The organism is Bacillus sp. AFS012607, assembly GCF_002558005.1.
GTDB lineage: Bacteria > Bacillota > Bacilli > Bacillales > Bacillaceae_G > Bacillus_A > Bacillus_A thuringiensis_S.
This window is the reverse complement of record NZ_NTVM01000020.1, coordinates 69,519-289,383: the sequence shown is the minus strand read 5'-3', so window position 1 is coordinate 289,383 and position 219,865 is coordinate 69,519. Positions and strand designations below refer to the sequence as shown.

Genomic DNA, 219,865 nt, shown 5'->3' with positions numbered 1-219,865 from the left:
GCGCCTGTGTTACCTTGAGGTCCCTGAGGTCCAGTAGCGCCCGTGTTACCTCGAGGTCCAGTGGCACCAGTAGCGCCTGCTGGTCCAGTAGGCCCAGTAGGTCCGGTAGGTCCTTGAATGAACGAAGCAGAATTAACTAGAGCAGTTTGTAATGCTGCTATTAATTTAAGAAGCTCTTGAAGTGTGCAAGGGTCAATTCGGAATAATTTTGTAATGTATAGTAAATAGTTAATGAGATTTTGAAGCTCAATAAATACAGCGCTTGCTACAAAGGTTGGATTTCTTAATATAGTTATTAAGTTTTTAATAATAGCTAACCCTTGTGCTTTCAGGGAGGAAGTAGCGTCTAGTGAACAAATAAATTTACTTAGTAGGTTCAATGTATCGATTAGATCTTCAATGTTTTGGGGAGATGGATTTGCGAAAAGTTTTGGGATTATTTTTGTTAAATCAATAATAATCGCACGAAATGTTCTAAGTTGAGCTTTAGTAATTGGGATTGATGGAGTATTTGGGATTCGTCCGGCGCTACTTGGAAAGCATGGTTTGGAGAATTTGTTTTGACTGTCGTTATAACGAGACATTAAATCTCTCCTTTCTCATGAAAATGTGAACGAAACTCATCATAGTAGATGCAGAAATTAGTTAAATGGTCATAGTAAAATCGTTTGTTTAAAGAAAAAATAGAAAAAACGCCTTACAATAAGGCGTTTTTTCTATTTTCTGCGTATTGATAATATCGCTTTAATGAAATTTTTGATTTGAATCCAGCGAGTTTTATAATTTCTGATTCAGGAGTTTCTTTTTTTATTAAGTTTAAAATATAGGTGTTACGAAAATGTTGTCCTGAAATTCCTTTACGTAAATTGGCTCTAGCCACTTCGAGGCGAATCATTTTTTGTATAGCAATTTCCGTTAATGCCTTTGGTGCATCATTTTCATATACCCACCTGTATGTTCCGCGGTTAAAATCAAATGCGACAAACAATGAATCATCACTATGATACTTAGGGCGAACTGGTTCTGGGATACTTTTGTAATAATTATATAGTTGTTTTTTGTCTTCTTTTGCTAATGTAATTGTTCTTTCTACACCTGCGGTTGCTGGGATTGACAATGTGTTAGTTTCAAAGTGAACGTGATGCATTGTTAATGCTGTAAGTTCCTGTAAGGATAAACCGTAGTCGATCAATAGATTTAAAATAGCAATATTGCGATCCATTAATAAAGGGCGCACAGGAAGTTGTTTTTCTGAAAGTCCTTCTAATGAAGTGACTATATACTTTAATCTTTTTTCTTCATCAGGTGAAATGAAATCTTCGTTACGAAGTGTACGGTCTGGTTGAATAGATATTTCCATATTCTTCAATGGATTGGGAATGTTTAGAAAGTGATGCATTCTATTTAATACAGTAAATACACGATGCATCGTTTTTTCTGAGTAATGTCGATTCGTTTTTAAATCGGAAAAGTAATCTTCGTAGTCTTTTGTACAAAGTGTAGCCCATATATTACTGGAAGGGAGCTTTTTGTTTTTTTCTAACCAATGTCCGAAGTCTTCAACGTCATAAACATAACGTTTAATAGTTGAGGGTTTTCGGCCTTTATTCAATAAAAAAATAGAAAAGGCTTGTATTGTATCATGGAATTCCGTTGTCTCCATAGTCCCACCACCTTAATTATTTCTTATATTATAGCAAACTTTTCTGAAAATAGGCATTTACAAGGGGGACAGGAATAATAATATTTGGTGAGTGGATAAAGTGAAACTATAATCAGTGGGGATTTTGTTCATCCTCTGCGATTATTAGTTGAACCAATCGGGCATTTACGGGCGGTTATCTCCCGCTTAAATACCAAGCGTTTGCTGAATGTCGAGGTGGGAGTCTTACTGCCCGCAAATAGCGGGATAAAATGAGGTGATTGTATGGAACAATCGATGCGAAAGAAAAACAACAATCAAATTAATATTGTGTTAAACCATCGAAAGAAAATTTCTTTGCCAGCCACAGAAAATAAAACGGTAATTTCAAATGAAACTACAATTAAACATGAAATGCTGCAGAGAATTGAAGAAGAGATGGGGAAGCTTGTTGGGATGGATGATATAAAAAAGATAATAAAAGAAATATATGCTTGGATTTATGTGAATAAAAAAAGACAAGAGAAGGGATTGAAGTCTGAGAAGCAAGTACTTCATATGTTGTTTAAAGGGAATCCGGGTACAGGGAAGACAACTGTTGCTAGAATGATAGGGAAATTGCTGTTTGAGATGAATATTCTATCGAAAGGCCACTTGGTTGAAGCTGAACGTGCTGATCTTGTAGGAGAGTATATCGGCCATACAGCTCAAAAAACAAGAGACTTAATAAAAAAAGCAATGGGAGGTATTTTGTTTATTGATGAGGCTTATTCTTTAGCTCGAGGAGGAGAGAAGGACTTTGGAAAAGAAGCAATTGATACGCTTGTAAAACATATGGAAGATAAACAACATGGTTTTGTATTGATTTTAGCTGGATATTCAAGAGAGATGAATCACTTTCTTTCATTAAATCCAGGGCTGCAATCTCGTTTTCCATTTATTATTGAATTTGCGGATTACTCGGTAAATCAGCTATTGGAAATTGGAAAGAGAATGTATGAAGATCGTGAATATCAGTTATCAAAAGAAGCTGAATGGAAATTTAGGGATCATTTACATGCGGTGAAGTATTCGTCGCAAATTACATCGTTTAGTAATGGGCGGTATGTACGGAATATTGTTGAAAAATCAATTCGTACACAGGCGATGCGGTTGTTGCAAGAAGATACGTATGATAAAAATGATTTAATTGGAATATCGAGTATGGATTTGATGCTCGAAGAGGAGACGCACAGTACATAAACTGTGCGTCTATTTTTGTGTATAAGTTCGTTTACTCTTTTTTTGCTTTTTCTTGGTGCGCTTTATGGAAGCGTTCCATTTTAGCGCTCTTTTCGTGTGCTGAATTAGGGTCGTGTCCAAATTGGTTTACTGAACTTTTTTGAGCTCCTTTATTAACGTGGTTTGTCATTTGTATTCACCTCACTTTAAAAATTAGTATAAACATTATATAAAGAAAAAATCGTTAGAAAAGAAAAACCTCTTTACGATATGTAAAGAGGTTAGATTGCTATTTATGCATTGAACGTTCTTTCGTTTCGATACGTCTGTGCGGTAAATGCCATTTGTAATGAATAGAAACCATGCGGAAGCAAACAATTAAAATGAATAAAATGTAAAGAGCCCAATCGCTAACAATAATTTGAGCGCCAATTAAGAAACCTGCTAAAATTGTCCAAAAGGCATATACTTCAGCTCGAAGAACGAGAGGTTTTCTGCGGGCTAAAAGGTCGCGAATGATACCGCCGCCGATACCAGTTAAAACAGCTGCCACGATTGTGGCGCTAATTGGTAAATTTAATTTTTGAGCATATAATGCTCCTTGTACAGCAAATGCTGATAAGCCGATAGCGTCAGTGATATTTTCCCACTTTTTCCAATGTCTAATTAACTTATTTGGAAAAAGAAAAATAATAGTCATTGATAAAAGTGCGATTTGGAATAACATGTCTTGTTGCCAAAACGCGACAATCGGATAACCGATTAATAAATTACGAAGGGCACCTCCCCCAAATGCGGTTGCCATTCCTAAAATATACACCCCGAAAATATCATAATCCTCTTCCATTGCAACAATGGCTCCGCTTAGTGCGAAAGCGATTGTGCCTATGATGCTAAAAATCTCCCATGCCATGAATTTTCTCCCCCGCTAACTAGATGAAATGTGCTTCCTCTGCTATTATATTAGAAGGTTTAAATTTCGAAAAGGATGAGTGAACATATTTGATGGAAGAAAAAGAAAAAGTCATATTAGTAGGCTGTCAATTGCCGCAAGATGATGATGAAAAATTTATGCATTCCATGAAAGAGCTTGCATCACTAGCTAAGACTGCGAGAGCGGAAGTGTTAGTTTCAACAACGCAAAAACGACCAAAGTTTCATCCGGCAACTTACATAGGTAAAGGGAAATTAGAAGAGCTTACAATGCTAACTGAAGAATTAGAGCCGGATGTTATTGTATTTAATAATGAATTAACGCCGAGTCAAATTCGGAATTTATCCTCAGTATTAGATGCGAGAGTAATTGATCGAACGCAACTAATACTAGATATTTTTGCGCAACGTGCGAAGTCGAGGGAAGGTAAGCTTCAAGTAGAATTAGCTCAGTTGCAATATACAATGCCACGTCTTATGGGTCAAGGGTTGTCCTTATCACGTCTTGGTGGTGGTATTGGAACGAGAGGACCGGGTGAGACGAAACTTGAGACGGATCGTCGTCATATTCGATCGCGTATTGATGAAATAAAGAAACAACTTGCAGTTGTTGTGGAACACCGAAAAAGATATCGTGAGAGAAGAAAAGACAATAAAGTATTTCAAGTTTCATTAATAGGCTATACAAATGCAGGGAAATCGACACTGTTTAATAGATTAACGGAAGCTAATACGTTTGAAGAAAACCTTCTGTTTGCAACACTAGACCCAACGACGAGGAAGATGCCGTTACCTTCTGGTTATACAGTATTACTAACTGATACTGTTGGTTTTATACAAGATTTACCCACTTCATTAATTGCTGCTTTTCGTTCAACACTGGAAGAAGCGGGGGAAGCAGATGTTATTTTACATGTAGTTGATTCTGCGGATCCTAACTACATAGGGCATGAAAGAACAGTAAAACGATTATTATCAGAACTTGAAATTAATCATATTCCTATTATTACGTTATATAATAAAAAAGATGAATTACATCAAAACTTTATTCCGTTTCCGAAAAGTGATTTCTTAATGACTAGTGCTTTTGAAGAAAGTGATTTATTGCGTATAAAAGAAGCGATAGAAATGAAAATGAAGAAAGAAATGGATCGTTATCGAGTAGAAATCCCTCCGAGTGAAGGTAAGTTATTAACGCTTTTAAAGACGGAAACGCTATTAGCAAAGATGGAGTTTCTGGAAGATAAATTTGTATATGATTGTGCAGGGTATATTTTTACTCATTCATCGCTTAATGTGCAATTAAAGAGATTTTTAGTGGAAGAAGGAGAAAATAAAAATGTTTGATCGTTTGAAAAATGGAGAAAAAATTGCTCCAATCGTAAAAGAAGTAGAGAGTCAGATTACAGAAGTACATAAACGTGCGGATGAAGTAATTGAAAGTAATCAGTTTCGTGTATTAGAAAGTTTTCGTAAACATAAAATTAGTGACTCGCATTTTATCCCGACGACAGGTTATGGTTATGATGATATTGGCCGTGATTCGTTAGAAAAAGTGTATGCTGATGTGTTTGGAGCGGAAGCTGGACTTGTTCGTCCGCAAATTATTTCAGGTACTCACGCTATTTCTACAGCGTTATTCGGTATTTTACGTCCAGGAGATGAGTTATTGTACATCACTGGAAAACCGTATGATACGTTAGAGGAAATCGTTGGCGTGCGTGGGAAAGGTGTAGGTTCATTTAAAGAATATAATATTGGTTACAATGCAGTTCCGCTAACTGAAGGTGGGCTTGTTGATTTTGAAGCTGTTGCAGCAGCGATTCATAGTAATACGAAAATGATCGGTATTCAGCGTTCGAAAGGTTATGCTACTCGTCCATCGTTTACTATTTCTCAAATTAAAGAGATGATCGCGTTTGTTAAAGAAATTAAACCTGATGTTGTTGTGTTTGTAGATAACTGTTATGGTGAGTTTATTGAAGAGCAAGAGCCGTGTCATGTTGGTGCAGATTTAATGGCGGGTTCGCTTATTAAAAACCCAGGCGGGGGAATTGTAAAAACTGGTGGTTACATTGTCGGTAAAGAACAGTATGTTGAAGCGTGTGCATATCGTTTAACATCTCCGGGAATTGGTGCGGAAGCTGGAGCGTCTTTATACAGTCTGCAAGAAATGTATCAAGGGTTCTTCTTAGCGCCACATGTTGCAGGACAAGCGCTGAAAGGTGCAATTTTTACAGCTGCGTTTTTAGAAAAGTTAGGAATGAACACGTCACCAGCGTGGAATGCACCAAGAACAGACTTAATTCAATCTGTTCAATTTGATGATAAAGACCGTATGATTGCCTTCTGCCAAGCGATTCAATATGCATCTCCAATTAATTCGCATTTTACTCCGTATGCAAACTATATGCCAGGTTATGAAGATGATGTAATTATGGCGGCGGGAACGTTTATTCAAGGTGCAAGTATTGAATTGTCTGCTGATGGTCCGATTAGACCACCGTATGTTGCATATGTGCAAGGTGGATTAACGTATTCGCATGTTAAAATTGCGATTTGTTCTGCGATTGATGAATTGATTGAAAAGAATTTATTAACAATTTCTTAAAGGGGAGCTGTCGATATCGGCAGCTTTTTTCGTATAAAAGTAACGATTTATGCGATTAGAAAAAAGAATGAAAAAATTTATAAAAAAATCATGTAAGAAAAGCTAACATCTATTGACACTAAACATAACATGTTATAAAATGAGAAGCAGTTAAGGCGAAGGAGGAACTGAAAAATGAAAGAAGATAGACGTTCTGCCCCGCTGTTTCCAATTGGTATTGTTATGGATTTAACACAATTGTCTGCACGTCAAATTCGCTACTATGAAGAGCATAATCTTGTTTCTCCAACCCGTACAAAGGGGAATCGTAGATTATTTTCATTTAACGATGTAGATAAGTTGTTAGAGATTAAAGATTTGTTAGATCAAGGCTTGAATATGGCTGGTATTAAGCAAGTGTTACTAATGAAAGAAAATCAAACAGAAGCAGTGAAAGTAAAAGAAGAAACAAAAGAAATTTCAAAAACTGAGCTTCGCAAAATACTTCGAGATGAACTACAACATACAGGTAGATTCAATCGAACTTCATTGCGACAAGGTGACATTTCAAGATTTTTTCACTAAAGATAACTGATTCTGAAGGCGATTAGAGGGACTAAGGAGGAATTTATAATGTCTAGATACACAAAAGAAGATATTTTCCGTTTGGCGAAAGAAGAGAATGTAAAGTATATCCGTTTACAATTTACGGACCTTTTAGGGGTAATTAAAAACGTAGAGATTCCAGTGAGACAATTAACGAAAGCTCTTGATAACAAAATGATGTTTGATGGATCTTCGATTGAAGGTTTCGTACGTATTGAAGAATCTGATATGTATTTATATCCTGATTTAGACACTTGGGTAATTTTCCCTTGGACAGCTGAAAAAGGTAAAGTAGCTCGACTAATCTGTGATATTTACAATGCAGATGGCACTCCATTTGATGGAGACCCACGTAACAACTTAAAACGTGTGTTAAAAGAAATGGAAGCTTTAGGATTTTCAGACTTCAATCTTGGACCAGAGCCAGAATTCTTCCTATTTAAGGTTGATGAAAAAGGAAATCCAACATTAGAATTAAACGATAACGGTGGATACTTCGACCTTGCGCCGATGGATCTAGGGGAAAACTGTCGTCGTGATATCGTTCTTGAACTTGAAGAAATGGGATTTGAAATTGAAGCATCTCACCATGAGGTTGCTCCAGGACAGCACGAAATTGACTTTAAATATGCAAATGCAATTCGCTCATGTGATGACATTCAAACATTCAAACTTGTTGTAAAAACAATTGCTCGTAAACATGGTTTACACGCAACGTTTATGCCAAAACCACTATACGGTGTGAACGGTTCAGGTATGCACTGTAACTTATCATTATTTAAAAATGGTGAGAACGTATTCTTTGATGCAAACGGTGACTTACAATTAAGTGATGATGCTCGTCACTTCATCGCAGGTATTTTAAAACATGCACCAGCATTTACAGCGATAGCAAACCCAACTGTAAACTCATACAAACGTCTAGTACCTGGATATGAAGCGCCTTGTTACGTAGCGTGGTCTGCACAAAACCGTAGCCCGTTAGTACGTATCCCTGCATCTCGTGGTATTAGTACACGCGTAGAAGTACGTAGTGTTGACCCAGCTGCAAACCCATATTTAGTAATGGCTACATTATTAGCTGCAGGTCTTGATGGAATTAAAAACAAATTAACTCCACCAGCTGCAGTAGACCGTAACATCTATGTAATGACAAAAGAAGAGCGCGAAGAAGCAGGTATCGTTGACTTACCAGCAACATTAGCGCAAGCGTTAGTTACATTACAATCTAATGAAGTAGTATGCGGTGCACTAGGAGAACACTTACTTGAGCACTTCATCGAAGCGAAAGAGATTGAGTGGGATATCTTTAGAACACAAGTTCACCAATGGGAACGCGATCAATATATGTCTCTATACTAAGAGGCTTGAACCCTTGATACAACTCGTATCAAGGGTTTTTTAATTCCCTATTATTACAATTTTATATGGTTGCAAAATGAAAAACAGCCACATAAAAGCCAACAATTAATAACAAGTAGTGATATCATAGAAAAACATTATCAGATAAATGTAAGTTTTATATAATTTGTGAAATGAAAAAGCCTTGATACTACGGTATCAGGGCTTTTTTAGTGAAGTTATTGGATATGTTAACTACTAGATAATGGATTGTTTTTGGTTATTTTGAATCATGTTACTAAGAAAATCTTTTCAAAAGAATTGATCTTATCTTTTTTAATCACTTGTGCTATAACTTAATAATTCTTTACTGCCTTGTACAACGCGAGCGATGATTTTTATGTCCTCATCTGCAAGGCTATAAGTTTGTGGCTTGTGAATCAGATTATTACTCAATGATATTAACGTAATGATGCTCAGTTATAACACAGTCTTATTCAGGGATTCGTTAGTTCGCTTTCTAAATTTAGGGAATAAATATAGCTTAGTATCTTGCAATAAATAATACTAAGTGGTATATTATGGATAAATCAGGTACCGTGTATTGAACAGTACTGAGATAGGGAAGGAGGATGGCGCTTGAACGTTCAGTTTAAAAAAGGTGTGCTTGAACTTTGTGTATTAGCACTTGTAAAACGTAAAGATAGTTACGGTTATGAACTTGTTCAGCAAATCTCTAATAAATTTTTAATATCGGAAGGGTCAGTATACCCTTTGTTACGTCGTTTGACGAAAGAAGGGTATTTTCAAACGTATTTAAAGGAATCTACGGAAGGGCCACCTCGTAAATATTATCAATTAACAGAGCAAGGGGAGACGCAATTTCATTTGTTAGTAACAGAATGGCGTGATTTTGCGAAAGGGGTACAAGAAATTATTGAAGGGGTGGAATGGGATGAGTAAAGAAGGGTTTCTTAAAGAATTATCAAGTTATCTTAGAAAGTTACCAGAGGAAGAGAGGCAAGATATTTTATTGGATTATGAAGAGCACTTTCAGTTTGGACTAGAAGAGGGGAAAACTGAATCAGAAATAATACAGGGCCTTGGTTCTCCGAAAGTAATCGCAAAAGAATTACTTGCGATGTATCGCTTCGATGAAATGAAAAAAAATCCATCGACTTCAAATGTGACAAGAGCTGTTATGGCAGCGATTGGACTTAGTTTGTTTAATTTTATTATTGTGTTAGGCCCGTTAGTCGCAATTATTGCTTTTATATTTTCTTTTTGGATTGGTGGTATTGCTAGTGTAGTAACACCATTTTTCGTTATTGGAAAAGTATTTATGGGTACTTTTATATGGTTGGATCTTTTCGTTAGTATAACGTTTGTTGGAGTAGGTTTGTTGTTATGTATTATCGCTTTTTATAGTACAAAGTGGTTTAAGAGATTGTGTGTACGATACGTAATATGGAACTTCAAAATGATAAAAGGAGAGTAAATGATGAAAAAACTATTTTTAATCGCTATCGCTTGTATCATTATTGGAGTAATAGGAATTTCCCAAACATATGAAAAAGCAGTACAAACTGCTGAAAAAGGCGATAAAGAAGATGTAATTAAAAACGAAACATTAAAAAATATAGAAGTTAAGTTAGATGCCGGAGATATTGTTATCCAAAAATCTCCTGACTCTTCTTTTTATGTAAAGCAATCAGGAGATGTACGTAAACAAGTAATTCGTATTGCAGAAGATGGTGACACATTAAAAATTATTGGGGAAAGAGAAAAAGGTGCTTCATTTGATTTTTCTTTTTACGATTTTAGGTTCCAAACGTCTAAATTGACTCTCCTTGTGCCCGAACGCTCTTATCAAGATGTAAAAGTAAATTCATCTGCTGGACAAATCGAAATGAGTGATGTGAAAAGTGATAGTGTAAGTGTTAGAACACTTGCTGGAGAAGTAGAGCTGAAACAAGTAACGTCTAAGAATGTGGAGGGATCTACAAAAGCTGGTGAGGTGAACTTTAAAAAAGTAATAGGGAAAGTGACCGCAAAAACAACAAGTGGGGAAATAAATATTCAAGATCATGATTCTAAGTATAATCTAGAAGCAAGTTCAACTGCGGGAGATATAGATATTACTTTATCGGAAAAACCACAAGATGCGGTAATTACTGGGCAAAGTGCTGCCGGAGATGTAACAATTTTTAATGAAGAAAATAATAACGTAACAATTGGAAATGGTAGTAAAAAGATTAGCGGTAAAACGGCTGCTGGAGATGTCACGATTGAAACTCGTTAATAAGAAATAGAGTGCATGGAAATCTATCAAAATACAAAAAGAAGATAATTACCGTATATAAATAAGGTAATTATCTTCTTTTTGTTATTTTTAATGTAAATCACGATATACGCCAATTACTTTCCCGATAACTGACACTTGTTTTAAAATGATAGGTTCTAATGAAGAGTTTTCTGGTTGTAGACGGAAATGGTCTTTTTCTTTATAGAAACGTTTAACAGTTGCTTCGTTATCTTCTGTTAAAGCGACTACAATTTCACCATTATATGCAGACTGTTGTTGGCGAACAACAACTAAATCTCCATCGAAAATACCAGCTTCAATCATACTATCTCCAGAAATACGTAACATGAACACTTGGTCTGCTCCGGAAACAATGCTAGCTGGAAGTGGGAAATGTTCCTCTACGCTTTCGACCGCTGTAATTGGTAAACCAGCAGTAACTTTTCCGACAATTGGAACTTGAATAACAGATTGTGTTTCCGTATCCATTCGGTCTTCGCCTAAAATTTCAATGGCACGTGGTTTTGTTGGATCGCGTCGAATGTATCCTTTTTCTTCTAATCGTGATAAATGTCCGTGCACTGTAGAACTAGAAGCGAGGCCGACTGCTTGACCAATTTCACGTACGGAAGGTGGATATCCTTTTTCTTGTACTTTTAGCTTAATAAAGTCGAGAATGTCTTGCTGGCGTTTCGTTAACTTTTCCATGTTTTCTAACACCTCGTTTTCTTTCATTTTTCTTATTAATAAGTATAACATGTGAAAAAACATTCTACAAACATAAGTTCGAACAAATGGCAGATTTATGTTACACTATAGGGAAATGATAGGGAGAAAGAGGGGTTCAAAATGAATGCAATTATTTATGCACGTGTGAGTACAACGAAAGAAGCGCAAGAAACATCATTATTACGTCAAAAAGATGAATTATTGCATTTAGCTGAGCGCTATCAAATGAATGTTACTAAGGTGATTGAAGAGCAGGCTAGTGGGTATACAATTGAACGTGACGGTATATTAGAGGTGTTAGATACAATTCGGGACGAACAAATTGATGTGTTACTTATACAAGATGAAACGCGCCTTGGTAGAGGGAATGCGAAGATTGCATTAATGCATTGTTTACATAAAGAAGGCATAAAAGTATATACACATACACATAATGGTGAATTACAATTGTCGGATTCTGATTCGATGGTATTAGATATTATTGGTATTGTTGAAGAATATCAAAGGAAGATTCATAACTTGAAAATTAAACGAGGTATGCAACGTGCAGTAGAAAAAGGTTATCGTCCAGAAAATAATTTAAAAAATCGTCATTTAAGTGTAGGAAGAGAGAAAAAAGAAGTGCCAATTGAGGAAATTGTACGTTTGCGAAAAAGTGAACTCACGTTTGAAGAAATTGCAGCAACACTACGTGGATTTGGTCATAATGTTTCAAAGGCGACTGTACATCGTAGATATGTAGAGTATACGAAGCAATTGCTTGATAAAGAAGAGTAACTATTGTATGATAATAATCAGTTTTGATTAGAAGGGGGATTCGAGATGATTAATCACGAACTCGTTGAACGCATTAACTTCTTAGCGAAAAAAGCAAAAGCTGAAGGTTTAACTGAAGAAGAGCAACGTGAGCGTCAATCGCTACGTGAACAATATTTAAAAGGATTTCGTCAAAATATGTTAAACGAACTTAAAGGTATTAAAGTTGTTAACGAAGAAGGTACAGATGTTACACCGACGAAATTAAAAGCTTTAAAAAAGCAAGATAATGCAAAATTAAATTAAAAGATGGGCGAAGCCCATCTTTTTTATTTGTAAAAATCCTTATTTAATAACTTTCCAGTTGTTATTAACGGTTGCTTCTATCGTTCTATGTTCCAATATATAATTAGCGATAAGTTCAGACATATCAGTGGGTATATCTTTTACTATCGGTTTGTTTTGAAACATAAAGAAATTTCCCCCGCCACTTGCACGATAATTATTCATTACAACGTCATATTCGTCATTCATATTAAGAGGAGCACTTTTATGCTGTAAAGATTCTACTCTTTCACCAATTGGTTTTGAAATGTTTAATACATATGAAATCCCTTCCCACATATCATAATTATAATGTTGTGGCTTTGGTTCTATGTAGGTAGGGCTTACGATGATGGATCCATCTGTTTTTAATGTGAAATAAGAAGCAGAGAGTTCAAGAGCATCTTTTATATCTGCTCCAGTTATTCTAATTACTTTTAATGTGTTTGGATAAATATAATTAGAAACGATGTCACGCATTGTTACATGTTCTGGGAAGCCTGGAGATGTATTATGGAACAAACTTGTACAAGAAATTGATACATTAGCTATATCCATCTGTATTTTATTTATGAACTCGATAAAAGGATGATCATGCAAACGAGTTTGCATAGCATCTGAAATTTGCATGTCCCCCTCAATAATTCCAATAGGTTGATCAAGCCACTTTTGTGTTTTCTCTTCGTAATCGGCTACCAATGAAAGTACATCTTGGTCCGCTGCAACCCCTTGTACAGATAATAATTCAGAAGAACTCTCTTTTTTCACCCATTTATGTTTCATTTTTTCGAATGTTACTTTTACTTTTCCAACTGAGTGTCCATTGCATCCGGTCTGTAAAATTGTTACACCGTTAGCCATTGTGTGAGAAATGTCTCGGTGTTGATGACCTGTTAGTAAAAGATCTATGCCTTCAATTTCCTGGCACATTGCATATCCTTGGTTTTCACCTGTTAACACTTCAGTCGGTTCCCCGGTTTGTAAATCACTTTCAAATCCACCGTGATAGGCTACGACTAATAAATCTGGTTTCTCGTGTTCGTGAATATAAGAAACCCATTTTTTTGTAGTCTCTAATGCATCTTCAAATAGTAAATCTTTAATATGATGGGCCTGTTCCCAATTTGGGATGTAATGTGTTGTTACCCCTAAAATAGCAATTTTTATATTTGATTCAATCTGTTTGATTATATAAGGTTTTCCGAAATAGGGTTTCTTTATGTTTTTATCTAAAATGTTTGCTGATAGGTACGGGAAGTTCGCAGTAGTCACAGCATTATTTAATATGTCCATCCCGTAATTAAATTCATGATTGCCGATAACTGCAGCATCATACTGTAGGTAATTCGCTAATAAGGACATTGGGTTTTTTTTGTTTTTTTCGTATGTAACATAATGATAAGTAAATGGTGTTCCTTGAATGAAGTCACCATTATCAATTAAAAGAACGTTTGTATTTTGGGAACGTTCTTTTTTTATAAGAGTAGAAATTTTAGCTAAACCAAGTTCTGCCGGGGAGTTATCTTGGTAGTAAATGGGATAAACAGTGCCATGTATATCGCTTGTTAATAAGATGTTTAAAGTTACAGTTTGATTTTGTTCCAATATGACTCACCTTTTCTATTGTTATCTTCCAATTCATCATATCAAATATGTGAAGTGAATTTTGATGTGAATGTATAGAATGTGTAAAGATTCTGTAAATAACAAATTGTGCATCAAAATATGTGATATATTTCTTCATGTTTACGGAAGCTTATTTCATAACAAGAAAAATGGAGGCAATAATATGTTGAAAAAAGTTTTTGCAATGAGTACAACAGTTGTACTAGCGGCGGGATTATTAAGTGGCTGCGGAGCGAAAGAATCAAGTGCAAGTAAAAATGAAGATACGAAAAAAGGTTATGTACCAAAGACCTTAAATGTTCAATTTGTTCCTTCTCAAAATGCGGATACGCTAGAGGCGAAGGCAAAACCATTGGAAAAGCTATTAAGCGATAAATTAAATATTCCGGTAAAAGTTAGTATTTCAACTAACTACAATACAATTGTAGAAGCGATGGCATCTAAACAAGTAGATGTAGGGTTTTTACCGCCAACAGCGTACGTGTTAGCACATGAAAAGAAGGCTGCTAATGTAATTTTGCAAGCACAACGTTTTGGAGTAGAGGATGAAACAGGAGCTCCTACAAAAGATTTAGTAGACTATTATAAATCTGAGTTTGTTGTTAAAAAAGACTCTAATATAAATAGTGTAAAAGATTTAAAAGGTAAAAAAATTGGTTATCAAGATGTAACATCATCAGCAGGATATGTATGGCCTGCAGCTGTTCTATTAAAAGAGGGAATTAATCCGCTAAAGGATGTGAAACCTGTTACATTAAAAGGCCATGATCAGTCACTTATTGCACTTTTAAATGGTGATGTAGATGCAGCTGTTGTATTCCAAGATGCTCGTAATATTGTAAAAAAAGATTATCCGAATATATTTGATCAAACGAAAATAGTGAAATTTACTGAGAAAATTCCGAACGATACAATTTCTGTACGCTCGGATTTAGATGCAGAGTGGAGTAAGAAATTACAAGATGCTTTCATTGAAATTGGAAAAAATGAGGAAGGCCGTAAAATCATTAAAGAAGTATATTCCCATGAAGGATATATTAAATCTGATGATAGTAAATTTGATATTGTTCGTGAATATGGAAAGACAGTGAAGACGCAATAATACATAGTGAAATGGCGGCTAGCTGGAAGGTGTGAGATTTCAGTTAGTTTGCCGTTTTTTAGTTATTGATAATACATTGAAAGTAGGTAAGATGTGTGATAGAGTTTCGAAATGTTTCCAAAATGTATCCGAATGGCACAAAGGGATTGAATAATATAAATTTAAAGATTCAAAAAGGTGAGTTTATTGTAATGGTCGGATTATCCGGAGCCGGAAAATCTACACTTCTCAGATCCGTAAATCGTCTTCATGAGATTACCGAAGGAGAAATCATTATTGAAGGTGAGTCTATTACTTCTGCGAAAGGAAAAGGATTAAGGCGTATGCGCCGGGATATCGGTATGATCTTCCAAAGTTTTAACCTTGTAAAGCGATCAACAGTATTAAAAAATGTATTAGCTGGTCGTGTTGGATATCATTCCACACTACGTACAACGTTAGGTTTGTTTCCGAAAGAAGATGTGGAGCTCGCATTTCAAGCATTAAAAAGAGTGAATATTTTAGAAAAAGCATATGCACGTGCTGATGAATTATCAGGAGGACAACAGCAACGTGTATCGATAGCTAGAGCATTGGCGCAAGAAGCAAAAATCATATTGGCAGATGAGCCTGTTGCATCGTTAGATCCACTTACGACAAAGCAAGTGCTAGATGATTTGAAAAAAATTAATGAAGATTTTGGAATCACGACAATTGTAAATTTACATTCTATTGATTTGGCTAGACAATATGCGACACGCATTATCGGATTACATGCAGGAGAAATTGTTTTTGACGGTTTAGTAGAAGAAGCAACGGATGAAAAATTTGCTGAAATTTATGGGGACGTTGCTCAGAAAAGCGAATTATTAGAGGTGGCAGTAAAATGAATGACATGACGATATATTCAAATGAAATACCGAAGCCGCCGAGTAAATTGAAACATATGTTAACGTTTATTTTAGTTATTTTAATGCTGTGGAGTAGTAGTGTACAAGTAGATGCATCATTTTCAAAACTGGTAGACGGTTTTCCAAATATGGTAGATCTATTGAAAGAAATGGTGCCACCTGATTGGAGTTATTTTCAAGTTATTACAACAGCGATGTTAGATACAATACGTATGGCGATTATTGGGACGACCTTAGGAGCGATTTTAGCTATTCCACTTGCATTGTTTGCAGCAAGTAATGTGTTTACTAACACATTTTTATATAGTCCAGCTCGAATGATTTTAAATTTTATACGAACGATACCAGATTTATTATTGGCGGCTATTTTCGTAGCGATTTTTGGAATTGGGCCACTTCCAGGTATTTTGGCTCTTACTTTTTTTTCAATTGGACTTGTAGCGAAATTGTTGTATGAATCAATTGAATCAATTGACCCTGGCCCACTAGAAGCGATGACAGCTGTAGGGGCTACTAAGGTGCAATGGATTGTTTATGGAGTCATTCCACAAGTAAAAGCACACTTTGTTTCCTATGTACTATATACATTTGAGGTGAATGTACGTGCAGCGGCTGTCCTAGGTTTAGTAGGAGCAGGTGGTATTGGACTATATTATGATCGTACACTTGGATTTTTACAATATCAACAAACTGCTTCTATAATTATTTATACCCTTATTGTTGTTTTGTTAATTGACTACATTAGTACATTGTTGCGGGAGAAACTATAATGAATAGAACGACGATGATTGTGCCAAAACCGAAGAAACTGAGTGTATATCGCTGGGTTATTTTTATAGCAATTACATTTGTTTATGTTTGGGCCTTTTCAGGAGTACCATTAGAAGGGATAAAGGACACAGCAGGTGAAATCACGAAAGTAATTATGACAGGGGTATTGAATCCAGACTGGTCGTATGTATCTTTGCCAGATGGTGAAGATTTATTGCATGTATTAATTGATACGTTGGCAATTGCGATATTAGGTACATTTATTTCTGCATTTTTATCTGTTCCGTTTGCCTTTTGGGCGGCAACGAATATGAGTAGTGGAAAATTAACTTCAGGATCTGGAAAATTTGTACTTAGTTTTGTTCGTACGTTTCCTGAATTAGTTATGGCTCTTTTATTTATAAAAGCTGTTGGTCCAGGCTCTTTTGCAGGAGTATTAGCCTTAGGATTACATTCTATTGGAATGTTAGGAAAACTATATTCAGAAGGAATTGAAAACATAGATAAAGGACCGACGGAAGCGTTACTAGCAACAGGAGCAAACCGTTTTCAAATACTTTGGTATGCAGTGTTACCACAAGTGTTACCAGACTTTCTATCGTATACGTTATACAGATTTGAAATTAATGTACGATCCGCTGCGATTTTAGGGGTTATCGGAGCAGGAGGGATTGGTACACCTTTAATTTTTGCGCTGAGTTCACGGAATTGGTCTCGTGTTGGGATTATTTTATTAGGTATTATTTTAATGGTAATTATAATTGATTTGATTTCAAGTTCGATTCGCAAACGGATTGTTTAACTTATTTGAAAAGCATCGAAGTTAGATGCTTTTTATATTTTTAAAAACGTATTTAAAAACGTAAGTATAGAAGAAATTTGTATAAATATACAGATAATTCTCTTTCTTTTTAAAATAAAAATAATGAAAAAGTATGTCATATTGAATGCCCATACATTCCCGGAAACATTGATTTTTTTATAAAAAATCAAAAAAATATCAACATATTTGTCGATACATGTTGTATAATCTTGCGTGGGAAGCTATCATATAAATGTATAAAACGTTTACTAATATAAGCGAAGGGAAGAATAGCATGTCACATTCAATCGAACAACTTTCTATCAACACGATTCGCACATTATCCATCGATGCGATTGAAAAAGCAAACTCTGGTCACCCAGGAATGCCAATGGGTGCAGCACCAATGGCTTATACATTATGGACTCAATTTATGAAACACAATCCAAATAACCCAACGTGGTTTAACCGTGATCGTTTCGTATTATCTGCAGGTCATGGTTCAATGTTATTATACAGCCTACTTCATCTATCTGGTTATGATGTAACAATGGATGACTTAAAGAACTTCCGTCAATGGGGAAGCAAAACTCCAGGACATCCTGAGTACGGTCATACAGCTGGTGTAGATGCAACGACTGGTCCACTTGGACAAGGTATTGCAACTGCTGTAGGTATGGCAATGGCTGAAAGACATTTAGCTGCTAAATATAACCGTGATGCGTATAATGTAGTAGATCATTATACATACGCTATTTGTGGTGATGGAGATTTAATGGAGGGCGTTTCTGCTGAAGCATCTTCATTAGCTGCTCATTTACAATTAGGTCGTCTTGTTGTGCTTTATGATTCAAACGATATTTCATTAGATGGCGATTTAAATCGTTCATTCTCTGAAAGTGTAGAAGATCGTTACAAAGCATACGGATGGCAAGTGATCCGTGTTGAGGATGGAAACGATATTGAAGCAATCGCGAAAGCAATTGAAGAAGCGAAAGCTGACGAAAAACGCCCAACGCTAATTGAAGTAAGAACGACAATTGGTTTCGGTTCTCCAAACAAATCAGGAAAATCAGCTTCACATGGTTCTCCACTTGGTGTAGAAGAAACAAAATTAACGAAAGAAGCATATGCTTGGACTGCTGAACAAGACTTCCACGTAGCAGAAGAGGTATACGACAACTTCCGTAAAACAGTACAAGATGTTGGTGAAACTACGCAAGCAGAGTGGAACACTATGCTAGGTGAATATGCGCAAGCATACCCAGAATTAGCAAACGAATTCCAAGCAGCAATGAACGGTCAACTTCCAGAAGGTTGGGAGCAAAACTTACCAACTTATGAATTAGGATCAAAAGCAGCAACTCGTAATTCTTCTGGTGCTGTAATTAATGCAATTGCAGAGTCTGTACCATCATTCTTCGGTGGATCTGCTGACCTTGCTGGTTCTAACAAAACATACATGAATAACGAAAAAGACTTTACAAGAGACGATTACAGCGGTAAAAACATTTGGTACGGTGTACGTGAGTTCGCAATGGGTGCAGCAATGAACGGTATTGCATTACATGGCGGTTTAAAAACTTACGGTGGTACGTTCTTCGTATTCTCTGATTACTTACGTCCAGCAATTCGCCTTGCAGCATTAATGCAATTGCCAGTAACGTATGTATTCACACATGACAGTATCGCTGTTGGTGAAGATGGTCCAACACATGAACCAGTCGAACAATTAGCAGCGCTTCGTGCAATGCCGAACGTTTCTGTTATCCGTCCAGCTGATGGTAACGAATCTGTTGCAGCTTGGAGACTGGCTTTAGAATCTACAAACAAACCAACTGCTTTAGTATTAACTCGTCAAGACCTTCCAACATTAGAAGGTGCAAAAGATGATACGTATGAAAAAGTAGCAAAAGGTGCATATGTAGTTTCTGCAAGCAAGAAAGAAACGGCTGATGTTATCTTACTTGCAACTGGGTCTGAAGTAAGCCTAGCTGTTGAAGCTCAAAAAGCATTAGCAGCGGACGGCGTTGACGCAGCTGTTGTCAGCATGCCATCTATGGATCGTTTTGAAGCTCAACCTGCAGAGTACAAAGAATCTGTATTACCAAAAGCAGTAACAAAACGTTTCGCAATCGAAATGGGTGCTACATTCGGATGGCACCGTTACGTAGGTCTTGAAGGAGATGTGTTAGGTATCGATACATTCGGTGCTTCTGCTCCTGGTGAGAAGATTATGGAAGAGTATGGATTTACTGTAGAGAACGTTGTTCGTAAAGTAAAAGAAATGCTTTAATGATTTCAGAAAAATCTCTCCGGCATGGAGAGATTTTTCTATGTAAATGAGTTTTTTCGACAGAAAAAGTTTTTTATCTCTCCGCAGTCAGACAATCATTGCAAATTTTCTTATATATAATGAAGGGAAAAGGTTGTCCAGATTGGGAGGGGAAAAATGAAAACGTATGAATTGTATTTAATTCAAGAGGATATTGCGAAATCTTATTTTGGTCGTGAATATTTGTTTTTTGATTTATTTGCTCGATTTTCAGAATCTGGGTCCCTTTCGGAGAAAAAAGTGTTATATAAACAAATGATGTATATAACGAAACCATTGCAAGTAATGAAAATTCATCATAAATTAGAACAAGCTTTGCGCGTTCTTGGTAAATATGATAGAACACATCATACACATACACTTTATACGGGAGCGGAGTACGGTGAAATAATGGTGAAACCGCACTATATTCGTATGAATACCTCTGGAAATGTCTCTATGGAAACGACTTTCTTTGAGGTGTTAAGAAAGTGTGAATTAACATTTTTAGCTATGGATTATGAAAATACAAAGTACGGATGGCTGAATCCTCTAAAACAAGTACGAACATATGTGTAAAAAATGTCGAATTGTATCTTGTCTTATTGAAAAGGTTTTAGTACACTGTAAGGTAGACAACATGAAGGAGGAAAATATATGCCAATTTGGTTAGGTATTCTAGTGGGCGTAGTAGCACTAGTAGCAGGCGTGGCGTTAGGATTTTTCATTGCCCGCAAATACATGATGAATTACTTACAAAAAAATCCACCAATTAACGAACAAATGTTAAAAATGATGATGATGCAAATGGGACAAAAACCTTCCCAAAAGAAAATCAATCAAATGATGAGCGCGATGAACAAGCAACAAATGAAATAAGCGCTAAAAGACACTCACTAAGAGTGTCTTTCTTTTTGTTAGTTACAGTTTTTAAAACTTTTAAAAATTCTGTATTTTTGGTAAACTGAAAACATCGCTCATTTTAAGGGAGGAGGAAAAAAATGAAAGTGTTTATGAATTTAGCGTGGTTTTTTAAACAAGAAAAACGAGCGTACATAACCGGAATTATTTTATTATTTGGCGTTGCACTTTTAGAGCTCGTAGCACCAAAAGTAATTGGAATCGTTGTAGATGAAATTAATGATGAAACATTGACGACCGATAAGTTACTAAAATGGGTTGTACTATTAGTAATTGTAGGTATTACGATGTACATATTGCGTTACATATGGCGTATTATGATTTTCGGGTCTTCGTTAAAATTAGCTCGCCAATTACGAAAAAATTTATATGAACATTTTACAAAGATGAGTCCATCTTTCTATCAGTCAAATCGAACAGGTGATTTAATGGCACATGCGACTAATGATATTCAAGCAATCCAGCAAACTGCTGGAGCGGGTGTTTTAACGCTTGTTGATTCATTAGCTGTTGGGGGATGTGTACTCGTAGCGATGGGTTTTACAATTAGTTGGAAGTTAACATTGTTAAGTTTAATTCCGATGCCGATTGTAGCCATTTCGACAAATTATTATGGAACGTTATTACATAAAAGGTTTCATAAAGCACAGCAATCGTTTTCGGAAATTAATGATAAAGTGCAAGAGAGTATGAGTGGAATGAAAGTGATTCGATCGCTTGGACAAGAGAAAGAAGATTTGCAGGCGTTTCGAAAAAAATCAGAAGATGTTGTGCATAAAAATGTGTTAGTTGCACGTATTGATTCGTTATTTGATCCGACAATCGCTCTTATCGTTGGATTTTCTTTTTTAATTGCAGTATGTTACGGATCGGTATTAGTTGTAAGAGGTGAATTAACAGTAGGTGATCTCGTTACATTTACGACATATTTAGGTACCCTCGTTTGGCCAATGTTAGCGTTTGGATGGTTGTTCAATATTATGGAGCGTGGGCGTGCTTCATATGACCGTGTAGAAAAAATTCTTTCACAAAAATCAGATGTAGTAAATAGAGAAAATGCTGTACATACGATAGCGAGCGGTAATGTTTCATTTGCCATTGATTCATTTTCGTATAAGAAAAATGAACTGTTACATTTAAACGATATTCACTTTGATTTGAAGAAGGGCGAAACGCTAGGAGTTGTAGGACGTACAGGTGCAGGGAAAACGACTTTATTAAAATGTTTAATCCGTGAGTATGATCATTTTAATGGTGAATTAAAAGTTGGGGAGCGAGATATTCGAGATTTAACACTTCATGGTGTCCGTTCTGCCATTTCATATGTGCCGCAAGATCATTTTTTATTTTCAGCAAGTATTGGTGAGAATATTGCCTTTGGAAAGGCGGATGCTACATATAATGAAATTACCCAAGCTGCAGAGATTGCTTGTATTCATAATGATATCCTCCAATTTTCAGAAGGATATGAAACAGTAGTAGGGGAAAGAGGCGTTTCGTTATCTGGTGGTCAAAAACAGCGAATCTCTATTGCTCGTGCTTTATTAACAAATGCTGAAATTTTAATTTTGGATGATTGTTTATCAGCGGTAGATGCAAAAACAGAAGAGACAATTTTAAGTGCCTTAAAGAGGGAAAGAGCAGGGAAAACGACGATTATTACTGCACACCGATTAAGTGCAATTCAGCATGCTAATCTTATTCTTGTTGTTGATGAAGGTAGAATTGTACAAAGAGGTACACATGAGGAATTAATGAAGGAAAACGGCTGGTATAAGGAAATGTATGAAAGCCAGCAATTAGAAGCTTTAGTCGAGAAAGGAGGCGTATGATGGTAGAGAAGAAGCGAAGTGATTTAAGTAGATTGCTTTCTTATATGAAGCCATATAAAGGGTTGCTATCTTTAGCATTTATCTTTTTAGTTGGTGCGACAGTAACGGAAATGATGGGGCCTTTTTTAATTAAACAATTCCTTGATGAACACCTAGTACCGCGGGATTTTGAACGATCAGCACTCGTTACTTTATTTGTAATTTACATAGTTGCTCATTTATTAAAAGTATTATTTACGTATTTAAATCTATTGTACTTTCAGAACATTGCTTTTAAGATTGTTCAAGATATGCGAGTTGAAGTATATGAACATGTTCAAAAGCTGTCATTAAGTTTCTTTGATCGTACGCCAATTGGTACGCTCGTATCTCGTATAACGAATGATACGGAAGCGATTAAAGATTTTTATGTCAGTGTATTATCAACATTTGTGAAAAATGTAGTCTTTTTAGTAGGTATTTTAATAGCGATGTTTTTATTAGATGTAAAATTAGCGTTATTTTCTCTCATATTAATTCCGATAATGTTCGCGATTATGGTATTATATCGCCGGAAAAGTGCAGCTTTTTATTTAGAAGTACGTAATCAACTAAGCGTGTTAAATGCAAAATTGAACGAGTCCATACAAGGAATGAATATTGTTCAAGTGTTCAGACAAGAAAAACGTATGAGAAAAGAGTTTGAAGAAGTGAATAATAAACATTATAGTGCAGGGCGACGTACTTTGAAGTTAGACGCATTACTTTTACGACCAGCTACGGATTTAGTACATATTGTAGCTATTGCGTTAGTACTAGGTTTATTTGGGATTGATGCTTTAAAGAGCCCTGTTGAAGTAGGAGTTTTATATGCTTTTGTTAACTATATACATCGTTTCTTCCAACCTGTAAATGAGATGATGATGAAATTGTCCTTTTTCCAACAGGCACTTGTTTCGTCATCACGTGTATTTCATTTAATGGACGAGAAAGATTTAGCACCGGTTCAAAAAGGCAATGAGAATCCTCAAGTTGTCGATGGAGATATTGAATTTAAAAATGTTACTTTTTCATATGATGGAAAGCGTGACGTTTTAAAAAATGTATCATTTCACGTGAAACAAGGGCAAACGGTTGCTTTTGTTGGGCATACTGGTAGCGGAAAAAGTACGATTATGAATTTGTTAATGCGATTTTATAATATTAAGTCGGGAAATATTGTAATAGACTGTGTAGATTTAGAAAAATTTGAAGAACGAGAAATTAGAAAGAAAATAGGACTCGTATTGCAAGATGCATTTTTATTTGCTGGAAATGTAAAGCAAAATATTCGTATGTATAATGAAGAAATTACGGATGAAGAAGTAAAAGAAGCTGCTCGATTTGTGCAAGCGAATACGTTTATTGAAAAGTTACCAGAGCAGTATGAAACAGAAGTAGTAGAAAGAGGTGCAGCATTTTCAAGCGGTCAACGACAATTAATTGCTTTTGCTAGAACGATAGCAACGAATCCGAAAGTATTAGTATTAGATGAAGCAACAGCTAATATCGATACAGAAACAGAAGAGGCTATTCAAACAGCGTTGCAACAAATGCGAAAAGGTAGAACGACGATAGCCATTGCGCATAGGTTATCTACAATTCAAGATGCAGATCAAATTTTTGTGATGCATGATGGAGAGATAGTAGAAAGAGGAACACATCAAGAATTACTAAGTGAGCAAGGTTTGTATTATAATATGTACTTGTTACAAAATAAAGGGAGTTTGCAAAAGGCCTTGTAAATACAAGGTCTTTTTTATTTTGTATACAAAATATATTTACTCTTTGTTTCTATAGCATAAATGTCGTGTCCTCTTATGAAATTTGTACATATTGTATGTATACGAAGTAAAAAAATTAATAGGAGATTTTATATGCAAAACAGATCGAGTTCAAATGTTACGTTAATTGATGTGTCTCATTGGGAAGGGAATATTGATTGGAATGCAGTGAAGGCATCTGGAATTCCAGCAGCGTATGCAAAAGCGACAGAAGGTGTAAATTACATTGATCCTACTTTTACTAAAAATGTACAAGCAGCCCGAAGTGCGAATGTATTAATTGGTGCATACCATTTTGCACGTCCAGAACAAAATGATGCAATTTCAGAGGCGAAATATTTTGTGAGTATATTACAAAGTAACCAGACAGACTTAATGCCAGTTCTGGATTTAGAATCACCAAAAGATCCGAGTAATAGTAATTTAACTGGTAGCGCTATATCGAATTGGGCAAGAAGCTTCATAAATTATGTGAAACAGGCTACTGGAAAAGATGTAATGTTATATACAGGAGTTTGGTATATTAATGAGTTCGGAATTAGCGGATTAAGTGATATTCCACTTTGGATTGCTAAATACTCGAGTACACCGCCTGCTGATGCTGGTGGATGGACAGCGTGGACAGCATGGCAGTACACAGATTCTGGACAAATTTCAGGTGTAGGAAATTGTGATGTATCAGCTGCAGTTTCACTAGAAGCTTTACAAGGGAATGGAGCAAGTGGTGGAGGGAATGTTTCTCCGCCTAATAATGCAACTCCAGTGTACGGGGTTGCTATAATTAATGGAGATAATGTGAATTTGAGAAGTGGACCATCTTTGCAGTCTAGTGTAATTCGCCAATTGAATCGCGGCGAAACATATGAAGTTTGGGGAGAACAAGATGGATGGCTTTGTTTAGGGACAAATCAGTGGGTATATAATGATCCGAGTTATATTCAGTATAAACATTATGTGGCGACTATTACTGGTGATAATGTAAATTTGCGTGATGCTCCATCATTAAAAGGAAATGTTATAAGACAGTTACATCATGGTGAATCGTATCGAGTATGGAGTAAGCAAGATGGATGGCTTTGCTTAGGGACAAATCAATGGATATACTACGATCCAAGTTATATTCAGTATGGTGTACAATAGAGTGAAAATAAAAGGTGCCCCGTCAGAGGTGCCTTTTATTAAAAATATACAACTTTTACAAAGTCTGTATCGAAACCATAGTATACTATAGTAGATATATTTATAAAAAATAATCGAAAATGAAATAAAGGGGTAAAAATATGAATTATGTGCTAATAGGTGCGGTTTTAATATTATTAGCTGTAGTATTTGTGCTGTTTTATAAAAATAAACAGTTAGAATCAGAGAGTCAGCAAGTAGAATTTGAAAAGAAACAAGCGATTGAAACGTATAAAAATGAAATTGCAGCTACGGTGATAGAGCATACAGAACAACAAAATAATTTGAAAAATATGGAACAGAAAAAATACAATGATTTACAAGTAAGTGCAAATAGAGAAATTGAAAATATGCGTATGATGAAAAATCAATTAGCTGTGCAGCATAGTAAAGAACGTAGTGAAATACAAAATAAACATAATAATGAAATACATATGTTTCAAAAATTAATTGCAAATTTACGAGAATATACTAAAAACGGCGCTGAAATGAATACGTACGAAACATTACATTATATGAAGCGAGGATTCATAGAGCAAGGCATCATATTAGATGCTGAAATTCAAATCATGCCGAATGTTTTTATTAAAAATAATAGTGAAATAAACGATAATCGAATCCATCATCTCATCTTGTGCAAAACTGGTATTTATCTACTTGAGACGAAAGAATGGGAAGAGAAATTAGTTCATGGTTTAACGAAAGAAAATGCTGGTATATATTCATTTATGATTGATGAAATGGGTAAGTATCAACAAGAAGTTGAAAAAGAAGAGACATTTGAATATATAGTAGGTAAAGATTCGTCAACTATACAAGTGAAAAATGAAGGGAATCCAGTATATAAGGCGAAGAAACTATCTCAAATTTTATACAATTGTTTGAAAGAAATGCAGACTAATAGTATAAAAGAAAAGGTAAAACCAGTTGTATATTTTTATAATGAAAATGGAAAAGAAATAATAGATCTTTCTAGTGAGGAAACACCTAGATTAAAAGATCGGGAGCAAATTGTAACGTTCTTCAGAAATGAAATCTTAGCAGGGAAAATAGTATATACAGTGCAAGAATTAGAACAGATTCGAGAAATGATTAGCAGGATGAATTATATAGTGAGTTAAAAGGGGGGATCTTTCTGAGCGCTATGCTACGTGGCATTTTGTATGTCTATTTTTGTTTGTATATAGTAATGTACATTCTATTTATATTCGTCATCGATATGATCCATATGCCCTTAAGTGTAAGGAGCATTTTTGTAGTATTCATACCATTTGTTTTATTAGTCATGGTTCAAAGGGTTATTTTATATGCTTCTAAAAATCGTAATGAAGAAAAGAAGCAAATGTCTGGGGTTTTAATAGTAGCACTCATACCATTAATAGTATGCACTGTACAACTAAGTGTAAATGAATATACGTCAAAGTTTAATCAAAATAGATGGTTAAATCATGCAGAGAAACGGATACATATGGTAGATGATCTATTACAAAAATATAAATTAATAGGGAAATCAAATGAAGAAATTACACAATTGTTAGGCGCTTCAACGGACACGAGAAGTGGGGAAGAAGGAGTTATCACTTTGTATTATCTTGGGACTGAACGTGGCTTTATTCCAATAGATAGCGAACAGCTTGTTTTCCAATTTGATAGAGATGGAAAAGTCATGGAATATACGGTGCATAAAGATTAAAGAAATGTAGAGGGAAGCTATATGTTATAGCTTCTTTTTTATTTTTCAATATGTCACGGAAGGGGGAGAAGGTTTTTGAGTGGAATAAGGAATGAAAGCGGAGGTGATGCATATATATAGATGCATTGGGTGATTATTAGTCCGATTGGTGAGGGGTAATAATTAATAAGTACGGAAAAAACCCCCACTGATTAAAGTTTCATTTTATCATATTGTATAAATGAAAAGGAGGTAAGACGGTGAAAGCAATCCCGACTGATGTCCTGAGTAAAGAATTGATGGAAAGAGAAGGAGTTATCTCTATTACAGTAAAGGAATTTGAAAAGATAGAAGTAGCTGGAGTGGTGGTCGCTGGTCCAGCAGTTATTTTGATTAATCAAGATTAAGTACATATCATTGAAATAAAAAGCATCCGTCTAGGATGCTTTTTATTTGTATGTAAGGATAAATATGATGGATAATTGTGTTACTGGAGGGAAAGTCTGTGGCAATTATTATAACAATGTTAGTAATGGGTATTTTATTAGGATTTGTTGGAGCTGGAGGAGCTGGATTTATTATCGCGATACTCACTTTGGTATTCCAAATTCCTATTCATGTTGCTCTTGCAACATCTTTAACTGCAATGGCATTTACGACATTATCAGGTGTTGTAAGTCATTACCGTGAAGGCAATGTTGCACTTATTATAGGTGGGATTGTTGGGGGATTTGGCGCAATTGGCTCTTATATTGGTTCTAAATTTGGTTCACTTATACCAGCACATCTTCTTCATTGGTTTACAGCTGGGATGTTATTTTTATCGGCAATTTTTATGTTTATTAAATTAATTATGTTCCAAAAAAAAGAACAGTCGTCTTTATATAAACATAAAGAGTTTTCCGTGAAATACTTGTTGAAATGTGTATGCCTTGGATTAGTTACTGGAATGATGGCTGGTTCATTTGGGATTGGTTCTGCACCGTTTATTCAACTTGGATTAATGGTTCTATTGGGACTTACGATTCAGCAATCTGTAGGGACAACAATGCTTGTTATATTACCGATTGCAATTGGAGGCGGGCTAGGATATAGTTCGGAAGGATATTTAGATTATATATTGTTATTGCAAGTATTGATTGGGACCATGTTAGGGGCATACATTGGTGCGAAGTTTACAAATTATGCACCGCGAACGCTTTTGAGGTTTTCGATGATTATGACACCGGTTTTAGCTGGATGTATGCTATTGATGGAATAAAGTGAAATTATAATCAGCAGGGGGTTACTGCCTACAAATAGCGGGATAAAATTAATATAGCAAACTATTAATATATTTTACGAATGAATTATATAGGTAATTCATATTTCCCATATAAAAGGATTTGTTTTAATATTATGAGTGTAAAGTTCGAGTATTCGAAGTACTACTTGAATTATATCCCTATCCCTTTTCTAAAAATGCGAACAAGTTTTGCCCTATTCTATTCAATAGTTAATTGCATAGAAATATATTGTTCGATGACCATTATGGAACGTACATAATGGGAAAATCCCGATCCTTAAAGAGGATGCCCCTAATCTTCATGTGAAAATATGATCGGATATGAAAGCTGACCAATTTATGGTCAGCTTTCTTTTTGTTCGAAAATTATTTCTTCTTTAATTTCTGTTTGCAATAATACAGTTTTTCCGAAGCGACGTTTGCATTCCGCGCGCACTTTTTCAAGGGCTAGTAGCTGAGTAGTGGCGGGAACTGTGACAATAGCTTGGCGAGGTTTTCGATTTTCTTCACAAAAGACACATTCCACAACATAATTAGAAATCATATTTTCATCCTTCCAGTTTTAATTTCTAAGAAGGGATTGTCTATGAAGTTGATGTAACTTTTCGTCGTTGTTTTATTATTTTCCTCTTTTTTTCAAGGGGAAAATAATAAAGAAGGCGAATTTTAGTAGGGGAGGGATGTTTATGGAGAGATGGATAGGTAGTGCAGCGGTATGTGTAAATGAAAAAAATGAAGTTTTAATGGTATTGCAGGGCAAAGAGGGAGAAGAAAAAAGGTGGTCTGTCCCAAGTGGAGGACTTGAAAAGGGAGAGACACTAGAAGAATGTTGTATCAGGGAAGTTTGGGAAGAAACGGGTTACAATGTGGAAGTTGTAAATAAAATATATGAAAAAGAGGGTATTACATACGGAATTCCAGTGTATGTCCATTATTATTTTGTTAAACAAATAGGCGGTAATATGAAAATCCAAGATCCTGATGAGTTAATACATGAAATTGCTTGGAAAGGGATACATGAAGTTGAACAATTGTGTTTAGCTTTTCCAGAGGATTATGAATTGCTGTGCCAATATATAAATAAAGAAGCAAGTATGTAAATACTTGCTTCTTTAATGTATCCAAGACAAGAAAAGCGGAACGATAACCAAACTAGCGCCTGCTGTTAAAAGCATGGATAAACTTGCAATTGTTCCTTCCACAGGACCGATTTCGAATGCTTTTGATGTACCGGTTCCATTTGCGCTCGTTCCTAACATAATACCTTTTGCGATTGCTGTTTTAATACGGCAAATACGTATGAGAGAAGGACCGAGCAATGCTCCTGTTAAGGCAGTTAAAACGACAAATACAGCAGTTAATTGTGACATACCACCAATCATTTCTGAAATAGCCATTGCGATTGGTGTTGTTACGATATGTGGCGCTAAACTATGTTCTAGTGATGAATCAATTTGAAAATAATTTGCTAGTAGTGCTGAAGTAATGACTGATAAAAACGAACCGACAATGACATTAAGTAAGATAGCCATTCCATGTTTCTTTAATAAATCAAAGTATTTATAGATTGGCCATGCAAAAGCAACTGTTGCGGGTTTTAATAATTCAGTTAACCAGTGACCACCAGATTCATATGTTTCATAAGGTGTATCTAATCCGAGCAATAAAGCAATTAAAATAATGGGACAGACGAGAAGAGGAGAAAGTAGACTCCAATTCCAGCGTTGATACATTTTTTTTGATATCCAATATGTGAATAGTGTTAATAGTAAACAAAGAAATCCGATCATTGCGTTGATCCTTTCCGCTTTAGTAGCAATTCTGTTAAAAGTCCTGTAACTAAGGTAACGCAAAGAGTGCTAATCATAATAATTAAAATGAGATCGATTCCATATTGTGTTAGTGTATCTCTGTAACGTATGACAGCGACTGCAGAAGGGATGAAAAATAAAATAAGTTCTTTTAATAAAAAATCTGCTCCGTCCTGTATCCATTCTTTTTTAACTAGGTTAAATTTTAATGAAATTAATAATAAAAAAATACCGATTATACTTCCTGGAACTGGGAGGTGTGCCTGTTTTGCAATCCATTCACCTGTCCAAGCGAAACAAAATAGTAACAAAATTTGTCCGCTTAACTTCCACCATTTCATACAGTAACCACCTCTTTCTTTTTTTACATAAAAATTGTAAAAAAGAATTAACAATTTCTACTATACGTTCATTCAAAATATTTGTCTAATATATAAATTATATGTTATTAATATATTAGACATATTAATCGAAAGTGAAAAGGGTGTCCAAAAATGGAATTACGGCATTTGCAATATTTTGTTGTTGTGGCAGAAGAGTTACACTTTGGACGGGCGGCTGCTCGTTTACAAATGACACAGCCACCACTTAGTCAACAAATACAGCAATTAGAAAAAGAAATGGGAGTTACATTATTTTCAAGAACGAAAAGAAAGGTTGAACTAACAGAAGCAGGAGAAATGTTTTTAAAAGAAGTAAAAAAGGCGTTTGAACAAATTGAAAAAGCAGTAGAAGTTGCACAAAGTGCGCAAAGGGGAGAAGTGGGATCACTTTCAATTGGTTTTGTAGGTGCAGCGATATACGATATTTTACCATCAATTGTTAGGGAATATAGAAAGAAATTTCCGAGAGTGTCTGTTGCATTACATGAATTGTCAACACCAGATCAAGTTCATGCACTTCATGATAACCGTATTGATATTGGCTTTTTACGTCCGCCAATTCCAACACAATTATTAGAATTAGAGCCAATTCAAAGGTTATCTTGCACCTTATGTTTACCAAAGGCACATCCGCTTGCAGAGAAAGATGAAATACATATAGAAGATTTACGAGATGAGCCGTTTGTATTTATTACGAGACCAGTATGGCCAGCTCTATATGATACAATTTTATCTCTTTGCAGAGAAGTTGGATTTAGTCCGCGTATTGTACAAGAAGCAACAGAGTATCAAACAGTTATGGGGCTTGTAGCAGCAGGAATTGGAATTACAGTAATACCCGTGTCGGCAAATAAGTTATATAAAACAGAAGTTGTATATAAAGAGTTATATGATTCTAATTTTGTTGCAGAAATGTCAGTGGCTTACAAAAAAATGAATAGTAATCCAGAGCTACTAGAGTTTTTAAAAATTGCAAGAGAGAAGAAAAGAATAGAAGTAGAAGATGAGTAATAGTAGTAACAGAAAATGGATTTAATTCAGATTCATAAAAGTACACCTTATTAAACAATAAAGCGGAAATGCAACTTAAGTTGCATTTCCGCTTTATTGTTCTTTTTTTAGCTCGATACTAAATAGATAAACGTGTTCATTTTCTTTTAAGAGTAGATCAATGCCTGTTTCTTCATCAATGATAGGAACGATTACAGTTTCTTTACTGGTTTGGATTACAGCAGCTAAAATCGTTTTTTGATTGTATTTTAAATTTTTTATAGATTGGATTGTAGTAGTTGCAGAGCTATTTACGATTGGTGGCGCTTCTTCAGGAACAAGTGTTGCACCACCATTAATATTAATATACCATTGCCCTTTTTCTGGTACATCTTCATTAAAGTAGGGGTATGGCGATATGAAAGAGAGTTTTATTTTCTTTTCTAGAAAATGTGAGGTAGCAATGTAAGCAATTTCTTTTGTTTTTTTACCATTGTTATAATAATCAATTGTAGCATTTATTTCATCTTTATCATTTTTAAGCGTAATGTTATAAAACATGCTATTTCCTTCTTGAAAAGGAGTCATTTGTAAAATAGAAGCTTGCTCTTTTGTTAATTTGTATGGCTCAACAATGGCAACTTCATTGTTTTTTAGTGGGCTACAACTTGTGAGTAATAATAAAGACAAGATTGATAGTAATTTTATACGCATGCAATCTCCTCCTTTTTACAATTATATTCTAAATGTGATTTTTTTATCATTTCGTTTTCTAGGACTAAAGACTTAGAAGAAATTCCGATTGTAGTGCGATGTTTAAAATGTCATATTTTTATACACTAGTAGTATAGAATGCGTATGTAATAAGGTAGGGGAAGAATTTTATGTCTTTATGTCGGCTAGCGAGAAAAAATATTAGAACATTTGCTACCAAAAGGATGAAGCAATTTATTTGGATTGCTATGAGTACTATGATTTTGTTTTTTATGATATCGTTACAATTTAATGAAGGAGCCATTTGGAAAGTAGGGGATACATTTGTATTTCAAATGTATTTTTACACGCTGTTTATTGTACTAATTTTCATATGTATTTTTACTACATATAAAATGATGTCCTCCCTTTTGCTAGTGAGGAGAGAGGAGTTTACATCTTATGTAGCAGAAAATATGAAAAGAAAAGAAGTGCTATGTTTATTATTTCAGGAGCAATTATTCATTTATGGAGCAGCATTTGTTTTCGGATTAATTAATGGGATGCTATTTTTAAAATTATTTACGGTTATCTTTATGAAAATCGCAGGGATACAAGGAGTAAATAGTGCGCCAATTACAATATATGCAATAGTAGTAGTGAGTATAATTATGATTGTTATCCTTCTATTATCGATGGTGCAATGTTTTCGATTTGTTCAAAGTTTACAAGATAAAAATTCGTTGCATTTCAAGAAAAAGGCATGAGAAATCATGCCTTTTTCTTGAAATGCCTTTTGAGAGGACTCCCACCTCTAAACGTAAATGAAGGTGGTGAGGTGAATCGAAAGAAATATTTTATTTTCAAGAAAAACAGAAACGTACGTTCTTTTTTGCTATAATATCCTTAACGAGGAGGTGAATAAAATGACAAAGGAAAATCCATCAAACTATAAAACTCTTCAAATTTGGATTAAAAAAGGGCATCGTATGTATTCTTATTTTCAAGAATGTTGTCATAACGCTAAGAATATGTATAACACCACAAACTTTTATATACGCCAGGTGTACACTGGATTAACACAAGAAAAAGAGTTGCAGCCTTTGCAAAAAGAAGTTCTGGATAATATTCATAAAAATATTGATAAGATGAATGACACACAACTCCTTGCCTATCGGAAGAAATTGGAAAAAGAGAAATTAAAGCCTAAAGAAGAACAGAAAGAGATTACATGTAATTTGTTTTCAGAACCTAATTTTGAAAAACCTTATGTAGATTACAACTTTCTAGATGCACTATTTAAGGCTATGATTCAAAATGATTATCGAGCTTTGCCTACGCAATGTAGCCAGTCAATCATGAAGGGTTTGTTCCAAAATTGGAAATCTTTTTTTGCTAGTTTAAAAGACTATAAAAAGAATCCAAACAAATATGCTGGAACGCCTAGGATTCCAAAGTATATTCGTTCTTCTGAAAAAGAGATTCTGTATACAAACCAAGATTGTATCATTAAAAACGGTAGATTTTTAAAGTTTCCAAAGACGAAATTACAATTAAATATTGGGAAACTAGGTTTCACTGAAGGTAAACTGAAACAAGTTCGTGTGATTCCAAAATACAATGAATATGTAGTGGAATTGGTAATTGATGTTCCTTCTGAACAACAAATGATTGAAGAGAATGCTCGTTATATGAGTATTGATTTAGGGATTGATAACCTTGCAACCATCGTAACAAACACAGGTATGAAACCTGTCCTTGTTAAGGGCAAACATGTCAAAAGCATAAATCAATATTACAACAAAATGAAGAGTCATTTTACAAGCATTCTTAGAAATGGAAAACAAACGAATGAAGGACCTTTTACTTCTAAAAGGATAGAAAAACTTCATCAAAAACGTTACTTGAAAATAAAAGACGTCTTCCATAAAGTTAGTCACCATATCGTAAAACTAGCTCAAGAAGAAGAAGTTTGTAAAATCGTTATTGGTCAAAACAAAAGTTGGAAACAAGAAACGAATATGGGAAAAAGAAATAACCAATCGTTTTGTCATATCCCGCACAATTTACTGATTCAAATGATTACATACAAAGCAAATGCTGTAGGCATTCAAGTTGTTGTAACTGAAGAATCATATACATCGAAAGCAAGTTTTCTGGATAACGACTTCATTCCAACGTATGGAGAAAATGACCAAAATACAACTTTTTCAGGAAAACGAATAGAGCGCGGCATATATCGTTCAGCAAATAAAACTTTAATTAATGCTGATGTAAATGCTGCGGCTAACATTTTACGAAAAGTAATCCCAAATGCATGGACAAATGGGATAGAGGGGTTAGGCGTGAAACAGCTCGCTAATGTGTTAACTCCTCTGACGTTAATCGTCCGTTAGGTCGAAACGTTAGAAACCCCCACTTCAAGCTTTGCTAAGTGGGGGAGTGTTCATTTTACACATAAAAATAATCATGTTACAGTGAAAAGACCTGACAAAGAATGGGAAGGAAAGGTTGTATAGAATGACAAATGAACAATCAATTGTAAAAGTCGATCGGTTAACGAAGCGAATTGGCTCAAAGACACTTGTACAAAATATTAGTTTTGAAGTGAAAAAAGGCGAGGTTGTCGGTTTACTCGGACCAAACGGTGCTGGAAAAACGACTTTAATGAGAATGATGGTTGGTATGATCCGTATGACAGAAGGTGAAGTATGGATTGATGGTCAATCTGTGAAACAGCAATTTGAAAAAACCGCTGCGAAAATTGGGGCGGTAATTGAGACACCCGAATTTTATCCTTTTTTGAGCGGGTATGAAAATTTAACATATTTCGGACGAATGAATGGTAATGTGACCGAAGAACGTATCGATGAAGTAGTGAAATTGTTAGGAATGGGACAAGTAATTAATCGTAAAGTAAAAGCATATTCACTTGGCATGAGACAACGTTTAGTAATCGCTCAGGCGCTTATTCACGATCCGGATGTGTTGGTACTAGATGAACCGACGAATGGATTAGACCCTAGTGGAATACATGAAATGAGAATGTACATAAAAAAAATTGCACATGAACAAGGAAAAGCTGTACTTGTATCGAGTCACTTACTTTCAGAAGTTGAATTAATGTGTGACAGAGTTATCATTATTCAGCACGGGGAATATGTGGCTACGCAAAACATTCAGCATAGTCAAAGTGAAGAGATGGAGACGATCCGTATACGTGTAGATGATGCGAATAAAGCAGCGGAAATGTTAGGGCATGATGTTTTAGTAAAAGATAATGAATTAATTATTAACGTAAAAGATGAAGAAATCCCAAATGTTATTCGTACATTGCTTGAGAAAAACATTCAAGTGTATCGTGTATATGAAGAAAGAAAAACGTTAGAAGAGCAATTTTTAGAATTAACAGGGGGAAAAGATATTGTTTAATTTAGTATATAACGAACTGTATAAAATATTTAAGCGGAAGCGAACGATTATTCCATTTGCGGTTATTGCAGTATTAATAATCGGATTAGGGTGGGTTACGGTAAAGTATTTTGAACCGGAAACAAAAGGATGGAAAGTAGATTATACAGAACGTACTGTAGAAATTGAGAAAAAGCTTGGCATGAAAAAAGAAGCTATTTTAGCAGAAAAATCAGGGGATGAGCTTGTAAAAGAATACCAGCTTAAGATGAAGCATTTAGATACGGATACAGCACCGGCAAGCAGTTCTCCACTTTCTTTCATGAGAGATACAGGTTTTATTGTATTTCCAATTTTGCTCCCATTTATCCTCGTGTATGCAAGTACAATTTTTGCGAATGAATATAGCTGGGGAACATATAAATTTTTAACAATCCGTCCGGCGAGTCGATTTAAAATTTTAACAGCAAAGTTTTTAGCAATCGTTATATTTGCAGCTTTATTGTTTATATTTAATATGATTTTCTCCGCTTTATGTGGACTTGTTATTTATAAATTCCAACAGCCTGCATGGAGTGAGTTTATTTTCCAAGATGGAAATATAATAAAACAAAATATTTTTGTGGAAGCAAGTAAATATTATGTTTTATCGTGGTTACCAACGGTTGTGTATGCATCGTTTGCATTTATGATTTCTGTGTTAACGAGATCTAGTGGAGGTGCAATTGGTATTTCACTATTCCTTGCTTTATCAGGCAATATTGCGTTATTAGCAGCCACTAGATATAACTGGGCGAAATATTTATTGCCAGCAAACACAGATTTATATAGTATTTCAAAGAATGGAAGTTTTATTGATGGAGTAACATTCCCGTTTGCATCATGTATGTTACTACTTTATTTGTTCGTATTTTTATGTATTTCATATACTGTGTTTTTAAAACGTGATTTAACTTAATAAGAAAAGCCGTTCAGGGTGCTGAGATGCACTTTGAACGGCTTTTTTTATGAGAATTGTTTAAGTGCTCTTTCGGCTAGTAAAGCAAAGTATTCGGCACTTATAGGCAGTGCCTCTTCATTAATTGTAAAAGCAGGATGATGCCATTCATGTGTACCGCTCGTTCCCATAAAGACGAATGAACCTGGTATTTCCTGTTGGTAAAATGAAAAATCTTCTCCAGCCATTGACGGACTAGGCGAGATGATATTAAGATTCATCTTTGTGGCAACGTGAGTAGATAAGTCTGTAAGAGCTTTATCGTTGTGAACAGCAGGAGGACCTGAATAAAAACGAAATTCCGTTTTTACACCTAATGCATCAGATACACCTTTAATAATACGCTCCATGAGTGCTGGGATCTTTTCACGTGTTTCAGCTTGGAACGTGCGAATAGTTCCTTCTAACGTAGCTTTTGCAGGAATCACGTTCCACGTATTTCCCGCATGAATATTTGTAACACTAACAACTGCATTATGAGATGAACTTATATTTCGGCTTACAATTGTTTGCAGTGCCATCACAATTTGAGAGGATGCGACAATAGGATCTACGCCAGCATCTGGTACAGCCGCGTGTGTACCAACTCCGTGAATTTCAATTTCAAATCGATCAACTCCGGCCATCAGTGGACCATCTTTAATGCCAATTGTACCTACTGATAAATCAGGTTTATTATGCATGCCGAAAATCGCTTGCACATTACGTAAATGTCCAGCATTAATAACTTTGCAAGCGCCATTACTACTTTCTTCAGCTGGTTGGAATATGAAGCGAACCGTTCCATTTAGGGAAGATTCTCTTTCTTTTAATAAGAAAGCAGTACCTAAAATAGCAGCTGTATGAAAATCGTGTCCACAAGCATGCATTTTCCCTGGTACTTTAGATGCATAGGACAAATGTGTTTCTTCTTGAATAGGAAGGGCATCAATATCAGCACGAACTGCTACAATTGGTCCGTTTTTATTACCAGACACTTCAGCGATAATTCCTGTTTCTAAATTGGAATCAATGATAGTAATGTTTTTTTCTTCTAACCAATTTTTTATTGCTTTTGTTGTTTCGAACTCTTCATATGATAGTTCTGGATACTCATGTAAATGTCGGCGGATGGAAATAAGTTTTTCTTTTAGTTGATTTGAAATAGATACCATGTAGTATGCCTTCTTTCTTCAGCAAAATCTTTACTATAAGTATACAACAATAAAAGAGAGGATTTTCAAATGAAAATCCTCTCTCGTTCATGCTGCTATTTTTTTATGTGTATGATGTTTACGATAACGTCCGCGTCCACGCATTGCGTATGCAATTTGCGGGATTGCAATCCCGATTAAAATAAGTGATACACCGAACCATTGTGAAGATAGTACAGCCTCTTTTAAAACGAATACTGACATAATTGTTGTAACCGGTAGTTCCGCTGCACCAAGAATAGTCGCTAAGCCAGAACCGATTTTTGGAATCCCGATTGTAAAGGCAATAGATGGAATTACGATACTAAATGTTCCTAATCCTAAACCGTATTTCCAAAGACCTTGAGAAATGGCACCATTAAAAATAAATGTTGGTGGAAATACAATCATGACTAAAGTTAAAGCACCAGTCATTAAGAGAACACCGCGCGGTAATGAAGGTACTTCAACAGCAACTTTTCCGCTCACGAAAATGTATGTTGCGAATGTAACAGCAGATAATAAACCTAAAATGATTCCAGTCGTATCGAAAGCACCTGCTGATTGTTCTAGTAAACCACTGGATAAAAATGTCCCTACAAGTAAGAAAATAACAGAAATAACTTTTTCTCTTGAAGGTAATGTTTTTGTTGCGACTGCTTCAATGATAATTCCGACCCAAACGAATTGGAATAAAAGAATAATTGCAATAGAAGCTGGTACAGTTTTTAATGAAGCATAATAAAAAATTCCGGTAAAACTTGCAGATGTTCCTGCAACGAATAAAAGTAATGCTTGCTTTAAAGGAACGCGATGTCTAGAAAATAGAAGTGTAATAGCAAGCAAAATAATCCAACCGAACAAATATTGGCTGCCAATTACTTCTCCAAGTGAAAATCCTTCTGCATATGCAAGCTTAACAAAAATAGCTAAAATTCCATAACTACACGCTCCTAATAAAACTAAAAGAGAATAACGAAGCATGAAAAATTCCTCCCATCTATATGAAGTTGTTCCGTATCGAAAATATATAACTAGAGGGAAGTATACAAAATTAGAAATAAAGGGTCAAATGAAAGAAAAGTATGACATTTTATAGAATAATAATAAAAGTATGATATTTATGCATAATCTTGAAATTATTAATAGTAGAAGTATTATAAAATCAACTTTGCATTGTATAGAGACAGCATTTGAAAAAAATATTTTTTAAACCAATATGTAAATAGGCGTACTAGTAGCGTGCTAATTATTTGAGAAACTATGTTACCTTTGTTATGTTAATAACAATTAAAGGAGTTTCATAATCCATTTGAGTTTTTTCTATTATAATAGAAGGAAATGAAAACGTTTTATTAGAAACTGTGGGGAAGTGTGGTTTTTCTTATTGCCACGTTGTAAAAGTGATTTCACGAATTGTTCATAGTATTTTTATGTGTTTTTGTTACAATATTTAGGGAGAGGAGTGGAATGATGCAAGATATTAGTATTTTTTTAGCGTTTGGCGCCGGGTTCTTATCATTTATTTCCCCATGTTGCTTACCGCTTTATCCGGCATTTTTATCGTACATAACAGGTATGTCGGTTTCTGAATTGAAAGAAGAAAATGCAATGCTTCGCAAAAGAAGTATGATACATACAGCGTTTTTCTTACTTGGATTTTCAATTATATTTATTGCAATTGGATTTGGTACAAGTTTTATTGGAGGAATCTTTACTGACTATAAAGATTTAATCAGACAGTTAGGTGGTATCTTTATCATCGTGTTCGGCTTAATTATTGTCGGGGTGTTTAAGCCGAAATTTTTAATGCAAGACCGTAAATTTACATTTAAAAATCGTCCAAGTGGCTATTTTGGATCAGTACTAATTGGATTAGCCTTTGCAGCAGGATGGACGCCATGTACCGGACCAATTCTAGTGTCCGTAATTGGATTAGCAGCAACAAACCCAGAATCTGCAATGATTTACATGATTGCTTACATACTTGGATTTGCTATCCCGTTTTTCGTACTGTCATTCTTTATTACGAAAATGTCTTGGATTAAAAGAAATAGTATGGCCTTCATGAAAATCGGAGGATATATTATGATTGTTATGGGTGTCTTCTTATACTTTAACTGGATGACGAAAATTATCGTATATTTCTCAAGTTTATTTGGTGGTTTTACCGGTTTTTAGTATTATTCTGCGAAAATGTTGGAAATACTAACGGAAAAGCATATAATGAAAGTATATTTTGCATATAGCCACAAAAAAGGATGAGAAAATATGAACATAGTTGTTTTATCCAGTATCGTTGCTGTTTGTATGGCTGTCGGTGCGATGTTTATTCGTTTAAAAGCAGCTAAGAAACCTGCAACATTGAAAAAAATTATACTTCCACCATTTTTTATGAGTACGGGCGCATTGATGTATGTTTTTCCTGAATTTCGATTAACTCCAGCAGAAATGTTAGAAGCAATTGGTGTCGGTTTGATTTTCTCTATTTTTCTTATTAAAACATCTAAATTTGAAATTAGAGGACAAGAGATTTATTTGAAGCGTTCAAAAGCCTTTGTTTTTATATTAATTGGATTACTTGTAGTGCGGATTGTATTTAAAACATACTTAAGCCAATCTCTTGATTTAGGACAACTTAGTGGCATGTTCTTCTTACTTGCGTTTGCGATGATTGTGTCATGGAGAATTGCAATGTATCGTTCCTTTACGAAATTACAGAAGGAAATGGAAAAAGAAGATGGTTTTTATAATGAAAAAGATATGAAGCTAACTTAAAAACTGTATATGTACCAAATAAAAAGACAGCGTCAAAGGCGCTGTCTTTTTTATCGAAAATAATATGAAGTTACTTTGCGAGTAAAGATTGATAGTTAGAATAATCAATCTTTTTTTCTTGTAGTTTTTTAATTAAAAATTTATGATCACGCTTTGGTGTGGCAATGATATATCCTTTAATAATTAAGTCTTGTGTAATTTGAGAGGCATTTTCTTGTAATGCAAGTTCCCCAATTTTGCCAGCGATTTTTGATTTTGCAACATCGCGAAATAGTTCTGGAACAGGACTTACAAGCTCTTCTAACAATTGTTTTTGTTCGTCAGCCCATAAATGTCTCGTTTTATTTATGTAGTGTTCTTCCCAATCCAAAATGGACATGCCGTCTTCTTTTGGTAATCGTTTTAAAAATTTTCTGAACATAAAGTATCCACCGATAGACATAAGTCCTAATAAAATAACCGTCCATAATACAATGAACCAACTGAACCATCCTTCGAGCAAGCATATCCCCCCTTAATGATTACGGTTTTCTTTTATTCATATTATATACAGTGAGATTAATAGAAAGCAAGAACGCTTGGTCATTTTGACCAAGCGTTATAGTTTAAACGAAGTATAGTTGTTCAACACATAAATTATTATTATCGTCTTCAACATACTCAATAATAAGTGTGCCAACTTTACGATCTTTATCTTCAGTTGTGAAAATAGAGTAAGAAGTAAAACGTGTTTTTGATAGGCCGCTTATATGTGTAGGTAAAGAAATGTAGTCGTTATCGCGGAAGAATTCCATCAGTTCAATATCCTCAAATTCTTTTCGGTCAACTTGTTTGTTTGTATAACGGCGTTGAAGTTGTTTTAAAGATTCATTCCAAGAAATTGCTTTTGTGTCGTATACCATTGTTCTATCTCCTTACTGTATGTAATCATTAAGAACATATGTTCCAATCTAGTATACTCTTTTTATTAGAAAAGGGAAAGCAAAAAATAATGTAAGCTTGGATTTCCAAGCTTACATTATTGATGCGTCCGTCATAATCTCTATTTTTCATTATAAGTTAGATAAGAATAAGAAACAAGATGATATATATAATGTTGAGAGTTTTCAAATTTCTGTATATTATAGGTGTACTAAAGTGTAAGGGAATGAGAGGCATGGCATACGTAATTTCACTGCAAGGGCCGATGGCAAGCGGAAAAACAACATTGGCTAAAAGATTAGAAGAGAGAGGATATTCGGTTATATATGAAAATCCTTATCCAATTGTAGAAAAGCGAAAGCAATTAAATTTGGATGTGAATTCAAAAGAAGGGTTTATCATAAATCAAAAAATGTTTATCGAAGTAAAAATAAAGGAGTTTCAAAATGTGAAAGATTCAGTTGTTATTTTTGATCGTGGACCTGAAGATATTGAATTTTATACACTTTTTTATCCAATGATTATAGGGAAAGAGTGGGATATAGAAACTGGATTGAAAGATGAATTATATAAATTAAGAGAATGTCGTTCAGATGCTATTTTTTATTTAGATGTGACGAAAAAGAATGTATATGATAGAAAAAATAACGATAGGACAAGAAAACGAAGTACATTTGATGAGCAATTTAAATTAGTAGAAACGGAAAAAGGTTGGTATAGACAATTTCCTGTAACTTATTTGGACACGAATAGATTAACAGTGGACGAATTAGAGGCATATTTTATGAGATGGTTGAAGGAGAAAGCGTTATGAAAAAAATACTTTTATTCGTATATCCAACATTTGCGGAGTTTGAAATAACGGTAGCTACAGCATTGCTGAAAAAGAAATATGACATCATTACAGTAGGTTTAACTAAGGAATTGGTTATAAGTGAAACTGGGTTGCAAGTGCAGCCGCATATAGAAGTAAGTGAAGTACGTGTAGATGAGTATGAGGGGATACTTATTCCAGGTGGAGAAGAAGTACAGTTAAAAGATGCAAAAACTCTTTTTTCAATCATTCGTCAATTTCATGAACAAGAAAAATTAGTGGCGGCAATTTGCGCTGGACCGTATGCGCTAGCAAAAGCAGGCTTATTTAAGGGGATTTCTTATACTGCGACTATAGATTATCAAAAATTCGATTGTTTTCCAGTAAAAAATTTTGTGTATGAAGAAGTTGTGAAACATTCAAATATTATTACAGCACAGGGGCATGCATTTGTAGCATTTGGAATAGTGATTGCCTCTTATTTTGGAGTGGCAGACGAACATAATACAAATTTTTATTGTGGTAAAGGCAATGTAGTAATGGAGAAACTTTTACGAGAAAACGTGTAAAAGCTAGCAAATGCTAGCTTTTTTCTTTTTTACACCGATAAATTACTAACGTTTTTGGATCGCGCCATATACCGTTATGGAGAGATAATTCCTTGTTGATTTCTTCTGTTAGCCATTCTTTCATCTCGGCTTGAAGATACATATTATCGGGTATATTTAGCGATGGAAACATGCTAGAAATATAGTTTACTATTGGGGTAGCATGATGAAAAACGAGCGCATTATGAATAACTGTTTCTTCAACAGTTGGAAAAACGGATTGTAATATCTCTTTACCGTTTTCTAAACAAAATGGAGTGACTGATGATGTTGTTTTCGGTAAATCAAATGCGTCTAACATGCGGTTACACATTTCAATTATACGAGGTAGTGTAACGTTAGAATTTGTTGTAGCTAAAAGTGAGCCGCCGGGACGAATTACTTTATGTAATCCTTGAATTGTTGTTTCAACGTCTTTCACATGGTATAACATATGTCTTGCAATTATTAGGTCATAACAATTTGTTTCAAAAGGAAGTTTATTAGCATCCCCTCGTTTCCATTCTATTAAGTTATTCGTCTTAGCAGCTTGAGCAAGCATAGCTTCGGATTGATCCAACCCGGTTAATGGGCCTTTATGACCATTTGTTTGTAAAAGGGAAAGGAATTTTCCACTAGCGCACCCAACCTCTAATATGCTTTCTTCCCCTTGAAGTTGTAAATGTTCAATAACGATTTCATCTAAATTCACTTGTTTTTCTTCGTAATGTTTATGCGTATCGATACGTGTTTGTAAATTGTTACTGACGCTATATTGCCGTTTTACATCATTCATTTTTTCACATTCCACCTTCGTGCAAAATTGCTGAATCGCATGTGTTAATACGTCGGTTTTCTTTAAACCTTCATATTGAAGTGCAGATTCAAACCTTTCAAGTAATTTTTCTTCAATTCGAAAATGAATATCTTTTCGCTTCGTCATTGAAATATCGCCCCTTTGCATCTGTTAGTGAGACTATAGCACGTCTGAAAAATTTGTGTAAATCATTTGTGTACACAAATGGAGGAGATGAAAAAAATGTTTGAATGTGAGTTTAAACTATTGACGATTTAACCGTTTTCATATATTCTTAAATTAAGAAATATTCAAATAATTAAAAGAAATGAGAGAGTCACATGCTTCTTCAAGGAACACATCGAATTGGTCGTATGGCCATGTTGTTGGCACTTGCGGATGAGAATGAAAGCCCTGTATTATCTATTCCAAAAGGTTGGAAGTATTGTACGGGGAAAGTGGGTTCGATGAATTCGCAAAAAGTTGTAGCAGCAATGGAAACAGCGGCTAAGAGCAACCAAGTTATTGAAACAGATGTTTACAGAGAAACACATGCACTTTATCATGCAATTATGGAAGCATTGTACGGAGTGACGAGAGGTCAAATTCAGTTAGCAGACGTTCTTCGTACAGTAGGACTTCGATTTGCGATTGTGCGCGGTAGACCATACGACGGAAAAAAAGAAGGCGAATGGGTTGCTGTTGCGCTATATGGAACGATTGGTGCACCTGTAAAAGGATCTGAGCATGAGGCGATTGGTTTAGGAATTAATCACATATGATTTGCCCATAGTCTATTAGTTAGAAGGGGGCCTTACTTTTTTAGGACAGAAGTCTGTCTTAAAAAGATAAGGTCCCCTTTTGCCTTTTTAAGGAGGAAAAAAAGAATGATTACGTTAACAGGACACACATTGACAATTGAAGAAATGAAGAGATTGTTACTTGAAGGGGAAGGTGTAACAGCCTGTCCAACTAGTATGCAAAAGGTGGCGGAGTGCCGCGAAGTTGTTGAGAAAATTGTCGAGGACGGAAAAGTCGTTTATGGTATTACAACTGGATTTGGAAAGTTCAGTGATGTGCTTATTCAAAAAGATGATGTAAAGGCACTTCAACACAATTTAATTCAGTCACATGCATGCGGTATAGGCGATCCATTCCCTGAAGAAGTATCACGCGGTATGTTAATTTTACGAGCGAACACGATGCTTAAAGGAGTATCTGGTGTTAGACCGCTTGTTGTAAATATGCTTCTTGAGTTTGTAAATCGTAAAATTCACCCAGTTGTCCCGCAACAAGGTTCACTTGGTGCAAGTGGAGATTTAGCACCTTTATCTCATCTCGCTCTCGTATTATTAGGCGAAGGTGAAGTGTTCTATAAAGGGAAACGCGTTCATGCAATGGTTGCTCTTACAGAAGAAGGGCTTGAGCCAATTGAACTTGAAGCGAAAGAAGGTCTTGCGTTAATTAATGGTACGCAGGCGATGACAGCACAAGGAGTTCTTTCTTATATAGAGGCAGAAGCAACGGCGTATCAAGCTGAACTAATTGCTTCGATGACAATTGAAGGGTTACAAGGCATTATTGATGCATTTGATGAAAATGTTCATAAAGCACGTGGTTATAAAGAGCAAGTAGATGTAGCAAGCAGAATTCGTGACATTCTTCATGATAGTAAGTTAACAACAAAACAAGGAGAACTACGTGTACAGGATGCCTATTCACTTCGCTGTATCCCGCAAGTACACGGTGCTTCTTGGCAAGTTTTGAATTATGTGAAAGAAAAATTAGAAATTGAAATGAATGCAGCAACGGATAATCCGCTAATCTTTGATGGCGGAGAAAAAGTAATTTCGGGCGGGAATTTCCATGGTCAACCGATTGCGTTTGCGATGGACTTCTTAAAAGTAGGAATGGCGGAACTTGCAAATATTTCGGAGCGTCGTATTGAGCGTTTAGTAAATCCGCAATTAAATGATTTGCCTCCATTTTTAAGTCCAGAACCAGGACTTCAGTCTGGTGCAATGATTATGCAGTATGCAGCAGCATCACTTGTTTCTGAGAATAAAACGTTAGCACATCCAGCGAGTGTAGATTCAATCCCGTCGTCAGCTAACCAAGAAGATCATGTAAGTATGGGAACAATTGCTTCACGCCATGCACATCAAATTATTCAAAATGCAAGACGTGTTCTTTCAATTGAGATGATTTGTGCAATGCAAGCAGCAGAATATCGTGGTATTGAAAACATGAGTACAGTGACGAAGAGCTTCTACCATCAAGGTCGTCAGCAAGTACCTTCTATTACAAATGACCGTATATTCTCAACGGATATTGAAAATATTGCGCATTGGTTAAAAACGAATTATTCGATAAAAGAAAGATTAGATGTAAATGCAGCACTATAAAATGAGAAAAGGGAGAGATTGAAATGGAAAAAGTACAACAAACAATTCGCGCGCCAAGAGGTACAGAGTTACAAACGAAAGGGTGGGTGCAAGAAGCTGCACTTCGTATGTTAATGAACAATTTAGATCCTGAAGTTGCTGAAAAACCAGAAGAATTAGTTGTATATGGCGGAATTGGCCGTGCAGCTCGTAACTGGGAAAGCTACAATGCAATTGTAGATTCATTAAAAACGTTAGAAAGCGATGAAACGTTACTTGTTCAATCAGGAAAACCAGTTGCCATTTTTAAATCACATGAAGATGCACCGCGCGTTCTGTTAGCGAACTCAAACTTAGTACCAAAATGGGCGAATTGGGATCACTTCCGAGAACTAGAGAAAAAAGGACTTATGATGTACGGACAAATGACAGCTGGTAGCTGGATTTACATTGGAACACAAGGGATTCTACAAGGAACATATGAAACATTTGGTGAGGCAGCTCGTCAACATTTCGATGGTTCATTAAAAGGTACATTAACACTTACTGCTGGTTTAGGTGGTATGGGTGGTGCACAACCTCTTGCTGTAACGATGAATGGCGGTGTTGTCATTGCTATTGATGTAGATAAGCGCAGCATCGATCGTCGTATTGAAAAGAGATATTGTGATAAGTATACAGAATCATTAGAAGAAGCATTGGCTATTGCAAACGAGTATAAAGAGAAGAAAGAGCCTATTTCAATTGGATTATTAGGTAATGCAGCAGAAATTTTACCTGAGTTAGTAAATCGTAATATTATCCCTGACTTAGTTACGGACCAAACATCTGCTCATGATCCATTAAACGGTTATATTCCAGTAGGTTATACGTTAGAAGAGGCAGCGAAACTTCGTGAAGAAGACCCAGAACGTTACGTACAATTATCAAAAGAAAGTATGACAAAGCACGTAGAAGCAATGCTTGCGATGCAAGAAAAAGGCGCAATTACATTTGATTATGGAAATAACATTCGCCAAGTTGCTTTCGATGAAGGTTTGAAAAATGCTTTCGATTTCCCAGGATTTGTTCCAGCATTTATTCGTCCATTATTCTGTGAAGGAAAAGGACCATTCCGCTGGGTAGCTCTTTCTGGTGATCCAGAAGATATTTATAAAACAGATGAAGTAATTTTACGAGAATTCGCTGACAATGAGCATTTATGTAACTGGATTCGTATGGCGCGTCAACAAGTGGAGTTCCAAGGGCTTCCATCACGTATTTGTTGGCTAGGTTACGGTGAGCGTGCGAAGTTTGGCCGCATCATTAATGAAATGGTGGCAAATGGTGAATTATCAGCACCGATCGTTATTGGTCGTGACCATTTAGATTGCGGTTCAGTAGCATCTCCAAACCGTGAAACAGAAGCGATGAAAGACGGTAGTGATGCAGTAGCAGACTGGCCAATTTTAAATGCATTAATTAATAGTGTAAACGGTGCGAGTTGGGTATCTGTTCACCACGGTGGCGGCGTTGGTATGGGTTATTCACTTCACGCTGGAATGGTTATTGTTGCAGATGGAACAGAAGCAGCAGCAAAACGTATTGAGCGCGTATTAACTTCTGACCCTGGTATGGGTGTTGTTCGTCACGTTGATGCAGGATATGATTTAGCAGTGGAAACTGCGAAAGAAAAAGGCGTTAACATTCCAATGATGAAATAAGGGGGAGAAAACATGCTGGACACTTTACTAATAAATATCGGTCAATTACTAACAATGGATCAAGAAGATGGCTTGTTAAGGCGGGAAGCGATGAACACGCTTCCTGTTATCGAAAACGGTGTGGTTGGAATTGAAAATGATGTAATTACTTTCGTTGGAACAGCGGAAGAAGCGAAAGGACTTCAGGCGAAAGAAGTTATTGATTGCGGCGGGAAAATGGTTTCTCCTGGTCTTGTTGATCCGCATACTCATCTTGTATTTGGTGGATCTCGCGAAAATGAAATCGCACTAAAATTACAAGGAGTTCCGTACTTAGAAATTTTAGAACAAGGCGGAGGTATTCTTTCAACTGTAAATGCAACGAAACAGGCGTCGAAGGAAGAACTTGTTCAAAAAGCGAAATTCCATTTAGACCGTATGCTATCTTTCGGAGTTACTACTGTAGAAGCGAAGAGCGGTTACGGATTAGATGATGAGACGGAATGGAAACAATTAGAGGCAACAGCACAATTACAAAAAGAGCATCCGATCGATTTAGTTTCCACATTTTTAGGTGCTCATGCAGTTCCGAAAGAATATAAAGGTAGATCGAAAGAATTTTTACAATGGATGTTAGACTTATTGCCAGAAATGAAAGAGAAGCAATTAGCGGAGTTCGTTGATATTTTCTGTGAAACAGGTGTGTTCTCTGTCGAAGAATCAAAAGAGTTTTTATTAAAAGCGAAAGAGCTTGGCTTTGATGTGAAAATTCATGCGGATGAAATAGACCCTCTTGGTGGTGCGGAAGCAGCGGCAGAAATTGGTGCAGCATCAGCGGACCATTTAGTTGGCGCTTCTGATAAAGGGATTGAAATGCTTGCAAACTCGAATACAGTAGCAACATTATTACCAGGAACAACTTTCTATTTAAATAAAGAAAGCTTTGCTCGTGGTCGTAAAATGATTGATGAAGGTGTTGCAGTTGCGTTAGCTACAGACTTTAACCCAGGTAGCTGTCCAACTGAAAATATTCAGCTTATTATGAGCATTGCGATGCTAAAACTGAAAATGACACCAGAAGAAGTGTGGAATGCCGTAACGGTTAACTCATCATATGCCATTAACCGTGGTGATGTAGCTGGGAAAATTAGAGTTGGTCGTAAGGCAGATTTAGTTTTATGGGATGCTTATAATTATGCTTACGTACCGTATCATTACGGCGTAAGTCATGTGAATACAGTATGGAAGAATGGTAATATTGCATATACAAGAGGTGAACAATCGTGGAGCACGGCCACTATTTAAAGAAGAATGCAAAGTTTATTGATCGTGAAGTGACAAAATGGAGTGAGATAATTAAAGATTGGGAGGAAGGCGTAGAAATATTCGGTGCTGCCTTAATTGGAGCACCCCTTTCTAAGCCATCTATTAGTCATTCAGGAGCAAGTTTTGCTCCAAAAACAATTCGTGCGATGTTAGATGCATATAGTACGTACGCAATTACAGAAGAACACGATATGAAAGAAAGTGTCTTATATGATTGCGGCGATATCACGATGCATGTGACGGATATAAAAGAAAGTCATAACCGAATTGCGAAAACAGTTGGTCATGTAACGAAAGTAAATCCGAACATGGTACCAATCGTTCTTGGTGGTGACCACTCGATTAGTTTTCCGAGTATAACAGGCTTTACAAACAGTAAAGGAAAGGTCGGGATTATTCAATTTGATGCTCATCATGATTTACGTAATTTAGATGATGGAGGCCCGTCAAATGGTACACCATTCCGTAGTTTATTAGAAAATGATGTCATTACAGGGAAACAACTTGTTCAAATTGGAATTCGTAATTTTTCTAACGCACGTGCGTACCATGAATATGCAATAGAGCATGGCGTAACAGTGTATACAATGAAAGACGTACGAGAGCGAGAAATAAAAGATATTATCACGGAAAGTATTGAAGTATTAAGAAAACAAGGTGTGACTTCTATTTATATTTCTCTTGATATGGATGTACTAGACCAAGCGTTTGCACCAGGTTGTCCAGCAATTGGGCCTGGTGGAATGGATAGTACGACTTTACTAGATGCGATTGAATTCCTTGGTAAAGAACCGCTCGTTCAAGGAATGGATATAGTAGAGATTGATCCAACTCTTGATTTTAGGGATATGACGAGCCGAGTAGCTGCGCAAGTAATTATGAGTTTTCTTTTAGCGAGGGAAACAATTAGTAAGCGGGTTAGTATATAGACGGAAAAGTAGATCTTTATCTATGCATTATCAAAAACACATTACTACTCAAAAGTAGTGATGTGTTTTTATGTTAAAAGAGAATGAATGTGTATGGAACCGTTAATAAAATTGCGGGTTGTTATAGTGTATTGTGTAAATTTAATTTCTTGCTTCTGAAGTGTTGACTTGTAAAATAATTTTATGATAAAATAAAATTTTTGCTAAAAAACTAAAAGTATGTTAAGCTTGAGAAGGTTACCATATATGGAGGTGGATTATTTGTTTCAAATTGGCGATAACATTGTTTATCCAATGCAGGGAGCAGGTATAATTAAAGCCATAGAAGAGAAGGAAATCTCAGGAGAAAAACAACAGTATTATGTTATAAAAATGTCGGCTAGTAATATGGAACTAATGATTCCAGCAGGGAGAATATCGAATTCGAATATACGACCAGTTACGGATATAACCGCATTAGTACACATAATGGATATTTTTCAACATGGGGAGTCAGATAGATTACTTACGTGGAAACAAAGGTATAAATTGAACACTGATAAAATAAAGACGGGTAAAATGCAAGAAGGTGCTGAAGTTGTGCGTGATTTAATGCGTATACAGAAAGAAAAAGCACTTAATGCAAGCGAAAAGAAGATGTTAGATAACGCATATGAATTTTTGATTAGTGAGCTGGGATTAATTGAAGGTATCACAGAAAATCAGATAAAAAGCTTTTGTTAAGGTTCATTACAAATAATGTATTATATCCCAAAAAAGATCTTGAATTTTTTGGGAACATAATTATAGAAAATTTATCATTTCAAAGACATTCAACTCTTTCACACCACTTTTAGAGCATTACCTCTATTGTTATTACTACAATCAAATCCATTTTTATTTTTTAATTTCATTTATGAATGTTCGAAGTTTAATTGAATACTTCGATAAAATAGTTACTTGATTTTTGCAATCCTGATTCACACTGGCACGGACGAGGAGCCGTAAGGATGAAAGAGAGGTAGGGCTTTCATTGTTTTAGGTATATAAGTTATTATTTTTAGAAGAATACTGAACCATATTCACTTCTATTGATAAGGTATTTTTTATATTAAAGAGATAAATGAATTGACAACCATATATGTTCAACAAAAAAGGTTTCCTTCTAAGGAAACCTTTTTAATATTATTTATAGCATTTTATTTTTTTTATATTCGAATTTTTTATTGTAAAGTCGTAAAAATTGACGTTACTATCTAAAAGTAAGTATGATGCGATTATAGTAAGATTTTTTAGGGGGAAGAAAGATGACAAGTTCAAGTAATAAAGCAGCGAGTATTTATGAAGGAACAAATGTAAACGCTGGGGGATCTTTTGAAAACGTTGAAGAAACAAAGTTGTTTGATCCAATTCAAATTGGAGCTTGGTCTCTTCGTAATCGTATAGCAATGGCACCAATGACAAGATGCTTTGCAGATAATGAGACTGGAGCAGTGGGTGCTGATGTAGTGGAATACTATAGAAAGCGTGCTGCTGACGGAGTTGGATTAATTATTACAGAAGGAATTGTCATTAGTCCAAGAGCGAAAGGGAATCCAGGAGTACCAGGAATTTATACACAAGAACAAATCGATTCTTGGAAACCTGTTACAGAGGCAGTACATAAAGAAGGCGGGACGATTATTGCTCAAATATGGCATGTTGGGCGTATGAGTCATCATGAAATAATTGGTGGCCAAATGCCGCAAGCACCATCTGCTATCGCTGCAGAGGGAAATGTTCCACGTTTTCGTAAACCGTTTGATACGCCAGAAGCAATGACGTTAGAAGAAATACAAGAAGTGATTGGTCAATACGCACAAGCTGCGAAAAATGCAATCGAAGCTGGATTTGATGGAATAGAAATTCACGGTGCACACGGATATTTAATTGATCAATTTACGTATGACTCTGCGAATAAGCGAACAGATAAATATGGCGGTAATTTAAAACAAAGGTTAACGTTTATGAAAGAAGTAACGGCTGCTGTAATAGAAGCTGTTGGAGCTAATAAAACACTTCTTCGCTTCTCTGCTTTCAAAGGTGATAATCCTACTTATATGTGGGAAAATCCTGAGCTTGCAATTGAAACGTTCGTAAATATGTTCAAAGAAGTTGGATTAACGATGATCCATCCTTCAACGATGAATTATACGCAAGAAATTGCTGACGGAAAGAATTTTCATCAACTAGTAAGAAAATATTGGGATGGTACAATTGTTGGGGTTGGTAATTTAAATCCGAAAGAGGCCGAAGAAGCGTTGCAAGAAGGAACGATTGATGTAGTGGCATTCGGCAGACCGTTAATTGCTAATCCAGACTTTGTTCATCGAATTAAACATGCTGAAAGTTTAGTTGAATATGACGCGAAAGAGCATCTTGTTACGTTAGTATGAATAAAGATAAAAGGAGAACACATCGAGTGTTCTCCTTTTATTATGGGATTTTATAGGGGGAAGCGGGATGAGTGAAACGCTACTCGTTATTATTAGTATATTACTATTTTTAATGTTGCTTTTAATCGTCTTTTTTATCATTACATTTTTTATAAAAAAACGAACACATCATTCTATTTTAAAGTTACATCCATACTTAGGAAGAATGCGCTACTTACTGGAAAAGATAGGGCCTGAATTTCGACAATATTGGTTTGATCATGATACGGATGGAAAGCCTTTCTCACGTTATGATTTTCAAAGTGTTATGTTTTTAGCGAAATATCGCTCTGAAATACTTGGTTTTGGATCAAAACGAGATTTTGAAGCTTCTGGCTATTATATTGCTAATACATTATTTCCGATATTGACTGAGGAATTAAGTGTGAATCTCACGCAAGAGCGAGAAGGTAAAAAGTACGTGATTCATAAAGAAGGGTTATTTTCAAGAAGAGAAAAATTTACAGCGGATACAACGAATCTTTGGCTGTACGAAGAAGATGATGCAATTATAGTCGGTGAGAACCGTAAATATCCGTGGAAGCTACATGGTATGTTTGGTGCATCTGCGACTTCTTACGGCGCGATTGGAGAAAATTATATTTTAGCGAGTGGTTTTGGAGCAAAAATGGCAGGCGGATCGTGGATTAATACTGGTGAAGGTGGCATTATTCCAGAACATTTACATACAGGAGCAAATATCCTTGCGCAAATTGGTCCAGGGTTATTTGGATACCGCGATGAGGACGGTAATTTTTCAATGGGAAAATTCAGGGAGAAAGCAAAAGAAAGTAATATTAGAGCATTCGAATTGAAATTTGGGCAAGGTGCTAAAATACGTGGTGGTCATCTAGAGGGACAAAAAGTAAATGAGAAAATTGCTTCTGTTCGCAACGTCAGAAAGGGAGAGACGATTAATTCACCGAATCGATTTTCATTTTTAAAGAATGCAACGGATACACTTTGTTTTATTCAACAGTTGCAAGAAAGCGGCGGTAAACCAGTTGGAATGAAAATTGTAATTGGTCAGCAGGAGCCTTTGGAAGATTTATTTAAAACGATGAAAGAGTTAAATATCTATCCAGATTTCATTACAATTGATGGTTCAGAAGGTGGATCAGGAGCGACGTATAAATCGATGGCAGATAGTATGGGAATGCCGCTTATTCCAGCGTTACTGACATGTATTGATACAGCGAATCATTATGGTGTTCGGGACAAATTCAAAGTGTTTGCATCGGGGAAATTAATCACACCAGATAAAGTGGCGATTGCTTTAGCGATTGGAGCGGATGCTGTAAGTTCAGCCCGCGGATTTATGATGGCAAGCGGCTGTATTATGGCCCTTCAATGTAATTCTGGCCAATGTCCATCTGGTGTAGCCACGACGAATCCGCATTATCAAAAAGCGTTAGATCCGTATGAGAAGAAGTGGCGAGTCATGAATTATATTATTAGTATGAGATATAGTTTATTTTCATTAGCAGCGGCAGCGGGAGTGAAGAGCCCGCGCCATTTAACTAGAGAGCATATTGTGTTTAAAGACGAGATGGGGAGAGTAGTTCCTCTTTCGGAATTGTTTCCTATAGTAAATCAAATCTAAAAGTATATTTGATATGTAAGATTTTTCAGAGGAATAATCATATTGTTTGGAAAAATTAGGAGTATAATAGGGAAGTGTTTTTAAAAATGACTATTTTTAGGGAGAGATTCACTTGCAGCAAGGTTCGTACAGTATTACAATTTTTTTACTCGTCATAGGGCTCTTTATATTTAGACGCATGCGTTCTATGAATCGACCAATTAAAAATAAAGGAAGACGATTACTATTGCCATTATTCTTCTTATTACCAGGTTTTTCTTTATATGCTGCACCGATACAACTTGTTGGTTGGCAAATTGGTATAGCTGCTGGGATCGGTCTGTTATTGTCAATTCCACTTATTATTTTAAGTGGGTATGAAGTTAGAGAAGATGACCAAATTTATGCGAAAAAAAGTATCGCTTTTATTGCTACATTTTTAGTTATCGTTCTTTTACGTGCTTATTTTAGAAGACATTTACAAGGTTTAGATCCAAAGTCAATTGGCATTCTTTTCTACACTCTTGCGGTTTGTTATATAGTACCTTGGCGTATTGGATGCTATATGAAATTTCGTAAAGTATATGTAGAGAAAGAGAAAATTGAGATGTCAATAAGCTAAAAGTCATACATTTGTATGGCTTTTTCTTTTAAAATTTATCGGGTAAACGAATGAAAATAAGGTGTGAAAAAACATTGTTTAATTTTCTGAATATTTTTACTTAAATTTCTTGAAAAATCATTGTAATCCACTGGGATAAAGGCGTTTATAAAGGTTTTCACATGTAATGAAAAGTGCTCGTTCACTTGAAAGAACAAAAAATGTTTGTTAAGGTAGGGAACCATAAGCGAATACAAGAAAATAGAAAAAGTCATTTTTCGAAATTTTGAATGGCTTATGGGCTAAGGGAGAGATTTGGTGAAGATTGAAATTATGGTTTCGCTTGCTATTTATATGGCAGGTATGTTGTATATCGGATATTGGTCTTATAAGAAGACATCCGATTTATCAGATTATATGTTAGGCGGAAGAGGACTCGGTCCAGCAGTTACAGCTTTATCAGCTGGTGCTTCTGACATGAGTGGTTGGATGCTAATGGGGTTACCTGGTGCGATGTATGCAACAGGATTATCAAGTGTATGGATTGCGATAGGTTTATTAATAGGTGCTTATGCAAACTATTTAATCATTGCCCCGCGTTTACGAACGTATACAGAAGTGGCAAATGATTCAATTACGATTCCAGACTTTTTAGAAAATCGGTTTAAAGATTGTACGAAAATACTTCGTTTTGTCTCCGCTATCGTCATTTTAGTATTTTTCACATTTTATGCGTCGGCTGGTTTAGTTTCAGGTGGACGTTTGTTTGAAAATTCTTTTAACCTTGATTATAAAATTGGTTTATTTGTAACAGTGGGTGTCGTTGTTGCGTATACACTATTTGGTGGTTTTCTAGCCGTAAGTTGGACGGACTTTGTGCAAGGGTGTATTATGTTTATTGCGCTTGTACTAGTGCCAATTGTTGCTTTTACGGATGTCGGTGGTGTAACAGAAACATTCAATACGATTAAGCAAGTTGATGCATCACATTTAGATATGTTTAAAGGGACTACAATACTTGGTATTATTTCATTTTTAGCATGGGGTCTTGGGTATTTTGGTCAACCACATATTATTGTCCGCTTTATGGCAATTACCTCTATTAAAGATTTAAAAACTTCTCGTAGAATCGGTATCGGTTGGATGACGATTTCAATTATAGGTGCAATGCTTACTGGTCTAATTGGTATCGCTTATTATGCTAAAAATAATGCGACATTACAAGATCCAGAAATGGTCTTTGTAACATTCTCAAATATTTTATTCCATCCATCCATTACAGGATTTTTATTATCAGCTATTTTGGCTTCGATTATGAGTAGTATTTCCTCACAATTACTTGTTATTTCAAGTGCAGTAACGGAAGACTTTTATAAAACATTTTTCCGTCGTAACGCAAGTGACAGAGAACTTGTATTTATCGGTAGATTATCAGTATTAGTAGTAGCTATGATCGCAGTTGTTTTAGCGTATCATCCAAGTGATACAATTTTAACACTTGTAGGTTATGCCTGGGCTGGATTTGGTTCAGCATTCGGACCAGCTATTTTATTAAGTTTATATTGGAAAAGGACGAATAAGTGGGGCGTTCTTGCAGGTATGATTGTTGGTGCAGTAGTTGTTATAGCATGGGTACAAATTCCAAGTTTAAAAGCGACTATGTATGAAATGGTACCTGGATTCTTCTGTAGTTTATTAACTGTTATCGTTGTAAGTTTATTAACGAAAGAACCCGTTAAGGCAGTTCATCGTGAATTTAATGAGATGGAAGCAGTGCTGGAAGAGGAAACGAAATAATTAGCGAAGAGAGTAAACGAAACTGGCGTTTACTCTCTTTTTATTTAAAATGAAAATAAGGAATTTGTTGACAACTAAAAGTAAGTAACTTATAATAAATTTGAGTTCAAGATAATTTATGTTACGAATACAGATTTTAAATAGAGTAAATATTTTTTGAGAATTATCTCGAATTTGAGATGATTTTGATAAAGTAGACATTCAAGTGTGATATTATAATTAATATCTCGAATTCGAGATAAGATTATAATGACGGATTTTACTTTTCAGTATGGACAAAATGAATAATGAATTTTAATGAATAAAAGTTTTTAAAATGAAATAAAAAGGGGCGGAGAAAATGACAAAGAAAACGATGGGAATTCACCACATTACAGCAATCGTAGGACATCCACAAGAAAATGTAGATTTTTATGCTGGTGTATTGGGGTTACGTTTAGTGAAACAAACAGTGAATTTTGATGATCCAGGTACGTACCATCTTTATTTTGGAAATGAAGGAGGAAAGCCTGGAACAATTATTACGTTTTTCCCATGGGCAGGTGCTCGTCAAGGTATTATTGGAGATGGTCAAGTAGGAATTACGTCTTACGTTGTACCAAAAGGTGCAATGGAGTTTTGGGAAAATAGATTAGAAAAATTCGATGTTTCGTATACAAAAATGACTCGTTTTGGAGAACAGTATTTAGAATTTGATGATCCGCATGGTTTGCATATAGAATTAGTTGAAAGAGAAGAAGGCGAATTAAATAATTGGAGTTTTGGAGAAGTTACACCAGAAGTAGCAATTAAAGGGTTTGGAGGTGCTGTTCTTTTATCTGCACAGCCTCAAAAAACAGCTGAATTGTTAGAACATATTATGGGTCTTGAGAAAATTGGAGAAGAGGGTGAATTTGTTCGATTCCGTTCTTCTGCTGACATTGGAAATATTATTGATTTGAAATTATCAACAATCGGTCGTGGCCAAATGGGCGTTGGCACAGTTCATCATATTGCTTGGAGAGCGAGTGACGATGCAGATCAGCTAGACTGGAAAGAGCATATGACTCGTTTTGGATATCACGTAACTCCTGTACAAGACCGAAATTATTTTAACGCGATTTATTTTAGAGAACATGGTGAAATCTTATTTGAAATTGCAACAGATCCTCCTGGTTTCGCTCATGATGAATCGTTAGAGACGATGGGTGAGGAATTAAAGTTACCGGAACAATATGAACAACATAGAAAACAGATTGAACAAACGCTTTTACCATTTGAAGTGAGAAATTTAGATTAAAGTGATTGAAGGGGGAAAAGGATTATGATGAAACATGTTTTTCAAAAAGGAAAAGATACGTCAAAACCAGTGTTGTTATTACTTCATGGCACAGGTGGTAATGAATTAGATTTACTATCACTTGCAGAAATAGTTGATCCGGAAGCGTCGGTATTAAGCGTTAGGGGAAATGTGTTAGAGAATGGGATGCCGCGTTTCTTCCGCCGATTAGCAGAAGGCATTTTTGATGAAGAGGATTTAATTTTCCGTACGAAGGAATTAAATGAATTTTTAGATGAAGCGGCTAAAGAATATAAATTCGATAGAAATAACATTGTAGCTATCGGTTATTCGAATGGGGCAAATATCGCAGCAAGCTTATTATTCCATTACGAAAATGCATTGAAAGGTGCTGTGCTTCATCACCCAATGGTACCAAGAAGAGGAATGCAATTAGCAAATTTAGCAGGGAAATCTGTGTTTATTGCTGCTGGGACAAATGACCCAATTTGTTCATCAGCAGAGTCCGAGGAATTGAAGGTACTATTAGAAAATGCAAACGCGAATGTAACAATACATTGGGAAAATCGAGGGCATCAATTAACGATGGGTGAAGTAGAAAAAGCAAAAGAGTGGTATGACAAAGCATTTTAAAAAAGAAGCATCTGCTAACGATTAGCAGATGCTTCTTTTTTATTTAAGACTGGATTGCAAGATGAGATGAAGAAAGTGGTAGCTCAATATCAACAATCGTACCTTTATTTAATTCGCTTGAAATGTGTAATTTACCATGATGTTCTTCAATTATTTTGTAACACATCATTAATCCTAGTCCTGTGCCTTTTTCTTTTAAACTATAAAAAGGTTCGCCTAGACGGGAGATACGATCTTCTGGAATGCCACAACCTTCATCGATAATTCGTATTAAGATGAAATTATCCTCTAATGGTTTTGTTTGAATGAAAATATTTCCGCCATTTGGCATCGCTTCTATCGCATTTTTTAATATGTTTATAAAAACTTGTTTTAATTGGTTACCGTCACATTGAATATCATATACGTAATCAAAATGATCCATGATGATATGAACGCTATGCATAATTGCAGTCGGTAAAATAAATGTAACTACCTCTTCAATTAAAGTTTGTATGTTACAAGTTTGGATAGATAATACTTGTGGCTTAGACATCGCCATAAATTGACTCGTGATGGATTCCATTTGTGAAATCTCACTTAACATAACATCGATATACCATTTTTGCTCCTCATTTATTTCAGGGAGGAGCAACGTTAGAAAACCTTTTAGAGAAGTGAGTGGATTTCGAATTTCATGGGCAATTCCAGCTGTCAGTTGTCCGACTACTGCGAGCTTCTCAGATTTTCGTAATAACTTTTCAGTTTCTTTTAGCTCAGTAACATCTCTCCCCATCACGATAAGACCTTTGCGAGAACCGTCAGGATGATAAAGCGGGACTTTTGATATACTTAAGATTAGATCGAAATCATCTCTATGTATAATAAATTCCTCGCCATGAAGAATTTGTCTTTGTTGCCATGCTAGTTCATCAATTTCTTCACAATGTAAAAAAGCTTCTCGGTATGCTTCATTATATTGAATGAGTTCGCTATCTTTTTTCCCATGGTAAGGTACATGATGGAAATTGAAGCAAGAAAGTGCGTAGTCATTTGCCTCAAGCCAGCGCCCTTCATGATCTTTAAATATAACAAAGGCAGGCATGGAGTTTACTAATGTACGTAATCTCTTCTCACTTTCTTTTAGCATATTCTCAATTCTTTCTGATTTTTCAAGCGGCTTCATAATAGCATATACGCCAGTAAGACGATTTTGAACAAAAATAGGAACTAGTTTTGTCACAACATCTAATAAGAATCCATTTTTATGATAAATAGATAAGATATACTCTTGTTGATTATCCGCTTCAGTATTCTTTATATTTTGTAATACTTGCTCAGAAATATGGGCTTCTAAAATAGAGGTAATATTTTTCTGTTCTAATTCTAAAGAAGTGTAACCTAATATTCTTTCGGCAGAAGGATTTATATGTAGAATAACTCCTTCTAAATTTAATGAAATAATACTATCAGGATTGTGTTCGAACAGAGATGCGTACATTTCTGTTAATGAACGATCTTGTATATGGTTTCGCAAACGTCTAGAAATGTTCGGATGACGTTTTTTTTGAGTTGGTGAATATTTTTTACGACTCATAATAGTTCCTCCGTACAAATAGCATCTAAAAAGATTTGTCTATTCATAACTATAATATAGATGTAATGTGTATTTCTATAAAAAATGGAAGTTATAGAATAAATTTTGTTTTTTTTATTTTTTGCAAGGTGAATGCAGGATGTTAATAAGGGGAGCTTATATTGTTTTATAAACCTCTTGTAAGTTACAGACGGCTGTTTTCCGTATAATATTAGGGTAGAGGAGGGGGAGAGAAAATGAAAAATTATATTCAAGGGATTAATCACGTGCAAGTAGCTGCACCTGTAGGGTGTGAAGAAGAGGCGCGTGATTTTTATGGGAATACAATTGGTATGGAAGAAATTCCAAAGCCAGAAAAGTTGAAAAAACGAGGTGGATGTTGGTTTAAATGCGGAAATCAAGAAATCCATATTGGTGTGGAGCGGAACTTTACACCAGCTAAAAAGGCTCATCCAGCTTTTTATGTGAATGAAATTAATGAATTTAAGCAAACACTTATAGAGCAAGGTGTTAAAGTGATTGATGATTATGCACGGCCAGATGTAATTCGATTTTACGTGTCAGATCCATTTGGAAACCGAATTGAATTTATGCAAAATAAAGACTAGGTGGATTCCCACCTAGTCTTTAACTTCTTCTGAAAAGTCCTAATACTTCTACAGTTTCTGTAATATTAACGAATGCATTCGGGTCGATTTCAGAAATTGTTAGTTTCATACTTGCTAATTCTTCACGAGAAACGACGGTCATAAGTACACGCTTTTTCTCGCTTGAATAAGCACCTTCGCCATCAAGTAACGTTATTCCACGTACAACAGTTGAAAGAAGTTGTTTTTTCATTTTTTCTGCTTCATTTGTTACAATCATAAGTGTAACTTTACGATGTTTTGTATGAACAGCATCAATTACTTTACCAGTTACATAAATTGAAAGTAAGCTTGTAAGTGCAACATCCCAGGTGAAGAAGAATCCTGCGATTATTACAACGACTGCATTTAAAATAATAAGGAATCCGCCAAGTTTAATGTCTCGCTTGCGGGATAAAAGCATACCGATAATATCAAATCCACCAGTGGATCCATTACAGTTAAAAACAAGACCAATACCAGCTCCGGCGATGACACCTCCGAAGATAGAAGATAACAATGGATCTGTTGCTACGACTTTTACTGGAACGTAGTATAATGCAACAGATAATACAACTACAGAGACAACTGTGTTAAAAATTACTTTTTTTCCAAGACCTATGTACCCTAAAATAAGGATAGGTAAGTTTAATACAAAGTTAATAATGCCTGTGTTTACAGGGGTTACAATTCCTAAAATAATAGCAATTCCGCCAATTCCACTACTTAAAATTTTGTGGGGGATAAGGAAAAGATTAAAGGCAACCGCAATAATAATAGAACCGATAATAACACCAAGGAATCTGACCATTTCTTTCCCGTCCTTCACTGAAAAATTCATATTATTTCAAGATTATATATGATATTGAAAGTTTTGGGTAAAAACAGTTTATTTCGGTAAATTAGATTAATCAAAAGAATTTGAGTATTTTATTATTTGAAAGGGGATACAGTTGTGAAGATAAAAACATATCAACAGAAAAGCCCGTTGAAGCAAGAATGTGAGGATTCTTATTTTTGTAATAAAGAAAAAAAGATTTATGGTGTATGTGACGGTGCAACACCACTTGTCCCGTTTGGTGATGAAAATGGACATAATGGAGCATACATCGCTTCGCATTTATTTGCAAGTTATTTTACTTCATTACGAGAGAATCATAGGTTACGATTTGCAGTTGCAAAAGCAAATGAAGCATTGCAAAGCAAAATGTTGGAATATAAAGTAGATACGAGAAAGAAAGATCATTTGTGGTGTACATGTATTGCGGCAGTTCAAATAGATGGTGAGAAAATTGAATATGCGCAGCTTGGGGACTGTATGATTGTCGCAACTTTTCAAAATGGAACGATGCAAGTATTAACGAAAGACACAGTTAAAGGAATTAGTAACCGAGCAAAAAGGAAGAGGGAAGAAGATCGTAAGAAAGGTTTATCTGTCCCGGAGGAACATGTTTTTCAAGATGTTCGAGAACAGTTAAAGTACAATCGTTATCTTGCAAATATGCCAAATGGTTATTCAGTTGCAAATGGAATGAAAGAAGCGATACATTATTTACAACATGGTGAATTACATATAGATGAAGTGAGTGGAATTTTTATTTGTTCAGACGGGTTATTTCACCCAGATTGGCCACTCGAACAAACAGTTGCATATATAAGAAAGAATAGTATAAACGAATATGTAGCAATCATTGAAGAGCTGGAAGGGGAAAAGAGAATAAGACCAGATGATAAAACGATTATTATGATTGATTTTTAAGAGGAGGCAGTTCAAATGGAAATTAAACGTGTCAATCTAACATTTCAAGATGAATTAGTTCCTTTAGAAAAAGTAAACAAACTGATTATTCACCATACAGCTGAAGATGGATGGGACGTGTATAAAACGCATGAATTTCATCAAACTGTAAAAGGGTGGAGTGGGATTGGTTACAACTATTTTATCGAAGAGGACGGAACTGTAGTGGAAGGACGAGGTTTACATATTGGAGCGCATGCGAAAGATCATAACCGCCATACAATTGGGATATGTATGACGGGAAATTTTGATAAATACGATCCAACTCCTGCACAAGTGAATGCATTATATTCTTTATGTAAAATATTTATGAAGCAATTTGCTATAAAGAAAGAGAATATACTCGGTCATAGGGAGTTAGAAGGAGTTACAAAAAGCTGTCCTGGTAATCGTTTTTCTATGGTAGAGTTAAGGAAGATATTATCTTAAATATAGAGGAGTAACAACGATGATGAATATAAAAATACCAAATGATAAAAAAGAAGAGCTTGTAGCACAAATTCAGCAATTTTTCATGGAAGAAGATTTAGATGAAATTGGACGTTTCCAAGCAGAGCGTTTAATAGAAGAGATGATTAAATTAGTTGGACCATTTGCATACAATCAAGCAATTGGAGATGCAAGAAAGCTTGTAAGTGAGAAATTAACGAATATTGAAGAAGATTTATACGTGTTAGAGAAGAATGAAGGAAAATAAAAAAGAGCCGATGGGCTCTTTTTTATTTTTCTTTCTTATGTTCTTTATATTCATGTACTTTTTCTTTCACATTACCAACTGTATCTTTAGCAGTGCCTTTCACCTTATCCCATTTTCCTTCAGCTTGTAATTTCTTATTGTCAGTTACTTTCCCAACAACTTCTTTTACTTCACCCTTTACCTTATCAATAGCACCTTCTACTTTTTCTTTTAAACCATGATCATGTTTAGTCATACATTTCTCCTCCTTGTAGTTTGATTAGAATTCTCTTTTCATAGTGCAAGTTGAATGATGTATCTAGTAATAGCGTAACAAATATAGTTTGAATATTCAAATGATTAATAGGATAGAAAAGAAAGTGTCATAAAATTGTAATGAGAAGAGAAAGAATGTAAATTACATGTCTTTTGCAGTCCATATTGATTTCGTATAAGCAATTTTCATATGGGCACGTTCCATATTATTTTGACTGCTGCTACCGAACTTTGCTTGTCCAACTACTAAGTTACAGTTGGATTCAATAGCCGTCTCTATTCGTTTTTGAATTAATGCAGTATGACAGCCTTTACGCTGAAATTCTGGCAAAGTAGCAGAAGCAGCTAATGATGCAATCCCATTATTTATATACAGGACACCAATACCCGCAGGAGTGTTTTGAACTTCGGCTATGAAAAAATGCCAGCCAGGTTTATTGTAGAGAATTTCGTTATTTTGATGGACGCCATCTTTTGTAAAGGATGGCATGTTAAATCCGCGTACGTATATGTCTGCAAAAATATGAAATTCATTTTCTTTTAGTTCGCGTACTGAAATGTTAGAAGGAAGAAGGGAAGGGTCTTCTCTCGGTATACTATATAAAGCGGTATGGAAGCTGGATTGGTAAAATCCTCTTTGAGATAAGTATTGAAATAATTTGGCTGTACCTTGAGCGGGTGTAATTTCAAAACGACAAGGGATTTGTAGCGATTGATAATAAGAGACGATTTCATCTATCTCATCTGTATTTGTAAATGTAATACCTTTTACCGTATTAAAAGCTGGACCAGCAATTATTTTTGATGAAAAGGCAGTGGCACTCCCGAACTTTTTCATTTGTACTTGCATTGGATTTTCAGCTAATGCTTGTAATGCTTTTAGTCTAGAAGAGAGCATATGTATTTCTGCGTTTTCAATTTCTGTGGCTATATCGAGTGTTATAACAGTAGTCATAAAATTCCTCCATTAATAAATATATTTCATGGTATATATACGATTTTTGTTTTGAGATTCCTGTTGAAATGTGAGAGAATAAGAGGTTTTTTGGAAGGGAAATGGAAGTGAGCTGTCGAAGGGAGTGGAAACAGATTAAAGGTGGTGCTCTCATGAAACAAAAAGCCGTGCAGGCATGCTCTAATTGTGGTTCTCAAAACATAGGAGAAGGTGAGTTTGTCGGATATGCACAAATACGGAAAAAGGAAACGATGTTCACATCTTCACCGGTGGATGCTTATATTTGTACAGATTGCGGGAATATCCTTCTATTAAAAGTACGACATTATGAAAAGTTTAAGCAGAAGCCGTTATGATTATTGGGAAGTGACTTTATTAGAAAAGTTAATAAGAGTAATATTTTACATATATATGAGTATGCCTCAGATAAAGAGATGAAAACATATACTGTACATGGTTCGTTATATGACACATAAAAATATATAGAAGAAATTGTGAGGCAGTAGGAGGAAGAAAAAACAGCTCCTCTTGGAATATTTCATATTTAAAACTCCTTTAAATGAATAAAGGAGTTTTTTGTTTTTTTATAACAATAATTACCTTTAATTATTATAATTGGTTATTGAGAGAGGTGGTTTATTAACGCCATAATCATAGAAGAATAATAGCTAAATCGTATACAAAACTACTATATAACACATTCGCAACCGTAAGTTGACAAAGTGCAACCGCGGGAAGATAGAGATAAAGGCAATGTTTACATACAATTTAGGTAAGAAAACAAAGGGGGACACACATATGGGATTTGGTGAAAAGCTTTTTAAATTAAGAAAGGAAAAGGGCCTTTCTCAAGAAGCATTAGCTGAAAAATTAAACACAACAAGGCAAGCGGTTAGTAAATGGGAAAACGGTCAAGGTTTTCCTGAAACTGAAAAGTTAATAATGATTGGAAATGTATTTGAAGTATCACTTGACTATTTATTAAAAGAAACTGCTGAGCAAAGTAACGAAAAGGAAAATGGTTATTATGTAAGTAAGGAAATGGCAGAAGGGTATGTAGTGTATGGACAAAAAATTTCTAAATATATTGCATTAGGATTTAGCTTGCTTATTTTATCTACAATACCGTACTTATTATTTAAAGAAAATGCAACAATGTCTACGTTTCTTGTCATTATCATTGCAGTGCTTGGGATCGGAGCAATGATGGCACCTGTAACGATAGAAGAGAGTCGATACAATGTATTGAAAAAGGAAGAACTACTATTTGATCAAAACTTTCTAAAAGAATTGACAAAAAGATATGCGACTATTAAGAAGAAGTATGCGTCAGTAGTGATCGTTGGATTTTGTTTTATTGCAGCAGGAGCGATTCCGTTTTTGTTTGAGAAAAAGCATATAACTTCAGGAGAATTAGTGCAGTATTACCCTTATTGTGTTGTACTTATTGCTATCGGAGTTTATCTTTTTGTACGTGTGTTAGGAGTGTTAGAGACGTATCGGATTTTAGTAGAAAATAAGGAATACAGTAATCGTTTTATTTTTAAATTGAAAAAGAAAGTAAGGAAAAAGGTAGATAGTTTATAAAAAATAAAAAACATGTTTCGAATCAATGTATTCAAAACATGTTTTTTATCGTTCTGAATTATTTCCAAAGGAATAATTCAGAAAATACAGAAAAATGTCGTAATCATTTGTAGAAGTCTGTTATAATGAACGAAAAATAAAAACGCTTTAAAGGGGGATATAACCAATATGATGATGAATGTACCGCTAACAATTAGTTCTATGATGGAAAGAGCAGAAAAACTGTTTTCAAAGAAAGAAATTGTTTCACGGACACATGATACAGTTACGACGTTAACGTATAAGCAGTTAGGTGAAAGGACGAGAAGGCTTTCTAGTGCGTTAAAAAAATTAGGAATTAAAGAAGGCGAGCGTATAGGAACGTTAGCGTGGAATCATCATCGACATGTGGAAGCTTATTTTGCTATTCCTGGTATTGCTTCTGTTTTGCACACAATTAATATTCGTTTATCTCCTCAACATATTTCATACATTATTCAGCACGCAGAAGATCACATTCTACTTATAGATGAAGATCTCGTACCACTCGTTGAAAATATTCAATCACAATTATCAACTGTACAAGCCTACATTATTATGACTGATAAAGATGAACTTCCAAATACTACGCTAGAACCTGTATATCATTATGAAAAACTATTAGAAGAAGGCGATCCAAATTTCCAATTTGTAAAAGATATTGATGAAAATACACCTGCTGGTATGTGTTATACGTCAGCGACTACAGGGAATCCAAAAGGTGTTGTATATACGCATCGTAGTACTGTACTGCATTGTATGGCACTCGGTTTAGCGGATACAGCTGCTTTATCGGAAAGTGATGCGGCGATGGCAATTGTACCGATGTTCCATGTGAACGCTTGGGGACTTCCTTTTGCAGCTACTTGGTTTGGAACTAAACAAGTTCTGCCAGGACCAATGTTTACTCCAAAAATTTTATTAGAGATGATCCAAGCTGAAAAAGTAACGATAGCAGCAGGTGTGCCGACAATCTGGCTCGGTGTATTACAAGAATTAGAAAATAATAGTTACGATTTATCTAGTATAACGAGAATATTATGCGGTGGTGCTGCTGCACCGAAAAGCGTTATTAAAGCATTTGAACAAAAATATAATGTTCCTTTCGTACATGCATATGGTATGACTGAAACAAGCCCACTCGTAACACTTGCACGTTTAAAAAGTTATGAAACAGAATTATCATATGAAGAGCAATTAGAAATCCGCTCAAAACAAGGATATCTTGTCCCTGGTGTAGAGATGAAAGTAGTCGGTACAAACGGTGAAGTGAAGTGGGATGGTACTGAGATGGGAGAGTTATGTTTACGAGCACCTTGGATTGCTGAAAGCTATTATAACGATGATCGTACTGTCGAAGGATTCCGAGACGGTTGGTTATATACTGGTGATGTTGTTACAGTTGACGAGGAAGGCTGCGTGAAAATTGTTGATCGTACGAAAGATGTTATTAAAAGCGGGGGAGAATGGATTTCCTCAGTTGACCTTGAAAATGCTTTAATGGCACATGATGCTATATTTGAAGCGGCCGTTGTTGCAGTTCCACACCCGCAGTGGCAAGAGCGTCCAGTTGCCTGCGTTGTACAAAAGGCAAATAGCACTGTTACAAAAGAAGAACTATATGAATTTTTAAAACCACAGTTTGCAAAGTGGTGGTTACCAGACGATATTGTATTTATGCAGGAAATTCCGAAAACATCTGTTGGGAAGTTTTTAAAACAGGCGCTTCGGAAAGAACTTGAGCATTTGCATAAGGAGAAATAATTGAAAAAATAATTGTAAACCTATATTTAAAACAAGTTGACAAATACTAAATAGAAAGATAATATAACTCCTATAATATGTTATCTAAAAATCGTTTTAAGTTTACAAATAGGAGAAGCAAATATGAATACAAAAAACTTAGTTTTCGTCGCTTTATTTAGTTCTATTATGGGAGTGTTAGGGTTAATACCTCCAATTGCTCTTGCTATTACACCAGTTCCGATTACATTACAATCACTCGGTGTTATGCTTGCTGGTGGATTGTTAGGATCACGTCTTGGTGCGTTAAGTCAGCTTATTTTCTTACTTATTGTTGGAGTTGGGGCACCATTACTTGCAGGTGGACGAGGTGGTCCAGGTATATTTGTTGGGCCAAGCGCAGGATATTTACTTGGTTATATTGTAGGAGCATTTGTTATTGGTTATTTAATTGAGCGTTTACGTGAAGTTTCTATTATAAAAGTATTATGCATTAATATAATTGGTGGTATTTTCGTAGTTTATGTATTTGGTATCATTGTACAAGCATTCGTAATGGATATTTCTATATGGCAGACGATGAAAGTGAGTGTCGTATTTTTACCAGGTGATTGCATAAAAGCGATTATAGCAGCAATTCTTGTAACGAAATTACATCGTTCATTGAAACATATTATTACGCCTGCTCTAAAGAGTGGGAAATATACAAATGCGGGATAAGAAAGAGAAGAAACACGTTCATTGCGTGTTTCTTTTTATTATTTTGTAAAGAAAGGACGTCTCAAATGGGGATTACAAAAGAATATAAAAAGTATGCCTCTTTACTATCAAGTAAAATAGCAATAAAGGAAAATGATCGAGTATTAACATATAAAGAGTGGTTTGAGTCAGTATGTAAAGTAGCAAACTGGTTGAATGAAAAAGAATCGAAGAATAAAACGATAGCAATTGTATTAGAAAATAGTATGGAGTTTTTACAACTATTTGCTGGGGCTGCGATGTCTGGATGGGTTTGTGTGCCGTTAGATATAAAGTGGAAAGAGGATGAGCTCAAAGAAAGAATTGCAATTAGTAATCCGGATGTGATTGTGACAGAGCGATATAAGGTAAATGATCTACCGGATGAAGAAGGAAGAGTAATTGAAATTGATGAGTGGAAAAGAATGATAGAGAACTATCTTCCTACATATAATCCTGTAGAAAGTTTACAAAATGCTCCTTTTTATATGGGATTTACATCAGGATCAACAGGAACAGCAAAAGCATTTTTACGTGCACAACAATCGTGGGTTCATAGTTTTGATTGTAATGTACATGACTTTCATATGAAAAGGGAGGATTCGATTTTAATAGCTGGGACGCTCGTTCATTCTCTTTTCTTATACGGGGCAATAAGTGCATTATATGTAGGACAAACGGTGTACATTATGAGAAAGTTCATTCCAAATCAAGTACTAGATAAGTTAGAAACTGAAAATATATCAGTTATGTATACAGTTCCGACAATGCTTGAATCTTTATATAAAGAAAATAGAGTAATAGAAAATAAAGTGAAAATTATTTCGTCAGGAGCGAAATGGGAAGCTGAAGCGAAAGAAAAAATAAAGAATATATTTCCTTATGCGAAAAGATATGAATTTTATGGTGCATCAGAGTTAAGTTTTGTAACAGCACTAGTCGATGCAGAAAGCGAAAGAAGGCCAAATTCAGTAGGAAAACCTTGTCATAATGTGCAAGTTCGAATATGTAATGAAGCAGGCGAAGAAGTACAAAAAGGTGAAATAGGAACTGTTTATGTGAAAAGTGATCAGTTTTTTATGGGATACATAATAGATGGGGTTTTAACATGGGAGTTGAATGCAGAAGGCTGGATGACAGTGCGAGATGTAGGCTATGAAGATGAAGAAGGCTTTATATATATTGTTGGTAGAGAGAAGAATATGATTTTATTTGGAGGAATCAATATTTATCCAGAAGAAATAGAAAGTGTATTACATGAACACCCAGCTGTTGATGAAATAGTTGTAATTGGTGTGAAAGATAGTTACTGGGGTGAAAAGCCCCTCGCGATCGTAAAAGGAAGTGCTACGAAACAACAATTAAAGAGTTTTTGCTTACAGAGATTATCCTCTTTTAAAATACCGAAAGAATGGCATTTTGTAGATGGAATACCTTATACAAATAGTGGGAAAATCGCTCGTATGGAAGCAAAAAGTATGATTGAAAACCGGGAGAAAATATATGAATAGAGCAGTTATTGTAGAGGCGAAAAGAACACCTATCGGTAAGAAGAATGGGATGTTAAAAGAGTATGAAGTTCAGCAATTAGTAACGCCGCTTCTTACGTTTTTAAGTAAAGGGATTGAGAGAGAAATAGACGATGTCATGTTAGGGAATATTGTGGGGCCAGGAGGGAATATTGCGAGACTATCTGCTTTAGAGGCGGGACTTGGCTATCATATTCCTGGTGTAACGATTGATCGGCAATGTGGTGCTGGTTTAGAAGCAATTCGAACTGCGTGTCATCTCATTCAAGGCGGGGCAGGTAAGTGTTATATCGCCGGGGGAGTAGAGAGTACAAGTACGTCACCTTTTCAAAAAAGAGCACGATTTTCACCTGAAACAATTGGTGATCCTGACATGGGAGTAGCGGCTGAATATGTTGCGGAGCGTTATAACATAACGAGAGAAATGCAAGACGAGTATGCTTGTCTTAGTTATAAGCGGACACTGCAAGCGTTAGAAAAAGGATATATACATGATGAAATATTTTCTTTTAATGGATTATTAGATGAATCTATAAAGCTAGAAATGAATTATGAACGAATCATTAAAAGAACAAAGCCCGCATTTTTACAAAATGGAACAGTAACGGCAGGTAATTCGTGCGGTGTAAATGATGGAGCATGTGCCGTTCTTGTAATGGAAGAGGGACAAGCCCGAAAGTTAGGTTATAAACCTGTCCTTCGTTTCGTTCGTAGTGCTGTAGTGGGAGTGGATCCCAAGCTTCCAGGGACTGGTCCGATATTTGCGGTGAACAAATTATTAAACGAAATGAATGTAAAAGTAGAGGACATCGATTATTTTGAAATAAATGAAGCATTCGCCTCAAAAGTTGTTGCTTGCGCAAAAGAGTTACAAATTCCGTACGAAAAAGTAAATGTAAATGGTGGAGCAATTGCGCTCGGTCATCCGTACGGTGCATCTGGTGCTATGCTTGTAACACGTTTGTTTTATCAGGCACAAAGAGAGTCTATGAAATATGGAATTGCTACATTAGGAATTGGAGGCGGGATAGGGATTGCGCTATTATTTGAGAAAGTAGAAGACTAGCGAGGTAACTAGTTTTCTACTTTTTGAGGAACATAAATATTGCTACCAGGCTTCGCTTTCATTTCGTTCCAAGCAGCAATCGCATCAGCTTTTGCTTTCCCTTTATTATTTGGATCTTCGAAAAAGTCACGAGTAAAGCGATTGTATTCAAATTGTGCACCGATAGTTGTTTTGTATGTAGGGTCTTTTTTTCGTTCGTTTTCTTCATGCCAAAAAGCTACCGCGTCTTCATATGTTTTTCCAACATTCTCTTTGAAAAATTTTTGAAGAGCTACTGTAAAGCGGAAGTTTGTTCCGATTTTTTCTTTGAAAAAAGCACGAACATCTTCGCTACAGCGGTGATTGTTAGTAATAATCGTTTGAAGAGAAAGGTCTTTATAAGAGAGGGAAGCTTTACGCACTTTTTGCCCAGAGCTGTTTTTTAAGACTTTCCCCGTAGTTAAATAATGTGAGATACAATCGGTTATTTCAATCTTAGAGCCGCTAGCTGGCAACCCATTCTCACGACAAAATGTTTGGAGTTCTGCTTTTAACCAATAATAGTTTTGGAAATCTTCAAGTGATATAGACTTTGTTAAAGGTGGACGCATGAATGTAACAACTACTTTCTTCCATAATTTTCTTCAATTATAAAACGTACGTTCTTTTTATGGAAGGGGTAATTTGTAAATATAATGGGAAGAGGAGATTACATATGGAAAATGTAATGCAAGTTCGTGTTACGGGAATTTTAATTGAAGGTGAAAAATTATTGCTAGTAAAGCAAAAAGTTGCTAATAGGAATTGGTCTTTACCTGGAGGAAGAGTGGAGAATGGTGAAATGTTAGAAGAGGCGATGATTAGAGAAATGAGAGAAGAAACGGGATTAGAAGTTAAAATTAAGAAGCTACTCTATGTTTGTGATAAACCGGATGCCAGTCTATCTTTATTACATATTACATTTCTACTTGAAAAGCTTACAGGGGAAATTATGTTACCCTCTAATGAATTTGATCATAATCCAATTCATGATGTGCAAAAGGTACCGATTAAAGATTTAAGTCAATATGGTTTTTCGGAAACTTTTATCACTCTTATAAGTGAAGGTTTTGCAAGTGCAGGGAGTTATCAAGGCTTGAAACAAAATATTGGTTTGTAAGTATAGAGTAAGGATAGCTGTTAGCTATCCTTACTAAAAATGCTTTACACCGCCGACTGTAAAGAAGAAACAAGCTGATTTAAAAATTCATCTCCGCTCATAATTGCTCTCCCGCCACCGCGAGCACTCTTCTTATTTCCGCCACCTTTTCCTTCGATTGTAGGAAGAGCGTCTTTTAAAAGAGCATTCATATCGAGTGATACTGATTTTCCGCAAGCGAGAATACATTGTAGTTTGTCATCATTTTCGATGACGAAATACGTAATTGCATGCTCTTGTTGTTCTGTAATAATAGCGGAAAGCTTTGCGATTTCTTGCATAGAACGATTTGTAAATACTTTAGAAATAAGTATGTCAGCATGAATTTTTATGGGCTGTAGAAGTAGTTCATTTGCCTCTGCAAATAATAATTTTTCATTCATTGTTTGTATTGCTTTTTCATTTTCTTTTTGAGAAGTAAGAAGTTGTGCTACTTTTGCTGGGATATCACTCTCGCTACTGTTTAATTGTTTAGAAACATCTTTCATAATTTGTTGTTGTTTGCCCATTAAATTTAGTGTGCGCCAACCAGCGATAAATGTTAATCGTATGCCACCTTTATTGCGCTCCCACCCTAGTACTTGAATAGGACCTACTTCACCAGTTCGTTTCGGATGCGTTCCACCACAGCCGTTGTAGTCAAAGTTTTCGATAATAACAACCCGTATATTTTCTGTTATAGTCGGTTCTTTACGAAGGGGGAATGTTTTCGCTTTTTCTAAGTTCATCCATTCGATATGGATTTGATGGTTTTCGAAAACAATTTTGTTGGCAATGTTTATTGCTTTTTCAACCGTTTCTGTATGAAGATTTTCTATTTCTAAATCAATTGTTACCGTTTCTTTACCAAGGTGGAATCCAATCGTAGGTATGTTAAAATGATCCCAAAAAGCAGCAGATAAAATGTGCTGAGCCGCATGTTGCTGCATATGATCAAAACGGCGCTCCCAATTGATTTTACCTTCTACTTCTTCTGTATGTAATTTTTCTACAATGAAGTGACGAATTTCCCCATGTATCTCTTCTACATTGATTACATCGATATCATTTAATGTGCCAGTATCATGCGGTTGTCCGCCACCTGTCGGATAAAATGCGGTCTCGTTTAAAACGACGTATAAGTTACCGTCTTTATCATAATCTTGCTTTATAATTTTTGTAGTAAAGTCTTGCTTATAAGCGTCAGTGTAATATAATTTTTGCTCCAATTTTCTTTCCCCTTTCGCGTTCACTAGTTTCATTGTAAAGCAATTGAAATTAGTTTCCTAATATTTCAGAAGAAAGAAACTATTTTTAGAATTTTCTTGCTATAATAAGAAAAAGAAAATGCGGGGGTGGAATGAATATGTTATATGAAAACGGCGTAGATAAACTTCTTAGTTTAAGTAAAAATATTTCTGAATTGTATCGAGAATTAAATGAAATGACCCGGATTTTAACGGATTGTAATCGAGAAAGTGTGAAGTTTGATCGGTTATATGTAAAAGAGTTACTGTGGAAGAAAGAAGATGTAATAGAGAAATATGACCAGCTACTTGTGCAACTTTGTATAAATGAATGCTTTGATTTAAAAAGTGTCATTACAGGGGAATATAAGTATACATATGAAGAAGTAGAAAACATAGTTTTACAATTTAATGAAAAGTATAATGTCGCAATCTTAATTAAAGATGTGTGTAAAGAATTACAGTTCACATATGGAATTGATATGGACATAACGAGAACAACTCGGGTATCAACAGCTCAAGTATAGAAAAAGGAAAAGAAAGCAGATCCTTTGCTTTCTTTTTTTTATGTAAGAACGGGGAGAGTAGGTTTAGTGATGAAGGGGAAGTTACAAAATATTCATCCGTTAGGAATGACAATTATAATAGGGACTTTATTTGCGAGGTTCGCCACGTCAATGAGCATTCCTTTTTTAGCAATTTATTTAACGACTGTTAAAGGTGTATCAGCTGGAATGACAGGTGCTATTATCGGAACGAGTGCACTTGTTGGTGTTTTTGCTAGTTTTATCGGAGGGAATTTATCAGATCGATTTGGCCGGAAAACGATTATGCTCTGGTCCATGATTGTTTGGATTTTTGTGTTTATAGGTTTTTCACTTGCGGATCATGTTTTAAGTTTCTTTTTATTAAACGCTTTAAATGGATTATGTAGGTCGTTTTTTGAGCCAACATCAAGAGCATTATTATCAGATTTAACGAAACCAGAGTATCGTTTACTCGTATATAATTTGCGTTACGGTGCAATCAATGTTGGAGTGGCGATTGGCCCTCTTGTCGGATTACAGATTGGAAGCGCAAAATCTACAATTCCTTTTTTAGTAGCAGCTGGAGTGTACATTCTATATACAGCTATATTAGCATTCCAATTTAAGAAGTATCCAATTGAAAAAAAGAAAATAAATACAGAAAAACCTGTCACAATGTTAAATGCAATTCGCATTTTGCGAAAGGATGTCGTATTTTTAGTTGCTTTAGTCGGTATTATTTTGAGTAATTGTGGTTTTTCTCACTTAACGACAACAGTATCTCAATATTTTGCAAATGCACATATATTTCAGGATGGAGTGAAATTATTTTCATATATGTTAGCTTTAAATGCGATTGTTGTAGTGATTATCCAATACCCTGTTATTCAAATGTGCAAAAAGTATACACCGTTAACATCAATTATGGTGGGGACTTTATTTGTAAGCGGAGGATTATTTGGCTTTGGAATAGTAGAATCTATGCTAAGTGCTGCCGTTTGTACAATTATTTTTACAATTGGAGAAGTCTTAATGTTTTCGATGACGGATGTATTTATTGATGATATTGCTATTGCGCATCTAAAAGGAACATACTTCGGTGCGATGGGCTTTTCGGGAATTGGAGCAGTAATAGGTCCGTGGTTTGGAGGAGTACTTCTCGATTACTACGGCTACCAAAATGGGTTTGTAGTATTTTCAGCACTAGCTATATTTTCAACTGTGGCATTTCCTGTGCTTTTAGTTACAAAAGGTTTATCGAAAAAAAGATATGATGCAAATTCTAATATAGAAATGCATGCGAAATAACATAAGCCCCAGTAACCAACTGGGGCTTAGTTTATATTATATTAACTCTTAATTTGAAAAAAGAACTTTTTTTTCATGCTTATCAGCAACTTCATTTTTGGAAATATGAATGGCTAAAAATCCGTTTTCTAAGCAGGCTAGCATCTTTTTATAAATGATAGTAGTAGGTAAAGGGATTGTTCGTTGTAAGGAAATGTTTTTATGAAGTATGCATATAGCTAGGCCTGTCTCTAACTTTTTAATGAGTACATTTTGTTCAGTGACATTTTGTACATCTGTTTCCAAAATATATTCTTCTTCGGTTTCGCAAAGGTCGATGTGAATTTGATTTGGAAAGCTAAAGTTACTATAAGAATCGGAACAAAATTGATCCATCCATTCTTCGAAACCATCAACATGAAAAAGACAATTCTTCTTTTTCTTGCCCATGTAAGACACCCTCCGTAAAATATCAATTCATATCATGTTATGCATGAATGAAACAGAGGTGAAGAATAAATGATGAAATACAAACATTTTATGTTGAATGTGCACGGTATGTGAATATTTTTTATTACATATCATGATGTGCATGTTTTTTTTGGCGTGAATGGTTACGGTTTTTTACTTTATGAGATCCGCTTAATGGCTCAGGTTGTCCTTTTTTTTCTTTAGATTCACGATTGTTTTTACTCATTATATGTGACACCTCCTCTTTCTTTTTAGAATGAGAGAAGTTGACGATTTTATACAAGAATGTTTTTAGAAAAAAAGGTAAAGATAAAGGGGACTAACTATTATAGAAAGGGGATTATATAATGCCATATCATAAAGATAAGCAACAAGCCTTTCAAGCGGCACAGCAAGGAGTTACACAAGCAGAAAATGCATTTAATAATATTGTGAAGAATGACCCTAACTATGGTCATGATTTAAAAGAGTTACGCCAAGAGGTTCAGGAAGCATATGAACAAATTCAAAATGCACTAGAGGTAGCTTCAGAAACACAACGTCCACAACTTGAGCAATATGAAAATAATCTCCAAAATATAATGCGAAATGTAGATCAATTAGAAAAGTAAATGAGGTTGTTGTCTATTCGACAACCTTGCTGCTTTAGTGAACGTTATGTTAAAACAGAAAATTCTTTTAATAGTTTTTTCTTTATTATGCGCAGTACATATATTTCAAGTGGAAAAAGTGGAAGCGAAAATGTTGCTCAGAAAAGAGTTAGAACCAACTGGTTATGTAACATGGGAAGTACCTAATAATGAAAAAATTATTGCAATTACATTTGATGATGGGCCAGATCCAACATATACACCGCAAGTTTTAGATTTATTACGTCAATATAAGGCTGAAGCGACATTTTTTATGATTGGATTTCGAGTTCAGCGCAATCCATATTTAGTGAACCAAGTGTTAAAAGAGGGACATGAAATTGGAAATCATACGATGAATCATTTGTATGCGAGTAATTCGTCAGATGAAAAATTAGAAAATGATATTTTAGATGGAAAGAAATTTTTTGAAAAATGGGTGAAAGAACCTTTGCTATTCCGTCCTCCTGGTGGATATATTAACGATGCTGTATTTAAAACAGCGAAAGAAGCTGGTTATCAAACTGTTCTATGGTCATGGCATCAAGATCCACGTGATTGGGCAGATCCAGGGGTTGAATCCATTGTAAATCATGTAGTGAAAAATGCTAAAAGTGGCGATATTGTATTGTTACATGATGGAGGAAATGATCGTAGTCAAACGGTAGCAGCGCTAGCAAAAATTTTACCTGAGTTGAAAAAGCAGGGCTATCGATTTGTAACGGTTTCGGAATTACTACGTTATAAACATTAGAAAAAATCCCAAAAGGAAAATAGACCTTTTGGGATTTTTCTTTACTGGTTCTTTTTACGTTTCTTATTATTTTGTCGCTCTGCTGGAGTTAAAGGCTCGTTTGCAAATTCTTCATTGTAACCAGTTCCTTGTCCTTGTGCAGATGCAACATTCATTCCTGAAATAGTATGATTTGCTTTTCTTTTACCCATTTTATTTCACCTCTATAACATTTTTTGTATGTTGAATGATGAGCAGTTCATAGTATGTATGAACTGTAAGTAAATCGCTGATAGAGCACTTTACTTTATGATAATAGTATTCATAAGGAGCATGAAAGCTATTCAAATTTAGAAACATAAAGAAAACTTATGATAATCTATAAGTTTCTTATTATTTACTTATTTAGAAAGTTGTAATAAGATATTATCGTAAGGTATTGAAAAGTTTGTCTACATTTTATATTCAGACAACTTAGTCACGTTTAACAGGGGGGAAACATAATGGTCAAACATAATCCATTTCAATCACGTGCAACTTTTGAAGTAGATGGAAAAACGTATCATTATTATGATTTGAAAGCGCTTGAAAATGCAGGGGTTGGCAACGTATCTCAATTACCATATTCCGTGAAAGTTTTACTTGAATCAGTACTTCGTCAAGTAGACGGACGTGTAATCACAGAAGAGCATGTTACAAATTTAGCGAAATGGGGAACGAAAGATGTGCAAGATATCGATGTTCCATTTAAACCATCTCGTGTAATTTTACAAGATTTCACTGGTGTTCCAGCTGTTGTTGATTTGGCTTCGCTTCGTAAAGCAATGGCAGACATGGGTGGGGATCCTGACAAAATTAATCCTGAAATTACTGTAGACCTTGTAATTGACCACTCTGTACAGGTTGATAGAGCGGGTACGGCAGACGCGCTTGCATTCAACATGGACTTAGAGTTTAAACGTAATGAAGAACGTTATAAATTTTTAAGCTGGGCACAAAAATCATTTGATAACTACCGTGCAGTTCCACCAGCTACAGGCATTGTACACCAAGTAAACCTTGAATATTTAGCACCAGTTGTTCATGCTGTGAAAAATGCTGAAGGTGACTTAGTTGCATACCCAGATTCATTAGTTGGAACAGACTCACATACAACAATGATTAACGGTATCGGCGTTCTTGGATGGGGCGTTGGTGGTATTGAAGCAGAAGCAGGAATGCTTGGACAGCCTTCATACTTCCCAGTACCTGAAGTAATCGGTGTGAAATTAACTGGCACACTTCCAAGTGGTACTACGGCAACAGACGTTGCATTAAAAGTAACACAAGTATTACGTCAAAAAGGTGTAGTTGGTAAATTTGTTGAGTTCTTCGGTAATGGACTAAAGAGTATGCCTTTAGCTGACCGTGCAACAATTTCAAATATGGCACCAGAATACGGCGCAACTTGTGGATTCTTCCCAATCGATGATATTTCATTAGAATACTTACGTTTAACAGGTAGAGATGAAGAGCAAATTCGTATTGTTGAAGAATACTGTAAAGCGAACGGTTTATTCTATACAGCAGATAGTAAAGATCCAATCTACACTGATCTTGTTGAAATTGATTTAAATACAATCGAATCTAACCTTTCTGGACCGAAACGCCCACAAGATTTAATTCCACTTTCAGATATGAAAGATGCGTTCCACAAAGCTGTTTTAGCACCAGTTGGAACACAAGGACTTGGATTTAATGAGCAAGAGTTCGATAAAGAAGTGAAGGTTACATTAGAAGATAAAGAAGTAACGATGAAAACAGGTGCAATTGCAATCGCTGCAATTACAAGCTGTACAAATACATCAAACCCATACGTATTAATTGGAGCAGGTCTAGTTGCGAAGAAAGCAATTGAAAAAGGACTTGTAGTACCTGAGTACGTAAAAACATCATTAGCACCAGGATCTAAAGTTGTTACTGAGTACTTAGATAAATCCGGTTTAACAACATATTTAGATCAATTAGGTTTCCAAACAGTTGGTTACGGTTGTACGACTTGTATCGGTAACTCTGGTCCATTAGCGCCAGAATTAGAAGAATCAATCGCAGCAAACGACTTACTAGTAACATCTGTTTTATCTGGTAACCGTAACTTTGAAGGTCGTATTCATCCTCTTGTAAAAGCAAACTACTTAGCATCACCACCACTTGTTGTGGCATATGCACTTGCAGGTACTGTTGATATTGACCTGAAAAATGATGAAATCGGTAAAGATGCAAATGGCAATGCTGTTTACTTCAATGATATTTGGCCATCAGCTAAAGAAATTGAAGATGTAGTTCAAAGCGTTGTTACATCTGAATTGTTCAAGAAAGAATATGCACAAGTATTTAACAGCAATGAGCGTTGGAATGAAATCCAAACTTCAAACGAAGCTTTATATACTTGGGATAATGATTCAACATACATTCAAAACCCACCATTCTTTGAAGGTTTATCTAAAGAGCCAGGTGAAGTTGAAACGTTATCAGGTTTACGCATAGTTGGTAAATTTGGTGATTCTGTAACAACAGACCATATTTCACCAGCAGGTTCAATTGGTAAGCACACACCAGCTGGACGCTATTTATTAGAAAACGGCGTACAACCAGTTGACTTTAACTCTTACGGTTCTCGTCGTGGTAACCATGAAGTTATGATGCGTGGTACATTTGCAAACATCCGTATTAAAAACCAAATCGCACCAGGAACAGAAGGTGGATATACAACATATTGGCCAACTGGTGAAGTAACATCAATCTATGATGCTGCTATGAAATATAAAGAAGATGGAACAGGTCTTCTAGTTGTTGCTGGTAAAGATTACGGTATGGGAAGTTCTCGTGACTGGGCTGCGAAAGGTACTAACTTATTAGGTATTAAAGCAGTAATCGCAGAAAGCTTCGAACGTATTCACCGCAGTAACTTAGTATTAATGGGTGTATTACCACTTCAATTTAAAGATGGCGAAAGTGCTGAAACGTTAGGTCTTGTTGGTAACGAGTCATTTGAAATTCAAATTGACAAAACAGTTAGACCGCGCGATCTTGTAAAAGTAGTTGCAACTGATTTAGATGGCAACGAAAAACAATTTGAAGTAGTAGCTCGTTTCGATAGTGAAGTAGAAATTGACTACTACCGTCACGGTGGTATTCTGCAAATGGTTCTTCGTGAGAAAATCGAAGAGTCAAAAGTGTCAAACTAAATAATTGAAATGAAAAATAAGGAAGCTAACAATAGTTAGCTTCCTTATTTTATGGAAAGGGATGAAACCATATGGTTTCATCCCTTTCTTTTTACTACGAAAAGTGGAGGGAACGTCATGAAAGAATATAAAAGAATATTGTGGCCGTTACGAAAAGAGAAAATATTAGTAATGGCAGCTGTATGTAGTGGGATAATTGCTGCCATTTTAAATTTATCACGCCCAATTTTCATGGGATTAATTGTAGACAATCTTATTCAAAGGGAGCTAAAAGGTGCGTATTTATATATAGCTTTGTTTGCGGGTATTCGCTTTTTAATGTGGACGAACAATCTTTTATTTGATTATATAAGTTCAAAAGCGAGTCAACGTATATTACAAACGAAACGTATAGAATTATTGCGTCACTATTTCTCATTACCGTTTGAAGAGAGTGAGAAGATCAAGCAAGGGGAGTTAGAAACTTGGGTCGTATCTGATATTCCGAACTGGATCAGATTATATGGCTTTATATTAATAGAGTATATACACGCTATTGCCCAATTTATTGGAGCTTTCATAGCACTACAACATATAGATATACAGTTTATATTGTGGGTAACTCCGTTTTTATTTTTAAGTACAATTGTTCCAATACTGATGGGAAAAAAGGTAAGAGATATTGCAAGCGTTGCTCAAAAAAATCAATCGAGTGTTGTAGAGATGGTGTCACAGTTTGTAAAGGGTATACAAGATTTACGTAGTTTACAAAAAGAAAAATGGGCTATTCGCTTATTTAAAGGAGTAACGGCACAATCTTATAAATCGGAAGTAAAGAAGACGATGATGCAACACTGCATTGGAGTAGTTGGAACAGTGATTGAAACAGGGGCATATATCGTTGTTCTCATTATAGGCGCGCAAAAAATAATGAAGGGAGAAATGGAAGTTGGCTCAATTGTTGCCGTGTTAGCCACAATTGAAATGCTCTTTTTTCCAGTCCGTTACGTTGGCGATTTATTAATGATGACACAAGTTGCAGTCGCTTCGGCAAATAGAATTTTTTCCTTTTTAGATAAACGAGTGGCAGATAGTAAGGTAGAAAGAGCGATGGGGATGACAGTAACAAATGTTTCATTTCAGGAGAATGATGAAGAGAAATGCAGAATTCATAATATTGATTTGCAAATTAATCCAGGTGAACTCGTTATTATTGTAGGAGAAAGTGGCGCAGGAAAAACAACGCTTTTAAAATTAATGACAGGGTTGTATAAACCATCTAATGGTAACATTGTTTATTATGGTGATGAGGCTCGTATGACTACAGTGTGGCAAGAACCTCGTTTCTTTCGGACGACAGTAAAAGAGAATATGTATTTCGAGGAAGAGGGTTTAGAAAATCAGTTAGAAAAAAATATTGAGCTTGTAAATGTGAAGCCGATAATTAGAGGTTTATCGGAAGGGCTTCAAACTGTACTACATAAAAGCGGTGAAGAGTTTTCGGGGGGGGGGAAAGAAAACGTCTTGCATTATTACGTGCCATTGTTTCAAATCCGAATCTTATTATTTTAGATGAACCAACTGCGGGATTAGATCCGAGCAACCAAGAAACTATTTGGAATATGATAGAAGGATTAGGAAGAGAGGTCACGAGAATTGTGGCAACACATGATGTAGAGAAAGCGATACTAGCAGATCGTGTTGTCATAATGAAAGAAGGACGTATTGTTGCATGTGGAAGTCCTAAAAAATTAATAAATAGTCATTCGTTTTGCAAGTGATGTGAATAAAGATAAGAGTACTGCTCTTATCTTTATTCAGCATCATTTATTTGATACTCGATAGATTCTGAATGATTCAGATCAACGTTAAAGGTAGCGGTCGTAAGGAAAGTGGCAATTCCAAGAATTAAGAAAAGGACGAATGAGACTAGAGAGACGTAGAGACAAATACGCCCTACTTTCTTTTTTTTAAGGTCTTTACTAAAGAGTGAAATGATCCATGTAATAATACCGACTGGGTATAAAAGAAAACTAAGAATATATAATGTTGTTTTTTCGAATGAATTCATAAAAAATCCCCCTTTTGTTGTAGGTTTATAACTACGAGAGTAAAAAGGTGAATGGGTCCATAAGAAGATAAGCAACACTTCATTTATTTTTCTAATTATATGATAAAAAGGAAAAAATTTCACTTTAAATAAGAATATTCTAATTATTTCGACTGTGAATATTTCCAAGCTCGTCCGTATAAGCTAAAATAAGGTATATAGTATTTGGGTAATTAGGTTAATAAGAAGATAAATACGTTAGGGTGATATAAAATGTGGCGGAAGCTTACGATTATTGTAGTGTTACTTTGTTTAGCGGGATATGCAGCTTATGAACAATTTGGTAAAAAAGATCAGGCGGTACAAGGGGAGCAAGAAAAAAGTGAAGCTGCTATGAAAGAGATGATTGCAAGTAATGGTATCGAAATAGGGAAGAGTGCGCCAAACTTTGAATTAACGAAGTTAGATGGAACGAATGTAAAGTTATCGGATTTAAAAGGAAAGAAAGTGATTTTAAACTTTTGGGCAACGTGGTGTGGACCATGTCAGCAAGAAATGCCGGATATGGAAGCTTTCTATAAAGAACATAAAGAGAACGTAGAAATTTTAGCAATAAATTATACGCCTTCAGAAAAAGGTGGGGGAGTAGAAAAGGTAAGCAATTTTGTTAAAGAAAAAGGAATTACTTTTCCTATTTTATTGGACAAGAACATTGATGTGACAACAGCGTATAAAGTAATTACGATTCCAACTTCGTATTTTATAGATACAAAAGGTGTCATTCAAGATAAGTTTATTGGGCCGATGACGCAAAAAGAGATGGAGAAAAGAGTTGCTAAATTAAAATAATGGTGAAAAGGTAGAGGTGGAGAGTTCCCATTTCTGCCTTTTCTTTTTCAAGTAGTAATAACTTCATGATATGATGTAAGAAATATAAACGTTTAGAGATAAAGGAGTGTATGGAGTGGGGAATGTATCCTTACCGTTAGATTATGTTGTAATTGATTTTGAAACAACAGGATTTAACCCTTATAATGATAAAATTATTCAAGTTGCAGCAGTGAAATATCGTAATCATGAATTAGTAGATCAATTTGTTTCATACGTGAATCCAGAGCGGCCAATTCCGGACCGAATAACGAGTTTAACAGGTATTACTAATTATCGCGTTTCAGATGCACCGACGATTGAAGAAGTGTTACCTTTATTTTTAGCATTTTTACATACAAATGTTATTGTGGCCCATAATGCTTCTTTTGATATGCGCTTTTTGAAAAGTAATGTAAATATGCTAGGGCTACCTGAACCTAAAAATAAAGTAATTGATACTGTATTTTTAGCGAAGAAATACATGAAGCATGCGCCTAATCATAAACTTGAAACGTTAAAGCGAATGCTTGGCATTCGTTTAAGTTCTCATAATGCATTTGACGATTGTATTACGTGTGCCGCTGTTTATCAAAAGTGTGCAGCTATTGAAGAAGAAGGGAACCGAAAAGTAAATAAGGCTGTGCTTGATGAAACTGCGGTATACGAAGCGGTGAAAGAAATGCTTGTATGTAATAAACGTAATGTAGAATGGCTACGTTGTATGAATGTAGGAAGTTATTTAGATATAAAAGCTTTTTATCCAGTTATGAGAGTAAAGGTAAAAGGGCGAAAGAAATATGTATTAACAGAAATATTAGAAGATGATGTGAAAGAAATATGTACAAGCTTAAAATGTGAACCAGCGTTAAAAAGTGAAGTTGGTAATACGAGAATTATGCTTAATAGCTTAGAGGATGTTATGAAATTAGAAAGTTATATTTTAGAACAGTATGATTTTGTGTTACAGGCGCTTCATGATTATAAAGAAAATGAAATGAATGCAGATGAAAAGTTGAAAGAGTATTTAAATATTATGGTATGAAAAACTCCGTGTGCAATATATTGTACACGGAGTTTTTTTAGGAGTACTAAAACATAAAATTTTCTTACAAATCTGATTAAAGAGTTTTTCGTTTGCTCATACTATGTAATAAGAAAGCGAAGGAGAGAGGGTGAACAACATGAGAAGAAGTCGCCGTAAATCGTTTGAAGAACTTGTAAATGAAAATAAACAACAATTATTAAGCGATCGTGATGCAATTGATCGCATTGAAGAGCGCATCGAAAAACGTTATGAAATGAAACTTTTTAAGCAAGCTGAATAATTCTTAACACTAGTACGATACTAGTGTTAAGGAGGCGATAGTAATGGGTAATCCGAAAAAAAATTCAAAAGACTTTGCACCAAATCATATTGGAACACAATCGAAAAAAGCTGGTGGAAATAAAGGAAAGCAAATGCAAGATCAAACAGGTAAACAACCGATTGTTGATAACGGTTAAAAAGGAGAATGTTATCATTCTTCTTTTTTGTGAGGAAATGAAAGATGAGTTTTTAGCAGTAATATGAAAAAAAGGGCTGACTTTTGTCAGCCCTTTTTCGTAATCGTGAAATTTTCAACGAGTAAACGCCAATTTTGCGGGAATGGTAAACCGATTTTCCAGTAACTAATACCACCTATACCTTGTTCTTTCATTAAATTGAATTTACTTTGAACAGACCGTGAATCTTCAAACCAAACTTCGTGTTGCACGCCGTTTTCATCAAAATAATTAAAATGAGGAGCTTGGGCTGTGAAATCATAACGAATAGGAACATTATATTTACGAGCTAGTGCAACAGCTGCGACGGAGCTAATTGCTTTTGCAGGTGGATTTCCTTGTTTAAATGGAAGTTTCCAATCAAACCCGTATAAATTTTGCCCCATCATAATTTTTTGTGGAGGCATTTGAGATTTTGCATATTGAAGTACTTCTTTCACTGGACCGATAGGAGAAATCGCCATCGGTGGCCCGCCCTGCCATCCCCAGTCATATGTCATAATGACGACGAAATCAACAATTTGCCCTTGCGCTTTATAATCATGAGCTTCGAAAAATTTGCCCTTTTGATTGGAACTTGTTTTCGGTACGAGAGTTGTGCTCAATGTGTACCCACTAGGTAAGCGTGTTTTTACATTTCGTAAAAAGCGATTATACGCCTCGCGGTCTTCAGGTGCTACACTTTCGAAATCGAAATGAATGTCTCGCATGCCATATTTTTCAGCTGTTTGCAAAATGTTAGTAATAAATTTGTTTTGAATCGTTGCGTCGCGTAAAATAACTGATGTTAGATCGGCACTGAAATTACCATTTTCAATATTTGTAATAACGAGCATAGGGATTGTTTTACCTTGCGTTGCAATATTAGCAATTTTAGCTGTTTCAGTAGGTTCTTTTAATGTGCCATCTCTTTTTGCCTCAAAACTAAAATAGGCTAAGTATGTTAAAAATGGATTGATGGCGCGTGTCGCATTAACTAAACTCTCTTTAATCGGTATAGTTGAAGGTTGTAAATAAGCGATGGATTCTACAGCTCGTTTTGTGCCTTTTGGTACATATAATTGTTGTCCGACATGGAGAATAGATTTTAAAGATAAATTATTAACTTTAGCTAAACTAGCGAGGGGGACATTATATGTTTGAGAAATTCGATATAGGCTGTCACCAGGCTGTACATAATAATTATTTCCTTTCGTATTAACGATAAGTGCCTGACCAACAACGAGCGTTTCAGCTGGATTTAGTCCATTGTCTTTTACTATTTCGTCAGGTGTTGATCCATATTTTGATGCCAAGCTATATACGCTATCACCACTACGAACAGTTACAATTTGAATCATATGCTGGCTCCTTTCAGTAAAAGATTCACTGTTTTTATTTTATTTTTGATGTTACTGTATTATGATTAAATGTATGCAAGGTAGCAGAAGTGAAAGAAGGCGAATACATATGTTTGTAGCAGAACATGAAGTTGAAATCCGTTATGCGGAAACAGATCAAATGGGTGTTGTTTACCATTCAAACTACTTAGTGTGGCTTGAGTTAGGTCGCACGAAACTTATACAAGATTTAGGTTTTTCATATGTTGAAATGGAGAAAGAAGGAATTATTTCTCCTGTGTTAGATTTACAAATTTCATATCGTAAAGCGATGCGTTATGGAGAAAAGGCAATCGTAAAAACATGGGTCGATACTGTGAGCCCGCTTCGCGTTGTATATGGATATGAAATATATAATGGTGATGGTGATCTTTGTATTACTGCAAGTACGACGAATATTTGTGCGAAAAAAGAAGGGTTCCGCCCTGTATCATTTAAAAAGTTATATCCTGAGTGGTATGCGAAATATGAGGAAATTAAGAAAAAATAAAAAAGCGTGGCAGAAGCCGCGCTTTTTTATTTTTCATAATTAAATTGTGGGAAGTCGTCACCTTCATGAAGTGTAACAGATAAATTATGTCCATCGAAGAACCATTCATCATCGCCTTCAATAAAGAAGTTAATACCTTCTTCTTGAATTTGAACAGCAGGGTGTGCAGGATCATCTTTACGAATACCTAAAGAAAGTCCTTTTTGCACAGTACTGCAACCACCGTATTGTACGAAAAAGCGTAGTGTTTCATTTGATTGTAAGTTTAATTCATTTTTATACCATTGTGCTGCTTCTTTTGTTACGGAAAGATTCATGTATAGTTCCTCCAAGTTATGTTGCTTTTTCTTTAGTATAAAAAATAACGCAAAAAGACGCTATTAATATGCTTCACGTTTTCTTTTTGCGTTATGTGGGTTACGATCTTATTTTTGCTTTTTTGAAAAGTTTGCTTTTGGTTCAGTTTTATTTATAATTCGTCCGATATTTGCACGGTGTTTATAAATAACCATACCTGCTAATAAACACATCGCAATAATGAAGATTTTATCCCCGCTAACAATGGATGCAATAACAGCAACAACTGCTGTTACCATAGAAGAAAGTGATACGTATCTTGTTGTAAATAAAAGGGTGAAAAATACAACAGCCAATATTGCAAAAACAACTGGTGAATAGCATAATAGCACCCCAGCAGAAGTTGCAACTGCTTTACCACCACGGAATTTCGCGAAGATCGGGTAGACATGTCCAAGAACAGCCGCTAACCCGAACCATAGTGGGTGAATATCTAATCCGAAAATCATTGGTAGACTTGTTGCTAATGTCCCTTTTAAAATGTCAGCAATTGTAACGGTAAAACCTGCTTTTTTCCCTAATGTACGGAATGTGTTTGTTCCGCCTAGATTACCGCTCCCGTGCTCACGAATATCGATTCCGTAGCCAATTTTTCCAACAACTAGTGCAAATGGAATCGAGCCAAGCAAGTAGGCAACGATAAATAAAAGATATGTAGTAACCATAAGTTCAGTCTCCTTTATTCAAATGTGTTGATAAAGGGTAAAAAGAGTTTTTCCCGTATATTGTACCATACATTTGTAAAGAGCACATTTCTTTTTTGTAAATGAAAAATTCATTATTTCGTGAAAAAAATTTCACAGTAATGTTACATTTCTCACAGAAACAGCAAGACTATATGTAGTAACATTTTAATCAAAAGACAACAACATATTGGTGGAGGGTTATAAATGTTACAAAATAATACACGTGGAGAAGAATTAATGAAAGTGTTCGAGACGATAGTCCACGGCAATGAACAAGATTTAATGCAAGAAAATGCAAATGTAGACGGCCGCTCTCCAATGGGTGTAATGGGAACGTTCGCATCTGAGAGTGCAAAATATTATGCTGTTGAGAATTTATTGTCAGATCAAGTGAAAAAAGCGATAAATGAAAATATATTATATCCACATGATTTAGATTTTTATGCGACAGGAACGACGACTTGTTCGCAAATTCCGTTAGCGCAAATGCTTGCTAACGGTTTTCATACTGGACATGGACATATGAGACAACCACAAGACATTAAAAGTGCATTGGCTCTTTCGTCTATTATTTTTCAAGCGAATCAAAATATGCAGCATGGCGGTCAATCGTTTGCACTCTTTGATATTGATTTAGCACCTTATGTACGAAAAACAATTGAGAGACATAAAAAACGATTACAATCATATCCGCTTACGAAAGAACAAATAGAAGAATTTGCATGGAAAGAAACGGAAAATGATACGTATCAAGCGTGTGAGGCTTTCGTTCATAATTCGAATAGTATGCATAGTAGGGGCGGAGGACAAGTACCGTTTATTTCTATTAATTACGGAACAGATACATCAAAAGAAGGAAGAATGTTAATTAAACAACTATTAAAAGCAACACAAGCTGGACTTGGTAAAGGAGAGACACCAATTTTTCCGATTCAAATTTTCAAGATGAAAAAAGGTGTGAATTTTGAAGAAAGTGATCCGAATTACGATTTATTTGAATTAGCATTAGAGACAACTGCAGAGCGATTATTCCCTAACTTTTCATTTTTAGATGCTCCGTTTAATACAGTGCATTATGATGGAAGACCAGAAAGTGAAGTATGTTACATGGGATGTCGTACCCGTGTTATGTCTAATATACATGGAGAAGAAACAGCGATTGGTAGAGGGAATTTATCATTTACGTCTATCAATTTAGTGAAATTAGCGTTAATTAGTGGTTCAAAAGAAGCATTTTTTGAAGCGCTAAACTACTATTTAGATTTAGGAATTAAGCAGTTATTAGAAAGATTTGCGTATCAATGTAAGAAGCGAGCAAGAGATTTTCAGTTTTTATATTCACAAGGTGTATGGCGTGGTGGAGAAGCATTGCAGCCTGAAGACTCCGTAGCTTCGATTTTAAAACAAGGGACGTTAAGTGTTGGTTTTATCGGTCTTGCGGAATGTTTAGTAGCTTTAACAGGAAAGCATCATGGGGAAGATGAAGAATCATGGAAACTTGGGTACGAAATTATTTCCTTTATGAGAGATAGAATGGATAAAGCGACAGAAGAACATCAACTAAATTTCTCGATAATTGCAACTCCAGCAGAAGGATTATCAGGAAAGTTTGTGAAAAAAGATAGAGAAGAATTTGGCGTGATTAGCGGTATAACGAACCATAATTACTATACGAATTCATTCCATATTCCAGTTTATTATAACATTCAAGCGATAAATAAAATCCGTTTAGAAGGCCCGTTCCATGCTCTCTGTAATGGAGGACACATTACGTATATTGAACTGGACGGAGCAGCGATGCATAACAAAAAGGCATTAAAACAAATTATACAAGCCATGGCAGAACATGGCGTTGGATACGGTTCAATTAATCATCCTGTTGACCGTTGTAAGTGCTGTAGTTATCACGGGGTTATTGGAAATGAATGTCCAAGTTGCGGGAATGAAGATGAGGCTAATATAGAAAGAATTCGCCGTATAACAGGCTATCTTGTAGGAGATATGTCGAAGTGGAATAGTGCGAAACGTAGTGAAGAGATAGATCGGGTGAAACATAAATGAAAGTGATGAATATTATTCATGATAGTGTAGTAGATGGAGAAGGATTGCGGACAGTCGTGTTTTTTGCGGGCTGTCCGCATCGTTGTGTCGGTTGCCATAATCCGAAATCGTGGAATATTTGCAACGGAACGGAAATGACAGTAGAAGAAATTGTGAAAGAGATTGCAAGTAATCCATTAACTGATGTAACATTTTCAGGTGGAGATCCATTTTTTCAAGCTGCTGAAGTGAAAAAGGTAGCAAAAATCGTGAAAGATTTGAAAAAAAACCTATGGATGTATACAGGTTATACGTTAGAAGAGATACAGAGTTCCCAAAATAATGATATGATAGAGTTGTTACATTATGGGGATGTTTTAGTCGATGGAAGGTTTGAAATTGAGAAAAAAGATTTAACACTTCCATTTCGCGGAAGCTCCAATCAACGTATTATTCGATTGAAAGAGTAAAAAGGCGGGATAGATTATATGAATAAAACAGTATTGCTTGTTGAAGACGAAAGAAGATTACGTGAAATTGTTAGTGATTATTTTCGTAATGAAGGCTTTGAAGTAATCGAAGCAGAAGATGGAAAGAAAGCGTTAGAGTTATTTGCAGAGCATGAAATTGATTTAATTATGTTAGATATTATGTTACCGGAAATAGATGGATGGTCTGTTTGTAGACGAATTAGAAAAGAATCAGCAGTACCAATTATTATGTTGACAGCACGTTCGGATGAGGATGATACATTGCTAGGTTTCGAATTAGGTGCAGACGAGTATGTAACGAAACCATTTAGTCCGAAAGTGTTAGTAGCTCGTGCAAAGACGTTATTGAAACGTGCGGATGGCGCGGTAGGAGTAGCGGAAGAAAATGCTATGTCTTTAGCTGGAATTGAAGTGAATCGTCTATCTAGAACTGTTTTAGTAGATGGAGAAGAAATTATATTGACACATAAAGAATTTGAACTTCTCGTTTATTTAATGGAGAACAAAGGAATCGTATTATCACGTCAACATTTATTAGACCAGTTATGGGGATATGACTATTACGGTGATGACCGAACGGTTGATACCCATATTAAAAAACTTCGAAATAAGTTAGGAGATAAAGCGAAGCATATCGGTACTGTTATTCGAGTTGGTTATAAATTTGAAGAATAATCTAGAACAATTTGTGTAATTTAGCCTAGGAAAATGGCAATTTTATACTCTCTTTTGAAGGTAGAATGTACAAAAAATACTTTTCTTGTCTACAATGTTAGATAGGAGTATTTTTTTAATTGGATTTCACGATGAGTTCACAAGAAGGACACAAAACGTGACTATACTGAAAATACGAATTCACCAGAGAGGGGAAATAAAACATGGGATATTACGACGGACCAAATTTAAATGAAGAGCATAGTGAAACGAGAGAAGTGAGAAAATCAGGTAGTAAAAAAGGCTATTTCTTCACAGGTTTAGTGGGAGCTGTAGTCGGAGCGGTTTCGATTAGTTTTGCAGCACCATATATGCCATGGGCTCAAAATAATGGAGCACCAGTATCATCATTTAGTTCGGATTCAAAAGTAGAAGGTACTGTAGTTCCTGTTGTAAATAAAGCGAAAAATGAAACTGATTTACCTGGTATGATTGAAGGAGCGAAAGATGTTGTTGTAGGCGTTATTAATATGCAACAAAGCGTTGATCCATTTGCAATGCAACCGACAGGTCAAGAACAACAAGCTGGTTCAGGATCAGGTGTTATTTATAAAAAAGCAGGAAATAAAGCATATATTGTAACAAACAACCACGTAGTAGATGGAGCGAATAAACTTGCTGTAAAGCTAAGTGATGGTAAAAAGGTAGATGCAAAGTTAGTAGGGAAAGATCCTTGGTTAGACTTAGCTGTTGTTGAAATTGATGGGGCTAATGTAAATAAAGTTGCAACTTTAGGTGACTCAAGTAAACTTCGTGCGGGTGAAAAAGCGATTGCAATCGGTAACCCACTTGGATTTGACGGAAGTGTAACGGAAGGTATAATCAGTAGTAAAGAACGCGAAATCCCAGTTGATATTGATGGGGATAAACGCCCAGATTGGCAAGCACAAGTTATTCAAACAGATGCAGCGATTAATCCTGGTAACAGTGGTGGTGCATTATTTAACCAAAACGGTGAAATAATTGGGATTAATTCAAGTAAAATTGCACAACAAGAAGTTGAAGGAATTGGATTTGCTATTCCAATTAATATCGCAAAGCCAGTTATTGAATCACTTGAAAAAGACGGAGTAGTAAAACGTCCAGCTCTTGGAGTAGGTGTCGTTTCGTTAGAAGATGTGCAAGCTTATGCAGTCAATCAATTGAAAGTACCGAAAGAAGTAACTAATGGTGTTGTATTAGGTAAAATTTACCCAATATCACCGGCAGAAAAAGCTGGTTTAGAGCAATATGATATTGTCGTAGCATTAGATGATCAAAAAGTAGAAAATTCACTTCAATTCCGTAAATATTTATATGAAAAGAAAAAAGTAGGCGAGAAAGTAGAAGTCACATTCTACCGTAACGGTCAAAAAATGACGAAAACAGCTACTTTAGCAGATAATTCAGCTACAAAGAATCAATAATCGAAATAAAAGAAAGTCTCTTTCATATTGAAAGAGACTTTCTTTATCGGCTATACTAAAGGAATAGGAGGGATTAATTATGACAATTGAAAACCCAACTCGTACGGAAATTGGTGAAGTGTTAAAGAAAAGCAAAACAATTGCGGTTGTTGGATTATCAGATAAGCCAGAACGTACATCGTATATGGTTTCAAAAGCAATGCAAGATGCTGGATACCGCATTATTCCAGTTAATCCAACAGTAAATGAGGTGCTTGGAGAAAAGGCAGTTTCTTCACTAAAGGATATTAAGGAACACGTTGACATTGTAAATGTATTTCGTCGCTCAGAGTTTTTAATGGATGTTGCAAAAGAATTTGTCGAGATTGATGCAGATGTTTTTTGGGCACAATTAGGAGTACAAGATGAAGATACATATAAACTTTTAAAAGAAAAAGACTATACTGTAATAATGGATCGTTGTATTAAAGTAGAACATGCGATGACAAAATAGTATAGACTTAAAGTTAGAAAGATTGATTCAGCCCTCATTATAGATAAGTAGGGCCGATGAACGAGGTGTTCATCATGAGATTTTTTAAAGGCTGTTTTTGGGGATTGTTATTTGTAATCCCATTTTGGATTTTGATCATTTGGATCATAATAAAGGTTTGGAATGTGTAATCTTGGAATACATATCCATTTCTCGTTGACAAACGATTATTTTTCTGAAATAGTAGCCTAGAGGAATCCTTGTGAGAAAACAAGGATTTTTCTATTGAAAATGGTATATAAAAGAGATAAGATAACTTGCCAAAACTATAGTCGAGGCGTTATTCTATAATAGAAACATATGTTCTGATTTTGGATTAGGAAAGGGGCAAGGAGTTTGGCGAAGCATCAGTTCCAATATAATGAAGATGCGATTCAAGTGTTAGAAGGACTTGAAGCCGTTCGAAAACGCCCGGGTATGTATATCGGGAGTACGGATAGCCGTGGATTGCATCATTTAGTATATGAAATAGTAGATAACTCCGTTGACGAGGCGTTAGCGGGATTTGGCGACGAAATTTCTGTCGTAATACATAAAGATAATAGTATTAGCGTTATAGATAAAGGGCGAGGAATGCCTACGGGAATGCATAAACTTGGGAAACCTACACCTGAAGTTATTTTAACTGTACTTCATGCAGGTGGTAAGTTTGGTCAAGGTGGCTATAAAACGAGTGGTGGTTTACACGGTGTTGGGGCATCAGTTGTAAACGCCTTGTCAGAATGGTTAGTAGTAACAATTAAACGTGATGGTAACATTTATGAACAACGCTTTGAAAATGGTGGCGTTCCTGCAACAACGTTAGAGAAAATCGGGAAAACAAAAGAGTCTGGTACAACAATGCATTTCAAACCAGATACAACGATTTTTAGTACGACAAATTACAATTATGAAACATTATGTGAGAGATTACGTGAATCTGCATTCTTATTAAAAGGAATGAAAATCTCAATAAAAGACGAACGTAATGATTTAGAAGATATATTTCATTATGAAACAGGAATTGAAGCTTTCGTTTCATATTTAAACGAAGAAAAAGATTCAATTCACCCGGTTGTATATTTCACTGGTGAACAAAACGGGATTGAAGCAGAACTAGCATTCCAGTTTAATGATGGTTACTCAGAAAATATTCTTTCGTTTGTAAATAACGTACGTACAAAAGATGGTGGAACACACGAAGCTGGATTTAAAACAGCAATGACGCGTGTGTTCAATGAGTATGCTCGTAAAGTTTCATTATTAAAAGAAAAAGATAAAAATTTAGAAGGTACAGATATTCGTGAAGGTGTAGCGGCTATCGTTTCTGTACGTGTACCAGAAGAAGTACTGCAGTTTGAAGGACAAACGAAAGGGAAACTTGGTACAAGTGAAGCTCGTTCTTCTATTGATGCCATTGTATCAGAGCATCTAGCTTACTTTTTAGAGGAAAACCCGGATGTAGCTACACTTCTTGTGAGAAAGGCAGTTAAAGCAGCGCAAGCACGTGAGGCTGCTCGTAAAGCGAGAGAAGAAGCACGTAGTGGTAAGAAAAAGAAAAAATCAGAAGGTACTTTAAGCGGGAAGTTAACACCTGCACAATCACGTAACCCTCAGAAAAACGAATTGTATTTAGTAGAGGGTGACTCGGCTGGCGGTTCAGCAAAGCAAGGGCGAGATCGTCGTTTTCAGGCGGTACTACCATTGCGTGGTAAAGTAATTAATACGGAGAAAGCAAAGCTTGCTGATATTTTTAAGAATGAAGAGATTAATACAATTATTTATGCAATTGGCGGCGGTGTAGGAAATGAATTCGCTGTTGAAGATATTAACTACGATAAAGTTGTTATTATGACCGATGCAGATACGGATGGAGCTCATATTCAAGTATTGTTATTAACGTTCTTCTACAGATATATGAAGCCACTTATCGAAGCCGGTAAAGTGTTTATCGCACTTCCTCCTTTATACAAGGTAAGTAAAGGGAAAGGTAAGAGTGAGGTAATTGAATACGCTTGGTCAGATGAGGAATTAGACGGTGTAACGAAAAAAGTTGGCAAAGGCTATATGTTACAACGTTATAAAGGACTTGGTGAAATGAATGCGGATCAATTATGGGAAACAACAATGAATCCTGAAACGCGTACATTAATTCGCGTGAAAATTGATGATGCAGCAAGAGCAGAGCGTCGCGTTACAACATTAATGGGCGATAAAGTAGAACCGCGCCGTAAATGGATTGAACGTAATGTACAGTTTGGTATGCAAGAAGAAGGAAATATTTTAGAAAATGAAATGATTATGGAGACGGAGGTGGAATAACATGCAAGCAGAGAAGTTTCATGACCTCCCGCTTGAAGACGTGTTAGGTGACCGCTTTGCACGTTATAGTAAATATATTATTCAAGATCGTGCACTTCCAGATGCACGTGATGGCTTAAAGCCAGTACAAAGACGTATTTTATATTCTATGTATGTAGAAGGTAATGTACATGATAAAGCGTTTCGTAAATCAGCTAAAACAGTAGGTAATGTTATTGGTAATTATCATCCACATGGAGATTCCTCTGTATATGAAGCAATGGTTCGCTTAAGCCAAACTTGGAAAGTACGTAATGTTTTAGTTGAAATGCATGGTAATAACGGTAGTGTTGATGGGGACCCAGCGGCAGCGATGCGTTATACGGAAGCTCGTTTATCACCAATCGCATCTGAATTATTACGTGATCTTGATAAAGAAACAGTTGAATTCGTGTCAAACTTTGATGATACGAGTGAAGAACCGGTTGTATTACCAGCAGCGTTCCCGAATTTATTAGTAAACGGATCTACAGGAATTTCCGCTGGTTATGCAACAGAAATTCCTCCGCATCATCTTGGAGAAGTTATTGACGCTACAATGATGCGTATTGATAAGCCAAATAGTACTGTTGATGATTTATTAACAGTTATGAAAGGACCAGATTTCCCAACAGGCGGTATTATTCAAGGGATTGATGGTATTAAAAAGGCGTATGAAACAGGAAAAGGTAAAATTATTATTCGCGGAAAAGCAGAAATTGAAACAGTGCGCGGTGGGAAACAACAAATTGTAATCACTGAAATTCCTTACGAAGTGAATAAGGCAAACCTTGTAAAGAAAATGGATGAATTACGTCTAGATAAAAAGTTAGATGGCATTGCTGAAGTACGTGATGAGACGGATCGTACTGGTTTACGAATCGTTGTTGAATTAAAGAAAGAAGTAAACGCCGAAGGTATTTTAAATTATTTATATAAAAATACAGATTTACAAATTCCATATAACTTTAATATGGTAGCGATCAATAATCGCCGTCCAACACTTATGACATTACCGAAAATTTTGGATGCTTATATTGGACATCAAAAAGAGGTTATTACGAGACGTTCACAATATGAATTAAGAAAAGCAGAAAATCGTCAACATATTGTAGAAGGTTTAAAGAAGGCATTATCGATTTTAGACCAAGTAATCGAGACAATTCGAGCTTCAAAAGATAAACGTAATGCGAAAGATAATTTAAGTGCAAAATTTGGCTTTACAGAAGCACAAGCAGAAGCAATTGTATCCTTGCAATTATATCGCTTAACGAATACAGACATTACGGCGTTACAAGAAGAAGCAGATGAGCTTAATAAGAAAATTCTAGAGCTACAGTCAATTTTACAAAGTGAAAAAAGATTACTTCAAGTCATTAAAACTGATTTGAAGAGAGTTAAGAAAACATATAGTGATGATCGCCGTGCTATTATTGAAGAACAAATTGAAGAAATTAAAATAGACGTAGAAGTGATGATTCCACAAGAAGATGTCATCGTTACTGTAACGAAAGAAGGATATGTGAAACGTACTGGATGGCGCTCACATAATGCATCAAACGGCAAAGACTTCGGTATGAAAGAGGGTGACATCTTACTTGAACGATTCGATACGAATACGACTGAAACAGTTCTTTTATTCACAAGTAAAGGGAACTATATATATCTTCCAGTATACGAAATGCCAGATATTCGTTGGAAAGATTTAGGTCAGCACGTTGCAAATATCGTTTCACTCGACCGAGATGAAACGATCATTTGGGTAACGGTTGTACCGAACTTTGAGGAAGAAAAACGATTTATCGTATTTGTAACACGAAATGGTATGATAAAGAAAACAGAATTAAATCAATATAAAGTTCAGCGTTATTCAAGGGCATTCGTTGCTGTAAACTTGAAAAAAGGTGATGAAGTTGTCGATATATTTGCGACAGATGGAACGAGTGATATCGTTCTTGCTACACATGGTGCATATGCACTTATTTTCCATGAAGATGAAGTAAGTCCAGTCGGTGTAAGAGCTGCTGGTGTGAAAGCAATTAATTTAAAAGAAGATGACTATGTCGCTTCTGGTAAACCGTTAAATGGTGACAAAGATCAACTTATTCTCGTAACGCAGCGCGGTGCTGTAAAACGTCTAAAAGCATCAGAAATTGAGAAATCAACGAGGGCGAAACGAGGTCTTGTTATTTTCAAAGAGTTAAAACGTAATCCATACCGCATTGTCGGTATTGAAATTGTTCGGGACGATGAATTAGTTTATATGAAGACAGAAAAAAATATTGTAGAAGAGATTGATCCGAAAGCGTATCGAAATAAAGACCGGTATAGTAATGGTAGCCTAGTGCTAGATGTTAATGATACTGGTGAAGTAGTAGAAACGTGGACGAAAAAACGACCGGAGTAAAGTGAAACTATAATCAGTGGGGATTTTGTTCATCCCCACTGATTATTAGTTGAACCAATCGGACTTTAACGGGCAGTTGGTCTCCCATCTAACTCCTTCGCGGTCGGGAGCCTTACTGCCCGTTAAAGCGGGTTAAAAAAAGCATCTTGCTATGAATAGTAGCAAGATGCTTTTTTCTAGGCAATTTATTATGTAAATAATAATAATCTTGTTATAATAACTGAATGAAATCGTTCTCATAAAGTGAAACTTTAATCAATGGGGATTTTCTTTATCCCCACTGATTATTAGTTGAACCAATCGGGCTTTAACGAGCAGTTGACTCCTCACCTAATTTCTTAGCTTTCGCTGGATTTTGAGTTAGGAATCTTACTGCCCGTTAAAGCGGGACAAATGGAGGGGCAACATGAAAAAAATAGGTGTAGGGATTGTAGGATTTGGTTTTTCTAGTACGACATTTCATATCCCACTATTACAAACAATAGAAGAATATGATATTCGTGCTGTATTATCCTCAAAAGAAGAGGTAGTAAAAGAAACATTACCAAACGCTAATGTTGTTAGTACAATTGATGAATTGGTGAAGCGAGCTGATGTTGACTTAGTTGTTATTACATCACCTAATACAACTCATTTTCCATATGTAAAAGAAGCAATTTTAAACGGTAAGCATGTTGTTGTAGAAAAACCATTTGTTGTTTCAATTGAAGAAGGGGAAGAGCTTATTTCATTAGCAGAGCAGCATAATGTAATGTTAAGCGTATATCATAATCGTCGTTTTGATAATGATTTCTTAACAATTAAGAAATTGTTAGGAGAAAACAGAGTAGGGAATGTATACGCATATGAATCAAATTTTGATCGTTTCCGTCCACATGTGCGTGATCGATGGAGAGAAAAAAATCTACCAGGTTCCGGTATATTATACGATTTAGGATCGCATTTAATTGACCAAGCGTTATCAATATTTGGGAAACCAGATGCGATAAGTGCAGATGTAATAAAACAACGACCAGGTGCAGAGGTGGATGATTATTTCCACATAGTACTGCATTACGGAGCTAAACGTGTCATTTTACGTAGTAGCAGTTATGTGAAAAAAGCTGGACCGCATTTTATAGTGCATGGAGAGAAAGGTTCTATCGTGAAGTACGGTATGGATTCGCAGGAAGAGCAATTAAAAAATGGAATGAAGCCAGGTGATAATGGTTATGGAGTAGACGATGAAGAGAATTTTGCTACTTTAGAAACAGAAGAAAGCTTAGAGCGCATTCCAACAGAAGTCGGTTGTTATGATAATTATTATAAAGGTGTACGAGATAGTATATTAAATGGTGAGAAACTACCTGTAACAGCAAAAGAAGGCTTAGATGTTATTAAACTGATTCAATTAGCGATTGAAAGCAGTGAAAAGGGTAGAGTCATTTCTATAAAATAAAAAAGACACGAAATTCGTGTCTTTTTTATTAGGAATATGTGAATATGATTAATTATTTAGTTTAGTCGTTTATCATACATTAATTGGATTTGTATGCCATAAGGATCTTCAATAATACCATATGCTTCACTAAATATATTTTTTTCTAGGGGAGAGATTATTTTCACATGCTTATCGGAAATTAAATTATTATAAAACCTTTGTATTTCTTCTAAATTAGCGCTTTGAATGCAAAGTGACATGTTATTTCCAACGTTATAACGTTCATTAGGCTTCATTGTATCTTCTGCTATCATTAGCTTTGTATTCCCAATTTGTAAAACAGAGTGAGCAATATGATCTTTATTTTCACTTTTAATTTTAAAAGAACTATCTCTTTTCGCCAGTTCTTCATACGTAACAACCATTAACTTTTTGGCTTCTAAATGACGTGTATAAAAGTTAATCGCCTCCTTTGCTTGCCCATTCATTGAAAGAAAAATAGCTATTTCTAATGTCATAAATATATAACTCCTTTATTAGTTGATAATTATAATATAGATTAAAAGGGTTTCAATACATGACACCTTTTTGGGAGGGAAATATGAAAAAAACGGAACGAATAAATGATATGCTTATTTTCTTAAATAATAAAAGATATTTTAATTTAAAAGATTTAATGGTTAGATATGATATTTCTAAAAGTACCGCTTTGCGAGATATTCAATCATTGGAAGAAATAGGTGTACCCATATATTCTGAATTGGGTAGAAATGGAAGTTATAAAATTATAGAAAATAGTGTTTTATCACCAATTTATTTTAGTGTGGATGAAATGTATGCCTTATATTTTTCAATTCTTACGCTAAATGGATACAAGACAAAACCATTTAATGTAGAAAGTATTGCGCTTGAAAATAAATTTAAACATGTATTACCTGATAATGTGAGTAAAAATATTTCAATTATGGAACGAACGCTTTCCTTTGAAGTAACAAATCATAGTAATTTTAGTCCGTTCTTAAAAGAAATTTTACAGGGGATTTTTGCTGAGCGAGTTTATCATTTAACATATTTAAAAAAAGGTGAGGAGAAAGCATTGGTTGCCCAATTTATTCGAATAGAATCTAAATTTGGCCAGTGGTATGCTAAAATCTTTAATTTTGAGACGAATAATGTTCAAATAATTAGATGTGATAAAATTCTTTCTATTGTGGAAACGAGCAATATTAATCCAAAAAATCTTGAAGAATTATTAAGTTATCTTACTACTTTTCACAGAAAGCCTGATGCAATTAATTTTAGCGTCATTGTTAATCAAAAAGGAAAAGACATTTTTGATAAAGAGAATTACCCTTCCATGAGGATGCAAAAGGAAAATGAAAATTACATTATAACAGGCTATTTTAACAAGCAAGAATTTGATTTTATTTCAAATTATTTTCTGAATTTCGGTGAAACGATTATTTCAATTCAGCCTGTTATGCTAAAAGAGTTAATCTATAATAAGGTGTTATCTATAAAGAAGCATTTAACTTCTTTAAGATAAAGTTAGTTTTAGACATTTTTTGATATGAAAAAGCCCTTGCGATTTAAATATCCAAAGGGCTTTTTGGTAATTCTATTTGTTCTTTAGAAAAATTATTTTTCTGGGACGGAGAGTCCATAAAAGAACATCGTAACGATATCTTGTATATGTTTTTCACGATCTCCTTCAAGAAGTTGTGCTCCAAATTCATCACCTAATTTTGTAAACATTTGAATGTAAAGTAACATCATTTCTTTAGTAAGGTGAGGATTAATTTCGTTTTTGCGCTGCGCTCGTTCTAATATTTCTAAATACCAGGGCAGGATTTTTTCATTTTGATAACTATAAATAAACTTCCGGAGTTCTTCGTCCCTTTGCATCATTTGTAGTAACATATCAGGTTGAAATAACCCGCCAGTATTCATTTTTCTTACAATCATTTTTTGCATCATATCATGAAAAGGTAATTTTTCTTCTGCAAGCTCTTTATAATATTGAAATTCAGATATGATAAATTCTTGTATAAGCTCCCTAAATAACGCATCTTTACTTCCGAAATGATTATAAATTGTAACTTGAGAAACGTTCGCTTCTTTTGCGATATGTTCTATTTTCACTTCATTAAATCCACGTTCTGAAAATAATACGAATGCTGCTTCTTTAATGGCACGTTTTTTCTTTTCTTTTACTCTTTCAAATCCGTTCAATGCAATCACCTCACTTAAAATATACAAGAAAAAATAATGGAAAACAATAATTTTGAAATATGGACTAATAAATATTTCAAAAAGTTGTTGCGAATATGAAAGATGAGGAGTACAATGATTTTGAAATATCACATATTAAATATTTCAAAAAATGAGGTGGAATTATGATTTCAGTTCAGGATGTCACAAAACAGTTTTCGAATGGAAAAGGTTTGTTTCATATTACATTTGATGTAAAAGAGGGAGAAGTATTCGGTTATTTAGGACCGAATGGTGCCGGGAAATCAACGACGATTCGTAATTTAATGGGATTTATAAAACCGACAGCTGGTAAAGCGACAATTTTTGGATTAGATTGTTGGAATGAAGCAGCGAAAATTCAAAGGGAAGTTGGTTATCTACCGGGTGAAATTTCTTTTATTGAAGGAATGAACGGATTAGAGTTTTTAAAATTAATGCAAGGAATGCGTGGATTAAAGGATACGAAAAGACGAGATGAACTGATAGATCGTCTGCAATTTGATGTGAAAACACCGATTCGCAAAATGTCTAAAGGAATGAAGCAAAAAGTGGGGATAGTTGCTGCATTTATGCACGATCCAGAGGTGTTAATTTTAGATGAACCAACATCTGGACTTGATCCACTTATGCAGCAAGTATTTATAGAATTAATATTAGAGGAAAAGCAAAGAGGAAAAACAATCCTAATGTCATCACATATTTTCACTGAAATTGAGCGTACGTGTGATCGAGTAGCGATTATTAAAGATGGTCGACTCGTAACGGTTGAAAATATTCACGATTTACAAAGTATGAGACGACAGGTAATAGATGTAACCGTATCATCGCAAGAAGAGATTGAATCTCTTACAAAGTGTAATTTGCAATTTGAAGTGGTAAAAGGTAGAGAGGCATCTATCATTGTACAAGGAAACTATCAAACTGTTTTACAAACAATTTCAAACTATAATGTAACGGCACTTCAAACGAGAGCGATGGATTTAGAACATTTATTTATGCATTATTACGATAAGAAAGAAGGGGTAACGCATGAATAAGCAATTATTTTTAGCTAGTTTGAAAGAAACACAAAAAAATATTTTGAGTTATGCGTTTGGTGCGGCTTTATATTTGTGGTTATTAATTTGGATATTCCCGTCAATGGTATCAGCGAAAGGGCTAAATGAACTAATAGCTGCCATGCCTGATAGTGTGAAAAAAATCGTTGGTATGGAAAGTCCGATTCAAAACGTAATGGATTTTTTAGCTGGTGAATACTATAGTCTATTGTTTATTATCATTTTAACAATTTTTTGTGTAACAGTTGCAACACATTTAATTGCTCGTCATGTAGATAAAGGAGCAATGGCATACTTGTTAGCAACACCTGTATCTAGAGTGGAAATTGCTATTACACAAGCTGCTGTTCTCATATTGGGACTTCTGATTATTGTATCTGTTACGTATGTAGCTGGGTTAGTAGGTGCAGAATGGTTTTTACAAGATAATAACTTAAATAAAGAATTATTTTTGAAGATAAATGTAGTCGGAGGGCTCATATTTTTAGTCGTTAGTGCGTATTCATTTTTCTTTTCTTGTATATGTAATGACGAAAGAAAGGCACTAAGTTATTCAGCGAGTTTAACTATCTTATTTTTCGTATTGGATATGGTAGGTAAATTAAGTGATAAGTTAGAGTGGATGAGAAGTCTATCATTATTCACGCTGTTTCATCCGAAAGAAATTGCTGAAGGAACGTATAATATATGGCCGGTAAGTATAGGTTTAACTGCTGGAGCACTTTGTATTTTCATAGTAGCAATTGTAGTTTTTAAGAAGAGGGATTTACCGTTGTAAAGTAGAAAGTCCACTGAGAAAGTGGGCTTTTTTTATTTGTAAATTAAATCTAGTATGTTTATTACATAACACTTATAAAGGATATTTATCTTTTTATTTACAAAAATATTCAAAAAAATGAACCTTTTCCTAGGTTCCTACGTCTAATACATGTAAAGTTAAATTTGAAGTGAGGATGAAACAGGAGGAGCAATTGTGAAAGTAATCCCTTTATATAAAATGATTATAAAAGAAGAAACCGATGTTTCTTTAGCGAAAAAAGGCGATCATGAAGCCTTTATAACGCTTATACATACAGAAAAAGTGAAGATGTATCGAATAGCAAAGGCGATGTTACGTGATGAGACAAATATAGAGGACGCGATACAGACAACAATTTTAAAAGCTTATGAAAATATAAAAAAACTAAAAAAAGAAGAGTTTTTTCAAACTTGGTTAATTCGAATTTTAATGAATGAGTGTAACAATATTATTAGAGCGTATAAAAATGTAATTGTGACAGAAGAGAATGATTACAATATGAGTGCGTGTGATCAGTATGAAGATATAGATTTGTATAATGCGATTCAATCGTTACATGAAGAATTAAGAGCTGTTACGGTGCTTTATTACTATGAAGATATGAATCAAGATAGTATTGCGAAGCTGTTAGAAATACCGAAAGGAACAGTGAAATCAAGATTATCGCGTGCGAGGGAACAACTACAAAAACGATTAAAGATGGAATAGGGGGTGTAAAGGGTGGATAGTGAAAAATTATTTGATGAGAAATTAAAAAAGAGAATAAAAAATGAAAATGTTATAGTACCTCCAGAGTTAAATGAGAAGATTAATGGTACACTACATAATCTTCAGGTAAAAAAGAAGAGTTACAAAATCCATATGATGATAATTAGTGCAGCGGTTTGTATACTTTCAGTGGTATCTATGTCTGAGTTTTCTATACAAAGTTTTGCGCAAAACGGTGGAGTATTTGAATATGTAAAGAAAAAAGCGTTTTCTGATTATGAAAATGAAGAAGAAATAAAATCAAATGTACATTATCCAGATAAAGAAAAGATTCATCAAAAGATGCTAGATTCTATTGATTATTTTAAAAATAGTTCAGGACAATTTGAGGAATATTCTAGCTCATCAAGAATTGCTACAACATATAAGTATGCAATTGATACGGAAAAACAAAGAGGTATCTCTTCGAAAGAAGATAAACTAGCGAAAAAACGAACAATTATATATAACGAGGGCAAGAAAAAAGAGTTTGATGATGAGAAGTATACCTATAAAGAGACAAAATGGAACCCGAAAGAAAGAAACAATGAATTATTAAAGTTAAATCCTACGGAAAGGTTATTGAGAAAATCAGGTGAAAAAAAGCGATATGATGATGAATATGTAGGACTAGCGAAATATAGTATTCAATCAGAATTCGCAGATTTGTTAATTCGATATAAAGATTGGAATTATAAAGAAACGAAATATCTTGGATTAGATTGTTACAAAATTGAAGGAGTCATCAATATAGAGATGCCTGTTAGCACCTCTGAAGATTTAAGAGGGAAATTCGAAATGGTTGTGGAGAAAAATACAGGGATTATGTTGAAATTTCTTAGTTTTCAAGAAGGCTTGATTCAATATTCACTTACGACAGAATGGATACAAATAGATAAGGGATTGAAAGAAAGTATGTTTCAAAAGGATAGCGCTAAATATGAAAAACATATTGGATGAATAGAAACAGGAGGAGAGTAAATGGGGAATCATTCATCTTTAAGAGAAGAGAAAAATAAGCAAAAATATAAAAAGAAAACGATAATAAGTTTACTACTAGCGGTATTGCTATTTGGTGGAATTGGCTATGGAGCCTATGTATATATGAAAACTTCTAGTCTCGTACAAAAATCTAATTTGAATTTAGCACGAGGTGAAAAATCCAATTTACGTGAGAAATCTGTAAAGCCAATTGCAAATCATGTTTCACTTTTAATTATGGGAATTGATGAAAATCAAGAACGACAAAAGGAGTATAATGGTGCATTTCATACAGATGCATTATTGTTAGCGACTTTTAATAAAGACGATAAAACAGTGAAATTAACGAGCATACCGCGTGATACATATACATACGTTCCAGTTGAAAAGAAAAAAGATAAAATAACCCATGCATATGGAAGTGGTTTCGTTAAAAATGGTAAAGATGGAGGACCGCAAGCTTCTGTGGAAGCGGTAGAAAAATTGTTACAAGTGCCCGTTGATTATTTTGTGAAATTTAATTTTGGTTCCTTTACTAAAATTTTTGATGGGTTAGATGGTATTGAAGTAGATGTCCCAGTTGAATTTACGGAGCAAAATAGTAAAGATGAACCTGATGCGATTCATTTGAAAAAAGGATTGCAAAAATTAAATGGGGAAGAAGCACTTGCACTAGCAAGAACGCGCCATATTGATAGTGATGCGATGAGAGGGCAGAGGCAACAACTTGTTATTGAATCGATTTTAAGTAAATTAAAAAGTGTAGGATCGATTACGAAGCTAGAAAAAATAGTTGAGGCAGTTGACGACGATTTTAAAACAAACTTAGTAATGGATGATATTTTATCTTTTTATAAATACGGTTTAAACGGTTCAGTTGAAAAAATACAACTAGCTGGTGATGATTTATATTTACCTAATGGTCCAAATGGGCAACGTGTATATTATTATAATCCTAATAAAAAAGATTTGCAGAGTTTGAGTAATACTCTTAGAACACATCTAGGGTTAAGTGAAAAGCAAATTGAGGAGAATTAAAGCAGACGTAATGTCTGCTTTTTATTGTGTATAATAGTATGTCATTTATTCTTAAATGTTATATACTATTTTCGAATTAAAGATAATAGTGTAACATAAAATTGTGGTTTAAGTTAAATAGCAAGGGGGCTATCACATAGAATAAATGTTATTGCTTAAAATAGTTTGGGAGAAATGAAAATACAGGGGAGTAGCAAAAATGAGAATTGCAAAGAATTTAACATTCCAAGTTATTGTGGCCATTATTTGTGGTATTGCAGTAGGGGCAATTTGGCCGAGTGTTGGACAACAAATGAAGCCAATTGGTGAAACATTCATCAATATGATTAAAATGGTTATTGCACCGATTATCTTTTTAACAATTGTGCTCGGTATTGCAAGTATGGGAAGTATGAAAAAGGTAGGCCGTGTTGGTGGGAAGGCACTATTATATTTTGAAATTGTTACAACAGCGGCTTTAATTATTGGTATCATCGTAGCGAATGTTGTGCGTCCTGGAGACGGATTAGATCCCTCAAAACTAAAGGGCGGAGATGTTTCGCAATATGTACAAAGCGGACAAGAAATGAAATGGATGGATTTCTTTTTACATATCGTGCCGTCTAACATGTTTGAAGCATTCGCCAAAGGTGATATTTTACAAGTTCTGTTCTTCTCCATTTTATTCGGCGCAGGGTTAACGATGTTAGGGAAAAATGGACAACCGGTTATTGACTTTTTTGAAAGATTATCGAAAGTATTTTTTAACATTTTATCAATTGTAATGAAATTAGCACCGGTTGGAGCATTCGGTGGGATGGCATTTACAATTGGGAAGTATGGTTTAAGCACGCTCATACCACTTGGCAAATTAATGATTTGTGTATATGCGACAATGGCATTATTTGTTTTTATTGTTTTAAATTTTATTTGTAAACTGTACAAATTTAGTTTGTGGAAATATTTAGCTCACATTAAAGAAGAATTACTCATTGTTCTCGGGACATCGTCATCAGAATCAGTACTGCCGCGAATGATGACAAAGATGGAAGACTTGGGATGTTCGAAGCCAGTAGTAGGTTTAGTCATTCCGACAGGATACTCATTTAATTTAGATGGAACGACAATTTATTTATCGATGGCTACTATATTTTTAGCTCAAGTCTTTCATGTCGATCTTTCACTAGGTCAACAATTAACTATAATAGCTATTTTATTAGTTACATCTAAAGGTGCAGCAGCAGTAACTGGTGGAGGTTTTATTGTGCTAGCATCTACTTTATCTGCAATGAATGTTATCCCATTAGAAGGTTTAGCGCTATTACTTGGTGTAGATCGTTTCATGTCAGAAGCACGTGCTATCGTTAATTTAATTGGTAACGGTATTGCAACTGTAGTTGTTGCAAAAAGTGAAAATGAATTTGATGATGAGAAGTATACCAAAGTAATAGAGGAAATGAAAAGAGAAAAAATAGCCGGGTAAAAAGTCAGTTTTGCTGACTTTTTTTATTTTTGTAGGAAAGGAGTTTCTAAAAATATACATTATTTATTAACAAGAGCTCATAGATATTTAATGTGTAAATATGATAAATACCATTAAAGTGGTACATTTATATGAAAGAGAAATAGAATTTGAAGATCATATGGAATTTTTATGAATATTACTGTAAGAAAATAATTTTTTAAAAATTTTCAATAATAATACTTTACAAATTTTAAAAAATTAGTAGAATAAGAAGTAGTAAGAATCGTCTGATAAATATATAGAGAAAAACAGAATTATCAGAAAATTCTTGAATAGCTATCGTTTAGAATTAGGGAGGGTACAGAAAATGAAAAAGAAACAAATGAAAAAACTAACAGCAGTTGTAGCACCGGTTTTAGCAATGAGCATGGCGTTAACAGCATGTTCTACATCAGGTGGAGATAAGAAGACAAGCACAAATTCTAGCTCTGGTGGAGATAGTAAGTCAGGGGAAAAATTAGCAACGAAACAAGTGCTGAATCGAACAGTAACACAAGAAATTCCAACTATGGATTCTTCTAAATCAACTGATACAGTATCTTCACAAATGCTTGGTAATACGATGGAGGGTTTATATCGTCTTGATAAAGACAATAAGCCGATTCCAGCAGCGGCAGAATCTAGTACGAAAAGTGAAGATGGTAAAAAATATACGTTCAAACTACGTAAAGATGCAAAATGGTCAAATGGAGATCCAGTAACTGCAAAGGATTTCGTATATGCTTGGCAACGTCTGTTAGATCCAAAAACGGCTGCTGAGTATGCATTTATTGCATTCCCGATTAAAAATGCAGAAGTAGTAAATAAAGGAGAAAAACCTGTAACTGAATTAGGTGTGAAGGCGGTAGATGATCTTACACTTGAAGTTGAGTTAGAGCAAGCGGTACCGTACTTCTTAAATTTAGTAGCATTCCCATCATATTATCCATTAAACGAAAAGTTCGTTAAAGAAAAGGGCGAGAAGTTCGGTTTAGAGGCTGATACAACTGTCTATAACGGACCGTTCGTTCTTAAAGATTGGAAGCATGAACAAGGATGGCAATTAAAGAAAAATGATCAATATTGGGATAAAAAGACTGTAAAACTTGAAGAAGTTAACTTTAGTGTTGTTAAAGAGGCTGCAACTTTAGTCAATCTATATGATAGCGGTCAAGTTGACTTTGCTTTATTAAATGGAGAGTTCGTTGATAAATATAGAAGCAAGAAAGATGAATTTGGCACATATTCACAAGTGAGTACGTATTTCATTCGTATGAACCAAAAACGTGATGGACAAGACACGCCATTAAAGAGCAAAAAATTACGTGAAGCAATTGCGCTATCAATTGATAAAAAGAATTTAGCAAATGTAATTTTAAATGATGGATCAAAAGAAGCTGACTTCTTAGTACCAAAAGGATTAGCAACGGGACCAGACGGTAAAGATTTCCAAGAAACATTTAAAAACGGTTTGAAACCAAATTCTAAAAAAGCTGCTGCAGCTTGGGAAGAAGCGAAAAAAGAACTTGGAAAAGATCAAGTTACAATCGAATTCTTAAACTACGATACTGGTAATGCGAAAAAAGTTGGCGAATATATTAAAGATCAGATTGAGAAAAACTTAAAAGGTGTAACAGTTAATATTAAACTTCAACCATTTAAGCAAAAACTAAAATTAGAAACTGAACAACAATATGATATTTCGTATGGCGGATGGAATCCGGATTATGCAGATCCAATGACGTTCTTAGATATGTTTGAGACTGGACATTCACATAACCAAATGAGCTTCTCTGACCCTAAATATGACGGCATGGTGAAAAAAGCTGGGACGGAATTAATGAGTGATGCGAAAAAACGTTGGGAAGAGTTAGGAAAAGCTGAAAAAACATTACTTGAAGAAGATGTAGCGATTGTACCTTTATACCAACGTGGAGATTCTTATGTTTTACAACCAAATGTAAAAGGTGTAGTAAAACACAATATCAGTCCAGAATTCAGCTTTAAGTGGGCATATGTAACTGAAAAATAATAGAGTTGAAAAAGCATTTAAAAGTGGCTTAGCTACTTTTAAATGCTTTTTTTGTGAGCTTAAAATACTAATTTTTAGTATGGTTAAATAGAGGAGAATAAGGTGTATAGTATGTACATATAGTAGATAGAAGATAAATCCTACTAAATAAAAAACAGAATATTTAAAATAAACCTATTTGCAATTACGGAAAAAAGAGTAGAATGACATTAGTTGTAATCTTCTAAAAAAAAGTCTTTAGTAAGGGGTCTCTCAAGGGTTGGTAATGTACATATAATTAGGGAGGGTACAAAAATGAAGAGAAAAAAATGAAAAAGTTAACGGCAGTTGTAATACCAGTTTTAGCGATGAGTGTTGCATTGACAGCATGTTCTGGATCAGGTGGGGAAAAGAAAACGACTACTACATCAAATAGTGGGGAAGAAAAAAATCTGATATTAAATATGCAGCGAAACAAGTATTAAATCGTACGGAAAACCAAGAAATTCCGACGATGGATACTTCTAAATCTACTGATACATTAGGTGCGCAAATTTTAGGGAACACGATGGAAGGCCTATATCGCCTTGATAAAGATAATAAGTCAATTCCTGCTGCGGCAGAGTCTAGTACGAAAAGCGAGGATGGCAAAAAATATACATTTAAACTACGTAAAGATGCAAAATGGTCAAACGGTGATCCTGTAACAGCGAAAGATTTCGTATATGGATGGCAACGCTTACTTGATAAAAATACAGCGGCAGAATATGCGTTTATCGCTTTCTATATTAAAAATGCAGAAGCAATTAATAAAGGTGAAAAACCTCTAACAGATTTAGGAGCAAAAGCGGTAGATGATTATACACTAGAAGTAGAATTAGAAAAGCCAGTACCGTATTTCTTGAATTTAATGGCATTCCCATCGTACTATCCTTTAAATGAAAAGTTCGTAAAAGAAAAAGGAGATAAGTTCGGTTTAGAAGCAGATACAACGTTGTATAACGGACCGTTCGTTATGTCTTCATGGAAACATGAACAAGGTTGGCAGCTAAAGAAAAATGATAAGTACTGGGATAAAAAGACTGTGAAATTAGAAGAAATTAACTATAGTGTAGTAAAAGAGGTTGCAACGAAAGTAAACTTATATGATACAGGATCAATTGATTTTACATTACTATCAGGAGAGTTTGTAGATAAATATAAATCGAACAAAGAAGAATATGGTGAGTATGCGGAATCAAGTACATTCTTCTTACGTTTAAATCAAAAACGTAACGGACAAGATACGCCTATAAAGAGCAAAAAACTTCGTGAAGCAATTGCATTATCAGTTGATAAAAAAGGCTTAGCGAACGTTATTTTAAATAACGGTTCAAAAGCAACAGATCAATTAGTACCAAAAGGGCTTGCGACAGGTCCTTGTGGTAAAGATTACCAAGTTGCATTTAAAAATGGTCTAAAATATGATCCGAAAAAAGGTGCAGCAGCTTGGGAAGCAGCGGAAAAAGAACTTGGAAAAGATCAAGTTACAATTGAATTGCTAAGCTATGATGATGGAACTGCGAAAAAGATTGCTGACTATGTAAAAGATCAAATTGAGAAAAATTTAAAAGGTGTAACAATTAATACAAAAATTCAGCCGTTCAAACAAAAATTAAAATTAGAAACTGCGCAAGATTATGAAATTTCTTATGCAGGTTGGAGTCCAGACTATGCGGATCCAATGACATTTATTGATATGTTTGAATCGAAGAGCCCGTACAACCAAATGAGTTATTCAAATCCAAAATACGATGAAATGGTAGGAAAAGCAGGTAATGAATTAATGAGTGATGCGAAAAAACGCTGGGAAACGTTAGGGAAAGCTGAGAAATTATTCCTTGAAGAAGATGCAGGGTTAGTTCCTTTATATCAAACAGGAAGATCGTACGTAATGAAACCGAATGTAAAAGGAATTGTGAAACATAACATCAGTTCAGAATATAGCTTTAAGTGGGCGTATGTAACTGAGGATGGCGGAAAAAATAAAGTGAAATGCTTTTTAGTATGTATAAGGGAATAAATCTCGTTAGCCTATTGAGAATCGGATAGGTAATAAAGAAGGTTCTATCCGAGGAAATTAGAGAGGTCAGTAAGTAGTAAGAAAGATGAATGATAGTAAGAGACCTCATGCTAATAAGAAAAATATAGAACGTAGTAATAGAGTGGAATAAGGGAATGGATGTTTACATATAGTAGACGGGGGATAATTCATATAGTAGTTAAAACAACAAGTTACTATCATAAAAAAATAAATTTTTAGAAAATTTACAAAAATACTTTACAAAACTAGAAAAAACAGTAGAATATTAATTAATAAGAATTTTCTGATAACGAAAGTTAGTAGGGAATCTCTAAATGTTAATAGCGTACATATAATTGGGGAGGGTACAAAAATGAAGAGAAAAAAGATGAAAAAATTAACAGCGGTAGTAGCACCAGTTTTAGTAATGAGTATGGCATTAACAGCTTGCTCTGGATCTGGGGAAAAAGATAAAGCAAGCACAACACCAAAAAGCAGTGAAAAAGAAGGCGGAAAGCTAGCGGCGAAGCAAGTGCTTAATTTAACAGAGTCTCAAGAGATTCCATCTATGGACTCTGCTAAAGCGACAGACCAAGTATCGTTTCTCGCTTTAAACAACGTAATGGAAGGTTTGTATAGACTTGATAAAGATAATAAAGCAACACCAGGGGTTGCTGAATCATATAAAAAGAGTGATGATGGTAAAAAATATACATTTACATTGAATAAAAATGCAAAATGGTCAAATGGAGAGCCTGTAACAGCAAAAGATTTCGTATTCTCTTGGAAACGTGCGGTAGATAAAAATACAGCAGCAGAATATGCATACATTATGTTTGATTTAAAAAATGCACAAGCGATTAATGAAGGAAAAGCTGAGCTAGATACGTTAGGAGTAAAAGCTGTAGATGACTATACGTTAGAAGTAGAATTAGAAAATCCAGTTCCTTACTTTGTAGAATTAACTTCATTTGGAACATTTTATCCATTAAACGAGAAGTTTGTAAAAGAAAAAGGAGAAAAGTACGGTTTAGAAGCAGATACAACGTTATACAACGGACCATTTACATTAACAGACTGGAAACATGAAGAAGGTTGGAAGTTAAAGAAAAATGCACAATACTGGGATAATAAAACAGTTAATTTGGAAGAAATTAACTTTAATGTGGTAAAAGATAGCGGTACACGTGTCAATTTATATGAAAGTGGACAAATTGATCGCTCAGGACTTACATCTGAATTTGTTGACAAATATAAATCAAGCCCCGATTTCTTTACACAAAAAACACCGTCAACGTACTTCTTACGCTTAAACCAAAAACGTGGTGGGCAAGATACAGTGCTAAAGAGCAAAGATTTACGTTTAGCGATTGCAAAAGCGTATGATAAAAAAGGCTTAACGAATGTAATTTTAAATGATGGTTCTACACCTGCAGATTACTTAGTACCAAAAGAATTTGCTAAGAGCCCAGATGGAAAAGACTTCCGTAAAGAAAATGGAGATATTTTGAAAACAGATGTGAAAAAGGCAAAAGAGCATTGGGAAAAAGCGAAAAAAGAACTTGGAAAAGATGCAATTACAGTAGAACTATTAAACTATGATGGTGATGGTGCGAAAAAAGTAGGAGAGTTCTTAAAAGGAGAACTTGAGAAAAACTTACCAGGCTTAACAGTGAATTTGAAAAACCAGCCATTTAAACAAAAGTTAAAATTAGAATCAGATCTAGATTATGATTTATCTTACGCTGGTTGGGGCCCTGACTACTTAGATCCAATGACGTTCATTGATATGTTCGTTACAAATGGGCCTCATAACCAAACAGGATATTCAAATCCTAAATATGATGAAATTGTGCAAAAAGGTAAAGGCGAGCTATTAACGAAAACGAAAGATCGTTGGGATAGCTTACTGAAAGCGGAGAAAATGTTACTGGAAGATGCAGCAATTGCACCATTATATCAACGTGGTGATGCAATTGTTCAAAGAGCAAAAGTAAAAGGAATTGTTCACCACCCAGTTGGTGGAGATTACAGCTACAAATGGGCATATATCGGTGAGGAAAAATAAGCTGAGGGGGCGCGTGATGCGCCCTTTTTTTATGCACTTTTCATTCTTCCTTGAATATATAAAATAAAAAAGGGAGAATCCCATGGAACGAAATACTTACATCGATTTCTTAGCTTATTACGGAATAGGAAGTGCTCATCCTGGTGGTTTTACGTTAACAAAACAATTGCTAGCACAACTGCCTCTTAGACAAGGAGCGGATGTCCTTGAGATAGGTTGTGGTACAGGGAAAACAGCGGCTTACATGACAAAAGAATTCGGTTATAAAGTAACAGCGGTTGAAAAGAATGAAATTATGATTCAAAAAGCGAAAGATAGATGGTTGTTTGAAAGATTGAATGTACAATTGATTCAAGGTGATGCAGAGCGATTACCTTGTTTAAATGATTCATTTGAGTTTGTGCTTGGGGAATCGATACTCGCTTTTACAGATAAAGAAAGGGTTATATCAGAGTGCTATCGTGTATTACAGAAGGATGGTAAGCTTGTTGTCATTGAAATGATTATTAATACACATATTGAGAAGAGTGAGGAAGAAAAAATTGCCCAATTATATGGCATGAAAGAATTATTAACTGAGAATGAGTGGGTACAACTATTTCAGAAAGCAAATTTCAAAAGAATTACAATTGCTGGCGGTGGTACAATTGCAGAAACGATATCTAGCTATATAGAAGAGCCGGAATGGAATGTATCAACATATATTCCGAATGAGTTATATGAGGCATGGGTACAGCATGAAAATGTACGGCTTATGTACCAACATATTTTAGGGCATCGTATTTTTATATGTGAAAAATAAAGAAAAAGAGTTGGCTAAAGGTAGTCAACTCTTTACTATGTTAAATGAAAAATAATGCAGCTAAAGTAATTCCGAAGATGAAACCAAATCCAAGTTCAACGCCCCAGCCACAACCGCCACCACAGCCGCCGCCACCACAATTACCGCAACCACGACCGCCACATCCACAGCTACTGAATCCACCACCGCAACCAAATCCGCAACTATCACACCTGCTAATGCCGCCGCAAAGATCACAACCACCGTTTGCATATGCGTCATAGTATCCGAATCCTGTATCAAAAGATGAGCGCTGTTGCATTGGTTCGATCCATACAGATTCATTTGTCACATCGATTATTTTGCCTAAATGAATGCGACCATCGCGATCTTCAATTCGAACAACTTTACCGAAATAACGTCGGCACGTATCATAACATCTTTGTCTATGCATGTTCTGTCCTCCTTCCCCCTTACAGTAATACGATATGTAAGGGGGACAAGTGCGGCTTGTACGAATGACCTACCTATCATAATTGTTATATGAAAGGGGAAATATAGAGAAAGGATATAGTAAGGAGGGAAAGGCAATGAAATCTACAGATCAGTTTCAAACATACGAAGTACCGTGGAAAGAATTTATAGAAGCATTGCGAGATGAAATGAAGAAACAAGTAGGAGCGGATATTATTGATACAGTAGTTTGCAATTTAGAGGATGGATTTGAAGTGTATACATATATACAGGGGGATTTAGAGTTTGAATATAAAGAAGCGCTTGAAAGAAAATACGGAAGTGATGCTAAGACTCCTAATTTGTTAACAATTATGCTATTAGCCAGCATTTATAATACGAGTGAAGCGAATATACGCTTACATGCAGATAACAAAGATAATCCAATTGTTGAAGTATATGTGAAGCAATGAAACACGCTGTGAAAGGCGTGTTTTTTATTTGTATGATAAAATATTAGAAAATTGAGAAAGAAGGTGGAGGATTGGGAATTAAACATCTTAATTTAACAGTTACAGATGTAACAGCATCTAGAGAGTTTTTAGAGAGGTATTTTGGTTTAATTTGTAGTGGAACAAGGGGGAATGCCTTTGCAGTTATGCGTGATAATGATGGATTTATACTAACTTTAATGAAGGGAAAAGAAGTTCAGTATCCAAAAACATTTCATGTAGGATTTCCACAAGGAAGTGAAGAACAAGTAGATAAGATAAATCAAAGATTGAAGAAAGATGGATTTTTGGTGGAGCCTCCTAAGCATGCCCATGCATATACATTTTACGTTGAAGCACCTGGTGGATTTACAATTGAAGTAATGTGCTAATTAAAAAATCAAACTTTTTGTTGTGTGTTTTTAATATGAAAAGTAGGAAAAGTCTGTTTTAAGTATGAAGCTTAGACAGGCTTTTTTGCTTATATAATTGGATAGAAAATGCTATAAAGAATATTACCAAGTGTATATATATGTTTACATAATAAAGTTATGGTGGGTTAGTTGTCCTAAAATACAAGTCATATATCTTGTTTCCTCTCATAAATTTAAACATAGGAATTTGTCTACAAAGGTGGCGAAGCCTCATCATGAAAATTCGAATTTGTGCCACATTCATGTTGTTTCTATTTATATGGTTACATCCTTATTGGACTTTTGCAAAAGGAGAGGAGGCAAAGGAAAGGGTCGTTTCACTTGTATATGATGATTCGGGCAGCATGAGAAATAACGATCGCTGGAAATATGCCAATTACGCTTTGCAAAGTTTAGTTGCGCTATTAGATGAAAAAGATACATTTTCTTATGTTCCAATGAGCAAGCCGAATAATCCGTTAAACATTTCGTTAACGAAGGATAAAAGGCAAACAGAAATTGAAGGAATTGGAGCGTGGAAAACGTATTTAAATACTCCTTTTAGCGCAGTAGAGACGGCGATGCAATCTATAAAAAAGGAAGCAGATATAGATGGAAAACGTGAATTTTGGCTTATTGTATTAACTGACGGGGCATTTAATGATCTAGAAAAAGATAAAGTTGGCGGAAAAGAACAAATTACACAGAAATTAGCCCAGTTTAAGAAAGAAATGGATGCAAAAAAGATATCGTTACATCCAGTCTTAATTACGATGGAAGAAGATTTAGGACAACAAGAAAAAGAACAACTAAATACGTTCAAGGAAATATGGAAGAAAGAGATAAACGGAGTTACGATGCCGTCAAGCGGAGAGGATGGCATTGTAAAAAGTGTAAATCAAGTGGCAGCATTAGTTGCGAATCGTGATCCATTCTCCTCCGTTGAATCGATTGTAAAAACGAAAGTAGTAGGAAAGAAAGTAGAGATTACAACGCCGTTCCCATTAAAGCGTATGACGCTTGTACGACAATCGCCTTCGCTGTCTAATTATCAGGTCACACAAATTTCGAAACCATTACAGTTACAGTCTTCTTTTTCCATACATGCACCCGGAGAAGCGAAATTATTCGGAAATATAGTTCATATAAGCACGGAAAATCAGGAAGTCATTAAACCAGGAACATATACGATAGAAGTGGATCGGGATATTGAGAAAGAAGGATTGCAAGTACTTGTTGAACCAGCGCTTAACTATACGGTTTCTACTTATGACAAAGATGATAATAGTCAAAAAAATGTTGAACAAATGTACGAAGGTGTTACTGCTGTTATTGAAGCAAAGCCTACTGAGTTACCAATTCAGTCTTCTTACTTTCAAGCAGAAGTAGAAATAGACGGAAAACAATATCCGATGAAGTGGAACGATAAGAGGCATGTGTTTTATTACGAAACGAAGATTGGTAAAGGGTTAGTACGTGGAAAAGTTCATATGAATATAAAGGGATTTTACAGACAGACGAAAGAATTCAAAATTGAAACAACAGAAAAGCCAAAATTATCACTTCAAACTGTTACGAAAGATTATGAAGAAAAAGTAACGAATTTAGAGAATAGTAAACCGTTTATTTTACAACCAAAGTTAGATGGTAAGCCGATGACAGAAGGGGCTGTAAAGAAACTATTAAAATCTACTGGTGTCACATCTAAACAATCAATCAACTATGAAATAAAACAACGTGGTAATCAAATTTACGTTTATCCTCGTCCTTATTACTCCGACACATTCAATTTCACAGATACTGGCACCGTAGAAGCTACCATCGTTATACAAGATGCGAAATTACAAGAAGTAAAGAAGCAAATATCACTCCATATTCAAAGTGCGCCGTTTTATGAAAAGTATGCGCTTATTTTTAAGTTTGTCATTCCTATCACTTTATTGCTGCTAGTAGTAGGCATAATCGTTTTAGGATGGATTGTTCGTCCAAGATTTCACCGGAAAGCGCTATTGTATTACGAATGGGATCAAGAAGTAGCGAAAGATTGGTTATATCAATCTGAACCAGAATTACTTCGAAATAAATGGTGGAAACATTATTTTGGTATCCCATTTCGAGCAGAAAGAAAAACTGTGCAATCCGTTACGTTTATAGCCAAGAAAGGTTCGAAATCTGTCTTTGTAGCGAAAGAGTCACAAGTAGTAGGAATGATTATTGATGGGATGTTTATAACAGAGGAAGAAGTAGGAATGGAGCATAAGACACTATATCCAAATGAACTTTTATTAATTGATAGAGGATATGGTAAGGAGATTTACAAATATGAATGTGAATAGTAGGTAGGGATAAGAGGGGAGTCTTAGCTTTCTTTCCCTTTCTTTTTAAACAAGCAAGAATAGGAAGGTGGTTCACATGACATTACAAGTTCCAACAATATTAATTGGTTTAGGTGGAATCGGTAGTACTGTGACGCATCAAATATATGAAAAACTGCCTGAAGAGCGCCGAAAAAAGGTAGCAATGCACGTATTTGATACAGATGTGAATACTTTGAGTAAATTTGATCATATTCGAAAGTTTAAGACACAAACAAGTTCTAGTAAAACGCCTAGGGAGTATATTGCGGGAGATCCAACGATTCCAGAGTGGTTTCCGATGGATCCGACTATACTTGATAAACCATTAACAGAAGGAGCAGGACAGTTACGTGTCATTTCACGTTTAGCGTTACGTGCTGCGATGAAAGAAGATAAATTGACCTCTTTTTGGCAAGAAATCGAGAAAATTTTTCCAGTTACAAGTGATCAAACAGAATATGGTGTGCGTGTCATTATAGTAACATCACTAGCAGGCGGAACAGGTTCGGGGATGTTTCTACAAATTGCATTATATTTACGTGAAATGCTTCGGAAAAAATTGCAGCATCATAACATTTTAATACGCGGTGCGTTTTTAATGCCTGATGTTTTAGTAAAGACGAGAACAGTTAGTGCGAAAGAGTTTGAGACGGTGCAAGCAAACGGATATGCATCGTTAAAAGAATTACATGCTATTACGCTCGGTTCTACTGGAGAATTATCAAAACGCGGCGGGGTAACAATTGAATTAGAGTATCGCCCTGATCAAGTAGATGAAGACGGAAGAACGAATCATACAATTAAACAACATCATTTACCGTACAATTATTGTTTCTTATACGACTACGAAAACCTACATGGACACCATTTGCACAATTTATCAGATTATATGGAGCAAATGGCAAATACAATTTATTTACAGTTATTTAGCCCGATGTCTACAAGTCATTTTGCACAGGAAGACAATCAAATTCAGCAATTAGCAGAATCAAGCGGAAAAGGACGATATTGCGGGGCAGGAACGGCAAAACTCATTTATCCGTATGAGCATGTGTTAAAATATTGTGCTTTAAAATGGGCTGTGCAAGGTTTAGATGAATCGTGGCTTCATTTAGATCAACTGTTTCAAGAGAAGAAGCAAAGATATGACCAAGATGTAAAACGTGGGATGCAGCGTGAAAAGCCGGAGAGAGGTAAAAGTTATTTAGAGGACTTGGAACATCTTGCTACCCGTCCAGAGCAAGCTCATATTTTCTATAGACAAATGTACAATGAAACGCGTGAAGGAGCAGAGGGTGGTAAGCTCGGAGTTGCGAAATCAAAACTGTTTTTAGAAGCTGTAGAAAGTTATGTACAACGCACGGTGCAAAAAGATGAGGAATTAAATCGTCTGCAACATGAGTGTAAAATTTCAGCTGCGAAGCTGAAAATGATGGAACAAATGAAAGGTGAAGTGGCAAGAGTGGATCATGCGGTGCGTTTATATGCGTATGCGATTCCGAGCCGTGTACATGAACATGTAACGACACTTTTATATGACATGATTGAATCAGACCGCTTTTCACCAAGTGGTTCTGAAGGGCAGTCCTATCAACTAAATACATGGTTTTTAAAGAAAACAGATCCAGTTCACCCAGTAGCAGCACGTTTTATGTTATATGAAATTCGAAAGCAGTTAGTAGAAAAAATGAATCGACTACATGAAAATAATGAACAAAAGCGTAATGTAATTCAAAACTACGATAAAAAATTTAATGTGGGTAATATCGATGGAACGGTAACGGCTGTACGCCGAGTAGAAATTGCTCAACAACAAGGCTGGTTTGGAAAAATGATTAATAATCAGCAACGTTTATTCAAAAGAGAATTTGAAGACATCGTAACGCAATATGTACACAAATTAAATGAATATCGAAAAGAAATGCTATTAGAACTTGTGTATCAATCGCTATATCAAACAGTTAATAAAATGATTCAATATTGGGAAAGGTTTTTTGATAATTTACATGAAACACGTGAAAATTTATTGTTTGAAATCCAAAAGCGCAGTAAGGAATTTGAAGGGAAAACAAACCCGACGAATGTATATGTATTAGCTGAGGAACAGCTGCAAGAAAAGATATGGCAAGATATGCAGCAACATTTAAATTTAGGTGTACTACCGAAAGATATATCAGCGGAAATTTATATGAGTTTGTACGGGGAATATTGTCGTGATGCGAAAACAGAAGAGATTCAGTCGAAAAAGGTAGAGGATTTCTACCGAGAACATATACTGAGCTATTGTTATGACGAACTGCAAGTACGCTATCGTGATAAATTAGAACTGAATATCATTGAGGCGTTGCGAAAAGAAGCGGATTATAAGAAACGTGATCGCGATGAATACGTTCGTGAAAAAATTGAAGACCTGTTCCATTTAGCGAGTCCATTCGTTCCGAAAGTTGCTCATCATAGGGAATTACAATATTGGGGTATACATCCTTCTTTAAAGAAAGAGCTGCAAGAGGAATTAATTCAAGAAATGTTTAAAGAAAAAGATACAGTACATGAAGCCTTTTCGCCATTTGAAGTGATCTGTTATCGAGCACATTACGGCTTATCGCTGCAAGACTTTCCTAAATTATCATCAGGACATATTTCAAACGGATTTATGAATGATAAAGGTGACTATTTCCAATCTTATTATCGCCGTGTAAACAAATTAAATAGTAAAAAATCTAGTTTAACGCCGCATTTAGATAAGTATTGGCACTTACCAGCCTTTATGCCAGATTTAAACGCGACTCAAACAAAATTAGATTATGATAAATGTAATCGTGCATTACTATACGCATATATGTATCGCTGGATTAGTTTAGTTGCTGTTGATGGACAGTTTGTGTATCAATATAACGGTGTGGGACGTAGCTTTTTAATTCAGTCGATGGGGAAAAATATTTCAAGCGAAAGTTATAAATTACACAGAGCATTGCTTCATAATCCGTTTATTTATGAAAACATCTTGTCACGATTTGAAGAAGAGCAAGAAAAGGCGATGATACAAGGTGGACATTTATATACACATCCGTTCGTATTAGGAGCCCAAGATGTAAGATGGCTTAGAAAAGAACATGTCCACAATCTTTTAGACATGATTTTAATGTATGACCGTGAAGCGAAGTATGATCCGACGTTAGAAGAAACATCAGATGAATTATTAAGACTATTCCTTGATGAAATCGAGTTGTATTTCCAGAACTATTACGGTACAGGTGCCGATATGGTGGCAAAGAAAGAGAAAGAAATGTTTATTAAACAATTGTGGGATCGCTCGCATGCAAAAGGATATGTAGATCCAAATAGCGCTCCGTATAAAAAATGGCAAAATTTATTAAGTGTTCAAGATGAAGAAGAAACGCCAAAAACGAATGTATAATGAATGAAAAGGGAATCCTTAAAAGTGGCAATACAACTTTAGAAAAGAGGGATTCTGATGCCGTTTTTAGGAAGTGTATATCAAATATTTGGATTATATCCAGAAATTTATTATGGAATGATTTCAGCTGAACTTGCGGAGCAGCAAAGGTTGGAACAAGCGGAAAACGAAGAACCAGAAACAGAAGCGTAACTGCATAAGCTTCAAAATAAAAAATGATAACACGCTACTTGCTCTTTAAACGTATAAGAGCAAGTAGCGTGTTTTTTCTATTTAATAATCCCATTTTCTAAAATTTTAATAGTTGGTGCTACTTTCACATTAGCTTTTGAAAAGGCACGTGGCCAATCATCTTCAACTTGTTTCCATTCTTTATAGTGAAATGCTCTCGCATAATCACCAAATCCGAATGGATCGAGTTGCTGTTTTTGAATTTTGTAGATTAATTCGTTTAAATCTTTGTTTAGTTGTTTTGTAATAAGAGAAGTTAATTTCTTTCTATCTTTATCTATATCCATGTTGAATGTAAGTTCAGATACGGCAATTTTTAAATCCATTTTAATATTAAATTTGAAGCGGTTATCGCTATAGTCTGTATCGATATCATGATTCATACTAAGAACGTTTATTGTTATGAAATCGTCGCCTTTTGTATCTTTTAGATGGCTATTACTTTCAACTAAATTAGAGGGGATTTTCATTGTAAGTGAAACGGGTATATTAGCTTTCTTTTGCACCATAAGAAGAAGGGCACTTTCATAGCGATTTAAAGACATCTTATAAGTTCCACGAGAAGTTAATAGTGCCGAACCGGTAACAATAACATCTTTCTTCCCTTTTTTTATTTCTGAAATAGCAGGAGTTACGCCTTTATTAAAAGTTTGTCTATGAAATTCATGGAATGTCGTAAACACGGTCCGATTGTATAGTTTGTTCGTATTAATTAAATCTGTTAAATATTCAGGAAGAGCAGGCTTATCTTTGAAATTATTATATATAACAGAAGAAATGGGGCCATCTACTGCAACCATGCGCATATTTCCTGTATTTTTAGGATCGCGATACCAAACATCCAGATAAGGCATAGCTCCTTCTTGTTTTAAAAAATTTGTGCTAAACAATATGAGCTGTAACTTTTCTGTGGACACTAAACCGCTGCTTGAACTGTTAAACGTATCTTTTGCTTCTCGGGGTGTATGTACTTTCGCTTCATGAATTTCGTACTTTTTCTCTACATCTTCATTAAAAATAGGGTTTACGTGATACACAATTAATTTTCCTTTTGGTTTTGCGTCAAAACCGTAAATTAATGAGATGGATTGTTTTTCTAAATCAAGCCGATCTTCACAGCCTACTAAAAAAATTATGAGGAAACAAAATATAATAAAATGAATACAACGTCTCATTTAAATTTTTCTCCTTTTCCAATGCTGATAAAGTGTCATGTATAAGAGAAATACCACTGGGAATAGAAAAACGATAAAATAACTAGCAGTTCCCCAAAATTCCCGCAACGCACTTATCTGATAAGAAGAAGGGATATAAAAGAATAAGATGAAAATACATCCGAATAATAAAAAATAAATAGGTAATGAACTGCCTTTTTTGTTAAGTAATTGATTAATTCCATCTGAAGCAGTGAAAATATAAGGAATACAGGAATCAAAAATAATAAAGAGATAAAATGACAAAAAGATAATTTCAAATCGCTCAAGAAATGAGAAGTGAAACGGTGTAACAAGAGAAAGTGTCGGCCATAAAAACTTTGTTATACCATCTGGACTAAAATAAATAAAAGAAACGAACGTGATTTGAAGATAAATAAATAACGTAATCAAATTCGCAATAACGATTCCTTTTTTTGCAGATGCTTTGTTAGTTAAATAAGGATAAAGGACAAACGAAAACTCGAATCCGAGAAACGCAATGATAGTTGATTTCACGGTGTTTATAATTGGTAGCCATCCTTCCTTGATAAGAGGAAGTAGATATATAAAATGCCCATCTTTAAGAGGAATAAATAATAATAATGGCATCCAAAGTGTAAAGATGACAGTGAAAACAGCAAAACGACTAATAATAAGTGCTCCTTTACATGCAAGCATAAGCATTGGAATAGATAGCAAAATCATAATTAAAGACATAGGAGATCTAGGTAAAATCCAAATGTGAATAACGTATAAGAGGGAAAAAATTAAGGAAACAGCTGCGAGTACAGCATATAAAATCCAAAAAATCATTACTACTCTTCCTAGCCATTTTCCAAGATAGCGTATCAGCACATCAAGTAAAGTATATCCTGGATGTTTTTCCATAATTTTTACAATACATAGACTGACTAAAGTAGTAATGACACATCCGATAATAATAGACATCCAGCCATCTGTATTCGCCCCTTGTGCAACTTCACGCGGGAGTGTAAGTACGCCGAATCCGACTTGAACACCACTAATAGTTAAAATGTATTGAAATAAAGTGATTTCCCTCTTTGCACGTTTTGTCACTTATTCTCCTCCTTTTCCTCAACATCGCTTTGCCGGTTATTTTGTTTTAATTGTAGAGATAGTGGCCGTTTCTTCATGATTTTCCATGGGAAACGTACAAGGGTATCTTTTAAGTCCGAAGCATATGACGGAGAAAAAGGACTACCATATGGCACACCAAGTGATTCCATAGAAAGAATATGGATGATAATGATTGCCATTCCAACCATAATTCCAATGACGCCAAATAAAGAGGCTGCTATCATCATTGGGAATCGAAGAAGCCGAATTCCTGCTGACATTTCTAAGTTAGGAATAATGAAAGAGGCAACCGCAGTAATTGATACGACGATAACCATAACGTTACTAACAATCCCAGCTTGAACCGCAGCTTGTCCAATTACAATTCCTCCTACGACGCCGATTGTTTGTCCAACAGGCCCAGGAAGCCGAATCGCTGCTTCTCGGAGCATTTCGAGAACTAATTCCATTAATAAAGCTTCTAATATGGGGGGGAAAGGAATTTTGGCTCGAGATTCTCCAATCGTTAACAACAATTTGAGCGGAATTACTTCATAATGGAAGGAAATCATAGCAATATAAAGAGCAGGAGCAAATATTGCAATAAATAGCCCAGTGAAACGAAGAAGTCGTATAAAAGATGGAATCATAGGTCTGAAGCTGTAATCATCTATCGTCTGAAAAAAGGATGAAAAGGTCATAGGTCCTATTAATACGCCTGGTGAGCGATCTACAACAACAGCGATTCGCCCATTCAAAATATGATGTGCCGTTGTGTCAGGACGTTCAGTGATAGACAATTGTGGGAAGAGAGTATAGGAATTATCTTCAACAAATCCTTCTAATTCACCGGTAGTAAGAATAGCATCTACTTTGATTGATTCGATGCGGCATGCCATATCTTGTACAACATCTTCGTTTGCAACATCTGCAAGATAAAGTAAAAAAACTTTAGAGGTTGCTCGTTCGCCAACAGTGAATTCCTTCACTTTTAATTCGCGATTTGGAATATAGCGACGAATAAGTGCGATACTATCACTTGCCACTTCATTAAATCCTTCGTGTGAGCTTTTTATGGAAGTCTCTGTTGTAGGTTCTTCAATGCTCCTTTTTGGCGCCGCTTGTGTATCTAGTTCTAAAGCCGATAATTGACCGTTTATAAATAAAATACTTTTGCCATGTAAGAGAGATTGCTCAATGTCTATCCACTTCTGAACTTTTTTAATATTCCCTATAGAAACAGAAGATTCCCAAAAATCGTCTTCATTCCATTCTTTAAATAAGAGAGGCCGAAGAATATCTACATTAATAACAGTTTTATCTACAAGTCCTTCCATATATATAAGAGCAGCTTCTTTTCCGTTTTTTAACGGGAAAGTGCGTGTAATTAATTCTGGAATACCACTAAATAATTTGGATAAGTGTTTAAGATTAAGCGGCATGGAGGAAGAAATTTCTTTATGTAATACAGTTTCAGATTGCTCGTGTGTAGAGAAAGATTTTTCGCCCCTTATCCATTTTCGAAAAGAACCCATATATTCACCTTATTCCTCGTTGAACTTTATATGGGTTATTATGGATAGTTACATACAGACATATGCGCAGTTTAAAATTTATATTGTATATTTGTACATTTAACGCTATAATTATAGTGTTAAAGATGGAATCGTGATATGACCTGTTATGAATCTATCGTTTTATTTATGAATAAATGGATTGGTATTTTAGCAAGATGTGCTAATAAACTACTCCACCATGATAATAGCGTGCCAAAAATGTGGTGCGTATATTTTCGTGGTGGAGTTTTTTTATTCTCAAAAAGGGGGAAAGACCATGAATGACAACATGGTTCATATTACAATTGACGGAAAAAAGTATGCAGCGGAGCCTGGTTCAACGATATTGGGTGTGATTAATGAGAACGGGATTGAACATCCGCAAATTTGTTACGTGCCAGAAGTAGATTCTATTCAAACATGTGACACTTGTATTGTAGAAGTTGACGGAAAGTTAATGCGTTCTTGTTCGACGATAGCAACGGAAGGTATGGACATTGAACGTGCTTCTGTTCGCGCAAAAGAAGCACAAACAGAGGCGATGGATCGGTTACTAGAAAATCATTTATTATACTGTACAGTATGTGACAATAACAATGGGAACTGTAAACTGCATAATACAGCAGAATTAATGGAAATCGAACATCAAAAATATCCTTATGAACCGAAAGTAGATGTAAGTGAAGTTGATATGACGCATCCGTTTTATCGCTATGACCCTAATCAATGTATTGCATGCGGTCAATGCGTTGAGGTGTGTCAAAACTTACAAGTAAATGAAACGTTATCGATAGACTGGGAAGCGGAACGCCCACGAGTTATTTGGGATGAAGGAGTAAATATTAATGATTCTTCATGCGTTAGCTGTGGTCAATGTGTAACGATTTGCCCTTGTAACGCTTTAATGGAGAAAACGATGCTCGGTGAAGCTGGATTTATGACGGGATTAAAACCAGATATTCTTGAACCGATGGTAGATTTAATTAAAGAAGTTGAGCCTGGATATAGCGGTATTTTTGCGGTATCAGAAGTGGAAGCGGCCATGCGTGATACTCGTACGAAGAAAACGAAAACAGTATGTACATTTTGTGGTGTAGGTTGTTCGTTTGAAGTGTGGACGAAGGGGCGTAAAATCCTTAAAGTACAGCCATCTTCAGATGCACCAGTTAACGCAATTTCCACTTGTGTAAAAGGGAAATTTGGTTGGGATTTCGTAAATTCTAAAGAACGAATTACAAAACCTTTAATTCGTAAAAATGGAACGTTTGTTGAATCTACATGGGAAGAAGCATTGAATGTAGTTGCAAGTAAATTAGGATCGATTAAAGAAGAGTATGGTAAAGATGCTATCGGTTTTATTTCTTCATCTAAAATTACGAATGAAGACAATTACGTTATTCAAAAACTAGCCCGACAAGTATTTGAAACGAATAATATTGATAACTGCTCACGTTATTGCCAATCACCAGCAACGGATGGTTTGTTCCGTACAATTGGTATGGGCGGTGATGCAGGAACGATTAAAGATATTGCGCAATCTGGTCTTGTTATTATTGTAGGATGTAATCCGACAGAAGGTCATCCTGTTTTAGCTACACGTATTAAACGTGCACATAAATTACACGGACAAAAGTTAATTGTAGCTGATCTTCGTAAAACAGAAATGGCAGAGCGATCAGATGTCTTTATTAGTCCAAAACAAGGAACAGATCAAGTATGGTTAATGGCTGTTACGAAATATATGATTGATCAAGGTTGGCATGATCAAGAATTTATTAATGAGAATGTAAACTTCTTTGAAGATTTCAAAGAGAGCCTGAAAGAATATACACTTGAATATGGAGAAGAAATGACTGGTATTTCAAAAGAAACACTTATTCAAATGGCTGAAATGATTCGTGATGCAGATGGTACATGTATCCTTTGGGGGATGGGAGTAACGCAAAATACAGGTGGCTCTGATACTTCCGCTGCGATTTCAAACTTACTTCTTGCAACAGGGAACTATCGTCGTCCAGGAGCAGGTGCATACCCACTTCGAGGTCACAATAACGTACAAGGTGCTTGTGATATGGGTACTTTACCAGGATGGCTTCCAGGATATCAGCACGTTACTAACGAAATGGAACGTGCGAAATTTGAAACTGCTTACGGAGTGAAAATTGATAGTGAACCAGGTCTTAATAATATTGAAATGCTTCACGCAATTGACGAAGGAAAAATGAAAGCAATGTATCTTGTCGGAGAAGATATGGCTCTTGTAGATTCTAATGCAAATCATGTACATGAAGTGTTAACGAGCCTTGATTTCTTCGTTGTGCAAGATGTTTTCCTTTCTAAAACTGCTCAATATGCAGATGTTGTATTACCAGCAGCGCCATCTCTTGAGAAAGAAGGTACTTTCACAAATACAGAGCGCCGTGTCCAAAGATTATATCAAGTTCTTCCTACGCTAGGAGATGCGAAACCAGACTGGTGGATCGTCCAGGAAGTTGCGAATAAACTAGGTGCAAACTGGAATTATAGCCACCCAAGTGAAATCTTTGCTGAAATGGCAAGTTTATCACCATTGTTCTCGCAAGCGAACTATGAAGTGCTTGAAGGATGGAACAGTTTCCATTGGGGAAGTTTTGATGGAACGAATACACCACTTCTGTTCCAAGATGGATTTAACTTCCCAGATAAAAAAGCTCGTTTTGCGATTGCTGACTGGGTACGTCCAGCTGAATTTCCAGCCGAGTTTGACCTTCACATTAACAACGGTCGTATGCTTGAGCATTTCCATGAAGGGAATATGACAAATAAATCAACAGGTATTCAAACGAAAGTACCTGGTGTTTTCGTTGAAATCTCTCCAGACCTTGCAAAAGAACGTGGCGTAAAAACAGGTTCGTTAGTTCGTCTTGTCTCTCCTTTTGGAGCATTAAAATTACGTGCACTCGTTACAGATCGTGTAAAAGCGAATGAGTTATATTTACCGATGAACTCTACAGATAACGAAACGGCAATTAATTTCTTAACAGGTCCTGCTGTGGATGTACGTACGAATACACCTGCGTATAAACAAACGAAAGTACGTATGGAAGTGTTAGAAGTTGATGGCGAAAATCCGATGCCAAAAGCGAACCCACGCAATAAAAAACGTCACCCTCAAGCTGGAATTGAGGTACATCGTAAGTGGGCACGTACAGGGTATGTGCATTTAACGGATAAGTAGGAGGAGAAAACTATGGCTGCACCTATAAAAATGATTCAAAAACAAGAATTAACTGAGGAAGAAATAAAACAGCAAAAGTTAGATGATTTAAAAGAGCTTCTAACTAATAATGAAGAAGCTCTAAATCAGATGTTTAATATAGTAGGGGAATTAAATGACATTGGAATGCTAGAAGCTGCAAATTCTATGCTAAAAGCGAAAGAACCAATTGCGAAGATTGTTCTAGGTCAAGTAACTCGTGAGCCTGTTACAAATTTAATTAATAATATGATGGGCGCTGCAGGTGCGTTAACTGAACTTGACCCAGAACTTACGAAAAAGCTTATAGGTAGTTTATTAGTCGGGCTAGAAGAAGGTAATGAACATTTAGAAAGTAATAAAAAAGTAGGGGTATTCGATCTTATGAAAGTATTGAAAGACCCAGATATTAACCGTGCGATCGGGTTTGGGCTTCATTTCTTAAAAGGAATGGGGAAAGGGTTAAAAGACGAATAAACTTCATGAAGTGAACCTTTTCGCCCAAATATTTGTACGAAATAGTTTGGGCGGAAGGCTCATTTTGGTAAAATATATAATAAAGTAAAATGAGGCTTTTGGGAGGTATAATTGTATGTCAAAAAAAGTACATGAATTTAATGATATGATCCGAAAACTTCGAAAGGAACTTTTCGGAAAAGGACCGGAACGAATTCATACTGTTTTTGCAGAAAATATGGCTATAGCGACTCTTTATGGAAACTTAACACCTACTGAAAAATTTATTTCAAGTACGATGGACGGTGCGGAAATGGTTCATCTGGCTAGAACAAAAATGATTCAAGAAGTGTATGCTGCGAATTCCCGTGAACATTTGGAGGAACTTGTTGGCGCGAAATTAGTGAATTTGTTTTCAGATATGAAAGTAGAAGAAGATATTGCAGTTTCGGTATTTGTTTTTGATAAAAATATAACGTGAGAGAAGGATACTGATCGTGAAACCGATACAGGTAGAAAGAGAAATCTTTCGTTATGAACAAGAGGTATTTAAGCATATAGAGGACAGCATTGTAACAGAGTTTCCTGTCACCATTAAAATGAACGGACAGGAGTTTGTTACAATGGTTAGTACTCCAGAATATATAGAAGATATGGTAATAGGCTTCTTAGCATCTGAAGGAATCATTCGAAAGTATGAAGATATTGATAGTGTATGGGTGCAGGAGAAAGAAGGATTTGTACATGTAACAACGACAAAAGTAAATCCGTATTATGAACAAATGCAAAATAAACGATATATTACGTCTTGTTGTGGTATGAGTAGGCAAGGATTTGTTTTTGCAAATGATGCACTAAGTGCAAAAAAGATGAAGGGTGTCCATGTACAGGTTGCTGCCGATGATTGTTTTCGGTTAATGAAAGAAATGCAGCAATCTGCGGATACGTTTCATCATACTGGCGGGGTTCATAATGCAGCTTTATGTGATGTGAATGGTATTATTTTAAGCCGAATGGATATTGGTAGGCATAATGCACTAGACAAAATTTACGGTTATTGTTTAAAAAACGATATTTCTATAAAAGATAAAATCATTGTTTTTAGTGGTCGTATTTCTTCGGAAATATTATTGAAAGTTGCAAAAATCGGTTGTGAAATTATACTATCAAAATCAGCTCCAACTGAGTTAGCTTTGCAACTAGCGGAAGATTTAGGTATTACGACAATAGGATTTATTCGTAATCACTCCTTAAATGTGTATACCCATCCAGAGCGTGTTTTAAATATAAAATAAAAGTGAGGCAATGAAGATGAAATCAGTTACATTAGACAAGTTGCAACGTCCGTTAAAGGATTTACGTATTTCAGTTACTGATCGCTGTAATTTTCGCTGTCGATATTGTATGCCAGAAGAAATATTTGGTCCTGATTACTCGTTTTTGTCTAATGACAAAATTTTATCTTTTGATGAAATTGAAAGGATAACACGTATTTTCGTTTCTTTAGGTGTGAGAAAATTACGGATTACAGGCGGAGAACCGTTACTTAGAAGAGGGCTTCCAAAGCTTATTGAGCGGCTTCATAAAATAGATGGTGTAGAAGATATCGGTTTAACAACCAATGGATCGTTACTTAAAAAATTTGCTCCTGATTTATATAAGGCGGGACTATCACGTGTAACAGTTAGCTTAGATTCCTTAGAAGAAGAGCGGTTTTTCTATTTAAATGGTAATAGGAGCAAAGTGCAAAGGGTTCTGGAAGGAATACAGGCTGCAGCTGAAGTTGGAATGAAAATTAAAATAAACATGGTCGTTCAAAAGGGAAAAAACGAACAGGACATTTTGCAGATGGCGCAATACTTTAAGGAAAACAAGCATATTCTTCGTTTTATTGAGTATATGGACGTTGGAAATTATAATGGTTGGGATTTAAAAGAGGTCGTCTCTAAACAAGAAATAGTAGATACGATTCATCAAGTTATGCCGTTAGAACGGATAGAAGCAAATTATTCTGGTGAAGTGGCTACTAGGTATCGTTATATAGGAAGCGACGAGGAAATAGGTATTATTTCATCGGTAACAGATTCTTTTTGCTTATCATGTACGAGAGCTCGTATTTCTGCAGAAGGAAAATTATATACTTGCTTATTTGCTTCTAAAGGAAATGATTTAAGAGAATTGCTTCGTTCTGAACATACAGATGAGGACATTACAGATGTAGTACGCGATATATGGAATAATAGGGAAGATCGTTATTCAGATGAACGCTTAAATCATAAAAATAAGAATACAATACCTAAAATTGAAATGTCACATATCGGTGGTTAATATATAAAGCTAGCGTCATAGTGAAAAATGGGGAATTTACAAGAGTTGTGGATTTTCTATTTTATAGTAAAAGTGATGATTGATATCTCTGTAAAAGATGTGCAGAGAAATTAAGCAGCATTCAAAAACCTTTATTTTGAGGAGGTTTTTTGAAGCTGCTTTTTTATTTGGAGAAAATGGAGGAATGGGTAATGGCATTTCATAAGCCGGAACAAATTGCTGAGCTTGTCATTGAGGCCGGTGTTCAAAAAGTAAGACAGACATTGCCAGCGATGCTTATTCTCGGTTTTTTAGGAGGAGCGTTTATTGCGATAGGTTTTTTACTTAACATTCGAGTTTTAGGGAATTTACCTGAGCGCTGGGGGAGTCTAGTGAATGTTTTAGGAGGAGCGGTATTTCCTGTTGGACTTATGCTCGTAGTATTAGCAGGAGGAGAATTAATTACGGGAAATATGATGTCACTGTCTATGGCGCTTTATGCAAAGAAAATTACATTGATAAGTGTACTGAATAACTGGGTTTGGATTACTCTCATGAATTTTATTGGGGCAATTTTCGTTGCGTATTGCTTTGGACATCTTGGCGGATTAACAGAGGGAGAGTATTTAAATAAAACAGTAGCGATAGCGGAAGGGAAGTTACATGAATCATTTGGAAGAACTTTAATTTTAGCAATTGGTTGTAATTGGCTCGTTTGTCTTGCTCTTTGGCTCGCTTACGGGACGAGTGATTTTGTCGGAAAAATCATCGGAATTTGGATTCCAATTATGGCATTTGTAGTGATTGGATTTCAGCAAGTAGTAGCAAATATGTTTGTCATTTCCGCTGTTATTTTTGCTGGTCATCTAACGTGGATGGATTTGGCTAAAAATTTTGTTCCTGTTTTTATCGGAAATGTAATTGGAGGAGCTGGGTTTGTTGGTTTTGCTTACTTTGCTTGTTATCAGAAACAACATTCTAATATGAAATAGAGTTCTTGAGAGGAAGGGTATGTAATGGCTGATCGGTATTCACGACAACAGTTGTTCAAACCAATTGGGAGTAAAGGACAAGAAAAAATTCGAAATAAACATGTGTTAATTGTAGGGGCAGGCGCATTAGGAAGTGCAAGTGCCGAAAGTTTCGTACGTGCAGGTGTTGGCAAGTTGACGATTATTGATCGTGACTACGTTGAATGGAGTAATTTACAAAGGCAACAATTGTACTCTGAACAAGATGCGAGAGAGAAAATGCCGAAAGCAATTGCTGCAAAAAATCGGTTAGAACAAATTAATTCGGAAGTACAAATACATGCTTTCGTAATGGATGCAACTTCAGAAAATATGGAAGGTCTATTAAAAAATGTAGATGTAATCATTGATGCAACAGATAATTTTGATATTCGATTTGTAATAAATGATTTATCACAAAAACATAATATTCCTTGGGTATATGGTTCTTGCGTTGGATCGTATGGTATGAGTTATACAATTATTCCGCAAGAGACACCGTGTTTACATTGTATGCTGAAAAATATTCCTGTTACAGGTGTGACATGTGATACCGCTGGAATTATTAGCCCGACTGTTCAAATCGTCGCAGCATATCAATTGGCAGAAGCACTCAAAATTTTAGTGGAAGATTTCTCAGCAATTAGAAAAACATTTTTCATGTTTGATATATGGAGTAATCAAAATCATTTTATAAAATTAGGGAAAATAAAAACAGACGCTTGTCTCTCATGCGGTTTGAATCGAACTTATCCTTATTTATCATACGAAAATCAAACGAAAGCAGCTGTTTTATGCGGAAGAAATACAGTTCAAATTAGAACAGTAGACAATAGGAAATACAATTTTGATGATATAGAAAAAGTATTACAAAAACTGGGGAAAGTAGATCGGAATCCGTATTTACTATCTTGCCAATTCGATGATTACCGCGTGGTTGTTTTTCGAGATGGTCGTGTTTTTATTCATGGTACAAATGATATTTCGAAAGCGAAACAACTATATTATCGCGTATTCGGTTAATAGAGAGGGTGTCAACAATGGAAAGAAGAGTGCCAATTACGGTTGAAGAAGCTGTTCGTAAAGTGATGGGATTTGCTGATAAAGGCTTAAAGGAGCTATTACCAATTGAATTAGCTTATGGACGTATATTAGCAGAGGATTTAATAGCTGACCATGATGTACCGTCATTTAATCGTTCGCCGTATGACGGATTTGCTATTCGAGCAGAAGATACTAATTTAGCAAGTTATGAAACGCCAATTGTATTTGAAGTAGTGGGTGAAATTGGTGCAGGATCGCTATTCCATGAGAAAGTAGGTCCGTTTCAAGCAGTTCGAATTATGACGGGAGCACAAATTCCGAATGGGTGTGATGCGGTTGTTATGTTAGAGCTGACTCGTCAATATGAGAAGAATGGCAACAATTATATGGAAGTGAAGCGATCATTCAAAAAGGGCGACAATATTTCTTTTCAAGGTGAAGATGCTCGTAAAGGAACGGTTCTTGCAAAGAAAGGATCGTACATTAATCCAGGTATTTCAGCTCTTCTTGCTACATTCGGTTATAGTGAAGTGCCAGTTGCGAGAAAGCCTGTAATTGGACTGTTAGCGACTGGGAGTGAATTGCTTGATGTCGATGATTCATTACAGCCAGGGAAAATCCGAAATAGTAATACGTATATGATATTGTCTCAAATTCGAAGAGCAGGCGGCAGAGTAAAATATTTTGGGAAGTTTAGTGATGATTTTAATACATGTTTTACAGCTGTGAAAGAAGCGCTTGGGCAAGTGGATATGTTAATTACAACGGGCGGTGTATCAGTAGGAGATTACGATTATTTACCAGCTATTTACGAAAAGTTAGGTGCCTCTGTTCTTTTCAATAAAGTTGCAATGCGGCCAGGGAGTGTTACGACTGTAGCACAATTAAATGGCAAGTTATTATTTGGTTTATCAGGAAATCCATCAGCTTGTTATGTAGGGTTTGAATTATTCGTAAGACCGTGTATTCGGGCGTATATGTTTAGTGAAAAAGTACATTTAAAAAGAGAAAAAGCGTTATTAGGAGAAGATTTTCTAAAACCGAATCCATTTACAAGATTTGTACGAGCGAAATTGCAATATGATGAGGGGAAATTAATAGCTTATCCATCAGGTTTTGATAAATCTAGCTCAGTTTCCTCATTGGCAGAATCAAACGTGTTTATCGTATTGCCGGGCGGGACAAGAGGATATAAAAAAGATATGTTTGTCGATGTTCTTTTATTAGAAGATAACGAAGGTAGTGAATGGCCTTGGACATTTCATAAAGTGAGAGGTGGTTCTAATGGGACAAGTGTTATTTGAGATTGTAGATAATCCGATTTTAGTTGAAGAAGTAACGAATAAAGTCGCAAGAAGGGAAGTGGGTGCGATTACAACATTTATTGGTACCGTGAGAGAACTTACAAAAGGAAAACGAACGCTACATTTAGAGTATGAAGCATATAAACCGATGGCAGTAAAACAACTTATGAGAATTGGTGAAGAAATTAGTGAAAGATGGCCGGATGCAAAAGTAGCAATTACGCACCGTGTAGGGCGGCTAGAAATCATGGATATTGCGGTAGTCATTGCAGTTTCATCACCGCATCGTAAAGTAGCTTATGAAGCGAATGAGTACGCGATTGAACGTATAAAACGAATCGTTCCAATTTGGAAAAAAGAATTTCGGGAAGATGGAACGATGTGGGTTGGAGATCAACTTGAAAACACACCATATCCAGAAGGAAAACCAAAGAAGGAAGAATGAGAAAATGATTACAATTTTATTGTTTGCAAATTTGCGTGAGGAAGTCGGATTGGATCAATTAATAATTTCAGAAAAACAAGAAATGACTGTTGGGCAATTAAAAGAATGGTTGAAAGATAGTTATCATTTGCAATCCTTGGATACAGTAATGGTTGCAATTAATGAAGAGTTTGTAACGAATGAAGAGATGATAAAAGTAGGAGATATAGTCGCATTAATCCCGCCCATTAGCGGAGGGTAATAAGCTTTTTCAACAGATGAAGCGCCGAGAAGATGTTGTATATAAATTAGAATAAGAGAAGGGATGAGTTCTATGCTTACTCAAGAACAAATAATAAATGCATTAAAACATGTAGAGGATCCAGAGTTACACAAAAGTGTTGTAGAATTAAATATGGTTAGAAATATACAAATGAACGGAACAGAGGTTAAACTTGAAGTAGTACTAACAATACAAGGTTGTCCGTTAAAAGCAAAAATTCAACAAGATATTGAAGAATCACTTCACGCAATTGGTGCCTCTAAAGTGGATGTAACATTTGGTTCTATGACACAAGAAGAACGTGCAGCTTTAACAGAGAAGTTAAAGAAAAATAGTAGAACAGAAACTGGTATGCCGAGCATGCTTCGCCTTGATTCAGGAGTACGGTTTATTACTGTAACGAGTGGAAAAGGTGGAGTTGGAAAATCAACGGTGACAATTAATCTTGCAACTGCACTAGCTCGTATGGGCAAAAAAGTGGGGATATTAGATGCAGACATATATGGTTTTAGTATTCCAGCTATGATGGAAACGAATAAGAAACCAACGATGATTGATCAAACAGCAATTCCGGTCGTTAGTCACGGTGTTAAAATTATGTCGATGGGATTTTTTACGGAAGGAAATAACCCGGTTATGTGGCGCGGACCGATGTTAAATAAATGGATTCAAAATTTCCTTGCGAATACGCACTGGGGAGAATTAGATTATTTACTTCTTGATTTACCACCTGGTACAGGAGATGTTGCTATTGATGTTGCAGCAATGATCCCGCAGGCGCAAGAAATTATCGTTACAACACCACACAATGTAGCTTCGTTCGTAGCATCTAGAGTAGGAGTTATGGCAAAGCATACGAAACACGAGATTTTAGGGATTGTAGAAAATATGGCTTATTATGAAGAGCAAGATGGATCGAAAAACTATCTCTTCGGAAAAGGTGGCGGCGAAATGCTTGCAGAACAATTGCACACAGAAGTGATTGCGCAAGTGCCTTTTGCAAAACGAGAAGAAAATAACGGTTCATCTGTATATGATGAAGACTCTCTTGTAGGAGAAGTGTTTACATCGTTAGCTGAGGATATTATTTATAGAGGATAGAGGGGGAAGTTTAATATGGCATGTAACATTGATCATTCTATTGAAGATGTGATGAATAAGCTTGAAAGTCAAAAGAGTTTTTTACCTGAAGGGATCTTTAAAGAGTTAAAGAGTTTTTTGCAAGGTATTCATTCACAGAAATTATTAAATGATGTTTTTCACCTCCTAAAAAAGTATGATTTAGTCAGTGAGGAAGAACGAGAGACGAAAAACGCACAATTATTGTACATTTTGAATTAAGTACTCTTTGGCTTTAGAATTTTTTCAGAAGGGGTGAATGTAATGAATATGAAAAAGATGATTGAAATGGTAGAAGCAACTAAAGTGACTGACGAAGAATTATCGATTTCTACTTTACATCAAAAGCTTGTGAAGTTGTATAGTCAAAAAGATTGTGCAGAGTATACGGAGTTATTAAAATATATTTTATCATTATCCGTGCAGCTGAAGCTGAATCTCGTATTGAAATATTTTGGTGTGCGTCCGGTTGTTGCTGCAGACGAGCGTATGCAATTTCAAGAGATATTTAAATGCTTAGCTAAGAAAGATGAGAATGGGGAATGGTTTCTAAATTTTGTTTCTTTATATGTAGGGCTAATTGTAGTTCTTCATTTTGATGAGAAAGTGATTGAGAGCAATTTTTTTGATGATATGGTAGTGGGTAAATGTAATGAAATATAAGATTCTGCTCATAACGTTTTTCTATTTAAATGCTTTAATTGCGATTTTAGTTGGTTATATAAATATGAAGGCAATTAATTAAGAAAAAGGAATGAAACTAGTTGGATAAAAAGAGTTCTTCAGTTGTTTCCGTCGTTTTTTCGTGTTACTATTAATCGAATTTTTCATAAGGAGAGAAAGCGATGAAATGGATTTATTTTCTTATTATTAACGTTATAGCTTTTAGCCTTATGGGGCTTGATAAACGAAAAGCAAAGAAGAAACAGTGGAGAACGCCAGAAAGTACGTTGTTTTTATCGGCGGCAGCTGGAGGAGCAGTTGGAGCTTGGATCGGCATGTATATGTTTCATCATAAAACTCATAAAAAGAAATTTGTTTTCGGCATACCGTTACTTGTTGTAATAACGGTATGTTTATTATTCGTTGTATGAGAAATGTCGAAAGAAATGCAGATTGATTATTGGTAAAGTGAGCATGTGAGACCGTATAATGGAGAAAAAATGAGAAGAGGAGAAAAAGGAAGATGGGGAGTCAATCAGCAGAGCAAAAAAAAGGGATACTATATGCGGCTGGTGCTTACACGATGTGGGGAATTCTACCGATTTATTGGAAATGGGTTGAGGAAGTTCCAGCAGATGAAATATTAGCGCACCGCATCGTTTGGGCATTTGTTTTTATGTTACTTGTATTAGGTGTTACGAAGAGGTTTCGCCAGTTTATTGGGGAATTTGTGAATCTTTTTAAACGACCTAAATTATTAATGTCATTAACAATAGCTTCAGTCTTGATTAGCGGAAACTGGTTTGTTTACATATGGGCCGTTAATCATAATCATGTTATTGAAGCGAGTCTTGGCTATTATATTAATCCGCTTATTAGTATTTTACTTGGTACAGTCGTTTTAAAGGAAAAGTTAAACTTTTGGCAATATGTTGCAGTTGGTTTAGCAGGAGTAGGGGTTGTCATTTTAACAGTACGTTTCGGATCTATTCCGTGGGTTTCTCTTTCACTTGCCTTTTCATTTGGATTATACGGATTAACGAAAAAACTATTAAACTATGATGCTACAATTGGACTTACGATGGAAACCATGTTAGTGACGCCGTTTGCGATCATTTATCTTGTTATGACAGGAGCACATGGTTTCGGCTCATTTGGATCTATTTCAATGTTATCAACGTTACTTTTAATAGGAGCAGGTATTGTAACAGCATTACCACTATTTTATTTTGCAAAAGGAGCACAACTTATTCCGCTTTATATGGTGGGATTTTTACAATATATTGCGCCAACAATTAGCTTAATTTTAGGTGTATTTGTATTTGGTGAACATTTCACATCTACACATATGATTGCATTTTTCTGTATATGGGTTGCTTTATTTGTATTCTCGGTAGCGAAAACAAAGTTTTTAGTGCAGAAACAACCGAAATTTATAAAAAATAAATCAGCAAAAGTATCATAATGCGTAGTATTTTCTACGCATTTTTCTTTATACTTATATTATATAGAATTTCCATTATAGTCAGTAAGGAGCTGAGAACATGGAAACAATTTTACATAATGATCCGCTTATGGCAGCTGTAATTTCATGGTTTTTAGCACAATTAACGAAAGTAGTCTTTAAATTAGTTAAAACGGGTGAATTTGATTTTGCAAAGTTTTTTGCTTCAGGTGGGATGCCAAGTTCTCATGCTTCAACAGTTACAGCGCTTGCTACAGGAGTTGGAGTTGTGGAAGGTGTGGAAAGCTCGATGTTTGCGGTTGCTGCTATTTTTGCCATTATTGTTATGTATGATGCTTCAGGAGTAAGGCTTGCAGTAAGTAAACAAGCAAAAATATTGAATGACTTTTTTCACGGTAGAGAAACAGAATATAAGAAGTTAAATGAACTTGTTGGGCATACACCGTATGAAGTAGTAGTCGGTGCTTTATTAGGGATTATTGTCGGAGTAGGATATTGTTTATGAGCAGAACATTTTATATGTTCTGCTTTTCTTTGTTTTCATACATATTCAGCTACCTTTTTGAATATCGTTATACGGATTTCGAAAGGGTGGGTGAGTAACTTGTTATTATATGAAAAAGTGTATGAAGAAATAGCGAGAAGAACAACTGCACTTCAAACGATGCAACGGCAAGATGGTACGTGGCGGTTTTGTTTTGAAGGAGCGCCACTAACAGATTGTCATATGATTTTTTTATTAAAATTATTAGGTAGAGATAAAGAGATAGAACCGTTTGTAAAAAGATTAGCATCACTCCAAACAAATGAAGGAACATGGAAATTGTATGAAGATGAAGTGGGTGGTAATTTATCTGCTACAATTCAATCTTATGCTGCCTTACTTGCATCGGAAAAATATACAAAAGAAGATGCGAATATGAAGCGAGCGGAAATGTTTATAAATGAGCGCGGGGGGGTGGCGCGTGCTCATTTTATGACGAAGTTTTTATTAGCGATTCATGGAGAATATGAATATCCTTCTCTCTTTCATTTGCCAACACCAATAATGTTTCTGCAGAACGATTCCCCCCTCAGTATATTTGAATTGAGTAGCTCAGCACGTATCCATTTAATTCCGATGATGTTGTGTTTAAATAAAAGATTTCGAGTAGGGAAAAAGTTATTGCCAAATTTAAATCACATTGCAGGCGGGGGCGGAGAATGGTTTCGGGAGGATCGGTCTCCAGTTTTTCAAACGTTATTAAGTGAGGTGAAGAAAATTATAACGTATCCACTTTCTTTGCATCATAAAGGATATGAGGAAGTAGAACGTTTTATGAAAGAGCGTATTGATGAAAATGGAACATTATATAGTTACGCAACTGCCTCGTTTTATATGATTTATGCTTTACTTGCATTAGGGCATTCTATTCAATCGCCAATTATTCAGAAGGCTATAACGGGAATCGCATCTTATATATGGAAGATGGAGAGAGGGAGCCATTTGCAAAACTCTCCGTCAACTGTATGGGATACAGCTTTACTCAGTTATGCTTTGCAAGAAGCTCAAGTTCCGAAAGCAAGTAAAGTGATTCAAAATGCATCAGCGTATTTACTAAGAAAACAGCAAACGAAGAAAGTAGATTGGAGTGTACATGCACCGAATCTATTCCCAGGTGGTTGGGGCTTTTCGGATGTGAATACGATGATTCCAGATATTGATGATACAACTGCTGTGTTAAGAGCACTGGCGCGAAGTAGAGGGGACGAAAATGTAGATAATGCTTGGAAGAGAGCGGTTAATTGGGTTAAAGGATTGCAAAATAATGATGGTGGTTGGGGAGCTTTTGAAAAAGGGGTAACGAGCCGTATATTAGCAAATTTACCAATCGAAAATGCAAGTGATATGATTACAGATCCTTCTACACCAGATATTACAGGAAGAGTGCTAGAGTTTTTTGGGACATATGCGCAAAATGAATTGCCCGAGAAACAAAAACAAAGTGCGATAAATTGGTTAATGAATGTACAAGAGGAAAATGGATCATGGTATGGGAAATGGGGAATTTGTTATATATATGGTACATGGGCAGTGTTGACTGGTTTACGGTCACTAGGAATACCATCTAGCGATCCATCATTAAAACGAGCAGCTTTATGGCTTGAACATATACAGCATGAAGATGGTGGCTGGGGAGAATCTTGCCAAAGTAGTGTGGAAAAAAGATTTGTTACTTTGCCGTTTAGTACACCATCACAAACGGCATGGGCGTTAGATGCTCTCATTTCTTACTATGAAAAAGAAACACCAATCATTCGAAAAGGTATTTCATATTTGCTCTCCAACCCTTATGTAAATGAAAAATATCCTACTGGAACAGGTTTACCAGGTGGGTTTTATATTCGTTATCATAGTTATGCTCATATATATCCGTTGCTTACTTTGGCTCATTATACAAAAAAATATAGAAAATAAACCGAGAGATGTCTCTCGGTTTATTTTGTTGGGTAGTAGGTCCCTTTTGAAAAGAATAAGGTTGTGATGTACCTTATTTTTCGGTTGACTGGCGTTTTTGACGTGCATCAGCGGCATTTGCACGTGCGTTTGCTTCTAAGTCATTGTGGTCAGCGAGTTCGCGAGAGAACTCAACATCAATGCCATCAGTTGCTTTGCTTTGTTTGAAATTCTTTTTGTTCATTCGACACAATCTCCTTGCGTTTATGCGACGTTGCAAAGTTAGTTTGACACAAATAGACTTTTTTATACAAAGAGGAATTGGAAAGCAAAAAGCCGAAATATACAGTATAAGTAATAGAAATGGGGGATAGGAATGGAGTTTTTAAATGGGAAAACAGCTGTTGTAACAGGAGCTGCACAGGGAATTGGAAAAGAGATTGCAAGGGTTTATGCAAAACTAGGGGCGAAAGTATTAATTAGCGATGTAAATGAAGAGAATCTACAAAAGACGACACGTGAGTTATCAGATGAAGGATATGAAGTGTGCTCATATCGATGTGATGTGAGTAATCAAAATGAAGCAAAGTCGTTAATTGAATATGCGGTTCAAAAATTTGGTACATTACATATTTTAGTGAATAATGCTGGAATTACAAGAGACGCAATGTTACATAAAATGGAGAAGTCTGCTTGGGAACAAGTATTACAAGTGAACTTAACTGGAGTTTTTTATTGTATGCAACCAGCGCTTCTTTACATGAGACAACAAGGGTATGGACGCATTATTAACATATCTTCAATTAGTAGAGAAGGAAACATAGGTCAAGCAAATTATGCGGCTACAAAGGCAGGAGTTGTAGGATTAACAAAAACAGCAGCGAAAGAAGTTGGAAGTTTCGGTATTACTTGTAATGCGATTTGTCCGGGGTTTATGGATACAGATATGACAAAAACGATACCAGATAAAGTGAAAGAAAAGATGGTGGGCGCTATTCCAGTTGGTAGAATTGGAACGCCAGAAGATATTGCGAACGCAGCAGCCTTTTTAGCATCAGAATACGCATCTTATATTACAGGTGAAGTATTAAATGTGAGCGGAGGACTGCAAGTTTAAAGGAATACATAATGAAAAGAACCTGACCAGGTAAGTCAGGTTCTTTCTCATTAATTTAAGTTAAGCCAAACGCTCTTCACTTCTGTATAGTTATTTAATGCGTAAGATCCCATTTCACGGCCGAGACCAGATTGTTTAAATCCTCCAAATGGAGATGCTGCATCAAAGACGTTATAACAGTTTACCCATACTGTACCTGCACGTACTTTACTTGCAACATAGTGTGCAGTTTTAACATTTTCTGTCCATACACCAGCAGCTAAGCCAAATTGAGATTTATTCGCACGTTCAATTACTTCATCAATATCGTTAAACGGTATTGCAGAAATAACTGGACCGAAAATTTCTTCTTTTGCGATCGTCATTTCGTCATTTACGTCAGCGAATACTGTAGGAGAAACGAAGTAGCCTTGATCGAATGGATTATTTCCTCCGCAAAGTACTTCAGCGCCTTCTTCAATCCCTTTTTCAATGAAGCCCATTACACGTTTTTGTTGTTCTTCGGAAACGAGAGGACCGATTGTAGTTTCTGGACTTAGACCAGCGCCTTGATTTAATTTTTTAGAATAAAGGACGAGATCAGCCATGACATTATCATACATTTTCTTCGGAACAAATAAGCGTGATCCAGCAGAGCATACTTGTCCTTGGTTAAACATAACACCAGAAAGTGCACCAGGAATCGCGCGAGATAAATCAGCATCTGGCAAGATGATATTTGGTGATTTACCGCCTAACTCAAGTGTAACGCGTTTTAATGATTCGGATGCTTGTCGCATAATTTGTTTACCGACAGGAGTAGAACCGGTAAATGCAATTTTATCAACGAGTGGATGATTAACGAGAGCTTGTCCAGCTGATTCACCGAATCCAGGTACGATATTAATAACACCTTTCGGGAATCCAGCTTCTTCAATTAATTCAGCTAAGTATAGAGCAGATAGTGGAGTTTGTTCTGCAGGTTTTAAAACGATTGTACATCCTGTAGCAAGCGCTGCTCCCATTTTCCACATTGCCATAAGAAGCGGGAAGTTCCAAGGGATAATTTGACCAACGACACCAACAGCTTCATGGCGTGTATAGTTAAAGTAATCACCGGAAACAGGAATTGTTTGACCAACGATTTTCGTAGCCCAGCCAGCGTAATAGCGCATATGCTCAATTGCAAGTGGTATGTCTGCTGCCATTGTTTCACGGATTGGCTTTCCGTTATCTAATGTTTCGAGCTGTGCAAGCTCTTCTTTATGTTCTTCCATTAAATCAGCTAACTTGTACATGAGACGGCTTCGCTCAGCAGTGCTCATACGAGACCAAGGACCTTCGTCAAAAGCCATACGAGCTGCGACTACAGCTTTATGAATATCTTCACGACCAGCTTCAGAAACGACGGCAAGTGTTTCACCAGTTGCTGGGTTAGGTGTTTTAAATGTTTTTCCGGAAGCGCTTTCAATGAAAGATCCATTCACATATAACTTTTTTGTACCTTGAAGAAAATTTTCTACCTTTTCATGAAGATTTACAGCTAGTTGACTCATTGTATAACCCCCTTGAAAATATAATGTAAACGCAGTACGAGACGGCGCTTATTCCGAAATCAAGGATGTGGAAACTAGATGGAAAGCCTCTAATTAAAATCATAATTAATAAATACTGAAAATTCAAATTTCATTTGTGTTACAATTGTAAAAAATATGTAATGTAACAGAACCTTCTATATGATTGTAAAAAATCCTGCTTGTTTTTGCTTTCTAGTAGGAAAAACTAGAAGAACAATGGTACAATAATACATCGTGAGAGGAGGGGGAAAAATGAAAGATTATCATGATGATCCACGCTTTCGAATAGCCCATAGAGAAGCGTTAATTGGTCTTGGACTTGCTATTATTAATTTTATAATATGGTACGGATTCGCTTATGGGCTTGGTAGTAAAAATCCGAGTGAATATACATATGTATTCGGTTTTCCCACATGGTTTTTTTATAGCTGTATCGTTGGATTTATCGTTATGGTTATTTTACTTAGTTTAGTTGTTCGTTTTGTATTTCAAGATATTTCACTCGATGAGGAAGAAAAAAGTGAGGAATAATAGATGAATTGGTATGTAATCATTCCAATGATAATTTCGTTTATCGTTGTATTTTTAATTGGTGTATATGCTTCAAGACGCGTGCAAGCAACTGCTCATAATAAATTTTTACAAGAATATTTTCTAGGTGGGCGTGAGCTAGGCGGTTTATTATTAGCGATGACAATGATTGCTACGTACGGTAGTGCAAGTAGCTTTATTGGTGGCCCTGGTATTGCTTACAATATGGGGCTTGGATGGGTACTGTTATCTGCGATTCAAGTTGTAACAGGGTATATCGTTTTAACGGTTATCGGTAAAAAGTTTGCAATTATCGCTAGGAAGATGGAAGCAATTACTCTTATCGATTATTTAAAAGGGAGATACAATAATAAAGCAGTTGTTATACTCTCTGCGTTATGTATTATTATCTTTTTATTTTCGGCGACAGTAGCCCAGTGGGTCGGCGGTGGACGATTAATTGAGTCACTAACGGGTCTATCGTATACAACAGCACTATTTTTATTTACTTTTTCTGTACTTGTGTACGTATTAATTGGTGGATTTCGTGCAGTCGCGCTATCAGATACATTATTAGGAATCATTATGTTAGTTGGAACGACAATCATTTTAATTGCTACTGTCATTGCTGGTGGTGGAATTGAAAAGATTATGCAGGAACTTGTTCAAATTAATCCAAATTTAATTACACCATTCGGAGCAGATGGCAGTTTAACGAAATCATATGTTACATCATTTTGGATTTTAATTGGAATTGGCGTTGTAGGTTTACCGCAAATTAGCGTGCGTGCCATGTCTTATAAAAATTCAAAAGCTATGCACCAAGCTTTAATAATTGGAACAGTTGTCGTTGGTACAATTATGATCGGTATGCATTTAACAGGTGTATTTGCAAGAGTAGTACTTCCAGGTATAACGGTACCAGATAAAGTAATGCCGCTACTTGCGATGGAAGTGTTGCCACCGTGGTTAGCTGGAGTTTTCTTAGCCGCACCAATGGCAGCGATTATGTCTACAGTAAACTCTTTATTATTACTTGTAAGCTCGTCAATTATTAAAGATATATACGTAAATTACATAAAGAAAGATGCAGCAGACAGTACGATAAAAAAAGGAAGTTTGTGGATTACTGGTATTGTAGGACTACTCGTTTATGCAGCGGCGATTAAACCACCAGATTTTTTAATATGGCTAAATTTATTTTCTTTCGGTGGATTAGAAGCAGCATTCATTTGGCCAATCGTATTAGGGTTATATTGGAGGAAAGGAAATGCTACAGGAGCGCTTGCTTCCATTTTCGTTGGAGTAGGTTCATATATGTGTATTCATCTTTTCTATCCAAATCCGTTCGGTATACATACAGTTGTCTTCCCAATTTGTTTTGCGTTTATCGCTTATGTTATTGGAAGTATGAGTGCTGTAAAAAAAACAGTATAGGTTAGCTGAAGAACGTAGTCCTTATAGGACTGCGTTTTTTCGTATGAATTTGTTCTTTTTTATTCTGTATATCCACGTTTATTCATAAATTAATAACAACTGAGGGGATGGAGTTGAGGTCGATGAAAAAAGTGTTATTTTTAGGAGACCCAGGCATTGATGACTCTTTAGCAATTATGTATGGATTGTTGCATCCTGATATTGATATTGTTGGGGTAGTAACGGGATATGGAAATGTAACACAAGAAAAGGCGACAAGTAATGCCGCATATTTATTGCAAATGGCAGGACGGGAAGATATACCTGTTATTAATGGTGCGAAAATTCCTTTATCCGGAGATGTTACAACGTATTATCCAGAAATTCATGGGGCAGACGGTTTAGGGCCAATTAAACCTCCAAAAACTTTTTTGCCAAATATAAAGCCTTTTTGTGCATTTTTTGATCTTCTTGAAAAATATAAAGGGGAATTAATAATAGTCGATGCTGGTAGATCAACAACACTAGCGACGGCATTTATTTTAGAAAAGCCGATGATGAAGTATGTGAAAGAATATTATATAATGGGCGGTGCTTTCTTAATGCCTGGCAATGTAACACCAGTCGCAGAGGCGAATTTTCATGGTGATCCGATTGCGTCGCAATTAGTTATGCAAAATGCTAAAAATGTGACATTAGTACCACTTAACGTTACATCTGAAGCAATTATTACGCCGGAAATGGTAAAATATATTACGAAACACTCTAAAACGAGTTTTAATAAGTTAATCGAGCCGATATTTACGTATTATTATAAAGCTTATAGAAAGTTAAATCCGAAAATAAAAGGAAGCCCAGTACATGACGTCGTTACAATGATGGTTGTGGCAAATCCATCCCTTTTAGACTATGTATATCGTCGTGTCGATGTAGATACAGTTGGAATTGCAAAAGGAGAGAGTATTGCTGATTTTCGGCCTCAACCTGATGCAAAAGCATTAAAAAATTGGGTGCGAATTGGTTGGTCGTTACATTATAAAAAGTTTCTTGAGGATTTTGTGAAATTTATGACGTAGACATAATGGGAGCATACAAGTTAAAATAATGGAGATGGTTATTTAAATGACCATCTCCATTAATTTGTTTTTTAATGATAAATAGAGAAGAGTTACACAATAGGAGAGGAATTTTACTTGAAAAAAACTATAGTATGCGCAGTAATTGTGGGTATTTTCGTTTTGCTAATATCGGGTAACTTTTTAGTGAAAAAAGTATGGAGTTCAAATAATGATGATGCACAGTATATTGCATCTTTTATTGAAGAACATAAAGATGAAAAAAATAGTGCACTTCTAGTAAAGAGAAATGATAAAGTTGTTTATTCTGTAAATCCCAATGTTGTATTGCCAGTCGCTAGTACGATGAAATTAATTGTGGCGCTTGAATATACGAAACAAGTTACTGAAGGGAAAATTGATTCGTCTAGTTTCGTTTCGATTAATGATGTGAATCGTTATTATGTTCCGAATACAGATGGAGGTGCACAAGATAGATGGCAAAAGTATTTGGAGAAGACAGGCAAGATAACTGAAGGAGCGGTTTCTTTAGAAGAAGTGGCAAAAGGAATGGTTAAGTTTAGTTCGAATGCGAATGCTGAATACTTAATGGAATTGTTAGGATTAGATAACATTAATCGGAATTTACAAAGTTTATCACTTCCTGCACATCAACCACTATTTCCAATCGTTTCATCTTTATATATCCCGGGATATTTGCATAAAGAATTGCATGTTCCAAAATATAAAATAGAAAAAAAGTTAAAAGAAATGTCTCAAGAGCAATATCGTGAATATGCGATGAATATTCATGAACGCTTAAAGAAGAAGGGACCATTATTACAGAAGGAAATTCCGCTTTATTTAGAGGAACGTTACGACAAAATTTGGTCAGATAGATTACCAGCAGCTTCCGCAAATGATTATATGGTATTACTTCAAAAAGCAAACCATAAAGGCGGCTTGACAGAGGCTGAAGAAAAAGTATGGGCAAATATCGTTGAAACAGACATGAGTGCCAAGAAATACCGTAAAACATTTAGACATGCTGGGCAAAAGAATGGTTACACACCATGGACGGTGACAAAAGCAGTTTACGCTATGGATAAACGTGGAAACTGTACAGAAATTGTGTTTTTAGCGAATAATTTAAATGAAGACGATAGTGCAGAAATACGGAAACATTTAGCAAACTTACATTTCCAAGTGTTGCAAAGTGATAAGTATGATGCGACTTTTATTAAATAAACTCGGTGCAGAGAGCACCGAGTTTATTTTTATGTACAAGCACTTTTTTTCTATCTCTGGGTATGATGGGTAGTAATACTTAGGTGAGAGGGGAAAAGGTGATGAAACAGAGTAAGGAAGAGTTTATAAAGAGTGAAGGCGCTGATTTCCCTGGAAAAACATATGTGGATTGTGTATTACAACATGTATTTGATTTTCAACGAAATTACTTATTGAAAGATATGTTTCAAGTGCATAAAGCACATATTACGATGTTGACTGAAGAAAGTTTAATGAAAATAGAAGAAGCTAAAGTTATATTAAACGCACTTAGAAAAGTAGAGCGAATACCAAAAGATAAATTGGTATATACAGAGCAGCATGAAGACCTCTTTTTTTTAGTCGAACATTTAATTTCTCAAGAAGCGAAATGCGATTTTGTAAGTAATATGCATATTGGTAGGAGTAGAAATGATATGGGTGTAACGATGTATCGCATGAGTTTAAGGCGATATGTACTACGGTTAATGGAGCATCATTTGTTATTGCAAGAAAGTATATTACAACTTGCCGATAATCACAAGGAAACGATTATGCCAGCTTATACACATACACAACCAGCACAGCCAACAACATTTGGTCATTATACTTTAGCAATTTATGATACGATGCAAAGAGATTTAGAACGAATGAAAAAAACGTACCAACTTTTAAATCAGTCTCCAATGGGGGCGGCTGCACTCTCTACAACAAGTTTCCCGATTAAACGAGAACGAGTTGCTCATCTACTTGGATTTACAAATGTAATTGAGAACTCATATGATGCTGTTGCCGGGGCGGATTATTTATTGGAAGTTAGCTCGCTACTTATGGTAATGATGACGAACACGAGTAGATGGATTCATGACTTTTTGTTGTTAGCAACGAAAGAATATGACGGTATTACTGTTGCAAAGCCATATGTACAAATCAGTAGTATAATGCCGCAAAAACGAAATCCAGTTTCAATTGAACACGCTCGTGCAATTACGAGTGGTGCTTTAGGAGAAGCATTTACAGTATTTCAAATGATCCATAATACGCCATTTGGTGATATTGTCGATACGGAAGATGACTTGCAGCCGTATTTATATAAAGGAATTGAAAAGACCATTCGTGTTTTTTGTATGATGAATGCAGTTGTTCGAACGATGAAAGTAGAAGAAGAAACGTTGAAAAGTCGTTCCTATAAACATGCAATTACGATAACTGATTTCGCAGATGTTTTAACAAAAAATTATGACATTCCATTTCGGCAGGCGCATCATGCAGCAAGTGTTATTGCGAAAATGTCATTGGAGCAACAAAAGGAGCTGCATGAATTACATTTAAAAGATGTAAATATATACTTACAAGAAAAGTTTAAAATACATTTATTAGAAAAAGAGTGGGAAGAAATTGTATCGCCAGAAGCTTTTATTCAAAAAAGAAATGTATACGGTGGACCGAGTAAAAAAGAAATGGAGCGCATGATTAAAAATCGAAAAGAGTCATTTCAAAATGAAGAAGAGGTATTTGAAAGGGAAAAACAAAGAATTTTACAAGCTGAAACGAATTTGAATTCATTAACTTTGAATATTGTTGAATCGTAAAAGAGGAATTTAGTGAATTAATCGCCAATACTTTATGAAACTATAAATAGAGAGAAGAGATTGTCGATGATTCAATTATATGTATATGAAGAGATTTTTCATTTTAAAGAAGATGTTACAACATTTCTAGAAAAGAATGAGCAGGAAAACAATCTCATATTAGGTGTATTACAAATGGTCCAAGAACCGATATTTATGGGGATAGCGAAACAAGGAGAAGAAATTGCCGTTGTATTTCTGCAAACAGAAGAGAAGAAACAAATCATTGTTGCAACTTCTGAAATTGCAGGAGTAGCTATTGAGGAACTTGCAAAAGAGTTAACGAAAGTATACCCGGATATTCCTGGATTGATCGGTAATAAGAAAATTGTACAGAAATTAGCGGAAGAGATTGCGGTATTAGAAAATAAGAAAACGAATGTTGCAATGGAGCAAGGTGTGTATGAGCTGAACAGAGTAAAGAAGAGGTGTAATGCGAACGGACTTTTCCGGGCAGTAAATAATGATGAATTACCATTAATAGAACAGTGGATATATCAATTTTGTGAAGATGTAAAGCTTCCTACTACGAAAGAAGAAGCAAAACAAACTGCGCATACATTAATAACTACAAATCGACTGTTTGGTTTGGAAGTGGATAGGAAACTCGTTTCTGTAGCTGCAAAAACGAGACCAACTAAAAATAATATAACAGTTAATTTTGTATATACGCCGAAAGAAGCAAGGAAAAAGGGATACGCATCTAATTGTGTAGCGGCACTTAGTCAACGTATGTTAGATGAAGGGTACAAGACGACTACGTTATATGCTGATCTAGCGAATCCGACATCTAATAAAATTTATCAAGAAATCGGTTATGAGCAAATTGCGGAGTCTGTGCTTATATTTTTAGAGAAGTAGAACAAAAAGGTGTGCTAAAATAGCACGCCTTTTTATTATTCATCAATCCTAATAACCTCGCCTTGAGGGAAGTCCTCAGTTTCTAGTAAGTTACGAATAGCTTTCGCAACATATTCAGGTGATAATAGTTTTCCTTCTTCTTTTAATGCAATGAAGCGGTCCAAATTTATAAAATCTTCTTTATTTGTTTCACGAATTTGTGATTGCATATTTGTATCAACAACACCAGGTGCAAAAGCGACGATTTTTACTGGATATTCTTTTTCTACTTCTTCAGTTGCTACGCACTGTGTAAACATATTTACACCAGCTTTCGTTGTGCAATAAGCGCCCCAGCCAAAGTAAGGATTTTTTCCTGCACCAGATGAAATGTTAATAACGCGTTTATCTACTTTCCAGCCTTTCGTATGCTTCATAAACGTAGATGTAAGAATCATAGGTGCAAGTAAATTAATGTGAACGTTCGTAATGAATTGTTCGCTTTCAGCTTTTTCGATTGGCTTCATAGGTGCAACTGTACCCGCATTATTAATTAAATGAATAGAGGATACATTTTCTTTTCTAATAGATGAAATGATCTCTTTAAAGTTAGTTTCTAAGTTATGTACATCTTGAAGATCTAGGGAATGAAAAATGCAATTGCTGTTATATTGTTCTGCAAGTTTAGTAAGCTCTTTATTTTCTCTTCTAGAAATAGAGATGACAGTTGTATTTTTTTCTAATAATTGCGTGGCAATAGCTTCCCCTAAACCTTGTGAAGTTCCTGTTATAATAACATAGCGCATAGTTTTATAAACTCCTCTCATATGTGCGGAATTTTGTTGGACAACGTACATCCCATAGGTTGTCTACATTTTATAGTATAGAGCACTTTTTACTATAAATGAAATGAGATGATTGTGTGCCTTTTATAAATCGTTTTACGACAACAGTACCTGGTGCCGTCACGTTCACTGGGAATACACTGGGACTTAGTCCTACATCACCTGCACCAGGTAATATTTTTGGTACACTTGCTGTGTTTACGACAGTAAATACAGCATTGCAAGTACCAGGATTCCCAGCAGGGACAACAGATGAATGGGAATTGAATTCTTCAAGTGCAATTTTAAATCTTCCAGCGGGAAGCAGTGTGTTATATGCAGAATTAGTTTGGGCTGGTACGTTCCGGACTGATACGGAAGATGTGTTACCATTTTTAAATGATAACATTACATTTACAACGCCAGCAGGGACGTTTTCTGTTACGCCAGATCCTGTTACCGCGCAGCAAGGTTCAGTAGGAAACCAGTTTTATTATGCTCGCTCTGCCAATGTAACGAATCTTGTTAGTGCAGGTGGAGCAGGAACATATACAACGGGTGCTGTGCCAGCTGCAAGAACTTCAGCCGACCCAACAATCAGTCGTTCAGCTGGATGGACGCTTGAGGTTGTGTATCAAAATGCCAATTTACCACTTCGAAATTTGTCAGTATATGCAGGTCAAGAAATTATTGATGCTTCATCACCACCAGTTGATGCCACTATTTCAGGATTTGCTACTCCAGCTACAGGAGCTGTAACAGGACGAGTGCTCGTAACTGCTCAAGAAGGTGATTCTAACATTGTTGGAGATCAACTTCGCTTTGGACCGAATGCAAATGCTACAGTTGCATTATTCGGACCGAGAAATCCTGCGAATAATTTTTTTCAGTCACAAATTTGTAATGACAGTGGAAATTTAGATACGAGTGGCACGTTTGGAGATTTGAATCAGCCGTTAGGGATAGCTTTGGCCGTCCGAAGACAGGGGTGGGATATTACAAATGTAGATGCCTCCTCATCTTTAGTAAACAATCAAACATCAGCAACGGTTCGATTCGTTACTAATGGAGATGGATACGCTGCAGCTGGTTTTGGGGTTCAAATTGATGCAACGGGGCCAATTATTAATCCTGTTAAATCGGTCAATAGAACAGTTGCAGGAGTTGGAGATATTCTTACCTACACAATTACAGTTCCTAATACAGGTACAGGAAGTGCAGAAAATGTTATATTACAAGACAGTATTCCGAACGGAACGACGTTTGTTACAGGTAGTGTAACAGTAGGTGGAGTAACACAGCCGAATGCGAACCCTGCTAATGGAATTAATTTAGGCACAATCCCAAATAACACGCAAAGAATTGTTACATTTCAAGTACGAATAACATCGTTTCCGAACCCAAATCCTATTCCAAATCGTGCAATGGTGTCATATCAATTCCGTCCTTTCGTTAGTAGTCCTCCTATTACAAGTACGTCTTCTTCAAACACAGTACAAACGACAGTGAATCAAGCGACTATAAGTATGCAAAAATCTGTAGATTTACAGACGGCAACGCTTAATGATGTATTAACGTACACAGTTAATGTCACAAATAATGGGAACGTTACTGCAAACAATGTTATTTTTGTTGATAGTATACCTGCTGGAACAACATTTGTTCCAAATAGCGTTACAGTGAATGGAGTAGCACGCCCAGGAGCGAATCCAGCAAGTAGTATAAATCTTGGAAGTATTAATGCTTCGCAAACGACTATAGTGCGCTTTCAAGTTCGAGTAACATCTAATCCTCTTGTCAATCCAATTCCCAATCGTGCAAGTGCTACATTTACCTTTACTCCAGTGCCTGGTCAACAACCAGTTTCAGGGCAAGCGACAAGTAACACTGTAGTTACGACCGTTAACATAGCTGATATAAGAACGAGAAAAACAGTGGATAGAGCTTTTGCGACGGTAAATGATGTTCTTACGTACACTGTTACAATTGAAAATACAGGAAATGTACTTGCGACGAACGTTATTTTTCAAGATCCGATCCCAATTGGAACGACATTTATCGCAAATAGTGTGACTGTGGACGGGGTTTCACAACCTGGGGCAAATCCAGCAACTGGGTTTACAGTAGCTAATATATCTCCTGGCGGAAGTAGGACTGTTACATTTCGAGTACGAGTTACATCTACACCATCGGGAGGTACGATTGCGAATCGCGGAAATGTGTCTGCTAATTTCGTCGTTACTCCGAATCAGCCACCGATAACAATTAATAGACAAACGAATACAGTTGTGACACAAGTTAATACAGGCGGTTTAAATGTAATAAAAGAAGTGAATACAACGCAAGCGGCGGTAGGGGATACTTTAACATACACAATTGCCGTCCAAAATACAGGAAACGTTCCGTTAACAAATGTATTTTTCCAAGACCCTATTTCTTCTGCTGTTTCATTTGTTGCAAATTCTGTAACAATTAATGGAGTATCGCAAAGTGGATTGAATCCGAATACAGGATTTTCTCTTCCGAATATTCCTGCGGCTCAAACAGTTGTAGTCACATTTGACGTATTAATTGTACAGGATCCAGAAAATGAAGATATTTTAAATCAAGCAAATGTAACAGCAAGTTTTCAAGTGAATCCGAGTGAACCACCAGTAACTATCAATGTTCCGAGTAATGTTGTGAATACGACAGTACAAACAGGGAACTTTGAAGTTGTGAAATCAGTGAATACGGCTGTTGCAACTGTAGGGGATATTTTAGTATATACAATCGAAGTTATAAATGCAGGTAGTGTACCAGCTACAAATGTATTTTTCCAAGATTCAATTCCACAAGGGACATTATTTATTGAAAATAGTGTAGTTGTGAATGGTGTTTTACAAGAAGGGGCAGATCCAGAACTTGGATTCCCATTAAATGATTTGCCTACTGGCGCGAGTGTTATTGTTACGTTTGAAGTATTAATTGATGAAATTCCCCAAGGGAATAATGTCGTAAATAATGCGAATGTAACTGGAGATTTCCTTGTAAATCCAACAGAGCCACCGATTACTGTAACAGTACCAAGTAATACTGTTATGACGATTGTGAATTCTTCAGGGTTAAATGTAATGAAAAGTGTAAGTGCTACTGAAGCCGGTGTAGGAGATACGTTAACGTATACAGTTCGTATACAAAATAGTGGAACGGTGACAGCGACAAATGTATCATTCCTTGATCCGATTCCAGTTGGAACCACTTTTGTAGCGAATAGTGTAACAATAAACGGGACACCTCAACCAGGTTTAAACCCGACAATTGGATTTCCACTTGCTAATATTCCAGTAGGAGGTATGGTGACGGTCACTTTTCAAGTGGCAATCACGAGTGTACCACCAAATAGAGTTCTTCCGAATAATGCGAATGTAACTGCTGATTTCCAGGTAAGTCCTCTCCAGCCACCAATTACAATTGTAACGATTAGTAATATTGTTGTGACGCGAGTGAATGTAGGATCACTTAATGTAATGAAGAGTGTAAATACACCACAAGCCGGTGTAGGAGATACGTTAACGTATACGATTCTTATTCAAAATACAGGAACTGTTCCTGCAACAAATATTGTTTTTCAAGATCCAATTCCGTCTGGTACTGCGTTTGTAACAAATAGTGTGACGATAAATGGAGTTGTTCAGCAAGGTGCGGATCCTATGCTAGGTTTCCCGGTACCAAATATTCCGGTCGGGCAAACGGCTACGATTACGTTTCAAGTTACAGTGACGAGTGTTCCGAGCGGTGGAAATATAAGAAACCAATCGAACGTTACTGCAAGTTTTCTTATAAATCCAGCAAACCCTCCAATAACGACTGTTACAAATAGTAATTTTGTTGTGACGCAAGTAAACACAGCACAGTTAAATATACAAAAATCTTCATCTGTACAACAAGCAGCACTTGGAGAAACTTACACGTATTCTGTTGTCATTCGGAATAACGGTACAGTAACAGCAACGAATGTCTCTTTCCTTGATCCAATTGCTTTAGAAACAACATTTGTAGCAAACAGTGTAACGATAAATGGAACGCTACAACCTGGATTTGACCCAAATGTTGGTTTCCCGCTTCCTAATATTGCTGCTGGAACATCATTGACAGTAACGTTCCAAGTTACGGTAGTTGCACCGTCTACAAGTGGAGCAGTATTAAATACAGCATCTGCTACAGCCACTTTCTTATTAAATCCTTTACAACCACCTGTAACAACCACGAATTCAAGTAATACAACGGTAGTTACAATACCGTTACCTCCTCCTGGTGAAGTAACAGCAACAAAAACAGTTGATGTTGCAACTGGGGCCGTTGGGGATGTATTAACGTATACTGTGCTCATTTCAAACGTAGGAATTATCCCTGTTACAGATGTGTTCTTCCAAGATGTCATACCAGAAGGAACGACGTTTGTTGACAATAGTGTAACGATAGGTGGAGTGCAGCAACTTGGTTTAAATCCAGAAATAGGATTTACAGTTACTCCATTATTAATCGCTGGTGGAAGTATTGAGGTCACATTCCAAGTGACGATTACAGAAATTCCAGATAATGAAGTCATATTAAATGATGCAGATGTTACATTTACTTCACAACCAAATCCGCAGGAACCACCGATTACGGAAACGATATTAACAAATTTAGTCGTTACGACAATTAATATAGCGTTTATTTTTCCATTGAAACTAGTAGATAAAGAAGTAGCGACGGTAGGAGAAATATTAACGTATGATGTATTGATTTTTAATTTCGGAACAGTGCCAGCGACGAATGTTCAATTTATCGATACTACTTCCGCGGGTGTAGCATTTGTACCAGGAAGTGTGAGCATAAACGGGGTACCAGCACCAGGATTAGATCCTTTCATTGGTTTTACAGTTCCAGATATACCTGTCGATGATTTTGTACTTGTCACATATCAGGAAGTGGTTACAAGCATACCAGAAGGTGGAACGATTGTTAATTTTGTAGACGTTACAGCTACATTTGCTGTAAGTGAAACAGAACCGCCTATTACGGAAACAACGACAAGTAATACGACATTAACAGAAATCAATGAGCCTGGTTTGAATGTTTTAAAATCAGTGAGTCAGCCGGTTGTTGCAGTAGGCGATACAATCACATATACAACAGTAGTTCAAAATACAGGAACAGTGCCAGCAACGAATGTTCAATATAGTGATGTATTACCTTCCTCTATAGCATTCGTGCCGAACAGTGTAACGATAGATGGTGTGTTACAACCTGGATTCAATCCGAATAACGGATTCCCGCTTCCAGATATAAATCCAGGTGAAAGTGTAGAAGTCACCTTCCAAGTAACCGTTGTTAGTGCGCCATCAAACGGAACAATTGCCAATACGGCAAATGTAACTGGAAGTTTTGTATTAGTACCAGGAGAACCACCAGTTATAGTAACAGAGCCGAGCAATACAACACTTACAACTGTAAATAGAGGGCAATTTAATGTTATTAAACAAGTAAATAGGGTTGCTACTCTCGTTGGAGATATATTAACGTATACGGTTCAAATAACGAATACAGGAACAGTAACAGCTAATGCTGTTCAGTTTGTTGATACCATTTCAGCAGGGGCGTCATTTGTACCAAATAGTGTAACGATAAATGGAGCCTCGCAACCAAACTTAAATCCAATTACTGGATTTGGAGTTGGAGATATACCGGTAGGTGAAACAGTTATAGTGACGTTTCAAGCGACAGTTACAAACATCCCGTCATCAGGAACAATTACGAACGTTGCAAATATAACAGGAAGCTTTACTTTAGTGCCAGGAGAACTACCAGTTGTAGTAACAGAGCCGAGTAATACGACGATAACTAGAGTGAATAGAGGACGATTCAGCGTTATAAAATCTATAAATAAAGAAGCGACACGATTAGGAGATACGTTAACGTATAGTGTGCAAGTTACAAATACGGGAACGGTAACAGCAACGAATGTTCAGTTTATCGATGTTCCATCACCTAGTTTAGAATTCGTTCCTGGAAGTGTACAAATAAATGGGGTTCCGCAAGTAGGTTTAGATCCATTTGTAGGCTTTGCATTGCCTGATCTTGCAGTAGGGGATAGTGTATTAATTACATTTGAAGTAAATGTAATCGCAGTTCCGCCTTCTAGTAGCATTATGAATACAGCAAGAGTAACGGGAGATTTCGAATTGATTCCAGGAGAACCTCCGTCTACAATTACAAATTCAAGTAATACGACGGTTACGCCGGTAAATAGAGGCAGCTTAGATATGTTAAAAGAAGTAGACCATTCAGTTGTTGGTGTAGGAGAAACGGTAACGTATACTGTTCGTATATTAAATACTGGTACTGCTGATGCAATGAATGTTCAATTTATCGATGTGCTATCTCAGGAAGCTGATTTCATTCCAAATAGTGTAACGATAAATGGGGTTCGGCAACCGGGGTTAAATCCGCAGATTGGATTTACGATACCTGATATACCAGTTGGTGAGACGGCACTTGTAACATATGAAGCTACGATTACAAGTTTTCCGGATGGTGGAACAGTAGTAAACGTTGCTGGAGCGTTAGCAGAATATATTTTAGTACCAGGAGAGCCGCCAGTTACAGTGATGGACACGAGCAATACAGTTATTGTAACGGTAAATACTGCAATCTTATTTGTTGCAAAAGGAGCAAACTTTGAAGTAGCAATGATAGGGGATGTTGTCACTTACGGAATCGCTGTTATAAATGATAGTACAGTTCCTGTGACCAATATTGTGTTAACAGATATCATTGATCCGAATACGCTATTTATAAATGGTACGGTAACGGTAAATGATGTACCTCTTCCATTTGCTAATCCGAATACTGGTATTCCGTTAGGTGATTTTCAGCCAAATGATGCAGCAATTATTAATTTCCAAGTTGTAATAACAGGAGGGCAAGTAAATAATTTAGTTACAAATACCGCTACAGCGAATGGGCTCGCAACTGTAAATCCGAATGAGCCGCCAGTAGTAGTTGAAGGTGATAGTAATACAGTTGTTATCCCGTTTATTCCTCAAAATGTCTCAACGACAGTCGTAAAAACGGCAGATTTACAGGCAGCAACAATCGGAGATGTCATTACGTTTACGACAGTCATCACAAATACGGGTGATACTGTAATGCAAAATATTCGTTTTCAAGATATGTTAGATAGTAGTGTTCGATTTGTTCCTGGAAGTGTAACGGTTGATAATAGGCCAGTGCCGAATGTAAGCCCGGCAGTAGGGTTTCTTATCGGAATTTTAAATCCTGGTGAAGCAAGGACAGTTGCGTTCCAAGTAGCAGTACAGAGCGCGCCAAATGGCTCAGGAAATTATATAAATCAAGCGAGTATTCGTTTTGAACATCAAGTAGGCACAGTATTGCCACCTGTTACACAAATAGTAGAAAGTAACATAGTTGTCATTCCATTTGTTCCAACGATTGAACAAATTTGTGAAACAAACTTTAATTGCTTAGATAAAATTCCATTTCAATGTTCTCCGTGTAATCATTTGCATGGACATAAAAAATAAAAACAGAAAGAGCATCCTGAAAAATAATTGGATGCTCTTTCTGTTTTAATCATATAGATTCATTTTCGGGTGAGGTGAAAAATTCGTCGGTTTTGTCGGAGAGTAGTAATGGAATGGCTCCTTTTATAACAGAAATGTCCCAGTCCCACCATGCGAGATTCTCTAGTTTGTCAATCGTTTCTTGTGGGAAACGATATCGAACAAATTTTGCAGGATTACCAGCTACAATTGCATACGGGGGTACGTCTTTTGTAACAACGCTTCTGGCGCCGATAATGGCCCCGTTACCAATTGTAACACCAGATAAAATGCAGGATTGATAACCAATCCATACATCATTGCCGACTACGATATCACCTTTTGAAGAAGGGTGACCAGTAATATGTGCTCCTTCATCAAAAAGTGCATTAAATGGATAAGTTGTTATCCAGTCTGCGCGATGTTCACCGCCGAGTATGAAAACGACTTCTTCTGCTAATGAACAAAACTTACCTATTTTTAATTTTGTTTCATCGTTCCAAGAAAAAATGGTTGGCCCTACTTTACTATAAGTATAATCACCAATATCATATTTATTATATTCAGGTTTTTGATTTAAATATAACATGCTTCTTCAGCCTCCTTTCTCAATTAAGCGATACGTATGGAATATTATATGCAAGATGTAGTAATGTGAACTGTATTAATAGGTGAAATGAAAAAAAGGGAGTGGGATGTATGCGATACGAAATGGGTTTATATAATAAACCGTTTCAGTCAATTCAATCAGGAAAAAAAGTATATGAAGTACGCCTATACGATAAAAAACGTCAACTAATAAACAAAGGCGATGAAATCGTATTTACGAATCTTACGACGACAGAAATGATGACGGTAAAAGTAACGGAAATAAAGCGATACGAGAGCTTTAAATCTATGTATGAACAAATTGATAAAAAATTATTGGATTGTGAGAATGATAGTTTAGAGGAAATGTTAGAAAGTACATACAAAATATATACGAAAGAACAAGAAAAAGAGTGGGGAACAGTCGCGATTCGTATTGAGGAAATAAAATGATAAGAAATCGCGGGGCGGCTATCATTGTACAGGAAGGGAAAATTGCTCTTATAAAACGTATTCGAGAAGAGGAAACATATTATGTTTTTCCTGGCGGAGGGGTTGAGGAAGGTGAAACGCCTGAAGAGGCAACGAAAAGAGAGGTATATGAAGAATTAGGGCTACATATAAAAGTGGAGCACCTTATTGCAAAGGTAAAATATAAAGGAAATGAATATTATTATGGTGCCTATATTACAGGCGGAGTGTTCGGAAGTGGAACAGCTGAGGAATTTCAGCGGGAAGGTAGAGGAAGTTATATTCCGTTATGGCTACCGATAAACGAGTTGGAAAAAGTGAATATAAAACCTTATGAAGTGGTCGGAAATATATTTAATCATTATAAAATATAACGTCTGACAACATACAAAAAAAACCATTGACATAGGCTTCTGATTTAAGTATTGTATTCGAGTATGTTTATAATCAGGAGGTTTATATGAGCAATCAAACTACTACACATCATGTGAAAATGACAACAGCGGATCCATCTGGAATTGGTCTATTTGGATTAGCAATGGTAACACTTGTAGCATCATCTCAAAAGTTAGGCTTAACAGATGGCGTTTCACTTGTATTACCATGGGCAATCTTTTTAGGAGGATTTGCACAAATCTTTGCTTGCATTCACGATGCAAAGCATAACAATACATTCGGTACGACAGCATTTGGTGCGTACGGCCTATTTTGGTTAGGTGTTGGAATGACTTGGTTAATTCAACTTGGAGTATTTGGCGAAAAATTAGCACAAGCTGCAGATTCAAAACAGCTTGGTGTAGCCTTTATCGGATATTTGATTTTCACAATCTTTATGACGATTGGTGCAATGGAAACACATAAAGTATTATTTATGATCTTTGTCCTTATTGATTTCTTATTTATTGGTCTTTCATTAAGTACTTTAGGTGTTATGCCGCACGCAATGCATAATTTAGCAGCATATTCTGAACTTCTTATTTCATTATTATCTTTCTACGGTTCAGCAGCAGCAGTGTTAAATACACACTTTGGAAAAGTTGTTTTACCAGTAGGAAAGCCTTTTGGTATTTTTAAAAAGTAATAAAAAAGCACAGATGATTGTATAGTCATCTGTGCTTTTTTATTTATCCCGCTATTTGCCGGGCAGTAAGACCCCCCACCTCAAAATTCAGTGGAAGCAAAGAAGTTAGGTGAGGGCCCTGCTGCCCGTAAAAGTCCGATTGGTTCAACTAATAATGAGTGGGGGATGAACAAAACTCCCACTGATTAAAGTTTCACTTTATTTGAAATAAGTAATGTAAATAAAAGTAGAAAAAATCAATTGAAATTGATTATCATTATTAATATAATGAGAATGAGAATCATTTATTGTTAGAGGGGGATGCCAAAGTGGCAAAAATTTTAATAGCTTATGCAAGTATGTCAGGAAATACAGAGAGTATTGCTGATTTAATTAAAGTTAGTTTAGATGCTTTTGATCATGAAGTAGTATTGCAAGAAATGGAAGGCATGGATGCTGAAGAATTATTAGCTTATGATGGAATCATTTTAGGATCTTATACGTGGGGCGATGGTGAATTACCATTTGAAGCGGAAGATTTTCATGAGGACTTAGAAAATATAGATTTAGCTGGGAAAAAGGTAGCGGTATTCGGATCAGGTGATACGGCGTATGAACTATTTTGTGAAGCGGTAACGATATTTGAAGAACGTCTTGTAGAACGCGGTGCAGAGCTTGTACAAGAAGGGCTGAAAATTGAATTAGCTCCAGAAGATGAAGAGGATGTTGAAAAATGCAGTAATTTTGCAATTGCATTTGCTGAGAAGTTCTAAGAATGGGAGTGTCAACGTGGAGACAATGTTAAGTGCAACTGCTATTGCAAAGTTAAGAGATGGAAAACTGTTGTTAGCTACTACATATAATGGCTTATTTATTGAACAAGACGGAGAATGGAAACGAATTTTAAATGGTTTTCAAAAACGAATTAGGGATTTACATAGCGAAGATAATGTAGTTTATGGTGTAGGTGACGAAGGGATTTTTATTCGTAGTATGAATGGTGGAGAGAACTGGACAATTCAGCGTTTTCCAACAAAAGCAACGAGTTGGAATGTATGTAGCAATGTACAAGGAACTGTCATTGCTCATGGAGAAAAAACGCTGTATCTTTCTAATAATTTCGGTTCGACATGGGAGACTATTCATCCGTTTCTTGAGTATGGCAGTACGGCACCGTCTATTCGATCGTTATTTTTATATAAGCATTACTTATTTATTGGTACGAAAATACATGCTAAATATGGTGGTGTTTGGCTCTTTGATTTGAAGACACGTAAATTAAAGAGGATTAAAATTGCGATGAATCAAATGATCTCCGCGTTGACTTTACACAATTCTTATTTAGTAGCGGCAAGTGGATCGTGCAAGGGAGTTAGCGGGAATATTTCTTATTGTAAAATAGATGAAAGTATTGCGAGTGAAAAAATATATTGGCATACATGTCAAAGTGAGCAGAAAGCAAGTAGTTATTTAGACTTAAGTGTAGATCAACATGTTTTATATACAACTTCAACACAAAATAAGGCGGGTATTAGTAGTGTGTGCCGTGTGCTTCTTGACGAAGGTATTGTTACAGTATGTGATTCAGTTAAAGGGCACGGATGGCGCATTGTTAATCAAAAAGATGGTTATGTAGTAGCCGGATCAGGCGAATTAAAAGCAATGCAGTGGGAACAAAAAATAATTTAAGAAAAAAACTTTACTTTTATTATATTGATATGATATAGTGTATTTAAACCATTTTACTTTTAATAATATAGAGATTTAAATGAGCTGTAACTTCCGAGGAGGATAGCAATGTTAAATCTCCTCAGGGGTTGCAGTTTTTTAATATCTGGCTTATTATTGTAAGGTGGTTGAAAATGAATATGTACATATAGGTACATTGTAGGAGGATTTTTTTCATGCAAAACGGTAAAGTAAAATGGTTTAACTCAGAAAAAGGTTTCGGTTTCATCGAAGTTGAAGGCGGAGAAGACGTATTCGTTCATTTCTCAGCTATCCAAGGCGAAGGCTTCAAAACTTTAGAAGAAGGTCAAGAAGTTACTTTCGAAGTAGAACAAGGTAACCGTGGACCTCAAGCTACTAACGTAAACAAGAAGTAATTTTTGAAAAAAGAAGGGCTCGCCCTTCTTTTTTTTGCATTTTTATAGATGTCCTCCTACTTACATATCATAACGAGACTGAATTTTCATTTATTTATTCGGAGTATTTTTGTATAAAGTACATGAATAAATAAATACTGAAAATAGAGTGTTTGTGTGAAAAGGAATTTAGAAAGAGGTAAATAAATTGAAAAACGCTACACATTTCATTGTGTTTGATATTGAGAGGAATTTCAGACCGTATAAATCAGAAGATCCGTCAGAAATAGTTGATATCGGAGCTGTAAAAATAAAAATAGGTACAATGAAGATAATTGAAGAGTTTTCGGAGTTAGTAAAACCAAGTGCACGATTAACTCGTCATACGACAAAATTGACTGGAATTACAAAGGAAGATTTAATTGGTGTAGAAAAATTCCCTCAAATTGTAGAGAAATTTATTCAGTTCATCGGCGAAGATTGTATATTTGTTTCATGGGGAAAAGAAGATTATCGCTTTCTATCTCATGATTGTGCATTACATGGTGTTGAATGCCCAAGTATAGAAAAAGAAAATAGAATTGATTTGCAAAAATTTGTTTTCCAAGCGTATGAAGAATTATTTGAACATACGCCAAGTTTACAATTTGCAGTAGAACAGCTCGGTTTAACATGGGAAGGGAAACAGCACCGAGCTCTAGCAGATGCTGAGAATACAGCAAATATACTTCTTAAAGTATATAGCGAGAGAGATATTCATAAACGGTACAAAAGACATGGCGAACTGGAACTTGTAAAGGACGGGAAACTAACGGAAAAAGCGAAAAAAAAGATGCGAAAATGGGTGTTTAAAGAACTAAAGAAAAATACAGAACGCTCTTTTGAATGGAGTACATTTGAAAGTAGTGACACGTGGGAAAGTATTACGGAAAGATATTATATAAGTGAAAATACAGTAGAACTGCTGAAAAAACATTTTCGTACGGCAGTGCGAAAAGCAGAACGGCAGATTAGGTATTTGGCTGAGATGGAGGAGAATGTAGAGGTTAAATGACATTCTCCTTTATTTCTAGCTACATAAATTTAACATCATTATATTGATGGATGAATAAAGTATTCATATTAAATAGGAATTGATTTGTTGTGATTGGGCCATTATAATTGCTTTGAAAATTAAGGGGCGGTAAGAATTTTTAAATACATTCATAAAATTAGAGCCCATAGAAATGAAAGAGGATACAGTTAAATGGAAGCAATCTTTAACATTGTAACAGTTGTAGTTTTGGGGATAATATTTACCACGCTATCAGCAGTAATTATACTTCCTTTCATAGCAAAGAAGAAGAATTGGAAAAAGCTTAATATATCTTTAAAGCGTGGTGTATTAAAGATTAAAATCGAAGAGTAAAATATGAGTTTTATACAAGGGAGGTGTGATAGTGATAGACTTGGATATTAAAGACGTCACCGTACAGATGGAATTAAACGGTGTCTTTTGGAATGAGGATGGGGTTGCTGAAATGACGGTGACTACAAAAGCTGAGCATTCTCTTCTTCTTCGTTTAGTAGTTGACTTAAAAAGTAAAACTATTAGGGCGACAAGTGCCGACATAGTAAATGGATTCTGCCCTCTGTGCAAACAGAAAAAGGACAAATGTAGTGAACTTAATGACTTGCAAAACAAAATGGAAATTTTAGAAGAAGCCTACGATTGGGTGAGAGAGCATCCGGAATATCGTTTTCAATTATCTTTTTACGAGTATAATAAATTTGAGGTAGTGAAGTGAAGTTTTCATTTTACCAACATACATAGTGACTACTCTAATGGAAATACGCTTGCACAACAAGGAAGGAATTTACTTGATTCTGCGACAATTGATATCTTGAATCAATAATAATTTTTAAAAATAAGCATATTTTTGTTATAAATCAGGAAAAACGATTCTATTAAGAATCGTTTTTTAATATAAACATCAACTAAGCTCAAAATAAAAGAGCGCTTATTAAAAGCGCCCAATAAAAACAGATATATGGAAGAATTTATTCAATCCCGTTCGGATCATACGAATACTGTTGCTTATTCTCAATCCGCTCAATCACATCTTGCAGCTCATCTGGCTTCAGAAACTCAATAGGAGAGAAGCCCTTTTCAAATGTAAGTGTGTCTGCTTCAATCATAAGTACATATCGGTCATTTACCTTCGCAATATGTATTTGATCCCCGAAATCAGCAAGTAACGCCTTCACAGAGATATGGTCTGCTTTTAGCTTTAATTCCACTTCAGGAGCATGCTCAACGATTTGAGCGGTAGCTTCCATTACTTCTTCGGTTGAAAATTGTTCCATAATTTCGCGTTTCGGACTGGCAGCCCATACTTCCATCGCTTGGTCGAATTGTTCGCGTTCTTCTGTACCTTCTTCAAATACATCTTCAATTTGGTCGTATACCATGTCCATTACTTGTGTTTTCATAATTTCAGGCATAGAGCGTTCATATTCGACGAATTTTAAGAAGTCTTCAAAGTAGCGGGCGTGTGATGCTTGGTGAATTTTTAATTCGCCCACTTCGACCATACCTTCTTCAGGCATGTACGGATATTGGATAGATTTCATATTCTTTGTTGTGATGGCCATTTCAACGTTACGAATCAGTGTTGATTCATCAGAAATAGAAGCCACCTTTGGTTCGAAGTCGCATTTCATTACAAATACGAATGAATCATCAAAGTATTTGCGTAGTTTTGCCTGAGCAATTAAAAATACACCACCGCGTACAGCGCTTGTGTCAAGATATGTATAAACGAGAGGTTCGCTCATATCTTTAAAGTTTTCCTTTGTTTCTGCAAAGCGAATACGATTAAAAAGGTTGTAATGAGGGTTTGAATCAAGTTCGTGCCCTTCTTCTACAATAAAGCGACCAATTTTTGTTGGGGCTTGTTCGGTTTTTGCATGACGTTCTACTTTTCGCTTCGATATTTTTAATAACTCACCATTCAAAAATTCTTTTAAGGAGCTATCTTCATACTCTTCAGCGTCTAAAGTTTGAAAATGTTTGTAGCGTTTATCAACTGCTTCACCTTTTCCTTCTACTTGTACAACATAAAAGGAAAGATAATTTATTTCAAAATCCATATTTATCACCTTGTTTCATTTCATTAACTCTTATCAGTATAGAGATGGAAAAAACTTTCGTCAATTTATATAAAGGAAGGGGGAGCCCCTTCCTTTATATAATTTTTATCCCGCTATTTGCCGGGCGGGCTGCCCGTAAAAGCCCGATTGGTGAAGGCTGATTAAAGTTTCACTTTATTTTCTCGATTAAAATCCGTCTTCTAATGCTGCGAATGGAATGTTTAGTCTGTTTTCTACTGTGCGTAAACGTTGGTTTAAGCGGTTTAGTCTACGTGTATGGCGCTCAACTGTATTTTCTAGTTGACGTACTCTTTGTTCAAGCTCATTTACGCGTCTTTCTAATTGACGATTTCCAGTGCCAGGAAAAGAGATTGGAAGTTGGAATTGTCTATTTTGGTCATATGGATTCGTTTGCTCTGCTTGATCTATATAAGATTGGTATTGTGCTTGTAAGTCATACTGTGGTTGTTGGTACGCATATTGATTATATGGATCATATGGATTGTAGGGATACATAATAACATCCTCCATTTCTTTAAAATAGGTTGAATTCACCATAATGTATGTGCAAAAGCGGAGCGGTGGCACGGCAAATACCTATTTATGTTGAGGGATTTTTCTTTATAAAAAATAGCTTGAGGGTTTTTGATTTGTATTTCTTTTGCTTAATGGTATATACTGGATAAAAGGGAGAGTTTACATAAAAGTTACAATTCTATCAAACTCAAATTTTTATGTAAATATGTATAGACATTTGTAAAAGAAAAGAGTAATTTATATAGAGTGAAAAATAACTTGTAACATTTTATAAACATATTGTAAAATGATTGTAACAAAACATACATAAAAATGAAATAAATACATAATAGTGATGTTGGGGAAAGGGAGAGAGTATATTGTTCCGTAAAGTAAAGGGTATATTAGTTGGGGTGTTATGTGTAGCTGTAGTGAGTGGCTGTGGTACAAAAGTAAGTGATGTTGCATTGGTAAGTGATATTGGTGGGCACACTGTAGAGGCTAAAGCAGAAGTGCAGGATACTATTAGTTTAGTTGATGGTCGAACTGGTACTGAAGTGAAAAAATTAGATTTATCTGGTTTAGGCTATTTTGAAGATGAAGCGAAATTTAAAAAGTCTGTAACAAAGGTTGTTGGTGAGGTTGGAAAAAGCGTCGACAAAAAAATGGTTCCTTCACGTATAGCACCTGATGGAAGTTGGCAAGAAGGAAAACCTTCTTATGAATTAATGGAAAAAGAATTAGTAGATAAATTGTTAAATGTGGGTATGTGGGATGCTACGTATCAGTTGCCGATCGTGGAGAAAAAACCAGTCGCAACATTAAGTGATGCGCAAGGAAATGGTACGGTAATTGGTAGATATGAAACGAACTTAGGCGGTTCAACAGGTGGCCGTATTGAGAATATTCGTTTGTCAGCAGCGAGCATAAATGGAGTTGTGTTAGCAAAAGGAGACCGTTTCTCTTTTAATTCATTAATCGGTGATACAACACCAGACAAAGGATATCAATTAGGGAAAGAAATAGTTGATGGTAAATTAGTAGATGGATACGGTGGTGGTGTTTGCCAAACATCTTCAACTTTATACAATGCAGCAGATCAAGCTGGCCTGAAAATGGTGGAGAGAACTACACATTCTAAAACGGTAGGTTATGTTCCTCAAGGAAGAGATGCTACAATTGCATATCCATATTTAGATTTAGTATTTGAAAATACGAATGATGCACCTGTGAAGCTTTATATGGGCATTCAGGGTGGAAAGCTAGTTGCTGAAGTACATAAAATGAGATAAGCGTTAAAAAGCCCCCTTTTCTGAAAGTTAGAAAAGGAGGCTTTTTTTATTATGAAAATAAAAATGTATGTAAATTCTGACTTTTCTTATTTACATAGGATGATTTTAGTTGTATCCTTCATAGTAACGGTTATATGTAATGGTAAAATATAGGGATAAGGAGATGAAGTTATTCATGGTACGAATTCATCCGAAAACACGTATTGGTCATGTTGAATTTAAAGTGAAAGATTTAGAGCGTCAAATTGCTTTTTATAAGAATGTTGTAGGATTAGAGGTAATTAAGCAAGAGGGGAATAAAGCATATTTAGCAGGAAAAGGTAGTAAGAATACATTACTTGTTCTTGAAAAGATAGAGGAAGGGGTACTGCAAGAACCGCGTACGACTGGTATATATCATGTAGCCTTTTTAGTTCCGACTCGTGAAGCTTTTGCTTCTGCACTATTTGGGGTTCTTCGTAATAAGAATGTAATTGACAGCCCGGATGAGCAAGAAGGGCGTTATACTTATTCAAATGAAATTTTACCAATTTCAAGGTTTAATAGTGCAAGTGATCATACATATAGCGAAGCGTTTTATTTGCAAGATCTAGAGGGGAATGGTATTGAAATTTATGCAGACCGTCCGCGTGATCAATGGGGAGAAGGACCAGGAGGAAGTACGCCACTAGATTTAAAAGAGCTGGCAACACTCGTTGATTATGAGGCTGATGGATTACCTGCTAATACTGTCGTTGGGCACGTACATTTACGAATAGCTGATGTAGAAAAATCACACGAGTTTTATGTAGAGACAGTAGGGTTTGAAGTGCAACAACGTGAAGATGACTGCTTATTCATTTCTGCAGGAGGATATCATCACCATATCGGTGCAAATACGTGGAACGGAGTAAATAATCCACACCCACCAGTACATGCAACTGGACTAAAGGTATATACAATTGTACTACCGCATAAAGAAGCGTTAGATGCAGTGAAAGAAAGATTAATAGAAAAACAACATGAAATAAATGAAACTACAAATGGGTTTACGGTAGTAGATCCAAGTGGTATTACAGTGCAGTTTGAAATAGAAGCAGTGTAAAATAAGCGAGAAAGTGTATAATCACTTTCTCGCTTATTTGTGATCATTCATAGCTCAATCCAATATCTTCTTACTACATTCCCATCTTCCTCAGTGAAATCATCATCACGAAGCCCGCCGTTATGTAAAATCGTTTTTTCAGAAGCGGTATTCACTGCGTCGCAAACGACAAGTACTTTCGTGATGTCTAATTCCTTCGTTTTTTCTAATGATAATGCTAGTAATTTCGTAGCATAACCTTTTCTTCTTTCAGAAGGGCGAATGCCATAACCGATATGACCGCCAGCGTTAAATAGATGTTCAGTTAAACTATGACGTATATTAACAGCTCCGACAATTCTATTATTATTTGTAACGAGCCAATATGTAGAATCTGGTACCCAAGTTTCAGGGATATTTATTCCGTTATGCGCATCGAGAAGTTCTTGAACCATAGCTGGGAAGTTAGCAGGATTTTTTGAGATAACCCACGGGATCATTGTTTCACCGCTATCTTTCCATTCGTTATAGAAATCTAAGTATTCTTCTTGTAAATCAGTAGTAGGTGTAAGTAACGAGACGTTCATTGTTAGTAAGCTCCTTTGTTTATGTAGTATTTATAAAAAAATTATGACACAAAATGAAAGCGTTTTCTTAAGTTTCTCAACCTAATTTCATGTAATTCACCTTTGATTTTTTAGAAAATTAGTGAAGATTTAAAATTAGAAGTTATTTATTTTATGTTAATATTTTAAATATTAACATAAAATGGTCGGAGTATTAAGTGTATTTTAGTGGTATTCCTTCATGTTGATAAATGGATGTTTGTGATAATTTTTGTTTTATCTATCTATAATGAATGAAAGGGGGAAGTGCCCGTGAGTGTAGATTTTGATTTTATTATACGAATCGGTGTTGCTGGCTTGTTAGGAGCAATGATTGGTATTGAAAGAGAAATTCGATCGAAAGAAGCTGGATTAAAGACTCATTTCCTCGTAGCGGTAGGAAGTGCGTTAATAATGGTTGTTTCGAAATATGCCTTTTCAGATATTGTGTATGAAGAGCATACGTCTCTAGACCCAAGTCGGATTGCAGCACAAGTCGTTAGTGGAGTTGGTTTTTTAGGTGCAGGCACAATTATTATTCAAAAGCAGGCGGTGAAAGGATTAACGACCGCGGCTGGTTTATGGGCTACTGCCGGCATAGGATTAGCAATTGGAGCGGGAATGTATGTAGTAGGGATTGGAGCGACGATTCTCGTTTTAATTGGTTTAGAAATTGTGAGTCGTATTTTTAAGGTGCAATTTTTATTTCCACAAAATATAACGGTGCAAATGTGTATAAATAAACATGAAGCGGTACAACAAATAGTAGAAATGCTACAAGTGAAAGGCATTCCAATAGTTTCATATGAGGTGGAGGCTTCACAGCAAGGTACAGAAACTGTTTATAAGGTAGGGATGCAACTGAAAAATATATCGTCAGAAGAAAAGAATGAGTTTATTCAGTATATGCAAACATTACCGGAAGTTACGTTTATAAAGTTAAAATCATAGTGTTGAAAACGAGGATAGATGTAGCAGGAATTTTGCTATTATCTATCTTTTTTTGATATAAAACGCACATAAAGTCAAGTGCTAATTTTGCGCAGCAAGGATACATATGTGAACGTTCCCTTACTTTTTCTCAATACAGGACAAAAAGTAAAAATAGTAAAATAATGGAGCGGGACACTAAAAATGTAAGGTAGGGGAGAGTATGAAAGGCTATTCAAAAAAAATGTTAGTAGGGGTAAGTTTTGCTAGTTTAATGTTAGGGAGTTTTCAAGGGGTAAGTTTGGCAGAAGATACTAAGGGAGAGCAAGTTTCTTATCGAAATGTACTCAAAATGGAGCCAGTCGGTGTACAACTACCAGTACAAGAATTAGCTCATTCATCGAAATTGCTCGAAAGCAAGTCTTTTGAGCAAAGGATACAATTTGCTGATTTATCACAAAGACCGCCTGAGGTAAAAAAGGAAAGTAAGCAATTAGCTGTAGCGAAAACTTATACAATTGCTGAATTAAATCAATTAAGCAATCAGCAGTTAGTAGATTTACTTATAACCATTGATTGGGAGCAAATTACGGGGCTATTTCAGTTTAATACAGACAGTCTAGCATTCTATCAAAATGATAGTAGAATGCAGGCAATTATTGATAAATTGAAGCAGCAAGGACAAGCCTATACGAAGGATGATTCAAAAGGGATTGAGACATTAGTAGAGGTATTACGTTCAGGATTTTATTTAGGATTTTATAATTCGGAACTTAGTAAATTAAATGAACGGAGTTATCATGATAAATGCTTACCTGCATTAAAAGCGATAGCTAACAATTCAAATTTCAAGCTGGGTACATTAGAGCAAAATAGAGTGGTATCATCATACGGAAAGTTAATAGGAAACGCTTCGAGTGATGTGGAAACGATAACATCGGCTGCAAAGATTTTTAAACAATATAATGATAATTTCTCTACATTAGTAGATAATCTTTCAGCTGGAAATGCTATTTACGATATTATGCAAGGTGTTGATTACGACATTCAATCGTATTTGTACGATACGAGGAAAGCACCGAAAGATACAGTTTGGTATCAGAAAATAGATAGTTATATTAATGAACTAAGTCGTTTTGCATTAATGGGAACGATTACCGCAAAAAACGGTTGGCTTATTAATAATGGCATTTATTATACAGGTAGGCTCGGTTCGTTCCATAGTACAGGAACGAAAGGATTACAAGTTGTAACAGATGCGATGAAAATTTATCCGTATTTAGGGGAGCAATATTTCGTAGCTGCTGAGCAAATCGCGACGAATTATGGCGGAAAAGATGCAAATGGTAAAGTGGTGAATTTAGATCAAATAAGAGAAGATGGAAAGAAAAAATATTTGCCAAAAACGTATATGTTTGATGATGGGGCAATTGTTTTAAAAGCTGGAGATAAAGTGACAGAAGAAAAAGTAAAACGTTTATATTGGGCGGCAAAAGAAGTGAAGGCACAATTCCATCGTACGGTTGAAAGTGATCAACCTTTAGAAAAAGGAAATCCTGATGATGTATTAACGATGGTTATTTATAATAGCCCAGCAGAATATCAGTTTAATCGTCAATTGTACGGATATGAAACGAATAACGGTGGTCTTTATATAGAAGGAACAGGTACGTTCTTTACTTATGAGCGTACGCCAGAAGAAAGTATTTATAGTTTAGAAGAATTATTCCGACACGAGTTCACGCATTATTTACAAGGTAGATATGAAGTACCAGGGTTATGGGGTCAAGGGAAAATATATGAAAATGAAAGATTATCTTGGTTTGAAGAAGGGAATGCTGAATTTTTTGCAGGGGCAACGAGAACGGATAATGTTGTACCGAGAAAGAGTATTATAGGAGGATTATCTTCAAACCCAGCAGAGCGTTATACGGCAGAGCGAACGTTAAATGCAAAGTATGGAACATGGGATTTCTATAATTATTCCTTTGCTTTACAATCGTATATGTACAATAAGAGATATGATATGTTTGATAAAATACATGATCTTATTAGGAAAAATGATGTAACAGCATATGATTCATATCGCTCTACATTAAGTAAAGATGCGAATTTAAATAAAGAATATCAAGATTATATGCAAATGCTATTTGATAATCGTGAGAAATATAACGTACCATTAGTATCAGACGATTATTTAGCAAATCATGCACCGAAACCAGTTTCAGATATTGCGGCAGAAATAACGGCGGAAGCAAAATTGAAAAATGTATCAGTGAAGAAAAATAAATCAAAGTTCTTTAATACATTCACACTACAAGGAACATATACAGGAACTGCAGCAAAAGGAGAATATGAAGATTGGAAAATAATTACACAAAACGTTAATGATACGTTAAAACGTTTAAGCGCAAAAGAATGGACAGGCTATAAAACGGTAACAGCATACTTCGTAAATTATCGCGTGAATGCATCAGGACAATTTGAATATGATGTTGTGTTCCACGGTATTAATACAGAAGAAGGTGCAGAGAATAAAGCGCCAGTTGCGGTTATAAACGGTCCGTATAGTGGAAATGTGAATGAAGCAATTTCATTTAAAAGCGACGCATCAAAAGATGAAGACGGGAAAATTACTTCATATAAATGGGAGTTTGGAGACGGTACTGTAAGTAATGAGCAAAATCCAACTCACGTATATACAAAAGAAGGAGCGTATACAGCGAAATTAACAGTAACAGACGATAAAGGAGCAACTAATACTGCTACAGCGACTGTAACTGTTCAAAAGAAAGAAGATAACAGTTTAGAAAAAGAACCGAATAACTCATTCCAAACAGCAAACAAACTGCAGTTAAATCAAGTTTTACGTGCTAGTTTAGGAAATGGAGATACAAGTGATTTCTTTGAAATTAATGTGGAGACTGCTAAAAATCTTCAAATTAACGTAACGAATGAAAATAATATCGGAATGAACTGGGTACTTTATTCTGAAGCAGATTTAAATAATTATGTTACGTATGCTCAGCAACAAGGGAATAAACTAGTAGGTAGTTACTACACGTATCCAGGGAAGTATTATTTACATGTGTATCAGTATGGTGGTGGAACAGGGAATTATACGGTGGAAGTGAAGTAGTAAAAGGGGAGTTGTCTTTTTCAATGAACGGCACAAGGTCTGTACTTTAATGAAAAAACAACTGTAGGAAATGTCCCTAACGATAATAACAAATTAAGTGTCGAGAGATGCTATATTTACATTAAACAAATCTAATTAGTAAAAGAGATAAACTATTATTTCATCCAGATGTAAGAAAAGTTATAAATATTAAGTGCGTTTACTGTAATTAAACTAAAGGATCAGAGTGTATCTGTAACAATAGATAAGCTCTGACCCTTATTATTTTATAAATTTAAGATAATTAATAAGTAAGCTAGCTAGCGGGATTCTTAAAATTCATTTATATAATTAACTAAACAGAAAATTTTTATCACATTAGCAAGGGATACTAATAGAAAAGCGAGTCCCTTTACCTAATTCACTCTCTATCTCTATATCTCCGTTTAATTCTCTAATAATACTATAAGCAATCATAGTACCAAGCCCAGTTCCTTTTTCTGTTGTTGAATAGAATGGCAAAGCAATTCGTTTTATTTGTTGAGATGACATCCCAATTCCTGAATCAATAATATCAATTATGATATTTCCTTTTACTTTTTGTATATTTATTTGTAATAATCCACCATTTTTCATAGCCTCAATTCCGTTTTGGATGATGTTGTTTAGACAGAGTTTGAATTTTTCGGGGTCCCCATTTATATAAAAGGAATCTGTACTATTTTGTTTGATTTCAACTTTGTATGATAGAGCGAGTGGTGAAATAGTATCTTTCACCTGATTTAAAATGTGATTAATATCTATTTTCTCTTTTAGGGTGTTCTGTGGTTTGGTTAAAGATAAATAGTTATTAATAGTAGATTGTATTTGCTGCATTTCAATTAACATGATTTCTAAGTATTGATCCTGAGATAGCTTAGAGGCATGTTTTTCATTTAATAATTGAGTGAATCCATGTACCGTGGTTAGTGGATTGTGGATTTCGTGTGCAATTGACGCCGCTAGTTCGCTAGCTATATAAAATTTTTCAGCCCGTTGCAGTTTTTCTTCCATTTTATATTTCTCAATCATTCCCTCTATTAAATAAACTGATAATAATACTGTGAAAATATTAATGACTATATAATTTAATAAAAATTCTATGAGAGTAGAGTCTATTTTCCCTCCTGTATTTATTTGAGTTACAATACCGCAAATAGAAAGTGAAGTTGTACATACTAAAATAAGGAGTAAGCTTAATAATACTTTTTTTTCTTTAATATACATAGGTAATAGGTAACGAAAGAGCATTGTTATACCAACAATAATAGTGAAGATAATAAATGATGGAAGAACGCCATTTCCGCCTAAGTAAAACCGATAAGAAAGATATAAAATTCCTATAAAAATAATGTTTTTTGTATTTCCATATAGAAAAACTAATATAATAGGAATAAAACGTAAATCATAAATAAATCCCACATGTAAATGAAAAGGAAAAGTCATACAAAAAATAATAGCAATGGAGGAAAGGATAGAAAATAACATATTATTACATGTTGTTTTTTCTTTAAACTCTAGCCAAAATACGTGATAGCTAAGGATACAAATTATTATAATAAAGGTATTTAATAAAAGAGTAGAAATTCCCATAGTTTTGCATCTCCGATAGTTTGTAAGTAGAATTATGTATGAGTTGGACATAGATGTTTAGTATTAGTAGACTTTTTATCTAAAAAAGGAAGGGTACTTGAAAAACATGCTGTTATATTACTCGTATTAAAATTGATAAGGAAAATAGAAAAAATCTATTTAAATTTATGTACATATGAAATTATCAACTAACTTTTGTATGGGTAAAATCGGGATTTAGTTACTGATAAAATAAGGTTTTTAAAGTATGAATATTCTGTGAAAATGATATGCGTGGTGACTTCTGTTTTGTAGCCTCCGTTATATTAACATGGAATATATCAAATTACAAAGTGAAATTTTAGAAAAATTTTATTAGTACATTTTATCTGAAATAGAAATGCTATTTATGTGAGTATTTTGGTACTTACTCGTATAAAACTTTGTTAGAAAAAGACTTTAAAATTTACATGTTTTTTATGAAGCGTAATATTGTAGCTTTATCTATGTGGGGTTCTCAATAACTGTTAATACAAAAAGTTAAGATATATAGTTTTATAGATATGAATTATTACATAAAAACGCACTTGGAAAAGGATGTATGATGGTAATAGAATACAAACATCAAGGGGGAACTTAAAATGAAGTTAAATAAACTAGTGCTTAGTTGTGGAGTAGTTTCAGCATTAACACTTGGTGTGTTAGGGAATAATACTTATGCTGAAGAAGTACACAAAACGAATGATCCAATTCATGTAGTTGAACATGTTTCTGCAGACTTATTATTAACCCAAACAATGGATTATAGTGGCGAGGCTGAAACTTCTTTCGTATATGATGGGAGTACTGACTTAAGCTTCTCTATGAAAAATAATGGTCAAAATACAATGGGATATAGTGTAAAAGGTCCAAATACAGAGCTAATTGTTGGTGGTTATATAAAACCTGGAGAACAACAAATTAATGTTACAAATGTACGGAATGCTTTATCTCCATTACCGAATGGAACATATAAAATTTACGTTTCAAATGATGATGGTTCTAAGGGGCAATTCCAAGTTTCAGTAAGATCTATGAATTAAATTTAAAACGCTTTGTTTTTAAGTTAATTTAATCTTTACTTATTGGAAAGAAGCTAAATTGAATTGAGAATTACCGATAAAAATGAAAACGAGCACCTTATCTAATTGTGAGAGGGTGTTCTTTTTTGCTATTAAACAGAAAACAATTACTTCCAACCACCTATAAATATATTTTGATATTTTCATTGCTAATCTACTAGTTTGTGTCAACGAGAGAATGTCTACTATAAAAGATATTAAAATAAAGATGATGTAACATTCAGCTAAATTATATGGGGAAATAGAAAAACCACTCTTATATGAGTGGTTTTTAGTAATTATTTTTAGGTTATACATTTAAAATTAGGCTAAGTTATAGAAATAATAAACATTTAATCCCGCATTAACTGGCAGTAAGACTCCCACCTCAAAATTCAGCGGAAGCAAAGAAGTTAGGTGGGGGTCGGGCTGCCAGTAAACGCCCGATTGGTTCAACTAATAATCAGTGGGGGATGAACAAAACCCCCACTGATTAAAGTTTCACTTTATCCGTTGTGATTATTTTGGTTCTGGATAATGATTGTAGTAAGAGATTCTAATAAATTCTTGGTAGACATTTGTTAATTTGGCATCTCTAAGAGCAGCGTTGAATTTTTGCATACGTACACTACCTTGAGCGTAGCCTCCACCTGGGGCATAAGGGTTTCTAGCTTCAAAGTCATCCAAAAATACTTTTAATTTTTTATAGTCTTGAGATTGATAGAAAGCCACGGCCTCTTCAGGAGTGACATCAAAGTAAGAGGATGATGTTGAGTTATAAGAAGCTGCTTGAGCAGTAGGTGCCTCTAGCATAGTTGCAGCTCCACCGAACATAGTAAGCGCCATAGAAGATACAATAATTTTTTTAAACATAATAAAACCTCCATGTAGAATATTGGACTAATAGCAACCTTGTAATCATTATAGTTACATTAAAAATGATTATCAAATGCAATGTTGCATAATGTATCCTGCTATTTGTGGGCAGTAAGGCTCAAAGCAGAGAAGTTAGATGGGGATCGGGCTGAATAAAGTTTTACTTTATTCTTTGAATGAAGAGTCACCCTTATATCTCAATGAAGGAGCGTAATAGAGAATTAATAGATTAAAAGAGGTGTATAAATTACTCGGATTAACAAGAAAATGAAAAGGCTATTTTTAATAAGGGGAAGGTTAATAGAAGATTAATAACTGGAGCAAAGGAATTGCTATTTATATATTTAACATACATATTTGTCTTTTAAATTGTAGGCGTGTTTTAGAATTTGTATATAGTAAATTCGTTAAAAAACTTGATAAATAATAAAATGTGTAAATTTTTTGACTATTTCATTAAAATTATTTAATATTTGTAATTTATTGTTTTATAATGATAATCGGGTCGATCGTGAATGTTTTAGATATTGCGATATATACTCGGATTAATTTATTCTAGGGAGGTTACAAAATTGGGTAAGAGAGTCATTATAAGAGTTTTTACATTATTATCAGTACTGGCATTATTCCTTAATGTATTTTTACCTAGGGCTAGTGCAGAGGTTATGACGCACGAGAAATATTCAATGAACTGGAGTTATAGTAATAGTTTAGGAAAGCACATTCGAACTGAAATGATTAAAAATTCAAGTGGTCAAATTGCTTATTGCTTAACTCTTGGACTAAAATCACCAAATGGTGAAGATCTTCCTGAAATGGGGAAAACAGATAATGTAGTATATAGGGTCCTATTAAACGGTTTCCCGCAAAAAAGTGTTCAGCAGTTGGGAGTAGCTAATCAGAATGAGGCACACTACGCAACTCAGCTTGCAGTTTGGAATGCATTAGGTCAACTTGATGTAAATGAATTAAAACATGAGAATAAAAATGTTGAAAAAGCAGCTAAGGCTATTATTAGTAATGCTAATAATAGTGAGGAGACTCAAGATGTTTTTATGAATGTGATTCCTGCTGAAAAGCAAAAAGCAGAATTAAAGGGTGAATTCTTCGAAACAAATCTATATTCAGTACAAACAAATGCTAAGAGTGGTTCTTATAAGGTGGTAGCGAAAAATGCACCTAATGGAGTTAGAATTGTTAGTGAAAATGGAGAAGTGAAAGATCAGCTTTCAGTTGGAGAGAAATTCCGTATCCAAATTCCTAAAAATACTAAAACAGGTGAATTTAATCTAAGTGTTGCTGCAAACTTAACAAAAGTTCAAGCAATTGCTTACCGTGGTACGGATACTGTTCAGAATGCTACAGTACTATTAGAAAGAAATGAAGAAAAGCTTAGTAGTGATCTTGCAGTAAATTGGGAAGCAGCTGGTTCTTTAAAAATTAAAAAGGTTGGAGAAAATGGAGAAGTTTTAGCTGATGCAGTATTTGAGGTCTTTAATGCAAATAATGAATCAGTTGGAAAAATCACGACTGGTGCTGATGGTATAGCAGAATTAAACAACTTACCAATTGGTACTTACACATTAAAAGAAATTAAAGCACCAACAGGCTATGTTTCAGATGATAAATCACAAACTATTGAAGTTAAGACAGGAGAAACAGGAGCTGTCCAAATAGTAAATAACAAAGTAAAAGGTAACATCGAAATTAAAAAGCTTAGTGATTCAGGAAAGGTTTTACCAAATGTTGAATTCACAGTCTTCACTGAAGATGGTAAAGAAGTGAAAAAAGTAGTAACAAAAGAAAATGGAATTGCAAACGTTGAAGGTCTTACGTATGGTAAATATTATTTCTTAGAGACACAAACACCTAATGGATATATTGGAAATAAAACAAAGTATCCTTTTGAAATTAAAGAGCACAATAAAACACTTACTTTTACAGTGGAAAATACAGAAGTAAAAGGTAGTGTAAAATTACTTAAAGTGGATAATGAAGATGTTAGTAAAAAATTAGAAGGTGCAGAATTCGAGCTAAAAGATGCAAGTGGAAAAGTAATTGGTGAATATAAAACAGATAAAAATGGTGAGATTAACGTCAAAGATTTAGCGTATGGTAAATATTCATTTGTAGAAAAGGCTTCTCCAAATGGTTATGTTCTTGTTAAAGAACCAATTATGTTCGAAATAAAGGAACATGGAAAGATTATTGAGTTATTGGCAGTTAATCATCTTATCAAAGGTGATCTAGAAATTACAAAGGTAGATGTAGCTGATGGAAATAACAAGCTTCCAAATGCAGAATTTACGATTTATAACGAAGCAGGAAAAGAAGTAGTAAAAGGAAAAACAGACGATAAAGGAATCGCTAAATTTGAAAAGTTACCATTTGGAAAATACACATATAAAGAAACTGTTGCACCAAAAGGTTATGTATTAAATGAAGAAACGTTCTCTTTTGAAATTAAAGAGAATGGTCAAATCATTAAACACATTGTCAAAGATGAAAAGATTCCTTCAATAAAAACAACAGCTACTGATAAAACAGATGGTACAAAAGAAATGCACACGTCTAAGTCTGTAACAATCCAAGATAAAGTGGAATACAAAGATCTACAAGTAGGTAAAGAGTACACTGTAAAAGGTAAATTAATGAATAAAGAGACTAATAAACCATTAGTTGTAAATGGTAAAGAAGTAACTGCTGAAACGAAGTTTACACCAACAGAAGCAAATGGTTTTATTACACTAGATTTTACTTTTGATGCAACTGGTTTAGAAGAAAAAGAAGTAGTAGTATTCGAAGAGTTACTGAAAGACGGAAAAGTTGTTACGACACATGCTGATATCAATGATAAAGGTCAAACAGTTAAGTTCGTTAAGCCATCAGTAACAACGACAGCTACAAACAAAGCTGATGGTGGAAAAGAGATTCATTCAAAGGATTCTATCACTATTCAAGACAAAGTGGAGTATACTAACTTAGTTGTAGGTAAAGAGTACACTGTAAAAGGTAAACTTATGAACAAAGCTATTAACAAACCATTATTAATTGATGGAAAAGAAGTAACAGCTGAAACGAAGTTTACTGCAAAAGAAAAGAACGGTTTTGTAACATTAGACTTTACTTTTGTTGGTGCTGAACAGCAAGGAAGAGAAGTAGTCGTGTTTGAAGACTTATTACATGAAGGTCAAGTAATTGCAACTCATGCTGACATTAATGATGTAGGTCAAACAGTTCGGTTTGTAGAACCTTCTATTAAAACGACAGCTACAAATAAAGCTGATGGTTCTAAAGAGTTAGACGCTTCTAAATCTGTAACAATCCAAGATAAAGTGGAATACAAAGACTTAATCGTGGGTAAAGAGTACGTTGTAAAAGGTAAACTAATGGATAAAGCAACAAACAAGCCATTATTAGTTGATGGTAAAGAGGTAACAGTAGAATCTAAGTTTACTGCTAAAGAGAAGAATGGTTCTATCATACTAGATTTCACATGTAATGCTTCTGCATTACAAGGTAAAGAAGTAGTAGTATTTGAAGAACTGTATCAAGATAATATATTAATAGCTATTCACGCTGAAATTGAAGATAAGGGACAAACAGTGAAATTTAAAGAGGTAAAGCCGGAACAACCTAAACCAGAACAGCCGAATTCGGATGAAAATACTCCAACACCAGAGCAACCTAACGAGCAAGTAAAAGAACAACCACAACCTAAGAAAGAAATCCAATCTAAAATTGGATGGTTACCACAAACAGGTACTAATCTTACAAGTTGGATCTCTATGGCTGCAGGAGCATTACTGTTAATTGTTGGTGGAGTGATTTTCTTAAAACGTAAAAATGCATAGAAATTAAAAATAAGCACATCTGTTTTTATAACAAGATGTGCTTATTTTTATCATTTTAGCCAAGAAAACTCCTATATTTAAGTCTGAATGGCATTTAAAATAGCAACTTTATTTGTAGTAAATAATATATAATTTTGTTTTACTGTTTTAATTAAAATACGGTCTGTTGTCCCATAAGCTGCTCCAATACGTATTACATCTACGTCTTCAACACCAGCATAGGTAGCATCTTCGGTAACCTCAATCACATCACGTAATGGAATTGTAATCTCCGCCAATTGCCATGAAATAATTAACTCTTCATTTGTTTTTTTTACATTAATGCCTAGCATTATACCAAGACCCTTCAACAATAATATGCTACACTTCTAATCTCGTTATATAAATTTTTAGATTTTTTATCTATATGTAGCCATAGAATTTATTTATATTTGTGAGCATCTTAATGATGTCAAACAAATAGAAGGATATACAGTCTTTCTATTAAGAAATATGGTAAGAACAAAAGTTCACTTCAAATTAATATGAATTTGATATGGTTGAGATATTATGAACGAGAAACAGTAAGAGTTGCAGGAAGGAAATGAATAATGAGACTTAAATTAGTAGGGATTTTCAGTTGTGTAATTATGATGTTAGGTATTTTTATAATTTACACCAATCAATCTATTGGTAAAGAACCAGATAAGACGAACTATGAATCTCGTGAAAACTCCATAAATAAAGAGAAAGATAGTAGAGGAAAAGGGCAATCAAAATACAATGAAAGTTCTTTTGCTAGTATACAGGCTGTAGTTAATAAGGAATATGGATTACCCGAAGACTATAAACCAGAGGATTTAGTTGTACCAAATGTACCATTCTCATTTAGTGGAACGGTAGAAAAGAGCCACCTCCGTAAAGAGGCGGCAGAAGCACTGGAAAAGTTATTTGATTTAGCAAAGCAGGAGGGGATTCAGTTAAATGCTGTTTCGGGATTTCGTTCCTATGACTATCAACAACGACTGTATGCGAACAATGTGAAAAGAAAAGGACAAGAGCATACGGATCGCTTCTCGGCAAAACCAGGACATAGCGAACATCAAACAGGGTTAACAATGGATGTTTCTTCTAAAAGTGCGAACAATGAATTAGAGCTATCTTTTGCTAATACGAAGGAAGGAAAATGGCTGAAAGAAAACGCGCATCGTGCAGGGTTTATCATTCGTTATCCTAAGGGGAAGGAAAGTATTACAGGTTATGCATATGAACCTTGGCATATTCGCTATGTAGGAGATATTGCTGAAAATATATATGAACAAAAGCAGACTTTAGAAGAATACATGAATCTATGAAAATAGAATTGAAGAATTAAACGGGCTATCAATAGACGTGAGATTATAAAAGGCAGGGGAAAATTAAGGTGTTTTTTAATTTTTTTAGTGAAGAGGGAAGGTATCCCTCTTCTTTTTTCATTCCTTGTAAAATTTGAGGATGTCTTAGGGGAGTGAAAAGATGGATTGTGTAGGTGTATTAATAAAGGCTACTTTCGATGGCTTCTGGAGATGTTTTTTGAGGGAATATATTCATTGCAGCAATTGACTATATTATAGGAGCATTCACGTTGGGATATAACAGAGAATTATAGAGTAAAGTAGGATTCAAAAGCATTGTTAACAATGTGGGTGTTATAAGTTATTTTCCTATCAAAACAATTAGTTTTTGTTCAAAATTTAAGAGTGTTATTTTATTATATCTAGTAACTATTTATATTATTTAATAATTACTTGATTTACTATTAAGGTGATTATCTTACAAAATTGTAAGGTTATTTTAATTGACACTTGTATGTATAAGTAACTATACTGGTTACACAATGTTGGTGAGTATATTTAATAATCTTTATCTATAAGTGTATGTCCGAGGATTATTTTTGGAGCAATAATTCGATTTTAAATTTATTATCTGATATATATTAATATAAACAACTTAATCTATTCTTTATTCAAGGTCGTATTATTTAAAGATTAATTATAAATGATATATTTACCAAATTGTAATAATTTGATAGAGGTGTTACATTTTGAAATACAAATTAATTGCTACAGGAATTCTTGCTGGAAGTCTATTAACCTACTCATCTAATACATTTGCAAATACTCATAAGTTCCCAGATGTTCCTGCATGGGCGGACAAATCCGTTAATTATTTAGTTGATAAACAGGTATTGAATGGCTATCCAGACGGAACGTTCGGTTCAAATGACTCATTAGACAGAGCTTCGGCTACAAAAATTATGACAAAAGTTTTAGGTATACAAATTGACTCTAATGCAAAACCATCATTTACAGATTCACAAAACCACTGGGCTACTCCGTATATTGCTGCTGCTGAAAAAGCTGGTATTGTTAAAGGTGAGGGAAATGGAATCTTCAATCCATCCGGAAAAGTAACTCGTGCTGCTATGGCTACGATGCTAGTAAATGCATATAAACTACAAAGCGCAGCAAATCATAATGAGCAGGTTAAATTTGAAGATTTAAAAGGGCATTGGGGAGAAAAATATGCCAATATTTTAATCGGTTTGAAAATTTCCAATGGTACTGAGAACGGTTGGCAACCAAATAGATTTATAACACGTGCTGAAGCTGCTCAACTTACTGCAAAAACAGATATGATGCAACATCGTCCCCAAAACCCATTAGAAAGCAAAACAATCATTATTGATCCTGGACATGGTGGCGAAGATCCTGGGAAATCCACAAAGGGATTACCTGAAAGTAAGATTGTACTAGACACTTCTTTACGTCTACAACAATTACTTGAAAAGCATACACCATTTACAGTTTTATTAACTCGTCAATCTGATAATAGACCGGGGCATGATCAAAAAAGTTCTTTACAGGAACGTGTTAAATTTGCTAAGAAAAATCAGGGTGATATCTTTATAAGCGTACATGCAAATGCTTTTAATGGTAATGCAAAAGGGACAGAAACATATTACTATAAATCTTCTAAATCCGAAAAAACAAATCCTCATGTGGAAGAAAGTCGTGTTTTAGCAGAAAAAATTCAAACACGTTTAGTAGAGGCACTTCAAACACGAGACAGAGGAGTTAAACATGGAGACCTTCATGTAATAAGGGAAAATGACATGCCAGCTGTGTTGACGGAACTGGCGTTTATAGATAATGGTATTGATTACAGTAAATTATCTACGGAAGATGGCAGACAAATTGCAGCAGAAGCCATTTATGAAGGAATTTTAGATTATTATGAATGGAAAGGAAATAATGTATCTGAATATAGGCTGTAATAAGTAATTGAAAATATAGTAATTCTCGAAATGAAGAATTCTATAATTTTTTTGTATTTTTTTAAACAATAATTTTAAATTTGTATTTAAAATTATTGTTTAAATTTTTATTTTATGTTTTAATATTATTGATAATAGTTATCAATAATAGTGAGAGGAAGATTAGTGAAACATGTGTTTTTAGTTAGTGTCATAAAAGTTAATGAATTTCTATATTGTATGGCTATGAATCTATCTCTATTTTTGCGAACTAGAAATAATATATTTATATCTTTTAAATGTTTAAGAAGGAGTGGCTGTCTGTATGAAAAAAGCAAAAGAAATAGCTAAATGTGTTGCGGTAGCGTCCGTTATTATGTCTGGATCATTTAGTTTACAAGCAACATCTGCATTTGCAGATTCTAAAGGAACTGTAGAAAATCTTCAAAATGGTGGGAAGGTCTATAATAGTTTTAAAACTACTTATGACATGAAGCAGAATATCAAAAATTCGATAAAGGTTTCTTTTATTGAGGATCCTTACGCAGATAAAAAGATTGCAATTGTGACCACTGATGGTAGTAATATTGATGCTAAATATACAGTTAATAGTGGATACTATAACGCAGGCTTAAAATGGCCATCAGCTTATCATACTGAAGCAGAAATAACAAGTGGTGATAGTGCTCAGTTCCATAAAGCTGCCCCAGTTAATACAATGACTTCAGCAAAGGTCACTTCTGAGGTAGGGTATACACTTGGTGGAAGTGTTAAAGTAGGAGTAAATGATAAAGGGCCAAATGCCGATGCAAGTATCACAGGTAGCTTTGCTTGGAAAGAAAGTGTATCTTATGATCAAGTAGATTATAAAACGGTATTAGAGACTCACACAGATAAGAAATTAAATTGGAAAGTAGGATTCCAATCATTTAATTTCCCAGAGTGGGGAATTTATAATCGTGATTCATTCAATACTTTCTATGGTAATCAACTATTTATGAAATCACGTAGTTATAATGAAGGGATGAATAATTTTGTTTCAAAAGATACAGTACCAGCTTTAACAGGATATGGTTTTTCTCCAAACGTAGTAGCGGTTATTACTGCTGATAAAACAGAAACTACATCAGATTTAAAAATAACAAATCGTAGAATTTCAGATCAGTACAATATTGAGTGGGTAAGTTCAAAATGGTGGGGAACAAATAATAAAGATACATATAATGAATTCTTTACGAACCACTATAAATTAGACTGGAAAAACCATCAAGTTACTCTTGATAACCAAAAATTCCTTGAAGAACAAATGAATAGTATCAACAGCGTGAATGATAAACTTAACAAAGGAAAAGGGAAGTTATCTCTTTCAATGAATGGAAATCAACTCAAAGCTACGTCTAGCAATGCTGGTTATGGTATCAGTTATGAAGATAAGAATTGGGGTATCTTTGTAAATGGTGAAAAGGTCTATACTTTTAATGAAAAATCAACTGTAGGCAATATATCTAATGATATTAACAAATTAAACATTAAAGGACCTTATATCGAGATTAAACAGATCTAGTCAGAAAATGATGGACGATTGATGGATAATTCTCTCATCAAGCTACGAGTATACTAGTTTATCCCGCTATTTGTGGGCAGTAAGACCCCCACCCTCAAAATTCAGCGGAAGCAAAGANNGAAGTTAGGTGGGGGCCCTGCTGCACCTAAAAGCCTGATTGGTGAGGGCTGATTAAAGTTTCATTTTATTTTAAATCTGTATAATGTAACGAAAGGACCAAAGTTTATCTATAAAATGGATAAACTTTGGTCCTTATTATGTTTTTATTCGCACACGAAATTAAGATAAAATTAGATGTTTTTTGTCTATTCTTTTACTCAATTAGAAAAGAGCGTAAAGTATTTGAAAACTATTGATGCTACGCAAGGGGATATTGTTTAAAGTAATCAGAACTTCATCGGTTGTTAAGTTACCACTTTAAATATATAATTAAATTTCATTAAAAAGATACTCTATTCAAAGTCCTTATTGGGTTTTTGAAGTGAAATATATACTATTTGAGGTGTGTGAAATGGGGAAATCTCGAGAGCAGACGATGGAAAATATCTTAAAGGCTGCTAAGAAAAAATTTGGAGAGCGTGGCTACGAAGGTACGAGCATACAAGAAATCGCAAAAGAAGCGAAAGTGAATGTTGCTATGGCCTCTTACTATTTTAATGGGAAAGAAAACCTATATTATGAGGTGTTTAAGAAATATGGTCTTGCTAATGAGCTACCCAATTTTCTTGAGAAGAATCAATTTAAACCTATCGATGCCCTTAGAGAATATTTAACGGTTTTTACTAAACATATAAAAGAGAACCCTGAAATTGGATCATTGGCATATGAGGAGATTATTAAGGAAAGTGCACGATTAGAAAAGATTAAACCGTATTTCATAGGTAATTTTGAACAGTTAAAAGAAATATTACAGGAGGGTGAAAAGCAAGGAGTTTTTCATTTCTTCTCCATAAATCATACGATACATTGGATCACTTCTATTGTTTTATTTCCAAAGTTTAAAAAGTTTATTGATTCTTTAGGGCCAAATGAAACGAACGATACAAATCATGAATGGATGCCAGAAGACTTAGTGGACAGGATTGTTACTGCATTAACAGATAAACCTAACGTGTAAATTATTCAGTATTTATGAATTCTATTATTACTATTTAAAGCCTAATTTCTCAATGTATTGTAGAGAAATTAGGCTTTTTTCAACACGTCATTAAGGTTTTTATAGTTCAAGGACTCAAGTTAATGATTATATTTTCAAGTATTCGTTTTGAGCTACATAGATATAGTTTTTGTTGCAACTGTTTGTTGAAATGCTTTATCATGCTCAACAATAACCATTGTGGGATTAAATTGTTGAATAAGTTCTTCAATCTGCATACGGGAATAGATATCTATAAAATTTAGTGGTTCGTCCCATATATATATATGGGCTTTTTCACATAAACTTTTAGCGATAAGCAGTTTTTTCTTTTGTCCACCAGAATAATGAGATATATCTTTCTCGAATTGAATTCGATCAAAGTCCATCTTACTTAGGATGGATTTAAATAAGGTTTCATCAATCTTGTGCTCTTCAATGAAGTCTGATAGCGACCCCTTCAAATGAGAAGTATCTTGTTGGACATAGGAAATGATGAGTCCTGTACCTAAAGTAACTAAGCCTGTATGCTGTATCGGATGTCCTAGAATTAGTTTTAGGATACTACTTTTTCCGCTCCCATTCGTTCCATCAAGTACAATTCGGTCACCTTGTTCAACTATGAAGCTAATCGGCTCATTCACAATTTGGTCATTGTACTTAACGGACACGTCAACCAAAGTAACCAATTCATTTGATTTAAATTGCAATTGTTCCAATTTTAATGACTCAGTTTTTTCCACATTTTTTAGTAATTTTGACTTTTCCTCAATAGCTTTTTGTTGCCTTGATTCAAGGTTTTTTGCTCTTTTCATCATCTTGGCTGCTTTATGTCCTACAAACCCCTTATCCAACTTAGAGCCTGAATTCCTCGTTCCATTTTTTGAAGCTTCCACGTCATGAGACCAACTTGCTGATCGTTTGGAAGACTGTTTTAATCTCCCTATGTCTTTTTGTAGACGCTCATTTGTAGCCTTCTCGTGCTCTTGCTGTCTATCAAAATTTAACTTCCAAGAAGAATAGTTACCACTTTGAATTTCAATATTTGCTCTATTAATAGATAGGATATGGTCAACGCACCCATCTAAAAAGATTCTGTCATGTGAAATTAAAATAAATCCTTTTTTCTTCCTTAGATAATTAGAGACTATCTTTCGTGCATCTGTATCTAAGTGATTTGTTGGTTCATCAATTAATAGGAATTGACCCGCATTTAAAAACAGTGCAGCAAGCAACACCTTTGTTTGTTCCCCATTTGATAATGTTTTAAATGGTCTGTACATGACCTCAGCATCAACATTTAAATAGGATATCTCACGTAGAAATTCCCAATCTGCGGCTTGGGGACAAATTTCTTCAAGGATTTCATGAGTGAATTTGTTCCTATCTGAAACAGAGTAGGGGAAGTAATTGAATTCTACCGAAGCAAGGATTTTCCCGCTATACTCATAATTCCCTAACAATAAATTAAAGAATGTCGTTTTACCTCGTCCGTTTCTACCAATAAATCCTAGCTTCCAATCCGTATCTATTTGGAAGTTTACACTTTCAAAAATATTATCAAAGCTACCTGGGTATGAAAAAGTTAAGTCTTGGACCTTTATCATTGACATAATAATTCCTCCTTTATATATCGAAACGTTTCATATAAAGTCGGAACATCCATCCATTTTTTAATTCCTCTATATAAGTTTGATGGATATTAACGACTTATATAGAGCATTACATGTGTAACAATAGTGTCTGAAGTACTCATTTTTTTCGCTCCTTTATTTGTGAAGTACATTTAACAATTAGTAAGTTTCAACTAAGCTAAACGGGAATAAAAAAATCCCCCAATTTGTAATCGGAAGGATTAGTCTTTCGTCTATACTTAATAAGTACTTATTAATCATTTGAATCATGACAAATAAAGTATGAACTGAATTTTAAAAATGGATAGACTAACCCTATATTTTGTAGTTTGAAGTTATAAAATTCAACTTAAAATATAAATTAGTTAATCATTATTCATCCATCATTCCTTTCATAATTCTATTTTTAGAGTAACATTCTTTTTAGGGAGATGCAATATTAGCTTCAATTTCATCTAATCCTAGATCATTTATAATTCTTTGAGTAAGGAGATAAAATTTTACCTCTCTTTTTATAAACATCAAATTTTTGTTCAATAGGTCATGTCTTTTGTCCGTTAAAAAGGGAGGATATGAAATTGACATCAACCTTCGTTGTAACTATAATAGTTACAGTATGTTCCGTAAACTAATTCGAATTGCTATGTTAATGATAGTATATTTTCATTCCTTTTTAAGTGTGACAGGTAGCAACTAACTATAATCCAATAGAGGATTAGATTCTATCTCATATTTAAAGGGTAGATAAGTTGTACCCGCCAAATTTACGATGCGCAAATACTTAAAAAACTACATTTTTCAGCTTATCCTTTTTGGAATCCTCAGTATTGATAATTGTAAACATCTACAAAAAGTTAGCAAGACTGTTGTATGTAGAAAGAAATCTTTTAAAAAGGTCATAATATGGATAATAGGTAACACACATTTAAATTTAGTAGGAGTTGTGCCACTATCAAGACATTTTTTTAATAAAAGTATAGAAAAAACTCAAGAAGGTGAGTCCATTGCGTAAACATGCATATGTGCAATTTTATGTATTGATATTGGCTTTAATAGCTTATATAAGCTTTTGCTTTATATTTATATTTGTTTTTCCAAGTCTTTATTTCGTATCAGATTTTAATATCCGACTATCATCTTTAGTTGTTGAAACTACTGTATTTATCTCACTACTGTATTCTATATTATCCAGAAAAATTAAGTTAGGAGTATTCTGGGTGTGCATTATTATTGCGATAGGTTGTTTCTTGATAGGGAATTTTATATCTGCTTTTCAAGTACTTAATGTAGAATTACCAATAAAAAATTTTAATATCTCTGATGTATTTTTGTTGCTTTTCTTATTCTTCTTTCTCTTTGCGTTCTTTTATAAAATCATGATGGAATGTAATAAATGGGAGAAAGCATATTTGCTTTGTGATTTATGCATTGTTGTTACTGCTATTTTTACATTAGAGTGGTATTTATTTAATAAACCTTCTGCAAATATCTTATTCTTATCAATTGGAGATGTTTTTCTCTCATTTATTTTTCCGATTATAGATTTATTACTTCTATTACTTGGAGTTACACTAATCTTTCGACCTGCTATTTTCAATGCAAAAAGCAAATTGTATATTTTTATCCTAGTATTAACTGGATTAGCTATTACGGACTATTTGTATTTTTACTTACAAGGTGATTTGTCAGAGCGTTCAGTTATATTTTTAAGGTGTTTGTATAGAGTTTTCCTATTATTTATTGCTATTGCTGCTACAATTCCAAAGGATGCTTCTTCTAAAAGAAATTATTTTATTATTAATCCGACATTTGGAGAGAAACTTCTTGGCATATTCCCTTATCTTGCAGTTGCAGTCTTAATTGGCTTTACTTTGAAAGAGCAAACGTCTTCAGCTACATTGATTACGGGAAATTGTATTGCTTTTGTATTTGTACTGATTCGTCATACAATCGTACGAATGCAAAACAAAGATTTAACTGAAACATTAAAAGTGTTTAATAATCAATTAGAACAAACAGTATCTCAAAGAACAAGGGATTTAATAAACAAATCTAATGATTTGGTAAAAAATCAAGAAAGATTTAAGTCATTATATGAGTATCATCCGGATCCTATTTTAACGATTGATTCAACTGGTATCGTATTAAATATAAACCAGGCTGGAAGTATGTTATTAGGAAAAGACAGTGCTGTATTAATAGGGAAAGAGTGCTTCTCTATTTTTTTAGATGAAGATAAATCTGAATTGGAAGCGGCTATAAAGAAAGGGAGACGATGTAGTTCATCTTCACTACAGTTGCGTGTGAAAAATAACAATGAGAAGGACATGCTGTTTTGGTATGTCACTATAGTTCCTATTATGATAGAAGGTCAAACTTTTGGGAGTTATGTAATGGTAAAAGACATAACGAGGATGAAACAACAACAGGATGAGATAAACTACCTTGCATTCCATGATACGGTGACGGAGATTGGAAATCGTATATTCTTCCAACAAGAATTAGATAGATCCATTAAGCGTGTGCAAAAAACACAGGATAAATTTGGGCTCCTGTATATTGATTTAAACCGCTTTAAGACTATTAATGATACACTGGGCCATTCCATTGGTGACAGGGTTTTAAAAGAAGTTGCCAAACGTTTTAGGACATGTCTTTCACCGACAATTCCTCTAGCAAGAATAGGTGGTGATGAGTTTGCAATCATTGTCCATAACCAAACAGAACAACAGCTATTGAATTTGTGTAAAACTCTATTTCTTATAACTGAAGAACCATTCGTAGTAAATCAGCATAGTTTTTACTTATCTCTTAGTATAGGAATAGCAGTGTATCCATTTGGAGGAATAAATACTACTACACTTTTACAACACGCTGATATCGCTATGTATAGCGCAAAGGAAAAAGGTAACAATGCTGTTTGTATGTATGACGAGACATTATCTCAAAAAGTAACCCGTCGATTACGATTAGAACAGGATTTACCAAATGCAATTGAAAATAATGAGTTGTTTTTATTGTATCAACCACAAATTGACAGTAAGGAAGGTAAGGTTATTGGTGCAGAGGCTTTAATACGTTGGCAACATCCAGAACTTGGGCTGATTTCTCCGTTTGAGTTTATACCTATCGCAGAAGAAACGGCGCAGATTATTTCAATTGGAAAGTGGACGTTACAGAAAGCGTGTCGACAACTGAAAGAATGGCATTCTGCGGGCTTTTCAAATCTAAAGATGGGGATAAATTTATCAGCTATAGAGTTTGAACAGAAAGATTTTGTTCAAACCATTATATATACCATAGAAGAGATAGGAGTACCTGCTAATTCGATTAATTTGGAATTAACAGAGCGAATCGCCATGGTAGATGAAAAAGAAACTTTATCAAAGTTAAAAGCATTAAAATCATTTGGTGTACATTTATCAATTGATGATTTTGGTACAGGTTATTCTTCATTAGCGTATTTACCTCTTTATCCAATTGATACTTTGAAAATTCCAAGAGAATTTGTTAATAGGATTGGAACTTCTACTGATGGAGGTGAAATTATACAGACCATTATTTCACTTGCTCATACTTTAAACATGAAAGTCATAGCAGAAGGGGTAGAAACGAAAGAACAATTAACAGTGTTACAACGTAATGCATGTTATCTAATTCAGGGCTATTACTACAGTAAACCTGTAAATGATGATGAATTTATTGTTTTTTTAAGTACAATACAAAATGAATAAATGAAAAATCAGTATATGTATGAAATAAAGTGAAAAGAGGTTNNAACCTCTTTTCACTTTATTTTCAGGAGTTATGCAGCAAGGTTTCAGCCTTTGAAAGTAAAATAAGTATCTATATTTCTTGTATTTTGGGTTAATGGGATATGAGGTGAAAGTTGCTTCTTGTGAAAAAGAATTAGAGCCAGCTTGTATATTCTTAAAGCAATTTGAAAAAGGATTAGCAGTTTGTATGGAATTAGGAAATGAAGAGTATGTATATCATTTCAATATTTTACGTTCTCTTAATGAAGATGAAGCAATTAAACTCTTAGAAGAAGTGAAAAAGTATTTCTTACTTCGAAAAGCAAGGTTTATGGGATTTCGTAGAAGAATATGCAGATCTAAAAAAGGAAGAAATTATACAATAATCACATGCTATCATTTTTAATAGCTAATTAACAAAGGGACTCCAATTATGGAGTCCCTTTGTTAATGGGGTAATGCTTTGGTTTATCTAATTATAGCAATATTTGTAAAAAGTGTAAAGGGGTCCTAGTTTGGAGGGGGAATTATTTAATCTTTTTTATTTAATAAAAGGGATAATATTTAGTTATCTGCGCTTCTTAATTATGTTTTCTATCACAATTTGAAGTGAATTTCAGTTAATCTTATTTATTTTATGGGAATTATAAGGTATACTAAAAGTAGGTGCAAAATGTACCATTTGAAAAAGAGTGAATTGCAAAAAGGAATCCGTAAAGGATTCCTTTTTTGTTTCTTTGAAAATGAAGCAATGTTCTAATTATCTCATTCATTTTTATGAATACGCTGCGATCTTATAAACTAAAAAGGCTTTTATGGAAATTTGCCATATTCCTGTAACAAAACAAAGGTATGTTATGTGTGTTAAATATAAAGAGAAAGAAGGAAAAGTTGTGAAAAAAATTTTGCCAATTGTTGCGTTATTAGGCATGATGAGTTTTGGAGTACAGGAAATGAATGTAAGAGCTGATACATACCACAAGGGCGATTCGAAAATTAGTTTTTGGGATTCGAAAAGAAAGGGTACTAATTTCATGAATAGTACGTCATTACCTGAAAACTATAAAAGTGCAAAAGAAGCTAATATTGAATATGTACGTTTAGCACCTGATAAATGGGCAAAAGATAAAGATTTTCTATTTGAGGATAAACCAGATACTTCTGGAAAGGATTTTCTGATAGGTAATGCAGATAACTATCAGGGATTAGTAAAGGAGGATTTAGAAAAATTAAAGGCGGATTTAGATGCCGCACAATCACAAGGAATGAAAGTTGTTCTTACAATGTTATCTTTACCTGGTGATCGATGGCGCCAATTTAATAATAACAAGAATGACGACAGAATATGGGAAGAAGAGAGGTATCAAGAACAAGCAAGTCAATTTTGGAAGGACCTTGCTCTGGAATTAAAAGATTATCCTGCGGTGGTGGGTTATAATATTATAAATGAACCACATCCAGAAACAGCTAAAAATAATAGATATAATGATTTTTGGACAGAAGATTACGAGAAATGGTATGCAAAAGTGAAGGGAACGACAGCGGATTTAAACAGATTGTATCAAAAAGTAATCAATTCCATTCGTGAAGTAGACCAAGAAACACCAATTATTTTAGATTCAGGTTTATATGCTACTCCATGGGCTTTTAAATATTTAAAACCAGTAAAGGATAAAAAAACGCTTTACGCATTTCATATGTATGAACCATATGAATTAACGAGTCAAGGTGAAAAGAAAAATAAAGAATATCAATATCCAGGATTAGTAAAAGTAGGAGACTTAGAGAAACCTGTAATGTGGAATAAGCAGGGATTAGAGAAATTTTTGAAGCCAATCCAACAATGGTCTAAGAAAAATCATGTATCATCTAATCGAATTATTGCAGAGGAGTTTGGAATTAACCGTACTGTTCCGGGAGCTACCCAATACATGCAAGATCTTATTTCTATCTTCAACCAAAAAGGTTGGCATAAATCATTCTATGCATTCCGTGAAGACACATGGACAGGGATGAATTATGAATTGGGAACAGGAAAAATAAAATGGGATGAAGAGGGTAAACCGGTGCCTCAAGATAATTCACTCTGGGAAGTAATAAAAAAAGATTTACAACCACATAAATAGTTTAGAATATTTGTCCTAAGGACTAAATGTAAGCATCTAATTCAAGTAGAATTAGATGCTTTTTTTCAAAAAAGGTGGAAGTTTAAACAAATATAGTTGCAATTGAATTGACCTTTAAACTGAAAAATTTTTATGAATTTTTTGTGAGATTCCAACCCTTAAATGTTGAAAATTATTTACTGATTTCTCCAATTGGATATATTTCTCCAATCGGATGGAAGTTTAGAATACAGAATCAAAACATAATAAGCTGTTATCGATGAGTTTATCGTAAAGTTGTTATTTAATGTGTCATCAAATAACATTTATATACAATAATAAATAAAGAAAAGGAGATGTTTATGAAAAAATATAGAGTAATAGATACAACTTAAATAGTATGAATAGTTTAGATTGTAAAAACATGAAGAAGAAAACAAAAAATCCTTAAGAGTACTAAGGAAAAATGAAGGAGATAATATGGGGAATAATTCAAAATATAAAACTAGAAAAATACTTGCAGCTACTGCTACAGTAACTATGCTTGCGACTGGAATGATTTCTTCATCAGATGTCTTTGCGGAGCAAAAGGAGCAGCAAAAAAATTTATCGACATCACTGCAAAGTGAAAAATCAGTTAAATCAGAAAATAGAACATTTACAGTCCCAGGAAAAGGGGATGTTGAGCTAATAAAACAACAGGAAAGAAAAAGTATGGCATTTAGTCCATATGAACCAACTGGTTTATATGCAAAACCAAATGAACAAATAACGATTAATGTAGAAGGTAATCAAGATATTCAGGTATATATTGGAACGTATTCATATGATGCTTCTTGGAGAGAAGATTCTAAGATAAAATCATTTACATTAAAACCAGGTATAAACACAATCCAATCTCCAAATGGGGGGATGATTTATTTTTATAATAAACAACAAGGTGGTACCATTCGAACAACAATTACAACAGGCGGAACGACTACGCCTTTCTTTGAACTAGGAAAGCATACGAAACAAGATTTAATTAACATGCTGGACCAATATCCAAATGCACATGCAGTGGAGTTAAAAGGAGAACGTGTATTAATTACGGCCAGTCCTGCACGTATTAAGAAATATTTGTTGGGTTCTAATACAGATCCTGTACAACTCTTGAAAAAGATGGATGAAGCTACTCGAATTCAAGACAAAGTAGCTGGATTATCTGAAGAACAAGTAGATAAACATTATGTTCATTACGTAGAAGAAAATCATTCTCCCGATTATTATATGTATGCGACTTCTTATCGAACTGCATATGTAGGAGATGCAATTCAATATGTATTAGATATTAATAAATTTATAAAAGATGGTTGGGGTCCATGGCATGAGGCAGGGCATTTGAGACAGCAATCACCTTGGAAATTTTATAATATGACAGAAGTACAAAATAATATATACAGCCTTTCTGTAGAAAAAGCATTTACATCTAATCAACCTTTTAGATTGCAACAAGAGGGTGCTTATACTAAGGCATTTCAATACTTAGAACAACCTAATAAAAATTATGACGAAGTTAGTGATGTTTTTGTTAAGCTTGTTATGCTTTGGCAACTACAGCTAGCATATGGAGAGGATTTCTATCCTAAATTGCATCAATTGTATAGAGACATGCCTTCAAGTGAACTTCCACAAACTGATGAAAATAAAAAACAATTATTTATGATTTCAGCATCAAAAGTAGCCAAACAAAATTTGATTCCTTTCTTTGAGAAGTGGGGATTACGTCCAAATAACGATACTATTCAAAAAGTAGCTGCATTAGGATATCCAATTTTAACAGCAGAGATTTGGAAGAGTACGGATTCTAATCCAATTAAACCAGATATGCCTAATGAAAATAATATTTTAGAAGGAAACCAGTTTGCATGGTCACTAAAAGGAATTAGTGATTTCGAGTTTGCAAAAGTCAATTTTAATAAGTCGACAGAAGAGATGCAAATTGATTTAAAAGCAGGCGTACCACATCATTATTTTAATGAAACATATGCGAGTATTAAAGTACAAAATGCATCAGGAAAAGTAGTATACAATAAAGATATTTATGGGAACAAACAACAAAATGCTGAATCGCAAAAAGTTCCAGTTAAAATAGGGGATTATGTTGAGCTGACACATCTAGAAGGTGTGCATAGAGCTACTTTAATAAATGTAGGTAACAGTAAACAAGAAAGTTTTGGAAAAAAAGGCATGTACGAAGTTACAAAAGAAGGCTTGAAGAAAGTAGAAAAAATGCCAGAAACAACGGTTTTAGATGGAAATCATTTTGGGTGGTCTTTAAAAGGATATAGTGATAGAGAAATCGCAAAAGTAGATTATAATAGGACAACAGAGAAAATGCAGGTGAATTTAGAAGCAGGCGTACCACATTCTTACTTTAATAATACGTATGCAAGTATTACAGTAAAGAATTCAAATGGTGGTGTTGTGTACAATAAGGAAATAGTAGGGAATAGACAACAAACTGCTGAAAGCCAAACCGTGCCCGTAAAAGTGGGAGATTACATTGAGTTTACCCATATAGAAGGGGAAGCAGTAAAGGAAAAAACACGCGCTACACTTATTAATCTTGAGAATAATAAACAAGAATATATGGGCAAAAAAAGAACCTATCAAGTTACTTCAACGGGATTAAACAAAATAGATTAACATGAAAAACATTCTAAGTATTAGTTGGATGCAAATAGTCGTTCATTATGAACGGCTATTTGGCTTTTATTTAAAGAAAGGTGAAATGAAAATACTCTCTCTTTTGTATATACTTTCGTTTCCAAAAATTTCTACGTTTTTTTATCAGGGGGAAAATAATTTAAAAAATGTGCTTGAGAATTGATACATGTTTAATTGCTATAGATTTGAGAAAAAAGAAACAGAATAGTAAGGTATTTGTTGATAAATCCTCTCAAGTGTTACAAAATTTTACATATTTGGTATGATATATATGAGTTCTATGTATATTAAGGGAGGAATGGGAATGAAAAGGTTCATAACACGTGCAAGTAGTAATACAATCTCAAAAAGGTTAGTTTTAATGGTGTTGTCGATGGTTTTAATGATAGTGATGATTACACCATCGAATGATGTATCGGCAGCCAATCTATCAAAAGCAGGTTCACTAAAAGGCGTGAATTTATTTAATGGAAGTTGGACAGTTGCTATACAGGCAGCAAATTTACAATATGTTTCGGCTGAGCCTTCGGGAAATATAATAGCAAATCGTAATGCAGTTAATGAATGGGAGAAATTTGAATTAATTTCGACTGGGGAATTATATACGTACGCTTTAAAAGCTAAAAGTAATGGGAAGTATGTTTCGTTTGAGCCAAATGGTAGAGTAGTAGCAGATCGTACATCAATTGGTGCATGGGAAAAGTTTATCTTATATAATGGTGGAGACAATAGGATATATGTATTACAAGCACTAAGTAATGGTAGATATATATCAGCAAATGGTGGTAGAGAATTAACAGCTACTAGTTATGTAGCTGGAAGCTGGGAAAGATTTGTTATTGTATACTTCTAAACTTTGAAGTGTTATATATCTAAATGATAATAGCATGTTTAGTTTGTATAAATACCTAATACAATAAATTGTTAAGTATGTAATACAAGTGTATATTAACGTGTAAAAGGGCTGCAAATAATTAGCGGTTCTTTTTGCATGTTAAATAAGCACTTACTGAGGTTATAATGAAAAGAAAAAGAACCCTATAGGGTTCTTTTTCAAGGCATATTAACAGTAAGGAGAATCATGAAATGCTACTTCAAATCTTTATTAGGGGAAAGATTTTGAATAAGCTTAACATACATCTATTTTTACATAAATGTAATATATAGTAAATTGATAATGTTTATACTTACTATTACTAATATTCAATTAAGATAGTTAGCACTATTTGTATAGTGTTAATGAAGTGCATATTTAGAAAACTAATAATGGCCACAAGTTGGTTATATATGTCTAATATTATATTTTATTTACTAAAAGAGCTTATAGATATATTATTTTAAAAATTAATTAACATTTAAACAATTTTAACTGAAATTGGGTGTGTATTAACTAAAAGTAAATAAAATAAACAAAGACCCTGTAATGAATACAGGGTCAAATACAGGGTTAAGGGAACGCATAGTTTCTCAAAATCATAATAGCATATATTCTTTGTATAGCTACATGAGGATTTTGACAGAATTAAGAAAAAGACAGAAATCTGTAAGAAAGCAAATATATTGCTGGAAATTTGATTTGAAATTAAACTATAAGGCATATTGAAATAGATGGAAACTCTTGAGTACCGTGATTAAATATGAGGTTTAGATTAGAGGGATAATTGGATCTTACTGAAAAGGCAAAATGTTTTTTAGATTAAAAGAAGAAAAGGCACTTTTGGGTGCCTTTTCTTTAGGTAAACAGTTTACATATTGCTGAATTATACACGAAACCATAATTCGACTATGAAGTAAATCTTAATATAATTCTAAATAGAAAAATATGTAATATTATATTTGAGTTTTTAATTATTTTATCGAATATAGAGTAGCAATGTAAATAAAAGGGCATGCATTCGTATCTGCAGCCCTTTTTAGGAGGAATTCAAGATACCAATAGGACACGTATTGGTAAACAGGTTCAAAAATAGTATATGTGAAAAGAAAAAGTCCTATACCAAAAGTAGACAGGACCTTATTTTTTACAATTTCAAAAATGACATTCTGTCCTTTTTGAAATTAGTACAACACACACTTGGTTTGTAATAAAGTTAGAAAAAGTATACATGAAAATGGCAGACAACTATTTTGTTGCCTGCCGGTGCTAGTGGGTTGAATGAGTTAGTCAATTCAATAAATTGCTACCCCATTACCAGAAGAGTGAAGCCGCTAGTTCAAACGGCTTATACATAGTTTTCCTAATAAAGAAAAAATTATGAGTAAAGATTTTGTTTGCTCTATATGAAAAGATAAATAGATATTCATCAGACAAGGATAATTTAGCATACCTTGAATAGGGTGAAGGAACGAATTAAATAAAAGGATTTTTGTTTAGGAAGGGACTGACTCAGGAATGGGACTTTCGGACAGGGTTTGGGGGGCGATGATTGCCTTTGGCATTGCGACTAATATCGTTGCTTGTATGATGGCAGTATACATTCAAAAATATGAGCTAATGATAAATCATCTTACAAATATTTTATTTTTAATAATTATCTCTTTAACGTTTATTAAGATGAAAATTAACAGATGGGTGGCTTTAGGATTTACATTTGTTGTAATAGAGAAAGGTATTAAGGCGGGATATGACTTCTACACACATGATTATTATGGTGTCAGTTGGAGTTTAGCTATCATTGTCTATTGCATATACGAGATGAAAAAGTATCATATTGAAATAAATGAATAGTCTCAACAATAAGATGTTAGTAGGTGTAATTTTTTAAATAATAAAAAAAAGACACTACAAGAGTGTCTTTTTTTTGAAAATACTCTATAATTAACTTTGGGGAAGGTAATGTTAGAGTATTCGTTTAGCATTATCTTTATATTTGATAAACCATGAAATCGAAGGATTTTGTGGTTTATTTTTTGAACAATAGATATTACAGTATTGGCAGTGAGCTAGTGATCATTTTAAGCATTAGGAGAGAATGGATTAAAAGTCTAACATCGAATAACGGTTCCGGAATATAGTGTTGCGAAATGATCTCCCATATCCCAAACGGTACTTGCCTGTATATAGCCCTTAAAGCCTTCTGAAGAATAATACATCTCTTTTGGTATACTTTCTTTAGTTTGGAAATGTGCTTTAGAGTACTTTACATAATGGTTTTTAACAACTTTTGCATCTGGAACAATAGTGTTTTTTTGTTCCAATGTTGGCCTAGCACTAGAAGGTGATATAAATTTTACAGTGTCTTGGTAATTAGGATCTAAGGTGTCAGCTTGTACACTGTGTGACGAAACAATTGTGCTTAAACTACTTCCCGCGATTAAAGTTGCAAATACTAACTTTGAGAATTTTGTTAATCTACTCATTCTATAATCTCCTTTTTATTATTTTGTAAGGTATCTCCTTACACCTCACAGTCTATATCCACTACAAAAGGGTGTACATACATATTGATAGACAAAATTCTACAAAATACCTCATGTTTTTGGGGACGTGTATAATAATCCAATGTTTAATAACTTATCAGAAGTAAAAAAGTAAGTCTTATATAAAAGAAAAAGAATAATTTATGCAGGTAATGTATATAAAATTATTGTTTGAATATTCTAAAATGAGTTGATAAAGATGTGGGATTGTTTTTTAGAAAATAAATGATTCCAAAGATTAAATTTAGAAGTTTAATTCTCTTTGTAAGTTTATTTTTATAATACTATTCACAGGTGTAGATTATTAAGATTTAAATATAAAATGTCTAAAGATTTTTGTACAACCAAACAGTTAAAATATAAAAAAGTGAGAAAAATGATAAACATTCTTCTCACTTTCATCAATTAGGGTGGCATATACATAAATATGCGTTTGGGTAGATTTTTGAATGAAAAATCCACATGCATAGTATAACAAAAAAAATAGGGCTTTTCACATGTAATATTGCATATGAAATATAGTAAAGTTTTAAATTTTAATATTACAAACTTGTATATACGTGTTACAATGTGATTCTCTAATTTATTTTATTCAGCTATTTAGAATTTATGTTTTAGTTAATTTATTATGGTAAGGATTTCATCTGATTGGATTAGCGCTAAACTAGATTTTTATCCAAACAAATCCAATAATTATTTTTAAAATGAAGTATATGTTGTATCCAATTTATTTGGAATAATTCGTAGTCTAATAATTGCTGAATCTAGAAAAAAACATATTCGAAAGGAGGACAGATAAAACTCTGCCTGTGAAATTTAAATCGCTAAATGGTAAAGTGTGGATGATAGGATGTAATTGTGATTTCATTTCGAATGGTACCATAAATGGATATGGAAAAATATAGGATAAAATTTAAATAAACTATATAAGTAGTAAAAATGAAAAGGAGAAGTATCTAGTGTTTAATATAAAAGAAAGATTGGGACAAATAAAGCTTAAAACGAAGTTGTCTATGGCATTTATAGCAATATTAATTATACCAAGCCTTATCGTAGGAGTATCATCTTATAATAAAGCAAAAACAGATCTTAATGAAACAATTCTACAATCAGCAAAAGATAATATAAGTATTTTAGACAAGATTGTTGATGATGAATTAGAAAATAAGCATACAGATGTCACTCATTTTGCAAAGGTACTCACACAAGGGGATTATAATCCTGAACAATCGCAAAATGTACAGAGTAAATTTGATCAATATATACAGTTACATCCAGAGATAGAAACGATTTATACGGCATCCAGTAACAATCAATTTATTCATGCACCTGTTGGCAAAATACCAGAAGGGTTTAATCCGTTAGAAAGTAGTTGGTATAAGGATGCAGTAAAAGCAAATGGAGAGATTATTGTTTCATCTCCCTATAAATCAAAGTCTACAGGAAATATGGTAATTGCAATTGCAAAGCAAAATGCAGATAAAAGTGGTGTCATTGGCGTAGATTTGAATATTACAGATATCGTAAAAACATCCAAAATGATAAAAATTGGAAAGCAAGGATTTGTATCTATAGTTAGTCAAGATAAAACTATAGTTGTTCATCCATCACTAAAGCCTGGAGAGAAATTAGAGAAAACTTTAGCGGATGAATTGTACAAGACAGAAGATGGAGTAATTACTTATAGCCTCAATGGCGAAGATCGAAACATAAGCTTTAAGACAAATAAAAAAACAGGTTGGAAAATAGCTGGCGTAATGCCTACGAAAGAAATTGAAGAAGCTACTAATCCTATTTTTTATAAAACGTTCACTATAATAGGGGCTTCATTATTGTTAGGTGGAATTGTAATTCTATTCATACTCAGATCTATAATTACTCCACTAAGACAATTAGTCATTTCAGCTCAAAGAATTAGTCAAGGAGATTTAACCGAGAAAATAGATATTCGTTCAAAGGATGAACTTGGTCAATTAGGTGGTAGTTTCAATACAATGGCAGAGTCGTTACGTAATATTATTTCTCAAATTAACACATCTGCAGGACATGTAGCTGCGTCTTCTGAGGAACTAACTGCTAGTGTAGAGCAAGCAAGTGTTGCGACAGAACAAATTACAAAAGAGATGGAAGAAATCTCGAACAGTGCAGAAGTTCAAAATAATGAAGTTGAGTCTGGAGCTGAATTAATTGGTGAGGTAACACGAAATATTCAATATGTAGCTGAGAATGCATCTGAAGTATCGGCTTCATCCATATACACAAAACAAAAAGCCAATGAAGGTGAACAATTAGTAGAACAAACTGTAGCACAAATGCAGTCTATCCATCACTCTGTTTCTCAATCCGATAATGTAATAAAATTATTAGATAAGAAATCGCAACAAATTGGAAGTATATTAGAAGCGATTCAAAATATTGCGGAACAAACAAATTTATTAGCATTGAATGCAGCAATTGAAGCAGCTAGAGCAGGAGAACAGGATCGAGGGTTTGCAATTGTTGCGGATGAAGTTAGGAAGCTAGCAGAGCAATCATCCGAATCTTCGATGGAAATTGGAAGCTTAATTAAGGAAATACAAGCAGACGTACATGAGACTGTAAAAGCTATGAATGAAGTGGGAGTAGAGGTACAGTCGGGAATTAAAGTTGCGAACGATACAAAGCAAAGTTTTTATGAGATTTCAAAATCTGCAAATGATATTGTGTCAAAAGTGCATGGTATGGTGGAACTATCTAATACAATGACTACTGATGCAATGAAAGTCGATACATCGATTGATCAAATAGCTATGGCTGTAAAAGAGAATTCTTCAAGTATGCAAACGATTGCTGGTTCATCTGAGGAACAACATGCTTCTATGGAAGAGATAAATTCTTCAGCAATACAATTAGCACAGATGGCAGAAGAACTTCAAGAGTTAATTGGTGGATTTAAGATTTAAGTTGAGATTCTAGGAGAGAATGCTAGAATCTTGTTACAGAGTGGAAATGCATAGTAAATAAGTATAATATATACTCTCTATGCGCGTATTGAACAGGCAGAAAACCCATTTAAAAACCCTCCATTTGGAGGGTTTTTAAATACATTTACATTAAATTTGTGGTGGTGCACCACCATAATCGCCAACACTATATGAAGGAGCAGGATAATGCCCATGAGTAGCAAGCTGATCTGTTTTAGAAAACTGAAAAATTCCCACCGTTAATACCCCAATAAAAGCAATGCCTGATAATAATAAGCTAATTTTTTTCATTATTTTAACACTCCTTTTGCAATTGATTTTTGTCTTGCTTGATAACAAATATGGAAATAGTCACTTACTTTTTGGTGGTTCTCTAATTGTCTACATTTTGTGGCAAATAATTCAGCGTATTCGACAACATATTCCCATAATTCTTCTTCCTTAAAGTATAAGATTCCTTCTTGAATGATTTTTTCTAATTCTTCCAATGGAATATTTTCGTTTAATCTTTTTAAAATAGAGAAGTGGTGTGTGTATTCTTCGTTATGAATTTTTCTGCAAATCTGTAATCCCTTATCAATGAGTTGGCTGGCCGTTGATTGTTCTCCTAATTTATAATGTTCCTTAGCTTGTAGGAAGATGGCCTTGAAGTGTGTAGGGATTTTCTCTGTTACTTCTGAAAGGTGACGAATAGCTAAAGTAGACATACTTTGATCAGAATACAGCCACCCCATAGTATTTTTTACATATAACAAGGAATCTTCTTCCCTATTTTTTTGTAGTAAATCAATTGCACAATGTAGATATTCTTCTGCTTGTTCGTACTGTTTTAAATAGATGCAGCAACCACCTAGTAAACTATTACAAAAGGCTGTTTTTACTTCATAACCTTCATACTTTGAAAAGATTGCTCTCGATTTATTTGCGTATTCGATAGAAGCGAGATTGTTATAGGTATGGTGATAGAAAGTAGCAATTCTATAGTAAAATTCAGCATGTTCAATTTCATCTGGTATAGCTACCAATATTTTTTCTGCTAGTTTATAATGTTCTTCTGCCTCAGTATAATTTGATATAAAAGTGGAATGAATGGATTTGAAAAAGTGATAATAAAATCGTAGAAATTGATCTGTAGGCATATCATAATCGCTAATAGTATCAAAACTATTTTGTTGAATACCAAGGCTATCTGTTAAGACCTTGTAACGAAATTCGAGTAGTGAATAGTATAGTAACAAATTTTGATCCTGATGTTCTTGATCCGGTTCAATGCTTAACTTATTAATTTTTTCATCAATTTTCTTTTTTAGATTAGTAGCTTTTATAACTTGTTGAGATAGCATTGCTCGATACCAGTCGTTCAATAGAGAGGTTAATTGCTCATTTCCCTTTACTGAAACACTCATAATATACGCCCCCATTTTCTAAAAAAATCCTAATCCAATTTAATTATAAACATCATAACAAAATAGAAGAAAAAATGGAGTGATATTACAATATTTTTCAAGAAAATTCAGAAAAAATAATCAATTTATGTCGAATATACTCATAATAAAACATCCGAAAATTATCAAAAGATAATATGAGTCTTTATACGTTCTATCAGGTGAACTTAGAAACTGTGATTGAAGATTTATGAAATTTTCTTTTCTTAAAACGGATCAATTACGTATTAATTTTTAAATTATTTTATCGGATACATATAGTATGTATCACCACCAAATGTATAAATCTTGCGTATGTAAATAAGAAAAGAATAAAGAAAACAAAAGAAGAACTTGTAAGAATTTCTACAAGTTCTTCTTTTGGATAATGTAAAAAGGTGAAACAGACTATCTCATTATTTGTAATAGTGAAATTATCTTACTTATGGTTTTGTTTTATAGAAGATGTACTATTATATTGGAAGATTTGTTCTAAATGTTGATTAAAGGAAAATTAAAGACTGGTAGGGGAGAAGTGCATAAAAGAGAAAGCCTTCTTTACTTATTCTGAAAAGATAATTCAAAAAGCAATTTGTGTATAGAATAAGCAATGCATGAATTCATCGACATTGGTGATAATAAATAAGAGAATCATAAGCATGAACTTTAGTGGAATAGCTACAAGAAGGGGATAATTATAAAATTGTTAAAGCTCAGTATAATTCTATAATAGTAGATATAATTATTGGAATTTTCAACTTAGTTACTTTTCGGGTAGGGTAAGTAGAAGAAAATAGGAAGTTTTTCTTTGAAGAAAGCTCTTTTGACAGGAATAGATTTTCTCATAACTAGAACAAATAAATTAATAATCGCATATACTGTATTGTCGTTAAAGCAAGACAGTATTTTCTCATAACAAGGGAATCACTAGAAAAATATGTGATTCCTTTATTCTTCAGTATAATGTCAATAGTTGATTTGAAATAATCGAAGAAATAAAATCTTTGTTAATGGACAATCACATCATTTTAGGTATAGTAGGTTTATAATTTAGACTATAAAAATTAATGTGTCTTTTATTATTTTAACCAAGAAGACTCCCTCCATAAGGAACTCACAGCAAGTATGAGTAAGTGGGAGTAGTTCAAAGCATGCAATATTGTTTGATTTGGCTAATACATAGATTTATCATCTCAGAACTGGTGTAAGAATTATAATGTTTATACCATTCTATTGTATTTTCTAAAGTCTGTTGTAGGGACCATTTTGGTTGCCAATCAAGATTGAATTTTGCTTTGCTAATGTCAAGATTTAGTAAATTTGCTTCATGAAAATTTATTGCGCCTATATTTTCTGCTGTCCAATCCCCACAGCCCCAAATATCTAGTAAACTTGTCACTAATTTTTCTACTGGAACAATATTGCTTAAGGATGGCCCGAAGTTCCATGCTCCTGAATAAAGGATACCATTATTTATAATTTTTTCTGTAAGGAGTAAATACCCGCTTAAGGGTTCTAGTACATGTTGCCAGGGTCTAATAGCAGTAGGGTTTCTAATAATAATCTTTTTGTTTGATTCTAATGCTCGTATACAATCAGGAATAATTCTATCTATTGACCAATCACCACCACCAATTACATTACCAGCTCGAACGCTTGCAATTATTTTCTTGTGGTGAGAAAAGTTTTCTTCTGAAAAGTAAGAATTTCGATAGGAAGAAATTAAAAGTTCGCAGCATCCTTTGCTTGAGCTATATATGTCATGGCCACCCATAGGATCAATTTCACGATAACCCCAAGGCCATTCTTTATTTTCATAGCACTTGTCACTTGTCACCATAATTCCTATTTTAGCTGATTCATGTAATCGAATTGCCTCTAGTACATTCATAGTTCCTACAACGTTTACCTCGTATGTTTCTCTAGGATATTCATATGAATACTTAACTAGAGGTTGGGCAGCTAAATGGAATACAATTTCAGGTTTATAATCTGTAAAAACCTTATTTAATTTATTAAAATCCCTAATGTCTCCACGAATATCAATTATATTGTTTTGAAGGTTAGTAATGTTAAAGTTATCATTTTTATTTTTAGGATCCAATGAATATCCGATTACAGTAGCACCTAATTCATTCAACCATAGGGATAACCAAGAACCTTTAAAACCAGTATGTCCAGTAATTAAAATTGTCTTTCCGTAAAAAGCATTATTAAAGTTTTGATTTAACAATTAGTCCACCTCCTTTAGTACCCTATTTTTAGGGGATTAGGTATAAATGTTTATTATTTTTATACCAATTAACAGTTTTTATAATTCCTTCTTCAATATTAATTCTAGGTTCCCAGGAAAGAGAGTTTTTTATTTTTTGCACATCTGCTTCAGGAACCCATCTTTCATTCGTTCTAGATGGAATTGCACCGTAATTTGGTCTGGAATTGGTTTTCAAATGTTTGAATAATAATTCTACATAATGTTTCAAGGGGTAAATAGTGCCACTCCCAATATTAAAGATTTCATTTTGTACAGTAGTATTCTCTACTGCTAGGATACAGGCATCTATTATATTTTCTATATAACAATAATCTCTTAATTGATTACAGAAAGTTAAATTTACATCTTTGTTTTGTAATACTTGCAAGATTATATAGCTAAAAATTTTATGTGGCTCCTCGCTTTCTCCGAATATGCCAAAAGGTCTTAATGTTATAAGATTAATGCTGTTTTCGCTAGCAATTTGATGGGCGAGTATAGTAGCAGCAGCTTTGGTACTTCCGTAGATATCCACAGGAGTTAGTAACATATTTTCATGAATAGGTTCCATCTTGTTACCGTATTCAGAACTACTCCCAAAATTGATAATTTTTTTACAATTCACCAATTTTGCTGCTTGAATAATGTTACATGTCCCTATAATATTTGTTTCTATAGCATGCATGTAATCTGTATGGGCAGAATTTACACCATAGGCTGCCAGGTGAAAGATATAATCCGGATTAACTTTCTTTATTGCATCCTGTACTTGTTTTCTATCTCGTATATCTATTTCATAGGTTTCAATATTTTTTATAATATCCTTTAGTCTCCAAAAATTTGATGGTGTTCTTATGAAAAGAACAATTCGTGCTTGTAAATTTAAAAGTCTTCGTGCCAAGTGAGAACCAATAAAACCGTATCCACCAGTAATAAGGAAAGTTTTATTTTTAAATGAAGTAATCATAGTGAAAATCTATCCTTTATTAAGATTTATTTTTAAATAAGGAGAGTATCAGTCTTAATTGTAATGAGGGGAGGAGTATTTAAAATAATTTTTTATTGTCGTTGTATCAATTTGGTCAGCAAATAAAGAGGAGGGGGATTTTTGAAAAGTATTATGAAGGGTAAGACATGTCTTGTTCAATTGTTCAATATAAGGAATGTATATATAATCTAAAACTTCTGGAGGTAATTCTAAAGTTTCTTGTTTCCATAAATCGAACTCATTTGGATTAATAATTTGCATACTTCCAAAATGAAAAGCTATCAATTCATCTTGATCAATAAAAACTTTTTTATCTGTTTTTGATATAGAACTGCTATTTAAAATGACATTCCAAGGTGCTGCATCAATACCTTTATGAGTCATGATTTTTATATTAGAAAAGATGTTAGGAATGTGATTTAAATATTTTTGGTCACCCCATCTATTCATTTCAACATCATAATGATTATTGCAATATTCTAGGCATTTATCTTTCCACCATGTTAAAATTTCTTTGCTATTTTGATCGTTTTTGAAGCCTACTAAACCAGCTTGATATATACCGTGTATGTTTTCAATTTCAGTAGAGCTTCTTTGAGGGCAAAGGAATACAGAGTATTTCCACCATTCATCAAGAATGATATTAGGTGCTGTAAAGAAATACATATCAGCATCACAATATATAATGTGATCAACTTCCGGATAAAGACTAAGGACATGTAGACATAGGGGCGCTTTTAATGTCCAACAATATTCTTGTAAACTTCTATCATTTTTTATACTGAGGAGTTCATGATTTTCAATATCTTTTACTGGAATTAGTATGGCGTGCTTTAATTTTAATGTCTCTAATATTTGATAAGTTAAATCATCCATACAACAAATCCATACAGTAAATTTAGCGTTGAAATTTTCTAAGGAATAATAAGAGGTCAATCCTTGAATTAATCGTTCTTTACTTATAATCATGGAAAAGTTCATAAAATGATTGGATTGATTCATTTTTCTTCTTAATTGTGAATCTTTATATAAGGTTTGAGCTTTATTTATATCTTTTTTACTTAAAAATTGTTTAGTATCTTTATTGAATTTATTTTTTAATTGATTTAAAACAAATTGAATTCTCTCTAAATACGGAGTGTAAATATGGTTTAATATATTATTGGGTATTGAAATTGCTCCTAAAGACCAAAGATCAAAATCATTTTCATTAAAGATAGTAATACATGCAAAATGGTAAACAACTAGTTTGTCGTTTTCAATAAATACATCGTTTTTAGTCTTGTCAATTTTATAATCGTTATTATATATACAGTTCCAAGGCGCAGCATTTATACCTAAGTTATTTGAAATTTTTACTTTTGGAAAATATATAGGGATATAATCTAAATACTTTTGGTCTCCAAATTTCCCCTCCTCAGCCTCGGCACTGCACCAATCTAGACATTTATTTTTCCACCATCTTACACTTTTTAGTCCATAGAGATCATTCTTAAATCCAATTAGCCCAGCCTGATATTTTCCATACATTTTTTCTACCCAATCACGATCTCTTTGGGGGGTAAGGAAAATAGAGTATTCACCCCATTCCTCAAAAATAATATTAGGATCAGAGAAAAAGCATAAATCACCATCACAATATAGAATAGATGGTAAATCATAATTGACCAATAAATATTCTATCAAGACAGATTTTAAAGTCCAACAATATTCATTTACTTTTCTTTTTCTTTTAATTGCTTTTAGTTCACTATCTTCTAATTCTTCAACTTGTAAAAGGTTTACATTAATTAAATTCATTTCTTTTAATAGTGAATATGCAAAAGGGTCTATACAACAAATCCACAATGTGAATTTTTCTGAGTACTGTATTAATGATTGCTGTAAAGCAATGATTTTCAAGACATATTCATTACCTACAATGACACAGAAATGATTATTTAGATCATGTTGTTGATTATAGAATTGGGGATTCATTCTTTTTTGAGTATTTTTTTTGGAGAGATTTGAAGCTTTAATTCCTGTTGAAAGCGGGTTAACTATTTTCTCATTAGAGGGGATATACAATCGAGGTAAACTTATTTTTTTATCATTAGAGTTCAATGTTTATTCAGTCCTCTCCACTAAAATTTATTAGGATTCCAACTTTCATCTACAGTTTTTAAATCTTTAGGTGTATCGACACTAGCCCAAAAGTCATTGTGTTCATAGACTGCGAGCTCATTGTCTTTTATTAAATTGCGAAGAGGATCTTCTTCTAGAACACAATCATCACTATCACCTAAATAATCGAATATTTCTTTGTTAAATACAAAAAAACCGCCATTAATTACTTCATCAAGTAATGGTTTTTCTTTAAAATCAATAGCAATTCCATTTTCGACCGTCAATAGGCCATATTGACTATTTTTTTTAATTCCAGTTAATGTAGCAATTTTTCCTTTTTCTTTATGGAATGCTATTAGTTGATCAATATCTATATTTGCTAATCCATCGCCATAAGTTAATAAAAAGGTTTCATCCTGTACAAAGGGTTCAAGTTTTTTTAGCCTTGCCCCGGTCATTGTATCAATTCCTGTATTTATAAAGTGTATATTCCAATTTTCTAATTCCTGAAGTAGCGTATATTGATTGGTTTTAAAATTCAAACTAAAGTCATTCTCTTTCCAGCTAAAGTCCATAAAATATTCTTTAATTTTCTCACCTTTATATCCTAGGGGCAAAATGAAATCAGAATGTCCATATTTTCTATACCAATTCATTATATGCAAGAGGAGAGGCTTTCCTTGAACTCGAACTAATGGTTTGGGAATGTCCTCTAAAATTCCTTGCATCCGAAGCCCTTTTCCGCCACACAAAATTATGACTTTCATAAATTTCTTTCCTTCCTCTCTATATATTTTACTAATTTAAACTATGTAGTTTGTTTGATAAATGTATACACGGTTGTACCATAATGACAATCAACTAAAAAATATATGTTAGATTTATAATTCAAATGCTGATTAAACGTGAAGAATACGCACTGTAGTTTATTCTCAATCTTATGTAAATTAGGTTATTCTAAAATCAATGCTTTATTTTATTTAATACTAATGAAAGAAATTACTTGTTTGTAAGATAAAAGAAGGGGAGGGGAATCAAGGGAATTAAAGAAGCTTATAATGAAAAATCTAAGAAGGAAATTAACTATTTAAAGGAAGAGTGAACAAATATTACATTGTAGATTTTACAAATTTAAAAAAGAGCACCGTATAAAGGTGCTCTAGTGATGGAATCAATTTTGTAAAGAACCATTTATTCAATAAAGAAGGACTTATGAGTTATTATATGAACGGTTTATTAATTAAGTGTGTATCAATTAGATGGGAATTTTATTTCTCTACACCTATTTTAATTTACTGGAAAAATCATGTTAAAAGTAAGAAGAAAAGTATTAAGTTAATGTTATTTTATTTAAAATATAATTCCAATCGGAATCATCACCTTCCCATCTATCCTGATAACGTGGGAGTTCAATTGAACAAACCCTCGATATTCCCCAATTTTGTTCAACGATATTAGATATATCCTCCTTAAAATTGACAATAAGAATATTAAAATCTTTATTTGTAATTTCGGATAATACGTTTTTTAATTCAACCGCTTCATCTCGATTTCCCCAAATCCTAATGAATAAAATTGATTCACTACTATTTATTTTTTCAAGGAATCGATTAATTCTAGTGTCTAATTTAGCTTTAAAAGAAGGATAGGTTGATTTCCAATCCTTTTCTGAGTCAATAGGAAAGTCATGCATTGAAAAACAATTATAATAAGTGTCCTTTATACAATAGGTAATTCGTTCTGCCCATTTAGTTTGATTATCAAATTCTGATTCAATAAGACCGTAACTTTCTGAACCTTCTATGACCATATTTTCCAACTTCATAAATTTTTCAAATCGATTTTGAAGTAATCTGTTTACATCTGAAAGCGATGGATAATAAAACCAATCTAAAGGTCCAGAAAATGTTCTTAAATGGTGCCTTTTGATTTGGTTAGTGACTTGACACAAGCCTCCTAAACTTACAATTACGCCATAGGATTTTTGTATATCATCTAGGTTCATCCTCATCATCCTTTTTAAAAGTAATTTAAATTATCTATTCAGTATATGATGCAATAACATATTGATGTGGACATATATATCAAAGTACATAGAGCTAAGACATTGGTATAAATTTGAAAAGTCAAAATCCCTAAGTTAAGGGGTTATATCTTTAATGTTATATCATTGAGTTGCTATTGGGATGAAAGCTGGTAGGGATTATACTCTCCAGTAACTTAAATTAGAAACCAGTTCTTGATTACTACAGTAAAATTGTTGTGCCTTTAAAAGAATCCTTAGATAAAAAAGAAAAATCTATTGGTTAGCATTTAACCAGTAGATTTTTCTTTGAGTTATTATCTTTTACATAATAATTATAGAAGATGGAAAATTCCACTTAGAAATAATTTTAAGCAGAAGAATAGACTAGTCTAATTTCTAATGGTTCCAGTATCTTTTATTTTGACGTGTGTCTTTACATTTATTTTAGCCTCTGCTAACGCTTGCAACCAATTTCCTTTTACTTTTTTCCACTCTTTATATTGAAATGCTCTAGCATATTGGGATAATCCGATTGGATCAATTTTATTCTGTTGTATTTCATATAACATATTTTGTAAATTATTATTAATTTCTTTTTGAATAGCATTTTTTAAATTATTTATATTTTTTTTATTATCATAGTGCCCTTTAATTGAATTCGGATTGGTTTTTTCTATTAAAGCTACATTAGCGTAAATATCGAGATTAAATACAAACTTTCCGTTTTGAAAATTAACAACTACCTTCCTTGTCGCGTTCTGTACGAATATGGAAGTGTTTGTTTTTTTGTTGGACTTTTTAGGAGGAAGCGCAAGGTGTAGTATCATTCGCCCGCTACTTTTTTGCTTATTTATAAGATTGAAAAATTTAACATCTTTTTTAGGGATATGAGTTAAATATTTCCCTTTTCGATTTAAAAATGCAATTCCTACTGTATCGATTTCATTCTTTGTTTTTTTGATAATTGGAACAGTTTGCGTCATTCCTTCTTCATTTTGTTCTCTCATTAATTGTTGAATTGTAGAAGAGACGGATTGGTTATTTTGAATTGACGATTCGATTACACCATTTATATAAGATGAAAGTGATGGTTTACTAGGCTTATGAATTGTAAAAATTTGTTCTGCAGGTCCATCTACAAGTACTACTTTAGCATTAATGGTAGCGTAAGGGTCACGGTAAGAAGAATCAAGCTCCTGCAACCAATTTGCTTCTTGCGCTAATTTTTTTCCAATTAAAATGATTTCAGCTTTGGAAGCTGTCATAAAGCCCGTTAACTTCGTATCTATCTTACTGAATCCAGTATATACAGTTGATGCTTGTGTCCAATGTTCTATAGTACTTTTTTGCTGTTTATGATGAAAGAGTGGTATGCTTGTTCCAACTTTTATGTCTCCATTAGGGGTTCTATCCAAGCCAATTAACAGGATTAATGAAACCTTCTCAAGAGGAATTCTCTGACTACAACCAATTATATATACACAACAAATTACAATCCATATCCATTTTCGAATCAAAGTTGTTTCCTCCTAGTAATCCAAGTAAAAAGAATACTGTAAGCGAAAAATAAGATTGGTAATAGAATAAAGAAAACGACATTTAAGATATCCATAAGAGAATATATAAACAAATATTGATCCACATCGGGATTTAGGAAAATAAATAGGCCAACTATAAATAACATAAAAGCAAGCAGCGCCCAATTGCGGGCGTTTTTTTGAAGTGAAATGGCTACAGATTCAAAACTGAAAAATAAATACGGATATATCGTAGTGGAAAATACAATTAAATAGTAAGCGATATATATAATTTCTAATCGTTCCATGAAAGAAAAACGAACCCCTTTTAACAGATGAAATACTGGCCAGATTACGTCTTTTATCCCCTCTGGACTAAAGTATATATAAGAAAGAATAGTAACATATAGATAGAAAAACATGGTTCCAGTATTCGCTATTAGTAGTCCTTTTATGGCTTTTTGCTTTTTTTGTAAGAATGGATATATATAATATGCAATTTCTAGGCCAGCATAAGGAGTAATGGTTTCTTTTGTTGCCTTTACAATAGGGTATAATCCTTCTTTAAATATAGGTAGTAGGTGTAAAGGATTGTAGTTAGTCTTTAGTGAAAAAAGAAGAAATAGTGGCATCCAAGTAGTGAAGAAGAAAACAAGCATAGAATAACTAGTAAGAGCCCTTAACCCACTCAGGGTTAAAATAATAAAAGGTAATAGTAATAATATGGTGATTTGATAAGCAGGAGTGGAAGGGAATATCCACACTTTTACAATATCGGTTGCCTTTAATAAAGTATTAAATCCAGCAAAAAATAGATAAAAGGCATATGCAAGAAAAAGAATTGTCCCTATCCATTTACCAAAGTATGTTTTTAAGATTTGTGAGAAATTTTTGTTAGGATTTTTTTGTAACATTAATATAATAAATACCCCGATTATAGAAGTAACTATCCATCCGAGAATGATCGAAATCCAGCCATCTGTGCCAGCATTAGTAGCAAGGGGGCTTGGCATAATTAACATACCAGATGCAAGTTGAAGCGAATGAATGAAAATAATAAATTCGAATAAAGTTACTTTTTGGAACTTAAGATTTCCCATGTTAACCACCTTCTTTTTTCTTTCTTTGTTTCGGCTGTCCTGTACTCGAGCGGGTGGTAATCATCGAAATAGGAAATCTTACAAAAGAATCTTTTAACTCTTGGAGACGAAATGGTGCGATTGGCATTCCATATGGTGAACCATAGGAAGTTAGTGAAACAAAATGAGCAAATAAAAGCATTAATCCACTAACAATACCTACAATCCCATAAAAGTAAGCCAATAACATCATTGGAAAACGGATAAGGCGTATAGAACTTGATAAATCATAATTAGAAACAATAAATGAAGCAATGGCTGTAATAGATACGATAATAACCATAACGTTACTAACAAGACCAGCTTGAACAGCCGCCTGTCCAATTACAATCCCTCCAACGATTCCAATAGTTTGTCCAATTGGTTGTGGTAAGCGAATGCCAGCTTCACGTAGCATTTCTAGTGTAATTTCCATTATAAAAGCTTCCAATAAGGGGGAGAAAGGGACTTTGACTCTTGATGTTGCAATAGAAGTGTATAAGTCTATAGGAATAATTTCAAAGTGAAAAGAGACTATAGCAATATAAAATGCGGGTAAAAAAATAGCTATAATAAATCCTGCAAATCGTAATAAGCGAAAAAATGATGCGATGAGCCAATGAATATTATAGTCATCTGGGGTTTGAAAAAATCCAATCAAATTCATAGGAACAACCATTGCACCAGGTGATCTATCCATTAACACTGCTACTTTCCCATCAAGTATATGATTTGAAATGGCGTCTGGGCGTTCGCTTAAATAAGCCTGTGGAAAAGGAGTCCAATTTTGATCTTTTGTATAATTAGATAGCTCTCCAATACTTAATACCGCATCTGTTTTGATTTTACAGATTCTAGTTTCTATTTCTTGGACTACATCTGCGTTTGCTACATCACCTAAGTAAATTAAATAGACTATAGAAGTGGCTCGTTCTCCAATCGTCAGCTTTTTGATTTTTAACTCTGTAGAAGGAATATATCGACGAATAAGACCTATATTTTTTGTGGCATTTTCAATAAATCCATCATGGGATCCTTTAATAGTAACTTCTGAAATTGGCTCTTGAATCGCCCTTTCTGCCCAGCCTTTTGTGTTTATTAGAAGTGACCGCTTTTCTCCCTCCATAAACAGTACACATTGCCCCTCAAGTAACCCTTCTTTAATTTCATTCCATGTATATACTATTTTGGTATGAGTAGCAATAATATTAGAATTAAATATTTGACTGTCTTCATTTACTTCTTGTAATAATGGTGTAACAACATTGGTTTTTAATGCAACACCATCTGTAAGGCCTTCAAAATAATATAGTAAAATATTCGTGTTTGTTTTTAATTGCAAAGGATGTTCAATTAAATCTGCACTAATATCAAAGATATTATCTAGTGTATTTTTAAGTTGTTTTAAGTTACTTGTTTGAATCTTTTCAATGGTTTTATCTGTCTTAGTTTCTAAGGTCTCTTCATTTAAGGACAAAATTGACACCTCTTTAATATATAACGATTAGTTGTATTTATTATTTTTATATGATTGAATTTTATTCACTAATTTAAACTAATTGGAGATAAGAATTAATAAATTTGATGTGCTATATTATTAATTCAATAATTGAGAGCAAAAAGCAGATGTAATTTGTGTGGAAATTTAAGTATTAAGATAGAATTGAAATTTGAATGATTATAATAAAAAGAACCCTTGATAGGTTCTTTTTTAGTTGGTAAATATGTTGTCAACAATAGATGGCGATAAAGGTAGTAATTTAGATGTCTTTATGTTAATCAGCTAAATTTTGTAGGAAGAATTCATTTTTCATTTATTTGGGTGTTCTAGTGTATTTGAATTTTGCGCACTAACAAATTTTGTTTAGGGACAAAATGCATTTTCTTAATTATCAGAAAAAATAGCGCAACAAAATTCCTATTAATTATTTTGGTAGGTATCAAATATTTCTTTGGCCTTATTTTCTTGATATTACCGTACGTTTATATGTTTCTAAGGGAAAGAAATACTTTCATGTTACCATCTATTGTTTGATTAAGATGGTAACATGAAAGTGAAACGTTTACAACCAGAAAATAAAGAAAAAATATTAAAATGCGACTTTTTTCGACAATTATTCTATGTTTATATTTAATTTTATTATAGGAAAAGGCGGAGGGAAGCGGACCTTTTCCTATAAACTGTTTTGTTGGAATTAGAAATAACTAAAAAAGTAATAATAGCTTAAAATTAAAATGAAATTCAATGATAAAGTTATTATTGAATTTTTGAACCTCAGGTGTCTTGAAAGTATGGTCAAATTTTAATCCACTTTGCATTTCTTCCTTTTGTAACTAGCTTAATATGGCCAAACAGTTGCAAGGAATTTAAAGCCTTACTGATTGTACTCTCTGCAATGTCTGGATAAGTGTTACGAATACTTTCTTTAGTAAAGGGTTGTTTTTGTTTAAGTATAAAATCCTGAATTCTCTCAACTTTAGTATGTTTACATATAGAATCTAGAACTGTGTTATGAAGATCTTTGTAAGCCTCTAATATAATGGTTAAAAACGTTTTTAACCAAAAGCTATTATTATGTTCCTCGCAGTACCAATTCACCGAAGATTTATAAATCGAATTGTAATAATCAGATTCATGTTTCTTAATATATTTATCCAAACATACATATTTTACAAATGTATGTCCACTCTTAATTAACAGCAATTGCATTAACATAAATGCCAACCTGTTATTACCTTGATTGAAAGGGACTATGCAATAAAAATTTAATATAAAACGAGCTATTAATAAAAGTGAATGAAGCCCCTTACTAGTATTTAATGAGTTGTATTGATCACATAATTGCTCCATAAACTGTGGAATAAGTTCATGTGGAAGAATGCGGTAACTATTCAAGTGCATTCCATGTTCTGGAATTCCTGGAATAATAAAAGGTTTTTCACGCCATTTGGCACTGTCAGAGGTAATGTAATGTATTAGTTGAAAATGTAATTCCTGTATAGTTGCTGGATTGATTAATAAAGTACAGGAGTTTTTATGTACAAAAGAAAGTGTTTGATAATAGCAAAAAATAGCATCTTCCGAAATATTTTGAGGTACGATATCATCTAAAATAAGTTCTTTTAATCTTTTATTAGGAACTTTTATATCCTCGTAAATAGTTGTGAAATTTTTTATGTAATGTAGTGGTATAGTTTTTTCTAAGCTATTAAATATGTCCTTGTTTTGTTCCTGATAAGCAGCTAATTTTCCTTTGAATTCGCTAATTTCACTTATTAAATTTATTAACCTCCTTTTCAATTCAATATTTTTATACTTATCATCAAAAAAGTCTCTCATTTTTGTTCCCCCTGTAACCCCTTAACACGTTGTTGCATATATCTTTCCATTCTAAAGGTATTCCACGACATCATTGTAAAATAACGACATTTTCGTTCTGATTTTAAATATATATCAGAATCTATATTTTTATTTAACAATTAAAACATGGAGATTATAAAGAAGAATCGTTAGGATTCAATTTTAATAGGCATAATCCTAACATCAAATGTACAAATGTACAATAAAAAAATAAAAAATATAAAACTATCGACTCTTTTGAAAGATTATTTAAAAGGGTTTTAAGAAATTGTAGGTATAGAGTGCTTTAGTTTAGCAGTAAATATTGAAGTGGTAATAAAGTTTTCATAGGTAATCATAAAGTAGATAAACTATTAATTTGTGACAATTATGTGTCTAATCTATTATATACTTTTATGAGAATTCTAAAATTAAATCCTAAAGAGCTGAATTTTCTATATTTATCATAAAGATCAGAAGAGGTGTGTTGATGAAATGTATCATTTCATATAAAAATATGTAACGTTTAATACTCGTATTGTAAAATATTTTGACATACGTTAATTTAAATATTAGGTACAGGAACATTTAATAAAAACTCAGTACTAAAATACCCTTTAAACGTTTCACCCTAAAATCGTTCTCAAGCACACTGAAGTTCATCCTTTGTTTCTGTGCCTTATTAGCTAAAAATAACATAATAAATTGTTAAAATGTGATAATTAAAAATGGGATTTTAAATCTTTTCTCTTTTCTTAAACGTTAACAATCTCTTGATAATTTGTTTAAAGTAAGGAAATACAGGATAGAAAATAGCTATTAATAAAGAAAATACAGTTAAGCTAGATACCTTAAGCTATTTTATGAGTAATTAAGCGTTAGTTTGAATTAGTAGGGGTATTATATGTGTTTTAACCTCAAGTGTATATGTTTAAGGTTAAAGGATTTGTGAGTGGTATAAAAGCAAAAAAGTCTGGAA

At 34.6% G+C, this 219,865-nt stretch carries 197 protein-coding genes and 3 pseudogenes; 143 read left to right on the top strand and 57 right to left on the bottom strand.

Translation table 11 applies throughout. The annotated features are described in order from the left end of the window. Together CN409_RS22875 and CN409_RS22870 are read right to left on the bottom strand one after the other, a co-directional pair. Positions 1 to 584, bottom strand: a 584-nt coding sequence (locus CN409_RS22875; RefSeq protein WP_141442453.1) for a collagen-like repeat preface domain-containing protein, incomplete at its 3' end; no start/stop codon positions are given. Between the two features lie 113 nt (positions 585 to 697). After that, positions 698 to 1,663 carry a tyrosine-type recombinase/integrase gene (locus CN409_RS22870; RefSeq protein WP_000450330.1) on the bottom strand — a complete coding sequence of 322 codons (966 nt, stop codon included), beginning with the start codon at positions 1,661 to 1,663 and terminating at the stop codon, positions 698 to 700. 264 nt (positions 1,664 to 1,927) lie between these two features. Between CN409_RS22870 and spoVK the strand changes: the two genes are divergently transcribed. After that, positions 1,928 to 2,884, top strand: coding sequence for a stage V sporulation protein K (spoVK, locus tag CN409_RS22865; RefSeq protein ID WP_000438196.1), 957 nt, complete (start codon positions 1,928 to 1,930; stop codon positions 2,882 to 2,884). A gap of 31 nt (positions 2,885 to 2,915) precedes the next feature. On the opposite strand, the gene CN409_RS31980 is transcribed toward spoVK, so the two are convergent. After that, on the bottom strand, positions 2,916 to 3,053 hold the full coding sequence (locus CN409_RS31980; protein WP_000181505.1) for a hypothetical protein: 138 nt from the start codon (positions 3,051 to 3,053) through the stop codon (positions 2,916 to 2,918). Positions 3,054 to 3,152: 99 nt separating this feature from the next. Then, positions 3,153 to 3,776: a trimeric intracellular cation channel family protein gene (locus CN409_RS22860; protein WP_000312267.1), complete on the bottom strand. Its 624-nt coding sequence runs from the start codon at positions 3,774 to 3,776 to the stop codon at positions 3,153 to 3,155. A gap of 92 nt (positions 3,777 to 3,868) precedes the next feature. Here CN409_RS22860 and hflX point away from each other — a divergent pair, with 92 nt between their 5' ends. From hflX to CN409_RS22825, 7 genes are all read left to right on the top strand, one after another. After that, entirely contained in the window at positions 3,869 to 5,143 is a 1,275-nt protein-coding gene (hflX, locus tag CN409_RS22855) for a GTPase HflX (protein WP_000391414.1), read from the top strand. After that, positions 5,136 to 6,407, top strand: coding sequence for a methionine gamma-lyase family protein (locus tag CN409_RS22850; protein ID WP_000460287.1), 1,272 nt, complete (start codon positions 5,136 to 5,138; stop codon positions 6,405 to 6,407). Before hflX ends, CN409_RS22850 begins: the two co-directional genes overlap by 8 nt. Positions 6,408 to 6,581: 174 nt before the next feature. Next, positions 6,582 to 6,971, top strand: a complete 390-nt coding sequence (glnR, locus tag CN409_RS22845) for a transcriptional repressor GlnR (RefSeq protein ID WP_000656783.1) — start codon at positions 6,582 to 6,584, stop codon at positions 6,969 to 6,971. A gap of 48 nt (positions 6,972 to 7,019) precedes the next feature. Then, positions 7,020 to 8,354, top strand: a complete 1,335-nt coding sequence (gene glnA / locus CN409_RS22840; protein WP_000092763.1) for a type I glutamate--ammonia ligase — start codon at positions 7,020 to 7,022, stop codon at positions 8,352 to 8,354. Positions 8,355 to 8,972: 618 nt separating this feature from the next. Beyond that, positions 8,973 to 9,296, top strand: coding sequence for a PadR family transcriptional regulator (locus CN409_RS22835; protein ID WP_001102628.1), 324 nt, complete (start codon positions 8,973 to 8,975; stop codon positions 9,294 to 9,296). Beyond that, positions 9,289 to 9,831 (top strand): DUF1700 domain-containing protein, encoded by a 543-nt coding sequence (locus tag CN409_RS22830; RefSeq protein ID WP_000031383.1) that lies wholly within the window; start codon positions 9,289 to 9,291, stop codon positions 9,829 to 9,831. Before CN409_RS22835 ends, CN409_RS22830 begins: the two co-directional genes overlap by 8 nt. Then, a complete protein-coding gene (locus CN409_RS22825) occupies positions 9,832 to 10,635 on the top strand; it encodes a DUF4097 family beta strand repeat-containing protein (protein ID WP_000976234.1) in 804 nt (267 codons plus the stop codon). 90 nt (positions 10,636 to 10,725) lie between these two features. Here CN409_RS22825 and lexA read toward each other — a convergent pair whose 3' ends face one another. Beyond that, positions 10,726 to 11,346 (bottom strand): transcriptional repressor LexA, encoded by a 621-nt coding sequence (gene lexA / locus CN409_RS22820; protein WP_000413739.1) that lies wholly within the window; start codon positions 11,344 to 11,346, stop codon positions 10,726 to 10,728. A gap of 141 nt (positions 11,347 to 11,487) precedes the next feature. Between lexA and CN409_RS22815 the strand changes: the two genes are divergently transcribed. Next, positions 11,488 to 12,144: a YneB family resolvase-like protein gene (locus CN409_RS22815; RefSeq protein WP_000991471.1), complete on the top strand. Its 657-nt coding sequence runs from the start codon at positions 11,488 to 11,490 to the stop codon at positions 12,142 to 12,144. Between the two features lie 45 nt (positions 12,145 to 12,189). Next, entirely contained in the window at positions 12,190 to 12,429 is a 240-nt protein-coding gene (locus CN409_RS22810; RefSeq protein ID WP_000607015.1) for a DUF896 domain-containing protein, read from the top strand. Positions 12,430 to 12,468: 39 nt separating this feature from the next. On the opposite strand, the gene CN409_RS22805 is transcribed toward CN409_RS22810, so the two are convergent. Next, positions 12,469 to 14,052, bottom strand: a complete 1,584-nt coding sequence (locus CN409_RS22805; RefSeq protein ID WP_000437463.1) for a bifunctional metallophosphatase/5'-nucleotidase — start codon at positions 14,050 to 14,052, stop codon at positions 12,469 to 12,471. A 184-nt stretch (positions 14,053 to 14,236) separates the two neighbouring features. Between CN409_RS22805 and CN409_RS22800 the strand changes: the two genes are divergently transcribed. The 14 genes from CN409_RS22800 to CN409_RS22735 all read left to right on the top strand — a co-directional run bounded on the left by CN409_RS22800 (position 14,237) and on the right by CN409_RS22735 (position 28,619). Beyond that, positions 14,237 to 15,175, top strand: coding sequence for a phosphate/phosphite/phosphonate ABC transporter substrate-binding protein (locus CN409_RS22800; RefSeq protein WP_097981083.1), 939 nt, complete (start codon positions 14,237 to 14,239; stop codon positions 15,173 to 15,175). Between the two features lie 95 nt (positions 15,176 to 15,270). Next, positions 15,271 to 16,044, top strand: a complete 774-nt coding sequence (gene phnC, locus CN409_RS22795) for a phosphonate ABC transporter ATP-binding protein (protein WP_000569232.1) — start codon at positions 15,271 to 15,273, stop codon at positions 16,042 to 16,044. Then, on the top strand, positions 16,041 to 16,835 hold the full coding sequence (gene phnE / locus CN409_RS22790) for a phosphonate ABC transporter, permease protein PhnE (RefSeq protein WP_016077368.1): 795 nt from the start codon (positions 16,041 to 16,043) through the stop codon (positions 16,833 to 16,835). The genes phnC and phnE (CN409_RS22790) overlap by 4 nt, the downstream gene beginning before the upstream one ends. After that, positions 16,835 to 17,638 carry a phosphonate ABC transporter, permease protein PhnE gene (gene phnE, locus CN409_RS22785; protein ID WP_097981081.1) on the top strand — a complete coding sequence of 268 codons (804 nt, stop codon included), beginning with the start codon at positions 16,835 to 16,837 and terminating at the stop codon, positions 17,636 to 17,638. The genes phnE (CN409_RS22790) and phnE (CN409_RS22785) overlap by 1 nt, the downstream gene beginning before the upstream one ends. A 295-nt stretch (positions 17,639 to 17,933) precedes the next feature. Next, positions 17,934 to 19,934: a transketolase gene (gene tkt, locus CN409_RS22780; RefSeq protein WP_000019774.1), complete on the top strand. Its 2,001-nt coding sequence runs from the start codon at positions 17,934 to 17,936 to the stop codon at positions 19,932 to 19,934. A 156-nt stretch (positions 19,935 to 20,090) separates the two neighbouring features. Beyond that, a complete protein-coding gene (sirA, locus tag CN409_RS22775; protein ID WP_000860652.1) occupies positions 20,091 to 20,531 on the top strand; it encodes a sporulation inhibitor of replication protein SirA in 441 nt (146 codons plus the stop codon). Between the two features lie 78 nt (positions 20,532 to 20,609). Continuing rightward, positions 20,610 to 20,831, top strand: coding sequence for a YneF family protein (locus CN409_RS22770; protein WP_001123317.1), 222 nt, complete (start codon positions 20,610 to 20,612; stop codon positions 20,829 to 20,831). Positions 20,832 to 20,953: 122 nt separating this feature from the next. Beyond that, entirely contained in the window at positions 20,954 to 22,705 is a 1,752-nt protein-coding gene (locus tag CN409_RS22765) for an ABC transporter ATP-binding protein (protein WP_000862447.1), read from the top strand. Next, positions 22,705 to 24,468 (top strand): ABC transporter ATP-binding protein, encoded by a 1,764-nt coding sequence (locus CN409_RS22760; RefSeq protein WP_000229515.1) that lies wholly within the window; start codon positions 22,705 to 22,707, stop codon positions 24,466 to 24,468. Before CN409_RS22765 ends, CN409_RS22760 begins: the two co-directional genes overlap by 1 nt. 132 nt (positions 24,469 to 24,600) lie before the next feature. Then, a complete protein-coding gene (locus CN409_RS22755; RefSeq protein ID WP_001181414.1) occupies positions 24,601 to 25,647 on the top strand; it encodes a GH25 family lysozyme in 1,047 nt (348 codons plus the stop codon). 140 nt (positions 25,648 to 25,787) lie between these two features. Further along, positions 25,788 to 26,807 carry an NERD domain-containing protein gene (locus CN409_RS22750; protein WP_001110282.1) on the top strand — a complete coding sequence of 340 codons (1,020 nt, stop codon included), beginning with the start codon at positions 25,788 to 25,790 and terminating at the stop codon, positions 26,805 to 26,807. A 23-nt stretch (positions 26,808 to 26,830) separates the two neighbouring features. Beyond that, a complete protein-coding gene (locus CN409_RS22745) occupies positions 26,831 to 27,379 on the top strand; it encodes a hypothetical protein (protein WP_000943748.1) in 549 nt (182 codons plus the stop codon). Positions 27,380 to 27,618: 239 nt separating this feature from the next. Next, positions 27,619 to 27,765: a BC1881 family protein gene (locus CN409_RS22740; protein ID WP_000644411.1), complete on the top strand. Its 147-nt coding sequence runs from the start codon at positions 27,619 to 27,621 to the stop codon at positions 27,763 to 27,765. Between the two features lie 98 nt (positions 27,766 to 27,863). Continuing rightward, positions 27,864 to 28,619, top strand: coding sequence for a sulfite exporter TauE/SafE family protein (locus CN409_RS22735; RefSeq protein ID WP_000974664.1), 756 nt, complete (start codon positions 27,864 to 27,866; stop codon positions 28,617 to 28,619). A gap of 367 nt (positions 28,620 to 28,986) precedes the next feature. Here the strand turns inward: CN409_RS22735 and CN409_RS22730 are convergent, their stop codons facing one another. Further along, positions 28,987 to 29,187: a DUF3903 domain-containing protein gene (locus tag CN409_RS22730; protein ID WP_000625226.1), complete on the bottom strand. Its 201-nt coding sequence runs from the start codon at positions 29,185 to 29,187 to the stop codon at positions 28,987 to 28,989. A 142-nt stretch (positions 29,188 to 29,329) separates the two neighbouring features. On the opposite strand from CN409_RS22730, the gene CN409_RS22725 reads away from it, so the two are divergent. Next, positions 29,330 to 29,743 (top strand): NUDIX hydrolase, encoded by a 414-nt coding sequence (locus tag CN409_RS22725; protein ID WP_000442973.1) that lies wholly within the window; start codon positions 29,330 to 29,332, stop codon positions 29,741 to 29,743. Between the two features lie 12 nt (positions 29,744 to 29,755). Here CN409_RS22725 and CN409_RS22720 read toward each other — a convergent pair whose 3' ends face one another. Next, a complete protein-coding gene (locus tag CN409_RS22720; RefSeq protein WP_000578954.1) occupies positions 29,756 to 30,433 on the bottom strand; it encodes an LrgB family protein in 678 nt (225 codons plus the stop codon). Beyond that, positions 30,430 to 30,795 (bottom strand): CidA/LrgA family holin-like protein, encoded by a 366-nt coding sequence (locus tag CN409_RS22715; RefSeq protein WP_000872365.1) that lies wholly within the window; start codon positions 30,793 to 30,795, stop codon positions 30,430 to 30,432. Before CN409_RS22715 ends, CN409_RS22720 begins: the two co-directional genes overlap by 4 nt. Before the next feature lie 153 nt (positions 30,796 to 30,948). Between CN409_RS22715 and alsR the strand changes: the two genes are divergently transcribed. Further along, complete coding sequence (gene alsR / locus CN409_RS22710) at positions 30,949 to 31,848, top strand: acetoin biosynthesis transcriptional regulator AlsR (protein ID WP_000423234.1); 900 nt, start codon at positions 30,949 to 30,951, stop codon at positions 31,846 to 31,848. 93 nt (positions 31,849 to 31,941) lie between these two features. Here alsR and CN409_RS22705 read toward each other — a convergent pair whose 3' ends face one another. Further along, positions 31,942 to 32,541: a hypothetical protein gene (locus CN409_RS22705; protein ID WP_001220622.1), complete on the bottom strand. Its 600-nt coding sequence runs from the start codon at positions 32,539 to 32,541 to the stop codon at positions 31,942 to 31,944. Positions 32,542 to 32,711: 170 nt separating this feature from the next. Here CN409_RS22705 and CN409_RS22700 point away from each other — a divergent pair, with 170 nt between their 5' ends. From CN409_RS22700 to CN409_RS22685, 4 genes are all read left to right on the top strand, one after another. Further along, positions 32,712 to 33,287 (top strand): FtsX-like permease family protein, encoded by a 576-nt coding sequence (locus CN409_RS22700; protein ID WP_098217940.1) that lies wholly within the window; start codon positions 32,712 to 32,714, stop codon positions 33,285 to 33,287. A gap of 159 nt (positions 33,288 to 33,446) precedes the next feature. Continuing rightward, a complete protein-coding gene (locus CN409_RS22695; protein ID WP_000159708.1) occupies positions 33,447 to 34,916 on the top strand; it encodes an RNA-guided endonuclease InsQ/TnpB family protein in 1,470 nt (489 codons plus the stop codon). A gap of 124 nt (positions 34,917 to 35,040) precedes the next feature. Next, positions 35,041 to 35,952, top strand: a complete 912-nt coding sequence (locus CN409_RS22690) for an ABC transporter ATP-binding protein (protein ID WP_141527735.1) — start codon at positions 35,041 to 35,043, stop codon at positions 35,950 to 35,952. Beyond that, positions 35,945 to 36,889: an ABC transporter permease gene (locus tag CN409_RS22685; RefSeq protein WP_000482759.1), complete on the top strand. Its 945-nt coding sequence runs from the start codon at positions 35,945 to 35,947 to the stop codon at positions 36,887 to 36,889. Before CN409_RS22690 ends, CN409_RS22685 begins: the two co-directional genes overlap by 8 nt. Positions 36,890 to 36,936: 47 nt before the next feature. On the opposite strand, the gene CN409_RS22680 is transcribed toward CN409_RS22685, so the two are convergent. Beyond that, positions 36,937 to 38,082, bottom strand: coding sequence for a M20 peptidase aminoacylase family protein (locus CN409_RS22680; protein ID WP_000253664.1), 1,146 nt, complete (start codon positions 38,080 to 38,082; stop codon positions 36,937 to 36,939). Positions 38,083 to 38,169: 87 nt separating this feature from the next. Next, complete coding sequence (locus CN409_RS22675; protein ID WP_000947042.1) at positions 38,170 to 39,084, bottom strand: EamA family transporter; 915 nt, start codon at positions 39,082 to 39,084, stop codon at positions 38,170 to 38,172. 489 nt (positions 39,085 to 39,573) lie between these two features. Between CN409_RS22675 and ccdA the strand changes: the two genes are divergently transcribed. Both ccdA and CN409_RS22660 read left to right on the top strand, forming a co-directional pair. Next, positions 39,574 to 40,281 (top strand): cytochrome c-type biogenesis protein CcdA, encoded by a 708-nt coding sequence (gene ccdA, locus CN409_RS22665; protein WP_001152674.1) that lies wholly within the window; start codon positions 39,574 to 39,576, stop codon positions 40,279 to 40,281. Between the two features lie 90 nt (positions 40,282 to 40,371). Then, positions 40,372 to 40,878 (top strand): CcdC family protein, encoded by a 507-nt coding sequence (locus tag CN409_RS22660; RefSeq protein ID WP_001028640.1) that lies wholly within the window; start codon positions 40,372 to 40,374, stop codon positions 40,876 to 40,878. A 70-nt stretch (positions 40,879 to 40,948) separates the two neighbouring features. Here CN409_RS22660 and CN409_RS22655 read toward each other — a convergent pair whose 3' ends face one another. Then, the gene (locus CN409_RS22655; RefSeq protein ID WP_000889371.1) at positions 40,949 to 41,380 is read right to left on the bottom strand and encodes a DUF2621 domain-containing protein; all 432 of its coding nucleotides are present in this window, start codon (positions 41,378 to 41,380) and stop codon (positions 40,949 to 40,951) included. Between the two features lie 103 nt (positions 41,381 to 41,483). Next, entirely contained in the window at positions 41,484 to 41,780 is a 297-nt protein-coding gene (locus CN409_RS22650) for a hypothetical protein (RefSeq protein WP_000262400.1), read from the bottom strand. Between the two features lie 254 nt (positions 41,781 to 42,034). Between CN409_RS22650 and CN409_RS22640 the strand changes: the two genes are divergently transcribed. Further along, positions 42,035 to 42,613, top strand: a complete 579-nt coding sequence (locus CN409_RS22640) for an AAA family ATPase (protein ID WP_097981078.1) — start codon at positions 42,035 to 42,037, stop codon at positions 42,611 to 42,613. Next, on the top strand, positions 42,610 to 43,182 hold the full coding sequence (locus tag CN409_RS22635; protein ID WP_000722190.1) for a DJ-1/PfpI family protein: 573 nt from the start codon (positions 42,610 to 42,612) through the stop codon (positions 43,180 to 43,182). Before CN409_RS22640 ends, CN409_RS22635 begins: the two co-directional genes overlap by 4 nt. Before the next feature lie 13 nt (positions 43,183 to 43,195). Here the strand turns inward: CN409_RS22635 and CN409_RS22630 are convergent, their stop codons facing one another. Beyond that, positions 43,196 to 44,143 carry a class I SAM-dependent methyltransferase gene (locus CN409_RS22630; RefSeq protein WP_016098818.1) on the bottom strand — a complete coding sequence of 316 codons (948 nt, stop codon included), beginning with the start codon at positions 44,141 to 44,143 and terminating at the stop codon, positions 43,196 to 43,198. Between the two features lie 194 nt (positions 44,144 to 44,337). On the opposite strand from CN409_RS22630, the gene hutP reads away from it, so the two are divergent. From hutP to CN409_RS22570, 12 genes are all read left to right on the top strand, one after another. After that, a complete protein-coding gene (gene hutP, locus CN409_RS22625; protein WP_000926515.1) occupies positions 44,338 to 44,778 on the top strand; it encodes a hut operon transcriptional regulator HutP in 441 nt (146 codons plus the stop codon). A 105-nt stretch (positions 44,779 to 44,883) separates the two neighbouring features. Continuing rightward, complete coding sequence (hutH, locus tag CN409_RS22620; protein WP_000631844.1) at positions 44,884 to 46,401, top strand: histidine ammonia-lyase; 1,518 nt, start codon at positions 44,884 to 44,886, stop codon at positions 46,399 to 46,401. 23 nt (positions 46,402 to 46,424) lie between these two features. Further along, positions 46,425 to 48,083, top strand: a complete 1,659-nt coding sequence (hutU, locus tag CN409_RS22615) for a urocanate hydratase (protein ID WP_000416938.1) — start codon at positions 46,425 to 46,427, stop codon at positions 48,081 to 48,083. 12 nt (positions 48,084 to 48,095) lie between these two features. Beyond that, positions 48,096 to 49,367: an imidazolonepropionase gene (gene hutI, locus CN409_RS22610; protein ID WP_000887549.1), complete on the top strand. Its 1,272-nt coding sequence runs from the start codon at positions 48,096 to 48,098 to the stop codon at positions 49,365 to 49,367. Then, entirely contained in the window at positions 49,346 to 50,317 is a 972-nt protein-coding gene (gene hutG / locus CN409_RS22605; protein ID WP_097981077.1) for a formimidoylglutamase, read from the top strand. The genes hutI and hutG overlap by 22 nt, the downstream gene beginning before the upstream one ends. 261 nt (positions 50,318 to 50,578) lie before the next feature. Continuing rightward, positions 50,579 to 51,040: a CarD family transcriptional regulator gene (locus CN409_RS22600; RefSeq protein ID WP_170264802.1), complete on the top strand. Its 462-nt coding sequence runs from the start codon at positions 50,579 to 50,581 to the stop codon at positions 51,038 to 51,040. A 563-nt stretch (positions 51,041 to 51,603) separates the two neighbouring features. After that, positions 51,604 to 52,731, top strand: coding sequence for an alkene reductase (locus CN409_RS22595; RefSeq protein ID WP_000204594.1), 1,128 nt, complete (start codon positions 51,604 to 51,606; stop codon positions 52,729 to 52,731). Positions 52,732 to 52,798: 67 nt separating this feature from the next. Further along, positions 52,799 to 54,373: an FMN-binding glutamate synthase family protein gene (locus tag CN409_RS22590; protein WP_097981075.1), complete on the top strand. Its 1,575-nt coding sequence runs from the start codon at positions 52,799 to 52,801 to the stop codon at positions 54,371 to 54,373. A 112-nt stretch (positions 54,374 to 54,485) separates the two neighbouring features. Then, positions 54,486 to 54,974: a CcdC protein domain-containing protein gene (locus CN409_RS22585; RefSeq protein WP_097981074.1), complete on the top strand. Its 489-nt coding sequence runs from the start codon at positions 54,486 to 54,488 to the stop codon at positions 54,972 to 54,974. 297 nt (positions 54,975 to 55,271) lie between these two features. Continuing rightward, on the top strand, positions 55,272 to 56,750 hold the full coding sequence (putP, locus tag CN409_RS22580) for a sodium/proline symporter PutP (RefSeq protein WP_141527734.1): 1,479 nt from the start codon (positions 55,272 to 55,274) through the stop codon (positions 56,748 to 56,750). Positions 56,751 to 57,090: 340 nt separating this feature from the next. Then, a complete protein-coding gene (locus CN409_RS22575; protein ID WP_000163260.1) occupies positions 57,091 to 58,029 on the top strand; it encodes a ring-cleaving dioxygenase in 939 nt (312 codons plus the stop codon). A gap of 24 nt (positions 58,030 to 58,053) precedes the next feature. Next, positions 58,054 to 58,662, top strand: coding sequence for an alpha/beta hydrolase (locus CN409_RS22570; protein WP_000975496.1), 609 nt, complete (start codon positions 58,054 to 58,056; stop codon positions 58,660 to 58,662). Positions 58,663 to 58,705: 43 nt separating this feature from the next. Here CN409_RS22570 and CN409_RS22565 read toward each other — a convergent pair whose 3' ends face one another. Beyond that, positions 58,706 to 60,238, bottom strand: a complete 1,533-nt coding sequence (locus CN409_RS22565; RefSeq protein WP_000087650.1) for a BA3702 family sensor histidine kinase — start codon at positions 60,236 to 60,238, stop codon at positions 58,706 to 58,708. Between the two features lie 236 nt (positions 60,239 to 60,474). On the opposite strand from CN409_RS22565, the gene CN409_RS22555 reads away from it, so the two are divergent. Beyond that, positions 60,475 to 60,846 (top strand): VOC family protein, encoded by a 372-nt coding sequence (locus CN409_RS22555; RefSeq protein WP_000800779.1) that lies wholly within the window; start codon positions 60,475 to 60,477, stop codon positions 60,844 to 60,846. 19 nt (positions 60,847 to 60,865) lie between these two features. Here the strand turns inward: CN409_RS22555 and CN409_RS22550 are convergent, their stop codons facing one another. After that, positions 60,866 to 61,675 carry a YitT family protein gene (locus CN409_RS22550; RefSeq protein ID WP_000251344.1) on the bottom strand — a complete coding sequence of 270 codons (810 nt, stop codon included), beginning with the start codon at positions 61,673 to 61,675 and terminating at the stop codon, positions 60,866 to 60,868. A gap of 126 nt (positions 61,676 to 61,801) precedes the next feature. On the opposite strand from CN409_RS22550, the gene CN409_RS22545 reads away from it, so the two are divergent. From CN409_RS22545 to CN409_RS22535, 3 genes are read left to right on the top strand one after another with little or no spacing between them, the layout of a single operon-like run. Then, entirely contained in the window at positions 61,802 to 62,623 is an 822-nt protein-coding gene (locus tag CN409_RS22545; RefSeq protein WP_002162635.1) for a protein phosphatase 2C domain-containing protein, read from the top strand. Between the two features lie 15 nt (positions 62,624 to 62,638). Next, positions 62,639 to 63,091, top strand: a complete 453-nt coding sequence (locus tag CN409_RS22540; protein WP_000403998.1) for a peptidoglycan recognition protein family protein — start codon at positions 62,639 to 62,641, stop codon at positions 63,089 to 63,091. Positions 63,092 to 63,110: 19 nt separating this feature from the next. Then, positions 63,111 to 63,359, top strand: a complete 249-nt coding sequence (locus tag CN409_RS22535) for a DUF2164 domain-containing protein (RefSeq protein ID WP_000981064.1) — start codon at positions 63,111 to 63,113, stop codon at positions 63,357 to 63,359. A 22-nt stretch (positions 63,360 to 63,381) separates the two neighbouring features. Here the strand turns inward: CN409_RS22535 and CN409_RS22530 are convergent, their stop codons facing one another. Further along, complete coding sequence (locus CN409_RS22530; protein ID WP_000160410.1) at positions 63,382 to 63,594, bottom strand: CsbD family protein; 213 nt, start codon at positions 63,592 to 63,594, stop codon at positions 63,382 to 63,384. A 162-nt stretch (positions 63,595 to 63,756) separates the two neighbouring features. Then, on the bottom strand, positions 63,757 to 64,569 hold the full coding sequence (locus CN409_RS22525) for a GNAT family N-acetyltransferase (RefSeq protein WP_000214258.1): 813 nt from the start codon (positions 64,567 to 64,569) through the stop codon (positions 63,757 to 63,759). A 101-nt stretch (positions 64,570 to 64,670) separates the two neighbouring features. Here CN409_RS22525 and CN409_RS22520 point away from each other — a divergent pair, with 101 nt between their 5' ends. From CN409_RS22520 to CN409_RS22495, 6 genes are all read left to right on the top strand, one after another. Continuing rightward, on the top strand, positions 64,671 to 64,925 hold the full coding sequence (locus CN409_RS22520) for a hypothetical protein (protein WP_003260719.1): 255 nt from the start codon (positions 64,671 to 64,673) through the stop codon (positions 64,923 to 64,925). Between the two features lie 442 nt (positions 64,926 to 65,367). After that, a complete protein-coding gene (locus tag CN409_RS22515) occupies positions 65,368 to 66,156 on the top strand; it encodes a helix-turn-helix domain-containing protein (RefSeq protein ID WP_000505609.1) in 789 nt (262 codons plus the stop codon). A gap of 168 nt (positions 66,157 to 66,324) precedes the next feature. Beyond that, positions 66,325 to 67,938, top strand: a complete 1,614-nt coding sequence (locus tag CN409_RS22510; protein ID WP_042595448.1) for a long-chain fatty acid--CoA ligase — start codon at positions 66,325 to 66,327, stop codon at positions 67,936 to 67,938. 123 nt (positions 67,939 to 68,061) lie between these two features. Then, positions 68,062 to 68,637, top strand: a complete 576-nt coding sequence (locus CN409_RS22505; protein ID WP_001093320.1) for a biotin transporter BioY — start codon at positions 68,062 to 68,064, stop codon at positions 68,635 to 68,637. A 65-nt stretch (positions 68,638 to 68,702) separates the two neighbouring features. Continuing rightward, positions 68,703 to 70,166, top strand: a complete 1,464-nt coding sequence (locus CN409_RS22500; protein WP_097981071.1) for an acyl-CoA synthetase — start codon at positions 68,703 to 68,705, stop codon at positions 70,164 to 70,166. Beyond that, on the top strand, positions 70,159 to 71,250 hold the full coding sequence (locus CN409_RS22495; RefSeq protein ID WP_001078011.1) for an acetyl-CoA C-acyltransferase: 1,092 nt from the start codon (positions 70,159 to 70,161) through the stop codon (positions 71,248 to 71,250). The genes CN409_RS22500 and CN409_RS22495 overlap by 8 nt, the downstream gene beginning before the upstream one ends. A gap of 8 nt (positions 71,251 to 71,258) precedes the next feature. Here CN409_RS22495 and CN409_RS22490 read toward each other — a convergent pair whose 3' ends face one another. Continuing rightward, positions 71,259 to 71,840, bottom strand: a complete 582-nt coding sequence (locus CN409_RS22490) for a DUF6434 domain-containing protein (RefSeq protein WP_001247749.1) — start codon at positions 71,838 to 71,840, stop codon at positions 71,259 to 71,261. A 104-nt stretch (positions 71,841 to 71,944) separates the two neighbouring features. Between CN409_RS22490 and CN409_RS22485 the strand changes: the two genes are divergently transcribed. Further along, positions 71,945 to 72,388, top strand: coding sequence for an NUDIX hydrolase (locus CN409_RS22485; RefSeq protein ID WP_097981069.1), 444 nt, complete (start codon positions 71,945 to 71,947; stop codon positions 72,386 to 72,388). Between the two features lie 44 nt (positions 72,389 to 72,432). On the opposite strand, the gene CN409_RS22480 is transcribed toward CN409_RS22485, so the two are convergent. Continuing rightward, a complete protein-coding gene (locus tag CN409_RS22480) occupies positions 72,433 to 73,635 on the bottom strand; it encodes a serine-tRNA(Ala) deacylase AlaX (RefSeq protein WP_017763506.1) in 1,203 nt (400 codons plus the stop codon). Positions 73,636 to 73,772: 137 nt separating this feature from the next. On the opposite strand from CN409_RS22480, the gene CN409_RS22475 reads away from it, so the two are divergent. Beyond that, a complete protein-coding gene (locus CN409_RS22475) occupies positions 73,773 to 74,180 on the top strand; it encodes a hypothetical protein (RefSeq protein ID WP_000965134.1) in 408 nt (135 codons plus the stop codon). A gap of 69 nt (positions 74,181 to 74,249) precedes the next feature. Further along, complete coding sequence (locus CN409_RS22470; RefSeq protein ID WP_002082353.1) at positions 74,250 to 75,488, top strand: MDR family MFS transporter; 1,239 nt, start codon at positions 74,250 to 74,252, stop codon at positions 75,486 to 75,488. A gap of 48 nt (positions 75,489 to 75,536) precedes the next feature. Here CN409_RS22470 and CN409_RS22465 read toward each other — a convergent pair whose 3' ends face one another. Then, entirely contained in the window at positions 75,537 to 75,917 is a 381-nt protein-coding gene (locus tag CN409_RS22465; RefSeq protein WP_000516758.1) for an Hsp20/alpha crystallin family protein, read from the bottom strand. Between the two features lie 124 nt (positions 75,918 to 76,041). Next, positions 76,042 to 76,164: a small acid-soluble spore protein P gene (locus CN409_RS22460; protein ID WP_000042142.1), complete on the bottom strand. Its 123-nt coding sequence runs from the start codon at positions 76,162 to 76,164 to the stop codon at positions 76,042 to 76,044. Between the two features lie 121 nt (positions 76,165 to 76,285). Here CN409_RS22460 and CN409_RS22455 point away from each other — a divergent pair, with 121 nt between their 5' ends. Further along, a complete protein-coding gene (locus CN409_RS22455) occupies positions 76,286 to 76,549 on the top strand; it encodes a hypothetical protein (RefSeq protein ID WP_001146295.1) in 264 nt (87 codons plus the stop codon). 46 nt (positions 76,550 to 76,595) lie between these two features. Continuing rightward, entirely contained in the window at positions 76,596 to 77,321 is a 726-nt protein-coding gene (pdaB, locus tag CN409_RS22450) for a polysaccharide deacetylase family sporulation protein PdaB (protein WP_000917689.1), read from the top strand. A gap of 41 nt (positions 77,322 to 77,362) precedes the next feature. Here the strand turns inward: pdaB and sspO are convergent, their stop codons facing one another. Then, entirely contained in the window at positions 77,363 to 77,512 is a 150-nt protein-coding gene (sspO, locus tag CN409_RS22445) for a small acid-soluble spore protein O (RefSeq protein ID WP_000518060.1), read from the bottom strand. Between the two features lie 291 nt (positions 77,513 to 77,803). Between sspO and acnA the strand changes: the two genes are divergently transcribed. Then, on the top strand, positions 77,804 to 80,527 hold the full coding sequence (gene acnA / locus CN409_RS22440; protein WP_000238552.1) for an aconitate hydratase AcnA: 2,724 nt from the start codon (positions 77,804 to 77,806) through the stop codon (positions 80,525 to 80,527). Positions 80,528 to 80,644: 117 nt separating this feature from the next. Continuing rightward, positions 80,645 to 82,287 (top strand): annotated as a pseudogene (locus CN409_RS22435) (ABC transporter ATP-binding protein). Positions 82,288 to 82,319: 32 nt separating this feature from the next. Here the strand turns inward: CN409_RS22435 and CN409_RS22430 are convergent. Next, positions 82,320 to 82,577 (bottom strand): hypothetical protein, encoded by a 258-nt coding sequence (locus CN409_RS22430; RefSeq protein ID WP_001083890.1) that lies wholly within the window; start codon positions 82,575 to 82,577, stop codon positions 82,320 to 82,322. A gap of 252 nt (positions 82,578 to 82,829) precedes the next feature. On the opposite strand from CN409_RS22430, the gene CN409_RS22425 reads away from it, so the two are divergent. The 4 genes from CN409_RS22425 (at position 82,830) to sspN (ending at position 84,929) form a co-directional block, all read left to right on the top strand. Continuing rightward, positions 82,830 to 83,405 (top strand): redoxin domain-containing protein, encoded by a 576-nt coding sequence (locus CN409_RS22425; protein ID WP_000269061.1) that lies wholly within the window; start codon positions 82,830 to 82,832, stop codon positions 83,403 to 83,405. Between the two features lie 115 nt (positions 83,406 to 83,520). Next, positions 83,521 to 84,468, top strand: coding sequence for a 3'-5' exonuclease (locus tag CN409_RS22420; protein WP_000528760.1), 948 nt, complete (start codon positions 83,521 to 83,523; stop codon positions 84,466 to 84,468). Positions 84,469 to 84,607: 139 nt separating this feature from the next. Beyond that, positions 84,608 to 84,751, top strand: coding sequence for an FbpB family small basic protein (locus tag CN409_RS22415; RefSeq protein WP_001254699.1), 144 nt, complete (start codon positions 84,608 to 84,610; stop codon positions 84,749 to 84,751). A 43-nt stretch (positions 84,752 to 84,794) separates the two neighbouring features. Next, the gene (gene sspN, locus CN409_RS22410) at positions 84,795 to 84,929 is read left to right on the top strand and encodes an acid-soluble spore protein SspN (protein WP_000527987.1); all 135 of its coding nucleotides are present in this window, start codon (positions 84,795 to 84,797) and stop codon (positions 84,927 to 84,929) included. Between the two features lie 86 nt (positions 84,930 to 85,015). On the opposite strand, the gene CN409_RS22405 is transcribed toward sspN, so the two are convergent. Continuing rightward, complete coding sequence (locus CN409_RS22405) at positions 85,016 to 86,308, bottom strand: glycoside hydrolase family 18 protein (protein WP_000614855.1); 1,293 nt, start codon at positions 86,306 to 86,308, stop codon at positions 85,016 to 85,018. 109 nt (positions 86,309 to 86,417) lie between these two features. Here CN409_RS22405 and CN409_RS22400 point away from each other — a divergent pair, with 109 nt between their 5' ends. Beyond that, positions 86,418 to 86,837 (top strand): acyl-CoA thioesterase, encoded by a 420-nt coding sequence (locus CN409_RS22400; protein ID WP_000495808.1) that lies wholly within the window; start codon positions 86,418 to 86,420, stop codon positions 86,835 to 86,837. Positions 86,838 to 86,863: 26 nt separating this feature from the next. Here CN409_RS22400 and CN409_RS22395 read toward each other — a convergent pair whose 3' ends face one another. After that, positions 86,864 to 87,154, bottom strand: a complete 291-nt coding sequence (locus tag CN409_RS22395; protein WP_001054452.1) for a HesB/YadR/YfhF family protein — start codon at positions 87,152 to 87,154, stop codon at positions 86,864 to 86,866. 108 nt (positions 87,155 to 87,262) lie between these two features. Next, the gene (plsY, locus tag CN409_RS22390; RefSeq protein WP_000258974.1) at positions 87,263 to 87,859 is read right to left on the bottom strand and encodes a glycerol-3-phosphate 1-O-acyltransferase PlsY; all 597 of its coding nucleotides are present in this window, start codon (positions 87,857 to 87,859) and stop codon (positions 87,263 to 87,265) included. Positions 87,860 to 88,084: 225 nt separating this feature from the next. Here plsY and CN409_RS22385 point away from each other — a divergent pair, with 225 nt between their 5' ends. From CN409_RS22385 to CN409_RS22345, 8 genes are all read left to right on the top strand, one after another. After that, complete coding sequence (locus CN409_RS22385) at positions 88,085 to 89,941, top strand: anaerobic ribonucleoside triphosphate reductase (protein WP_000940083.1); 1,857 nt, start codon at positions 88,085 to 88,087, stop codon at positions 89,939 to 89,941. Then, positions 89,938 to 90,390 (top strand): anaerobic ribonucleoside-triphosphate reductase activating protein, encoded by a 453-nt coding sequence (gene nrdG / locus CN409_RS22380; RefSeq protein WP_000867078.1) that lies wholly within the window; start codon positions 89,938 to 89,940, stop codon positions 90,388 to 90,390. Before CN409_RS22385 ends, nrdG begins: the two co-directional genes overlap by 4 nt. Before the next feature lie 18 nt (positions 90,391 to 90,408). Next, a complete protein-coding gene (locus tag CN409_RS22375) occupies positions 90,409 to 91,086 on the top strand; it encodes a response regulator transcription factor (RefSeq protein ID WP_001044679.1) in 678 nt (225 codons plus the stop codon). Between the two features lie 203 nt (positions 91,087 to 91,289). After that, positions 91,290 to 92,531, top strand: a complete 1,242-nt coding sequence (locus tag CN409_RS22370; protein WP_000542642.1) for a S1C family serine protease — start codon at positions 91,290 to 91,292, stop codon at positions 92,529 to 92,531. 79 nt (positions 92,532 to 92,610) lie between these two features. Further along, positions 92,611 to 93,024 carry a CoA-binding protein gene (locus CN409_RS22365; RefSeq protein WP_000151394.1) on the top strand — a complete coding sequence of 138 codons (414 nt, stop codon included), beginning with the start codon at positions 92,611 to 92,613 and terminating at the stop codon, positions 93,022 to 93,024. A gap of 375 nt (positions 93,025 to 93,399) precedes the next feature. Beyond that, positions 93,400 to 95,364, top strand: a complete 1,965-nt coding sequence (gene parE, locus CN409_RS22355; RefSeq protein WP_001062195.1) for a DNA topoisomerase IV subunit B — start codon at positions 93,400 to 93,402, stop codon at positions 95,362 to 95,364. A 1-nt stretch (position 95,365) separates the two neighbouring features. After that, a complete protein-coding gene (gene parC, locus CN409_RS22350) occupies positions 95,366 to 97,789 on the top strand; it encodes a DNA topoisomerase IV subunit A (protein ID WP_001147460.1) in 2,424 nt (807 codons plus the stop codon). A 406-nt stretch (positions 97,790 to 98,195) separates the two neighbouring features. Continuing rightward, positions 98,196 to 99,227 carry an oxidoreductase gene (locus CN409_RS22345; protein ID WP_000719768.1) on the top strand — a complete coding sequence of 344 codons (1,032 nt, stop codon included), beginning with the start codon at positions 98,196 to 98,198 and terminating at the stop codon, positions 99,225 to 99,227. A gap of 56 nt (positions 99,228 to 99,283) precedes the next feature. Here the strand turns inward: CN409_RS22345 and CN409_RS22340 are convergent, their stop codons facing one another. After that, entirely contained in the window at positions 99,284 to 99,727 is a 444-nt protein-coding gene (locus CN409_RS22340; RefSeq protein WP_000171340.1) for a VOC family protein, read from the bottom strand. 59 nt (positions 99,728 to 99,786) lie between these two features. Here CN409_RS22340 and CN409_RS22335 point away from each other — a divergent pair, with 59 nt between their 5' ends. Then, positions 99,787 to 100,755, top strand: coding sequence for a helix-turn-helix transcriptional regulator (locus CN409_RS22335; protein WP_000187494.1), 969 nt, complete (start codon positions 99,787 to 99,789; stop codon positions 100,753 to 100,755). A gap of 92 nt (positions 100,756 to 100,847) precedes the next feature. On the opposite strand, the gene CN409_RS22330 is transcribed toward CN409_RS22335, so the two are convergent. Beyond that, a complete protein-coding gene (locus tag CN409_RS22330) occupies positions 100,848 to 101,450 on the bottom strand; it encodes a TetR/AcrR family transcriptional regulator (RefSeq protein WP_003309799.1) in 603 nt (200 codons plus the stop codon). Between the two features lie 155 nt (positions 101,451 to 101,605). On the opposite strand from CN409_RS22330, the gene CN409_RS22325 reads away from it, so the two are divergent. From CN409_RS22325 to CN409_RS22275, 10 genes and pseudogenes are all read left to right on the top strand, one after another. After that, a complete protein-coding gene (locus CN409_RS22325; RefSeq protein WP_000626561.1) occupies positions 101,606 to 102,499 on the top strand; it encodes an ABC transporter ATP-binding protein in 894 nt (297 codons plus the stop codon). Next, on the top strand, positions 102,492 to 103,298 hold the full coding sequence (locus CN409_RS22320) for an ABC transporter permease subunit (protein WP_001041417.1): 807 nt from the start codon (positions 102,492 to 102,494) through the stop codon (positions 103,296 to 103,298). Before CN409_RS22325 ends, CN409_RS22320 begins: the two co-directional genes overlap by 8 nt. Before the next feature lie 195 nt (positions 103,299 to 103,493). After that, positions 103,494 to 104,027 (top strand): RNA polymerase sigma factor, encoded by a 534-nt coding sequence (locus CN409_RS22315; RefSeq protein ID WP_000864724.1) that lies wholly within the window; start codon positions 103,494 to 103,496, stop codon positions 104,025 to 104,027. A 12-nt stretch (positions 104,028 to 104,039) separates the two neighbouring features. Beyond that, positions 104,040 to 105,026, top strand: a complete 987-nt coding sequence (locus CN409_RS22310; protein ID WP_000376636.1) for a hypothetical protein — start codon at positions 104,040 to 104,042, stop codon at positions 105,024 to 105,026. Positions 105,027 to 105,047: 21 nt separating this feature from the next. Further along, a complete protein-coding gene (locus CN409_RS22305; RefSeq protein ID WP_097981068.1) occupies positions 105,048 to 106,085 on the top strand; it encodes an LCP family protein in 1,038 nt (345 codons plus the stop codon). A 199-nt stretch (positions 106,086 to 106,284) separates the two neighbouring features. Next, positions 106,285 to 107,547, top strand: a complete 1,263-nt coding sequence (locus CN409_RS22300) for a dicarboxylate/amino acid:cation symporter (RefSeq protein WP_001216974.1) — start codon at positions 106,285 to 106,287, stop codon at positions 107,545 to 107,547. A 349-nt stretch (positions 107,548 to 107,896) separates the two neighbouring features. After that, positions 107,897 to 109,600, top strand: coding sequence for a peptide ABC transporter substrate-binding protein (locus CN409_RS22295; RefSeq protein WP_000730156.1), 1,704 nt, complete (start codon positions 107,897 to 107,899; stop codon positions 109,598 to 109,600). A 308-nt stretch (positions 109,601 to 109,908) separates the two neighbouring features. After that, positions 109,909 to 111,641 (top strand): annotated as a pseudogene (locus tag CN409_RS22285) (peptide ABC transporter substrate-binding protein). Positions 111,642 to 112,014: 373 nt separating this feature from the next. Then, entirely contained in the window at positions 112,015 to 113,709 is a 1,695-nt protein-coding gene (locus tag CN409_RS22280; protein ID WP_086389955.1) for a peptide ABC transporter substrate-binding protein, read from the top strand. An 82-nt stretch (positions 113,710 to 113,791) separates the two neighbouring features. Further along, entirely contained in the window at positions 113,792 to 114,511 is a 720-nt protein-coding gene (locus tag CN409_RS22275; RefSeq protein WP_000440865.1) for a class I SAM-dependent methyltransferase, read from the top strand. A gap of 40 nt (positions 114,512 to 114,551) precedes the next feature. On the opposite strand, the gene CN409_RS22270 is transcribed toward CN409_RS22275, so the two are convergent. Further along, on the bottom strand, positions 114,552 to 114,944 hold the full coding sequence (locus tag CN409_RS22270; RefSeq protein WP_000555008.1) for a hypothetical protein: 393 nt from the start codon (positions 114,942 to 114,944) through the stop codon (positions 114,552 to 114,554). A gap of 136 nt (positions 114,945 to 115,080) precedes the next feature. Between CN409_RS22270 and CN409_RS22265 the strand changes: the two genes are divergently transcribed. From CN409_RS22265 to CN409_RS22245, 5 genes are all read left to right on the top strand, one after another. Then, positions 115,081 to 115,416 carry a hypothetical protein gene (locus CN409_RS22265; RefSeq protein WP_000842916.1) on the top strand — a complete coding sequence of 112 codons (336 nt, stop codon included), beginning with the start codon at positions 115,081 to 115,083 and terminating at the stop codon, positions 115,414 to 115,416. A 71-nt stretch (positions 115,417 to 115,487) separates the two neighbouring features. Then, positions 115,488 to 115,826 carry a VOC family protein gene (locus CN409_RS22260; protein ID WP_000511531.1) on the top strand — a complete coding sequence of 113 codons (339 nt, stop codon included), beginning with the start codon at positions 115,488 to 115,490 and terminating at the stop codon, positions 115,824 to 115,826. Positions 115,827 to 116,083: 257 nt separating this feature from the next. Further along, the gene (locus CN409_RS22255; protein ID WP_079245820.1) at positions 116,084 to 118,183 is read left to right on the top strand and encodes a vWA domain-containing protein; all 2,100 of its coding nucleotides are present in this window, start codon (positions 116,084 to 116,086) and stop codon (positions 118,181 to 118,183) included. Between the two features lie 76 nt (positions 118,184 to 118,259). Beyond that, positions 118,260 to 121,622 (top strand): tubulin-like doman-containing protein, encoded by a 3,363-nt coding sequence (locus tag CN409_RS22250; protein WP_000175112.1) that lies wholly within the window; start codon positions 118,260 to 118,262, stop codon positions 121,620 to 121,622. A gap of 57 nt (positions 121,623 to 121,679) precedes the next feature. Continuing rightward, positions 121,680 to 121,814 (top strand): hypothetical protein, encoded by a 135-nt coding sequence (locus CN409_RS22245; RefSeq protein ID WP_001116178.1) that lies wholly within the window; start codon positions 121,680 to 121,682, stop codon positions 121,812 to 121,814. A 77-nt stretch (positions 121,815 to 121,891) separates the two neighbouring features. On the opposite strand, the gene CN409_RS22240 is transcribed toward CN409_RS22245, so the two are convergent. Genes CN409_RS22240 through CN409_RS22230 form a run of 3 tightly spaced genes read right to left on the bottom strand, consistent with a single transcriptional unit; the run spans position 121,892 to position 125,661 of the window. Then, positions 121,892 to 123,028 (bottom strand): Ger(x)C family spore germination protein, encoded by a 1,137-nt coding sequence (locus CN409_RS22240; protein WP_001250481.1) that lies wholly within the window; start codon positions 123,026 to 123,028, stop codon positions 121,892 to 121,894. Then, positions 123,029 to 124,126, bottom strand: a complete 1,098-nt coding sequence (locus CN409_RS22235) for an endospore germination permease (RefSeq protein ID WP_000166526.1) — start codon at positions 124,124 to 124,126, stop codon at positions 123,029 to 123,031. Then, positions 124,123 to 125,661: a spore germination protein gene (locus CN409_RS22230; protein WP_000534546.1), complete on the bottom strand. Its 1,539-nt coding sequence runs from the start codon at positions 125,659 to 125,661 to the stop codon at positions 124,123 to 124,125. Before CN409_RS22230 ends, CN409_RS22235 begins: the two co-directional genes overlap by 4 nt. Positions 125,662 to 125,959: 298 nt before the next feature. On the opposite strand from CN409_RS22230, the gene fdhF reads away from it, so the two are divergent. From fdhF to CN409_RS22135, 17 genes are all read left to right on the top strand, one after another. Further along, positions 125,960 to 128,899, top strand: a complete 2,940-nt coding sequence (gene fdhF, locus CN409_RS22220) for a formate dehydrogenase subunit alpha (RefSeq protein ID WP_000999389.1) — start codon at positions 125,960 to 125,962, stop codon at positions 128,897 to 128,899. A 12-nt stretch (positions 128,900 to 128,911) separates the two neighbouring features. Next, complete coding sequence (locus CN409_RS22215; protein WP_000729897.1) at positions 128,912 to 129,394, top strand: helical membrane plugin domain-containing protein; 483 nt, start codon at positions 128,912 to 128,914, stop codon at positions 129,392 to 129,394. Between the two features lie 115 nt (positions 129,395 to 129,509). After that, positions 129,510 to 129,854, top strand: coding sequence for a Na-translocating system protein MpsC family protein (locus CN409_RS22210; protein ID WP_000039580.1), 345 nt, complete (start codon positions 129,510 to 129,512; stop codon positions 129,852 to 129,854). A 16-nt stretch (positions 129,855 to 129,870) separates the two neighbouring features. Then, the gene (gene fdhD, locus CN409_RS22205; RefSeq protein ID WP_000802662.1) at positions 129,871 to 130,668 is read left to right on the top strand and encodes a formate dehydrogenase accessory sulfurtransferase FdhD; all 798 of its coding nucleotides are present in this window, start codon (positions 129,871 to 129,873) and stop codon (positions 130,666 to 130,668) included. Positions 130,669 to 130,684: 16 nt separating this feature from the next. Beyond that, positions 130,685 to 131,701, top strand: coding sequence for a GTP 3',8-cyclase MoaA (gene moaA / locus CN409_RS22200; RefSeq protein WP_000844114.1), 1,017 nt, complete (start codon positions 130,685 to 130,687; stop codon positions 131,699 to 131,701). A gap of 191 nt (positions 131,702 to 131,892) precedes the next feature. Next, positions 131,893 to 132,672 (top strand): formate channel, encoded by a 780-nt coding sequence (locus CN409_RS22190; protein WP_000863998.1) that lies wholly within the window; start codon positions 131,893 to 131,895, stop codon positions 132,670 to 132,672. Positions 132,673 to 132,696: 24 nt separating this feature from the next. Continuing rightward, a complete protein-coding gene (locus CN409_RS22185; RefSeq protein WP_000785263.1) occupies positions 132,697 to 133,713 on the top strand; it encodes a molybdopterin-synthase adenylyltransferase MoeB in 1,017 nt (338 codons plus the stop codon). Between the two features lie 17 nt (positions 133,714 to 133,730). Continuing rightward, on the top strand, positions 133,731 to 135,038 hold the full coding sequence (locus CN409_RS22180; protein WP_000442187.1) for a molybdopterin molybdotransferase MoeA: 1,308 nt from the start codon (positions 133,731 to 133,733) through the stop codon (positions 135,036 to 135,038). After that, positions 135,019 to 135,483: a molybdopterin synthase catalytic subunit MoaE gene (gene moaE, locus CN409_RS22175; protein WP_000531885.1), complete on the top strand. Its 465-nt coding sequence runs from the start codon at positions 135,019 to 135,021 to the stop codon at positions 135,481 to 135,483. The genes CN409_RS22180 and moaE overlap by 20 nt, the downstream gene beginning before the upstream one ends. A 4-nt stretch (positions 135,484 to 135,487) precedes the next feature. Continuing rightward, the gene (moaD, locus tag CN409_RS22170; RefSeq protein WP_000628472.1) at positions 135,488 to 135,724 is read left to right on the top strand and encodes a molybdopterin converting factor subunit 1; all 237 of its coding nucleotides are present in this window, start codon (positions 135,488 to 135,490) and stop codon (positions 135,722 to 135,724) included. Positions 135,725 to 135,796: 72 nt separating this feature from the next. Then, positions 135,797 to 136,846: a P-loop NTPase gene (locus CN409_RS22165; protein WP_086390863.1), complete on the top strand. Its 1,050-nt coding sequence runs from the start codon at positions 135,797 to 135,799 to the stop codon at positions 136,844 to 136,846. Positions 136,847 to 136,861: 15 nt separating this feature from the next. Beyond that, positions 136,862 to 137,086 carry a group-specific protein gene (locus CN409_RS22160; protein WP_086390862.1) on the top strand — a complete coding sequence of 75 codons (225 nt, stop codon included), beginning with the start codon at positions 136,862 to 136,864 and terminating at the stop codon, positions 137,084 to 137,086. 42 nt (positions 137,087 to 137,128) lie between these two features. Further along, positions 137,129 to 137,527, top strand: coding sequence for a hypothetical protein (locus tag CN409_RS22155; protein ID WP_001056282.1), 399 nt, complete (start codon positions 137,129 to 137,131; stop codon positions 137,525 to 137,527). Positions 137,528 to 137,709: 182 nt separating this feature from the next. After that, positions 137,710 to 137,958, top strand: a complete 249-nt coding sequence (locus CN409_RS22150; protein WP_000871349.1) for a DUF1294 domain-containing protein — start codon at positions 137,710 to 137,712, stop codon at positions 137,956 to 137,958. A gap of 92 nt (positions 137,959 to 138,050) precedes the next feature. Beyond that, complete coding sequence (rarD, locus tag CN409_RS22145) at positions 138,051 to 138,992, top strand: EamA family transporter RarD (protein ID WP_000535541.1); 942 nt, start codon at positions 138,051 to 138,053, stop codon at positions 138,990 to 138,992. A 79-nt stretch (positions 138,993 to 139,071) separates the two neighbouring features. After that, complete coding sequence (locus tag CN409_RS22140; protein WP_000447819.1) at positions 139,072 to 139,497, top strand: divergent PAP2 family protein; 426 nt, start codon at positions 139,072 to 139,074, stop codon at positions 139,495 to 139,497. Between the two features lie 99 nt (positions 139,498 to 139,596). Continuing rightward, positions 139,597 to 141,450, top strand: coding sequence for a terpene cyclase/mutase family protein (locus tag CN409_RS22135; RefSeq protein ID WP_000928168.1), 1,854 nt, complete (start codon positions 139,597 to 139,599; stop codon positions 141,448 to 141,450). Between the two features lie 73 nt (positions 141,451 to 141,523). Here CN409_RS22135 and CN409_RS22130 read toward each other — a convergent pair whose 3' ends face one another. Then, positions 141,524 to 141,673: a YfhD family protein gene (locus tag CN409_RS22130; protein ID WP_001035815.1), complete on the bottom strand. Its 150-nt coding sequence runs from the start codon at positions 141,671 to 141,673 to the stop codon at positions 141,524 to 141,526. A gap of 132 nt (positions 141,674 to 141,805) precedes the next feature. Here CN409_RS22130 and fabG point away from each other — a divergent pair, with 132 nt between their 5' ends. Next, positions 141,806 to 142,546 carry a 3-oxoacyl-ACP reductase FabG gene (gene fabG / locus CN409_RS22125; RefSeq protein ID WP_000395038.1) on the top strand — a complete coding sequence of 247 codons (741 nt, stop codon included), beginning with the start codon at positions 141,806 to 141,808 and terminating at the stop codon, positions 142,544 to 142,546. 50 nt (positions 142,547 to 142,596) lie between these two features. On the opposite strand, the gene dhaS is transcribed toward fabG, so the two are convergent. Then, positions 142,597 to 144,081 (bottom strand): aldehyde dehydrogenase DhaS, encoded by a 1,485-nt coding sequence (gene dhaS / locus CN409_RS22120; protein ID WP_000080306.1) that lies wholly within the window; start codon positions 144,079 to 144,081, stop codon positions 142,597 to 142,599. A gap of 273 nt (positions 144,082 to 144,354) precedes the next feature. Between dhaS and CN409_RS22115 the strand changes: the two genes are divergently transcribed. From CN409_RS22115 to CN409_RS22090, 6 genes are all read left to right on the top strand, one after another. Then, on the top strand, positions 144,355 to 144,633 hold the full coding sequence (locus CN409_RS22115; protein ID WP_000656243.1) for a YhdT family protein: 279 nt from the start codon (positions 144,355 to 144,357) through the stop codon (positions 144,631 to 144,633). A gap of 3 nt (positions 144,634 to 144,636) precedes the next feature. Then, entirely contained in the window at positions 144,637 to 146,070 is a 1,434-nt protein-coding gene (gene panF / locus CN409_RS22110) for a sodium/pantothenate symporter (RefSeq protein ID WP_001104822.1), read from the top strand. A 122-nt stretch (positions 146,071 to 146,192) separates the two neighbouring features. Further along, complete coding sequence (locus tag CN409_RS22105) at positions 146,193 to 147,125, top strand: nucleoside hydrolase (RefSeq protein WP_086390860.1); 933 nt, start codon at positions 146,193 to 146,195, stop codon at positions 147,123 to 147,125. A 117-nt stretch (positions 147,126 to 147,242) separates the two neighbouring features. Then, positions 147,243 to 148,352 (top strand): serine hydrolase, encoded by a 1,110-nt coding sequence (locus CN409_RS22100; protein WP_000751367.1) that lies wholly within the window; start codon positions 147,243 to 147,245, stop codon positions 148,350 to 148,352. Between the two features lie 101 nt (positions 148,353 to 148,453). Beyond that, positions 148,454 to 149,962 carry an argininosuccinate lyase gene (gene argH, locus CN409_RS22095; RefSeq protein ID WP_063675586.1) on the top strand — a complete coding sequence of 503 codons (1,509 nt, stop codon included), beginning with the start codon at positions 148,454 to 148,456 and terminating at the stop codon, positions 149,960 to 149,962. 66 nt (positions 149,963 to 150,028) lie between these two features. Continuing rightward, on the top strand, positions 150,029 to 150,862 hold the full coding sequence (locus tag CN409_RS22090; RefSeq protein WP_086390859.1) for a GNAT family N-acetyltransferase: 834 nt from the start codon (positions 150,029 to 150,031) through the stop codon (positions 150,860 to 150,862). Positions 150,863 to 150,897: 35 nt separating this feature from the next. Here CN409_RS22090 and CN409_RS22085 read toward each other — a convergent pair whose 3' ends face one another. Beyond that, positions 150,898 to 151,647 carry a (S)-benzoin forming benzil reductase gene (locus CN409_RS22085; protein ID WP_001271058.1) on the bottom strand — a complete coding sequence of 250 codons (750 nt, stop codon included), beginning with the start codon at positions 151,645 to 151,647 and terminating at the stop codon, positions 150,898 to 150,900. Between the two features lie 116 nt (positions 151,648 to 151,763). Between CN409_RS22085 and CN409_RS22080 the strand changes: the two genes are divergently transcribed. Further along, on the top strand, positions 151,764 to 159,236 hold the full coding sequence (locus CN409_RS22080; RefSeq protein WP_086390857.1) for a DUF7507 domain-containing protein: 7,473 nt from the start codon (positions 151,764 to 151,766) through the stop codon (positions 159,234 to 159,236). 49 nt (positions 159,237 to 159,285) lie between these two features. On the opposite strand, the gene CN409_RS22075 is transcribed toward CN409_RS22080, so the two are convergent. Then, positions 159,286 to 159,843: a CatB-related O-acetyltransferase gene (locus tag CN409_RS22075; RefSeq protein ID WP_000966310.1), complete on the bottom strand. Its 558-nt coding sequence runs from the start codon at positions 159,841 to 159,843 to the stop codon at positions 159,286 to 159,288. A 110-nt stretch (positions 159,844 to 159,953) separates the two neighbouring features. Here CN409_RS22075 and CN409_RS22070 point away from each other — a divergent pair, with 110 nt between their 5' ends. The 9 genes from CN409_RS22070 to CN409_RS22030 all read left to right on the top strand — a co-directional run bounded on the left by CN409_RS22070 (position 159,954) and on the right by CN409_RS22030 (position 165,244). Further along, complete coding sequence (locus tag CN409_RS22070) at positions 159,954 to 160,295, top strand: ASCH domain-containing protein (protein ID WP_001268365.1); 342 nt, start codon at positions 159,954 to 159,956, stop codon at positions 160,293 to 160,295. Further along, entirely contained in the window at positions 160,292 to 160,687 is a 396-nt protein-coding gene (locus CN409_RS22065; protein WP_000620834.1) for an NUDIX hydrolase, read from the top strand. Before CN409_RS22070 ends, CN409_RS22065 begins: the two co-directional genes overlap by 4 nt. Positions 160,688 to 160,773: 86 nt before the next feature. Next, positions 160,774 to 161,394, top strand: a complete 621-nt coding sequence (locus CN409_RS22060) for an acetate uptake transporter (protein ID WP_000070938.1) — start codon at positions 160,774 to 160,776, stop codon at positions 161,392 to 161,394. Between the two features lie 308 nt (positions 161,395 to 161,702). After that, positions 161,703 to 162,146 (top strand): flavodoxin, encoded by a 444-nt coding sequence (locus CN409_RS22055; protein ID WP_001062758.1) that lies wholly within the window; start codon positions 161,703 to 161,705, stop codon positions 162,144 to 162,146. Positions 162,147 to 162,162: 16 nt separating this feature from the next. Continuing rightward, entirely contained in the window at positions 162,163 to 163,062 is a 900-nt protein-coding gene (locus tag CN409_RS22050) for a WD40/YVTN/BNR-like repeat-containing protein (protein WP_086390856.1), read from the top strand. A gap of 215 nt (positions 163,063 to 163,277) precedes the next feature. After that, complete coding sequence (gene cspB, locus CN409_RS22045; protein ID WP_001179150.1) at positions 163,278 to 163,478, top strand: cold shock-like protein CspB; 201 nt, start codon at positions 163,278 to 163,280, stop codon at positions 163,476 to 163,478. A gap of 187 nt (positions 163,479 to 163,665) precedes the next feature. After that, positions 163,666 to 164,511 carry an exonuclease gene (locus tag CN409_RS22040; RefSeq protein WP_000786425.1) on the top strand — a complete coding sequence of 282 codons (846 nt, stop codon included), beginning with the start codon at positions 163,666 to 163,668 and terminating at the stop codon, positions 164,509 to 164,511. A 192-nt stretch (positions 164,512 to 164,703) separates the two neighbouring features. Beyond that, entirely contained in the window at positions 164,704 to 164,865 is a 162-nt protein-coding gene (locus tag CN409_RS31975; RefSeq protein WP_000387294.1) for a hypothetical protein, read from the top strand. A gap of 31 nt (positions 164,866 to 164,896) precedes the next feature. Further along, on the top strand, positions 164,897 to 165,244 hold the full coding sequence (locus tag CN409_RS22030; RefSeq protein ID WP_000566111.1) for a hypothetical protein: 348 nt from the start codon (positions 164,897 to 164,899) through the stop codon (positions 165,242 to 165,244). A 253-nt stretch (positions 165,245 to 165,497) separates the two neighbouring features. On the opposite strand, the gene CN409_RS22025 is transcribed toward CN409_RS22030, so the two are convergent. Further along, a complete protein-coding gene (locus tag CN409_RS22025) occupies positions 165,498 to 166,589 on the bottom strand; it encodes a DUF3900 domain-containing protein (protein ID WP_086390855.1) in 1,092 nt (363 codons plus the stop codon). Between the two features lie 186 nt (positions 166,590 to 166,775). Further along, on the bottom strand, positions 166,776 to 167,105 hold the full coding sequence (locus CN409_RS22020) for a hypothetical protein (protein WP_000283711.1): 330 nt from the start codon (positions 167,103 to 167,105) through the stop codon (positions 166,776 to 166,778). Positions 167,106 to 167,485: 380 nt separating this feature from the next. On the opposite strand from CN409_RS22020, the gene CN409_RS22015 reads away from it, so the two are divergent. Both CN409_RS22015 and CN409_RS22010 read left to right on the top strand, forming a co-directional pair. Beyond that, the gene (locus CN409_RS22015; protein ID WP_000488994.1) at positions 167,486 to 168,397 is read left to right on the top strand and encodes a VanW family protein; all 912 of its coding nucleotides are present in this window, start codon (positions 167,486 to 167,488) and stop codon (positions 168,395 to 168,397) included. Between the two features lie 175 nt (positions 168,398 to 168,572). Next, positions 168,573 to 169,481, top strand: coding sequence for a VOC family protein (locus CN409_RS22010; protein WP_086390854.1), 909 nt, complete (start codon positions 168,573 to 168,575; stop codon positions 169,479 to 169,481). A gap of 47 nt (positions 169,482 to 169,528) precedes the next feature. Here CN409_RS22010 and CN409_RS22005 read toward each other — a convergent pair whose 3' ends face one another. Then, entirely contained in the window at positions 169,529 to 170,047 is a 519-nt protein-coding gene (locus CN409_RS22005) for a GNAT family N-acetyltransferase (protein WP_001103122.1), read from the bottom strand. Positions 170,048 to 170,338: 291 nt separating this feature from the next. Between CN409_RS22005 and CN409_RS22000 the strand changes: the two genes are divergently transcribed. Both CN409_RS22000 and colA read left to right on the top strand, forming a co-directional pair. Beyond that, positions 170,339 to 171,016, top strand: a complete 678-nt coding sequence (locus tag CN409_RS22000; RefSeq protein ID WP_086390853.1) for an MgtC/SapB family protein — start codon at positions 170,339 to 170,341, stop codon at positions 171,014 to 171,016. 202 nt (positions 171,017 to 171,218) lie between these two features. Further along, positions 171,219 to 174,134 (top strand): collagenase ColA, encoded by a 2,916-nt coding sequence (gene colA, locus CN409_RS21995; RefSeq protein ID WP_086390852.1) that lies wholly within the window; start codon positions 171,219 to 171,221, stop codon positions 174,132 to 174,134. 357 nt (positions 174,135 to 174,491) lie between these two features. Here the strand turns inward: colA and CN409_RS21990 are convergent, their stop codons facing one another. Next, entirely contained in the window at positions 174,492 to 175,745 is a 1,254-nt protein-coding gene (locus CN409_RS21990) for a sensor histidine kinase (protein ID WP_086390851.1), read from the bottom strand. Positions 175,746 to 176,365: 620 nt separating this feature from the next. Here CN409_RS21990 and CN409_RS21985 point away from each other — a divergent pair. Then, positions 176,366 to 176,806, top strand: a complete 441-nt coding sequence (locus CN409_RS21985; RefSeq protein ID WP_000773517.1) for a hypothetical protein — start codon at positions 176,366 to 176,368, stop codon at positions 176,804 to 176,806. A gap of 537 nt (positions 176,807 to 177,343) precedes the next feature. On the opposite strand, the gene CN409_RS21980 is transcribed toward CN409_RS21985, so the two are convergent. After that, positions 177,344 to 177,697: a hypothetical protein gene (locus CN409_RS21980; RefSeq protein WP_086390850.1), complete on the bottom strand. Its 354-nt coding sequence runs from the start codon at positions 177,695 to 177,697 to the stop codon at positions 177,344 to 177,346. Between the two features lie 575 nt (positions 177,698 to 178,272). Between CN409_RS21980 and CN409_RS21975 the strand changes: the two genes are divergently transcribed. After that, positions 178,273 to 181,554, top strand: coding sequence for a VaFE repeat-containing surface-anchored protein (locus tag CN409_RS21975; protein WP_097981063.1), 3,282 nt, complete (start codon positions 178,273 to 178,275; stop codon positions 181,552 to 181,554). A 77-nt stretch (positions 181,555 to 181,631) separates the two neighbouring features. On the opposite strand, the gene CN409_RS21970 is transcribed toward CN409_RS21975, so the two are convergent. Next, positions 181,632 to 181,886, bottom strand: a complete 255-nt coding sequence (locus CN409_RS21970) for a SunI/YnzG family protein (protein WP_000900690.1) — start codon at positions 181,884 to 181,886, stop codon at positions 181,632 to 181,634. A 258-nt stretch (positions 181,887 to 182,144) separates the two neighbouring features. On the opposite strand from CN409_RS21970, the gene CN409_RS21965 reads away from it, so the two are divergent. From CN409_RS21965 to hlyIIR, 4 genes are all read left to right on the top strand, one after another. Beyond that, positions 182,145 to 182,888 (top strand): M15 family metallopeptidase, encoded by a 744-nt coding sequence (locus CN409_RS21965; protein WP_001237444.1) that lies wholly within the window; start codon positions 182,145 to 182,147, stop codon positions 182,886 to 182,888. Positions 182,889 to 183,616: 728 nt separating this feature from the next. Beyond that, positions 183,617 to 184,849 carry an N-acetylmuramoyl-L-alanine amidase gene (locus tag CN409_RS21960; RefSeq protein WP_000875666.1) on the top strand — a complete coding sequence of 411 codons (1,233 nt, stop codon included), beginning with the start codon at positions 183,617 to 183,619 and terminating at the stop codon, positions 184,847 to 184,849. A gap of 304 nt (positions 184,850 to 185,153) precedes the next feature. Next, positions 185,154 to 186,392: a hemolysin II HlyII gene (gene hlyII, locus CN409_RS21955; RefSeq protein ID WP_086390842.1), complete on the top strand. Its 1,239-nt coding sequence runs from the start codon at positions 185,154 to 185,156 to the stop codon at positions 186,390 to 186,392. A 511-nt stretch (positions 186,393 to 186,903) separates the two neighbouring features. Beyond that, the gene (gene hlyIIR / locus CN409_RS21950; protein WP_000520485.1) at positions 186,904 to 187,509 is read left to right on the top strand and encodes a hemolysin II regulator HlyIIR; all 606 of its coding nucleotides are present in this window, start codon (positions 186,904 to 186,906) and stop codon (positions 187,507 to 187,509) included. A gap of 152 nt (positions 187,510 to 187,661) precedes the next feature. Here the strand turns inward: hlyIIR and CN409_RS21945 are convergent, their stop codons facing one another. Beyond that, the gene (locus CN409_RS21945; protein ID WP_017763486.1) at positions 187,662 to 189,140 is read right to left on the bottom strand and encodes an Lsa family ABC-F type ribosomal protection protein; all 1,479 of its coding nucleotides are present in this window, start codon (positions 189,138 to 189,140) and stop codon (positions 187,662 to 187,664) included. Positions 189,141 to 190,165: 1,025 nt separating this feature from the next. On the opposite strand from CN409_RS21945, the gene CN409_RS21940 reads away from it, so the two are divergent. The 6 genes and pseudogenes from CN409_RS21940 (at position 190,166) to CN409_RS21915 (ending at position 200,458) form a co-directional block, all read left to right on the top strand. Next, positions 190,166 to 192,895, top strand: coding sequence for a sensor domain-containing protein (locus CN409_RS21940; RefSeq protein WP_002162673.1), 2,730 nt, complete (start codon positions 190,166 to 190,168; stop codon positions 192,893 to 192,895). Positions 192,896 to 193,034: 139 nt separating this feature from the next. Then, positions 193,035 to 193,278: pseudogene (locus CN409_RS21935) on the top strand (hypothetical protein); the annotation flags it as partial. A gap of 495 nt (positions 193,279 to 193,773) precedes the next feature. Then, entirely contained in the window at positions 193,774 to 195,042 is a 1,269-nt protein-coding gene (locus tag CN409_RS21930; protein WP_025989072.1) for a glycoside hydrolase family 5 protein, read from the top strand. Between the two features lie 459 nt (positions 195,043 to 195,501). After that, complete coding sequence (locus CN409_RS21925) at positions 195,502 to 197,709, top strand: M60 family metallopeptidase (RefSeq protein WP_016077401.1); 2,208 nt, start codon at positions 195,502 to 195,504, stop codon at positions 197,707 to 197,709. Between the two features lie 325 nt (positions 197,710 to 198,034). Beyond that, the gene (locus tag CN409_RS21920; RefSeq protein ID WP_097981062.1) at positions 198,035 to 198,583 is read left to right on the top strand and encodes a fascin domain-containing protein; all 549 of its coding nucleotides are present in this window, start codon (positions 198,035 to 198,037) and stop codon (positions 198,581 to 198,583) included. A 1,539-nt stretch (positions 198,584 to 200,122) separates the two neighbouring features. Further along, entirely contained in the window at positions 200,123 to 200,458 is a 336-nt protein-coding gene (locus tag CN409_RS21915) for a hypothetical protein (RefSeq protein WP_000524430.1), read from the top strand. 257 nt (positions 200,459 to 200,715) lie between these two features. Here CN409_RS21915 and CN409_RS21910 read toward each other — a convergent pair whose 3' ends face one another. Next, entirely contained in the window at positions 200,716 to 201,090 is a 375-nt protein-coding gene (locus CN409_RS21910) for a hypothetical protein (protein ID WP_000088965.1), read from the bottom strand. 1,019 nt (positions 201,091 to 202,109) lie between these two features. On the opposite strand from CN409_RS21910, the gene CN409_RS21905 reads away from it, so the two are divergent. Continuing rightward, positions 202,110 to 204,092, top strand: a complete 1,983-nt coding sequence (locus CN409_RS21905) for a methyl-accepting chemotaxis protein (protein ID WP_141527733.1) — start codon at positions 202,110 to 202,112, stop codon at positions 204,090 to 204,092. Between the two features lie 150 nt (positions 204,093 to 204,242). Here CN409_RS21905 and CN409_RS31970 read toward each other — a convergent pair whose 3' ends face one another. The 11 genes from CN409_RS31970 to CN409_RS21850 all read right to left on the bottom strand — a co-directional run bounded on the left by CN409_RS31970 (position 204,243) and on the right by CN409_RS21850 (position 218,886). Then, a complete protein-coding gene (locus CN409_RS31970; protein WP_000724107.1) occupies positions 204,243 to 204,404 on the bottom strand; it encodes a hypothetical protein in 162 nt (53 codons plus the stop codon). Then, positions 204,404 to 205,519 (bottom strand): Rap family tetratricopeptide repeat protein, encoded by a 1,116-nt coding sequence (locus tag CN409_RS21895; protein WP_000116956.1) that lies wholly within the window; start codon positions 205,517 to 205,519, stop codon positions 204,404 to 204,406. The genes CN409_RS31970 and CN409_RS21895 overlap by 1 nt, the downstream gene beginning before the upstream one ends. A gap of 1,162 nt (positions 205,520 to 206,681) precedes the next feature. Then, positions 206,682 to 207,770: a CDP-glucose 4,6-dehydratase gene (gene rfbG / locus CN409_RS21890; RefSeq protein WP_000934343.1), complete on the bottom strand. Its 1,089-nt coding sequence runs from the start codon at positions 207,768 to 207,770 to the stop codon at positions 206,682 to 206,684. A 28-nt stretch (positions 207,771 to 207,798) separates the two neighbouring features. Further along, a complete protein-coding gene (locus tag CN409_RS21885) occupies positions 207,799 to 208,758 on the bottom strand; it encodes an NAD-dependent epimerase/dehydratase family protein (protein ID WP_000633065.1) in 960 nt (319 codons plus the stop codon). Between the two features lie 54 nt (positions 208,759 to 208,812). Beyond that, entirely contained in the window at positions 208,813 to 210,882 is a 2,070-nt protein-coding gene (locus CN409_RS21880; protein ID WP_086390707.1) for a glycosyl transferase, read from the bottom strand. Between the two features lie 20 nt (positions 210,883 to 210,902). Beyond that, positions 210,903 to 211,652: a sugar phosphate nucleotidyltransferase gene (locus tag CN409_RS21875; protein ID WP_000864426.1), complete on the bottom strand. Its 750-nt coding sequence runs from the start codon at positions 211,650 to 211,652 to the stop codon at positions 210,903 to 210,905. Positions 211,653 to 212,215: 563 nt separating this feature from the next. Then, positions 212,216 to 212,890 carry a papain-like cysteine peptidase gene (locus CN409_RS21870; protein WP_001046794.1) on the bottom strand — a complete coding sequence of 225 codons (675 nt, stop codon included), beginning with the start codon at positions 212,888 to 212,890 and terminating at the stop codon, positions 212,216 to 212,218. Positions 212,891 to 213,300: 410 nt separating this feature from the next. After that, a complete protein-coding gene (locus tag CN409_RS21865; RefSeq protein ID WP_000619983.1) occupies positions 213,301 to 214,428 on the bottom strand; it encodes a Ger(x)C family spore germination protein in 1,128 nt (375 codons plus the stop codon). After that, positions 214,425 to 215,528, bottom strand: coding sequence for a GerAB/ArcD/ProY family transporter (locus tag CN409_RS21860; RefSeq protein WP_000527367.1), 1,104 nt, complete (start codon positions 215,526 to 215,528; stop codon positions 214,425 to 214,427). The genes CN409_RS21865 and CN409_RS21860 overlap by 4 nt, the downstream gene beginning before the upstream one ends. A 1-nt stretch (position 215,529) precedes the next feature. Continuing rightward, the gene (locus CN409_RS21855) at positions 215,530 to 217,023 is read right to left on the bottom strand and encodes a spore germination protein (protein ID WP_000055704.1); all 1,494 of its coding nucleotides are present in this window, start codon (positions 217,021 to 217,023) and stop codon (positions 215,530 to 215,532) included. An 819-nt stretch (positions 217,024 to 217,842) separates the two neighbouring features. Further along, positions 217,843 to 218,886 carry a Fic family protein gene (locus tag CN409_RS21850; RefSeq protein WP_001204206.1) on the bottom strand — a complete coding sequence of 348 codons (1,044 nt, stop codon included), beginning with the start codon at positions 218,884 to 218,886 and terminating at the stop codon, positions 217,843 to 217,845. Positions 218,887 to 219,865: the final 979 nt, after the last annotated feature.

Bases quoted from the DNA above. Each gene is read 5' to 3' on its own strand.
- moaA (WP_000844114.1), top strand. From the start codon at position 130,685: ATGAAATCAGTTACATTAGACAAGTTGCAACGTCCGTTAAAGGATTTA.
- CN409_RS22070 (WP_001268365.1), top strand. From the start codon at position 159,954: ATGCGATACGAAATGGGTTTATATAATAAACCGTTTCAGTCAATTCAA.
- CN409_RS21980 (WP_086390850.1), bottom strand. From the start codon at position 177,697: ATGTTTAAAAAAATTATTGTATCTTCTATGGCGCTTACTATGTTCGGT.
- CN409_RS22495 (WP_001078011.1), top strand. From the start codon at position 70,159: ATGAATAGAGCAGTTATTGTAGAGGCGAAAAGAACACCTATCGGTAAG.
- CN409_RS22750 (WP_001110282.1), top strand. From the start codon at position 25,788: ATGAATTATGTGCTAATAGGTGCGGTTTTAATATTATTAGCTGTAGTA.
- nrdG (WP_000867078.1), top strand. From the start codon at position 89,938: ATGAAAGTGATGAATATTATTCATGATAGTGTAGTAGATGGAGAAGGA.
- parC (WP_001147460.1), top strand. From the start codon at position 95,366: ATGCAAGCAGAGAAGTTTCATGACCTCCCGCTTGAAGACGTGTTAGGT.
- CN409_RS22165 (WP_086390863.1), top strand. From the start codon at position 135,797: ATGCTTACTCAAGAACAAATAATAAATGCATTAAAACATGTAGAGGAT.
- acnA (WP_000238552.1), top strand. From the start codon at position 77,804: ATGGTCAAACATAATCCATTTCAATCACGTGCAACTTTTGAAGTAGAT.
- CN409_RS22770 (WP_001123317.1), top strand. From the start codon at position 20,610: ATGCCAATTTGGTTAGGTATTCTAGTGGGCGTAGTAGCACTAGTAGCA.
- glnA (WP_000092763.1), top strand. From the start codon at position 7,020: ATGTCTAGATACACAAAAGAAGATATTTTCCGTTTGGCGAAAGAAGAG.
- colA (WP_086390852.1), top strand. From the start codon at position 171,219: ATGAAAGGCTATTCAAAAAAAATGTTAGTAGGGGTAAGTTTTGCTAGT.
- CN409_RS22105 (WP_086390860.1), top strand. From the start codon at position 146,193: ATGAAAAAAGTGTTATTTTTAGGAGACCCAGGCATTGATGACTCTTTA.
- moaD (WP_000628472.1), top strand. From the start codon at position 135,488: ATGATTACAATTTTATTGTTTGCAAATTTGCGTGAGGAAGTCGGATTG.
- alsR (WP_000423234.1), top strand. From the start codon at position 30,949: ATGGAATTACGGCATTTGCAATATTTTGTTGTTGTGGCAGAAGAGTTA.
- CN409_RS21895 (WP_000116956.1), bottom strand. From the start codon at position 205,519: ATGAGTGTTTCAGTAAAGGGAAATGAGCAATTAACCTCTCTATTGAAC.
- CN409_RS22830 (WP_000031383.1), top strand. From the start codon at position 9,289: ATGAGTAAAGAAGGGTTTCTTAAAGAATTATCAAGTTATCTTAGAAAG.
- CN409_RS22240 (WP_001250481.1), bottom strand. From the start codon at position 123,028: ATGAGACGTTGTATTCATTTTATTATATTTTGTTTCCTCATAATTTTT.
- CN409_RS22230 (WP_000534546.1), bottom strand. From the start codon at position 125,661: ATGGGTTCTTTTCGAAAATGGATAAGGGGCGAAAAATCTTTCTCTACA.
- CN409_RS22815 (WP_000991471.1), top strand. From the start codon at position 11,488: ATGAATGCAATTATTTATGCACGTGTGAGTACAACGAAAGAAGCGCAA.
- fdhF (WP_000999389.1), top strand. From the start codon at position 125,960: ATGAATGACAACATGGTTCATATTACAATTGACGGAAAAAAGTATGCA.
- CN409_RS22345 (WP_000719768.1), top strand. From the start codon at position 98,196: ATGAAAAAAATAGGTGTAGGGATTGTAGGATTTGGTTTTTCTAGTACG.
- CN409_RS31975 (WP_000387294.1), top strand. From the start codon at position 164,704: ATGGAAGCAATCTTTAACATTGTAACAGTTGTAGTTTTGGGGATAATA.
- CN409_RS22765 (WP_000862447.1), top strand. From the start codon at position 20,954: ATGAAAGTGTTTATGAATTTAGCGTGGTTTTTTAAACAAGAAAAACGA.
- CN409_RS22130 (WP_001035815.1), bottom strand. From the start codon at position 141,673: ATGAACAAAAAGAATTTCAAACAAAGCAAAGCAACTGATGGCATTGAT.
- CN409_RS22375 (WP_001044679.1), top strand. From the start codon at position 90,409: ATGAATAAAACAGTATTGCTTGTTGAAGACGAAAGAAGATTACGTGAA.
- CN409_RS22210 (WP_000039580.1), top strand. From the start codon at position 129,510: ATGTCAAAAAAAGTACATGAATTTAATGATATGATCCGAAAACTTCGA.
- CN409_RS22280 (WP_086389955.1), top strand. From the start codon at position 112,015: ATGAAGAGAAAAAAGATGAAAAAATTAACAGCGGTAGTAGCACCAGTT.
- CN409_RS22465 (WP_000516758.1), bottom strand. From the start codon at position 75,917: ATGGGCAAGAAAAAGAAGAATTGTCTTTTTCATGTTGATGGTTTCGAA.
- CN409_RS21930 (WP_025989072.1), top strand. From the start codon at position 193,774: ATGTGTGTTAAATATAAAGAGAAAGAAGGAAAAGTTGTGAAAAAAATT.
- CN409_RS22825 (WP_000976234.1), top strand. From the start codon at position 9,832: ATGATGAAAAAACTATTTTTAATCGCTATCGCTTGTATCATTATTGGA.
- CN409_RS21870 (WP_001046794.1), bottom strand. From the start codon at position 212,890: ATGAACCTAGATGATATACAAAAATCCTATGGCGTAATTGTAAGTTTA.
- CN409_RS22405 (WP_000614855.1), bottom strand. From the start codon at position 86,308: ATGATTCAAATTGTAACTGTTCGTAGTGGTGATAGCGTATATAGCTTG.
- CN409_RS21970 (WP_000900690.1), bottom strand. From the start codon at position 181,886: ATGCTAGGCATTAATGTAAAAAAAACAAATGAAGAGTTAATTATTTCA.
- CN409_RS22425 (WP_000269061.1), top strand. From the start codon at position 82,830: ATGTGGCGGAAGCTTACGATTATTGTAGTGTTACTTTGTTTAGCGGGA.
- CN409_RS22695 (WP_000159708.1), top strand. From the start codon at position 33,447: ATGACAAAGGAAAATCCATCAAACTATAAAACTCTTCAAATTTGGATT.
- dhaS (WP_000080306.1), bottom strand. From the start codon at position 144,081: ATGAGTCAACTAGCTGTAAATCTTCATGAAAAGGTAGAAAATTTTCTT.
- CN409_RS22455 (WP_001146295.1), top strand. From the start codon at position 76,286: ATGCCATATCATAAAGATAAGCAACAAGCCTTTCAAGCGGCACAGCAA.
- CN409_RS22745 (WP_000943748.1), top strand. From the start codon at position 26,831: ATGCTACGTGGCATTTTGTATGTCTATTTTTGTTTGTATATAGTAATG.
- CN409_RS21910 (WP_000088965.1), bottom strand. From the start codon at position 201,090: ATGAGTAGATTAACAAAATTCTCAAAGTTAGTATTTGCAACTTTAATC.
- phnE (WP_097981081.1), top strand. From the start codon at position 16,835: ATGAATAGAACGACGATGATTGTGCCAAAACCGAAGAAACTGAGTGTA.
- CN409_RS22535 (WP_000981064.1), top strand. From the start codon at position 63,111: ATGATGAATATAAAAATACCAAATGATAAAAAAGAAGAGCTTGTAGCA.
- CN409_RS21945 (WP_017763486.1), bottom strand. From the start codon at position 189,140: ATGTCAATGATAAAGGTCCAAGACTTAACTTTTTCATACCCAGGTAGC.
- CN409_RS22305 (WP_097981068.1), top strand. From the start codon at position 105,048: ATGGGGAATCATTCATCTTTAAGAGAAGAGAAAAATAAGCAAAAATAT.
- CN409_RS22085 (WP_001271058.1), bottom strand. From the start codon at position 151,647: ATGCGCTATGTTATTATAACAGGAACTTCACAAGGTTTAGGGGAAGCT.
- CN409_RS22270 (WP_000555008.1), bottom strand. From the start codon at position 114,944: ATGCATAGACAAAGATGTTATGATACGTGCCGACGTTATTTCGGTAAA.
- CN409_RS21850 (WP_001204206.1), bottom strand. From the start codon at position 218,886: ATGAGAGACTTTTTTGATGATAAGTATAAAAATATTGAATTGAAAAGG.
- sspN (WP_000527987.1), top strand. From the start codon at position 84,795: ATGGGTAATCCGAAAAAAAATTCAAAAGACTTTGCACCAAATCATATT.
- CN409_RS22715 (WP_000872365.1), bottom strand. From the start codon at position 30,795: ATGAAATGGTGGAAGTTAAGCGGACAAATTTTGTTACTATTTTGTTTC.
- spoVK (WP_000438196.1), top strand. From the start codon at position 1,928: ATGGAACAATCGATGCGAAAGAAAAACAACAATCAAATTAATATTGTG.
- sspO (WP_000518060.1), bottom strand. From the start codon at position 77,512: ATGGGTAAAAGAAAAGCAAATCATACTATTTCAGGAATGAATGTTGCA.
- CN409_RS22510 (WP_042595448.1), top strand. From the start codon at position 66,325: ATGATGATGAATGTACCGCTAACAATTAGTTCTATGATGGAAAGAGCA.
- CN409_RS21920 (WP_097981062.1), top strand. From the start codon at position 198,035: ATGAAAAGGTTCATAACACGTGCAAGTAGTAATACAATCTCAAAAAGG.
- CN409_RS22505 (WP_001093320.1), top strand. From the start codon at position 68,062: ATGAATACAAAAAACTTAGTTTTCGTCGCTTTATTTAGTTCTATTATG.
- CN409_RS22850 (WP_000460287.1), top strand. From the start codon at position 5,136: ATGTTTGATCGTTTGAAAAATGGAGAAAAAATTGCTCCAATCGTAAAA.
- CN409_RS22660 (WP_001028640.1), top strand. From the start codon at position 40,372: ATGAACATAGTTGTTTTATCCAGTATCGTTGCTGTTTGTATGGCTGTC.
- CN409_RS22475 (WP_000965134.1), top strand. From the start codon at position 73,773: ATGTTATATGAAAACGGCGTAGATAAACTTCTTAGTTTAAGTAAAAAT.
- pdaB (WP_000917689.1), top strand. From the start codon at position 76,596: ATGTTAAAACAGAAAATTCTTTTAATAGTTTTTTCTTTATTATGCGCA.
- CN409_RS22020 (WP_000283711.1), bottom strand. From the start codon at position 167,105: ATGTATCCCTACAATCCATATGATCCATATAATCAATATGCGTACCAA.
- CN409_RS22550 (WP_000251344.1), bottom strand. From the start codon at position 61,675: ATGGTCAGATTCCTTGGTGTTATTATCGGTTCTATTATTATTGCGGTT.
- CN409_RS22470 (WP_002082353.1), top strand. From the start codon at position 74,250: ATGAAGGGGAAGTTACAAAATATTCATCCGTTAGGAATGACAATTATA.
- CN409_RS22565 (WP_000087650.1), bottom strand. From the start codon at position 60,238: ATGAGTCGTAAAAAATATTCACCAACTCAAAAAAAACGTCATCCGAAC.
- CN409_RS22150 (WP_000871349.1), top strand. From the start codon at position 137,710: ATGAAATGGATTTATTTTCTTATTATTAACGTTATAGCTTTTAGCCTT.
- CN409_RS22265 (WP_000842916.1), top strand. From the start codon at position 115,081: ATGAAATCTACAGATCAGTTTCAAACATACGAAGTACCGTGGAAAGAA.
- CN409_RS22500 (WP_097981071.1), top strand. From the start codon at position 68,703: ATGGGGATTACAAAAGAATATAAAAAGTATGCCTCTTTACTATCAAGT.
- lexA (WP_000413739.1), bottom strand. From the start codon at position 11,346: ATGGAAAAGTTAACGAAACGCCAGCAAGACATTCTCGACTTTATTAAG.
- panF (WP_001104822.1), top strand. From the start codon at position 144,637: ATGAATTGGTATGTAATCATTCCAATGATAATTTCGTTTATCGTTGTA.
- CN409_RS22525 (WP_000214258.1), bottom strand. From the start codon at position 64,569: ATGACTACTGTTATAACACTCGATATAGCCACAGAAATTGAAAACGCA.
- CN409_RS22760 (WP_000229515.1), top strand. From the start codon at position 22,705: ATGGTAGAGAAGAAGCGAAGTGATTTAAGTAGATTGCTTTCTTATATG.
- CN409_RS22335 (WP_000187494.1), top strand. From the start codon at position 99,787: ATGACACCTTTTTGGGAGGGAAATATGAAAAAAACGGAACGAATAAAT.
- glnR (WP_000656783.1), top strand. From the start codon at position 6,582: ATGAAAGAAGATAGACGTTCTGCCCCGCTGTTTCCAATTGGTATTGTT.
- CN409_RS22245 (WP_001116178.1), top strand. From the start codon at position 121,680: ATGCCGTTTTTAGGAAGTGTATATCAAATATTTGGATTATATCCAGAA.
- cspB (WP_001179150.1), top strand. From the start codon at position 163,278: ATGCAAAACGGTAAAGTAAAATGGTTTAACTCAGAAAAAGGTTTCGGT.
- fabG (WP_000395038.1), top strand. From the start codon at position 141,806: ATGGAGTTTTTAAATGGGAAAACAGCTGTTGTAACAGGAGCTGCACAG.
- hutP (WP_000926515.1), top strand. From the start codon at position 44,338: ATGCTTCTTCAAGGAACACATCGAATTGGTCGTATGGCCATGTTGTTG.
- ccdA (WP_001152674.1), top strand. From the start codon at position 39,574: ATGCAAGATATTAGTATTTTTTTAGCGTTTGGCGCCGGGTTCTTATCA.
- CN409_RS21915 (WP_000524430.1), top strand. From the start codon at position 200,123: ATGGGACTTTCGGACAGGGTTTGGGGGGCGATGATTGCCTTTGGCATT.
- CN409_RS22720 (WP_000578954.1), bottom strand. From the start codon at position 30,433: ATGATCGGATTTCTTTGTTTACTATTAACACTATTCACATATTGGATA.
- CN409_RS22215 (WP_000729897.1), top strand. From the start codon at position 128,912: ATGGCTGCACCTATAAAAATGATTCAAAAACAAGAATTAACTGAGGAA.
- hutH (WP_000631844.1), top strand. From the start codon at position 44,884: ATGATTACGTTAACAGGACACACATTGACAATTGAAGAAATGAAGAGA.
- CN409_RS22650 (WP_000262400.1), bottom strand. From the start codon at position 41,780: ATGGTATACGACACAAAAGCAATTTCTTGGAATGAATCTTTAAAACAA.
- CN409_RS22530 (WP_000160410.1), bottom strand. From the start codon at position 63,594: ATGACTAAACATGATCATGGTTTAAAAGAAAAAGTAGAAGGTGCTATT.
- CN409_RS22630 (WP_016098818.1), bottom strand. From the start codon at position 44,143: ATGACGAAGCGAAAAGATATTCATTTTCGAATTGAAGAAAAATTACTT.
- CN409_RS22090 (WP_086390859.1), top strand. From the start codon at position 150,029: ATGATTCAATTATATGTATATGAAGAGATTTTTCATTTTAAAGAAGAT.
- CN409_RS22800 (WP_097981083.1), top strand. From the start codon at position 14,237: ATGTTGAAAAAAGTTTTTGCAATGAGTACAACAGTTGTACTAGCGGCG.
- CN409_RS22810 (WP_000607015.1), top strand. From the start codon at position 12,190: ATGATTAATCACGAACTCGTTGAACGCATTAACTTCTTAGCGAAAAAA.
- CN409_RS21985 (WP_000773517.1), top strand. From the start codon at position 176,366: ATGAAGTTAAATAAACTAGTGCTTAGTTGTGGAGTAGTTTCAGCATTA.
- CN409_RS22325 (WP_000626561.1), top strand. From the start codon at position 101,606: ATGATTTCAGTTCAGGATGTCACAAAACAGTTTTCGAATGGAAAAGGT.
- CN409_RS22705 (WP_001220622.1), bottom strand. From the start codon at position 32,541: ATGCGTATAAAATTACTATCAATCTTGTCTTTATTATTACTCACAAGT.
- argH (WP_063675586.1), top strand. From the start codon at position 148,454: ATGAAACAGAGTAAGGAAGAGTTTATAAAGAGTGAAGGCGCTGATTTC.
- CN409_RS21885 (WP_000633065.1), bottom strand. From the start codon at position 208,758: ATGATTACTTCATTTAAAAATAAAACTTTCCTTATTACTGGTGGATAC.
- rarD (WP_000535541.1), top strand. From the start codon at position 138,051: ATGGGGAGTCAATCAGCAGAGCAAAAAAAAGGGATACTATATGCGGCT.
- CN409_RS22010 (WP_086390854.1), top strand. From the start codon at position 168,573: ATGGTACGAATTCATCCGAAAACACGTATTGGTCATGTTGAATTTAAA.
- hflX (WP_000391414.1), top strand. From the start codon at position 3,869: ATGGAAGAAAAAGAAAAAGTCATATTAGTAGGCTGTCAATTGCCGCAA.
- CN409_RS22140 (WP_000447819.1), top strand. From the start codon at position 139,072: ATGGAAACAATTTTACATAATGATCCGCTTATGGCAGCTGTAATTTCA.
- CN409_RS22370 (WP_000542642.1), top strand. From the start codon at position 91,290: ATGGGATATTACGACGGACCAAATTTAAATGAAGAGCATAGTGAAACG.
- CN409_RS22595 (WP_000204594.1), top strand. From the start codon at position 51,604: ATGACAAGTTCAAGTAATAAAGCAGCGAGTATTTATGAAGGAACAAAT.
- CN409_RS22640 (WP_097981078.1), top strand. From the start codon at position 42,035: ATGGCATACGTAATTTCACTGCAAGGGCCGATGGCAAGCGGAAAAACA.
- CN409_RS21860 (WP_000527367.1), bottom strand. From the start codon at position 215,528: ATGGGAAATCTTAAGTTCCAAAAAGTAACTTTATTCGAATTTATTATT.
- CN409_RS22400 (WP_000495808.1), top strand. From the start codon at position 86,418: ATGTTTGTAGCAGAACATGAAGTTGAAATCCGTTATGCGGAAACAGAT.
- CN409_RS22160 (WP_086390862.1), top strand. From the start codon at position 136,862: ATGGCATGTAACATTGATCATTCTATTGAAGATGTGATGAATAAGCTT.
- CN409_RS22460 (WP_000042142.1), bottom strand. From the start codon at position 76,164: ATGAGTAAAAACAATCGTGAATCTAAAGAAAAAAAAGGACAACCTGAG.
- CN409_RS22190 (WP_000863998.1), top strand. From the start codon at position 131,893: ATGGCATTTCATAAGCCGGAACAAATTGCTGAGCTTGTCATTGAGGCC.
- CN409_RS21875 (WP_000864426.1), bottom strand. From the start codon at position 211,652: ATGAAAGTCATAATTTTGTGTGGCGGAAAAGGGCTTCGGATGCAAGGA.
- CN409_RS22430 (WP_001083890.1), bottom strand. From the start codon at position 82,577: ATGAATTCATTCGAAAAAACAACATTATATATTCTTAGTTTTCTTTTA.
- CN409_RS22060 (WP_000070938.1), top strand. From the start codon at position 160,774: ATGAGCAATCAAACTACTACACATCATGTGAAAATGACAACAGCGGAT.
- CN409_RS22490 (WP_001247749.1), bottom strand. From the start codon at position 71,840: ATGCGTCCACCTTTAACAAAGTCTATATCACTTGAAGATTTCCAAAAC.
- CN409_RS22025 (WP_086390855.1), bottom strand. From the start codon at position 166,589: ATGGATTTTGAAATAAATTATCTTTCCTTTTATGTTGTACAAGTAGAA.
- CN409_RS22690 (WP_141527735.1), top strand. From the start codon at position 35,041: ATGACAAATGAACAATCAATTGTAAAAGTCGATCGGTTAACGAAGCGA.
- CN409_RS22570 (WP_000975496.1), top strand. From the start codon at position 58,054: ATGATGAAACATGTTTTTCAAAAAGGAAAAGATACGTCAAAACCAGTG.
- CN409_RS22365 (WP_000151394.1), top strand. From the start codon at position 92,611: ATGACAATTGAAAACCCAACTCGTACGGAAATTGGTGAAGTGTTAAAG.
- CN409_RS22250 (WP_000175112.1), top strand. From the start codon at position 118,260: ATGACATTACAAGTTCCAACAATATTAATTGGTTTAGGTGGAATCGGT.
- CN409_RS22395 (WP_001054452.1), bottom strand. From the start codon at position 87,154: ATGAATCTTTCCGTAACAAAAGAAGCAGCACAATGGTATAAAAATGAA.
- sirA (WP_000860652.1), top strand. From the start codon at position 20,091: ATGAAAACGTATGAATTGTATTTAATTCAAGAGGATATTGCGAAATCT.
- hlyII (WP_086390842.1), top strand. From the start codon at position 185,154: ATGAAAAAAGCAAAAGAAATAGCTAAATGTGTTGCGGTAGCGTCCGTT.
- CN409_RS22075 (WP_000966310.1), bottom strand. From the start codon at position 159,843: ATGTTATATTTAAATCAAAAACCTGAATATAATAAATATGATATTGGT.
- CN409_RS22185 (WP_000785263.1), top strand. From the start codon at position 132,697: ATGGCTGATCGGTATTCACGACAACAGTTGTTCAAACCAATTGGGAGT.
- CN409_RS22255 (WP_079245820.1), top strand. From the start codon at position 116,084: ATGAAAATTCGAATTTGTGCCACATTCATGTTGTTTCTATTTATATGG.
- moaE (WP_000531885.1), top strand. From the start codon at position 135,019: ATGGGACAAGTGTTATTTGAGATTGTAGATAATCCGATTTTAGTTGAA.
- CN409_RS22295 (WP_000730156.1), top strand. From the start codon at position 107,897: ATGAAAAAGAAACAAATGAAAAAACTAACAGCAGTTGTAGCACCGGTT.
- CN409_RS22540 (WP_000403998.1), top strand. From the start codon at position 62,639: ATGGAAATTAAACGTGTCAATCTAACATTTCAAGATGAATTAGTTCCT.
- CN409_RS22680 (WP_000253664.1), bottom strand. From the start codon at position 38,082: ATGGTATCTATTTCAAATCAACTAAAAGAAAAACTTATTTCCATCCGC.
- CN409_RS22675 (WP_000947042.1), bottom strand. From the start codon at position 39,084: ATGCTTCGTTATTCTCTTTTAGTTTTATTAGGAGCGTGTAGTTATGGA.
- phnE (WP_016077368.1), top strand. From the start codon at position 16,041: ATGAATGACATGACGATATATTCAAATGAAATACCGAAGCCGCCGAGT.
- CN409_RS22575 (WP_000163260.1), top strand. From the start codon at position 57,091: ATGACAAAGAAAACGATGGGAATTCACCACATTACAGCAATCGTAGGA.
- CN409_RS22340 (WP_000171340.1), bottom strand. From the start codon at position 99,727: ATGACATTAGAAATAGCTATTTTTCTTTCAATGAATGGGCAAGCAAAG.
- CN409_RS22180 (WP_000442187.1), top strand. From the start codon at position 133,731: ATGGAAAGAAGAGTGCCAATTACGGTTGAAGAAGCTGTTCGTAAAGTG.
- CN409_RS22115 (WP_000656243.1), top strand. From the start codon at position 144,355: ATGAAAGATTATCATGATGATCCACGCTTTCGAATAGCCCATAGAGAA.
- CN409_RS22415 (WP_001254699.1), top strand. From the start codon at position 84,608: ATGAGAAGAAGTCGCCGTAAATCGTTTGAAGAACTTGTAAATGAAAAT.
- CN409_RS31970 (WP_000724107.1), bottom strand. From the start codon at position 204,404: ATGAAAAAAATTAGCTTATTATTATCAGGCATTGCTTTTATTGGGGTA.
- CN409_RS22065 (WP_000620834.1), top strand. From the start codon at position 160,292: ATGATAAGAAATCGCGGGGCGGCTATCATTGTACAGGAAGGGAAAATT.
- CN409_RS22155 (WP_001056282.1), top strand. From the start codon at position 137,129: ATGAATATGAAAAAGATGATTGAAATGGTAGAAGCAACTAAAGTGACT.
- CN409_RS22555 (WP_000800779.1), top strand. From the start codon at position 60,475: ATGAAAAATTATATTCAAGGGATTAATCACGTGCAAGTAGCTGCACCT.
- CN409_RS22520 (WP_003260719.1), top strand. From the start codon at position 64,671: ATGGAAGTGAGCTGTCGAAGGGAGTGGAAACAGATTAAAGGTGGTGCT.
- hlyIIR (WP_000520485.1), top strand. From the start codon at position 186,904: ATGGGGAAATCTCGAGAGCAGACGATGGAAAATATCTTAAAGGCTGCT.
- CN409_RS22860 (WP_000312267.1), bottom strand. From the start codon at position 3,776: ATGGCATGGGAGATTTTTAGCATCATAGGCACAATCGCTTTCGCACTA.
- CN409_RS22635 (WP_000722190.1), top strand. From the start codon at position 42,610: ATGAAAAAAATACTTTTATTCGTATATCCAACATTTGCGGAGTTTGAA.
- CN409_RS21965 (WP_001237444.1), top strand. From the start codon at position 182,145: ATGAGACTTAAATTAGTAGGGATTTTCAGTTGTGTAATTATGATGTTA.
- CN409_RS22385 (WP_000940083.1), top strand. From the start codon at position 88,085: ATGTTACAAAATAATACACGTGGAGAAGAATTAATGAAAGTGTTCGAG.
- CN409_RS22005 (WP_001103122.1), bottom strand. From the start codon at position 170,047: ATGAACGTCTCGTTACTTACACCTACTACTGATTTACAAGAAGAATAC.
- plsY (WP_000258974.1), bottom strand. From the start codon at position 87,859: ATGGTTACTACATATCTTTTATTTATCGTTGCCTACTTGCTTGGCTCG.
- CN409_RS21925 (WP_016077401.1), top strand. From the start codon at position 195,502: ATGGGGAATAATTCAAAATATAAAACTAGAAAAATACTTGCAGCTACT.
- CN409_RS22485 (WP_097981069.1), top strand. From the start codon at position 71,945: ATGGAAAATGTAATGCAAGTTCGTGTTACGGGAATTTTAATTGAAGGT.
- CN409_RS22725 (WP_000442973.1), top strand. From the start codon at position 29,330: ATGGAGAGATGGATAGGTAGTGCAGCGGTATGTGTAAATGAAAAAAAT.
- CN409_RS22700 (WP_098217940.1), top strand. From the start codon at position 32,712: ATGTCTTTATGTCGGCTAGCGAGAAAAAATATTAGAACATTTGCTACC.
- tkt (WP_000019774.1), top strand. From the start codon at position 17,934: ATGTCACATTCAATCGAACAACTTTCTATCAACACGATTCGCACATTA.
- CN409_RS22320 (WP_001041417.1), top strand. From the start codon at position 102,492: ATGAATAAGCAATTATTTTTAGCTAGTTTGAAAGAAACACAAAAAAAT.
- hutI (WP_000887549.1), top strand. From the start codon at position 48,096: ATGCTGGACACTTTACTAATAAATATCGGTCAATTACTAACAATGGAT.
- CN409_RS22755 (WP_001181414.1), top strand. From the start codon at position 24,601: ATGCAAAACAGATCGAGTTCAAATGTTACGTTAATTGATGTGTCTCAT.
- CN409_RS31980 (WP_000181505.1), bottom strand. From the start codon at position 3,053: ATGACAAACCACGTTAATAAAGGAGCTCAAAAAAGTTCAGTAAACCAA.
- CN409_RS21990 (WP_086390851.1), bottom strand. From the start codon at position 175,745: ATGGGAATTTCTACTCTTTTATTAAATACCTTTATTATAATAATTTGT.
- CN409_RS22515 (WP_000505609.1), top strand. From the start codon at position 65,368: ATGGGATTTGGTGAAAAGCTTTTTAAATTAAGAAAGGAAAAGGGCCTT.
- hutU (WP_000416938.1), top strand. From the start codon at position 46,425: ATGGAAAAAGTACAACAAACAATTCGCGCGCCAAGAGGTACAGAGTTA.
- CN409_RS22275 (WP_000440865.1), top strand. From the start codon at position 113,792: ATGGAACGAAATACTTACATCGATTTCTTAGCTTATTACGGAATAGGA.
- CN409_RS22870 (WP_000450330.1), bottom strand. From the start codon at position 1,663: ATGGAGACAACGGAATTCCATGATACAATACAAGCCTTTTCTATTTTT.
- CN409_RS22730 (WP_000625226.1), bottom strand. From the start codon at position 29,187: ATGATTTCTAATTATGTTGTGGAATGTGTCTTTTGTGAAGAAAATCGA.
- CN409_RS22590 (WP_097981075.1), top strand. From the start codon at position 52,799: ATGAGTGAAACGCTACTCGTTATTATTAGTATATTACTATTTTTAATG.
- CN409_RS22300 (WP_001216974.1), top strand. From the start codon at position 106,285: ATGAGAATTGCAAAGAATTTAACATTCCAAGTTATTGTGGCCATTATT.